At 66.3% G+C, this 230,686-nt stretch carries 205 protein-coding genes, 2 pseudogenes and 1 riboswitch (1 of these 208 cut by a window edge); of the genes and pseudogenes, 94 read left to right on the top strand and 113 right to left on the bottom strand.

Annotated features, from left to right (window positions below):
* Together AC1U2B_RS22225 and AC1U2B_RS22220 are read left to right on the top strand one after the other, a co-directional pair.
* Positions 1-1,253 carry the 3' portion of an ABC transporter permease subunit gene (locus AC1U2B_RS22225; protein WP_480218488.1) on the top strand. 202 nt of this gene lie to the left of the window's left edge, so the window shows 1,253 of its 1,455 coding nt (coding positions 203-1,455); the start codon falls outside the window, past its left edge; it ends in the stop codon at positions 1,251-1,253.
* Entirely contained in the window at positions 1,250-2,005 is a 756-nt protein-coding gene (locus AC1U2B_RS22220) for an amino acid ABC transporter ATP-binding protein (protein ID WP_043397922.1), read from the top strand. The genes AC1U2B_RS22225 and AC1U2B_RS22220 overlap by 4 nt, the downstream gene beginning before the upstream one ends.
* On the opposite strand, the gene AC1U2B_RS22215 is transcribed toward AC1U2B_RS22220, so the two are convergent.
* Entirely contained in the window at positions 1,992-2,918 is a 927-nt protein-coding gene (locus AC1U2B_RS22215; protein WP_480218487.1) for a LysR family transcriptional regulator, read from the bottom strand. The two genes, AC1U2B_RS22220 and AC1U2B_RS22215, sit on opposite strands and share 14 nt — an antisense overlap.
* A 27-nt stretch (positions 2,919-2,945) precedes the next feature.
* On the opposite strand from AC1U2B_RS22215, the gene AC1U2B_RS22210 reads away from it, so the two are divergent.
* Together AC1U2B_RS22210 and AC1U2B_RS22205 are read left to right on the top strand one after the other, a co-directional pair.
* On the top strand, positions 2,946-4,463 hold the full coding sequence (locus tag AC1U2B_RS22210; RefSeq protein ID WP_480218486.1) for an FAD-dependent monooxygenase: 1,518 nt from the start codon (positions 2,946-2,948) through the stop codon (positions 4,461-4,463).
* Positions 4,464-4,677: 214 nt separating this feature from the next.
* A complete protein-coding gene (locus AC1U2B_RS22205; protein WP_480218485.1) occupies positions 4,678-5,175 on the top strand; it encodes an FBP domain-containing protein in 498 nt (165 codons plus the stop codon).
* Positions 5,176-5,194: 19 nt separating this feature from the next.
* Here AC1U2B_RS22205 and AC1U2B_RS22200 read toward each other — a convergent pair whose 3' ends face one another.
* From AC1U2B_RS22200 to AC1U2B_RS22175, 6 genes are all read right to left on the bottom strand, one after another.
* Positions 5,195-6,004 (bottom strand): LLM class F420-dependent oxidoreductase, encoded by an 810-nt coding sequence (locus tag AC1U2B_RS22200; protein WP_480218484.1) that lies wholly within the window; start codon positions 6,002-6,004, stop codon positions 5,195-5,197.
* Positions 6,005-6,083: 79 nt separating this feature from the next.
* Complete coding sequence (locus tag AC1U2B_RS22195; protein ID WP_480218483.1) at positions 6,084-7,073, bottom strand: zinc-binding alcohol dehydrogenase family protein; 990 nt, start codon at positions 7,071-7,073, stop codon at positions 6,084-6,086.
* Positions 7,070-7,531, bottom strand: coding sequence for a MarR family winged helix-turn-helix transcriptional regulator (locus AC1U2B_RS22190; RefSeq protein ID WP_480218482.1), 462 nt, complete (start codon positions 7,529-7,531; stop codon positions 7,070-7,072). Before AC1U2B_RS22190 ends, AC1U2B_RS22195 begins: the two co-directional genes overlap by 4 nt.
* Before the next feature lie 216 nt (positions 7,532-7,747).
* Positions 7,748-8,905: a serine hydrolase domain-containing protein gene (locus AC1U2B_RS22185; RefSeq protein WP_480218481.1), complete on the bottom strand. Its 1,158-nt coding sequence runs from the start codon at positions 8,903-8,905 to the stop codon at positions 7,748-7,750.
* A 124-nt stretch (positions 8,906-9,029) separates the two neighbouring features.
* Entirely contained in the window at positions 9,030-9,917 is an 888-nt protein-coding gene (locus AC1U2B_RS22180) for a metal-dependent hydrolase (RefSeq protein ID WP_480218480.1), read from the bottom strand.
* Entirely contained in the window at positions 9,910-10,560 is a 651-nt protein-coding gene (locus tag AC1U2B_RS22175) for a TetR/AcrR family transcriptional regulator (protein ID WP_480218479.1), read from the bottom strand. The genes AC1U2B_RS22180 and AC1U2B_RS22175 overlap by 8 nt, the downstream gene beginning before the upstream one ends.
* A 400-nt stretch (positions 10,561-10,960) precedes the next feature.
* On the opposite strand from AC1U2B_RS22175, the gene AC1U2B_RS22170 reads away from it, so the two are divergent.
* Entirely contained in the window at positions 10,961-12,076 is a 1,116-nt protein-coding gene (locus AC1U2B_RS22170; RefSeq protein WP_480218478.1) for an IMP dehydrogenase, read from the top strand.
* 297 nt (positions 12,077-12,373) lie between these two features.
* Positions 12,374-13,183, top strand: coding sequence for a class I SAM-dependent methyltransferase (locus AC1U2B_RS22165; RefSeq protein ID WP_480218477.1), 810 nt, complete (start codon positions 12,374-12,376; stop codon positions 13,181-13,183).
* A 238-nt stretch (positions 13,184-13,421) separates the two neighbouring features.
* Here AC1U2B_RS22165 and AC1U2B_RS22160 read toward each other — a convergent pair whose 3' ends face one another.
* Positions 13,422-13,937 carry a hypothetical protein gene (locus AC1U2B_RS22160; protein ID WP_480218476.1) on the bottom strand — a complete coding sequence of 172 codons (516 nt, stop codon included), beginning with the start codon at positions 13,935-13,937 and terminating at the stop codon, positions 13,422-13,424.
* 214 nt (positions 13,938-14,151) lie between these two features.
* The gene (locus tag AC1U2B_RS22155) at positions 14,152-15,033 is read right to left on the bottom strand and encodes an SDR family NAD(P)-dependent oxidoreductase (protein ID WP_480218475.1); all 882 of its coding nucleotides are present in this window, start codon (positions 15,031-15,033) and stop codon (positions 14,152-14,154) included.
* Positions 15,034-15,199: 166 nt separating this feature from the next.
* Here AC1U2B_RS22155 and AC1U2B_RS22150 point away from each other — a divergent pair, with 166 nt between their 5' ends.
* Together AC1U2B_RS22150 and AC1U2B_RS22145 are read left to right on the top strand one after the other, a co-directional pair.
* On the top strand, positions 15,200-15,850 hold the full coding sequence (locus AC1U2B_RS22150; RefSeq protein ID WP_480218474.1) for a TetR/AcrR family transcriptional regulator: 651 nt from the start codon (positions 15,200-15,202) through the stop codon (positions 15,848-15,850).
* Positions 15,851-16,093: 243 nt separating this feature from the next.
* Positions 16,094-16,240, top strand: a complete 147-nt coding sequence (locus AC1U2B_RS22145; RefSeq protein WP_480218473.1) for a hypothetical protein — start codon at positions 16,094-16,096, stop codon at positions 16,238-16,240.
* Between the two features lie 113 nt (positions 16,241-16,353).
* Here AC1U2B_RS22145 and AC1U2B_RS22140 read toward each other — a convergent pair whose 3' ends face one another.
* Positions 16,354-16,905 (bottom strand): YaeQ family protein, encoded by a 552-nt coding sequence (locus tag AC1U2B_RS22140; protein ID WP_480218472.1) that lies wholly within the window; start codon positions 16,903-16,905, stop codon positions 16,354-16,356.
* A gap of 142 nt (positions 16,906-17,047) precedes the next feature.
* Between AC1U2B_RS22140 and AC1U2B_RS22135 the strand changes: the two genes are divergently transcribed.
* Positions 17,048-17,281, top strand: coding sequence for a hypothetical protein (locus AC1U2B_RS22135; protein ID WP_480218471.1), 234 nt, complete (start codon positions 17,048-17,050; stop codon positions 17,279-17,281).
* On the top strand, positions 17,271-17,582 hold the full coding sequence (locus tag AC1U2B_RS22130; protein WP_480218470.1) for a type II toxin-antitoxin system PemK/MazF family toxin: 312 nt from the start codon (positions 17,271-17,273) through the stop codon (positions 17,580-17,582). The genes AC1U2B_RS22135 and AC1U2B_RS22130 overlap by 11 nt, the downstream gene beginning before the upstream one ends.
* 760 nt (positions 17,583-18,342) lie before the next feature.
* Here AC1U2B_RS22130 and AC1U2B_RS22125 read toward each other — a convergent pair.
* Positions 18,343-21,567, bottom strand: a complete 3,225-nt coding sequence (locus tag AC1U2B_RS22125; protein WP_480218469.1) for a DEAD/DEAH box helicase — start codon at positions 21,565-21,567, stop codon at positions 18,343-18,345.
* A 214-nt stretch (positions 21,568-21,781) separates the two neighbouring features.
* Here AC1U2B_RS22125 and AC1U2B_RS22120 point away from each other — a divergent pair, with 214 nt between their 5' ends.
* Both AC1U2B_RS22120 and AC1U2B_RS22115 read left to right on the top strand, forming a co-directional pair.
* Positions 21,782-22,669 (top strand): hypothetical protein, encoded by an 888-nt coding sequence (locus AC1U2B_RS22120; protein WP_480218468.1) that lies wholly within the window; start codon positions 21,782-21,784, stop codon positions 22,667-22,669.
* A gap of 180 nt (positions 22,670-22,849) precedes the next feature.
* On the top strand, positions 22,850-23,545 hold the full coding sequence (locus AC1U2B_RS22115; RefSeq protein ID WP_480218467.1) for a GNAT family N-acetyltransferase: 696 nt from the start codon (positions 22,850-22,852) through the stop codon (positions 23,543-23,545).
* Positions 23,546-24,233: 688 nt separating this feature from the next.
* Here the strand turns inward: AC1U2B_RS22115 and AC1U2B_RS22110 are convergent.
* On the bottom strand, positions 24,234-24,464 hold the full coding sequence (locus AC1U2B_RS22110) for a hypothetical protein (protein WP_043396208.1): 231 nt from the start codon (positions 24,462-24,464) through the stop codon (positions 24,234-24,236).
* A gap of 116 nt (positions 24,465-24,580) precedes the next feature.
* Here AC1U2B_RS22110 and AC1U2B_RS22105 point away from each other — a divergent pair, with 116 nt between their 5' ends.
* A complete protein-coding gene (locus AC1U2B_RS22105) occupies positions 24,581-24,811 on the top strand; it encodes an MBL fold metallo-hydrolase (RefSeq protein ID WP_480218466.1) in 231 nt (76 codons plus the stop codon).
* Between the two features lie 603 nt (positions 24,812-25,414).
* On the opposite strand, the gene AC1U2B_RS22100 is transcribed toward AC1U2B_RS22105, so the two are convergent.
* Entirely contained in the window at positions 25,415-25,828 is a 414-nt protein-coding gene (locus tag AC1U2B_RS22100) for a hypothetical protein (protein WP_480218465.1), read from the bottom strand.
* A gap of 503 nt (positions 25,829-26,331) precedes the next feature.
* Here AC1U2B_RS22100 and AC1U2B_RS22095 point away from each other — a divergent pair.
* Entirely contained in the window at positions 26,332-26,823 is a 492-nt protein-coding gene (locus AC1U2B_RS22095) for a helix-turn-helix domain-containing protein (RefSeq protein WP_480218464.1), read from the top strand.
* Here the strand turns inward: AC1U2B_RS22095 and AC1U2B_RS22090 are convergent.
* A complete protein-coding gene (locus tag AC1U2B_RS22090) occupies positions 26,820-27,416 on the bottom strand; it encodes a TetR/AcrR family transcriptional regulator (RefSeq protein ID WP_043396503.1) in 597 nt (198 codons plus the stop codon). The two genes, AC1U2B_RS22095 and AC1U2B_RS22090, sit on opposite strands and share 4 nt — an antisense overlap.
* Positions 27,417-27,638: 222 nt before the next feature.
* On the opposite strand from AC1U2B_RS22090, the gene AC1U2B_RS22085 reads away from it, so the two are divergent.
* Complete coding sequence (locus tag AC1U2B_RS22085; protein WP_480218463.1) at positions 27,639-28,070, top strand: MmpS family transport accessory protein; 432 nt, start codon at positions 27,639-27,641, stop codon at positions 28,068-28,070.
* Positions 28,067-30,949: an MMPL/RND family transporter gene (locus AC1U2B_RS22080; RefSeq protein ID WP_480218462.1), complete on the top strand. Its 2,883-nt coding sequence runs from the start codon at positions 28,067-28,069 to the stop codon at positions 30,947-30,949. The genes AC1U2B_RS22085 and AC1U2B_RS22080 overlap by 4 nt, the downstream gene beginning before the upstream one ends.
* Before the next feature lie 9 nt (positions 30,950-30,958).
* On the opposite strand, the gene AC1U2B_RS22075 is transcribed toward AC1U2B_RS22080, so the two are convergent.
* On the bottom strand, positions 30,959-32,299 hold the full coding sequence (locus tag AC1U2B_RS22075) for an AurF N-oxygenase family protein (RefSeq protein WP_480218461.1): 1,341 nt from the start codon (positions 32,297-32,299) through the stop codon (positions 30,959-30,961).
* Positions 32,300-32,484: 185 nt separating this feature from the next.
* Between AC1U2B_RS22075 and AC1U2B_RS22070 the strand changes: the two genes are divergently transcribed.
* Both AC1U2B_RS22070 and AC1U2B_RS22065 read left to right on the top strand, forming a co-directional pair.
* Positions 32,485-33,942 carry an APC family permease gene (locus AC1U2B_RS22070; RefSeq protein ID WP_480218460.1) on the top strand — a complete coding sequence of 486 codons (1,458 nt, stop codon included), beginning with the start codon at positions 32,485-32,487 and terminating at the stop codon, positions 33,940-33,942.
* Complete coding sequence (locus AC1U2B_RS22065; protein ID WP_480218459.1) at positions 33,939-34,664, top strand: helix-turn-helix domain-containing protein; 726 nt, start codon at positions 33,939-33,941, stop codon at positions 34,662-34,664. Before AC1U2B_RS22070 ends, AC1U2B_RS22065 begins: the two co-directional genes overlap by 4 nt.
* Here the strand turns inward: AC1U2B_RS22065 and AC1U2B_RS22060 are convergent.
* Entirely contained in the window at positions 34,577-36,172 is a 1,596-nt protein-coding gene (locus AC1U2B_RS22060; RefSeq protein WP_480218458.1) for an FAD-binding protein, read from the bottom strand. The genes AC1U2B_RS22065 and AC1U2B_RS22060 overlap by 88 nt on opposite strands.
* Before the next feature lie 121 nt (positions 36,173-36,293).
* On the opposite strand from AC1U2B_RS22060, the gene AC1U2B_RS22055 reads away from it, so the two are divergent.
* Both AC1U2B_RS22055 and AC1U2B_RS22050 read left to right on the top strand, forming a co-directional pair.
* Positions 36,294-36,893, top strand: a complete 600-nt coding sequence (locus tag AC1U2B_RS22055; RefSeq protein WP_480218457.1) for a TetR/AcrR family transcriptional regulator — start codon at positions 36,294-36,296, stop codon at positions 36,891-36,893.
* 356 nt (positions 36,894-37,249) lie between these two features.
* Positions 37,250-37,585 (top strand): hypothetical protein, encoded by a 336-nt coding sequence (locus AC1U2B_RS22050; RefSeq protein ID WP_480218599.1) that lies wholly within the window; start codon positions 37,250-37,252, stop codon positions 37,583-37,585.
* A 74-nt stretch (positions 37,586-37,659) separates the two neighbouring features.
* Here the strand turns inward: AC1U2B_RS22050 and AC1U2B_RS22045 are convergent, their stop codons facing one another.
* Positions 37,660-38,223, bottom strand: coding sequence for a hypothetical protein (locus AC1U2B_RS22045; protein ID WP_043396235.1), 564 nt, complete (start codon positions 38,221-38,223; stop codon positions 37,660-37,662).
* Between the two features lie 162 nt (positions 38,224-38,385).
* On the opposite strand from AC1U2B_RS22045, the gene AC1U2B_RS22040 reads away from it, so the two are divergent.
* Positions 38,386-38,850: a hypothetical protein gene (locus AC1U2B_RS22040; protein ID WP_480218456.1), complete on the top strand. Its 465-nt coding sequence runs from the start codon at positions 38,386-38,388 to the stop codon at positions 38,848-38,850.
* Positions 38,847-39,179, top strand: coding sequence for a transcriptional regulator (locus AC1U2B_RS22035; RefSeq protein ID WP_480218455.1), 333 nt, complete (start codon positions 38,847-38,849; stop codon positions 39,177-39,179). Before AC1U2B_RS22040 ends, AC1U2B_RS22035 begins: the two co-directional genes overlap by 4 nt.
* Before the next feature lie 16 nt (positions 39,180-39,195).
* Here AC1U2B_RS22035 and AC1U2B_RS22030 read toward each other — a convergent pair whose 3' ends face one another.
* Positions 39,196-39,687 carry a universal stress protein gene (locus tag AC1U2B_RS22030; protein ID WP_260938694.1) on the bottom strand — a complete coding sequence of 164 codons (492 nt, stop codon included), beginning with the start codon at positions 39,685-39,687 and terminating at the stop codon, positions 39,196-39,198.
* A 234-nt stretch (positions 39,688-39,921) separates the two neighbouring features.
* On the opposite strand from AC1U2B_RS22030, the gene AC1U2B_RS22025 reads away from it, so the two are divergent.
* The gene (locus AC1U2B_RS22025; RefSeq protein WP_480218454.1) at positions 39,922-40,575 is read left to right on the top strand and encodes a VC0807 family protein; all 654 of its coding nucleotides are present in this window, start codon (positions 39,922-39,924) and stop codon (positions 40,573-40,575) included.
* A gap of 1 nt (position 40,576) precedes the next feature.
* On the opposite strand, the gene AC1U2B_RS22020 is transcribed toward AC1U2B_RS22025, so the two are convergent.
* The 6 genes from AC1U2B_RS22020 to AC1U2B_RS21995 form a co-directional block, all read right to left on the bottom strand.
* The gene (locus tag AC1U2B_RS22020; RefSeq protein WP_480218453.1) at positions 40,577-41,398 is read right to left on the bottom strand and encodes a sugar phosphate isomerase/epimerase family protein; all 822 of its coding nucleotides are present in this window, start codon (positions 41,396-41,398) and stop codon (positions 40,577-40,579) included.
* Positions 41,395-42,396, bottom strand: a complete 1,002-nt coding sequence (locus AC1U2B_RS22015; protein WP_480218452.1) for a Gfo/Idh/MocA family protein — start codon at positions 42,394-42,396, stop codon at positions 41,395-41,397. Before AC1U2B_RS22015 ends, AC1U2B_RS22020 begins: the two co-directional genes overlap by 4 nt.
* Positions 42,396-43,895: a PucR family transcriptional regulator gene (locus AC1U2B_RS22010; protein WP_480218451.1), complete on the bottom strand. Its 1,500-nt coding sequence runs from the start codon at positions 43,893-43,895 to the stop codon at positions 42,396-42,398. The genes AC1U2B_RS22015 and AC1U2B_RS22010 overlap by 1 nt, the downstream gene beginning before the upstream one ends.
* Before the next feature lie 53 nt (positions 43,896-43,948).
* On the bottom strand, positions 43,949-45,316 hold the full coding sequence (locus tag AC1U2B_RS22005; protein WP_260938703.1) for a purine-cytosine permease family protein: 1,368 nt from the start codon (positions 45,314-45,316) through the stop codon (positions 43,949-43,951).
* 105 nt (positions 45,317-45,421) lie between these two features.
* Positions 45,422-45,814, bottom strand: a complete 393-nt coding sequence (locus tag AC1U2B_RS22000) for a hypothetical protein (RefSeq protein WP_260938705.1) — start codon at positions 45,812-45,814, stop codon at positions 45,422-45,424.
* Between the two features lie 9 nt (positions 45,815-45,823).
* The gene (locus tag AC1U2B_RS21995) at positions 45,824-47,449 is read right to left on the bottom strand and encodes a GMC family oxidoreductase (protein ID WP_480218450.1); all 1,626 of its coding nucleotides are present in this window, start codon (positions 47,447-47,449) and stop codon (positions 45,824-45,826) included.
* A gap of 233 nt (positions 47,450-47,682) precedes the next feature.
* Here AC1U2B_RS21995 and AC1U2B_RS21990 point away from each other — a divergent pair, with 233 nt between their 5' ends.
* The 4 genes from AC1U2B_RS21990 (at position 47,683) to AC1U2B_RS21975 (ending at position 50,799) form a co-directional block, all read left to right on the top strand.
* Positions 47,683-48,600 (top strand): NAD-dependent epimerase/dehydratase family protein, encoded by a 918-nt coding sequence (locus tag AC1U2B_RS21990; RefSeq protein WP_480218449.1) that lies wholly within the window; start codon positions 47,683-47,685, stop codon positions 48,598-48,600.
* 31 nt (positions 48,601-48,631) lie between these two features.
* Positions 48,632-49,423 (top strand): SDR family NAD(P)-dependent oxidoreductase, encoded by a 792-nt coding sequence (locus AC1U2B_RS21985; RefSeq protein WP_480218448.1) that lies wholly within the window; start codon positions 48,632-48,634, stop codon positions 49,421-49,423.
* 16 nt (positions 49,424-49,439) lie between these two features.
* Complete coding sequence (locus tag AC1U2B_RS21980; RefSeq protein WP_418001905.1) at positions 49,440-50,222, top strand: creatininase; 783 nt, start codon at positions 49,440-49,442, stop codon at positions 50,220-50,222.
* Positions 50,223-50,439: 217 nt separating this feature from the next.
* On the top strand, positions 50,440-50,799 hold the full coding sequence (locus AC1U2B_RS21975; RefSeq protein WP_480218447.1) for a helix-turn-helix transcriptional regulator: 360 nt from the start codon (positions 50,440-50,442) through the stop codon (positions 50,797-50,799).
* On the opposite strand, the gene lpdA is transcribed toward AC1U2B_RS21975, so the two are convergent.
* The 9 genes from lpdA to AC1U2B_RS21930 all read right to left on the bottom strand — a co-directional run bounded on the left by lpdA (position 50,800) and on the right by AC1U2B_RS21930 (position 63,066).
* Positions 50,800-52,167 carry a dihydrolipoyl dehydrogenase gene (gene lpdA, locus AC1U2B_RS21970; RefSeq protein ID WP_480218446.1) on the bottom strand — a complete coding sequence of 456 codons (1,368 nt, stop codon included), beginning with the start codon at positions 52,165-52,167 and terminating at the stop codon, positions 50,800-50,802.
* Positions 52,164-53,105 (bottom strand): lipoyl synthase, encoded by a 942-nt coding sequence (gene lipA, locus AC1U2B_RS21965; RefSeq protein WP_480218445.1) that lies wholly within the window; start codon positions 53,103-53,105, stop codon positions 52,164-52,166. The genes lpdA and lipA overlap by 4 nt, the downstream gene beginning before the upstream one ends.
* A 5-nt stretch (positions 53,106-53,110) precedes the next feature.
* Complete coding sequence (locus tag AC1U2B_RS21960; protein WP_480218444.1) at positions 53,111-54,487, bottom strand: L-serine ammonia-lyase; 1,377 nt, start codon at positions 54,485-54,487, stop codon at positions 53,111-53,113.
* Positions 54,487-55,755 (bottom strand): serine hydroxymethyltransferase, encoded by a 1,269-nt coding sequence (gene glyA / locus AC1U2B_RS21955; RefSeq protein WP_480218443.1) that lies wholly within the window; start codon positions 55,753-55,755, stop codon positions 54,487-54,489. Before glyA ends, AC1U2B_RS21960 begins: the two co-directional genes overlap by 1 nt.
* 2 nt (positions 55,756-55,757) lie before the next feature.
* Positions 55,758-56,156 carry a glycine cleavage system protein GcvH gene (gene gcvH, locus AC1U2B_RS21950; protein ID WP_480218442.1) on the bottom strand — a complete coding sequence of 133 codons (399 nt, stop codon included), beginning with the start codon at positions 56,154-56,156 and terminating at the stop codon, positions 55,758-55,760.
* A gap of 46 nt (positions 56,157-56,202) precedes the next feature.
* On the bottom strand, positions 56,203-57,324 hold the full coding sequence (gene gcvT / locus AC1U2B_RS21945) for a glycine cleavage system aminomethyltransferase GcvT (RefSeq protein WP_480218441.1): 1,122 nt from the start codon (positions 57,322-57,324) through the stop codon (positions 56,203-56,205).
* Entirely contained in the window at positions 57,321-60,197 is a 2,877-nt protein-coding gene (gene gcvP / locus AC1U2B_RS21940) for an aminomethyl-transferring glycine dehydrogenase (protein ID WP_480218440.1), read from the bottom strand. The genes gcvT and gcvP overlap by 4 nt, the downstream gene beginning before the upstream one ends.
* Positions 60,198-60,353: 156 nt before the next feature.
* Positions 60,354-60,445, bottom strand: a riboswitch (glycine riboswitch).
* Between the two features lie 37 nt (positions 60,446-60,482).
* Positions 60,483-61,484 carry an agmatinase gene (gene speB / locus AC1U2B_RS21935; protein WP_480218439.1) on the bottom strand — a complete coding sequence of 334 codons (1,002 nt, stop codon included), beginning with the start codon at positions 61,482-61,484 and terminating at the stop codon, positions 60,483-60,485.
* 127 nt (positions 61,485-61,611) lie between these two features.
* Entirely contained in the window at positions 61,612-63,066 is a 1,455-nt protein-coding gene (locus AC1U2B_RS21930) for an amino acid permease (protein ID WP_480218438.1), read from the bottom strand.
* Between the two features lie 136 nt (positions 63,067-63,202).
* On the opposite strand from AC1U2B_RS21930, the gene AC1U2B_RS21925 reads away from it, so the two are divergent.
* The 5 genes from AC1U2B_RS21925 to AC1U2B_RS21905 all read left to right on the top strand — a co-directional run bounded on the left by AC1U2B_RS21925 (position 63,203) and on the right by AC1U2B_RS21905 (position 67,321).
* A complete protein-coding gene (locus AC1U2B_RS21925; RefSeq protein WP_480218437.1) occupies positions 63,203-63,541 on the top strand; it encodes a DKNYY domain-containing protein in 339 nt (112 codons plus the stop codon).
* Positions 63,541-63,981 (top strand): DKNYY domain-containing protein, encoded by a 441-nt coding sequence (locus tag AC1U2B_RS21920; protein ID WP_480218436.1) that lies wholly within the window; start codon positions 63,541-63,543, stop codon positions 63,979-63,981. Before AC1U2B_RS21925 ends, AC1U2B_RS21920 begins: the two co-directional genes overlap by 1 nt.
* Entirely contained in the window at positions 63,978-64,412 is a 435-nt protein-coding gene (locus AC1U2B_RS21915) for a hypothetical protein (RefSeq protein WP_480218435.1), read from the top strand. The genes AC1U2B_RS21920 and AC1U2B_RS21915 overlap by 4 nt, the downstream gene beginning before the upstream one ends.
* Positions 64,413-64,452: 40 nt before the next feature.
* Complete coding sequence (locus AC1U2B_RS21910) at positions 64,453-65,688, top strand: MFS transporter (RefSeq protein WP_480218434.1); 1,236 nt, start codon at positions 64,453-64,455, stop codon at positions 65,686-65,688.
* Between the two features lie 199 nt (positions 65,689-65,887).
* Positions 65,888-67,321, top strand: a complete 1,434-nt coding sequence (locus tag AC1U2B_RS21905; protein WP_418001919.1) for a glyceraldehyde-3-phosphate dehydrogenase — start codon at positions 65,888-65,890, stop codon at positions 67,319-67,321.
* A gap of 96 nt (positions 67,322-67,417) precedes the next feature.
* Here AC1U2B_RS21905 and AC1U2B_RS21900 read toward each other — a convergent pair whose 3' ends face one another.
* A complete protein-coding gene (locus AC1U2B_RS21900; RefSeq protein WP_480218433.1) occupies positions 67,418-68,092 on the bottom strand; it encodes a TetR/AcrR family transcriptional regulator C-terminal domain-containing protein in 675 nt (224 codons plus the stop codon).
* A gap of 96 nt (positions 68,093-68,188) precedes the next feature.
* Between AC1U2B_RS21900 and AC1U2B_RS21895 the strand changes: the two genes are divergently transcribed.
* The 3 genes from AC1U2B_RS21895 to AC1U2B_RS21885 all read left to right on the top strand — a co-directional run bounded on the left by AC1U2B_RS21895 (position 68,189) and on the right by AC1U2B_RS21885 (position 72,772).
* Positions 68,189-69,205 carry an NADP-dependent oxidoreductase gene (locus AC1U2B_RS21895; RefSeq protein ID WP_480218432.1) on the top strand — a complete coding sequence of 339 codons (1,017 nt, stop codon included), beginning with the start codon at positions 68,189-68,191 and terminating at the stop codon, positions 69,203-69,205.
* Positions 69,206-69,209: 4 nt separating this feature from the next.
* A complete protein-coding gene (locus tag AC1U2B_RS21890; RefSeq protein WP_480218431.1) occupies positions 69,210-70,328 on the top strand; it encodes an Rv3169 family protein in 1,119 nt (372 codons plus the stop codon).
* Between the two features lie 113 nt (positions 70,329-70,441).
* Positions 70,442-72,772, top strand: a complete 2,331-nt coding sequence (locus AC1U2B_RS21885; RefSeq protein ID WP_480218430.1) for an arylsulfatase — start codon at positions 70,442-70,444, stop codon at positions 72,770-72,772.
* A 4-nt stretch (positions 72,773-72,776) separates the two neighbouring features.
* Here AC1U2B_RS21885 and AC1U2B_RS21880 read toward each other — a convergent pair whose 3' ends face one another.
* The 8 genes from AC1U2B_RS21880 to AC1U2B_RS21845 all read right to left on the bottom strand — a co-directional run bounded on the left by AC1U2B_RS21880 (position 72,777) and on the right by AC1U2B_RS21845 (position 82,984).
* A complete protein-coding gene (locus AC1U2B_RS21880; protein WP_480218429.1) occupies positions 72,777-73,829 on the bottom strand; it encodes an LLM class flavin-dependent oxidoreductase in 1,053 nt (350 codons plus the stop codon).
* Positions 73,829-74,335, bottom strand: coding sequence for an SRPBCC family protein (locus tag AC1U2B_RS21875; RefSeq protein WP_480218428.1), 507 nt, complete (start codon positions 74,333-74,335; stop codon positions 73,829-73,831). The genes AC1U2B_RS21880 and AC1U2B_RS21875 overlap by 1 nt, the downstream gene beginning before the upstream one ends.
* Positions 74,336-74,339: 4 nt before the next feature.
* Positions 74,340-74,969 carry a TetR/AcrR family transcriptional regulator gene (locus tag AC1U2B_RS21870; protein ID WP_480218427.1) on the bottom strand — a complete coding sequence of 210 codons (630 nt, stop codon included), beginning with the start codon at positions 74,967-74,969 and terminating at the stop codon, positions 74,340-74,342.
* A gap of 169 nt (positions 74,970-75,138) precedes the next feature.
* Positions 75,139-76,941: a fatty acyl-AMP ligase gene (locus tag AC1U2B_RS21865; protein ID WP_480218426.1), complete on the bottom strand. Its 1,803-nt coding sequence runs from the start codon at positions 76,939-76,941 to the stop codon at positions 75,139-75,141.
* Between the two features lie 116 nt (positions 76,942-77,057).
* The gene (locus tag AC1U2B_RS21860) at positions 77,058-78,182 is read right to left on the bottom strand and encodes an LLM class flavin-dependent oxidoreductase (RefSeq protein ID WP_480218425.1); all 1,125 of its coding nucleotides are present in this window, start codon (positions 78,180-78,182) and stop codon (positions 77,058-77,060) included.
* 3 nt (positions 78,183-78,185) lie between these two features.
* Positions 78,186-79,574, bottom strand: coding sequence for an NtaA/DmoA family FMN-dependent monooxygenase (locus AC1U2B_RS21855; RefSeq protein ID WP_480218424.1), 1,389 nt, complete (start codon positions 79,572-79,574; stop codon positions 78,186-78,188).
* 34 nt (positions 79,575-79,608) lie between these two features.
* Positions 79,609-80,781, bottom strand: coding sequence for an LLM class flavin-dependent oxidoreductase (locus AC1U2B_RS21850; RefSeq protein WP_480218423.1), 1,173 nt, complete (start codon positions 80,779-80,781; stop codon positions 79,609-79,611).
* A 442-nt stretch (positions 80,782-81,223) separates the two neighbouring features.
* On the bottom strand, positions 81,224-82,984 hold the full coding sequence (locus AC1U2B_RS21845; protein WP_480218422.1) for an N-acyl-D-amino-acid deacylase family protein: 1,761 nt from the start codon (positions 82,982-82,984) through the stop codon (positions 81,224-81,226).
* A 138-nt stretch (positions 82,985-83,122) separates the two neighbouring features.
* Here AC1U2B_RS21845 and AC1U2B_RS21840 point away from each other — a divergent pair, with 138 nt between their 5' ends.
* Positions 83,123-83,758 carry a TetR/AcrR family transcriptional regulator gene (locus AC1U2B_RS21840; protein ID WP_480218421.1) on the top strand — a complete coding sequence of 212 codons (636 nt, stop codon included), beginning with the start codon at positions 83,123-83,125 and terminating at the stop codon, positions 83,756-83,758.
* 10 nt (positions 83,759-83,768) lie between these two features.
* Here the strand turns inward: AC1U2B_RS21840 and AC1U2B_RS21835 are convergent, their stop codons facing one another.
* The 4 genes from AC1U2B_RS21835 to AC1U2B_RS21820 all read right to left on the bottom strand — a co-directional run bounded on the left by AC1U2B_RS21835 (position 83,769) and on the right by AC1U2B_RS21820 (position 86,813).
* On the bottom strand, positions 83,769-84,629 hold the full coding sequence (locus tag AC1U2B_RS21835; RefSeq protein ID WP_480218420.1) for an SDR family NAD(P)-dependent oxidoreductase: 861 nt from the start codon (positions 84,627-84,629) through the stop codon (positions 83,769-83,771).
* A 63-nt stretch (positions 84,630-84,692) separates the two neighbouring features.
* Positions 84,693-85,172: a hypothetical protein gene (locus AC1U2B_RS21830; protein ID WP_480218419.1), complete on the bottom strand. Its 480-nt coding sequence runs from the start codon at positions 85,170-85,172 to the stop codon at positions 84,693-84,695.
* 32 nt (positions 85,173-85,204) lie between these two features.
* Positions 85,205-85,555 carry a hypothetical protein gene (locus AC1U2B_RS21825; RefSeq protein ID WP_260938784.1) on the bottom strand — a complete coding sequence of 117 codons (351 nt, stop codon included), beginning with the start codon at positions 85,553-85,555 and terminating at the stop codon, positions 85,205-85,207.
* Positions 85,556-85,655: 100 nt separating this feature from the next.
* Complete coding sequence (locus tag AC1U2B_RS21820; RefSeq protein WP_043396283.1) at positions 85,656-86,813, bottom strand: acyl-CoA dehydrogenase family protein; 1,158 nt, start codon at positions 86,811-86,813, stop codon at positions 85,656-85,658.
* 86 nt (positions 86,814-86,899) lie between these two features.
* Between AC1U2B_RS21820 and AC1U2B_RS21815 the strand changes: the two genes are divergently transcribed.
* Complete coding sequence (locus tag AC1U2B_RS21815) at positions 86,900-87,478, top strand: TetR/AcrR family transcriptional regulator (protein ID WP_480218418.1); 579 nt, start codon at positions 86,900-86,902, stop codon at positions 87,476-87,478.
* Positions 87,433-88,185: pseudogene (locus AC1U2B_RS21810) on the top strand (DUF559 domain-containing protein); the annotation flags it as partial. The gene AC1U2B_RS21815 and the pseudogene AC1U2B_RS21810, both read left to right, overlap by 46 nt.
* 20 nt (positions 88,186-88,205) lie before the next feature.
* Here the strand turns inward: AC1U2B_RS21810 and AC1U2B_RS21805 are convergent.
* The 5 genes from AC1U2B_RS21805 to AC1U2B_RS21785 all read right to left on the bottom strand — a co-directional run bounded on the left by AC1U2B_RS21805 (position 88,206) and on the right by AC1U2B_RS21785 (position 93,442).
* Complete coding sequence (locus tag AC1U2B_RS21805; protein ID WP_043396291.1) at positions 88,206-88,592, bottom strand: hypothetical protein; 387 nt, start codon at positions 88,590-88,592, stop codon at positions 88,206-88,208.
* Between the two features lie 75 nt (positions 88,593-88,667).
* Entirely contained in the window at positions 88,668-89,714 is a 1,047-nt protein-coding gene (locus AC1U2B_RS21800; protein WP_480218417.1) for an alcohol dehydrogenase catalytic domain-containing protein, read from the bottom strand.
* Positions 89,711-90,982 (bottom strand): LLM class flavin-dependent oxidoreductase, encoded by a 1,272-nt coding sequence (locus AC1U2B_RS21795; protein WP_231575591.1) that lies wholly within the window; start codon positions 90,980-90,982, stop codon positions 89,711-89,713. Before AC1U2B_RS21795 ends, AC1U2B_RS21800 begins: the two co-directional genes overlap by 4 nt.
* 191 nt (positions 90,983-91,173) lie before the next feature.
* Complete coding sequence (locus AC1U2B_RS21790; RefSeq protein ID WP_480218416.1) at positions 91,174-91,803, bottom strand: TetR/AcrR family transcriptional regulator; 630 nt, start codon at positions 91,801-91,803, stop codon at positions 91,174-91,176.
* Positions 91,804-91,816: 13 nt separating this feature from the next.
* Positions 91,817-93,442: a PucR family transcriptional regulator gene (locus AC1U2B_RS21785; RefSeq protein ID WP_480218415.1), complete on the bottom strand. Its 1,626-nt coding sequence runs from the start codon at positions 93,440-93,442 to the stop codon at positions 91,817-91,819.
* Positions 93,443-93,557: 115 nt separating this feature from the next.
* On the opposite strand from AC1U2B_RS21785, the gene AC1U2B_RS21780 reads away from it, so the two are divergent.
* The 6 genes from AC1U2B_RS21780 (at position 93,558) to AC1U2B_RS21755 (ending at position 100,504) form a co-directional block, all read left to right on the top strand.
* Positions 93,558-95,057: a CoA-acylating methylmalonate-semialdehyde dehydrogenase gene (locus tag AC1U2B_RS21780; RefSeq protein ID WP_480218414.1), complete on the top strand. Its 1,500-nt coding sequence runs from the start codon at positions 93,558-93,560 to the stop codon at positions 95,055-95,057.
* A 94-nt stretch (positions 95,058-95,151) separates the two neighbouring features.
* On the top strand, positions 95,152-96,534 hold the full coding sequence (locus AC1U2B_RS21775) for an aspartate aminotransferase family protein (RefSeq protein ID WP_480218413.1): 1,383 nt from the start codon (positions 95,152-95,154) through the stop codon (positions 96,532-96,534).
* A 15-nt stretch (positions 96,535-96,549) separates the two neighbouring features.
* Positions 96,550-97,278: a (Fe-S)-binding protein gene (locus AC1U2B_RS21770; protein ID WP_480218412.1), complete on the top strand. Its 729-nt coding sequence runs from the start codon at positions 96,550-96,552 to the stop codon at positions 97,276-97,278.
* Positions 97,275-98,750 (top strand): LutB/LldF family L-lactate oxidation iron-sulfur protein, encoded by a 1,476-nt coding sequence (locus tag AC1U2B_RS21765; protein WP_480218411.1) that lies wholly within the window; start codon positions 97,275-97,277, stop codon positions 98,748-98,750. Before AC1U2B_RS21770 ends, AC1U2B_RS21765 begins: the two co-directional genes overlap by 4 nt.
* Positions 98,747-99,361 carry a LutC/YkgG family protein gene (locus AC1U2B_RS21760; RefSeq protein WP_480218410.1) on the top strand — a complete coding sequence of 205 codons (615 nt, stop codon included), beginning with the start codon at positions 98,747-98,749 and terminating at the stop codon, positions 99,359-99,361. Before AC1U2B_RS21765 ends, AC1U2B_RS21760 begins: the two co-directional genes overlap by 4 nt.
* 21 nt (positions 99,362-99,382) lie before the next feature.
* Positions 99,383-100,504, top strand: a complete 1,122-nt coding sequence (locus AC1U2B_RS21755; protein WP_480218598.1) for an epoxide hydrolase family protein — start codon at positions 99,383-99,385, stop codon at positions 100,502-100,504.
* Position 100,505: 1 nt separating this feature from the next.
* On the opposite strand, the gene AC1U2B_RS21750 is transcribed toward AC1U2B_RS21755, so the two are convergent.
* The 3 genes from AC1U2B_RS21750 to AC1U2B_RS21740 form a co-directional block, all read right to left on the bottom strand.
* Entirely contained in the window at positions 100,506-101,882 is a 1,377-nt protein-coding gene (locus AC1U2B_RS21750) for a purine-cytosine permease family protein (protein WP_480218409.1), read from the bottom strand.
* Between the two features lie 4 nt (positions 101,883-101,886).
* Positions 101,887-102,771, bottom strand: a complete 885-nt coding sequence (locus AC1U2B_RS21745; RefSeq protein WP_043396317.1) for an EamA family transporter — start codon at positions 102,769-102,771, stop codon at positions 101,887-101,889.
* 84 nt (positions 102,772-102,855) lie between these two features.
* Positions 102,856-103,677, bottom strand: a complete 822-nt coding sequence (locus AC1U2B_RS21740; protein WP_480218408.1) for an acyl-CoA thioesterase domain-containing protein — start codon at positions 103,675-103,677, stop codon at positions 102,856-102,858.
* Positions 103,678-103,762: 85 nt separating this feature from the next.
* Here AC1U2B_RS21740 and AC1U2B_RS21735 point away from each other — a divergent pair, with 85 nt between their 5' ends.
* Genes AC1U2B_RS21735 through AC1U2B_RS21725 form a run of 3 tightly spaced genes read left to right on the top strand, consistent with a single transcriptional unit; the run spans position 103,763 to position 106,008 of the window.
* Positions 103,763-104,686 carry a LysR family transcriptional regulator gene (locus AC1U2B_RS21735; protein WP_133763210.1) on the top strand — a complete coding sequence of 308 codons (924 nt, stop codon included), beginning with the start codon at positions 103,763-103,765 and terminating at the stop codon, positions 104,684-104,686.
* A gap of 29 nt (positions 104,687-104,715) precedes the next feature.
* Entirely contained in the window at positions 104,716-105,525 is an 810-nt protein-coding gene (locus AC1U2B_RS21730) for a serine hydrolase (protein WP_480218407.1), read from the top strand.
* A 9-nt stretch (positions 105,526-105,534) separates the two neighbouring features.
* Positions 105,535-106,008 (top strand): RDD family protein, encoded by a 474-nt coding sequence (locus AC1U2B_RS21725; RefSeq protein ID WP_480218406.1) that lies wholly within the window; start codon positions 105,535-105,537, stop codon positions 106,006-106,008.
* A 60-nt stretch (positions 106,009-106,068) separates the two neighbouring features.
* Here the strand turns inward: AC1U2B_RS21725 and AC1U2B_RS21720 are convergent, their stop codons facing one another.
* A complete protein-coding gene (locus AC1U2B_RS21720; RefSeq protein ID WP_480218405.1) occupies positions 106,069-107,580 on the bottom strand; it encodes a carboxylesterase/lipase family protein in 1,512 nt (503 codons plus the stop codon).
* A 79-nt stretch (positions 107,581-107,659) separates the two neighbouring features.
* On the opposite strand from AC1U2B_RS21720, the gene AC1U2B_RS21715 reads away from it, so the two are divergent.
* Positions 107,660-108,358, top strand: a complete 699-nt coding sequence (locus AC1U2B_RS21715; protein WP_480218404.1) for a hypothetical protein — start codon at positions 107,660-107,662, stop codon at positions 108,356-108,358.
* Positions 108,359-108,373: 15 nt separating this feature from the next.
* Here the strand turns inward: AC1U2B_RS21715 and fadD11 are convergent, their stop codons facing one another.
* The gene (gene fadD11 / locus AC1U2B_RS21710) at positions 108,374-110,197 is read right to left on the bottom strand and encodes a fatty acid--CoA ligase FadD11 (protein WP_480218403.1); all 1,824 of its coding nucleotides are present in this window, start codon (positions 110,195-110,197) and stop codon (positions 108,374-108,376) included.
* Between the two features lie 188 nt (positions 110,198-110,385).
* Between fadD11 and AC1U2B_RS21705 the strand changes: the two genes are divergently transcribed.
* Complete coding sequence (locus AC1U2B_RS21705; protein WP_480218402.1) at positions 110,386-111,219, top strand: class I SAM-dependent methyltransferase; 834 nt, start codon at positions 110,386-110,388, stop codon at positions 111,217-111,219.
* An 18-nt stretch (positions 111,220-111,237) separates the two neighbouring features.
* Here AC1U2B_RS21705 and dnaE read toward each other — a convergent pair whose 3' ends face one another.
* Complete coding sequence (gene dnaE / locus AC1U2B_RS21700) at positions 111,238-114,771, bottom strand: DNA polymerase III subunit alpha (RefSeq protein WP_480218401.1); 3,534 nt, start codon at positions 114,769-114,771, stop codon at positions 111,238-111,240.
* 67 nt (positions 114,772-114,838) lie between these two features.
* Entirely contained in the window at positions 114,839-115,537 is a 699-nt protein-coding gene (locus tag AC1U2B_RS21695) for a TetR/AcrR family transcriptional regulator (protein WP_260938831.1), read from the bottom strand.
* A 366-nt stretch (positions 115,538-115,903) separates the two neighbouring features.
* Between AC1U2B_RS21695 and AC1U2B_RS21690 the strand changes: the two genes are divergently transcribed.
* From AC1U2B_RS21690 to AC1U2B_RS21680, 3 genes are read left to right on the top strand one after another with little or no spacing between them, the layout of a single operon-like run.
* Positions 115,904-116,836, top strand: a complete 933-nt coding sequence (locus tag AC1U2B_RS21690) for an efflux ABC transporter ATPase subunit, DrrA-related (RefSeq protein WP_260938833.1) — start codon at positions 115,904-115,906, stop codon at positions 116,834-116,836.
* Positions 116,833-117,570, top strand: a complete 738-nt coding sequence (locus tag AC1U2B_RS21685; protein WP_480218400.1) for an ABC transporter permease — start codon at positions 116,833-116,835, stop codon at positions 117,568-117,570. Before AC1U2B_RS21690 ends, AC1U2B_RS21685 begins: the two co-directional genes overlap by 4 nt.
* Positions 117,567-118,361 carry an ABC transporter permease gene (locus tag AC1U2B_RS21680; protein WP_480218399.1) on the top strand — a complete coding sequence of 265 codons (795 nt, stop codon included), beginning with the start codon at positions 117,567-117,569 and terminating at the stop codon, positions 118,359-118,361. The genes AC1U2B_RS21685 and AC1U2B_RS21680 overlap by 4 nt, the downstream gene beginning before the upstream one ends.
* 35 nt (positions 118,362-118,396) lie before the next feature.
* On the opposite strand, the gene AC1U2B_RS21675 is transcribed toward AC1U2B_RS21680, so the two are convergent.
* Together AC1U2B_RS21675 and AC1U2B_RS21670 are read right to left on the bottom strand one after the other, a co-directional pair.
* The gene (locus AC1U2B_RS21675; protein WP_480218398.1) at positions 118,397-119,329 is read right to left on the bottom strand and encodes a glycosyltransferase family 2 protein; all 933 of its coding nucleotides are present in this window, start codon (positions 119,327-119,329) and stop codon (positions 118,397-118,399) included.
* A gap of 50 nt (positions 119,330-119,379) precedes the next feature.
* Complete coding sequence (locus AC1U2B_RS21670) at positions 119,380-120,696, bottom strand: UDP-glucose dehydrogenase family protein (protein ID WP_480218397.1); 1,317 nt, start codon at positions 120,694-120,696, stop codon at positions 119,380-119,382.
* 977 nt (positions 120,697-121,673) lie between these two features.
* Here AC1U2B_RS21670 and AC1U2B_RS21665 point away from each other — a divergent pair.
* The 3 genes from AC1U2B_RS21665 (at position 121,674) to AC1U2B_RS21655 (ending at position 124,683) form a co-directional block, all read left to right on the top strand.
* Positions 121,674-122,429, top strand: coding sequence for a glycosyltransferase (locus AC1U2B_RS21665; protein ID WP_480218396.1), 756 nt, complete (start codon positions 121,674-121,676; stop codon positions 122,427-122,429).
* Positions 122,430-122,471: 42 nt separating this feature from the next.
* Positions 122,472-123,242 carry an FkbM family methyltransferase gene (locus AC1U2B_RS21660; protein WP_480218395.1) on the top strand — a complete coding sequence of 257 codons (771 nt, stop codon included), beginning with the start codon at positions 122,472-122,474 and terminating at the stop codon, positions 123,240-123,242.
* Between the two features lie 226 nt (positions 123,243-123,468).
* On the top strand, positions 123,469-124,683 hold the full coding sequence (locus tag AC1U2B_RS21655) for a polysaccharide pyruvyl transferase family protein (protein ID WP_480218394.1): 1,215 nt from the start codon (positions 123,469-123,471) through the stop codon (positions 124,681-124,683).
* A gap of 6 nt (positions 124,684-124,689) precedes the next feature.
* On the opposite strand, the gene rarD is transcribed toward AC1U2B_RS21655, so the two are convergent.
* Genes rarD through lspA form a run of 3 tightly spaced genes read right to left on the bottom strand, consistent with a single transcriptional unit; the run spans position 124,690 to position 127,222 of the window.
* On the bottom strand, positions 124,690-125,619 hold the full coding sequence (gene rarD / locus AC1U2B_RS21650) for an EamA family transporter RarD (protein WP_480218393.1): 930 nt from the start codon (positions 125,617-125,619) through the stop codon (positions 124,690-124,692).
* Positions 125,616-126,539, bottom strand: coding sequence for an RluA family pseudouridine synthase (locus AC1U2B_RS21645; RefSeq protein ID WP_260972647.1), 924 nt, complete (start codon positions 126,537-126,539; stop codon positions 125,616-125,618). The genes rarD and AC1U2B_RS21645 overlap by 4 nt, the downstream gene beginning before the upstream one ends.
* Complete coding sequence (lspA, locus tag AC1U2B_RS21640) at positions 126,536-127,222, bottom strand: signal peptidase II (RefSeq protein ID WP_480218392.1); 687 nt, start codon at positions 127,220-127,222, stop codon at positions 126,536-126,538. Before lspA ends, AC1U2B_RS21645 begins: the two co-directional genes overlap by 4 nt.
* Positions 127,223-127,264: 42 nt before the next feature.
* On the opposite strand from lspA, the gene AC1U2B_RS21635 reads away from it, so the two are divergent.
* Together AC1U2B_RS21635 and AC1U2B_RS21630 are read left to right on the top strand one after the other, a co-directional pair.
* The gene (locus tag AC1U2B_RS21635; protein WP_480218391.1) at positions 127,265-128,188 is read left to right on the top strand and encodes an asparaginase; all 924 of its coding nucleotides are present in this window, start codon (positions 127,265-127,267) and stop codon (positions 128,186-128,188) included.
* Between the two features lie 101 nt (positions 128,189-128,289).
* Positions 128,290-130,395, top strand: coding sequence for an acyltransferase family protein (locus tag AC1U2B_RS21630; protein WP_480218390.1), 2,106 nt, complete (start codon positions 128,290-128,292; stop codon positions 130,393-130,395).
* Positions 130,396-130,397: 2 nt separating this feature from the next.
* Here the strand turns inward: AC1U2B_RS21630 and AC1U2B_RS21625 are convergent, their stop codons facing one another.
* On the bottom strand, positions 130,398-131,735 hold the full coding sequence (locus AC1U2B_RS21625) for a DNA polymerase IV (RefSeq protein ID WP_480218597.1): 1,338 nt from the start codon (positions 131,733-131,735) through the stop codon (positions 130,398-130,400).
* 60 nt (positions 131,736-131,795) lie between these two features.
* Between AC1U2B_RS21625 and AC1U2B_RS21620 the strand changes: the two genes are divergently transcribed.
* The 5 genes from AC1U2B_RS21620 (at position 131,796) to AC1U2B_RS21600 (ending at position 136,529) form a co-directional block, all read left to right on the top strand.
* The gene (locus tag AC1U2B_RS21620) at positions 131,796-132,005 is read left to right on the top strand and encodes an RNA-binding S4 domain-containing protein (protein ID WP_133763189.1); all 210 of its coding nucleotides are present in this window, start codon (positions 131,796-131,798) and stop codon (positions 132,003-132,005) included.
* 19 nt (positions 132,006-132,024) lie between these two features.
* Positions 132,025-132,771, top strand: coding sequence for a GAP family protein (locus AC1U2B_RS21615; protein WP_480218389.1), 747 nt, complete (start codon positions 132,025-132,027; stop codon positions 132,769-132,771).
* Between the two features lie 83 nt (positions 132,772-132,854).
* On the top strand, positions 132,855-134,165 hold the full coding sequence (locus AC1U2B_RS21610) for a mannosyltransferase (protein ID WP_480218388.1): 1,311 nt from the start codon (positions 132,855-132,857) through the stop codon (positions 134,163-134,165).
* On the top strand, positions 134,162-135,376 hold the full coding sequence (locus AC1U2B_RS21605; RefSeq protein ID WP_480218387.1) for a mannosyltransferase: 1,215 nt from the start codon (positions 134,162-134,164) through the stop codon (positions 135,374-135,376). The genes AC1U2B_RS21610 and AC1U2B_RS21605 overlap by 4 nt, the downstream gene beginning before the upstream one ends.
* Entirely contained in the window at positions 135,369-136,529 is a 1,161-nt protein-coding gene (locus AC1U2B_RS21600; protein ID WP_480218386.1) for a mannosyltransferase, read from the top strand. The genes AC1U2B_RS21605 and AC1U2B_RS21600 overlap by 8 nt, the downstream gene beginning before the upstream one ends.
* A gap of 38 nt (positions 136,530-136,567) precedes the next feature.
* Here the strand turns inward: AC1U2B_RS21600 and ileS are convergent, their stop codons facing one another.
* Both ileS and AC1U2B_RS21590 read right to left on the bottom strand, forming a co-directional pair.
* Positions 136,568-139,714: an isoleucine--tRNA ligase gene (gene ileS / locus AC1U2B_RS21595; protein ID WP_480218385.1), complete on the bottom strand. Its 3,147-nt coding sequence runs from the start codon at positions 139,712-139,714 to the stop codon at positions 136,568-136,570.
* A gap of 285 nt (positions 139,715-139,999) precedes the next feature.
* Positions 140,000-140,644, bottom strand: coding sequence for a hypothetical protein (locus AC1U2B_RS21590; protein ID WP_480218384.1), 645 nt, complete (start codon positions 140,642-140,644; stop codon positions 140,000-140,002).
* A gap of 134 nt (positions 140,645-140,778) precedes the next feature.
* Here AC1U2B_RS21590 and AC1U2B_RS21585 point away from each other — a divergent pair, with 134 nt between their 5' ends.
* The 3 genes from AC1U2B_RS21585 (at position 140,779) to AC1U2B_RS21575 (ending at position 143,869) form a co-directional block, all read left to right on the top strand.
* On the top strand, positions 140,779-141,132 hold the full coding sequence (locus tag AC1U2B_RS21585) for an XRE family transcriptional regulator (RefSeq protein ID WP_260938869.1): 354 nt from the start codon (positions 140,779-140,781) through the stop codon (positions 141,130-141,132).
* A 45-nt stretch (positions 141,133-141,177) separates the two neighbouring features.
* The gene (locus AC1U2B_RS21580; RefSeq protein ID WP_480218383.1) at positions 141,178-141,912 is read left to right on the top strand and encodes a hypothetical protein; all 735 of its coding nucleotides are present in this window, start codon (positions 141,178-141,180) and stop codon (positions 141,910-141,912) included.
* 172 nt (positions 141,913-142,084) lie between these two features.
* Complete coding sequence (locus AC1U2B_RS21575) at positions 142,085-143,869, top strand: fatty-acid--AMP ligase (RefSeq protein ID WP_480218382.1); 1,785 nt, start codon at positions 142,085-142,087, stop codon at positions 143,867-143,869.
* Here AC1U2B_RS21575 and AC1U2B_RS21570 read toward each other — a convergent pair.
* Together AC1U2B_RS21570 and AC1U2B_RS21565 are read right to left on the bottom strand one after the other, a co-directional pair.
* Positions 143,821-144,723: an FkbM family methyltransferase gene (locus tag AC1U2B_RS21570; RefSeq protein WP_480218381.1), complete on the bottom strand. Its 903-nt coding sequence runs from the start codon at positions 144,721-144,723 to the stop codon at positions 143,821-143,823. The genes AC1U2B_RS21575 and AC1U2B_RS21570 overlap by 49 nt on opposite strands.
* Positions 144,724-144,812: 89 nt before the next feature.
* The gene (locus AC1U2B_RS21565; protein ID WP_480218380.1) at positions 144,813-148,010 is read right to left on the bottom strand and encodes an MMPL/RND family transporter; all 3,198 of its coding nucleotides are present in this window, start codon (positions 148,008-148,010) and stop codon (positions 144,813-144,815) included.
* 219 nt (positions 148,011-148,229) lie between these two features.
* Between AC1U2B_RS21565 and AC1U2B_RS21560 the strand changes: the two genes are divergently transcribed.
* Positions 148,230-149,471 (top strand): glycosyltransferase, encoded by a 1,242-nt coding sequence (locus tag AC1U2B_RS21560; RefSeq protein ID WP_043396373.1) that lies wholly within the window; start codon positions 148,230-148,232, stop codon positions 149,469-149,471.
* Here AC1U2B_RS21560 and AC1U2B_RS21555 read toward each other — a convergent pair.
* The 8 genes from AC1U2B_RS21555 to mutA form a co-directional block, all read right to left on the bottom strand.
* Complete coding sequence (locus tag AC1U2B_RS21555; protein ID WP_260972637.1) at positions 149,458-150,870, bottom strand: hypothetical protein; 1,413 nt, start codon at positions 150,868-150,870, stop codon at positions 149,458-149,460. The two genes, AC1U2B_RS21560 and AC1U2B_RS21555, sit on opposite strands and share 14 nt — an antisense overlap.
* Positions 150,871-150,922: 52 nt before the next feature.
* Positions 150,923-152,335: a hypothetical protein gene (locus AC1U2B_RS21550; protein ID WP_260972636.1), complete on the bottom strand. Its 1,413-nt coding sequence runs from the start codon at positions 152,333-152,335 to the stop codon at positions 150,923-150,925.
* 3 nt (positions 152,336-152,338) lie between these two features.
* A complete protein-coding gene (locus AC1U2B_RS21545) occupies positions 152,339-153,808 on the bottom strand; it encodes a condensation domain-containing protein (RefSeq protein WP_480218379.1) in 1,470 nt (489 codons plus the stop codon).
* A gap of 63 nt (positions 153,809-153,871) precedes the next feature.
* Positions 153,872-160,147 (bottom strand): sulfolipid-1 biosynthesis phthioceranic/hydroxyphthioceranic acid synthase, encoded by a 6,276-nt coding sequence (pks2, locus tag AC1U2B_RS21540; RefSeq protein WP_480218378.1) that lies wholly within the window; start codon positions 160,145-160,147, stop codon positions 153,872-153,874.
* A 623-nt stretch (positions 160,148-160,770) separates the two neighbouring features.
* Positions 160,771-162,063 (bottom strand): esterase/beta-lactamase LipL, encoded by a 1,293-nt coding sequence (lipL, locus tag AC1U2B_RS21535; protein WP_480218377.1) that lies wholly within the window; start codon positions 162,061-162,063, stop codon positions 160,771-160,773.
* Positions 162,064-162,423: 360 nt separating this feature from the next.
* Positions 162,424-163,398, bottom strand: coding sequence for a methylmalonyl Co-A mutase-associated GTPase MeaB (meaB, locus tag AC1U2B_RS21530; protein ID WP_043396377.1), 975 nt, complete (start codon positions 163,396-163,398; stop codon positions 162,424-162,426).
* A gap of 75 nt (positions 163,399-163,473) precedes the next feature.
* Positions 163,474-165,723, bottom strand: a complete 2,250-nt coding sequence (scpA, locus tag AC1U2B_RS21525) for a methylmalonyl-CoA mutase (RefSeq protein WP_480218376.1) — start codon at positions 165,721-165,723, stop codon at positions 163,474-163,476.
* Positions 165,724-165,725: 2 nt separating this feature from the next.
* The gene (gene mutA, locus AC1U2B_RS21520; protein ID WP_480218375.1) at positions 165,726-167,573 is read right to left on the bottom strand and encodes a methylmalonyl-CoA mutase small subunit; all 1,848 of its coding nucleotides are present in this window, start codon (positions 167,571-167,573) and stop codon (positions 165,726-165,728) included.
* Positions 167,574-167,797: 224 nt separating this feature from the next.
* Between mutA and AC1U2B_RS21515 the strand changes: the two genes are divergently transcribed.
* Positions 167,798-168,538: a TVP38/TMEM64 family protein gene (locus tag AC1U2B_RS21515; protein ID WP_480218374.1), complete on the top strand. Its 741-nt coding sequence runs from the start codon at positions 167,798-167,800 to the stop codon at positions 168,536-168,538.
* On the opposite strand, the gene AC1U2B_RS21510 is transcribed toward AC1U2B_RS21515, so the two are convergent.
* From AC1U2B_RS21510 to AC1U2B_RS21500, 3 genes are read right to left on the bottom strand one after another with little or no spacing between them, the layout of a single operon-like run.
* A complete protein-coding gene (locus AC1U2B_RS21510) occupies positions 168,531-168,890 on the bottom strand; it encodes a DoxX family protein (RefSeq protein WP_480218373.1) in 360 nt (119 codons plus the stop codon). The genes AC1U2B_RS21515 and AC1U2B_RS21510 overlap by 8 nt on opposite strands.
* A gap of 2 nt (positions 168,891-168,892) precedes the next feature.
* Positions 168,893-170,089, bottom strand: coding sequence for an SPFH domain-containing protein (locus AC1U2B_RS21505; RefSeq protein WP_480218596.1), 1,197 nt, complete (start codon positions 170,087-170,089; stop codon positions 168,893-168,895).
* Between the two features lie 45 nt (positions 170,090-170,134).
* Positions 170,135-170,566, bottom strand: coding sequence for an NfeD family protein (locus tag AC1U2B_RS21500; protein WP_043396381.1), 432 nt, complete (start codon positions 170,564-170,566; stop codon positions 170,135-170,137).
* Between the two features lie 59 nt (positions 170,567-170,625).
* Here AC1U2B_RS21500 and AC1U2B_RS21495 point away from each other — a divergent pair, with 59 nt between their 5' ends.
* Positions 170,626-171,462: an Rv1486c family protein gene (locus AC1U2B_RS21495; protein ID WP_418001986.1), complete on the top strand. Its 837-nt coding sequence runs from the start codon at positions 170,626-170,628 to the stop codon at positions 171,460-171,462.
* 7 nt (positions 171,463-171,469) lie between these two features.
* Here the strand turns inward: AC1U2B_RS21495 and AC1U2B_RS21490 are convergent, their stop codons facing one another.
* The 8 genes from AC1U2B_RS21490 to AC1U2B_RS21455 all read right to left on the bottom strand — a co-directional run bounded on the left by AC1U2B_RS21490 (position 171,470) and on the right by AC1U2B_RS21455 (position 179,598).
* Positions 171,470-172,483, bottom strand: coding sequence for a ferrochelatase (locus tag AC1U2B_RS21490; protein WP_480218372.1), 1,014 nt, complete (start codon positions 172,481-172,483; stop codon positions 171,470-171,472).
* An 87-nt stretch (positions 172,484-172,570) separates the two neighbouring features.
* A complete protein-coding gene (gene inhA / locus AC1U2B_RS21485) occupies positions 172,571-173,380 on the bottom strand; it encodes an NADH-dependent enoyl-ACP reductase InhA (protein ID WP_043396384.1) in 810 nt (269 codons plus the stop codon).
* Between the two features lie 57 nt (positions 173,381-173,437).
* The gene (gene fabG1 / locus AC1U2B_RS21480) at positions 173,438-174,202 is read right to left on the bottom strand and encodes a 3-oxoacyl-ACP reductase FabG1 (protein WP_260938904.1); all 765 of its coding nucleotides are present in this window, start codon (positions 174,200-174,202) and stop codon (positions 173,438-173,440) included.
* Between the two features lie 63 nt (positions 174,203-174,265).
* A complete protein-coding gene (locus AC1U2B_RS21475) occupies positions 174,266-175,240 on the bottom strand; it encodes a DUF58 domain-containing protein (RefSeq protein ID WP_043987431.1) in 975 nt (324 codons plus the stop codon).
* Positions 175,237-176,385 (bottom strand): chaperone MoxR1, encoded by a 1,149-nt coding sequence (gene moxR1, locus AC1U2B_RS21470; protein ID WP_043396386.1) that lies wholly within the window; start codon positions 176,383-176,385, stop codon positions 175,237-175,239. The genes AC1U2B_RS21475 and moxR1 overlap by 4 nt, the downstream gene beginning before the upstream one ends.
* 150 nt (positions 176,386-176,535) lie before the next feature.
* Positions 176,536-177,270 (bottom strand): NlpC/P60 family peptidoglycan endopeptidase RipB, encoded by a 735-nt coding sequence (gene ripB, locus AC1U2B_RS21465; RefSeq protein WP_377042079.1) that lies wholly within the window; start codon positions 177,268-177,270, stop codon positions 176,536-176,538.
* Positions 177,271-178,731 (bottom strand): NlpC/P60 family peptidoglycan endopeptidase RipA, encoded by a 1,461-nt coding sequence (gene ripA / locus AC1U2B_RS21460; RefSeq protein ID WP_480218371.1) that lies wholly within the window; start codon positions 178,729-178,731, stop codon positions 177,271-177,273.
* A gap of 237 nt (positions 178,732-178,968) precedes the next feature.
* On the bottom strand, positions 178,969-179,598 hold the full coding sequence (locus AC1U2B_RS21455) for an Rv1476 family membrane protein (RefSeq protein ID WP_480218370.1): 630 nt from the start codon (positions 179,596-179,598) through the stop codon (positions 178,969-178,971).
* Between the two features lie 161 nt (positions 179,599-179,759).
* Here AC1U2B_RS21455 and AC1U2B_RS21450 point away from each other — a divergent pair, with 161 nt between their 5' ends.
* Both AC1U2B_RS21450 and AC1U2B_RS21445 read left to right on the top strand, forming a co-directional pair.
* Positions 179,760-182,591 (top strand): aconitate hydratase, encoded by a 2,832-nt coding sequence (locus AC1U2B_RS21450; RefSeq protein WP_480218369.1) that lies wholly within the window; start codon positions 179,760-179,762, stop codon positions 182,589-182,591.
* 63 nt (positions 182,592-182,654) lie between these two features.
* Positions 182,655-183,221: a TetR/AcrR family transcriptional regulator gene (locus AC1U2B_RS21445; protein ID WP_418001991.1), complete on the top strand. Its 567-nt coding sequence runs from the start codon at positions 182,655-182,657 to the stop codon at positions 183,219-183,221.
* A gap of 8 nt (positions 183,222-183,229) precedes the next feature.
* Here AC1U2B_RS21445 and speB (AC1U2B_RS21440) read toward each other — a convergent pair whose 3' ends face one another.
* Positions 183,230-184,210: an agmatinase gene (speB, locus tag AC1U2B_RS21440; protein WP_318984593.1), complete on the bottom strand. Its 981-nt coding sequence runs from the start codon at positions 184,208-184,210 to the stop codon at positions 183,230-183,232.
* A gap of 88 nt (positions 184,211-184,298) precedes the next feature.
* Between speB (AC1U2B_RS21440) and AC1U2B_RS21435 the strand changes: the two genes are divergently transcribed.
* Complete coding sequence (locus AC1U2B_RS21435) at positions 184,299-184,898, top strand: helix-turn-helix domain-containing protein (RefSeq protein ID WP_043987425.1); 600 nt, start codon at positions 184,299-184,301, stop codon at positions 184,896-184,898.
* A gap of 3 nt (positions 184,899-184,901) precedes the next feature.
* Here AC1U2B_RS21435 and AC1U2B_RS21430 read toward each other — a convergent pair whose 3' ends face one another.
* Positions 184,902-186,305: a purine-cytosine permease family protein gene (locus tag AC1U2B_RS21430; RefSeq protein ID WP_480218368.1), complete on the bottom strand. Its 1,404-nt coding sequence runs from the start codon at positions 186,303-186,305 to the stop codon at positions 184,902-184,904.
* A gap of 217 nt (positions 186,306-186,522) precedes the next feature.
* Here AC1U2B_RS21430 and AC1U2B_RS21425 point away from each other — a divergent pair, with 217 nt between their 5' ends.
* From AC1U2B_RS21425 to AC1U2B_RS21415, 3 genes are read left to right on the top strand one after another with little or no spacing between them, the layout of a single operon-like run.
* Positions 186,523-187,920 carry an amino acid permease gene (locus AC1U2B_RS21425; protein WP_260938920.1) on the top strand — a complete coding sequence of 466 codons (1,398 nt, stop codon included), beginning with the start codon at positions 186,523-186,525 and terminating at the stop codon, positions 187,918-187,920.
* The gene (locus AC1U2B_RS21420; RefSeq protein WP_480218367.1) at positions 187,921-188,715 is read left to right on the top strand and encodes a carbon-nitrogen hydrolase family protein; all 795 of its coding nucleotides are present in this window, start codon (positions 187,921-187,923) and stop codon (positions 188,713-188,715) included.
* Entirely contained in the window at positions 188,712-190,424 is a 1,713-nt protein-coding gene (locus AC1U2B_RS21415; RefSeq protein ID WP_480218366.1) for a flavin monoamine oxidase family protein, read from the top strand. The genes AC1U2B_RS21420 and AC1U2B_RS21415 overlap by 4 nt, the downstream gene beginning before the upstream one ends.
* Before the next feature lie 111 nt (positions 190,425-190,535).
* Here the strand turns inward: AC1U2B_RS21415 and AC1U2B_RS21410 are convergent, their stop codons facing one another.
* From AC1U2B_RS21410 to AC1U2B_RS21380, 7 genes are all read right to left on the bottom strand, one after another.
* Positions 190,536-190,727, bottom strand: coding sequence for a helix-turn-helix domain-containing protein (locus AC1U2B_RS21410; RefSeq protein ID WP_043396403.1), 192 nt, complete (start codon positions 190,725-190,727; stop codon positions 190,536-190,538).
* Between the two features lie 97 nt (positions 190,728-190,824).
* Positions 190,825-192,450 carry an ABC-F family ATP-binding cassette domain-containing protein gene (locus tag AC1U2B_RS21405; RefSeq protein WP_043396406.1) on the bottom strand — a complete coding sequence of 542 codons (1,626 nt, stop codon included), beginning with the start codon at positions 192,448-192,450 and terminating at the stop codon, positions 190,825-190,827.
* 29 nt (positions 192,451-192,479) lie between these two features.
* Positions 192,480-193,310 carry an enoyl-CoA hydratase gene (locus AC1U2B_RS21400; RefSeq protein WP_480218365.1) on the bottom strand — a complete coding sequence of 277 codons (831 nt, stop codon included), beginning with the start codon at positions 193,308-193,310 and terminating at the stop codon, positions 192,480-192,482.
* Between the two features lie 44 nt (positions 193,311-193,354).
* A complete protein-coding gene (gene trxA, locus AC1U2B_RS21395) occupies positions 193,355-193,720 on the bottom strand; it encodes a thioredoxin (protein ID WP_480218364.1) in 366 nt (121 codons plus the stop codon).
* Positions 193,721-193,765: 45 nt separating this feature from the next.
* Positions 193,766-194,866 (bottom strand): NADH:flavin oxidoreductase, encoded by a 1,101-nt coding sequence (locus tag AC1U2B_RS21390; protein WP_480218363.1) that lies wholly within the window; start codon positions 194,864-194,866, stop codon positions 193,766-193,768.
* 71 nt (positions 194,867-194,937) lie between these two features.
* Positions 194,938-195,453, bottom strand: a complete 516-nt coding sequence (locus AC1U2B_RS21385) for a DUF8548 family protein (protein ID WP_480218362.1) — start codon at positions 195,451-195,453, stop codon at positions 194,938-194,940.
* A gap of 273 nt (positions 195,454-195,726) precedes the next feature.
* Positions 195,727-196,332 (bottom strand): TetR/AcrR family transcriptional regulator, encoded by a 606-nt coding sequence (locus AC1U2B_RS21380; RefSeq protein ID WP_480218361.1) that lies wholly within the window; start codon positions 196,330-196,332, stop codon positions 195,727-195,729.
* 23 nt (positions 196,333-196,355) lie between these two features.
* Here AC1U2B_RS21380 and AC1U2B_RS21375 point away from each other — a divergent pair, with 23 nt between their 5' ends.
* Both AC1U2B_RS21375 and AC1U2B_RS21370 read left to right on the top strand, forming a co-directional pair.
* A complete protein-coding gene (locus AC1U2B_RS21375; protein ID WP_480218360.1) occupies positions 196,356-197,486 on the top strand; it encodes a phosphotransferase in 1,131 nt (376 codons plus the stop codon).
* A 12-nt stretch (positions 197,487-197,498) separates the two neighbouring features.
* Positions 197,499-198,620, top strand: a complete 1,122-nt coding sequence (locus tag AC1U2B_RS21370) for an Rv3169 family protein (RefSeq protein ID WP_480218359.1) — start codon at positions 197,499-197,501, stop codon at positions 198,618-198,620.
* A 126-nt stretch (positions 198,621-198,746) separates the two neighbouring features.
* Here AC1U2B_RS21370 and AC1U2B_RS21365 read toward each other — a convergent pair whose 3' ends face one another.
* From AC1U2B_RS21365 to AC1U2B_RS21335, 7 genes are read right to left on the bottom strand one after another with little or no spacing between them, the layout of a single operon-like run.
* Entirely contained in the window at positions 198,747-199,121 is a 375-nt protein-coding gene (locus tag AC1U2B_RS21365) for a metal-sulfur cluster assembly factor (protein ID WP_043987415.1), read from the bottom strand.
* Positions 199,121-199,606 (bottom strand): Fe-S cluster assembly sulfur transfer protein SufU, encoded by a 486-nt coding sequence (gene sufU, locus AC1U2B_RS21360; protein WP_133763153.1) that lies wholly within the window; start codon positions 199,604-199,606, stop codon positions 199,121-199,123. The genes AC1U2B_RS21365 and sufU overlap by 1 nt, the downstream gene beginning before the upstream one ends.
* Entirely contained in the window at positions 199,603-200,847 is a 1,245-nt protein-coding gene (locus tag AC1U2B_RS21355) for a cysteine desulfurase (RefSeq protein ID WP_480218358.1), read from the bottom strand. The genes sufU and AC1U2B_RS21355 overlap by 4 nt, the downstream gene beginning before the upstream one ends.
* A gap of 1 nt (position 200,848) precedes the next feature.
* On the bottom strand, positions 200,849-201,616 hold the full coding sequence (sufC, locus tag AC1U2B_RS21350; protein WP_480218357.1) for a Fe-S cluster assembly ATPase SufC: 768 nt from the start codon (positions 201,614-201,616) through the stop codon (positions 200,849-200,851).
* Positions 201,613-202,791, bottom strand: coding sequence for a Fe-S cluster assembly protein SufD (sufD, locus tag AC1U2B_RS21345; RefSeq protein WP_480218595.1), 1,179 nt, complete (start codon positions 202,789-202,791; stop codon positions 201,613-201,615). Before sufD ends, sufC begins: the two co-directional genes overlap by 4 nt.
* Entirely contained in the window at positions 202,788-204,215 is a 1,428-nt protein-coding gene (sufB, locus tag AC1U2B_RS21340; RefSeq protein ID WP_043396424.1) for a Fe-S cluster assembly protein SufB, read from the bottom strand. The genes sufD and sufB overlap by 4 nt, the downstream gene beginning before the upstream one ends.
* Positions 204,212-204,961, bottom strand: a complete 750-nt coding sequence (locus AC1U2B_RS21335; protein WP_480218356.1) for a helix-turn-helix transcriptional regulator — start codon at positions 204,959-204,961, stop codon at positions 204,212-204,214. The genes sufB and AC1U2B_RS21335 overlap by 4 nt, the downstream gene beginning before the upstream one ends.
* A gap of 106 nt (positions 204,962-205,067) precedes the next feature.
* On the opposite strand from AC1U2B_RS21335, the gene mptB reads away from it, so the two are divergent.
* From mptB to AC1U2B_RS21315, 4 genes are read left to right on the top strand one after another with little or no spacing between them, the layout of a single operon-like run.
* A complete protein-coding gene (gene mptB / locus AC1U2B_RS21330; protein ID WP_480218355.1) occupies positions 205,068-206,747 on the top strand; it encodes a polyprenol phosphomannose-dependent alpha 1,6 mannosyltransferase MptB in 1,680 nt (559 codons plus the stop codon).
* A complete protein-coding gene (locus AC1U2B_RS21325; protein WP_043987409.1) occupies positions 206,744-207,673 on the top strand; it encodes an ABC transporter ATP-binding protein in 930 nt (309 codons plus the stop codon). Before mptB ends, AC1U2B_RS21325 begins: the two co-directional genes overlap by 4 nt.
* Positions 207,670-208,452, top strand: coding sequence for an ABC transporter permease (locus tag AC1U2B_RS21320; protein ID WP_260972619.1), 783 nt, complete (start codon positions 207,670-207,672; stop codon positions 208,450-208,452). Before AC1U2B_RS21325 ends, AC1U2B_RS21320 begins: the two co-directional genes overlap by 4 nt.
* A gap of 54 nt (positions 208,453-208,506) precedes the next feature.
* On the top strand, positions 208,507-209,448 hold the full coding sequence (locus AC1U2B_RS21315; protein ID WP_480218354.1) for a COX15/CtaA family protein: 942 nt from the start codon (positions 208,507-208,509) through the stop codon (positions 209,446-209,448).
* On the opposite strand, the gene AC1U2B_RS21310 is transcribed toward AC1U2B_RS21315, so the two are convergent.
* Entirely contained in the window at positions 209,398-210,336 is a 939-nt protein-coding gene (locus AC1U2B_RS21310) for an ATP-grasp domain-containing protein (RefSeq protein WP_480218353.1), read from the bottom strand. The two genes, AC1U2B_RS21315 and AC1U2B_RS21310, sit on opposite strands and share 51 nt — an antisense overlap.
* A gap of 18 nt (positions 210,337-210,354) precedes the next feature.
* Between AC1U2B_RS21310 and AC1U2B_RS21305 the strand changes: the two genes are divergently transcribed.
* Complete coding sequence (locus AC1U2B_RS21305; protein WP_043987402.1) at positions 210,355-211,329, top strand: quinone oxidoreductase family protein; 975 nt, start codon at positions 210,355-210,357, stop codon at positions 211,327-211,329.
* Here the strand turns inward: AC1U2B_RS21305 and AC1U2B_RS21300 are convergent.
* Positions 211,326-212,255 carry a DUF1214 domain-containing protein gene (locus tag AC1U2B_RS21300; RefSeq protein WP_480218594.1) on the bottom strand — a complete coding sequence of 310 codons (930 nt, stop codon included), beginning with the start codon at positions 212,253-212,255 and terminating at the stop codon, positions 211,326-211,328. The genes AC1U2B_RS21305 and AC1U2B_RS21300 overlap by 4 nt on opposite strands.
* A gap of 33 nt (positions 212,256-212,288) precedes the next feature.
* Positions 212,289-213,293, bottom strand: coding sequence for a heme o synthase (locus AC1U2B_RS21295; RefSeq protein WP_480218352.1), 1,005 nt, complete (start codon positions 213,291-213,293; stop codon positions 212,289-212,291).
* Between the two features lie 228 nt (positions 213,294-213,521).
* Between AC1U2B_RS21295 and tkt the strand changes: the two genes are divergently transcribed.
* The 12 genes from tkt to AC1U2B_RS21235 all read left to right on the top strand — a co-directional run bounded on the left by tkt (position 213,522) and on the right by AC1U2B_RS21235 (position 223,632).
* The gene (tkt, locus tag AC1U2B_RS21290; protein WP_480218351.1) at positions 213,522-215,615 is read left to right on the top strand and encodes a transketolase; all 2,094 of its coding nucleotides are present in this window, start codon (positions 213,522-213,524) and stop codon (positions 215,613-215,615) included.
* 22 nt (positions 215,616-215,637) lie between these two features.
* Entirely contained in the window at positions 215,638-216,747 is a 1,110-nt protein-coding gene (gene tal, locus AC1U2B_RS21285; protein ID WP_260938953.1) for a transaldolase, read from the top strand.
* Between the two features lie 30 nt (positions 216,748-216,777).
* Positions 216,778-218,337, top strand: a complete 1,560-nt coding sequence (zwf, locus tag AC1U2B_RS21280; protein ID WP_480218350.1) for a glucose-6-phosphate dehydrogenase — start codon at positions 216,778-216,780, stop codon at positions 218,335-218,337.
* Positions 218,337-219,248, top strand: a complete 912-nt coding sequence (opcA, locus tag AC1U2B_RS21275; RefSeq protein WP_480218349.1) for a glucose-6-phosphate dehydrogenase assembly protein OpcA — start codon at positions 218,337-218,339, stop codon at positions 219,246-219,248. Before zwf ends, opcA begins: the two co-directional genes overlap by 1 nt.
* Positions 219,241-219,975, top strand: a complete 735-nt coding sequence (pgl, locus tag AC1U2B_RS21270) for a 6-phosphogluconolactonase (protein ID WP_480218348.1) — start codon at positions 219,241-219,243, stop codon at positions 219,973-219,975. The genes opcA and pgl overlap by 8 nt, the downstream gene beginning before the upstream one ends.
* A 2-nt stretch (positions 219,976-219,977) precedes the next feature.
* Complete coding sequence (locus tag AC1U2B_RS21265; protein WP_043987396.1) at positions 219,978-220,346, top strand: hypothetical protein; 369 nt, start codon at positions 219,978-219,980, stop codon at positions 220,344-220,346.
* Between the two features lie 195 nt (positions 220,347-220,541).
* Positions 220,542-221,936: an HNH endonuclease signature motif containing protein gene (locus AC1U2B_RS21260; RefSeq protein WP_480218347.1), complete on the top strand. Its 1,395-nt coding sequence runs from the start codon at positions 220,542-220,544 to the stop codon at positions 221,934-221,936.
* A gap of 238 nt (positions 221,937-222,174) precedes the next feature.
* Positions 222,175-222,627, top strand: coding sequence for a hypothetical protein (locus AC1U2B_RS21255; RefSeq protein ID WP_480218346.1), 453 nt, complete (start codon positions 222,175-222,177; stop codon positions 222,625-222,627).
* Positions 222,628-222,694: 67 nt separating this feature from the next.
* Positions 222,695-222,868, top strand: a complete 174-nt coding sequence (locus AC1U2B_RS21250; RefSeq protein ID WP_480218345.1) for a CsbD family protein — start codon at positions 222,695-222,697, stop codon at positions 222,866-222,868.
* Between the two features lie 45 nt (positions 222,869-222,913).
* The gene (locus tag AC1U2B_RS21245; protein ID WP_204354787.1) at positions 222,914-223,072 is read left to right on the top strand and encodes a DUF6131 family protein; all 159 of its coding nucleotides are present in this window, start codon (positions 222,914-222,916) and stop codon (positions 223,070-223,072) included.
* A 125-nt stretch (positions 223,073-223,197) separates the two neighbouring features.
* Positions 223,198-223,398, top strand: coding sequence for a hypothetical protein (locus tag AC1U2B_RS21240; protein ID WP_480218344.1), 201 nt, complete (start codon positions 223,198-223,200; stop codon positions 223,396-223,398).
* A gap of 66 nt (positions 223,399-223,464) precedes the next feature.
* Positions 223,465-223,632 carry a hypothetical protein gene (locus tag AC1U2B_RS21235; RefSeq protein ID WP_020100593.1) on the top strand — a complete coding sequence of 56 codons (168 nt, stop codon included), beginning with the start codon at positions 223,465-223,467 and terminating at the stop codon, positions 223,630-223,632.
* A gap of 19 nt (positions 223,633-223,651) precedes the next feature.
* Here the strand turns inward: AC1U2B_RS21235 and ppc are convergent, their stop codons facing one another.
* The 4 genes from ppc to secG form a co-directional block, all read right to left on the bottom strand.
* Positions 223,652-226,459, bottom strand: a complete 2,808-nt coding sequence (gene ppc, locus AC1U2B_RS21230) for a phosphoenolpyruvate carboxylase (RefSeq protein ID WP_480218343.1) — start codon at positions 226,457-226,459, stop codon at positions 223,652-223,654.
* Positions 226,460-226,510: 51 nt separating this feature from the next.
* Positions 226,511-226,894, bottom strand: a complete 384-nt coding sequence (locus tag AC1U2B_RS21225; RefSeq protein ID WP_480218342.1) for a hypothetical protein — start codon at positions 226,892-226,894, stop codon at positions 226,511-226,513.
* Positions 226,891-227,499, bottom strand: coding sequence for an MspA family porin (locus AC1U2B_RS21220; RefSeq protein ID WP_480218593.1), 609 nt, complete (start codon positions 227,497-227,499; stop codon positions 226,891-226,893). Before AC1U2B_RS21220 ends, AC1U2B_RS21225 begins: the two co-directional genes overlap by 4 nt.
* 232 nt (positions 227,500-227,731) lie before the next feature.
* Complete coding sequence (secG, locus tag AC1U2B_RS21215; protein WP_133764757.1) at positions 227,732-227,968, bottom strand: preprotein translocase subunit SecG; 237 nt, start codon at positions 227,966-227,968, stop codon at positions 227,732-227,734.
* Between the two features lie 181 nt (positions 227,969-228,149).
* Between secG and AC1U2B_RS21210 the strand changes: the two genes are divergently transcribed.
* Complete coding sequence (locus AC1U2B_RS21210; RefSeq protein WP_480218341.1) at positions 228,150-228,470, top strand: hypothetical protein; 321 nt, start codon at positions 228,150-228,152, stop codon at positions 228,468-228,470.
* 22 nt (positions 228,471-228,492) lie between these two features.
* On the opposite strand, the gene tpiA is transcribed toward AC1U2B_RS21210, so the two are convergent.
* From tpiA to AC1U2B_RS21195, 3 genes and pseudogenes are all read right to left on the bottom strand, one after another.
* Entirely contained in the window at positions 228,493-229,278 is a 786-nt protein-coding gene (gene tpiA / locus AC1U2B_RS21205) for a triose-phosphate isomerase (RefSeq protein ID WP_043988146.1), read from the bottom strand.
* A gap of 3 nt (positions 229,279-229,281) precedes the next feature.
* Complete coding sequence (locus AC1U2B_RS21200; RefSeq protein WP_043396471.1) at positions 229,282-230,508, bottom strand: phosphoglycerate kinase; 1,227 nt, start codon at positions 230,506-230,508, stop codon at positions 229,282-229,284.
* A 29-nt stretch (positions 230,509-230,537) separates the two neighbouring features.
* Positions 230,538-230,686, bottom strand: a pseudogene (locus AC1U2B_RS21195) (type I glyceraldehyde-3-phosphate dehydrogenase); the annotation flags it as partial.

Below are 230,686 nucleotides of genomic sequence, written 5' to 3'. Positions count from 1 at the left end.
TCGGTGTGAGAGTCGAATTCGTCGAGACGCCATGGGATTCGATCTTCGCGGCGCTCGAGGCCAACCGATTCGACGTCGTCGCCAACGAGGTGACGATCAATGCCGAGCGCAAGGCCAGGTACGACCTGTCCGAGCCGTATTCGGTCGGCGAGGGAGTCATCGTGACTCGGGCCGACGACCACGCGGTCAAGTCGCTCGACGACATCAAGGGCAAGATCGCGGGCGAAACAGCAACCAGCAACTGGGCGCAGGTCGCTCGCGACCACGGCGCGAAGGTTGAGGTTGTTGAGGGCTTCACCCAGGCCATCAAGCTGCTCAACCAGGGTCGCGTCGACGTGGTGATCAACGACAGCATCCCGGTGTACGCCTACCTCGCCGAGACGGGGGACAAGTCAGTCAAGATTGCCGCCAACACCGGCGAGAAGAGCGAGCAGGGCTTTGCCGCCCGTAAGAACAGCGGGCTGTTGCCCGATCTGAACAAGGCCCTCGATGCGCTTCGCGCCGACGGCACGCTGGCCAGCATCTCGCAGAAGTATCTGAAGGCCAACGCATCTGGTGGACCGGACGCCGGCGGGGCGCAGCATGCGCCACGGTCGACATGGAAGCTGATCGGGGACAGCCTCGCACCGTTGGCGAAGGCCGCGATCACCAAGACGATCCCGTTGACGGTCATCAGCTTCGCGATCGGCCTGGTGCTGGCGCTCGCGGTGGCGCTGGCACGGCTGTCGTCAAATGTGGTGCTCACCAACGTGGCGCGGTTCTACATCTCGGTCATCCGCGGCACCCCGCTGCTGGTGCAGTTGTTCATCGTGTTCTACGCGCTGCCGGAACTGGGGGTGAAGATCGATCCGTTCCCCGCCGCCATCATCGCGTTCTCGCTCAACGTCGGTGGCTATGCGGCGGAGATCATCCGGTCGGCCATCCAGAGCATCCCCAAAGGTCAGTGGGAGGCGGCCGAGACGATCGGCTTCAATTACGTTGGTGCGCTTAGGCGCATCATCCTGCCGCAGGCAGCCAGGGTGGCAGTGCCGCCGCTGTCGAACACGTTGATCTCGCTGGTGAAAGACACCTCACTCGCCTCGACCATCTTGGTCACCGAACTGCTGCGGCAAGCCCAGATCATCGCGGCGCCGACATTCGAGTTCTTCGCGTTGTACGGCACCGCCGCCGTGTACTACTGGGTCATCTGCCTGGCGCTCTCGTTCGGTCAGGGTCGCATTGAACGCCGACTGGAAAGGTACGTGGCGCGATGACAGAGAACCGTGTGGTGGCCGAGGGCGTCCACAAGGCCTTCGGCGACAACAAAGTGCTCAAGGGCGTTTCGTTCACCGTCGAGCAGGGGACGGCGACGGCCATCATCGGACCGTCCGGGTCCGGCAAGACGACGCTGCTGCGCACGCTGAACGCGCTCGACCGGGCCGACGCCGGGGTGATCCGGGTGGACGATATCGAAATCGACTTCTCCACGCCGACACCCAAACCCGAGGTGCGCAGGTTCCAGTCGCGGAGCGGCTTCGTCTTTCAGGGCCACAATCTGTTTCCGCACAAAACGGTCCTGCAGAACGTCACCGAGGGGCCGGTCATCGTGCAGAAGCGGCCGAAAGATGAGGCAGAGGCCGAAGCCCTCGCGCTGCTCGACCAGGTGGGGCTCGCCGCCAAGAAGGACCAGTACCCGTATCAACTATCCGGCGGGCAACAACAGCGCGTCGGCATCGCCCGCGCGCTGGCCTTGAAGCCGAAGTTGGTGCTGTTCGACGAGCCGACATCGGCGCTGGATCCCGAACTCGTCGGCGAAGTGCTCTCCGTCATCAAGGATCTCGCGGTGGAAGGCTGGACACTGGTGATCGTCACCCACGAAATCCAGTTCGCCAGACAGGTTTCCAATCAGGTGCTGTTCACTGACCAGGGCATCATCCTGGAGCGGGGCACACCGGACGAGGTGATCGGCGACCCGAAGGAAGAGCGCACGCGACAGTTCCTGGATCGCATTCTCAACCCGCTGTAGCGGCCCGGGTCAGAAGGGCGTTGAGCCAGGTGATTTCGGGTTGTTCGATCAGTGGTTTGAGCGCCAGCATGCTGCACGTGACGGCGTCGACGTCAATCGGCAGCTCGAACAGGTCGACCGCGCGATGCTCGGGGATGCGCAGGGCCAGCCGTTCAGGGAGCACGCCGATGACGTCGGAGTCCTCCACCGCGTAGGGGAGTGCATGAAAGTTGGGCACCGTCACCGCAATACGACGGGTGAGGCCCAGTGCACCCAGCTCACGGTCCACGTCGCTGCGGAGCTGGCGATCGACCGACATCACCACATGCGGCAGCGCGGTGAAGTCATCGAGCGACATTCGTCGTGCGGATACGCAGGGGTGGTCGCGGCGGGCGACACCCACGAACCGATCCGTGAACAACAGCGTCCGGGCTACTCGTTCGGCCGTGACATCGATGAAACCGCCCAGTGCGAAGTCGATCTCGCCGCGGTCCAGGCCGTCGACGATCGCCAGCGGCGCGACGCTGATGAAACGCAGATCGACCCCGGGAGCCTGTGCGCGGACGTCGGCCACGAGTGCCGGCGCAAGCACGGCCAAGGCATAGTCGTGTGCGGCCACGGTGAAGGTGCGGCGAAGCGTCGCCGGATCGAAGGGCGACTGCGGGCTGACGATCTGACGAAGCTGCGTCAGGGCATCCGAAATGGGTTGTGCCAGAGCACGACCACGTACTGTCGGTTCGATTCCGCGGGGGTGGCGTACGAACAGGGGATCGTCGAACATGGCACGGAGGCGACCCAGTGCGTGACTGGTCGCCGACTGCGACAAGGACAGCCGCACTGCGGCTCGCCCGACGTGCCGCTCCTGCATCAGCGCGTCGAAGACCACGAGCAAGTTGAGGTCCAGCCGAGTTAGATCGATCTCGTGCATCGACATGATGCATACATACCATTGGATCGATCGATGGGTGAGCGATACGTTGCCGACATGATGTACGACGTTGTCGTCGTGGGCGCAGGACCCGTGGGATTGTTTCTCGCCTGCGAATTGCGGCTGACCGGTGCGTCCGTGCTCGTCCTCGAAAGCGCGGGCAATCCGGACTCACCCCTGCAGCGAGAGCCGTTCGGCTTGCGCGGGCTGTCGGTGGCGACAGCCGAAGCGCTGTACCGCCGCGGGCTGCTGGCCGACGTCCAAGCCGGAAGCAGGCCGGGTCCGCGCGCCGGACACTTCGCGGGGATTACTTGGCAGGCCGATCTGGTCGACGCGGCAGCCTGGCCTCATCGGCTGGCCAGTCCCGCCGACGCGCCCCTCGCGACCACGATGGCGCATCTCGAGGCCGTGCTCACTGAACGTGCGCTCCTCCTGGGTGTTGAAATCCGGCGAGGGACAACCGTTGTCGCCGTCCGGCAGGCGGCCGACCAGGTGTGTGTCGATGCCGGGCCGCAGTCGTTTCATTCACGCTGGCTGGTCGGATGCGACGGCGGTCGCAGTGCGGTCCGCAAGTCAGCCGGTTTCGAGTTTGCCGGCACCGAGCCCCGATTCACCGGATATTCGGTGCAGGCCGACCTGGCCGACGGTCAGTCACTGCCACTGGGACGGCACTACACAGCCGGCGGAATGTACGTGCATTCCGAGCCGGGCACCGTCGCCGTGGCGGACTTCGACGGTGGTGCCGCGCACCGCACGGAACCGATCACCGTTGAGGCAGTGCAGTCCGTGCTACGTCGAGTCACCGGCGTCGACATCACCGTGACGGCGCTGCACACCGCGGCGACGTGGACCGACCGCGCCCGCCAGGCGACGGCCTACCGGCAGGGCCGGGTGTTGCTGGCCGGCGATGCCGCGCATGTTCATTCGCCGCTGGGCGGGCAGGGTCTGAACCTCGGGATCGGTGACGCGATGAACCTCGGCTGGCGGCTGGGTGCCGTCGTGAAAGGCACGGCGCCACGGGAGTTGCTGGACGGATATCACCGGGAGCGCCATCCCGTGGGCGCTACGGTCCTGGAATGGTCAAGGGCACAGGTCGCGCTGCTGGAGCCGACCCCCAATGGGAGTGCGATGCGGGCCGTCGTCCGCGACCTCATGGCAACCCGTGATGGCGCGACCTACTTCGCGGAGCGCGCGTGGGGGATGTCCCTCCGCTATGACCTCGGCGGCGGGCACTCGTTGATCGGTTGCAGTGCACCGGATTTCGAACTTGCTGACGGCACCCGGCTCGGTGCGCTGCTGCGGGACGGGGTAGGCGTCCTCGTCGACTTCCAGCGCAATGCCGGCCTCCGGTCGATCGGCGATCGATGTCGAGAAGGGGTGCGGTACCTGGGAGCGGACGCCAAGAACCGGCTCGGATTGGGGGCGGTCCTCGTCAGGCCCGATGGTGTGGTGGCGTGGGCCTGCGACGACGAGCCAGATCCCGGTGACGTGGTCGAGGCGCTATCGCAGTGGAATCACCGAGAGATACTGTTGCAGAGCGGTTTTCAGTGATGATGACCCGAGGTGTGCCGAAACGCAGTGGCGAGCTTCGCTATGGTGCCGCTATCGTCACCGGTGTGAACATCCGAGTCGAGGAGGTCGTCGGCGCTCGCGCCGACATCAGATGACCGCGCTCCGTCGCCGACCCATTCAGGTCGGCGGCACAGTCATGCCCTCACTCGCCGGTGCGCACGTCGTGCGCTCCGTTTTCAGGATGGATTCACCGATGGACTCCTACACCCGCGACCAGATCCTCGGCGCCTTTCGAGGTGCCACCCGCAGCGAGGTCAAGAAGGTCACCTTCGCCGCGAACTTCGACGCCGTCGACTTCAACAAGCTCGACTTCTACGGCTGGACCGATCCGAAAATCCCGCGCCGTGCCTACGTGCTCATCGACCGACCCGAAAAGGGGCCAGTCGCGCTACTTTTGACCCGGGCCGCGGTGAAACCACGCGCCCGAGCCATGTGCGCGTGGTGCAACGATGTGAACCTCACCGATGAGGCAGTTCTGTACACCGTTCGCCGGGGCGGTGCCGCTGGGCGTAAGGGGGACACCATCGGAGCGCTGATCTGCGAGAACTTCGAATGTTCCCGAAACGTCCGGCAGCTACCGCCCGCGTATCACCAGGGGACCGATCTCGCCGGCCTTCGCGAACAGCGGGTTGGCGAGCTACGGCGCAAGGTCCACGGATTCGTCAATGAGGTGCTCTCAACCGAGGCTTGAAGCCAGGCGGGGATCGTCGTCACCCGTTGTCCCGCCAGGCGACAACCTCCTTGAGAGACGCCAGGTCGTAGCCGTTGTCGGAGGTGAGTTCGGTCTGGAACAGCGTGACGCCTGCCTCGCGGAAAGTGTCAGCGGTTTCGGCATTCGCCCAGAGCGTCGAGCGTTCGATGTCAGCGCCGTTGCGGCCGAACGTCGCCGCCAATTCGTCGACCCGGTCGCTGGACCTGCGGAACGCATCGAGGTCCTGGAATGCGTGCCAGATGTCGGCATGCTTGGCAACGGCAGGCAGCGAGCGCTTGGGCCCCGTGCCGCCGATGAGGATCGGTATCTTCCGGATGGGCGGCGGAATCAATGCGGCAAGCCGATTCTCGATACGGATCAGGCTCTCGTCGAACAGATCGAAGCGGGAGCCGAAGGTGCCGAAGTCGTAACCGTAAGTGGTGTAGTCCTTTTCGTACCACCCGGCACCGAGGCCGAGGATGAGCCGGCCGCCGCTGATGTGGTCGACGGTACGTGCCATGTCGGCGAGCAGGTCCGCGTTGCGGTAGCCGACGCCGGTGACGAGGAGGCCGATCTCGGCGTGTGAGGTGATCTCACCCCATGACGCGAGTGCGGTCCAACCTTCGAAGTTGGCGACGTCGGGCTGCTCGTCTTCGAGGACGGGCTTGCCGTCGACGATGGCCTGCATCGCCGGGCGGTGGAAGTGGTCGTAGCCGAAGATCACGTCGACGCCGAGGTCATCGGCGGCCAGGACGGCGTCGCGCCACGTGGCGTAGTCAGGCGCGCCGCCGGGCTGGATCTGCACAGCGACGCGGACGGGACGAGTCATGGATGCTCCTGAGTCAGGGAAAGGATGACTCTTGAGGCAAGTCCATCGCGGGCGGGGTTATTCCTTGTTCGGTCCGGTGTCAGGTCGTAACGACGAGCTTGCCGGTTGCCTTGCCGGACTCCATGTATGCGTGAGCTTCGGCGATCTGGTCGAGGCCGAAGATGCGGTGGACGGGGACGATCGCCTTACCGGCGGCGACGGCGTCCAGGAAATCTTGCAGAACTCTGGGGGATAGGTCGTTCGCGTCGCCGCCGTAGGCGGTCAGCCGGACGCCGCGCGGCAGGTAGTCGATGGGGTAGAACTGGTCGACTATCCACTGGTTGGCCAGCATGCCCGTGAAGCAGACAACGCCGTGGATTCGGGTAGCGCGCAGCGTGTCCGGCAGCGTCGGGGTGCCGACGAGTTCGAGAGCGGTATCGACGCCGCCGTCGATGATCTCGCGCACCTGTGTTGCGATCTCGCCGGTGTCGATGAGGATGTGGTCGACGCCGATCTGTTCCAACGCCCCGGTCTTGTCAGGGTTGCGGGTGGTGGCCAGCACCGTCATGCCGCGGCCTTTGGCGAGGATGGCGGTGGTCATGCCGACCGAGGAAGTGCCGCCGCGAATCAGAATCGATTGCCCCGGTTGAGCGTCGAGGCCAACAGTGAGCGAGCCGTTCGAGGTCTGCAGCATCTCCGGGATGGCGCCGAGCGTCGCCCAGTCCAGAGTGCTGGTGAACGGGATGACCTGCGAGACGGGCACACAGGTGTATTCGGCGTAGCCACCGTCATAGGTACGGCCCATTCCGCCCATCATGGCGGCGACCTGCTGACCGACAGCCACCTCGCGGCCAGGACAGGCGGCGACCACCCCGACGGCCTCGATGCCCAGCACCCGGGGAAAGGTGACGCCGTCGGCCAGGCCGAGTCGGGTGTGGAGTTCGGATCGGTTGAGCCCGAAGGCTTTTACTCGGATCAGGACCTGGCCGGGTTCGGGTGTCGGGATCGGTAGCTCGCGCAGGTGCAGTGCGTCGGGTGGCCCTGGAGCATCCAGGACGACCGCGCGCATCGTGTCAGGTAGGTCGGTCATTGAGACTCATTCCCGGTTTTGTCGCTGCTCAGGTTGGATACCCGGAGCAGTTCGAGGGTGGCGTCGAATCGCGCCAGGACGTCGCTCGTGAGGACCGCTCCGATGCGGTCGCTGAGTTCGTCGTCGAGGGTCGCTGCGGCCGCCCGTAGGATTTCTCGTCCCGCAGGGGTCAGCACGACCTGTGAGGAACGGCCGTCCACAGGGTGTTGTTGCCGGCTTAGGTAACCTGCGGCTTGAATCCGGTCGGCGAGCTTGCTTGCACCGCCCTCGGTGATGATCAACGCCTCGGCGATGTCGCGAACGCGGGCCTGGTCGAGCCGAGCGACGACGCGCATCAACTCGAACCACGTCAGCGGCAGGTCGTGCTCTTCGCGCAGCCGGTCATCGACCCCATTCCAGAGCAAGATCTGCACCCGCACCAGTCGATCGAAGACCTCCGCCGGCCCGTCATCCGCCACAACGTCACTGTACGCAAGATATCCATTCCATGTAATGCTTATTGGATACGGGTACTTGCACCCTACTCAACAGGCCGTAGCAGAATCCTGGTTGATTCATGCTCTTGTTAGGGCAGATTGGTCGGATGTTGATGCAGTAGCCCTGAGTAGTTATCACTTCCGTAGAATGGAACAGATATGAGCCTGGGGGCGCCGCGCGCTAGTTGCGTCGCGGTGTCACAGCGCGTCGTAGACCGCGGCGATGAGCCGATAGGCGCGGCGGTCACCGGCCAGCCAGTCACGGCGCAGATTGGGCACGAAAGCGAAAGCAACCTTGTGTTCGAGATCTGCCAGCCCCACCGAGCCACCGGCCCCCGGGTGACCGAATGCAGTGCATTGCGCAGGTTCGGGCACCACGAAGTTCTGCGACGGCAGCATGTAGCCGAGCCCGAATGCACTTTCCAAGCGCAGCACCCGGTCGCGGCCGCGTACGCGTTCGATGATCGCTTCCCGCAGAGGACCCGGGGCGATCAGGGTTCCGCTGATCAGGTCGCCATAGAATTTGGCCAGATCACGAGCGGTGGTGACCAGGCCAGCCGCAGGCCAACCGGCCGCCAATACTTCTGGATCATTATAGGATGCAACAGGATTCGACGATGCCCGGATGAACAGCGATTCTGAATCGGCGATCGCGGCCGCCATCTCGGCGACTGCGTCGTCCGGTATCGGGGGCGCGTTCTCAGCCTTCCAGACACGCTGGTCGGGCGGTGGTGAACTGATCCGTGCAGCCTCGCGTGCCGCCGCACCGGAAGCGCCGATGAGCAGCCGATCACCCAGGTGTCGCCGGGTGAACTCGCCGACTGTCAGACCGGTGTGGCGGCGCACGAATTCACCGACCAGCCACCCGAAAGTCAAAGCGTGATAACCATGTTCGGTCCCCGGCCGCCAGAGAGGGGATTGGCGCGCCAACAGGTCGGCCATCGCAGCGGGATCCGTCGTTTGGGCCGCCGAAACCGGGCGCTCCAACACGGGCAATCCGGCCCGGTGGGACATCAAGTCGCTCAGCGTGGTCTCGTGCTTGTCGTGTTGCGCGAATTCCGGCCACCAAGCGCTCACCGGTTCGTCAGCGCCGTGGTCGCATTGCTGGGCGACCATGAGGGCCGCGGTCGCCGTGACCCCTTTGGTGCAGGAAAAGGTCGGACAAGCGGTGTCGCGCGTCCATGGACGTCCAGTCCGCCTGTCGGCGATGCCTCCCCACAGATCCACCACCGCACGACCGTCGACGAATACCGCTACTGAGGCGCCGAGGTCGTCGCCGTTGGCCAAACCTGCTTCAAAGACGGCTTTCACTTCCGCAAACGCGGGGTCAGTGTGCCCCGCCGCTGAACCGGACATGCCGAATTAGAACACGTTCTAGTATTGGCGGAGCGCAGATCCTGGACACTATCCGCGATTCGGCGCGCTGTGGCTGCCCTCAATTAACATCAGCCGACTTAGGCTGGGGTGACGCCCGGCTCGGTCATTTCTCAACAGACTTGTAGTGCGCAGACACCGCGGCGTCGGCCATGTTGTGGGCCAGTTGGCCGGTCTCGCCGAAAAGCTCCGGTTGCCAACGTTCCAGTAGCGCAGTGTTGTCGACATCGTTCGGATGGAATCCCACCGTGTTGTACTTCCGAAACCGTTGGAGCACAGATCGTTTCAGAAAGGGAGAGCGGCGCAGACGCCACAGGCTGCCGAACAGGCGCACGGGATTGTAGGTCGCACGGTCCCTGAGCATGGACAGCGCGGTGAACGCGACGATGCTGCCGAAGAAGGTGAGCGTCACCATTCGCATGGTCCAGATCCTGCGTCGCTCGCTGCCGCCCACCGTCCGGTACACGTCGAATGCGACCGCACGATGTTCGGATTCCTCATAAGCGTGCCATAGCAACATCTTTCGCACCTCGGTCGACCCGAGCAGGGCTTGGGCGTCCTCGTCGCCGAGCAACGACTCGGCGAAGACAGCGGTGAAGTGCTCCAATGCGGCCGTCATCGCCAGGCAGGTCAGCGGGGAGAATCGGCGCTCATCCCAACGCAGTGACCTTCCGGTGAACCGGTCGTTGTACCGGGTCGGATAGCCCATCTGCTCGAGGCGCTCGTTGAGCGCGACGTGCTCACGACTGTGCGTCACTTCCTGGCCGATGAAGCCCTTGACCTGCTCTTTGAGAACCGGGTCGGTGACCTGATCGGCATAGTGGCGCACGGACCGGACGAAGAAATCCTCGCCCTCGGGGAACGTCGAGGACAGATACGCCAGGACGTGGCTCATGACCAGATCGCCCTGGACGTAGTGTCTTTCGAGGCCACCCTCGGGGTAGTTGAAGTGGATGCGCCGGGCGCGGACGGGCCGTGTCGCGGTGTCAGGCATGTGCTTCCCCCATGGTTGGTGCCAATTGAGTCAACATTGCAGTGAAGAAGGCCCGCACTTCGGCGACCTTCTGGCGCTGGTCGCTCTGGGTCATGTCGTATAGACCGAGACCGTCGAAGAGCGCGGTGATGGTGCGCAGCAGCACCCCAAACGACGGCTCTGCGGTTGCTTCGCCGAAGAATTCGGTAGCCGACGCGTGCAGAATCTCGATGTACTTGTCGTCCCACCTGGCCATCAAGGCACGCAATTCGGCGTCGTGCCGAGCCGCGATCGAAAGTTCCATCAGGGCAAGGCATTCGGGCTGTTCGTAGAACGACCACAGGATGTCGAGCGCGGCGGCCGGTGTGCGCTGCTGCGGGTCGAGTCCGGCCATCCGCGACTCGAATTCGACAGTGCGCTTGGCCACCAGGTGGCTGGCAGCCGCAGTGACCAGCGCAGCCTTGGTGGGGAAGTGATGAGCGAGAGCGCCCCGAGACACCCCAGCTCGCCGCACGACGTCATTGGTGGACGTGGCCGCGTAGCCCTTGTCGACGATGCACCACAGCGTGGCCTCGAGTAGTCGCAACCGCATCGTCTCCACCCGCTCCGCACGAGGGATCCGAACCCGCTCGCTGGAGTGCCGCCGTCGCGTTCTCGCGGTCATACGGGGGACGGTAGACCCGATTCGACAAACAGGCAAGCCTGCCTGTAACTGCGCCCGCCCAAATCGCGGTCGCCACGATCTGTGCGTGAAGTCAGCCGATACCGCCGCGGACGTAATACGCCTCCTGGATTCCCGGGTGCGCCTCGCGCCCGCGCTATTGGCGGTGGATCGTCACCGACAAGTACGGGCTCTGCTCATCGACATGGTGCAGCGGCCTAGGTGAGAACCACTGGCGGACAGGGGAACACGACAGGAAGTTCGTACTGGCAACGCTCAGTATTCGATTCCGCCGTATTCCTCCCGCTGCGGAGTGCCGAGATTCTCCCGGGGTGGGCCGATGACTGGCGTGTGTAGGGCGTGGCTGATTTGTCTCCCGCACCGCCATAAGTCAAGCTGTTCTATGGCACAGATTGTCGAGGGCGTCTCCCGCACATTCAATGAGTTCTTGCTCCTGCCCAACAAGACATCCACCGTATGCCGTGCTGATGGCGTGCAACTCGTGGCGCCGCTGGCGCGTCACCTCGTCGGCGAGCAATCGCGGCTCCAACTGCAAGTGCCGTTCACTTCGGCGATCATGCAGGCGGTCAGTTCACCAGAGTTGGCGATTGCGCTCGCCCGCCACGGCGGATTGAGCTTTCTACATCACAATCGTCCGATCGCCGAACAGGTAGCCGACATCCAGGCAGTCAAGTTGGTCGACGCCGAGACAGGTTTACGGGTCGGTGCGGGGGTCAACACGCACGACTACCGCGAGCGGATACCGGCGCTGCTGGACGCCGGCGCCGATGCACTGTGCCTGGACTCTTCGGACGGCTACAGCGAATGGCAAGCTCGCGCGCTGGACTGGGTGAAAACCCAGTATCCCCATGTGGTGATCGGGGCAGGCAATGTCGTTGACGGACAAGCATTTGAGTACCTGGCCGATGCCGGGGCCGACTTCGTCAAGATCGGCGTCGGGGGCGGGTCGATCTGCATCACTCGCGACCAGAAAGGTATCGGTCGCGGCCAAGCCAGCGCAGTACTCGACGTCGCGGCGGCCCGCGATGCCTACGCTCGACGCACCGGCCAGTACGTGCCGGTGTGCTCCGACGGCGGCCTGCAGCTGGACTACCACGTAGCGCTTGCCTTGGCGATGGGCGCCGACTTCGTCATGATGGGCCGCTACTTCGCCCGATTCGATCAGGCACCCGGAGCAAAAGTGCCCACTGCCGACGGCTACGTCAAAGAATATTGGGGCGAGGGCTCCTACCGCGCTCGCAACTGGCAGCGCTACGAACAACCCGGCACCGGATTGACCTTCGAAGAAGGCGTCGACGGCTACGTACCCTACGCAGGCGACCTCAACGAGGGACTAGGCGTGACCATTGCCAAGATCAAAGCCACCATGACCTCATGCGGCGCGACCACTCTCCGACAGTTCCACGACACCGCAAGGCTGACCCTCGTCTCTGACCAAAGCTTCCAGGAAGCACACGCCAGCATCGACGTCCGCAGCACCCGAAGCAACCTGAACTGACCTCGATTTCGGCCAGGACGATTCGGCAGAAATGAACTTGTGTACGTCATTGACAACGTCGTCTCGCGGCCGCCAATTGGGGCCGTGAAACAACGCTGTCAATCTCGATGTAGGGGAGCCCCGGGCGACCGGGTGGCGCGAAACATTGGTTTGCGGATCTATCAACTGTGACACCCTGGATGTGTGGGGTCGGGGTTGTTATCGGGGCACGCCCGTCGAGTGCTGATCGGCGCAGCCGGTCGTGGATGAGGCCGTCATCGACGGACTGCCTGACGGGTGGTCGAGAAGGGGAGCAAGGTGGACGCAGCCGATCCGTCCGACAGCGCAGATCGCGGTCTCTTCGCTGGGACGGCTTGGCACTATTCGCGATACCGGCCAGGCTATCCGCCGGCATTCCTTGACGACATCGTCAAGCATCTGAGCCTCGACGGCACGGGTCGCCTGCTCGATATAGGCTGCGGCACCGGTCAACTGACGCTTCCGCTGGCAGCACACGTCACCGAAGCCGTTGGCCTGGACCCCGAACCGGACATGCTCGCAGAGGCCGCCCGGCAAGCGCGAGACGCCGCGGTCACCAATGTGAGCTGGATACAGGGCAATTCAACAGCTCTCCCGGGCGACCTCGGTCGCTTCAGACTTGTGACGATGGGTCGCTCGTTTCATTGGATGGATCGCGAACAAGTTCTGGCTGCTCTCGCCGAGATGGTCGACGACGACGGCAGCTTGGTCATCGCCAATGACAGCAACTTGACGCTGCCCAGCACGTCGTGGCAGCAGGCCGTCGGACAAGCCCAGCGCCGCTTCCTGCCGCCGGATTACCAGTACGGCTCGACTCCGGCAGCCCGCACCGGCCAGACACATGAGCAAGTATTGGCCAATTCTGTATTCCGGCAAGTGAATCGACGGGAGTACGAATTCACACGGACCTGGACCATCGCGCACATCATCGGCTACCTCTACTCGACCTCACTGCCGCTTCGCCGCTTGCTCGGTGACCGACAGACCGCGTTCGAGGACACGGTCACCGACACTCTGCTCGCCATCGATTCCACGGGTCGCTTCACCGAAACTTTCGCGCTGGAAGTTCTGACGGCCACCAGGAACTAGCTGCTCGCTATCTGTGATTCGAGGCGAAGAGCGGGCAGCGGCAGGTCCCGGTCACCCTGGCCTGTGTGAGCCTGGCTCTTTCAGGCCGTTGCTTAGGCCCGTTCGATCCAGGCGGCTGAAAGGTCCGTTGCTGGGTACTACACGCCGCTGGCACCGGTGCTGGACAAGACCTACCGACTGCCCGCCGTCCGTAAAACCTGATCATGGAAGGCCTCGGCAGGAGTTTCCGCGCCGCCGTCTAGCAGAAAAGTTGATTGAGGCCACGTTCGACTTGGACGTCGACGTGGCGTTGACGGAACAGCCTGCAGAACTGTTCATGATTGGCGTCATCCCAATGGGGGTATGCCGCGTGGCTGAAGGCTTCCAGCGCGGCGTCAGGCGGCCAGCCGATCCGCTGATCTTCCCGGTGGCGGGCGCGGACGGTATGCCAGATCTTCCCGTACACGTCCACAGCATCGGCATGTAACCCGTTGCGCCACAGCCATACACAGAGCGCAGCCGCCTTTGGCGTCGGACGCAAGTAGGGTTCTTGGTTCATCCGCCACCATGCGCTGACATCGGCATGCACCCCGTCGACGCCTCTGTCGTCGAGCACCATCCGCGTCACCGCGGGTGTCAGATCGCTCCAGTCCGGCGGCTGGCGCTGCTGATGTTCGTCAAGCTCGATGCGAAGAGCCTGGTCGTCGGCCAACAGCTGCACGAATTGGCTCCACACGTGGTCCGTGGAGATGCCCGCGAAGGGAGTCAGCGCCATCCCCAGTGGCGAGGATGCCGGGCCGGGCTCTGCAGACGCGGGCGGCAGGGGAGTGTCGCGATTGCGTCGGTGTTTGGTGGCCCAGATTCGTACTCTGCCCAACCAGCTTCTGCCTGCGCATCGTTCGTGCGAATCAATCTGGGGCACAGGCTTTGTCCTTTGTGGCGCGTCGTACTCGTTTCTGTCGGTCTTCTCGGTTCGGTTCTGGTGGCTCTCACAGCTGTCCGCCGACGAGACGCATGCTGGTCTCACGCAGATGTTGTTGCAGCGCGGGGTCTTTGGGGCCGGACGTGACGGTGATGGACTTCTTCTTCGGTCCGAAGAATCCGCCGTTGACGGCGGTGGTGGAGGGATCGGTGGCCAGCCACACCGGAGTGATCGCCGCGTCGGCGGGGCTGATCAGGACGAACTTGCGCAGCACCGGTTTGAGCCAGCGGCTATCGAACGCCCGCAACAGGAAGCTGTTCGCGTCGTTTTGTCGGATGTTGGTCTCCACCATGCCGGGCATGACCCCGGTAACCACTACGCCGGAGTCGCCGAGCCGGGCGGCCAGATCCTGGGTCCACACGTCGTTGGCGGCCTGAGATTGCGCAAAGGTCTTGAACGGGGACAGCTTTGGGATACCGGGCAGGCTGTCGAAGTCGAAGTCAAGCTTGTTCATCCCGGCGCCGGCGATATTCACGATGCGCGTACGCCCCTTGATCAGCGCCGGCAGCAGACGTTCGGTCAGCAGGAACCGAGCCAGGTAGTTGATCGCGAAGTTCTTTTCGATGCCTTCGTCGTTGAGTCCGTGACTGATTTCCAGGATGCCCGCCGAATGGACCAGAACGTCGATCTCGTCGGTGTGGGCGAGGATCGTGTCCGACAGTGCACGTACCTGTGCGAGAACACTCAGGTCAGTGGCGACGAATCGCACGTCACCGTCGGCGCGCAGTTCGGCTTCTGCCGCGATGCCCTTGATCTGGTTGCGGCCGATGATCCAGACCCGCTTGCCGCTGCGGGCCAACCCGCGGGCAACCTCCTTGCCGATGCCGTCGGTGCCGCCGGTCACGATCGACAGCGGCCGGCTCCCGGTACTGCGTTTCGGTGTGCTCACGCCTTTTCCTCGCCTCTTCAGGTTTTTCAGACAGCGTCAACCAGGGCCTATCGACACTGAGTGGCCCGTACTGCCAGTAAACGGTGGAGTTATCTCCGGATATTGGTAAGATAACACAAACGGTGACAACATCTCCGTTTCAGCTATTCCGGAGGAGGTGGGTGGCGTGAGCGAAGCCATACCGCAGCGCCCGCGGCGAGCGGATGCGATACGCAACCGCGCACGACTGCTGCAAGCGGCCGACGAGGTGTTCGCCGAACGGGGTGTGGGCGTAACCCTCGATGACGTCGCGCACCACGCGGGAGTCGGCGTGGGAACCGTCTACCGCCATTTTCCCGGCAAGGACGAGTTGATCGATGCGGTGTTTGAACAGAACTTCGCCGCCATGGCCGAGGCCGCCGAAGCCGCCACCAACGGCGAGGATCCCTGGCAGGCACTGGTGGAGTATTTCGAATTCGCGTGTGAACGGATGGCAGGCAGCCGTGGCATGACCGAAGTCCTGCACCGCGGCGGATGCGACCAGGTCGCGGCCCAGGGCTTGCGCATCGAGGCGGCCGTCGCAAAGCTCGTCCAACGCGCCCAGGACAGCGGAGCGTTGCGGCCCGATGCGCATCCCGACGATTTCTTCGGCGTCGTTTTCAGCGTCGGCGCACTCGCCGAAGCCACCCGCCATATCAACCCGAATGCCTGGCGTCGCCACCTGTCGCTACTACTAGACGGGTTCAACAACGACGATCGCCCCAGGCGGCCACTGCCGGAGCCCATGCTCACCAACGCCGCTCATCATCACGACCTTGTGAATCGCGATCGGGTGTAGCGCGCGGCGAGAATTGTTGACGGGTGCCGACAAAACCCTTGTGGCACTGTATGTAAAGCGTGGGTCACTGGCAACGCGCAGTACTCAGTTCCGCCGTATTCCTCCGTTCCATCGCGATGAATGAGGGACCGACGGCACAGGGCGACGTTTACTGGGCTGAGCCGCGATCAGAAAACGTACCTCCATACTCGTTCGGTCGTGCGTACCGGCCCAAACAGCTGGCCGGAGGCGGACAATTGCTCCATGTCCACTGCGCTCTGGATCGTCGTTGCGCTGCTCGCCGTCGCGACTATCGCCAGCGGGTTATTGCGGATTCGGGCCTGGTTGCAGAAGCCGGCCCCACCCGAGGTGATCGAGGCCGCTCATCGTCACGACGACGAAGACGACTAACGGCCAGAATCGAACAGAACGCCCAACTGCTCATCGTGGGCTGAACGAGGGACGTCGCGCGTCCACCTGGGGAGATACTCACGGCGCGCCAACAGCACCTCGAGTTCAGACGTTCACGCCAATGGCTCGGGCGTGAAGGTGACGTCGATTCCACCCACGGTCATCGTCACCTGACCTTCGATCACCATCACCTGCGCCGAGACCCGTCGATCGACAGTCTGAGCCAGTTGCTGCACCGGTGCATGCGGTATCTGCACCACCGACAGGTTCGGCAGCCCCGTCACTTTGGGGCCGACGGTTCGCCACCAGGTGGCCACGCCGGCGGCGAACGGGAAGAGCACCACCTGCTCGGCCTGGCTCGCCGCCTTGCTCAAGGCGCGTTCGTCGGGCTGGCCGACGTTGATCCACTCCAGGATCCGGCCGGTGTAGTCCGCGAGCCGCAAGTCCGGTACACCAGGGGAGGACAGGCCTGGCCCGAATGCCAACTCGCCGTCGACGTCGCTGAGTCGGTGTGCGCGCAGCCCAAAAGCCAACAACCGCACCACCATCCGCTCATCGGTCTCACTGGGATGACGGGCCACGGTCAGCGCGTGATCGGCGTAGTAACCGTGATCGACATCGGAGACGCCAAGTTCGACTTTGAATACTGTTGCAGAAAGGGCCACGTCATAGTGTCCACCCAGGTGGTGCCTCCCGAGCAGTCGGGCGACGTTGAGCGGTCAGGCCGCCGAGTCAGTCGTCGAGTCGCCAGCTTAGAGGCCACGTCGCCCCTGGTGGTTGTCTTACAAAATGTACTACACTGTTGCTATGGCTGACACGATCACCTTCCGGCCGGATGACGACACATCGAAGGCGTTGGAGGTCTTGACCAAAGATGGAACGGCGGTGTCCGCGGCGGTCCGATCTGCTCTTATCGATGCCGCACGACGGAAGGCTGGCGCGGCGATTCACGCTGAGGCGGAAAGACTTGCTGAAGACGAGTCTGATCGCGCTGAGGCCATGCAGGTGCTGCGCGATATGGAGACGCTGCGTGCGTGGTGAGGTCTTTCGCTTGAACGCTCCGCGGGGGCGTCGCGGCCACGAGCAGTCCGGTTCGCGCTACGCCGTTGTCGTCCAGTCAGATCAACTGCCGCTGTCGACCTGGCTGGTTGCGCCAACGTCTACGTCGGCGCGCGCCGCCAGCTTTCGTCCCGAGATTGAGATAGCCGGCGTAAGCACCCGGGTGCTTGCCGAACAGGCCGCAGCGGTCGATCCAGGACGGCTCGGCAAGAGCATCGGCTTCCTCAGTTTCGACGAGATGCGCCGCGTTGATGCGGCCCTACGCATCGTCCTCGATCTGTGAGTGCCAGGGTCGCCCGTCACCGTCGCTGCAGATGATTCATCTGATGCAATATGCAGCGGTTTAACTGACATAATGTACCTTATCGGCGTTTAGGTTTGGACTGGTGCGGGCCAGTAGCCGCGTCGTAACGTTCAGCTGCGCGTTTATGCGGCGGAATCCCGTTGGAGCATCCATGCTCATGCCAGCCACCTGCCGCACCCACTCCCTCCTGGCGCGAATCCACACCCCGAATAGCCGCGCACGCGTCGTTGCCGGCCGCTCCGCTAAGGATCTGATTGCCGCCTCGGTGACGCCCCCCGAGGTACTCACGCCACCCATTCGACCGGGACGAATCCGATTAAGCTTGATGACCCAACGCCGAGAATACGTCACAGTGACGTTTCGTCCGCAGTCAGCTCGACGTCCGAATTTTGCTACGTCGAAAGATGTTTCGACATCTCCGTCGTGTGCGCTACCCCGCCTCGGGTGAGGAATACGCCCGCAAACTTGCGTGGACATCTTCGGGTCGGTTGCTCGTGGCCCCCGCAATCCCCGATCGAGTTTAGGACCTCCTCACCATTCGTCACAGTGACGAATGGTGAGGAGGTGCAGGCGGCTATGCGTTGGTCAGACTCGCAAAGTTCAGAATCAGCCGCAACATTATTACGTGGGTGCAGATGCCGCAGGGCATTCCGATTGCGTCCACCTTCGGATCTGGCTTGAGGACGTGGCTCCTAAAATATCGAGGATCACCGGGCACTCACAATTCAGAGTGCAACGCTTAGGCACTGCACCAAACGGTGAACGGAGCGTTGATCGTAGTTCGCAGATACGACTCGGTCGCTGCCAGTAGATCCAGTTGTTGCGCGCTGACTTTGGCTTTAGATAGCCCTGGCTGGACGACGACTATTTCTACTCTGCGCCTAAGACTTTGTGCGGTGGTCTGAAGTGCCAAGAGTGCTGCTGCGTCACCGACCTCGAATGGACTCACCCGCGTTCGATCGAACTTCTTTCTCGCCCTCTGGCTCAGAGTACGGAAGAAGGGCCCCAGGTCATTTCGTCGCCATGCCACGGATTTTTGTGCTTGGCCACACACTTCGTAGAGATCATCGACTCGTGCACCCGGCTGGTCTTCACCAGAGTATTTGCAATGAATTAGACGCACCAAAAGGCCTTCGTCATCAGCTCTCAAAGCCACTATGTCGGCGATTTCACCAGAGCCGTCGTCATCGAGCACCACTGTCCACGGAACGGAATCGCCCTCTGCCAGTACGTATTCGATCGACCTTCGCTGAATTGAATGAGGTCTCTTCTCTGCCTTCTGCGCTTCTACGCTGAGGTCGATGCCACGCCAATCACGGACAGTTAGCTGGTCAAGATTGAACGGCGGGTGCGCTGTACTAGGTGTGTAGAGTAGCCCACCTTCGACAAGCCGGTCGTCATCGAGGATGAACAGTAGACCATTGGTATCGAGCCAGTCGCTCAGCGGACATTCGGAGCGGGGACGTACAACGACGATCTCTTCGTCACCAAGGCAGCTGAATTTGATCCGACCGTCGGCATCGATTGCTGCTTGGTACTTGACTTGCCAGGCCTCATTCGCAACGGTGAAGTGGAAGGGCCCAGTTGTCGGCGAGGTTTCGGGTGTCAGATCACACCAAACCGCTTCGAAGGTTTTGTCGCCGCACCTAAGGCGCATCGCTTCAGCGTTCTGGAGTCGCAGTTCCCATGGCCACTCCACCGCAAGGAGAACCCCCTGAGGTCGACCCGACAGCGGTTGGGGAAGAATAAAATTCCCGATTACATGCTCGATCGTAAGCGTCTCGTCCAACAGCTTGGTGCCAACGTTGTCGCACCAATCGCACCAGTTTTTCAAGCTGGTGGCGGCCGCGTGCGACCAGATTCGCCCCCTTTGCGAAGCGCCAATGCTCATCCGCTCGCCGTCTCGATACCCTGTGCCAGCGATGTTCGTTTGGGTTTTGGTGCCAGCCTCCGCGGGAGTGAAACTCTCCGTAACGTCGGAACCTACGTGCATAGAGAATCGACGAAAATGACTGCGGGAGTCAAGAACCCCTACATTTGTAGGGACCAGACGCTGCACATCAGCCATCACTCGGTAGACCGTAGTACCTGTGAATCGCACAGCCCCGGTGCCGGCGACGGCCTCCACAAGGTCTTCAAAAACACCGTCATTAGCCGAGTTATTTACGTACAGAAGACGGCGTTCTGCGTCGAAATACAACACATAGAGCTCGAATGCGACATCCTCTACGGTCCGGATGTCAGCCCACCGCACCTGGGTTCGGCTCTCGACAACGAACCAGGCTACCCCGACCTGGGCATTCAACCCGATTGGGTTAGTTAACAGGTTCTCTTCACCAAAGAACTCGACAACGGCTTGAGGGTCCCACGTCGCCGTCGGCGTCCGGTACACAACTGTGCTCATCTTGGGGAGCAGGCTCTGTAAGGCGACTTCATCGGGTCGACTGGAGAATCCGGCCTCGAATTCGCTGATCTGGCGCTGCTTGTCAACGGCAGACTCTGACACGTCCCGTAGCAGCGTGTTCCAGTCCGCGTCCTCGGAGTACAAATAGCGTAGCCGCGGGTCTGCTTCGAGCTCGTTACGTACTACGAATAGTGATGCGGTTCCGAGGGTTTCATTGTTGGATGTTCGGGTGAAGCGGCCAATGAATTGCAGTGTGACGCCGAGACTCCGATGCGCTTCGTGGACTGCAGCTACTTTGAGAGCTGGTAGATCGAAGCCTTCCCCCAACATGTCTACACACACAACGATACGTGCCGTACGATTTTTCAGCGCTTCGAAGTTCGCGCGCTTCCGCGATACCACAAGATTGTGGTACATAATGACGGCTCCAAGGTCGCCAGCCAGTTCTTCGTAAAGGGGGCACAGAGCTTTTGCTTTGGCAATGCTGCGTACCCGCGCCATCAAGATGTGGTCAAACCCAGATTCTAGGTCGCTTCGGAGTCTCTGCAGCGCTTCAACCGCGAGCGCACGGTCCGGGTCTTCGAGACTCACAATCGATTTGAAGTCGATCGCGGAGAAGTACCCTTGCTCCTGAGCTTCACGAAGCGGGAACGAGTAGATGATCGTCCCTTGTAAGTGTCGCCCGTCTTCACGGAATGGCGTCGCAGTGAACTGGACCACTGGTTGACCGTCAAACTCGTCGCGAATTCTCGACCATGATGCTGCCGGAACGTGGTGAGCTTCATCCACAAAGAGATGTGAAAAACGCGAAAGGAACGCGGCGACGATCTCGGGGTTCGACGAGTGCAATGCCTGTGGAGTGGTCACAACGACGTTGCACGCGCTGGCAAACAGGAGTGCGTTCTCTACCGAGGAAAAACCATGACAGAGACGCCCAACGACAGGACGTTTGGCACTCGACTTGACAACTCCGATCTCCTGCAAGACACCTAGCCGGTCAAACTTGGCTGCAATCTGTTCGCGCAGTGGGTCCGAAGGCACTACCACCAATAGGCGCTCTGGTCGCGCGGCAACCAGCAGCCCAAGCATAGTCTCCGTTTTCCCTGTGCCGGTAGGCATTACGACCGTTGCGGGATCAGGTCGCTTCGTAGTCCAGTAGCCGAGCGTCGCATGCATGGCGCCGAGCTGAGGTGACCGCAAGCCAGGCTGCCCTTGATCCCCTTTTTCGAACGAAATGGCGCCGACATAGCTCTTGAGCACGTCGCCGGGGAGGTCTGGACCGAACTCGGCGGGTCGTGACCAGGCCGATGACTTCGGTATCACGGCACCAGGCGCGGTTCCGATGGGCAACTTCAGCCACAATTCGTCATCTGACAACGGCCGGTTGACGGTGGCGGCCGACCATAGCCCATGGTTGTTGCTAACCGTCTGTCTCTGGTCGTCACCGTCCACCAAAACAAAATCACTTGCCGGGACATGTAGTTGACGGGCGATGTTCCCGTCGAACTCAACCGGAAACGACCAAATATTCGGGCTGTGCCAATTACGCGCTAGGGCCATACGGCCATTTTGTCCTGCTCTTCCGTCAATTTTGACTGCGCCACGCAAGTGAGTTGTCTGAGTATTTGAGTAGATGAGTTGTCCGCACTTGCCATAGAGGTCGCGCTGCCGCACTTACGAATCGCACCATCCCGGCGCGACGTCGTCGCCGGCCTTGGGGGTTCCGGCACTGCTGCCGCGAGGTCTTGTCAGACCTATGCGGGATGATCTCGCAATGACCGATTCCGGCGACGCAACCGATCTCGATCCCTTCCTTCTGCCGGCCGAGCACGAGCAGAAGTGGAAAGAATGCGTGTACACCGCCAGGTCGTGTGAACTTGTGTTGTCCCGGGTAGTGGACCCGCGGCCGGAGAGCGACTGGGCGAAGGCAGACCTTTTCTATCCGTGGGAGAAAGTCTCGGTCTGGGTCCGGGATTACCTCCGGGCGTCGGCCGAGCACCTGTGCCAGTGGGCCGATATCGTCGCACCGTTTCGGTTTGAGCCAGACGCGATCAACCACGTCAGAATGCGTCCCTACCTATCCCTTGCACGCGCGGCCTTGGAGTCAGCAGCGCATGCACTATGGCTCTCGGAAGTCGACGGTCCACAAGAATGTGTAGCACGGTTTCTCCGGCTGATGCACCACGACTTTGCCTTTCACAAGAAAGCGCTCGAAGCCGCCAACATGGACACCGCCGCTATCGACCAACGAATCACCAACCTCAAGGCGCGGGTCGATGAGCACTCGATACCGGTCACGCTCACCGCCAAGGTTCCTGGCTACGAACGCCTGGTGCGGCTCGCGGCGAAAGCGACTGACCACGACCCCAATCGCTGGGCCTACCTCTGGCAGACGGCATCGGGAGCGGCCCACGGCCAAAACTGGTTCGGCATCGAGACACACAGCCACATGCCAGTAGCTGAATATGAACAAGGGCACTTCCGAACCATCACCATGCCCGATCCGGAATTCATCACCGATACCGTCCGCGCCGCATCCGACAGCCTCCAATGGGGGACGGTGCGGTGGCTACTCATGGGCCGCCACGATCCCGCAGTGATAGGTGCGGCGATGGCAGAGATTTACCAGCGAATGCCAAAGCTCGGCGGGAATTCACGATGACCGACACCCTCGCTGTTGAGCAGTCAGACCGTGGGCCGTTCTGCCTCCCCAGTGAAGCGGATACAGTCACACTGATTGGCTGTCGAATCCGCGATTGGTTTCGGTCATCATGAATGCGACGCAACCTCCCGCCTGCCAGTGGCAATCTTTCGTCTTCTCGTGGTCTGGGATGATCAAGGCGTGACCGATGTCCTCGCCGACCCCGTCAACGCCGCACTCGATGGTCCGCACGTCCGGTTCCGTGAGGTCAGCGGACGAATCCGGCGGTATCACCCGGACGTCTCGGTCTTCTATGGCCACCCGCGCGAACTGACAGACGACGACTACGGTCACGTCGCGCACCTCGCCGGTCCCAGTCGGATCGCAGTGCTTCGCGACCGCGCCACCCCACTGCCCGCGGCGTGGTCCGTCGTCCAGACATTTGGCTTGGTCCAATACGAGGGCAGCGCTGTCGAAACAGCGGCCGAACCGGCAGCGATATCACTCACTGCTGCCGACGTACCCGAGATGTCCGCTCTCGTCGAGCGGACCAAACCGGGACCATTCCTCCCCCGGACCATCGAACTCGGCACCTACCTCGGTATTCGTGATGCCAATGGTTCACTCGTTGCGATGGCCGGCGAGCGGATGCGGCCGACGGGATACACCGAAATCAGCGCCGTGTGCACCGCCCCCGAAGCCCGCGGACAGGGCTTGGCATCCCGCCTGATCCGCGCGGTCGCGCAAGGAATCCGGGATCGCGGCGAAACTCCGTTCCTGCATACGTCCGACGACAACCCAGCTCAAAAGCTGTACACGGACATGGGATTCAAGCTGACGCGTTCGGTCCCGCTCGAGATCGTCCGAATCCCTGACTCAGAGCCGCTGAATGCGTAGCCCCTCATTCGATTCCGATGTCATGGCATCGGAATCGGTGGCGGCGACGGAATAGCAGGAATCGCGGGGATCGCCGGTGGCGCCGGAATGGCGGGCGGTGCCGGGATGGCGGGCGGGGCGGGAATCGCCGGGGGCGCCGGGACCATGGGTCCGCCCGTCTCCGGCGCGGGCGTCTGCGGCGCAGGCGATCCAGTGACCGGCGCTGACGTGTCCACCGTCGGCGTGCCTGACGTCGGAGTGACTGTGGTCGTGGATGTTTCAGTGGTCGACGTCGTCGTTGTGACTGATGTCGTCGTCGGCTTGTCGTTCGAGGCCTTGTCGCCACACGCTGCGAGGCTGGACACGGCCAGCACCACTGCGCCGACGCATACAGTCAGCCGAACTGGGAATTGCGGATTCGGGTTGGTAGGCATGGTGCAATCACTTTCGTCCGGCAGTGTCGTGGCAGCGGATACCCGTTATTCGGCCAGCCCAAACTCTCCGGTCCGCCATGGCGTACATCATGCCTAACCGGCAAAGTTAGAATGGCGAAATCGCGGCGCCGACCAACGTGCCGGGTTGTGGCAGCGAATATCCGTTGCCACTCATCGCCTTGGCACGAGCTGGTGCCCTCTGTCTCCCACGGGCAGACAGTAGGGCGTCAGGGTGTCGGAGCCGGTCAATGCGTCGTCCCGCCGACGCGGATGCGTCAGGATTTCTTCGACGGGATCACGATCACGACGATCAGCGTCAGGATCGAGAAGAACAGCCCCAGAAGTCCCCAGCCCAACGGGTTTCTGCCCTTCGTGCCGGCGATCACCGCGCAGATGATCGCGGCGATGACACTACCGATGGCGACGAAGATTCCTTTGATGCCCCGCAGGATGAATCCGGCTGCCTCGGGCTGACTCTGTAGGGCGATGACCAGTTCGTGAACCATCTCAATTCCTCACACTCAGTGACGCATTGAGTGCATCAGCTGATGCAGCTATTCCCTGCCGTCGGTACTTCGAAACGTCGTCATCGAGTTGACATCCACGGTTTGAGGAGCCGGAAATGCTCGACACCGATTATCTGAACCGCCTTTCGCGGGCGGGATTCGATCCAGCCTTTCCCAATGCCAGCTATCTGTTTCACGACGTCGAGCTCGAATACCTTCGCGCACAATGGGAGTCAGACCCGCTCGGGCAGTGGCGAAACGACGCCGGCTGGGTTTACCAGGACAGCGAATCAACACCCGTCGTGCCATTCTCGATCGCAGCGCCAGTCAGGGACTCGGACTCGTGACGGCCCACTTCCCTGCGCACGGTCCTTTATACGTCCGCCGGGACGGCGGCAGCTTCCTGTGGCAAAACTACGATGACGCTGTCAAAGTTTGCTGACGGAGACGATCGGCGATCATTTTCTGAACGGAACCAAGTTGCACTGGCAATTGGGAGTTCGTAGCCCGGGTGTGGCGGCGCGCCCCTCGTCGTGCCGCCGCACCCCGGGGGGATACGTCCAGCGACGTGCCAATAACCACGTCCGCGATGATCGTCTTGCCCTACAAGCTCACCAAGCGTGATCCCTATACGGGCCGGCTTCTTTGCCGGACGACTCCCCATCGGCCTGTGCGTTGGTTATCACCGCTCCCCTTTCGACCTCGATATATGGGTAGTCGTGATTCAGGACTCGAACCGAACGTCCGACTTGGGTGATCCAGGACACATCGCACATCGACCCAGCCGAGCAAGCGGCAGGCAGACCCGCACGACGGAAACTTCTCGTCACGTCGGACGTGGTCGTTCGCGAGCTGCCACCGACAACCGCCGCCAGGCACCACCTGAAACATGCACGACCGGTTGAAGATTGGGTGCTGGAACCGTAAGCGTGGCGGTCTTGACGAAATGATCAGTTGGCGAGGAGCCGACGGAGGTAGTTCCGTTGGTCGAAGGTCAGCCACTGAAAGCAATTGGCCAGCGCTGACGCCTCGGTGCCGTCGTCGGGCATATTGCGGGGAAAGACCACCCACACCGATTCATCGCCTACTACGCCGATCTCCGCGATGAACCCACCGCCGGCGAGCTGCTCCCCCAGCGCACGCAATCGCCATCCTTGCGCTTGGAGTGCGTTGGCCCACCAGTACGCCACCCGGACCAAACGTGGCGGCTGACAGATCATGCCTGGGATGTGCGCGGAGTTGCGTGCCGCGGAGCGCGAGTGCTTCAGCAGCTGCGAGCCGCGTAACAGCGCCTCCGTGTCCGTGGCGTCGTCCCACTCTCCGCGGTTGTGCTGGGAACAGTCCTGCCGTCCAACGGAATTCATTCAAGTCTCCATATCGTGCAGCGGCGTTCCGTGACGCCGTGAAGCAGCAGAGTGCCCACAGCGCGCGGTCAAACCCGCGGAGACGGCAAGCCGGCAGCCGCCAGACGTGGCACGCGCACAATCGCCGTTACGGCAATGTGAGCAACGGGAAAGCCGACACGAGACACCGCGATACCCGCGGCAGAACACGAAACACTGCATCCCCCTTGAGAAGACCGGCCCCAAGCCCCCCGGCTCTACTGGCACTCAACTGATACCACGAGAATTCCATGAACTTACCGGCGCGTCAACTCTTCACGAACATTTGCTGTCATTGCATTCACAGAAATTTCAGCTAACGTTCGTGCGACGGGCGCGTGCCCGCACACCATCCTGCGGCAGCTTGCCCAGGTGCCGCACCCCCGGGCGGTCATCACCAGGTCACTTCGGCGCCACACACGCACCGGCATCAACTGGCTCATCGTAAGTAACTGCACCGCAATATGATTCAAAGGGGGAATCGCATGGCCAGCAAGAAACGCCGCCAGTATTCAGTGGACGAAGCTTCCTTCGCAGAACGACTCAACCGACTGTTCGCCGCCATCCGGCCGCCCGGACGCGGGCCGTACCGCAGCTTCGAGGTAACCGAAGCCCTCGAGCATCGCGGGTACCGGCTATCGGCCCCATACCTTTCGCAACTCCGCTCCGGTACCCGCACATGCCCGTCCCCGCGCACCGCGGAAATGCTGGCCGAGTTTTTCGGTGTCACAGTCGAGTACTTCGACACCAACACCAGTTATGCGCGTGCGCTCGACGTCGAGCTGGACTGGCTCCAGCTCGGCCATGACGAGAGCGTGCGCGACCTCACCACCGCACTCATGACGCTGAGCCCCACCCTTCGTGAAGAACTCCTCGGGCAGGTCGACAGCTGCCAATTCGATTGCATGCCAACCATTGCCGAACAGATGGCCGAGCTGCCGCCGAGCCCCGTGCGGCAGGCTCTTGCGCCGGCCTAACGTTCGCGGTGACGTGTGAGGCTGGGCAGCAACACGTCGTCGACCAAGGTCCGCACCGTGTCCTCGGTCGGCGGCCGATCGGAGACCAGCGCCCGGAACACCAGGTACCCCGGCAGCAGATCGAAGATCTCCTCATCGATAGCCGCGGAGTCGATTTCGCCGCGTTCGACGGCTGCGGCGAGGACGCCGTCGATGACCAACTTGCGGTGAAAAATGAATTTCTCCTGCATCACCGCCTGCAGGCCGGGGCTGTGTGACATCTCGTTCAGCACAGCCCGCATGGTCCTGGTGTGCTCATGGGCCTGTACGCAGACGGACCGGCCGATCTCCAGGAGGTCTCCACGGAGCGAGCCCGTATGGGGCGGCACGGCGGAACTGCGCGTGCCCTCGATGAAAGCGGCCAGCACCAGATCCGCCTTCGACGGCCAGCGCCGGTACATCGTCGCCTTGCTGGCCTTGGCCCTGGTCGCCACCGCTTCCACGCTCAGCCGGTCGTAGCCGTGCTCCTGCAACAGCTCCAGGGTGATCGCCAGAAGTTCAGCTTCCCGCTCACTCCATGGGCAGCCGACGGTGTCGCACATGTCGTCCGACATCGCCACACCCCTTCCCGGCCTCGCACAGATGGAATATCAGAGTTACACCACGGCGTTGCACTTCGTTGCAGCAATTGAGCGCAGGCTTTTGCCCATATGTCAACCCGGTTGCGATCGCGCGTACGGTACCGTACCGTTCTCCGTTACGGGACGATTTGACGAGATTGCTACGGCGGTTCGTCAACGGGGGCGTCGAAAGGCTGTGGCTTGAGCAAGTTTTCGGTGAGCAGGTTGGCACGCCGGCAATGGATCGCCATCGTGGCGATCGTGGTGGTCGCTCTGGTCGGTTTCAGTGTCGACCGATTGCGCGGCATCTTCGGCTCCGACAACGAGATTTCGCGGCCCGGTTCAGAGGCCCTTGAGAACACCGGCTACGACCCGAAACGGGTGCTGTTCGAGGTGTTCGGTTCGCCCGGCTCCACGGCCACCATCAACTATCTGGATATCAACGCCCAGCCTCAGCGCGTCGAGAACGTCACCCTGCCCTGGTCGCAGGCCCTCACCACCGACGACCCGACGATGTACGCCGACCTCCGAGCGCAGGGCGATGGCAGCACCATCGGCTGCCGCATCACCGTCAACGGCATCGTCAAGGACGAAAGGTCCACGACCCACGTGAACGGATACATCTCGTGCCTGGACAAGACCGCATGAGCGAGCACCGCACCGACTCCGGCGTCCAGGGCGCCCTGCCCGCACGGCTCATCCAGAAGCTCGCACTCCCGATCCTGTTGATCTGGATCGGGATCGCCGCCGTCACCAACACAATTTCACCCCAGCTCGAAATCGTCGGGTGGGAACGTTCCGTCGGGCAGAACGCGGCCGACGCACCGGGCATTCTCGCGATGCGGCACATCGGCGAGGTCTTCCACGAATTCGATTCCGACAGTGCGGCAATGCTCGTGATCGAGGGCGATCAGCCCCTCGGTCCGGAAGCACACAACTACTACGACGGCTTGGTGAAGCGGCTGCAGGCCGACAAAGAGCACGTCGAGCATGTGCAGGACTTCTGGGGTGACCCGCTCACCGCCGGCGGCTCACAGAGCAAGGACGGCAAAGCGGCCCTGACGCAGCTGTATCTGCGCGGTAATCAGGGCGAGGCAATGTCGAACATCTCTGTCGACGCCGTGCGCAAGATCGTCGCCGCTGATCCGCCGCCGCCGGGTATCAGGGCGTACATCACTGGAGCTTCGCCGCTGGTGACCGACAACTTCGAAGTCGGCAGCGCGGGCACCAACGAGGTCACCGGCATCACCTTCTTGGTCATCGGCATCATGCTGCTGTTCGTCTACCGCTCAGTGGTGACGATGCTCATCGTCTTGCTGACCGTCGCCGTCGAACTCGCGGCGGCCCGTGGCGTCGTGGCGCTTCTCGCGCACGCCGGCGTCATCGGACTGTCCACCTACGCGACGAACTTGTTGACCCTGCTCGCGATCGCGGCAGGCACCGACTACGCCATCTTCGTCGTCGGCCGCTACCAGGAGGCGCGCGGCAAGGGAATGGACCGGCTCTCGGCCTACCACGACATGTGGCACGGCACCGTCCACGTCATGGTCGGCTCCGGGTTGACCATCGCCGGCGCCGTCGCGTGCATGAGCTTCGCCCGTCTCCCCTACTTCCAGACGCTCGGAATACCCGCTGCCATCGGCGTTCTCGTCACATTGGCGGCCGCACTGACGCTGGGCCCCGCGGTGTTGTTGATCGCCACCCGCTTCGGACTCATGGAGCCCAAGGTCGCCCAGCGGGCACGGGGCTGGCGCAAGATCGGCACCGCCATCGTGCGCTGGCCGGGACCGATCCTGGTCGTGACCGGCGCGCTCGCACTCATCGGCGTGTTCGCGCTGCCGGGCTTCGAAGTCAGCTATGACAACCGCCCGTACATCCCTGCCAGCGCACCCGGCGTCATCGGTATGGAAGCCGCCGAACGGCACTTCACCGAGGCACGGATCAATCCCGAACTGCTGATGATCGAAACCGATCACGACATGCGCAACCCCGCGGACATGCTGATCCTCGAGCGCGCGGCCAAGTCCGTCCTCCACACACCGGGAATCGCTCTGGTGCAGTCGATTACGCGTCCGCTGGGCACACCGATCACCCACAGCTCCATCCCGTTCCAGATCAGCGCGTCGAGCGCGAGCCAGATCATGAACCTGGGCTACCAGAAAGACCGCGCGAACGACCTGCTCAAGCAGGCCAACGAGATCGACAACACGATCGGCGTGCTCAAGCAACAGCTCTCGCTGCAGAAGCAGAGCGCCGCGGCCACCCATGATCAGGTTCAGGCGTTTCACGACACCGTCGTGACCGTCAACGATCTACGCAACAAACTCGCCGATTTCGACGACCAGTTCCGGCCGTTGCGCAACTACTTCTACTGGGAACCGCACTGCTTCGACATCCCCATGTGCGCGGCGCTGCGGTCGGTGTTCGACTCCTTGGACGGGATCGCCGATCTGTCCGACAAGTTCGGCAACATCACGGCCAGCCTCGACCGGTTGGATGCCCTGCAGCCGCAGCTGGTGGCTCTGATCCCGCCGCAGATCGCCATCCAGGAACGCAATCGTGAACTGACGCTGTCGAATTACGCGACCAACGGTGGCACCAACGCCCAGAGCGATGAGGCGCTCAAGAACGCCACCGCGATGGGTAAGGCGTTCGACGACGCCAAGAACGACGACACGTTCTACCTGCCGCCGGAAGCCTTCGACAACGCTGATTTCAAGCGCGGGCTCAAGCTGTTCCTGTCCCCCGACGGTAAAGCGGCCCGAATGATCGTGACGCACCAGGGCAACCCCGCCAACCCCGAGGCCATCCCGCACATCAACGCCATCAAGGAAGCGGTGTTCGATGCGCTCAAGGCGACGCCGATGTCGGACGCCAAGATCTACGTCGCCGGTATCGGCGCCACCAACAAGGACATTCAAGAGGGCACCAAATACGACCTGTTGATCTCCGCGTTGGCGGCAGTCGCGCTCATCCTGCTGATCATGGTGATCGTGACCCGCAGCATCGTCGCCGCGGCCGTCATCGTCGGTACCGTCGTGCTGTCGTTGGGCGCTTCGATCGGCCTGTCGGTTCTGGTGTGGCAGTACATCTTCGGCATCCATCTGTACTGGGTTGTGGTGCCGTTGGCCATCATCCTGCTGCTGGCCGTCGGCGCGGACTACAACCTCCTGCTGGTGTCCCGGTTCAAGGAGGAGATGCACGCGGGTCTGAACACCGGCATCATCCGGTCGATGGGCGGCACCGGCAGCGTCGTCACGGCAGCCGGTCTGGTGTTCTCGGCCACCATGGCGGCGTTCATCTTCAGCCCTCTGGTGATCCTCGGGCAGATCGGTACGACCATCGGCCTGGGCCTGCTGTTCGACACGTTGGTGGTGCGGTCGTTCATGACGCCGTCGATCGCCGCGCTGCTCGGCAAGTGGTTCTGGTGGCCGCAGATCGTGCGTCAGCGTCCGGTGCCCGCGCCATGGCCGACTCCGGTTCAGGACCACACCGACGATGATCTGGTGGGATCGAACGAACGCTGAGACCGGTGCTCATAACGCCGGGATGAATTCTGCGAGCGCAAGGATCATCGACACCACCAGCGCGAGTCCGATCAACCCGCCCGCGGGAATCATGGCCCCGCACACCATGATCCAGACCGCAAGTCTGGGCCATTCAAATGGCTGGTCGCCCACCACACCACCGAGGCGGGCCCGCAGCAGGTGGTAGGCCGCCCAGACGGCCGCGCCGGCTATGGCCACCGCGATGATCCGCATGCCGACCGGCGTGGCGGCCACAGCGATACCTCCCATGATCGCCGTGGCCGCCACCCGTGCCCACGTCACCGTTCGAAACTGAGCCGTCCGTGTGAGTGGTTGACTGCGATCGGGCTCACCGCGGTACCTCGGCAGCCGCCCATCGATACCCAACAGGCGCCAGATCCATCGCGCCCACACCGTCCGCAGACCGAGGTCTTCCGCAACGCGGCGGACGTCCGCGGCGGATTCGGCCATCATTCGCCGCGAGTGATCGCTGCGCCAGTAGGCGGCTTTGAAGACTTGCCGCGGAATCCGGAACTGCCGGGCGAACGTACGCGGCGGAGTGATCATCTCGCCGATGAGCCATCGCAGATAGATCGGAAACGCCAAGGCGTACAACCCACGACGGAACGATCCGACGGCCGCGATCCGTTGCGCCAGATATTGGCTGGCGAACGCGATGTGCCGAGCTTCTTCCGCGAGGTGAATGGCAGTAACCCTGTTCAGCAGCGCGGGCACCGCTGTGGCGCCACGATGCTGCAGCGTCTGCTGGAAATGCAGAGGCTGCTCCCCGCAGAGCACTCCGATGAACAAGAAGATGTCGGCGTAGCCACCGATGAAGCCCAGGATCGGCCCGAAGAACCGCGAGCCGCGTCGCATTCCAGGAACGTCGGCACCGGTGCGGTTGACGAACTCCTGGAACATCTGGATGTGGTGGCATTCTTCGGTCAGTTCGTGCAGTAGATAGCGGAACACCGCCGAACCGTTCGGCAAGGTGCCGGCGTGGTGAATCACCCCACGGATCAGCATCATTTCGAACTGCAGCGTCACCTTCAGGATGTTCGCGGTCAGCCAGCGACCCATCGCGATGCGCTGCTCGAGGGGCTGCCGCGCATACCAATCGGTCGCGGCGAGCGGGGCGATGTCGGGATCGAGCTGCCACCGCCGATCGTTGTCCCCCACGGCGTTTTCCGGTGCATCCCAGTCGATGTCGACGAAGGGATCGAACCGCCGGCGCGTGCTGGCGCCGGCGAGTGCCGTCGCGATGTCGGCGTTCAGCTCGACCAGACTGTCCGTGGTGGCATGTGGCCTGCGCCACTCTGTGGGGGTGACTGAGGTGAATTCCACGGCCATGAGGTGACCTCCGTTGGTATCGAAGGGAACTGGGTGCCGACGAGCGTGCGGCCAGGCGTTTGCGCGACGGTGTCCGCCGCGTTGCCGCGGCGACGATTCGCCTGGGAAGCGTTGTCCCAGTGCGGGATATGTCGCAGACACTGGTGCGAAACGCCGTAGAAACAGAGGGGTTCCTATACTCGGCGATGCTCGTCTCCAACGAACCGTTGCCACTGCGCGGCTTGGGCCCTCGGACCCGCCTCGGCGGGTTGGACAGCGGCGCGTTGGGTGCAGCCGATGTTGCGGCACAGTCCGTTTCGGCGATGGCGCCGTGCGGCGCCGCGACCGCGATTCCGGTATTGGTTGCTGCGCAAGGCAGTCCGGTCGTCGCGAGCATGGCTATCGCGTTCGCAATCACCCTGGTGGTGTCATGGCTGGTGCGGGGATTCGCCCGGCGCGTGCCCGCCGCTGGTTCCCTCTATACGTGTGCTGCGATCGGTGTCGGGCCGATGTCCGGATTCATCACCGCCGGCGCGCTGTTGCTCGGCTACCTGGGCACCGGGATGTTCGCCGTCACCGAATCCTCGTCGTTCGCATTGCGCTTGGCGTCCGCCGCCGGGATGACGGCACACGGCTCGCTCGTCGCTATCGGCGCGCTCGGATTTGCGGTGGCCAGTGGGCTGGTACTGGTTCGCGGAATCCGGTTGTCAGCGCGGGTCTCGCTGGTGACCGAAGCCGTGGCCGTACTACTCGTGGTGGTGGTTTCGGTATGGCTGCTGTGTCACGGCGACGGACGCCCATTGCTTGATTCCGTGCTGGAACCTGCCCCCGATCTCGGCCGCCTGGCCGGTGGTATCGCTGTGGCGATGACGGCGTTCGTCGGCTTCGAGAGCGCGACAGTGCTGTCGGTCGAGACGCGCGCTCCGCTGCGTACAGTGCCGGCCGCCGTCCGCGGCTCGCTGTTGGTGGGCGGATCCGTTGTGCTGCTTGCGACCCTGGCGCAGGCCGAATCGCTCAGCGGCGCGACGACGCGTTCGTGGTTCGAGACGCTGGCGGCCAGTCCCGGGGGCCGGATGCTGGTACCGGCGGTGTACCTCGCGGCGACTCTGTCATTTTTTGCGTGCGCGCTGGCTTCGACGACTGCGGCGGCACGCGTCTTGTTGTCCCTGGCCCGCGAAGGCGTGCTCCCAGAAGCCCTCGGCCACACCGATCTCCGTAGCAAGGCGCCGACAGTGGGGATTGCGGTGTGCACGGCAGCCGTCTTCGGGCTGCCGTTCGCAGTCAGCGCGGTCGGAGCCGACCCGACAGCGGTGTGTGGAGCATTGGTGGCCGGCGCGGTCGGTGGCTACCTGTTGGCATATGCCGCGCTGGCCGGCGCGATGCCGCTGATGCTGCGCCGCCTGGGCGAGCCCAGTCGCGCGGTCTGGGTACTCGGTCCCGCCTGCGCATTGGTACTCACCGCCGTGGTGACTGGATTCTGGGGACTGACGGTCGCGGGCCCTTCGTGGTCTGGATCGGCGGTGTCGGCGGCCTGGATGCTGCTGTGGGCAGCCCTCGGATACTGGGTACGCAGCCGCCGGCCGGATGCCTTCGCATCGATTGGCGCGCATTCGGGAACCGTGAGGTCCTCGGTCTGGCGCGGATACTTGCGGCGCTCGCCATGACACGGGCGTTGCGTCCGGATGCCGGGTCCCGCTCCGCGCTCGCTGCCCTGGCCATCATCGAAGAGGTAGCGGCCGCGGGACCCGGAATTACGGCGCTGGAAATCACTCATCGGCTGCGGATGTCGCGGTCAGCCGCGTACCGCCTGCTCGGCGTCTTGGTAGAGAGCGAGTACCTCGTCCGCACACCCGATTTGGGTGGATTCGCACTGGGACGCCGGATCGATCGATTGGTCGGCATCCCGTCGACACCCGCGGACCGGGTCCGCGAAGCGGTGGACGCCGTGCGCGCCGAAGCCAGGTTCGGGATACATCTGGTGCTGCATCGGCCCCTGGCCCCCGCTACGCAACCGGCACTGGAGCTGTTCGACATCGATCCAGATTTCCCGCTGTCTGATCCTGAGCGGATTGTCGCCGAACCGGATTGCTCGGCCATCGGACGCATCATCTCCGCAGACGCGCGAGGCGAGCGCCCAGCGTTCGCCACGCAGCGCGGACTGATGGTGCCCGGCCACGGTTGCCTGGCCGTCCCGATCCGCGGTCAGGACTGCAGTCTCATTGCCGTGCTGGCCGCCTCCGCACCGATACACAGGGTGGCGGACTCGGACACATTGGTGTCCTTCCTGACTCCCCACGCTCAGGCGCTGGCAGCGGCATGCACCGCATGCGCGCCGGCCCGCCGTCCGGAATACACGCAGTCGGCCAGCGACAGTCCGCTGACGTAGGAGTTGGCGCAGATTCCGATGGCAGTGCGTCCCGCGGCAAACAGGCCGTCGATCGGTTGTCCCTGCGGAGTTTTCACGGCACCGGACTCTTCATCGACGATGAGGCCACCGAGGGTGAACATGGGGCATGGATTGATCAGGCTGCGTTTGATCGAGATCGCGATGAGTGAGTACGGCCCTTGCTCGATGGGATGGACGAAATCGGCCGGCTTACCCATCGGGTCAGGGTCACCCGACGCCGCGGCCTCGTTGTGCTCAGTGACTGTTTGACGCAGTCCCGCCGGGTCGACACCCGCCTTGGTCGCGACGGCTTCGAGGGTGTCGGCCTCCACGCGGTCGGTCCGTAGCATCGCCTCCATCTGGAGGCGCTGAAACCAAATCGCTTGCTGTGGAAGCTGTTCGCGTGCCTGGTCGAGCAATGCCCGGTCAGTGAGGACCCATCCTCGTCCGTTGTGGTGTTGCACCATCGCATTGCCGATGGCGGCGCCGTAACGGGTTTCGTCGATGAACCGCTGCCCGCGTTCGTCGACGACGAGCCCGCCGAGCATCGCGCTTGGCGGAGTGATGAATCGCCACGCGGACACGTTGTCCAACCGATCAACTGCCGCGCCGACGTCGATGGCCAACTGCATGCCGCTGCCGTCATCGGCACTGGTTCCGAGCTGAAGACCGTCGCGATATGCCGGAGCATGTTGCTCTATCAACTCTCGATTGGCGATATAGCCACCGGCACAAAGGATTACGCCCTTGCGGGCATGGACGTCGACCGTCTGGGCGTATCGGCGCTCCAGGGCCGACAAACGACGCTCCAGCGTCGCGCGCAGCGGCGGATAGTAGATGCCCGGTTTCACTGCCAGCGCCGCGTATGCCGCATAGCGTCGCTTCACCCACGCCGGTGCGTGCGCGAGGGTGCTGGTCCGCACACCCACGACTCGACCGGTGGAATCCGTCAGAAGCGACTCGGCGCGGGTATGGAACATCGTGCGCACCCCGGCACGGCTCGCCGACTCAGCCAGCGGCTGGTAGATCTTCTTGCCTGACGCACCAGGCCCTTTGGCCCGGTGACCACGTTGCACCGGCGGAGTGAGCGCACGGAAGTGCCCGGAGTTCTCGCTGCCCGAGTAGTACAGGTAGTACTTGTTGTTGGGGTACGACGTCTTGTAGGGACACACCGATGCCTCGAACGGCACGCCGTGTTCGGTGAGCCAGTCGATCATCGCGGGACTGCCGTCGACGAACCGCCGCAGTGTTTCCGGCCGTACCGAGTCGCCGACTTCGGCGCGCAGATACGTGTACATCGCGTCAGCGCTGTCGTCGATACCGGCTTCGCGTTGCACCCATGTTCCCCCGCCGGCGTAGATGATCCCGCCCGACACCTGCGTGGCGCCGCCCCCGTTGAATCGGTCGATGGCGAGGACATCTGCCCCCTGAGCTCGCGCTTCCAGCGCGGCGCACACACCGGCAGCTCCGTAGCCGACCACAACCACGTCCGCCGTGACGCCGCTCATGGTGCTCCCTTCCGACAAGCAGTAGTACTCGCAGTTTAGACTCTGAGTACAACATATCAGTTTGGATGTGGATTCCATGGCCTCGGGATTCAGTGGGCCTGCTGCTCGTACACTTCGATTCGTGGTTGAACAATCGGGACGGGCAGTCCCCGCGGCGGTAGCGAGCAAGCTCTATGCCGCAGCCGACCTGATCGCCACCAAGGGCCTGGAAAACACGAAGATCGAAGAGATCGCGGCCGCATCCGGTGTCCCGAAAGCCACGCTTTACTACTACTTCACCGGCAAGGACGACATCCTCGGTTTTCTGCTGCGGGATTCGCTCGGCGACCTAGCCCGCGATGTTGCCGCTGCCGCCGATTCGGCCGGCAGCGGCAAGGACAGACTCGTCGCCGTCATCACCGCGCAGGTCGCGCACACAATGAACCGGCCAGGGACGAGCACGGCGCTGGTAGGCGACCTCGGCCGCGCGATCAGACTTCCCGAGCTCGCCTCGGCCGTCCAACAGGCATTCTACGAACCCATCGCACGAGTGCTCGAGGCCGGCGCCGCGGACGGCACCCTGAAGCGCGTCGCAGAACCGAGCACCGACGCGATCAGCATCTTCGGCGCGGTCATGATGACCGCGCTGTTGCACAACGTCGTCAGCTCGGGAAAGAGCAAACACGACGTTACCGGCGAAGTCATCGACTTCGTCTTGAACGGCGTCGCGCCCGCGGGCTAGCTGCCCCGCTCGGCGGCCGCAGTACGCCGCGGACATCGTGCCGTGGGCGGCGCTCGATACCTACCCCGGGCGTAGGAAGCCCCCGGGCGATCTCCGACCACAGCACGATCCCAGCGGGCCCTTCTCGTTCATAAGCTGTTGAACACGTAGTGCGACAACCTATTTCGCGCACGCGAGCGAGAAGGTCCATGGTGAACACTCCGGCATCGATCCGCGCCCATACCCTGCGAGCAGCGGCGGTCGCCGCAGCAATGAGCACAGCCCTGGCCAGCACTGGGGCTTCGGCGTCCGCTTCGCCAGCCCATCGAATGTTCCTGCTCGCCAACATGCACACGTGCGATTTTCAGCTTGTGACAATGCAATTGGGCCGTCCGGGAGCCAAGCTCTTCGCGGAGATCACCTCTGACGGACACACCGCGGTCGCCCATATCGATATGACCAACGGCGCCGACAACGGGCAGTACGTGGTGCGGGTCATCCCGGCACCGCACGCCGTGCTGGGCTGCATGCCGGGCGACCGCGGCATCACCACGGGTACGCTCGCCGCCGATGCCTTCGGCAGCGGCAGCATCACGCTGCAAGCGCCCATCCCGACCGGTACCACCGGCATGTGGCTGGCAGTGGATCTACCGTCCCCGCATTCGCAGATCCCCCAGGAGTTCTTCAGCAGCAACTACATCGCGCCGGTCTGACCACTACGAATTGGTCCGCGCAATAACGACTTTCATAGTGGGTTCCGCTACTCGACATCGGCGATACTGCACCGTCAGATTCCCGTCCAGGCGCTGGCGATCCGCTTGCCGATGTCGACGACCTTCGCCTGCTGCGCTTCGGGTGCTTCGATCCGGCGGCCAACCTGCTTGGCGATGACGCGTTTGATCTCCGAGTCGACGTCGGCCACGATCCGCAGGAGTTCGCCCCGCAGCGTCTGGGACGTGACGTTGACCGTGATGTCCTTCCGCTCCGGCTTCGGAATATCGATGATCAGCAGCAGTGGCTCGGCAGCACGGGCGGTGGCGATCAACGCGATCTCGCCGGTCACCATGAATCGGGAGCGGTCGACACGCAGGTCGATCAGGAGGTCGATATCGAGCGGGATGCGAACGTCGAACGCAATCATGTCGCCGTCCCGGCGAGTCACCTGGGGCTGTTCGATGCTGACGCGCGCCGTCACCCGAGCGATGCCCGCGGGCCCGGCAGGAAACGGCCCCAATTCGAAGGTATCGCCGGCCATCGTGCCGAAACCGTCGGCAACCCGGTCGGCGGTGACGGCGACCTCGAAGAATTTGCGGCCGAATTCCTCATAGGTCGCAAAGTCGTGCGTGGACATACGCATCAGACTCGCACGTCCGGGCGGTGTGTTTCTCGTGGTTTGCCAAAGCTGCCCGCCGGGAGGTCACTCCCGCACCTTGCAACCTTGCAGCCAGCCCTTGACTTTCCTGCTTGGAAACTGAAGGATCGACTTTCCAAGCGGGAAAGTGAGGACGAAGCCATGGAGCACATCACGCCGGCGGACGCGCGCGCCGCGCTCGACGCAGTGGATCACGCCAGGGCGAAAGTCGTCGACGAAGTAGGTCTCCCCCGGTGGTACTGGTGGCTCCTGGCTGCGGCATGGGTCGTTCTCGGGATCGTCGGCGACCTCGGCCCGCAGTGGCTCGCCGTCGGCGCGACACTGGGGTTCGGGGTCATTCATTCCACGATTGCGTCCCGCCGACTCAGCGGTCGCCGGCGCACCGAACGGCTGCAGGTCAGCGCCGACACCGTCAGCCCTCGGATCCCGATGGTGGTGATCGGCATGCTGTTCGCTCTGGTCGCCATCACGATCGCCACGGGATTCGCACTGGATGCTGACGGCGCCCGACATCCCGGCATCGCAGCTGCAGTGTTTGTCGCTGTCATCGTCGGCCTGGGCGGACCTGAGATCTTGCGGGTTCTCCGCCGCTGGGTCCACGCATGACGGCACCGCGATTCGATGAGCTGATTCACCCGAGCACCCGCCTGTCCCTGGCGGCCACGTTGGCCGCCGCGGATTGGGTCGACTTCGCGTATCTCAAAGACGCTCTGTCGCTATCGGATTCGGCCTTGTCGAAGCAGCTGTCGGTCCTCGAGCACGCCGGTTACGTCACCACCGAACGCCGTTTGGACGGCAGCCGCCATAAGGTGCACGCAAGCTTGACCGAGGCCGGCCGCGCCGCGTTTGACGGCCACGTTGCGGCATTGCGGGCCATCGTCGAAGGTCCGCAACATGCAGGGGTTTCGCGAGGCGCTGCGAAAGCCGGCCGATAGTCCCGACCCTGCGGAGTTAGTCGACGGTGTGCACGATCAAGATGTCGATCTTGGCTTTGCGTGCAACGTCGGCGGGCACCGAACCCAACAGTCGTCCTGCCGTCGAGTTCAGTCCGACATCGCCGACGACGATCAGGTCAGCGGCGACGTCTTGCGCCAACGTGGTGAGCGCCTCGACGGGCGCACCGATCACCGACCGCTCCTCGATGTCCTGGGCGCCCGCACCGCGCGCGAGTTCGCCGGCTTCGTGGAGGATCTCGTAAACGTGCGCATCGCCGTGCACCCGGTAGCCGCCATCACGTCCCAGCGCGTCCTCTGCCCGGCGATCACTTGCTTTCTCCGGTGCGGCCGGCCGTGCCCAACTGCCCTTTTCGACTTCGTGGAAATGAGCCGTCGCGATGACCAGCTTCGCGCCCTGCTGCGCCGCGAACTTGGCGGCATGTTCGACCGCTTTCATCGACGAGTCTGAGCCGTCAGTTCCAACCAGGACTGTCCGGTAGCTGCCCATCGCTGTCTCCTTACGGGGGTGACGTCGTGACGACCTTAGCGCCGACGGATCAGTTGACGTGGGCATTTGGCGTGCATTGCGGGTGTGCTCCCCCAGCGGATCCCCCAATTGGTGGACATCGATCTCCTCCCCCGTATCAGCCGGTCGCCGGACAGACTCGCGGCCCGATGAACGAGACGCTGGAGATATCGCGGAATCGCGACGCCACCCGACTCGTCCCGGAAGGACACCACCATGACCGCCATGGCCCTCGACACCATCGAACCGGAGCCGGTCGACCGCCCGGACACCGAAAGGTCCGCTGCCAAACGGCGCGCGATCATCCGAACGGTCCTCGAGGTGGGAACGCCGTTGGTCGCGTTCTATGGGCTGCGCGCCACCGGACAGTCCGAGTACTTCGCACTCTTGACCGCGACGATCGTCGCCGGCATCCCGGTGGGGTACGGGCTCGTGAAGGCGCGTCAACTCGACCCGTACTCCGGGTACCTCATGTTGATGTTCGGCCTGACCCTGGCGGTCGCGCTGGTGACCACCGACCCCCGGCTGGTGCTGGCCGGACAGACGCTCGTCGGCGGCGCGGCGGCCGCGGTGTTCCTGGCGAGCTGCCTGGTCGGCAAGCCCATGACACAGTTCGTCGCCGCCCGATTCATGCCCGCGGCCACTGAGCACACCCCGACCGTCGCGCTACACGCGTTGCACATCCGGCTCAGTGCGGTGGTCGGCGTCGGTCTGGTGATTCAGGTGGTCATCCTGCTCGGCATCATCTTCACGTTTCCCTTCGACGTCGCGAACGGCTTGGTCAACGTCGTCGGGTCCGTCGTCGTCCTGGCGATCGGTGCGGTGGTGGCACTCATGGTCCGCCGCTTCAAGCAGACGCTGAGCGCCTGAGCTACCGCCGCAACAGACCCTGCGCCGCTTCGACGCAGGGTCTGAGCCGCGCTGCTGGGCCGACGCCGGACAGCGCCAGCGATCGTTGGGGTACTTCCAATCCGATGACGATGTCGTCGGGCAGCGCCGCGAGGATCTCGGACAGCGGAAGTTCACCCTCCCCCGGAACCATCCGTTCGAACATGGCTTCCTCGGCGTAGTTGCCGGCCTGCGGCGCCAGAGTCGTATCGCAGAGCTGGGCGTAGCCGATCTGCTCGGCAGCAACGGTGCAGAGGTCTGCGGCACCGGAACCGGACCGCACCAGGTGCATGGTGTCGATCAGCAGCCGGACATCGGGTCGCGAAATATGTTGGAGCACAGTCAACGCCGTCGGCAGGTCGCCGATGGTCAGGCCCGGCACCGGTTCGATGACCGTCTCGATCTGCCGTTGTGCGGCGAGTTCCGCCAGCGCGCCGATCTGGTCGACGGTGCGCTCAAGGTCCGGGTCCAGGCTGACCACGTTGATCCGGGGCACCCTCAGTTCGGCCATCAGGTCGAGATCCCGGCCGAACGACCGCATGTCGGCGCCAGGCAGCACGAGGAATCCGTCACCCAGCGAGATGCCGACGCCGCGGTGGTCCATGGCCGCGAGCACGTCGGCCCGCAGTCGGCTGTCATCTTGGAGCGAGAACGGCGGGTAGCCCAGCGGCAGCGCGGCGAAATTCTGCACGAAGACCGTGATGAACCGGCACCCGAGATCCGCGGCGACATCGACGAATTCGACCGGGGGCAGACCGAACACGCTGAGCGCCTCGATGCCGAGCAGATCGATGGATGGTGTCACGTGGGCTCCCGCAGCGGCAGGCCGGCGGCCCGGTAGACGGCGTCGATGACCCTCATGTTCTCGACCGCGTCCTGCGGCGTGGTCTTGACCGGTTCACCACGCAACACCGCACCGGCGAACGCGTCCAGTTGATAGCTGTACGACGCGCGCCGCGGAAACCGTTCCACCCGTTTGCCGTTCGCGGAGCGGACCGTGAGCCGGTGGTACAACTGGGGCAGCACCGGGTTGAAGACCCGCAGCTCGCCGGCCTCCCCGACGACCCGCGCGCTCATCTCGACCAGACTCGTCGACCACATGCTGCAGCGCATCCGGCCGGTATGGCCTGCGGGGTAGCGCAATTCGGCGATCATCGCCCGATCAACCTGACCATCGCGGAGTTTCGCCTGCGCCGATACGACCTCGGGGGTGCCGCCGCCGCCGAAGATGCGCGCCATATGGATGGCGTAGCAGCCACCGTCCATCGTCGCGCCACCCGCGAGCGCGTAGTTGTACCGGATGTCGGAGAACTTGGGCAGCGGGAAGCACATCGCCGTCTCGACGTGCTGCAGCTTCCCGAGCTCGCCCGAGGCCACGATTTCCTCGACGCGCAGTGCCAGCGGGTGATAGCGATAGTGGAACGCCTCCATCACCACGCGGTCGGAGGTGGCCGCCCGCTCGGCGATGTCGGCGGCCTCGGCTTCGTTGGCAGTGAACGGCTTTTCGCAGAGCACATGTTTACCGGCGTCGATGGCAGCCCGAATCCACCTGCCGTGCAATCCATTCGGCAGCGGGATGTACACCGCATCCAGGTCGCGATCGGCGATCAGTTCGTCGTAGCTGCCATATGCCGTGTCGATTCCGTGCTTCGTGGCAAAATCGCGCGCTCTCGCCACATCGCGGGCCGCGACGGCAGCCACCGAAACGTCATCGCAGGCCCTGGCCGGTTTGATGAGCGCCATCGGTGCGATGCGGGCCGCACCGACGATGCCGATCCTCACCGGCGGGGTCGTCGCGGTCATCAGCTGCCGCCCAGGAGATCTCGTGACTGCAGCGCCAGCCACAGCTGCGCGATGTCTGCGGTATCGGTCAGCTTGGCTCCGGTCAGTTCTTCCACCTTGTGAATGCGGTAGAGCACCGTCTGCCGGTGCACGTTCATGGCCTCGGCCGTGCGCTGCCACGACCGTTGATTGGCCAGAAACGCTTCCAAGGTTTCGACGAGGCCCGTCCGGTGCTGGGCATCGTGTTCGATGAGCGGCCCCAACCACCGTTCCACCATGGCCTGGGCATCGTCGACACCACCGACGCCCAGCCACGATGTGGCACTGCCGTACCGAACCAGTTGCTCGTCCGTCCGTTGCGCGGTGCCCAGCGCCCACGTCGCTTCCCGTGCCGATTCCCCTGAGCGGGACACCGACTGCAGCGCCCGGCTGGCGCCGACCCTGGCACTCGGCCCGAGCGATCCGACGATCGCCTCGACGGCATCATCGGCAACCGGAACGACCGCGTGGGCGACGCCCGAGCGGAATGCCGTCACATGCGGAATTCGACGGCGCCACAACGCAACATGGAGGTCTCGCAGCCGCCGTTCATCGGCGCAGGTTGCCGAAACGAATACCGCGTGGGCCGGATCGAGTCCCAGGGAAAGCAATTGGCGTCGTCCACCCCGGCGGTCGACGCTGCCGTCCATGAGCTGCGCCGTCAGCTCGGCACCGGAACGACGGGTGTGTTCGAGAGCCAGGTGCGTCTGGGACAACTCGAGGGCCACGACCGTCGCCGCGTGCTGGATGAGCACGCCGTCGAGCGCCACCCCGCCCTCGCGGATGACAGCCAGCACCGCGTTGTCATGGGTGGGCACCTCACCGACAAGAACCTCCACGCCGCCCGGCGTCAGCACCGACCGGGCGCCGGCGACCAACGTGCCCTGCGACGCCGTTCGGACAGTGGCTTTCACGTCCTCGGGTGGGTGCGGTCCATCGGGGTGATACGCCTCGGCAGTCACGCGGTCGCAGACGAAGACCGGGCACCGCAGCTCCTTGGTGAGGGCATCGGCGGTACGGGACCGAGCCACATCGCCACCGGTGGTGCGACGGAGCGCGTCGTAGATTCGCGCCGTGCGCATCAGGCGCTGGGATTGTTCGAGCAGCGTGGCCTCAGCGATGGCGCGTGAGATCGCCACGAACGGCATGGGATACCGGATCCAGAGCACCGGCAGTCCGAGGCGTTCACTCGCCTGGGTGAATCGTTGAGTGAGCTTCGGGCAGTACATCTGTTCGCCGATGGCCAACCCGCTGGCGCCGATCCGATGGAGCTCGTCGAGCAGATGCTCCTGGCCGTCGGCATCGGCGGGAAACGACATCCCGTTGGTCATCAACAGCTCACCGCCACTGACCCATTGCCAGGGCTCGGGCAGGTCCGACGTGTGCGTCCAGGTCACCTGGCGGTCCAAACCAGCCTTGCCCGAGTGCAGTCGCAACTGCAGGTGCGGCATGTCCAGCAATTCGCGAACGGTGATGCTCACCGATCAACCGTATCTTGCGACACGATCACCGAACGCGATTGCGGACAACTGGGTTATGGCGCGACCTCGGCAGCGACCGCAGTCTGCACCTGACCGGCCGACCGGACCTGCCACAGCTTGATCAGGCCGAAGTAGATGAAGAACGTGCCGATGGTGCCGACGATCCACGCCGTGTCGATACCGCCGATCTCGTTCGCCACGGCACCGGTGTAGAAAGCCGTTGACATGAAAGGAATTTGGATGACGAAGCCGAGGAAGTAGCTGAGCACGGCCGGGACGTTGAAGGCGCCGTAGCCACTCTTGGGGTCGCTGAACGAGGCGGCGTCGTAATGCCCCTTCTTGATGACGTAGTAATCGATCAGGTTGACGATGCTCCACGGGATCAGCAGGTAGATCAGGATGCTGATGAAGTTGGAGTACTGCACGAGGAAGTCGTCGGAGAAGCCGATCGCGGCGACGAAAACCACCGCCGCGATCACGGTCGCCACGATGTTCCGGGCCGAGGACTTCGGCGACCACTTCAGCTTGAAGGCCTGGATGCAGGTCAGCGTGCACAGCGACGATCCGTACATGTTGATGACGCCGGCGTCGATCGCCCCGAAGAAGAACACGAGCATCACGAAGACGAACAGTGGCGCGGGCATGATGCGCGACAGGCTGGCCAGTGAGGCGTCCGAGCCCAGGCCGGCGACCAGGAGCGCACCGACGATCATCGCGCCGACGGCGCCGAGGAGCGTGCCGAAGTACGTGTACCAGAAGGCGGATCGGGGGGTGGTGGAGCTCGGCAGGTAGCGCGAGTAGTCCGAGACATACGGCGCGTACGACAGCTGCCAGATGCCGGCGACCGATGCCATACCAAGGAAGCCGATCCAGTTGAATGAGCCACTGCCGCCGCCACCGGTGCCGCCATGCGCGGCAGCGACTGCGGTGTAGCCGAGGGTGAGCACCAGCGCGAGGCCGGACAGCCAGACCATCACCCGGTTCATCCGGAGGATGAGCTGGTAACCCACGACCACGGTGACCAAGGTGGCGAAAGTGCTGAAGGCAAGCGCCACAGTCGTATTCAGCGACGGGAAGACCGCGACCAGCGTCTGCTGTGCCAACACCATCAGGGATACGATCCAGCCGACGTACGCCAGGATGACGACGACGATCACCAGCAGTGAGCCGTACATGCCGAACTGTGCGCGCGCCTGGATCATCTGCGGCACACCGAGACCCGAACCCTGCACCGAGTGCAGCGCCATGAACACCGCGCCCACGAGGCTGCCGAGAATGATGGCGATGACGGTGGATGCGACATCCAGCTTGTAGATCGTCGGCCCGAGCAGACCGGTCACCACCGCGAGCGGGATGATCTGGACGGTAAACCAGAAGGAGAAGAGGTGTCGCACCTTTCCGGTGCGCTGCGATTCCGGCACCGGCTGAATCGTCAGAGTTTCGACCCTCGAGCCACTGTCATGCGGCATGGGACACGTCCTTACACGTTGGTGTGGTGATGATTTCGGGATGGTCTGTGAACCGGATCAACGGATGACGAAGCCGCGGTCGACGACGTGCTCGAGCATGTCGATGTAGGTATCCATATCGTCGCGTGCCGCACGCGGCGCTGCGTCGTAGGGCATGGCGGATTTGACTGCGGGACTGAGGAAATAGGCCCCGGCTGCCAGGACCGTGAGTGCCTCGAACTGCTCAGGCTGTCCGACCGCGAGATCGTCGAGAGCGACTTCCGCGTCTTTCCCGGCACTGGCATCCAGCGCCGCAGTCAGGTCGTCGACGAGGTCATGCCGGTAGCGCAGGACCTGATCGAGCAGGACCCCGGAGACTTCGGCGGTGGTGGCCGACGGCATGGTGTCGCTTGCTGGGATAAGAGCTTCGGCCAAGGTGGCGAACACCTGGCGCTGTTCGGAAGTGAGCATGGGTCTTCCTCAGAATGCCGTCGGGATACTGGAGCGGGTTTCGGCCAGATGCCGCATGGAGCGCAGCGCGACGGCCATGATGGTGGCGGTGGGATTCATCCCGGTCGAGGTGACCATGGTGCTGCCATCGATGATGAACAGGTTCGGGATGTCGTGGGTGCGGCACCACTCGTCGACGACGGAGGTCGCCGGGTCGGTACCCATCTTGGTGGTGCCGAGCAGATGCCAGGCGCTGTGCCGGACGACCGGAACCGGGTGTACCTCAACGGCTCCCGCGGCTTCGTGTGCCTCCATGGCGCGGGCGACGTTGAAGTCGAGCATCCGCCGGCAGTTCTCGCCGATCTCGTAGTGAATCTTGGCCGCGGGGATCCCGTCGGAGTCGGTGACGTTGGGATCCAGTGTCACAGTGTTGGATTCGTCGGGCAGATCTTCGGTGGTGATCCCCCACTCGGTGTAACGGCCGAATGTGCGCTTCAGTCGCGGATGGAAATTGGCGCCGAAGCCGTCCCGCCAGTTGTCGCCCGGCTCCCACAGGGTCTGGGCCAGTGGGCCGCCGGTGGGCATGAGGTTCCACTTGGCGCCGCGCACGAATCCTCGGCTGGTGTCGGTCTCGTAGAACTGCAGTGACTGCAGCGCCTGGCCGGCGGGGCCGAGCCAGGTCTCCATGTCTTCGTCGTATGCGCCGTAGACCGAGGCGTAGGGGTGGGTCATCAGCCGCTTACCGACCAGGCCTGACGAGTTGGCCAGCCCATCCGGCGCCGAGTTCAGCAGCAGACGTGGTGTGCCGATGCCGTTGGCCGCCAACACCGTTACCCGCGCACTCTGGTGCTGCAGAGTGCCCTTACGGTCGATGTACTCGGCGCCAGTGACCAGGCCCTTCTTGTTCATGGTGAGGCGGCTGACCCGAGCCCCGGTAACGAGCCGCACGCCGAGCCTGATCGCGTCGCGCCAGTGGGTGATGTCGGTGCTGGCCTTGGCGCCGACCGGACAGCCGGACTCGCAGGCGCCGTAGCGCTGGCAGCCTTCCTGATTCTTGTATTTGCGCGATGCGATGGCGTTCGGCGCGGGCCACCAGTGCCAGCCGAGCTTGTCCATGCCCTTGGCGGCGACCAGGCCGTACTTGCCGATCGGCAGCGGCGGCAGCGGGAAGGTGTGCGAGTCGGGATAAGCCGGGTCGCCTTCCAGTCCCGAGGCACCGATGTGGTGGGTGACCTCATCCAGGAACGGACGCAGATCGTCGTAGGTGAACGGCCAGTCCTCGGCCACACCGTCGAGGGTCTTGACGCGGAAGTCCGACGGCATGGGACGCACCCAGTGGCCGGAGAACATGATGGTGCTGCCGCCAACGCCGTTGAACATCAACGGTTCTACCGGGCTCTCGGTGCTGTCGATCGGGTAGTCGGCCTGGTTCTGCCGCACGTTGGGGCTAGCGTTCCACTGCTTGAGCCGGGTCAGTTCCCATTCCGGCTTGCCTGCGGTGAAATCGTCGGGCAGGTTCCAGCCGCCCTGTTCGAGGCAGACGACCTTCAGGCCCTGTTGAGCCAGTTCGAGGGCCGCTACCCCACCGGAAGCGCCGGCCCCGATGATCAGGACGTCGGGCTCGTCGTCGATGTTTTGTGTGTTCACCAGTCGCACTCCAAGTCGGTCACATCTGTGGATCAATGATGCGTGGATCACACCCGCTGGGTGGCCGCGAATCCGCACAAGCCCACGAAGTCACCTTGTGCATTCGCACAAGGACGAACAACAAGCCTCGACAGTTCGATCGTTGCCGCTGACAGAGCAGCGACGGCAATGTGATCAGCACGGCGGTGGCGTGCGACAACCTCCAGCACGACCGCACCGCGCCAAGGAAAAGGAAGATATCGATGACCACACTCGTCACCGGCGGCCGCGGCTTCGTCGGCCGCCATCTGGTGGACCAACTGCTGGCCGACGGCGAGCGCGTCATCATGTACAACCGCGACTACTCCGTTGACCCCCGAGCCGGAGTAGTCGCGGTCCTTGGCGAGCTGTTCGACATCCCCCGCCTCACCGAGACCTTGCGCACCTACGAGGTGGATCGCATCATCCACACCGCCGGCCAGAGCCACCCGGCGCTCTCGATCGAACTTCCGGTCACCACCTTCGCCGCGAATGCCGATGGCACGCTTGCGGTTTACGAAGCCGCCCGGATGACGGGCGTTCGGCGGATCGTGTTCTTCTCCTCGGAGTGCGCCCTGGGCAACATCACCGAACCGGGCCCTGTCACCGAGGACGTCAAGCCCGCACCCACCACCGTGTACGGCGTGACGAAGGTGGCCGGCGAACTGCTGGGCAGTGCGTACAACTCGCTGTACGGCATGGAGATCGTCTCACTGCGCATCACCGAGGTGTACGGACCCGGGTTGTGGATGCCCAGCCTGCTCGGCGACATGATCCGGGCCGGGCTGCGCGGCGAGACCTTCACCCTCGAGTCCGGTGGTGACCACGGTTTCCAGTTCGTGCACGTCGAGGACGTCGCCACCGCGGCGCGGCTGGCGTCCACCACGACGACGCTCAGCCAGCAGGCCTACTTCGTCTCGGGCGGCGACCGGATGACGGTGTTCGAAACCGCTGCGCTGCTCCAGAAATACCTGCCCGACGCCCGCTTCGACATCGGACCGGGTTACCTGCCCGACTGGGACCGCCAGGTTCAGTTCGATCTATCCCGGTCCACCCGCGATCTCGGATACGAACCGGCGTGGGAGCTCGAGAAGGGCCTGCAATCACAGATCGAGTGGATCCGGTCCGCTGAACAACTCTGACGAATCGAAGGGACAACGCTTCATGGGAGACATGGCGAACCGCATCGCCCTGGTTACGGGGGCATCCTCGGGGATCGGGCTGGCCACGGCCGCGACCCTGGCCCGCGAAGGTGCCGACGTGGCCGTGCTGGCCCGGCCGGAAGACGACCTGTCCGAGGCCGTGCGACAGGTGACCGCTCATGGCCGGCGCGTGCTTGCGGTGAGTGTCGACGTGCGAGACTCGGGCGCGGTCCGAGCGGCCTTCGAGCGAGTGGAAGCCGAACTCGGCCCCATCGATGCCGTGCTCAACAACGCCGGAATCTCCCGTGTCGCACCGCTCGTCGACACCACCGACCAGGATTTCGACGATCTGATGGCGATCAATGTCGCCGGGTCGTTCTACGTGTTGCGGGAGGCCGCCCGGGTCATGCAGCCCCGCGGTAGCGGCGCCATCGTCAACACCGGTTCCGAACTGGCCCTCATGGGCCAACCCGGATTCGTCGCCTACACCGCCACCAAGGGCGCGATCGTCGCCATGACGCGCAGTGCCGCAGCGGAATTGGTGTCCTGGGGCATCCGGGTGAATTCCGTGTGCCCCGGCACCACCCGCACTCCGCTGCTGATGGTCGAATTCGAAGACAGCGCCGACCCCGAGGCCGAGATCGCCGAAATCGCCTCCAGCGTCGCCGTCGGACGGTTCGGTGAGCCGCAGGAGATCGCCGAAGCCGTGGCGTTCCTGCTGTCCGACCGGGCCAGCTACGCGGTGGGCACCCACCTCGTCGTCGACGGTGGGCGCTCCACCTGTATCCCCGCCGGCAACATCGGCGTCTCCCAGAATGTCTGACCCGCAAGGAGTTTCCATGACCGAGCAGAAGCGCACCCGGCTGTACCGGGAGATGACCTGGCCCGAGATCGCCGAGGCTGCCCGCGCCGACATTCCCGTGGCCATTCCGATCGGCTCGACCGAGCAACACGGCCATCACCTGCCGGTCTGCACCGACTGGCTCATCCCCGAGAAGCTGCTGGCAGCCGCCAGCGAGCGGACCGACCTGATCGTCGGGCAGTTCGTCCCCTTCGGCTATCGCAGTCGACCGGGAAGCGGTGGCGGACAGCATATTCCGGGCACCCTGTCACTGCGGGCAACCACGTACATCGCGCTGCTCGAGGACATCCTCAGCGAACTGAAGCGGGCCGGGTTCCGCAACATCGTGCTGTACAACTGGCATTACGAGAACAGCGGGTTCATCTACGAGCCGGCGTTCCTGATCTCCGAGAAGCACCCGGAGCTGAAGATCCTGGTGATGGAAGACGCCAACCCGGACTTCACGGCCGATCGCCAGCAGGCCATCTGGCCCGGCGGCTTCCCGGGCCTGGCGCTGGAGCACGCCGCCGTCATCGAAACCTCGCTGCTGCTGCACCACGCACCGCACCTGGTCCGGCCCGAGCACATCAAGGCCGATTCACCCGAACGCGTCGTGAACTACGACGTGCTGCCGATCGACACTCGGATGTCGACGGCCAGCGGCACGCTGTCCTCGCCGGAGGCCGCCAGCGCCGAGAAGGGCAAGATGCTCACCGACTGGATGGTCGACCGGCTGGTGGCGATCCTGGACGAGGAGTTCGGGGACCGCCGCGGGGCTTAGATTGCGCCCGCGGCCGGGCGTGTCGCCTCTCTCTTGGACACCCGGAGCCGTCAGCAATCGCTGACATTGTCAGCATGTGGTGACAATGTCAGCACACGCTGACGGCTCCCAGCGTGAACCAGGTATGACAGAGGTCCCGGCAGCGCTGTCCGGAACGGACGTGTCGGTCCCCGAGGGCATACTCGCGACAAGTTGTTCGCTCCGGAAGGAACACGCCATGGCCCAGCCCGAGCGTTTATGGTTCGAACCCCAGCTGCCCCGCCCGACGCGCGAAGAAATCGACGCTGCGGGCATAGCGTTCCGGAAGGCCCACGGCCTCGACGACGATGACGACGACGATTGGGCGTTCGAGGATGAGCCCGTGCCGCCCGACCCGATAGCGGCCGATGTCTTCGGCGGCATCAGCCGGCGCGCGCTGGCGCAAGCCCGCGATGATCTGGCCGGCGCCACAACGCAATACGAGCAGGCCGTTCGGCAGGCCCGCGCCAACGGCTGGACGTGGGCCGAGATCGGACGGATCCTCGGTGTGTCACGACAGGTGCTGCACAGACGATTCCGCCAGCGCCCGTCGGACTGATCACCCGTGCAGGTGCAGCGGCGCCCCGGACACGGCCATCAGCGCCTCGCCCAAGGCCTCGTTCTGCGTCGGGTGGGCGTGGACGAAACGGGCTGCCTCGGCGGCCTTGACGCCCAAGTTGTACAGCAGCTGGGCCTCGCCGATCAGCTCGGAGACCCCGGCGCCGATCATGTGCACGCCCACCACCGTGCCGGCCGGGTCGACGACGAGCTTGACCGCGCCGGACGCCTTGAGGATCTGGCTACGGCCGTTGCCGGCCAGGTCGTAGGTGACGGTCTCCACGCCCTCGCCGTACTGTTCGCGGGCGGCATCTTCGGTGAGACCGACCGAGGCGATCTCCGGATCGCAGTAGGTGACCCGCGGGATGCCGAGCTCGGCGACGGCCTCGGGTTCCCGTCCGGCGATCTGCTCGGCGACGAACAGACCCTGCTGAAATGCCCGGTGCGCCAACTGAAGTCCGGCCACGATGTCGCCGATCGCGTACACGGTCGGCACGCTGGTGCGCAGCTTGTCATCGGTCACCACGAAGCCGCCGTCGAGCTCCACGCCCGCCTCTGCCAAACCGAGATCCGCGGTGCGCGGGCCACGACCAACGGCGACCAGCAGCACGTCGGCCGAGAGCACGTCGCCGGATTCCAGGGTCACCTGCACGGATTCGTCATCGGAGCTGACGCCCGTGACCAGAGTCCCGGTCTTGGCGGTGATCTTGCGGCGGCGGAACAGCCGCTCCAGGTAGGCCGAGATGGCGGCATCCTCGTTGGGCACCAACCGCGACAGCGCTTCGACGATGGTCACCTTGGCGCCCAATGAGGTCCACAGACTGGCGAACTCGACGCCGATCACGCCGCCGCCGAGAATGATCACCGACGTGGGAATGCGGTCCAGCTCCAGTGCCTGATCGCTGGTGAGCACCCGGTCGGAGGTCTGGATGATGCCCGGAACCTTGGGCGCCGAACCGGTGGCCAGCACGATCGCCCCGCCGGTGATGGTGGTGCCGTCGACGTCGACGGTGGTCGGCCCGGTGAGCCGGCCGCGGCCGCTGATGACCGTGATGCCCAGCGCCGCAATCAAACCCGTCAACCCCTTGTGCAGGCGGGAGACCACGGTGTTCTTGAAGCCGTGCAGCTTGGTGGTGTCGACGCCGTCGAACGATGCCGTGATGCCGAACTGTGCTGCGGTACGCGCGGAGTCGGCCACTTCCGCAGCGTGCAGCAGCGCCTTGGTCGGGATGCAGCCACGGTGCAGGCAGGTGCCGCCGACGGCCGCCTCGTCGATCAGCACGACTGACCGCCCGAGCTGTGCGGAACGGATCGCTGCGGCATAGCCGCCCGGTCCGCCGCCCAGGATGACGACGTCTGCTGCGGTCATGACTGACTCCTCTGTTGTTGGATGACGGTGCGGGCCTGCGCGTAGAGCGCTCCCGCCCGATACGAGGACCGCACCAGCGGCCCGGACATGACACCGAGAAAGCCGATCTCACGAGCGGCGGTGTCGAGGTCGTCGAATTCTGCTGGGGTGACCCACCGTTCGACCGGGTGATGCCGTGGGGTCGGCCGTAGGTACTGGGTGATGGTGACCAGCTCGCAGCCGGCCTCGCGCAGGTCCCACAGCGCCTGCAGCGCTTCCTCTGTGGTCTCCCCCATCCCGAGGATCAGGTTCGACTTCGTGATGAGGCCCGCGCCACGCGCCCGCGTCAGCACAGCGAGCGAGCGCGCGTAATCGAAGCCCGGCCGGACCCGTCGGAACATCCGCGGCACGGTTTCCAGGTTGTGCGCCAGCACTTCTGGCTCGGAGCCGAACACCTCGTCGAGCTGATCGGGGGTGCCGGTGAAATCCGGAATGAGCAGTTCGACACCGGTGCCCGGACACGTGGCGTGGATCTGCCGGACCGTCTCGGCGTACAGCCAGGCACCACCGTCGGGCAGATCATCGCGCGCCACACCGGTGACCGTCGCATAACGCAACCCCATCTGCGCCACCGAATCGGCAACGCGCCGAGGCTCGTCGCGGTCGAGGTCGGTGGGCTTGCCGGTGTCGATCTGGCAGAAGTCGCAACGTCGCGTGCACTGGTCACCGCCGATGAGGAACGTTGCCTCGCGGGACTCCCAGCATTCGAAGATGTTGGGGCAGCCCGCTTCCTGGCACACCGTGTGCAGATCGTTGCGCTGCACCAGCGCGGACAGTTCGCGATACTCGGGTCCGGTCCGGACTCGGGCTTTCATCCAGGGCGGCTTGCGTTCGACCGGGGTCTGCGCGTTGCGAACCTCGAGCCGCAGCAAGCGGCGCCCTTCGGGGGCAATAGTCATTCAACTCAGCATTCGACGACGTTGACGGTAACGGCGAGGCCACCGGTCGAGGTTTCCTTGTACTTGGAGCTCATATCCATGCCAGTGGCCCGCATGGTCTCGATGACCTGATCGAGGCTGACCCGGTGGGTGCCGTCGCCCCGCAGTGCCATGCGTGCGGCGTTGATGGCCTTGCCCGCGGAGATGGCATTACGTTCGATGCACGGGATCTGCACGAGTCCACCGATCGGATCGCACGTCAGCCCCAGGCTGTGCTCCATCGCGATCTCGGCGGCGTTCTCGACCTGTTGCGGTGTGCCGCCGAGGATTTCGGCGAGCCCGCCAGCAGCCATGGATGCTGCCGATCCGACCTCACCCTGGCAGCCGACCTCGGCACCGGAAATGGACGCGCGTTCCTTGTACAGCGATCCGATGGCACCGGCGGTCAACAGAAATCGGACAGTGGCGTCGTCGGGATCGGCTTTGCCCGCGGCCGTGTAGTGCAGGGCGTAGTACAGGACAGCCGGGATGATGCCGGCGGCGCCGTTGGTCGGTGCGGTGACGATGCGTCCGCCCGAAGCGTTCTCCTCGTTGACGGCCAGCGCCACGAGGTTCACCCAATCTTCGGCGAAGGCCGGATCCCGCGTCGGGTCTTCTGCATTGAGCCGAAGGAACCAGTCCTTGGCCCGCCGGCGGACCATCAGGTTGCCGGGCAGGTAGCCGTCCCTGGACATCCCGTTGGTCGCGCAGGCGATCATCACCTCGCGGATGTGCAACAGTCGCTCACGCACCTCGGTGTCGGTGCGGGTCGTGGACTCCTGGCCCATCATCGCCGTGCTGATGGAGATGTGATCGCGATCAGTGAGGGTCAGCAGTTCCGCCGCTGACGTGAAACTGTTGGCACCGTCGGCACTTTCGGGCAGGCGGGCCATGTCTTCTTCGGTGACGACGAAGCCTCCGCCAACCGAGAAGTACGTCTCCTCGTACAGCACGCCGCCGTGCACCGATGTGGCGGTGACCGTCATCGCATTGGGATGACGGTCGAGCTGCTGCGCCGGGTGCAGGGCGATGTCGGATTCGGTGAGCGCGAGCACGATTCGGCCACCCAACCGAATCTTTCCGTCGGCCCGGATGATCGCGAGGCGCCGTTCCATCTCGCCGGTCTCGATGGTCTCGGGCCGGTAGCCCTCCAAGCCCAGCAAGATGGCCGGCATGGTGCCGTGGCCGCCGCCCGTGGCCGCCAGCGAGCCGTACAGATCGACGCGGACATCGGTGACGTGGTCGACCACATTCCGCGCGATGAGTTGGTCGACGAACATGCCGGCCGCCCGCATCGGGCCGACGGTGTGGGAACTCGACGGCCCGATCCCGACGGAAAACAGGTCGAACACGCTGATCGCCATTACAACTCCGGGTAAAGCGGGAACTGTTCGGCCAGCGTACGCACCTGCGCGGCAAGTTGTTCGGTATCGGCATCACCGTCCGCGATCAGTGCGGCCGCGATGACGTCGGCGACGCGCGCGAACTCCGCGTCACCGAACCCGCGTGCCGCCAGTGCCGGGGTGCCGATGCGCAGTCCGGAGGTCACCATGGGCGGCCGGGGGTCGAACGGCACCGCGTTGCGGTTGACGGTGATGCCGACGGCGTCTAGCCGGTCCTCGGCCTGCTGCCCGTCGATGGCCGCGTTGCGCAGGTCCACCAGCACCAGATGGACGTCGGTACCGCCGGTCAGGACGGTGATGCCCGCGTCCCGCACATCCGGCTGGCTCAGCCGGTCGGCCAGAATCTGCGCGCCTCGCAGCACCCGCTGCTGCCGTTCGGCGAATTCGGGCTGTGCGGCCATCTTGAAACCGACGGCCTTGGCCGCGATCACGTGCTCCAGCGGCCCACCCTGCTGGCCGGGGAACACCGCCGAGTTGATCTTCTTGGCGATGTCGGCCTCGTTGGTCAGGATCACGCCACCGCGGGGACCGCCGAGAGTCTTGTGCGTTGTCGACGTCACCACGTGAGCGTGCGGCACCGGCGACGGATGAAGCCCGGCGGCGACGAGCCCCGCGAAGTGCGCCATGTCCACCATCAGGTAGGCGCCGACCTCATCGGCGATCTCACGGAACCGGGCGAAGTCGAGCTGGCGCGGGTAAGCCGACCAGCCGGCAATGATCAACTGCGGCTTGTGTTCCCGAGCTGCGTCGGCGACCGCATCCATGTCGATGAGGTAGTCCTCTTTGGACACCCCGTAGGCGGCGACGTTGTACAGCTTGCCGGAGAAGTTCAGCCGCATGCCGTGCGTGAGGTGACCGCCGCAGTCCAGCGACAGACCGAGAATGGTGTCGCGCGGTTTGATCAGCGCATGCATCACCGCGGCGTTGGCCTGCGCACCCGAATGCGGTTGCACGTTGGCGAATTCGGCACCGAACAGTTCCTTCACCCGGGCGATGGCGAGCCGTTCGATGACGTCGATGTGCTCGCAGCCGCCGTAGTAGCGGCGCCCTGGGTAGCCCTCGGCGTACTTGTTGGTGAGCACCGAGCCCTGCGCCTGCATCACGGCCAGCGGCGCATGGTTCTCCGAGGCGATCATCTCCAGGCCGAGGCGCTGGCGCCGCAGCTCGTCGCCGATGGCCGCGGCGATCTCAGGGTCGAAATCAGCGAGCCGTTCGTCCAGGATGCTCATGGCTAGCCCTCGTTCCGTGCTGCGTATTCGGCTGCGGTCAACAGGTTTCCGGCCGCGGTGGCCTGCACCTCGAACAGCCAGCCGGCGTCGTAGGGGTCGGCGGTGATGATGCTGGGATCGTCGACGGCGTCGGAGTTGACCGCCGTGACGGTGCCGCTCACCGGTGGGTACAGCTCGGAGACGGTCTTCGTCGATTCCACCTCGCCGCAGGTTTCGCCCGCGGTGATGGCCGACCCGACCTCGGGCAGGTCGACGTACACCAGATCGCCGAGGGCCGCCGCCGCGACCGAGGTGATGCCGACCCGAACCGGCGTATCGGGAAGCTCGGCACCGGGAGCGACGAGCACCCATTCGTGTTCCTCGGTGTAGCTGCGATCGTCGGGAATGGTAGTGGTGGCCATGGTGGTCCTTTTCTGAAGTGGTGGGCTCGGTTTGGTTGGGCGCAGCTCAGGCGCGGCGGTAGAACGGCGCCGGGGTGACTTCGAACGGTTCTTTGCGCCCGCGGACATCGACCTGCACTTTGGTGCCCGGTTCCGCCAACGCGGCGTCGAGGTAGGCCAGTGCGACGGGATACCCCAGGGTCGGCGACAGCGTGCCCGAGGTCACGGTTCCCACGACGGCCTCGTCGCCCTGGTGCACGGTGTACCCGGCACGCGCGGCCCGGCGGGTGTCGCCCTTGAGTCCGACGAGCACCTGCTGCACCGGCAGCTCCGAAAGCTGCTGCAACGCATCGCGTCCCACGAATTCTTTGCCGAGCCGCACCACCTTGCCGAGGCCCGCCTGGTAGGGGTTGGTGCTCATGGTCAGCTCGTGCCCGTAGAGCGCCATGCCCGCCTCCAGCCGCAAGGTGTCCCGGCAGGCCAGCCCCGCGGGGACGCCGCCGGCCTCGGTGGTGGCTGTGAGCAACGCCTGCCACAGCGCGACTGCCTGAGCGTTCGGCACATAGAGTTCGAAGCCGTCCTCACCGGTGTAGCCGGTGCGCGCCAACAGCACCTCGATGCCGGCCACCTGAGCCTCAGTCACCGCGTAGTACTTGAGGTCGGCGACGGTCGTGCGCTGATCAGCTGGCACGAGGGAGCTGACGATGGCTTCTGACGCGGGTCCCTGCACAGCGATGAGCGCGGTGGCCATCGACTGGTCGTCGACGACCGCGTCGAATTGCTCTGCCCGACTGACCAGTTCGCGTGCCACCGTAGGTGCGTTGGCGGCATTGGCGACGACCAGGAAGTGCTCGTCGCCGAGCCGGTACACCACCAGATCGTCGATCACGCCGCCGTCGGCGTCGCAGATCAGCGAATACTTGGCCCGCCCGACCACGATCTTGGAGGCCTCACCGGCGAGCGCGAAGTCCAGCGCGGCGGCCGATTGCGTTCCGGTGACAGCGATTTCACCCATGTGCGACAGGTCGAACAGACCCGCGACCTCGCGCACCGCGCGGTGCTCGGCGAGCTCACTGCCGTACTTCAGGGGCATTTCCCAGCCGGCGAAGTCCGTGAAACTGGCTGCCAGGGAACGGTGTTCGTCCAGCAATGGGGACACCGGATTGATGGTCATGCTCTTGTCACTCATGCAAAAGCCTCCTCGAGGATGTCGGCGGATTCGATCTGGAACGCTTCGGGTGCGGGGCACGAGCAGGCGAGATTGCGGTCACCGTGGGCGCCGTCGATGCGCCGGACCGGCGGCCAGTACTTGTTGCGCCGCAGTGTCGCAACGGGATACGCGGCATACTGCCGGCTGTAGGGCAGCGTCCACTCGACGTCGGTGACCTGCTCGGCGGTGTGCGGGGCCTGGCGCAACGGACTCTGCTCCAGCGTCCACTCTCCTGAGCCGACCCGGCTGATCTCGTCGTGAATGCCGATCATCGCCGCGATGAAGCGATCCAGTTCGGTCAGGTCTTCGGACTCGGTGGGCTCGACCATCAGGGTGCCGTTGACCGGGAACGACAGCGTCGGCGCGTGGAAACCGTAGTCGATCAACCGCTTTGCGACGTCTTCTGCCGTCACGCCGGTGCGCTTGGTGATCTCCCGTAGGTCCAGGATGCACTCGTGCGCGACCAGTCCGGTCTCGCCCGCGTACAGCACGGGGTACCGGTCACCGAGCGTCGCAGCAAGGTAGTTGGCCGCCAGCACCGCGGTTTTCGTGGCTGCCGTCAGCCCGTCCGGACCCATCAGTGCCAGGTAGGCCCACGTGATCGGCAGGATGCCGGCGGAACCGTAGTTGGCCGCCGACACCGGGCCGGGGCCGTCGACGGCCAGCGGATCGCCCGGCAGGAACGGCGCCAGGTGCGCACGCACCGCGACGGGACCCACACCAGGACCGCCGCCGCCGTGCGGGATGCAGAACGTCTTGTGCAGGTTCAGATGCGAAACATCGCCGCCGAACTCACCTGGCTTGGCCAGGCCGACAAGGGCATTCAGGTTGGCCCCGTCGACGTACACCTGGCCGCCGGCGTCGTGGACGAGGTCGCACACCGTCCGCACATCGGCTTCGTACACACCGTGGGTGGACGGGTAGGTCAGCATGATCGCCGCGACCCGGCCGTCGTGGTCGGCGAGCTTGGCCTCGAGGTCGTCATGGTCGATGTTGCCGTTGGGTGCCGTCGCGACCACGACGACGCGCATCCCGGCCAGGACCGCCGAGGCGGCGTTGGTGCCGTGCGCCGACTGCGGGATCAGGCAGATGTCGCGGTCGGCATCGCCGCGCGAGCGGTGGTAGGCGTTGATGGCCAGCAGGCCCGCGAGCTCACCCTGCGATCCGGCGTTGGGCTGCAGCGAAACCCGGTCGTAGCCGGTGATCTCGGAAAGCCAGTCCTCCAGGTTTCCGATCAGCTCGAGGTACCCGGCGGTCTGCCCGGCCGGGGCATACGGATGGATGCCGGCGAACCCGGGCCAGCTGATCGGTTCCATCTCGGCGGTGGCGTTGAGCTTCATGGTGCATGACCCCAGCGGGATCATGGTGCGGTCCAGCGCAAGGTCCTTGTCGGACAGTTCGCGCAGGAAGCGCAGCATCGCCGTCTCGGACCGGTGGGAGTGAAACACGGGGTGCTGCAGGTACTCCGAGGTGCGCAGCACTGCCGACGGTAATGCGGCGGCGCCKGCCGCCGCGACAGGCGCCGCACCAAAGACCTCGAGCACCTGGCCGATCACATCGTCGGTCGTGCACTCGTCGCAGGCGATGGCGACGTGATCGGCGTCGACGAGGCGCAGGTTGATCCCCGCGTCGTCGGCTGCCGCCACGATCTTGGCCGCTTCACCGGGTACCCGAACCAGCACGGTGTCGAAGAAGTGGTCGTGGACGACCTCCTGGCCGGCGGCCCGCAGGCCGTCGGCCAGCGACACGGCGTGGCCATGCACCTGAGTTGCGATGGCGCGCAACCCTTCCGGACCGTGGTAGGCGGCGTACATCGCGGCGACGTTGGCCAGCAGCGCCTGGGCGGTACAGATGTTGCTGGTCGCCTTGTCGCGGCGGATGTGCTGTTCGCGGGTCTGCAGCGCCAGCCGGTAGGCGGGCTTGCCATCCACATCGACCGAGACGCCGACGAGACGTCCCGGCAGCATGCGCTCCAAACCCGACCGGACCGACATGTAGCCGGCGTGCGGACCGCCGAAGAACAGCGGCACCCCGAACCGCTGGGCCGAGCCGACGGCGATGTCGGCGCCTTGCTCACCGGGGGCGGTCAGCAGCGTCAAGGAGAGCAGATCAGCGGCGACGGTGGTGAACATGCCGCGCTCGCGGGCTGTCGCGATCAATGGGGCGAGATCACGGACGGCGCCGCTGGCACCCGGCGATTGAAAGACGACGCCGAAGGCTTCACCGTCGGGCAGCCCTTCGGCCAGGTCGGCGAGCACCACGTCGATACCCACGGCCTCGGCCCGCCCGCGCACCACCGCGAGGGTTTGGGGCAGGCAATCGGCATCGAGCACAACGCGATTGGACTTCGAGGCCTTGTTGGCCCGGCGCATCAGCAGCACGGCTTCCATGACCGCGGTCGCCTCGTCGAGCAGGGAGGCGCCGGCGACCGGCAAAGCGGTGAGGTCTTCGATGACCGTCTGGAACGTCAGCAGAGCTTCCAACCGGCCTTGCGAGATCTCGGGCTGGTACGGCGTGTAGGCGGTGTACCAGGCCGGCGATTCCAGCATGTTGCGGCGCAGCACCGGCGGCGTGATGGTGTCGTGGTACCCCAGGCCGATCATCTGGATACGGGTCTCGTTGCGCTCCGCCAGGGCGCGCAGCGCGGCGAGTACCTGCTGCTCGGATCGTGCGGCCGGCAGCTGCAGACCCTCGGTGCACCGGATTTGTTCGGGCACCGCCGCATCGATCAGATCGTCGAGCGACGAGTATCCGAGGACTGCGAGCATGTGCTGCTGGGCAGCGGCATCGGGTCCGATATGGCGGCCACGAAAGCTGCTGTGGGCCTTGGTAATTGCAGTGCGGTCAAACATGAGGTGACTCCGGTTCGCGGGGCGTCGCTAACTGCTCGACGCATCGTTGGGTAGCACCTCCCCGCTCTGTCCTGACACCTGAGAGTTTTGGCGCGTGCGCGCTGTTCACCTTCGGTAAGCGTGGATCGACGGATCCGCGCTGTTCTCCAGAGTTGCCTCGACGCTGCGGTATTTGGGCCTGAGAGATTCCCGGGGAGGAGTTGCTCCTACGGCGCCTCCGTTTCCGGAGGTTCTCCCACAGCGCGTATGACGGCGTATTGAGTTGTCTGCGGCAATCGTAGCCTGTCAGGTCACGGCGTTCGCAACCTCGCCGTTGACGGGCAGGGCGGTGCGCGCCCCGGCGGCCATCAGCGACACGATGTCGAACACCAGCGTTGCTGCTGCGACACAGGTGATTTCGGCATGATCGTAGGCCGGAGCCACCTCGACGACGTCGGCGCCGACGATGTTCAGGCCGGTCATCTTGCGCAGCATCTTCAGCAGCTCGCGCGACGTGAGACCGCCCGCCTCCGGCGTGCCGGTGCCCGGCGCGAATGCCGGGTCGAGCACGTCGATGTCGATGGACAGATACACCGGCACGTCCGCAACACGGCGACGCACGACATCGATGGCCGCGTCGATACCGATGACGTCCAGGTCGCCGGCGCGGATGATCTTGAAGCCCATGCGCGCGTCGTCGTCCAGATCCATCTGGTCGTAGATCGGACCGCGGATACCGACGTGGATCGAGTGATCCTCGATCAGCAGGCCTTCCTCGAATGCGCGCCGGAAGATGGTGCCGTGGGTGACCGGGGCGTTGAAGTAGGTGTCCCAGGTGTCCAGGTGCGCGTCGAAATGCACCAGCGCGACCGGACCGTGTTTGGCATGCAGCGCACGGAGATTCGGCAGTGCGATGGTGTGGTCACCACCGATGGACACGATGCGCCGGTCCCCGCCGCGGAGGATCTCGGCGGCATGATCCTGAATCTGCTGGCAGGCTTCTTCGATGTTGTACGGCGTGACGGCGACGTCGCCGGCGTCGACCACCTGCAGCTCCTGCACCGGGGCGACGCCCAGCTCGACGTGATAGCCGGGGCGCAGTGCGCGGGCCGCCTGTCGGACCGCCATGGGGCCGAATCGGGCGCCGGGCCGGTACGAGGTGCCGCCGTCGAACGGGACGCCGAGGATCGCGATGTCGTAGTCGGACACCTCGTGGATGTCGGCGATGCGGGCGAATGTGCCCTTACCCGCGTACCGGGGCACCTTGGTGGCGGGCACTGCACCGATGATGTCGTTTCGGGTGCTCATCTGTCGTGTTCAGCCTCTCGACTCGCGGGGTGTTCTGTAGTCAGCATTGCCGCCGGTGAGGGCCAGTTGCGAGCTGTTTCCGCCATAAGCGGCAGGGGCTTGTTTGAGCATTCGCACAACCGCAGACTCACAAGCGTTCGCCGACCGGTTCGGTGATGCGGTGGCGGCACCGGGCGTACACGACCGCGCCGACGATCCCCAGGCTCACCAGGCTGATCACCATGCTCCAATTCACGAACCACGGCTGTCCGGGCTGCGTGCGCGGCCAGAGGACGTTGATCACCTCGAAGGCCAGCCACGCGGCCGCCGCGTACGTCACCGGTGCGCCCCAACGTCCCAGCGAGAACACGCCGGGCACCCAGCGCCCCGCGAGGCGCGTGAGGGCCGCCGCGAAAACCGGTACGGCGAAAGCGATGTAGGGCCCCATCACCGAGAAGTTGACGAGCACGTTGTAGAGGTCGGAGCCGGCGAACAGCAGGAAGAACGCGGCGACGACCGCTGTCAGGCCGATGGCCCGGATCGGCATGCGCTCGGGGCCACCGAGTTTCGCCAAGAACTCGGCACCGGGCAGGGCACGGTCGCGAGCCATCCCGTACACGGCGCGAGAGACCGCCGACTGCACGGCCAGGCACGCGGACATGAACCCGATGACGAACATCAGCAGGAGCGGCTTCGCGATCGACGAACCGAGCTGCGCCGTCAACGTCGCCGACACCGGGTCACCGCTCTGCGCCGTCAGCACCGCCGAAAGGTCAGGGATCGCAAGGATGACCGCTGCGGCGGAGTACATGACGATCACGCCCACCAGCAGCAGCGCGAAGACGATGGCCCTGGGCACGTTGCGTTCGGGGTTCTCCACCTCTTCGGCGATGGAGCCTGCCGATTCGAAGCCAAGGAATGCCCACCCGACGAACGCGACAGCGATGAGCATCGTGCTCATGGAGCTGCCCGATCCGTCGGGCAGACCGTCGAACAGTGTGGAGACCGGGTTGACGCGGTGGAAGAGCAACAGCACGGTGCCAAGGCCGACCGAGCCGACGATCTCGCAGATGATGCTGGCGACGATCATGACCTTGAGGACCTGCCGGCCGATCATGTTGGCCGCCGTGGTGAAGCAGATGACACCGATCGAGACGGCGGCCAGCAGCCACCGGCTCGGTGACTCGACACCGCACACCTCGAGAATGAATCCCGCGGCGGCGTAGGCCATCGTCGACAGCGTCAGCGTCAGGCCCCAGATGTACGCCCATGCGGCCGTCCACCCCCAGGTCGTGCCTTTGACGTGCCGGGCCCACTGGTAGACGCTGCCGGCGTACGGAAACCGCGACGCCAGCTCACCGAAGACCAGCGCGACCAGGAGCTGACCGCACAGCACGATCGGGAACGCCCAGAAGAATCGGGGACCCGCTGCGAACAGACCCAACGCGAAGATCGCATACAGGGCCACGATCGGCGAGATGTCGGCGAAGGCAAGCGACAGGGCGGCCCGAAACCCGAACCCGCGGTTGAGAATGTCGTGGCCACGCTCTCGGGGGTGGGCCACCACCTTGTCGGCAGTGCTGTCCAGGCTTCGAATTCCCACCAGTGTCCTTCCGGTTCGTGCGCAAGTAGGCCAAGCCTGATGAGCACGGCGCCCTCGGAACACCCACCAATAGATAGATGCGCGGCCACCTTCTTTGTGCGAACGTCTAATCCGGGGACAGGCAGGAGGTGGCAAGGTGCGCAGGTTGATCGTCGCGCTGGCTGTCTCTGCACTGGTCCTGGTACCTGCCTGTAGCCCCAAGGTCGTCGGCGGCTACTACGTCGAGGACGGCAAGGTCTACTGGACGGGCGGTATCGACTCGTCGCCCCGGGAAGTGGCCGGCGCGGACCCCGATTCGTTCCACAAACTCTCCAGCGGCTACGCACGGGACAAGTCCCACGCGTATTACCGCGGGGCGCAGATCGCCGGCGCCGACGTCGCCACTTTCGACTGGCTGAACCACGGCTGGGCCAAGGACCGCAACCACATCTGGGCCGGCACCCAACCCCTGAGCAGCGACCCGAGCACTTCGTGATGCTCAACAGCGATCTGGCGAAGGATGGCGCGGCCGTGTTCTGCAAAGACAGGGAGATTTCAGACGACCCGGCGCACTTCGAGATCGTGCGCTTCTCCCCCGATGATCGAAACCTGGACTACACCAAGGACATTCGGACAGTGTTCTATCGGTGTGCGGCCATCCCCGGAGCGAACGCGGCGACTTTCCGTCGGCTCAACGACAGCGTCTTCAACTACGCGGTCGACGATCAGCGGGCCTACTACCAAGACCGGGCGATCGACGGCGCCGACCCACACACGTTCCGGGTGCTGTACGACACCGCCAACGAAGGCTGCGCCGGCGACGCACAGCATGCGTACCGCTGGGACACCGTCATCCCCGATGTGAATCCACGTGACTTCCCACCCGGCAAGCCGGTGACCGGGTGCGACGCGACGCAGGTTACGTTCGGGCCATGACGGGCGCCAAGAAGAAACTGGGTATCGCGGCAGTGTGTGTCCTGGCGCTGGCGGTCCTGGCCGTGATCGCCGTGAAGACACACGGTTTCGGTCTCGTGGGGCCAGCGCCGCGCCAGGCTCAGGACGTGGCTCAGGACAGGTGCGAAGCCGATGTGCGTAAGCAACTGGCAGCACCGGGGTCAGCCAAGCTTTCAGGTGTGCGCGCGGTGACCGGCGCACTGGAGGCGGACGGCCAGGACATGTTCGCTCTCATGACCGACGAACCGCTCAAAGGCGTTGACCACGCGCGCATCACCGTGTGGAACGTGTCAGGAACCGTCGACGCCCAGGCCGAAGCCGGCGGCATGATCCACGATCCCTTCACGTGCCGTGCCTATTTCGTCGACGGCAACCTGGCCGACACCCTGGTGCTGTTCGACCACGCGCATTAGCCGGACGGACGAACGTCGGCCCAACGTGCAGAATCAGGGCGTGACCCGCCGACCGCTCAAGCCCTGGCATTTCGTCCTCGTCTTCGGCGTGGTGAGCCTGCTCGCGGACATGGTGTACGAGGGCGCCCGCAGCATCATCGGTCCCTACCTGGCCACCCTCGGCGCGTCGGCCGCCATCGTCGGATTGGTCGCCGGTGCAGGGGAATTCATCGGCTACGGGCTGCGGGTTGTCGCCGGCTACGCCGTGTCACGGACGCAGCACTACTGGGCCTGGACGATCACCGGCTACGCGCTGACGGTGCTGAGCGTTCCGTTGATCGGTGTCACCGGCTCGCTCGTACCGGCTCTACTGCTGTACGGCACGGAGCGCCTCGGCAAGGCAGTGCGCTCACCGGCGAAAGACACGCTGCTCTCGCATGCGTCGACAAGCACGGGTCGTGGCAGCGCGTTCGGCGTGCACCAGGCCCTCGACCAGACCGGCGCGATCGCCGGGCCGCTGCTGTTGGCGGCGGTGCTGAGCGCCCATGCCGGCGACTATCGGCTGGCGTTCGGGGTACTCATCGTCCCCGGTGTGCTGGTGCTGGCCCTGCTCGGCTGGCTTCGGTTTCGCGTTCCCGACCCTCGTGACTACGAGCCGGCACACGCGGAGTCCACGGCCACGGAAGCCGCGTCCGGCGACACCGCAGCGGCCCAGCCCGCCGGCGCCAGGTCAGCGCTGCCGGTCCAGTTCTGGCAGTACGTCGTCGCCATCGGCCTGCTCTCCTGCGGCGTCGCGTCGTTCCCGTTACTGGCGTTCCACGCCCAGCGCACCGGGCTCCTCACCGACGCCCAGGTACCGATCCTGTTCGCGGTCGCGATGGCCGTCGACGGCGCTTCGGGCCTGGTGATGGGCCGGGTCTATGACAAGCGCGGACCGGTCACCCTGCTCGCCGTTCCCATCGCCGCCGCGTTTTCCGCGATCGCCTTCACCGGCGACCGCACCCTGGTCTGGGTCGGCGTCGCGGTCTGGGGCGTCGTCAACGGGGTGCTCGATTCGACGGTCAAGTCGGTGGTCACCGAGCTCGTCCCGGCGAACCTGCGGGCCATCGCGTTCGGCTGGCTGGCCCTGCTGCGCGGTGTCGCGCTGCTCGTCGCGGGCGGCGTGCTCGGTGCCGTCTACGACATCTCCCCCTCGTACACCATCGCGCTCATCGTGGTGGCGAACATCGCGGCGCTCGCCGGGCTGGTCCCGGTCCTCCGCCGGATTCAGCCCGCCAGCCACTCGGCCGGCGGCTGAGCACCCGCCGAAACGGCATTCCGGCAGGCCCCTACTCGCACTTTTCCTGCTGGAATGCCGTTTCGGCCCATGATCAAGGGCAGCTGTCAACCCCTACGTGCCCTGCCAGCGGGAGCAACCTGCAGAGCCGGAAATGCCGATCGCTAACATGAATGCGCTGCTCAGCGCGATCGGCCAAGCGACCCGTAGGACAGATGAGTTGAATACACCAGAACTTGCCAATTGGAACACCCAGGAAGCCCTGGCGGAGGCGATGATTCCGATCGTCGGCACTCTGCACCGCACGCGCGGTGTCACCGTCCTGCTGCACAGCCGGTCGCTGGTGAACAAGTCGGTCATCAGCATCCTGCGCACGCATCGCTTCGCCCGGCAGATCGCCGGCGAAGAGCTGTCGGTGGTCGAGACCTTCCCGTTCCTGGAGGCTCTGGCGAACCTGGACCTTGGTCCGGCCAAGATCGACCTCGGCCTGCTGGTGCACGCGTACCGCGCCGACGAACGCGGCCTCTCGGTCGCCGACTTCGTCGCCGACGCGCTTTCCGCGGTCACCGGTGACAACAAGGGCGAGCCGCAGTGCCCGCGTGATGTGGTGCTTTACGGCTTCGGCCGGATCGGTCGCCTCGTCGCGCGGCTGCTCGTCGAGAAGGCCGGTGGCGGCAACGGCCTGAACCTGCGGGCCGTCGTGGTCCGCAGCGGTGGCGTCGACGATCTCAAGAAACGCGCATCCCTGCTGCGCCGCGACTCGGTACACGGGCACTTCAACGGCACCATCAAGGTCGACAAGGAGAACAACCTCCTCATCGCCAATGGCAACGTCATCAAGTTCATCTACGCCAACGACCCGTCCGAGGTCGACTACACCGAGCACGGCATCAACGACGCCATCCTCATCGACAACACCGGCAAGTGGCGCGACCGCGCGGGCCTCGAGCAGCACCTGCGTCCGGGCATCTCGAAGGTCGTCCTGACCGCACCGGGCAAGGGCGACGTGCCGAACATCGTGCACGGCGTGAACCACCTCGGCCAGGACGTCAGCCAGCAGATCTTCTCGTGCGCGTCGTGTACCACCAACGCGATCGTGCCGCCGCTCAAGGCGATGGACGAGAAGTTCGGCATCATCCGCGGCCACGTCGAGACGGTCCACTCGTTCACCAACGACCAGAACCTGCTGGACAACTACCACAAGGCCGACCGTCGTGGCCGTTCGGCGCCGCTGAACCTGACGATCACCGAGACCGGTGCCGCCTCGGCCGTCGCCAAGGCCCTGCCCGAGCTCAAGGCCAAGATCACGGGTAACTCGATCCGCGTTCCTACCCCCGACGTCTCGATCGCGATCCTGAGCCTGCAGCTCAAGAAGGAGACGACGAAGGAAGAGGTGCTCACGCACCTGCGCGAGACGTCGCTGTCGGGTCCGCTGAGCCGCAACCTCGACTACACCGCCGCGACCGACGCCGTGTCGAGCGATTTCATCGGTTCGCGTGCCGCGTCGATCATCGACGCGAACGCCGCCATCGTCGATGGCGACCAGGCGATCCTGTACTGCTGGTACGACAACGAGTTCGGTTACTCGTGCCAGGTGGTCCGCGTCGTGCAGTTCCTGTCGGGCATCGAATACCCGACGTACCCGCGCAGCTGATCCAACTTCCGCCGAAACGGCATTCCGGCAGGCAAGTTCTCGAACTTGTTCTGCTGGAATGCCGTTTCGGCGTTTGCGGTCGGTGTGGCGTTGCGGTCAGGGTTCGGGCGGCAGACCGTAGTGGGCCGCGATCCCGCCCAGTAGCAACGTCATTCGATGTTGGAACGCCTCGTCGCCGAACGGGTCGTCGCCGGATGTCGCGATGGCACGCAACGTCGGGTACTCCGAGGGCGGGCGCGCGTCGGTGAGCTCGAGGATCCGAGCCAGCCACGGCTGCCCACCCTCGGCGTAGAGATACTCCCGATGGGCTTCGGTGACGCTGCCGACCGCCATCGTGCTCACCGATGCCCACACCGCGAGGGCGTCGCTCGGCGACAAGCCCTGCGCGGCAAGCGCTTCGACCGCCTCCGCGGTGTATTCCATCTCGACGTCGTGACCGACGGCTCCGCTGACGAACTTCTCCACCAGCGCGGGTTCCGACGCCAGCACGGTCCGGATGTAGGACGCATAGTCGCGTAGCCACGTCGCCCAGTGCCCGCCGGTATAGCGCGGCGGCGGCGAGTTCGTCAGGGCACTGACGGTGGCCAACCGCAGCAGGTCGTGCTGGTTCTTCACGTGATGGTAGAGCCCGGGCAGGCTGACACCGAGATGCTCGGCGACCCGACGCATGGTGGCGTTCTCGGTGCCGATCTCCAAAACCGCTGCGGCAATGGCGCTCTGGTCGATGCGCGGCGGCCTCCCGCGGCGGGGTGCTGCGTTGGGCACGCTCATCCGACCCTCCTGGCGACCACTTTCACATTCGGGGTTGACGATAACCGAGGCGACTTTTAATAATCAATATGAAAAATCGCCTCCCATAGAAACGACATGATGAACCGAGATAACCGTCAGGTCCTGCTGCGCCGCCGTCCCGATGGGCTGGTCTCCCCCGACGACACCGAGATGGTGACGGTGCCCGCTCCGGTCCCCGCCGAGGGCGAGGCGTTGCTGCGGACGAGGTATGTCGGCATCGACGCCGCCGCCAGGACCTGGCTGGACGGCGAACCCGGTTACCTCCCGGCGCTGGAACTCGGCGAGGTGGTGCGCGTGGCCGGTATCGGCGAGGTCGTCGAATCACGCTGTGACGCATACAAAGTCGGCGACCTCGTCACCACCCTGACCGGACTGCAGGACTACGCGATCATCCGCGACGACCTGTTCAGCACGCCGGTGGTCGGGTACACCGATCCCCTCGCGGTGATGTCGATCTACGGGCCCACCGGAGCGACCGCCTACTTCGGCATGACGGGCGTCGGAAAACCCCAGCCCGGCGAGACGGTCGTGGTGTCCGCCGCGGCCGGCGCCACCGGCTCGGTGGCAGGCCAGATCGCCAAGATCGCCGGCGCTCGCGTCGTCGGCATCGCAGGCGGTCCGGAGAAGTGCCGCGTCGTGGTCGAGGAGTTCGGCTTCGACGCCTGCGTCGACTACAAGGCCGACGACTTCCCCGCCGCTTTGAAGGCGGCCTGCCCGGGCGGGATCAACGTCTACTTCGACAATGTCGGCGGCGACATCCTCAATGCCGTGCTGGGCAACCTTGCGCACCGGGCTCGCGTGGTCATGTGCGGCATCATCACCACGTACCTCAACGGCGATCACCCCGGCCCGTCCAACTACGTGAACCTGCTCGCCACGGCCTCGACGATGCAGGGCTTCATCGCGCTCGAAGAGTGGGCACGCTTCGACGAGGCCTTCGCCGCGCTGAGCGGCTGGGAGCAGCAGGGCCTGCTGGTGCATCGCGAAACCGTCTACGACGGACTGGAATCCAGCATCGACGCACTCAACGGCCTGTTCACCGGAGCCAACATCGGCAAGATGCTGGTGAAGATCAGCGAGCCGGGGAGCTGACACCGTGCTGACTCCCTTCGACGACTATCCGATCCACGCCTCGGCCGACCCGGTGGGCGTGCCGGCCAGCGGCGACCCCAACCACTACGACCGCTACTGGTTCAACGGCCACCAGCGCGATGGCGACTTCTACTTCGGTGCGGCCATGGGGCACTACCCCGTTCGCGGAATCATCGACGCCGCCTTCAGCGTGGTGAAAGACGGTGTCGAGCACTCGATCTTCGCGTCGGGAGCGATGCCGTTGGACCGGTCGGCGACCATCGGCCCCTTCCGCATCGAGGTGCTCGAGCCGCTGCGCACCATCCGCTACGTCGTCGACTCCAACGAGCACAACATCTCCTGCGACCTGACTTTCCGCGCCACCACGGTGGCCGTGGAGGAGCCACGTCAGCAGCGACGCACCGCCGAAGGCATCGTGCTGACCGACCACACCAGGCTCACCCAGTGGGGGTCGTGGGAGGGCACGATCACTGTCGACGGCGAAGACCTGGCGGTCACGGCTGGTGACGTCCCGGGGACGCGGGATCGCTCGTGGGGTATCCGGCCGGTCGGCGAGCAGCTGCCGATGGTGCGGCAACCCATGCCGTTCCAGGTCTTCTGGCTGTGGGCGCCATTGCATTTCGAGGATCGGTTCACCCACTACGCGTTCCACGAGCACGAAGACGGGCGACGATGGCTCGAGACCGCCGCCATTCTTGATCCGCTGCCGGCCGGTGCCGCACCGTGGAGCCGGGTCGGGGTACGTGAGTGCTACGACATCGGCTACGAACTCGACTGGGAGCCCGGGCGGCGCGAAATCCGGCGTGCTCATCTGTGGTTCACCGACCCCATCGAGGGTGAGACGCACATCGAGCTGGAGAAGCTCTACACGTTCCGGATGCGTGGCATCGGCTACTGGCACCCGCACTGGGGACACGGCTCCAACCATGGGCAGTACGAAATCGGCCGGGAATCAATCCGTTTGGACGATTTCGACCCGACCGACTTCACGTCGCTGCATCTGCAGAACGTCGTGAAGGCCACCATGGGTGCGCGCACCGGGATCGGCGTCGTCGAACAGATCGCCATCGGCCCGCACACGCCGTCCGGGCTGACCGGTTTCCTGGACGGCTACCGGGGCTGAGTTTTCCCGGCGCTCACCACGCCCCGCTGACGTGACCGTCAGTGACGTGCGGCACAGTAGACGGCACGTTCGGGGAAATCCGCTTGCGGTCATTCGCAGAAAGAGGGGTCGAGTTGTCTGACACAGGTGTGGTGGCGCCGGTACTGCCCGGCGGTGGTGTGTTGCCGTTCCCACCGGTTCCGTCCGCCAGCATCGCGGGCAGGACGCTGCAGGAGTCGACGTACCAGCCGCGCGCCGTTCCCAAGCACCTGCACGACGACTCCCCCAACATCGTCATCGTCCTCATCGACGATGCCGGTCCGGGCCTGCCGTCGACGTTCGGCGGCGAGGTGACCACCTCGACACTGGACCGGGTGTGCGCTGAAGGCGTTTCCTACAACAGATTTCACACCACCGCGATGTGCTCGCCGACCCGGGCCTCGCTGCTGACCGGCCGCAATCATCACGAGATCGGCAACGGACAGATCGCCGAACTCGCCAATGACTGGGACGGGTACGCGGGCAAGATTCCGCGGTCCAGTGCCACCGTCGCGGAAGTGCTCAAGCAGTACGGTTACGCGACGTCGGCTTTCGGCAAGTGGCACAACACCCCGGCCGAGGAGACCACCGCGGCTGGTCCGTTCGAAAACTGGCCCACCGGTTTGGGTTTCGAATACTTCTACGGGTTCCTCGCCGGTGAGGCGTCGCAGTACGAGCCCAACCTGGTCCGCAACACCACCGTCGTCGCCCCGCCGAAGACTGCCGAAGAGGGCTACCACCTGTCCGAAGATCTGGCGGACGACGCGATTTCGTGGCTGCGGCGACACAAGGCGTTCAACGCCGACAAGCCGTTCTTCATGTACTGGGCCAGCGGCTGCCTGCACGGCCCGCACCACATCATGAAGGACTGGGCAGACAAGTACGCGGGCAAGTTCGACGACGGCTGGGATGCCTACCGGCAGCGGGTATTCGAGCGCGCGAAGGACAAGGGCTGGATCCCGGCCGACTGCGAACTCACCGAGCGCGACGAGCAGCTCCCCGCCTGGGATGACATCCCCGAGGACGAGAAGCCGTTCCAGCGGCGCCTGATGGAGGTCGCAGCCGGGTACGCCGAGCACGTCGACGTCCAGGTCGGCCGGATCTCCGACGAACTCGAAGCGCTGGGCTACGCCGACAACACACTGTTCCTGTACATCTGGGGCGACAACGGTTCCTCGGGCGAAGGCCAGAACGGCACCATCTCGGAATTGCTGGCGCAGAACGGAATTCCGACGACCGTCCGTCAGCACATCGACGCCCTCGATGAGCTCGGCGGGCTCGACGTCCTCGGTTCTCCGCTGGTCGACAACCAGTACCACGCGGGCTGGGCGTGGGCCGGGTCCACGCCGTACAAGGGCATGAAATTGATGGCCTCGCACCTGGGCGGCACCCGCAATCCGCTGGCGGTGCGGTGGCCGGCGAAGGTGGCTGCTGATCCGACGCCGCGCCCGCATTTCCTGCATTGCAATGACGTCGTGCCGACCATCTACCAGGTGGTCGGGATCGAACCGCCGCGCACCGTGTCCGGGGAGGCGCAGATGCCGCTTGCGGGTGCGGGTTTCGCGCAGACGCTGGTTGATCGGGATGCCCAGGGCGGCAAGAAGACTCAGTACTTCGAGATCATGGGCAGCCGGGGCATCTACCACGACGGGTGGTTCGCCGGCGCGGTCGGACCGCGGCTGCCGTGGATCCCCGGCCTCCCGCCCGGCATGGCAACATGGACCCCCGACCAGGACGTGTGGGAGTTGTACCACCTGGACCAGGACTGGACGCAGGCCAACGATCTCGCGGCGCAGATGCCTGAGAAGCTGGCCCAGATGCGCGAGATGTTCGCGATCGAGGCGGCGAAGAACGCGGTGCTGCCGATCGGTGGCGGCTTGTGGGTGCCGGTGTATCACCCCGAGCTACGGATCGCGCCGCCGTTCAGGGAGTGGGAGTTCTCGGGCGACATGATCCGGATGCCGGAATTCTGCGCGCCCGGGCTGGGCAACAAGAACAACGTGGTGACCATCGACGCGGATATCCCGGAGGACGCGTCCGGCGTGCTGTACGCCCTTGGCAGTGGCGCGGGCGGGTTGACGTGCTACTTCGAGAACGGCCAGGTGCGCTACGAGTACAACCTGTTCATCCTGCAGAAGACGAAAATCCGCTCGGACGGCGTGGTCGCGCCGGGACGGCACACCATCACCGTGACGACCCAGTACGCCGAGCCACGTGCCGGCGGCCCGCTGGACATCGTCATCGCGGTCGACGGTGAAACAGTGGCCTCGGGCCAGGTTCCGATCAGTGCCCCGCTGCTGTTCACCGCGAACGACTGCCTCGACATCGGCACCTGCCTCGGCTCACCGGTGTCAATGGACTACCGCGAACGCGCACCCTTCCCATTCGAAGGCCGCATCCACGGCGTCCACGTCGCCTACACGTAACGGGTTACCGGGTGATCGAATGCACCAGGTCGATCGCCGCGCCGAGGGTGGTGAACCGTTCCTCGATGGTGTCGCCCGCCGGGTAGATGCGGACGGTGTCGACGCCCGCGTCGCACCAGACCCGCAGGCGATCGCGCACCATGTCCGCGGTACCGATCAGCGTGGTCGCGAGGATCATGTCGTCGGTGATCAGCGCCGCCGCACCGTCGCGGTCACCGGCCTGCCAGCGTTCCCGAACTGCCGCGGCGACGTCGGCCCAGCCCTGGCGGCTGTACGCCTGGTTGTAGAAATTGGTTGAGGCCGAACCCATTCCACCGAGGCTGAACGCCAGCTCGGACTTCCGCGCGTCGATCAGCGTTTTCAGCTGCGCTTCGTCGCGCGCGAAGGACACCTCGGCGCCCTGGCAGATGTCCAGGTCGGCGCGGGTCCGGCCGGAGCGACCGAGTCCGTCGTCGAGATGGGCGAAGTAGGCGTCGTCTGCGCCCTCCGGCACGAAGCTGGTGCCGAGCCAGCCGTCGGCGACCTCGCCGGTCAGGCGCAGCATGGCGGGCGTGAGACTGGCTATGTACAGCGGTATTTCGTGCTCCGCCCGCATCGACAACCGCATCGGCTTGACGTCGCCACCCGGCATCGGGATCTGGAACTGCTTGCCGGTGTACGTGATCCGATCGCCCGCGATGGCTTGCCGGATGATGTCGATGGTTTCCCGCATGCGGCCCAGCGGCTTGGCGAACGGCACACCGTGCAGGCCTTCCATCACTTGCGGTCCCGAGGCACCGAGTCCCAGCAAAAAGCGTCCGCCCGACAGGTTCGACAGTGTGACCGCCGCCTGGGCGATGGCCACCGGGGTGCGGGTGCCGAGCTGAATGATGCCCGAGCCCAACAACATCCGGTCGGTGCACGCGGCGTAGTAACCCAACGCGGACGGCGCGTCGGATCCCCAGGCCTCGGCCACCCAGCAGATGTCGAGGCCCAACTTCTCGGCTTCGGAGACGAAAATCCTTTGGTGGTCCCAGGTTCCGAGGCTGGCGGCCTCGATCGTCGTCGCGGCGCGCATCAGCTTTCCGCCCGTCGCTTGATGTGCTCCAGAACGCACTGCATACCGGACTCGAATTCGCGGAGCCGGTTGAAGACGATCTTCTGCTCCTTGTCGGGCATCCGGGCGATCGCCAGAGACAAGCCCGACGGCGCGGGGCCGAGCTGAGCCCATTGCGCGAGCCGCGTTCCGGTGCCCTCGGGGCTCAGACTCAGCCGCCAGGTCGCGGTCGGGTTCTCGGCATCGCCGATGGCCCAAGCGATCACCCGCTGTGGTTCGTACTCGACAATCTCGGATTCCGTCGACCATTCACCGAGTGCGGGGTGGCTGTTGTAGCCGACGAATCGGGCGCCGGCACGAGGTCCGTCGCTGCCGTCGAGCCACTCGACTCGCTGTAGCTCCGGGCTGCACTCGGGCATCACCGTGATGTCGGATGCCAGTTCCCATACCCGTGCCACGGGCGCGTCGATCCACGTCGAAACCTCGACGGTCGGGGCGTCGGCATATACCGCACCGGTCCATTCCATGATTTCAACTTCCCTTCCGTGCAGTCCGTTTGGCTGGGCGCCCCACGGTTTCGGCCGCAGGTTCGGCGGCGAAAAGAGTCCGGGCCGCCAACAGGACCTTCAGTTCGGTGTTGACGTCCTCGAGTGGCTGCAGGCTCGACGTGGCCCGGCACATGGTGATCGCACCTTCGATCGCGCCGAGAGACGTGGTGGCGAGCCGTCGCGCGACCGCGGTGTCGAGGCCATCCGCCGTCAGACAATCGGTGACCAACTCGTGCCAGGTGCGGAAAATCTGATTGGCGTGCTGCGCCAGTGCCGAGTCCGGCGGGGCGCTGACGGCGATGGACACCACCGGGCATCCAACGGCGAAATTGTTCTGGCGCAGTAGTTTTCGCCAGAAGGCTGTGACTGCATCGACGACGGCGGCGGGTCCGTTGTCCGCGGCATTGGAGATCAGCCGGGAGATGGCATCGCCGCTGAGCTGCGCGGCCTCGTCGATGATCTGGGCACGCCCGCTCGGAAAATGATGATAGATCGACCCCCGCGGCGCCCCGCTCCGGCTGAGCACATCGTCGAGCGTGACACCGTCGACGCCGCGCTCGCGCAACAGCTCGACGGCGGCAAGCACCATCGACTGGCGGGTATCGGTCGGCATGGGCAGCTCCTGGCGGGCGGATCATTCGGTTCGAATTATGATCCGAATCATAACCAGGAGTCAATGGCGCCCAACAATCCGCACATGATCGCGCTACCTGGGGACGATTACCCGGTTGACTATGATCGGACTCATAGCGGATCGAACGTCTGCTCGCGGCAGAACGGGCCTAGAGCGTCCCGTCCAGATACGCGGCGCGGCAGGCGCGGCGGGCCAATTTCCCGCTGGTGGTGCGCGGGATACCGCCCGCGGGCAGCAACCGGACGTCGGCGACGGTCACCGCGTGGCGCTCGGCCACCAGCGCGCGAATCGCGTCGATCGCCGGCTGCGGATCACTGCGGGCCGTGCCCGATGCGCGCTCGGCGATGATCACGAGCTGGTCGCCACCATCGACCGGCACGGTGAACGCGGCCACGTACCCCCGCCGCACCAGAGCTGACGCGTCAGCAGCGGTGGCCTCGAGGTCATGCGGATAGTGATTTTGCCCGTCGATCGTGATGATGTCGGCCAGCCGCCCGGTCACGTACAACTCGCCGTCGAGATAGAAGCCCAGATCGCCTGTGCGCATCCAGCATCCGTCGACATCGGCGCCGTCAGCGTGACTATCCTTCGGTAGGACGCACCGAAGCCGAGCCTGGAATACCTCACGCGTCTCGTCCGGCAGACCCCAGTAGCCGCGGCCGATGTTGTTGCCCTGCAACCAGATCTCGCCGACTCGACCGTCGGGCTGCTCGGTACCGGTGGCCGGGTCCACCATCACCGTCCACAGACTGCTCGCCGTCTGCCCACAGGAGACCTGCGCGACCGCACCCGGTGCATCCTCGGACACCGCCACGGCGAAGCCCGCCGCGAGTTGGTCGCGGTCGAAGTACCGCACCGTCGCCTCCGCGTCAGGTGCGATGTTGGAGACGAAAAGTGTTGCCTCGGCGATGCCGTACGACGGCTTGATCGCCGTCTTCGGCAGCCCGTACGGTTCGAACGCCGCGTTGAACGTTTTGATGGCGTCGATGCTGACCGGCTCCGAACCGACGATCATCACCACGTTGGCCAGGTCGATGTCGTCGCCGGGGCCCGGCGCACCACGATGCGCCGACCACTCGTAGGCGAAATTCGGTGCGGCGGTGACCACCCGGCCGACCTTCGACCCGTCGGACAACGCCTGGATCCACCGCAGCGGCCGACGGATGAATGCGGTGGGAGACAGCAACGTTGAGTGTCCGCCGTACACGGTAGGAAAGCCGATCATGGACAGACCCATATCGTGATACAGCGGCAGCCAGCTGACGCCGTGCGTGTTGCGGTCCAGCATGTCGATGGACAGGATCATCTGAATCAGATTGGTGCCCACGGCTTTGTGTGTGATCTCAACGCCGACCGGCGGTCGGGTGGCGCCCGAGGTGTACTGCAGGTGAGAGACGTCGTCGATGTCGATGTGGACGGGATCGAACGCGGCGCCTTCGTCGTCCGGCACCTCATCGACGGCGACGACCGTCGGACTGCCCAAATCCGGGTGGGCGGACAGGAATTCGGTGACGGCGGACCGCGCCGACGCCGTCGTCAGGATCGCAGCTGGTCGCGCGTCGTGCAGCGCCGTGTCCAAACGTTCGGCATGCCCCGGTAATTCGGGCGCGAACAGCGGCACCGCAATGGCGCCGGCCTTGATCGCCGCGAAGAACCCGGCGACGTAGTCGAGGCCCTGCGGCGCCATGATGGCAACTCGATCACCACGCTCGGCGACCGCCTGTACCCGGGCCGCGATGGCCGCCAGGCGCACCCCGAGTTCGGACCAGGTCAGTTCTGTCGTCCGCACATCGGAGCCTGAGTAATCCAGGTAGCGGTAGGCCACCATGTCGGGCAGATGTGCGATGTTCCCGTCGATCAAGGCGATCAGCGTCGCGGTGGGCGGCAGCGTCACCCGCCCCGCCTCGTCGATGCAGTCCTCGATCTGGAACAGGGCGCTGCTCGATGTCATGTGTCCAGATTAGGGGGCAGATCAACCCAACGGCAGTGGCGCTCGACACTCCCAGGGGACGAGCCGCCGCGAAACCGTCGAAAATGACTGGGCCGTCCGGGTTCTGGCCAAACAGGTCACCTGCGGGACCATTCCTCGGCCAGCAGCTCATAGGACCGCACCCGGTCGTTGTGGTCGTGAATGATGGTCGTGATGATGAGCTCGTCGGCCGCCGTGGCGTCGCGTAACCGCTCGAGCTGGTCGGCGACCTGGGCGGCCGATCCGACGAACTGGGTATCCACTCGGTCGGCGACGAGGTCGCGTTCGGCGGCGGTCCAGGCGTGTGTCCGGGCTTCGGCCGGGGCCGGAAACGGGATCGCGCCTTCAGCCGTCCGGATACTGCGCACCCACAGGCCGTAGCCGGCGGCGTGTTCCCGGGCGGTGGCCTCGTCTTCGGCGACGACGACGTCGGCCGAGACCGCGACGTAGGGCTCGCCGAGCTCGGCCGACGGCCGAAACGCGGCCCGGTAGGCGTCGGTCGCCTCCAGGACCGATGCCGGCGCGACGTGATAATTGCCGGCGAACCGCAGCCCTCGCGTGCCGGCAACGTCGGCACTCTCACCGCCGCTGCTGCCCAGGATCCAGATCTGGAGGTCAGCACCTTCGCCCGGCACAACCCGTGCCGTCAACCCATCCGCGTTGCGGTAGCCGCCGGCGATCAGCGCAAGAATGTCGTCGATCTGGTCGGTGTAGTCCTGCGATTGCGCGCCCGGCAGCTGGAGCAGCGCCCGCTGGAGTGCGAACCGTGGGGACTTCAACAGCGGTAACGGATCGAACTTCCCGGGGATCAGCAGTCCGTTACCGCCAGTGCCATTGACCCGGGTGGCTGCAGCGGCGGGTACGGGCACCTTGGCTTCCCGCGGCTTGCCTCCGGAGCGCCCCAGGCCGAGGTCGAACCGGCCGGGATGCAGAGCGTCGAGCAGGCCGAACTCCTCCACCGTCGCCACCGCGGTCCGGTGCCCCATCTGTACCGCGCCCGAACCCAGCCGGATGGTCGAGGTCTCCGCAGCGGTCAGCGCGAGCAGCACCGCCGGCGACGTACCGGCAATACCGGGATTGAGGTGATGTTCGGCGAACCAGTAGCGCGCATAGCCGAGCGCCTCCGCGCGCTTGGCGAGGTCGATGCTGTTGCGCAACGCCTGCGGCGCAGTCGAACCCGACGAGATGGGCACCAGATCGAGCACTGTCAGTGGAGTCGCCATGGTCTACGACGCCACCTCGGTGGACGGGTTCGTGCGGCGCGCCGGCCGCGGCAGCGGCGCCAGCCCCAGGTGGTCGCGCAACGTGCTGCCCGCGTATTCGGTGCGGAACGTGCCGCGCTCCTGCAGCAGCGGCACCACCTGGTCGACAAACACATCGAGTCCGCCGGGCGTGATGTGCGGGACCAGGATGAATCCGTCACTGGCATCGGCCTGAACGAAGTCGTCGATGGTCGACGCGATCGTCTGAGCCGACCCGATGAACGACTGCCTGCCGGTGACTTCGATGATCAGCTCACGGCTGCTGAGGTTCTGCGCCTCGGCTTTGGCCCTCCACTCGGCGGCGGTCGCGAGGGGGTCGCGGAACATGCGCACGCTGGCCCGGCCGCGGGCGATCGTGTTCTCCCCCACGACCGGCTCCGCGGTGGGCAGCGGGCCGTCCGGATCATGGTCGGAAAGGTCCCGGTTCCAGAGCTGTTCGAGAAATTTGATCGCGGTCTGTGGAGAGACCTGGGCAAGCCGGACCTCGTGCGCGAGATCAGCTGCCTCCTGGTCGGTGTCGCCGATCACGAAGGTGGCGGCCGGCAGGATCAGCAACTCGTCATGGCGGCGCCCGTACCGGGCCAGCCTGCCTTTGACATCGGTGTAGAACGCCTGGCCGGCCTCCAGCGTGCTGTGCCTGGAGAAGATCGCATCGGCGGCAGATGCCGCGAACTCCCGGCCCTCGTCTGAATCGCCCGCCTGGAAGATCACCGGCCGGCCCTGGGGGCTGCGTGGCACGTTGAACCGGCCGTGGATGTCGAAGTGACTGTCCGTGTGATCGAAGGCCCCGGCGTCGGGATCGGACAAGAACACGCCGGCAGCCTTGTCTGCCACGATCTCGCCACCGCGCCACGAGTCGACGAGCTCGAGCGCCGTCGCCAGGAACGTCTTGGCCCGCTCGTAACGCTGGTCCTCGGCCAGGAAGCCGCCACGGCGAAAGTTCTCCCCCGTGAACGCATCCCACGATGTCACGACATTCCAGGCGGCACGGCCTGCGGACAGGTGGTCCAGCGAGGCGAATTGGCGGGCTACCTCGTAGGGCTCGTTGAATGTCGAATTGATGGTGCCGGTCAACCCGATTCGCTCCGTCACCGCGGCCAGCGCCGCCAGCACGGTGAAGGTGTCCGGACGGCCCACCACGTCGAGGTCGTAGATGAGTCCGTTCTGTTCCCGCAGCCGCAGCCCTTCGGCCAGAAACAGGAAATCGAATTTCCCGCGCTCAGCGGTCTGGGCGAAATGTACGAAAGAGCTGAACTCGATGTGGCTGCCGGCGGCCGGGTCGCTCCACACGGTGGTGTTGTTCACCCCGGGGAAGTGCGCGGCCAGGTGAATTTGCTTGACTGGCTTGCTCATTGGCTGATCCTCGGATTCTGCGTGTTTCAGTGGTTCAGGCGAGCGCATAGCGGTTGGCGGGACGCGGCAGGCCGAGCAACCCGCGCAGCGTGTTCGCTTCGTACTCGTCGCGGAACAGCGCCCGTCGGCGCAGTTCGGGCACGAGCTGCTCGGTGATCTGGCGCAGGTCGTGCGGCAGCGTCGCCGGCCGCAGCCGGAAGCCCGTCAACCCAGCGGCGTGCCACTCCTGCAGCAGGTCGGCCAAGTGAGCCGCGGTACCGACGAAAATTCTCGCGTCACTGCGATATTCGGATCCGGCGAGGTCATCGAGCCGACGCCGACGTGCCTGGGCCGCCAACTCGCTGTCGTCGAGAAAGACCACCAGATCGCCGAAGATGTGCAGCTTCTCGGAACCCCGGCCGACAGCCTGTTGGAGAGCACGGACCTCACCGACGATGTCTGCCGCATCCTCCGCGTCACGCGGGGTCACGAACCCGATGTCGGCACTGCCGGCAATCAACTCGTAGGAGGCGCCGCCGTGGCCCAGGGCCGCGACGATCGGCTGGCCCTGCGGCGGGCGCGGCGTGATCGACGGGCCCTTGACCGAAAACCAGCGGCCTTCGAAGTCGATGTAGTGCAGCTTGTCCCGGTCGACGAATCGTCCCGTGGCGGCGTCGCGGATCTCCGCGCCGTCCTCCCAGCTGTCCCAGAGGCGACGCAACACTTCGACGTAATCGGCTGTCTCGGTGAAGTATTCACGGATCTGTCGTTCGACTGCCGGTTCACGCCGCCCGAAATGGGCGGCCACATCTCGGCGGCCCGCGATCTGCACACGAACGCCGGCCCGCCCGGCGCTCACGTAGTCCAGCGTGGCGATGGACTTCGACACATGAAAAGGCTCGGTATGGGTGACCACCGTCGTCGGCACCAGCCCGATCCGCTGAGTACGAGGTGCGACGCGGGCGGCGATGAGCACGGCGTCCAACCGGCCGCGGACGCGATCGGTTCGATCGTCGGGCTCGACCGGATCGTCCGACTGCACCGCCAGCGAGTCTTCGATGGTCACCAGATCCACTGAGCCGCGTTCGGCCTCGACGGCCAGATCGGTCCAGTACCCGGCACCGAACAGGTCTGCGGGTCGCGCGTCGGCTTCCCGCCACGCGGCCGGGTGCCATCCGGCGCCGTCCAAAGCCACTGCCAGATGGAATCGGCTCGACGAATGAGGCATCACGCGACCTGCTTTCCTGACGGGATACGACCACTCTGCCGAGCCGCACGCAGATCGCGGCGGCTGAGACACCGTCAGCGCCAGGGAAAGGGAATAATCGCGCTACCGGCGGGCAGGTTCGGTCCGACGCGCATCGACCGATCGCACCACCACACCCAGAGTCGCGCGGGCCGGGTCGCCGACGACACCCCCGACGCCGCGGTACAGAGGGGCCGTACCGTCAAAACAGCTGCAGGTCAGCAGCTTTGACGCCGTCGCCCTGGCACTGGTGTGCGCCCGTTGCGCGACTCAGCAGAATCCGGGAGCCCACATCGCGGAGTCGACCAGAGAATCTGCGCCGCAGCTTTCAGCGCTTGCCATCCGACGCCATCGCCGAATGGAGACACCGCAGCCCCCTGAAATCATCGCGATTGCAAACCCGCCGTCGGGCCGCCGCATCGACCTAGCGGATGCCGCGGACCAGCCGGCCCGGACGGGCGCCGGTATCGATGCCGTGACGGCGGGTGACGGTGCCGCTGACGATCGTCGCGTCGTAGCCACTTGCGCCCTGCACCAAGCGTTTTCCACCGGCGGGCAGGTCATGCACCATCTTGGGTGCGTGCAGCGTCAGCGCATCGAGGTCGATGACGTTGATGTCGGCCTTCTTGCCCACGCTGATCACACCGCGATCGGACATGCCGTAGAGCTGGGCGGTGTCGTGCGACTGCTTCCGGATGACGTACTCCAACGGCAGCTTCTCGCCACGGTGACGGTCCCGGGCCCAGTGCGTGAGCAGGAACGTCGGGTACGAGGCGTCACAGATCATGCTGCAGTGCGCGCCGCCGTCAGAGAGCCCCAGCACCCCGGCCGGGTGCGTGAGCATCTCGCGGATGGCGTCATGGTTGCCGTCGGAGTAGTTGAACATCGGGTACATGAGCATGGCCCCGGCGTTGGCCTCGAGCATCAGGTCATACATCGCGGCGAGTGGATCCATGCCACGCCGCTGTGCGATCGCCGCGACGGTGCGCTCGACGGTCGGCTCGTAGTCCGGCGGTTCACCGATGTGGTACAGGCGATTTGCCGCATTCTGCGCCAGCATGAACATGCCGTCGAACAGCTTTGTGGGGTCGATCGGCAGGTCGTCCTCCGCCAGGATCGCGGCCCGCACCGCGGGCTCTGCCAGCTTCTCGGCGAGCTCTTCGCGCGTGCATTCGGCGGCCAGTCGGCGGTAGGTCGGGCGGTGCGTGAATGCGTGATGGCCAGGGAAACCCAGCAGCATGCCGAACGGCCGCGCCGCCACCTGGGGGAACAACCGGCTGCCCGCCTGATGCGCCGCGGCCGACAGGTCGAGCTGCTCGCGCCACAGATTCGGATCGGCGTCGACCTGGATGAGCGCGAAGCTCAACGCACAGTCGATCTCCTCGCCGAGGCGGCGCATCCAGTCGAGTTCCTTGCGCGGCGCGATGATGTCCTCGCCGGCAGCGCCCTGCGGCGCCAGCTCGAAGACCGCCGCCCCGCCGGCCGCGGTGGCCCGGCCCAGGGCGAACAGCTCGTCCTCGGCGGCGAAGGTGCCCGGCACCGGTTCGCCGTCCATCGCGCGGTGCGCCAGCGTGCGCGACGACGAAAAGCCCAGTGCCCCAGCCTCGATCGCTTCCTGGACCAGCTTCGCCATGGCCTTGATGTCGTCGGCGTTGGCGGGTTCGTTGCGGGCGCCGCGCTCCCCCATGGCGTACGCCCGGACCGCACCATGGGCGATCTGGGTACCCATGTCGACGGAGAGTTCACGCCGGCCGACGACATCGAGGTATTCGCCGAAAGTCTCCCAGCCCCAGGTGATGCCCTCGGTCAGGGCGGTGCCGGGGATGTCCTCGACGCCTTCCATCAGCCGGATCAGCCATTCCTCCTGGCCGGGGCGCACCGGCGCGAAGCCGACGCCACAGTTGCCCGCGACCACCGTCGTCACCCCGTGGTTGCTCGACGGTTCCAGCACGCTGTCCCAGCTGACCTGTCCGTCGTAGTGGGTGTGGATGTCCACGAACCCCGGAGCGACGATCTTGCCGCCGGCGTCGATGGTCTCGGCCGAATCACCGGACAGCACAGGGTCATTCGGGCCGCGCCGATGAACCTCGACGATCTTGCCGTCCTTGATCGCGACATCGGCGGTGAACCGGTCGGCGCCGGTGCCGTCGACAACAGTGCCACCGGTGATCTTCAGATCGAACACATCTGCTCCCTCGTTGCGACCCGCGACCATCGGTCAGCGGCAGTACTGTAACAGTGTTACACCGTGATGAGACGTAGATCTAGCGACTGGTCGCGATTGGGTGTGATTAGGTGTTCGGCATACCGGAAGCAGGTGGTCATGGCGCAGGCATCCCAGCGTGGGTCCGACGGCACGTCGAAAACTGTTGATGCTCAACTGATCCTCGATACCGCCGCGGCATTGCTGGAACGCGACGGCGTCTCCGGATTCTCCATGCGCAGCCTCTCCGAGCATCTCGGTGTCGCCGTCACATCCATCTATTGGCACGTCGGTGGACGGGACAAGCTGTTCGACCACCTGATCGACCGGCTGATCGACGTGATGGCCAGTCTTCCCGCCGTCGGCGACAACCCGAAAGACCGCATCACCGCCCTGGCCCGTGCGCAGCGCACCGCGCTCATCGAACGCCAGCACCTGATGGCGATCGCGCACGAACGCGACCGCACACCGTCACTGTTCCAATCAGTGCAACAGACCCTCGCCGCCGAACTGGCCGCGCTGGGGATCACCGGAAATCAGGCGGCCCTGGCCTTGCGCTCCATCGAGGTGCACGTGATTTCGTCTGCGCTGATGCAGTTTTCGGCCATCCGCAGCGGTGAGCACGACGAGGAAGACGCGTCGCTGTGGGGCGACGACTGGCCGGACCAGAAACTGGTCGAGGCCTTGCGCTCGCCCACCGACTACGACGCGGTTTTCGAGTACGGCCTGGCCGCGCTCCTCGCGTCCCTGGTGTGAGCCGGCGACCTCAGTTGGCGGCGAACCGGCGGTTGCGCAGCTTGGGCACCGCCTGCTCGCTGAGCACCCGGGCGCGTTCGGTCATGGCGCCGGCGATGGCCTCGGGGTGCGTGGTCAGGTAGAAGCCACCCGCCGCCGACTGGTCGAAGATGGCCTCGGCGGCAGTGAGCGGATCCATGGCGGAGAGCTGGTGCATGGCGGTGCGCTCGGACGCTGAGGCTGTTGCGGCGTCGTCATCCGCGGTGCTCTCGACGCCACCGGCGGCGGTGAAGATGTTCGACTGCACCGGGCCCGGCAAGACCGCCTGTACACAGACGTGGTTGTCGTGGCCGGCCAGTTCGACCTCGACGCGCAAGCACTCGGTCAGCGCCAGCACGGCGTGCTTGCTGACGATGTACGGCGCCTGCAGCTGCACCGTCGACACGCCGCCGACGGACGACATGTTCCACACCCACGCCGGTTCGCCCGACGCCAGCATGGCGGGCAGGAAGGCCCGCACGCCATGGAAGACGCCGCTGACGTTGATGTCCATGACGCGCTCCCAGTTGGCGACCGGGGTATCCCACAGGTAGCCGAACTGTTCGATGCCGGCGTTGTTCACCAGCAGGCGCACCGGGCCGATTTCGCTGTTGACCCGGTCGGCCAGGGCCTGCACGGCCTCGGCGTCCCGGACGTCGCACACCGCGTCCACGGCGGTCGCGCCGGCCGCGGTCAGCTCGTCACGCAGGGCGGCGACCGCATCGGCATTCACGTCGGCCAGCACCGTCGTCATACCCAGTTGGGCCGCGTACCTGGCCAAGCCGGCCCCGATCCCCGAGCCGGCCCCCGTGATGACCGCAACCCCACCACCGAACAGTTCCTGTGCACCCATGGCCGAAGTAAATCGCAGGGCGGGGGCTCGGGCAGGCAGAAAGTCCGATCAGTGGAATGCCGGTCAGACCGGCTGCACCTCGACTTCGGCCTTCGGCGCCGCGCGCAGCACGCACCGGGCATAGCCGATCCAGCTCACTACACAGGCCACAAAGGCGATGGCGATCATCGGGTAGACCGCCTGACCGAGAACCACTGCGACAGAATCACTTCCGGCCAAGCGCCGGTCGACCGCGCCGCCCGTCATCAACGGCAGCAGGCTGACGACGAAGCAGGCGATGGCCGCGGCCAACGCGGTGCCGAACATCGCGCGCACGGCGGCAGCGATCATCGTGCCGGCCGCGAGCAGGATCAGCACCGCGAAGGGCAGCGGCCGCAGCTCGGCGCCGAGGTGCCCGCTGATGTCCCAGATCCCCCAGCCGCTCATGGCGCCGCGGCCATGGTCGTTGTGCGCGGTGTACCACGGCAGCACGGCCGCGACCACGATCATCGCGAAGGCGATGACCCCCATCGCCCAGCGCGTCAATACGTTCTCGATGCTCAAACTCCTCCGGACCTACCGCGTGATGTGGTGACTCATACCCCGGTGAACGTGGGCTGCATCAGCGTCAGCATGGCCATCGCCAAACTGATGAGCAGACACAGACTCAACACGATCATCGCACCAACCAGCAGCCAGCGGCCCATTCGTCGGCGAATGCGCGTCAATTTTGCGTTGTGGCATTCCTCGACATAACCAACGGCAACCATTGCGAAGGCGACGTCGATGTGTTCGTCCCCGACAGTGGCCGCGCCCGCCGCGATCTCCTGCAGGCGTCCGGGCTCGATCTGCACTCCGGCGACGGCGAATCGCCGACTCAGCCGGCGCGCCTGCGCCCGCGTGAGCGGGTGGTCGCACACGTGCACGTGGTGTCGCGGGGCTGCCACTTACGTCGTTCCTTCGATCCGGGCACCCGCCCGAATGCCGAAGGCGCCCAAGAGTGAAGTTACTCCGACGGGCGCCTTCGCACACTGCGACAGCAGGAATTTACAGACCCATGTCCTTGGCGATGATCATCTTCATGACCTCACTGGTGCCGCCGTAGATGCGGCCGACACGGTTGTCGGCGTACAGCCGGGCGATCGGGTACTCGTTGATGTAGCCGTAGCCGCCGTGCAGCTGCAGGCAGCGGTCGATCACGCGGGCCGCCGCGTCGGTGCAGAACAGCTTGGCCTTGGCAGCGTCGGCGGCGGACAGCTCGTCGAGGTCGTGGGCCTCCATGGCGCGGTCGACGACGGCTTCCATCGCGTCGACGTCGGCCTGACAGGCGGCGAGCTCGAACTTGGTGTTCTGGAACGAGGAGACCGGCTTGCCGAAAACCGTGCGGTCCTTGGTGTACTGCACCGCGAACCGGACGGCGGCCTTGGCCTGCGCGTAGGCGCTGACTGCGATGCCGAGCCGCTCGCGCGGCAGGTTCTGGCCGAGGTAGTTGAAGCCCTGGTTGGCCTCACCGAGGATGTCCTCGACCGGGACCTTGACGTCGGTGAAGTTCAACTCGGCGGTGTCCGAGCAGCGCAGGCCCAGCTTGTCGAGCTTGCGGCCGACCGAGTAGCCCTCCAGCTTGGTGTCGACCACCAGCAGCGAGATGCCGAAGCGACGGTCGTCTTCCTTGGGAGCGGAGGTACGAGCGCAGACGATCACGCGGTCGGCGTGCACGCCACCGGTGATGAAGGTCTTCGAGCCGTTGAGGACGTAGTGGGTGCCGTCCTCGGAAAGCTTTGCGGTGGTGCGCATTCCGGCCAGGTCGGAGCCGGTGCCCGGTTCGGTCATCGCGATCGCGAACATGATCTCGCCGCTGAGCATGCCGGGGAACCAGCGCTTCTTCTGCTCTTCATTGCCGATATCGCGGATGTAGGGCAGACACAGGCCGACGTGCACGCTGGAGCCACCGAACGACACCGCGGCACGCGCCAGTTCCTCGGTGAGGATCGCCTGGAACTTGTACGAGGTCAGGCCCTCGCCGCCGTACTCCTCCGGGATTTCCGCGCCGAAGATGCCGAGTTCGCCGAGCTTGTAGTAGAAGTCGCGCGGCACCAGGCCCTTCTCGAACCACTCGTCGTAGACCGGGCTCACCTCGGACTCAACGAAGGACCGGATCATCGACCGGTAATCCTCGTGCTCTTCGCTGTAGACCTCGCGTTTCACAGACATCTCCTCAAAAGTGGTGAACAGTGTTAGCTTGTTGCTGTCACAATAAGCTAACAACGTTCGCTAATTCAAGGGAGATGCAGATGGGTAGGCCCCGCGTACCACTGCTCAGCCGCGAACTCATCCGTGACACCGCACTGGAACTGATCGATCGCGACGGCCTCGCCGAGATGTCGATGCGCAAGCTGGCTGCCGAACTGGGCGTCCAGGCGTCGTCGCTGTACAAGCACTACCCCACCAAAGACGACGTGCTCGACGCCGTCGCGAGCCAGGTGGCGAGAGAAATCGACACGTCGGGGTTCGACCGCGGCGACGATTGGCAGGACGCGCTGGCGGCGTGGGCCCGCTCCCACCGCGCGGCCCTGGCCGCCCACCCGAATCTCGTGCCCTATCTGGCGACCGGGCCGGGCCGTCGCGACGTGGGTCTGCGGATCGCCGATGCCGTGCACGGTGGTCTGGTCGGCGCCGGCTGGCCGCCCCGCGAAGCCACGCTCATCGGCGCCGCGACCCGGTCACTGGTCCTCGGCTCGACCGTCGGCTCGTTCTCCCGCGGTTTCACCGACGACGTGCAGGTCTACCGGGACCGCTACCCGCACATGGGCCAGGCACACCTGCTGCGCGGCAAGGCCGGCTCGACCGCCACGCGGTCGAGCGGAGGGTGAAGACCGGCCGCTGGCTGCGGTGTTCGCCCGGTGTCTTCTTCGTCGACGACCGGCCGCTCACCGATGCGGCCCGGATCCGTATTGCCGTATGGGGTTACGGACCACAAGCGACCGCGAGCGGCCTGGCAGCCGCCTGGTGGCACGAGCTCTGCAAGTACTCACCAGACATCGTCGAAGTCACGGTGCCACGCAACAGCAACGGCCGAGGACGCACGGGGACCCGGGTACGGCGTCGAGACCTACATCCGGCCGACATCGTTGACCGCAATGGCATGCGAGTCACTGCGTTGCCACTGACAGTGGTCGAGGCTGCAGTGCGGCGCGGCGGTGGCGTGCGGCTGATGGACACTGCTCTGCAGCGTCACGTCGCATTGCAGCCGTTGTGGGACGCACATTTACGCAACAAAGGTCGCCATGGTTCGCCGGCATCGCGCCGACTCCTTGTGGCCGCTGCCGACGGAGCGCGATCCGCGGCCGAACGATTGTTGGTCCAGCTGTTGCGCGACAACAAGATCACCGGCTGGCAGGCCAACCATCCGGTCGCCGGATACAAGGTCGATGCCCTATTCCGCCGCGAACGAATCGCCATCGAGACCGATGGCTTCGCATTTCACAGCAGTGCGGCCGATTTTCAGAACGATCGTGAACGGCAGAACAAGATCGCGCTGGCCGGCTATCAGGTGCTGCGCTTCACCTGGCTCGACCTGCGCTACAAATCACGCCGAAATCACTTGTCTTGCGGCTTGGCGCCGCCGCTGAAGGGGTTCAGCCTCGACACCCCCGGGATGTTCGACAGCAGCCGGAACACCTCATTGCCGGTATTCACCAGCGCCTCGAGTTGCGGCAGCAGGGCGTCGAGCGTGCGGAACATGGGATCGGCCATGGCCATGAACCGCTCGGTGCGGTCGATCGTCGTGTTGAGCCGCTCGGTGGCCACCGCCAGGTTCTCGATGAGATCGGGCACCTGGGCGGCGAGTTGGACGGAGGCCGGCGGGATGCGCAAAGCACCGCTGGCCACCGCCTGCGTCATCTCGACGGCGGACTGGGCGGCATCAACCGCGGACTGGGCTGCGGCCTTCAGGTCGCTGGGCTTCGGAATCATTTGACCGGCCATACAGTTAACTGTGCCGCACCCAGGCCCGCCTGTCCCGTGATCGACACGGCTACACGTCGGTAACGCTGCTCACGATCAAGACGGCAGTACCAGGATCTTGACGTGCTCGTCGGGATTTCGCAGTGCGGTGAACGCATCTGCGATGCCGTCGAGCCCGGTACGTCCGGTGATCAGGGCCTCGGCGTCGATCTCGCCGGCGGCCAGTCGGGCCAGCACCTTCTCGTAGGCCTGCTCGTACGGGCCGTGCCCGAAGTTGATCGCGATCTGCCGCATCTGGGCCACCACCGGGATGATGGTCTCCTCGGCGAACGGCGAGGCCACCACCTGAATCCGCGAACCCCACGGCAGCGTGTGGGTCAGCGTGTTGAGCGTGCCGACACGTCCGCTGCATTCGTAGGCGATCAGCAGCCCGCCGCCGGTCTTGCCGCCGGCCAGCAATTCGTTGTAGACCTCGATCGGGTCCTGTTCGTTCGGGTCGACGACGATGTCGGCGCCCATCTTGGCGGCCAACTCACGCCGCTTCGGCGACGGTTCCGAGGCGATGACGAGGTGCGCCCCGGCGGCCTTGGCGGCCAGGATCGTGCCCAAACCGATCGAGCCGCAGCCGATCACGAGCGCGGTGTCCGCGGGCGTCAGGCCCGACTGCTGCATGTGCATCTCGCCGACGTGCAGCGGCTCGGCCAAGGAGGCATGTTCGAGCGACAAGCCGTCGGGCACGTGCCGGACCCAGAGGGCGTCGACGACGATGTACTCACCGAAGGCGCCGTGGTAGTCGTTCGAGTAGCCGATGATCGTCGGCATCCCGTTCTGTTCGGTGGTGATACCCAGCCCTGTGACCCGGTCGCCCTCAGCGAAATCCTCGACACCCGGCCCGGTTTCGATGACGGTGCCGGCCCACTCGTGGCCGAGCACGACCGGACGGGTGGCGTCGAAAACAGCGAACGGGAAGCCCGCGCCTGCGGCGACGGCCACGAACCGGCAGGGATCCTTGGACATGCTCAGGTCACTGCCACAGATGCCGCAGGCGGCCACCTTGATCCGCAGCTGGCCGGCACCGGTGGCCGGTGGTTCCGGCACGTCGGTCACGGTGAACTGGCCGTCGATGAACTGTGCTGCCCTCATGCGTGTGCTCCTGTCGAGATCGAGATCGTTGCGCCTGCCTGATCGGCGGCTCCGCCACCGGGCGCCGGAGTGGCGGGCAAATCGGTCGGCTGCCCGTAGTAGTCGGTGTACGCCTTGGTGATGGCGCCGACCAGGTTGCCGATCAGCACCTCTGAGTTGTCTTGTGCGAACTGCAGACTGGCCTGACGGGCGACGTTGCGACGGCGGAAGTGCGGGATGACCTCGGACGCGAACAACTCGTAGCTGCGCTTGGTGTTCTCCCAGTCGGCCAGGTCCACGTGCATGATCAGCAGGGTGCCGAAGCCGCCGGTCTTCTCGATCAGGCGATCGATCTGGGCGATGGCGTCCTCCGGCGTGCCGATGATCGCCTGGCCGAACTCACCGAGCGACTCATTGCGCCAGTAGTCGATGATGCCGGCCGGGGTCTGCGCCCAGTCGGGGTTGATGCCCTGCTGGCGGTTGACGTACTCGGCGATGGCGTGGATGCGGCGGCTGACGGCGCGCTCGGCTTCTTCCCGGGTCTCGGCGATGAACATCGGGTTGACCAGACGCCAGGTTTCGCGGTTGGCGACGTAGCCGTTTTCGGCCGAAACCTGTTCGTACACACCCCAGTTGCGGTCCAGCGACTCGTAGCCGGCCTGCGAGCTGGCGGCCAGCGACAGCAGCGACAGGCCGTGCTTACCGGCCAGCACCGAACCGTTGGGCGAGATGGTCGAAGCGGTGGCGACCTCGATGCCGGCCGGGTTGTAGGTCGGCAGCTGAGCGCGGGCGTCGCGCAGGGTGAACCAGTCGGTCTCCATGTTGACGACCTCACCGCGCAGCAGTGCGAGCACGGCCTCCAGGGCCTCACCCTGCATGCGGCGCTGGTTGGTGGTCGTGATGCCCATCATGTGCGCGTCGAGCGGGATCTTGCCGGGGCCGGTACCGACGATCAGCCGGCCGCGGGTCTGCAGGTCCAGCTGAGTGATGCGGTCCGCGGTGATCAGCGGGTGGTGGTACGGCAGCGACATCACACCGGTACCGAAGCGGATGCGCTCGGTGCGCTCGGCTGCGGCGGCGATGAACACATCGGGCGCCGGGACGATCTCGGCACCGGTCGAGTGGTGCTCCCCCATCCACGCCTCTTCGAAACCGAGGTGGTCCAGGTGGGTCATCAGGTCGATGTCGCGGCGCAACTGCAGCGCCGGGTCGGCATTGAGCGGATGGTACGGAGCGAGGAACGCCCCGAATTTCATGGACGTCGGGCTCCACTGGGCAGCGCTGCTCACGGTGGTCTCCTGGTTCTCGGTGAGGGATGTCTCGGCTTTCTCGGCCGACTGTAATCCGATCATTCGATTGGATCAAGTGATCCATAAATATCGGCCGCGCCGGGTACGGCTTTGCCCAGGTAGAGGTATGCGGGGCGGGCAGGAGGTCGCGAGCTATCCGCGAATTTTGGGTAGCTACTTCGCGTTCGGTGTCAGGAATTGAGCAGGCGCTCGGTGCCGCCGACGACAAACGTCACGAGGTCTTCGTAGAACGCTTCCAGCGCCGGGGCGGAGAGCTTGGCCCGGTCCCATTCGTCGGCCCGGCTCAGGCCCTGTACGAAGCCCATGATCGACACCGCCCAGCGCGCCTCCAGCCGGTCCTCGGCCGCGTTCGGGAAGGTCCGGCGGACCTGCGCCAGCAGGGCGACGCGCAGCTTGGGCTCGATGGTTTCGTCGGCCGGACCGGCCTGGGTGATCTGCGCCATGATCTTGATCCAGCGCATCCCGCGGGTGCGTTGGCGACGCAGCAGATCGAGATAGGGCGCGGTGACGGCGCGGACCAACGCGTCGGGCGACGGCGCGGCCGAATCCGCTGCCAGCACATCGACATTCGCCTGGATGGCCGAGCCCACCGCGGCGCCGAGGTCCAGCACCACCGCGCGCAGCAGTTCGTCCTTGGAACCGAAGTGGTAGTGCACCGACGCGGCGCCGAGGCCGGCCGCGGCGTTGACCGAACGCACCGAGACGGCGTCCACGCCCAGCTCGGCGAACAGCTTCTCGGCCGTCTTCACCAACTTGGCGCGGGTGGCATTGCCCTGGCGGTTCTGCGATGTGCCCGACACGTCGAAAAGCATGTCACAGCGTTGCGCCGCCGCCACTGAACGCGTTTCGTGTCTCGAGGATCAGCAGCGCCACATGCAGTGAGGTCGCCGACTCACCGTCGGCGAGATCGACGCCCAGAATCTGCTCGATACGGTTCAACTTCGCATAGAGCGACGGCCGACTCAGATGCAGGCGCGACGCCAGCGCCGACTTGTTGCCGCCGAGTTCCAGGTATCCGCGCAGCACGTCCAGCAGACCGGCACCGGACTCGATGTCGTGCAGGATCAGCGCGCGCAACTCCCCTTCGGCGAACCGCTGCAGCCGCGGGTCCGTCCGCAGCATCGACAGCAAGCCACGCAGCCTGATGTCCGCGACCCGAAAGCAGACCCGCTGCGAGGCAGGCAAAGACAGCGCGGCCTCGGCGACGTGCGCGGCGTCGGTGATGCGGTGAATGGCATCGATCAACCCCGGCGCCGGCGTGCCGACGCCGAGCACCAGGCCATGGGCGTCGACGGCACGTTCGGCATCCCGGCGCAACGCCCGCCCCAGCGGTTCCAGCGCGCTACCCGGGCGCATGTTCAGCGACAACACCATGGCGATCTCGCCGGGCCCGCGCAACGAGAACAATCCGGTGTGCCCCAACGCTTTCACCGACCGGGTCACGACGTCGAGCAGGCGGGCACTGCGCCGCTGCTCTGAAACGGGATCGGCGTCTGAACCATCCTTCGGTGCCCATCCCGAGATCCGCAAGGTCGCGGGCAGGTATTGCGCCGCCGGACGCAGACCCAGCGCGAACGCGCGTGCGGTCGCTTCGTCCTCGAACCGGATGCGTTCGCGTGCAACGTCTTCCAGCAACCCGGCCTGCGCCTGATGTTCGATGTCCGTGCGACCGCGCTCTGCCATGCGGTGCAGCACCAGCGCCTGGGAGGCCCGCTCCAGCACCATGGTGAACCTGGCCGCCACGTCGCCGGAAGGACTGAGCGCGATCAGGCGGCCCCACGCGTCGTCGCCGCGACCCACCTCGCTGATCACCCAGTCGTCGGTCCGCTCGGCCCCGGTCTCGTGCTGGCGGGATCGACGTTGCCAGTCCCGCAACACATCCGAGGTCGGATGTCCCGCAGTCACCACCGCCATCGCCTGGTGGGTGAGGTCCTCGAGCACGACGGGCGCACCGAGCAGATTCGCCGCCGCCTCGGCGATCCCGGCCGGCGTGGCCCGGCGCAAGCTCAAATCGGTGAACACCTCGTGCGTCTGCCGTGCGAAATCGACCTCCTGGTACTGATCGGCGACGATCACCCGGTGCACCTGTTCGGTCACCTCGACGAACTTGATCACCCGGCGCACCGCCACCAGGGCCAGTCCCAGTTCCTCGGCGATGGCCCCGACATTGACCGGCAGCGGCACGGCGCCGGCACCCAGTTCGACGACGACGCCGACGGCGTGTGCCGCCGCGACAGACCGCAGATAGTCCAGCGGCGCTGCCCGCAGCGCGGCGCCGGTCGTCAGCACCAGTTCGCCACCCTGCAGGACGTCCGACAGGTCCGGCACGTCGCTGACGTGGACCCAGCGGATCGGGCGGTCGAATCCGTGCGCACAGAGAATCTCGGGTTCGCCCTGCTGGATGACCGGCAGGGCGACGATCTCGGCGACGGTCGGCATTTACAAAGTGTAAATCTAGGGACGCAACTTGATACAGATTGACGGCCATTTCGGTGCTTGCCGCGGGGCAAGCTGAGTGCACACCCCGCACCGACCAGGAAGGCCACCCTCGACGATGACCACCACGCAGACCATCTCGCACTGGATCAACAACGACATCTTCGCCGGATCCTCGGGACAGTCGGCACCGGTCACCAACCCGGCCACCGGCGAGGTCACCGGTCAGGTCGCACTGGCCAGCGTCGAGGACGCGCAGACCGTCATCAACGCGGCCGTCGCCGCCTTCCCCGCCTGGCGCGACACCTCGATCACCAAGCGCGTGCAGACCCTGTTCACCTTCCGCGAGCTGCTCAACGCCCGCCGCGAAGAGCTGGCCGCGATCATCACCGCCGAACACGGCAAGGTGCTCTCCGACGCCATGGGCGAGGTCGCCCGCGGCATCGAGGTCGTCGAATTCGCCTGCGGCATCCCGCATCTGCTCAAGGGCGGCTATTCGGAGAACGCCTCCACCAACGTCGACGTCTACAACATCCGGCAGGCCCTCGGCCCCGTCGCCATCATCGCGCCGTTCAACTTCCCGGCCATGGTCCCGATGTGGTTCTTCCCCATCGCCATCGCCGCCGGCAACACCGTCGTCGTCAAGCCGTCGGAGAAGGACCCGTCCTCGTCGCTGTGGATGGCCGAACTGTGGAAGGAAGCCGGCCTGCCCGACGGCGTCTTCAACGTCCTGCAGGGCGACAAGACCGCCGTCGACGAGCTGCTGACCAACCCCGCCATCAAGGCCGTCTCGTTCGTCGGCTCCACCCCGATCGCGCAGTACGTCTACCGGACCGCCACCGCCTCAGGCAAGCGCGTCCAGGCCCTGGGCGGCGCCAAGAACCACGCCGTGATCCTGCCCGACGCCGACCTCGACCTCGCCGCCGACAACATGATCAACGCGGGCTTCGGCTCGGCCGGTGAGCGCTGCATGGCCGTCTCCGCGTGTGTGGCCGTCGGCCCGATCGCCGACGACCTGGTCGCCAAGATCGTCGAGCGTGCCCTCACCCTCAAGACCGGTGACGGCACCAAGGACTCGGACATGGGGCCGCTGATCACCAAGGTGCACCGCGACAAGGTGGCGTCCTACATCGACGCCGGTGAGGCCGAGGGCGCCAAGGTCGTGCTGGATGGTCGGAACGTGGTCGCCGACGGTGGCGAGAACGGCTTCTGGCTCGGCCCGACCCTGCTGGACAACGTGACCCCCGAGATGAGCGTCTACACCGACGAGATCTTCGGTCCCGTCCTGTCGGTCGTCCGCGTCGAGACCTACGACGAGGCCCTGCAACTGATCAACAACAACCCCTACGGCAACGGCACCGCGATCTTCACCAACGACGGTGGCGCGGCCCGCCGGTTCCAGAACGAGGTCGAGGTCGGCATGGTCGGCATCAACGTGCCGATCCCGGTTCCCATGGCGTTCTACAGCTTTGGTGGCTGGAAGGCCTCGCTGTTCGGCGACAGCCACGCCTACGGCCCCGAGGGCGTGCAGTTCTTCACCCGCGCCAAGGCCATCACCCAGCGCTGGCTCGACCCCAGCCACGGCGGCATCAACCTGGGCTTCCCGGAAAACAACTGATCGCACAACCCAGTCCGGGGCGCGGGGCCCATCGTCCCCTTAGGGCCCCGCGCACTGCCCCTTCCGCCCGCCACTTGTCACCAGAGGACCTGACATGACCCTCGCCGCAGACCACGTCCTGCCCGCCGGCCACACCATCGACTCCATGCGCGCCGAAGCCGCGCGCGCCTACGAGCTGGATCGCGCCCACGTCTTCCACTCGTGGTCGGCCCAGGCAGCGCTCAACCCGATGACCATCACCGCGGCCGAAGGCAGCTACTTCTGGGACGGCGACGGCAACCGGCTGCTCGATTTCTCCTCTCAGCTGGTCAACACCAACATCGGCCACCAGCACCCGAAAGTCGTTGCGGCGATTCAGGAACAGGCCGCCACGCTGTGCACCATCGCGCCACAGCATGCCAACGCCGCGCGTTCCGAGGCCGCCCGGCTGATCGCCGAGCTGACCCCCGGCGACCTGAACCACATCTTCTTCACCAACGGCGGCGCCGACGCCAACGAGCACGCCGTGCGCATGGCCCGGCTGCACACCGGCAAGCACAAGGTGCTCGCCCGGTACCGCTCCTACCACGGTGGCACCGACCTGGCGATCAACCTGACCGGCGACCCGCGGCGGTTCGCCAACGATCGCGGAGCGGCCGGCGTCGTGCACTTCAACGGGCCGTTCCTGTACCGCTCGGTGTTCCACGCCGAAACCGAGGAGCAGGAATCCGCGCGGGCCCTGGACGAGCTGCAGCGCGTGATCGAACTCGAAGGCGCGTCGACCATCGCCGCGATCATCCTGGAGTCCATCCCGGGGACCGCCGGCATCATGGTGCCACCGCCCGGCTACCTGGCGGGCGTGCGCGCACTGTGTGACAAGTACGGCATCATGATGATCGCCGACGAGGTCATGTCCGGCTTCGGCCGGTCCGGAAAGTGGTTCGCCATCAACCACTTTGACGTCGTTCCCGATCTGCTGACCTTCGCCAAGGGCGTCAACTCCGGTTACGTGCCGCTCGGCGGCGTCGCGATCAGCGACGCCATCAACCAGACCTTCGCCGAGCGCGCCTACCCCGGTGGCCTGACCTATTCGGGGCACCCGTTGGCCGCCGCGGCCGTGGTCGCGACCATCAACGCCATGCGTGACGAAGGCATCGTCGAGAACGCTGCCCGCCTGGGTGCGGAGATCATCGGACCTGCCCTGCGGGACTTCGCGCAGCGGCACCCCAGCGTCGGCGAGGTGCGTGGCGCGGGCGTGTTCTGGGCCGTCGAACTGGTCAAGGACCAGGCATCGCGGGAACCGTTGGCGCCCTACGGCGGCACCAGCGACGCGATGAACGCGGTCGTCGCCTTCTGCAAGGAGAACGGCCTGATGCCGTTCACCAACTTCAACCGCATCCACGTGGTGCCGCCGTGCAACGCCGGCGACGACGAGGTCCGCACCGGGCTCGCAATCCTGGACCGCGCCCTCGACGTGGCGGACCGGTACGCCGGTTAGAGGTACTGTCGGCCGGTGCGGATAGCCCTGTTCGCGACCTGCCTCGCCGACGCCATGTTTCCGGCTGCCGCCATCGCCACGGTGCGGCTCCTGGAACGCCTCGGCCACCAGGTGGCGTTTCCCGCCGGGCAGACCTGCTGCGGGCAGATGCACGTCAACACCGGCTACCTGCGCGAGGCCGTGCCCCTGGTGCGCAACCACGTCGACGTGTTCAGCGGCTTCGATGCCGTCGTGGCGCCCTCGGGATCGTGTGTCGGGTCGGCGCGCCACCAGCATGCGATGGTGGCCCGGCGTGCCGGCGACACCGACCTGGCCACCCGGGCCGAATCGGTTGCGGCACACACCTTTGAGCTATCCGAGTTCCTGATCGACGTGCTCGGGGTCGACGATGTCGGCGCCTACTATCCGCACCGCGTCACCTACCACCCGACGTGCCATTCACTGCGGATGCTCGGTGTCGGCGACAAGCCACTGCGCCTGCTGCGCAACGTCCGGGGCCTGACCCTGGTCGAGCTGCCCCAGGCCGAATCCTGTTGCGGCTTCGGCGGCACCTTCGCCTTGAAGAACGCCGACGTGTCCACCGCGATGCTTGCCGACAAGATGTCGAACATCGCGACGACGGGCGCCGACGTCTGCACCGCCGGCGACTCGTCGTGCCTCATGCATATCGGGGGTGGCCTGAGCCGCGCCGGCAGCGACGTCCGCACCGTGCATCTGGCCGAAATCCTGGCGGCCACACCATGACCGCGGTGTTTCTCGGGCAGCCCGGCGTGGGCAATCTGCGCGGCGAGCAGAGTTTTCCGCAGGCCGCCCGCACCGCACTGGCGGATTCGCAACTACGTCACAATCTGGGCCATGCCACCGCGACCATCCGCGCCAAACGTCTTGCCGCCGTTGCCGAGTGCGATGACTGGGAACAGCTGCGGGCGGCCGGCAGCGCCCTGAAGCAGGACGTGCTGGCGCGGCTGCCGGAACTGCTGGAGGAACTCGAAGCCAATGTCACGGCACGCGGCGGCACCGTGCACTGGGCCCGCGACGGGCTCGAGGCCAATCGCATTGTCGCCGACCTGATCCGGGCCACCGGCAGCGACGAGGTCGTCAAGGTCAAGTCGATGGCCACGCAGGAGATCGGGCTCAACGAATACCTGGAAGACCAGGGCATCACACCGATCGAAACCGACCTGGCCGAGCTGATCGTCCAACTCGGACATGACAAACCGAGCCACATCCTGGTGCCGGCCATCCACCGCAACCGTGCGGAGATCCGGGCGATCTTCGAACGCGAGATGCCCGGCGCCGGTGAGCTCACCGACGAGCCCCGGGTGCTGGCGATGGCCGCGCGGGCACATCTGCGGCGAAAGTTCTTGTCCGCCAAGGTGGCCGTCAGCGGCGCCAACTTCGGGGTCGCCGAGACCGGGACGCTGGCCGTCGTCGAGTCCGAGGGCAACGGCCGGATGTGCCTGACGCTGCCGGAAACCCTGATCACGGTGATGGGCATCGAGAAGGTGATCCCGCGGTTCACCGATCTCGAAGTGTTCATGCAGCTGCTGCCCCGGTCGTCGACCGCGGAACGGATGAACCCGTACACCTCGATGTGGACCGGCGTGCATCCCGGCGACGGCCCCCAGCAGTTCCACCTGGTGCTGCTCGACAACGGCCGGACCCGGGTGCTCGCCGATGAGGTGGGACGCGCTGCGCTGCACTGCATTCGGTGCAGCGCCTGCCTGAATGTCTGTCCTGTCTACGAACGCACGGGCGGGCACGCATACGGCTCGGTGTACCCGGGACCCATCGGGGCGATCCTGAGTCCGCAGCTGACGGGGACCACCGGTCACGACGATCCGAACGCCAGCCTGCCCTACGCCTCCACGCTGTGCGGCGCCTGTTACGAGGCCTGCCCCGTACTCATCGACATCCCGTCGATCCTGGTGCATCTGCGTGCGGTGCAGGTGGATCAGGAAAGAGGAGGGCGCGGTGTCCTGCCCTCCGGACAGGATCTGGCGATGAAGGCGGCAGGCTGGGCCATGGGATCCGCATCGCGGTTCGAGTTGGCGGAGAAGGCCCTCGGCGCGGGGCGGCTCATTGCCGGCAAGGACCACCGCATCCGCAGGCTGCCCTGGCCGGCGTCGAAATGGACTGGCAGTCGCGACATTCCGGAACCACCGGCGGAGACGTTCCGGCAGTGGTGGGCCCGCAACCGGGGCGGCGACCAATGAGCAACGCACGGGCGGTGGTGCTCGGACGCATCCGCGCAGCACTCGGGACCGACACCCCGGCCGCCGTGCCGGTGCCACGCGACTACGACCGGCAGCCGTCGACCGGCAGCGGTGACGTCGAGCGGTTCGCCGAGACGGTGGCCGACTACCGGGCGCAGGTGCATCGCGTCCGGCCGGACGAGGTGGCGACGACGATCGGCGCGCTGGTCTCCGGAACCGCCGCGATCCCCGCGGACCTGCCACCGGACTGGGTGAGCGGCATCCGCACCGTCGTCGACGACCCACCTGTCGGCCTCGACGTGCTGGACAGCGTCGATGCGGTGGTGACCGGCTGCGCCCTCGGGATCGCAGCCACCGGCACCATCGTGCTGGATGCCGGTGCGGCACAGGGCCGTCGCGCGCTCACGCTGGTACCCGACCATCACATCTGCGTCATCCGGGCCGACCAGATCGTCGATACCGTGCCGCAGGCCTTCGCGGCCCTGGACCCGTCGCGTCCACTGACGTTCATCTCCGGGCCGAGCGCGACGAGCGATATCGAACTGCAGCGCGTCGAAGGCGTACACGGTCCGCGCACCCTCGACGTGGTGATCGTCGGAGCCGGCCGGTAAGAATGGTTGATTGTGACCGACATTGCACCGTTTCAGATCGCCGTGCCCGACGAGGTGCTGGACGACCTGCGCCACCGGCTGGCCAACACCCGCTGGCCGGAAGCCGAGTGCGTCGACGACTGGAGCCAGGGCATCCCGCTGAGCTACACCCGCGAGCTGGCCGACTACTGGGCCAATGGCTACGACTGGCGGGCCCGTGAGGCCGCGCTCAATCGGTTCGACCAGTACGTCACCGAAATCGACGGCTTGGACATCCATTTCATTCATCAACGGTCCCCGCACGCCGACGCCCTGCCGCTGATCATCACGCACGGCTGGCCCGGCTCGATCGCCGAATTCCAGAAGATCATCGAACCGCTGACGAATCCGACGGCGCACGGCGGCCGCGCCGAGGACGCCTTCCACGTGGTGTGTCCCTCGCTGCCCGGTTACGGGTTCTCCGGCAAGCCAGCTACCACCGGCTGGGACGTCGAACGGACCGCGCGCGCGTGGGAAGAACTGATGGTGCGCCTCGGCTACACCCGGTACGGTGCCCAGGGCGGCGACTGGGGTGCCGCGGTGACCACTCAGATCGGGCGAAACGTCGGACACTGCATCGCGATTCACACCAACATGCCGATGGGTCGTCCCGCGGCCGGCACCACGGAGTTCACCGCCGAGGAGCAAGCCGCGCTCGCGGCGCTGAAGCACTACCAGGACCAGGACTCGGGGTACGCTAAGCAGCAGTCCACCCGTCCACAGACCATCGGCTACGGCTTGGTCGACTCACCGGTGGGGCAATTGGCGTGGATCGTGGAGAAGTTCTGGTCCTGGACCGACCACGACGGCAACGTGGAGAGCGCGCTGAGCCGCGACGAGATGCTCGACGACGTGATGATCTACTGGGCCACCGCCACCGCGGCGTCGTCAGCCCGGATGTACTGGGAAAGCTTCCGCGTCTTCGGCGGCGGCACGAAAGTGGAGCTGCCCACCGGCATCGCGTCGTTCCCGAAAGAGATTCTGCGGGCACCGCGGTCCTGGTGCGAGACCGGGTACAACGTCACCCACTGGACCACCATGGCGCGCGGCGGTCACTTCGCCGCCTTCGAGCAGCCCGAGCTTTTCGTCGACGACGTGCGGGCGTTCTTCGCGACGGTGCGCTGAGTCACGCTGCCCGGAAGCGTCGATATCCCCCGTAGATCACCAACGCGACAAAAAAGTTCACGAAGTAGGCGACGTCGGCGCCATGCCACGCGACGGCGACGGGTCCTTGCAGCAGCGTGGTGTTCATGAACGGGATCGCGGCACCGTAGGCCACGACGAACGCGACCAAGGCGGCGACCGCGTCGCGCCGCGGCGTCGTCTCCGCGGCCGGGTCCACGGTCTGCCGGCCACGGCTGCGGCGGCGCCAGTCGATGATCACGATGGCCGCGAAGGCCGGAATCCAGTAGCTGATCAGCAGCAGCACATTGGTGAATCGCGTTGCGGTGTCGCCGGTGTGGAGCCACAGGATGAGCCCGAACGCCAGCGCCGTCACCACCAGTGACGAGATCGGGCGCCGCACCCGCACGCCCAGCGTCTGCAGGGCCAGGGATCCGCTGTAGTCGTTCATCACACCCGAGCCGACCGACGCCAGGGCGATGATGAGCAGCGCGACAGCCCCCAGCGCTCCCCCGCCCATCACCGACCGCACACCCTCGGCGGTCTGGTCGGTGATCAGGCTCCCCGCGGCGATGCCGATGGTCTCGACGAAGACGTACGCGGCAGCCAGTCCCGCGAAGCTGAATCCGAACACCTTGCGCGGCGCGGAGTCCACGGGCAGGTAGCGACTGAAGTCGGCGGCATAGCTGGCCCAGGACACCGCGAGGCTCAGCGCGATGGTCAAGGCCAGCACGAAGGCCCCGGTCAGGTCCGCGCCGTGCGCGGTCGGCGGCGTCACGACCTGATGCCCACCAACGAGTTTGACGGCGAACACCACGAACGTCGCGAACAGCACCACGGTGAGCACGGCCTGCAGCCGGTGGATCAACTCGTAACCGATGAAGCCGACCGCGCCCTGCACGCCCAGCACGATCAGCACCGCCGCCCAGAATGGGATACCCAGCAGCACCGCCAGCGCCTCACCGCCGAACAGGCCGACCAGCGCGTCCCACGCCACCGACGAGAGCCATTGCAGGACAGCCGGAACCGCGATCAGACCACCGAAAGCCATGCGCGCGCCGGGCAATTGCGCAGTACCGGTGCGCGGGCCGAGCGTGGACAGGTAGCCGACCACCAGTGAGCCGAGGACCGTGCCGACGATCATCGCCAGCAGCGCCAGCCAGAACCCGAGGCCCAGTGCACCGATCATCGCGCCGGTGAAGACACACGTCATGTTGATCTGCGGGGCGAACCAGACCGTGAACAGCCGGCCCGGGGTGCCGTACCGGCGGTCTGCCGGAACCGGCGCGATGCCATGGGTTTCCACCGACATGTCCCCGGCGCGGCTGGGGGTATGGCCGGTGAACGGTGCGGCGTTGAGCGCTGTGGCCGGTGGCGTCATGCCCCTATTCGACCACGAGCGCCGGTTCCCGATGGCCAGCCTCGGCTGCGGGTCGAGCCCCGGCGCGCGCGGCGCCGATACCGGCCAGCACGACGAGTGCGATTCCGGCGAGGGCGGGCAGCCCCGGCACCTGGTGCAGGATGAGCAGCCCCAGCATCATGGCGAACGCGGGCTCGAGGCTCATCAGCGTGCCGAACGCTGCCGCGGTGAGGCGGCGCAGGGCCAGCATCTCCAAGGTGAACGGGATCGCCGGCAGCAGGATGGCCAGGCCCAGACCGGCCAGCAGCAGGTGCGGCGTCAGGTGCCCGATGACCGACGGACCGGCCACCATGGTGACCACCAGCCCGGCGACCGGCATGGACACCGCAAGACCGGTGATGCCGGTGACCTCGTCGCCCACGCGCTGGGTCAGCAGGATGTAGGCGGCCAGGCAGACCGCCGAAGCGAGCGCGGCCAGCACGCCCACCGGGTCGACGGCAGCCGCCCACGGTTCGGTCAGCAGCACGACGCCGGTGCCGGCCATCGCCGGGAACAGCCACCGCCCGCGTCCACGCCCCTTCATCACCGCAATAACAAGGGGGCCAAGGTATTCCAGGGCACTGGCCGTGCCGAGTGGGATACGGGACACCGCCACCATGAACAGCAGGGTGAATCCGGCGGTGGTGATTCCCAGCAGGACGCAGGACACGAACGCCGATCGGGTGAACGACGCCGGCCGCGGCCGGACGAACAGCAGCATCAACACGCCGGCCCAGGCCAGGCGGAGCCAGGCCACACCGGCCGGGCCGATACCGTCCATCAGCTTTACCGCGAGAGCAGCACCCAGCTGCACCGACATCATGGACGCGACGGTCATGAGAGCGCCATTGCGCGCCGCTGCGGTGGTCATCGTTGTATTGAACGGGAGCCAGAACGTTCATGTCCACGTGATAATCGTGGACATATCGTTCGGGAATCTTGAACGGAACTGAAGCTACAGCTCGCGCCTGATCCGGTCGGGGAACCGGCTGTGGCCGAAGTCGATCTGCGCACCCGGGTTACTGACCGCCGTGGTCAGGCCGGTGCCGAACGGCCCGGCACTGTCGTACAGCGTGGTGGTGCCGACCGCGATGCCGTCGGCCGCCCAGTGCGAATCAGCCTCGGCGCCCACCCAGGAGTCCCGCGGCAGCCGGGACAACGCCACGGTGAGGTCGCCGTTGATGTATCCGACGCCGGCGGTGCCCAGATTGGTCACCAGGCTGGTGCCCTCGGCCGCCATCGCGGCCCGCACGAACGGAGTGTTGACCTGTCCCTCGATGACGTCGATGGACCGGTTGACGTAGCGCTTGCGACTGGTGTTCTGGTGCTCGGCGATGGCCCGCGTCCAGCCGACGGCGTCACTGTTCATGTAGGGCGGCAGGTCGTCATCGATCACGGCGGGCGGCTCGAAATCGGTTGCGCGGAACCATTCCTCACCGGGCGGCGCCGCGGCGAGCCGATACTGCACGAGCGTGGCCCGGGCGACGGTGACACCGTCCTGCACCACATCACACTCGGAATTGCGCACCCGGCGCCCGTCCCGAACCAACTTCACCTCGGTCGTGGTCGGCACCCCGCGGGCGGCCCGGAACAGGTCGACGGTGAGCCGGGCCGGCAGGAAGTCAGGCAAGCCGAACGCGGCCTCCAGCGCATGGGCAGCCAGGCCGACCACGGCCGGGCCGTTCAGGTGGTCTTCACCCCACAGGCTTTGGGCGAATCGGGTCGGCTGAACCCGATCGGCGTCGATCGGGGTGAAGTGCGCAGGACGTGCGGTCATTTTCGGATCGTCGCACATTGGCTAAATATTCATAACTTCGGGCCACATCAGGCAGAACCGTCCAGATTCCCTGGACAATGGGCAGATGGACACCCGTCGGCTGCGCCTCTTGCTGGCCTTGTCGCGCCTCGGGTCGATGCGGGCCGTCGCCGAGAACCTCAATCTGACGACGTCGACGGTGTCGCAACAGATCGCCGCCCTGGCCAAGGAAACCGGCACGCAACTGATCGAACCGGAGGGCCGCCGCGTCAGGCTGACCCCGGCCGGACAGCGCCTGGCCGACCATGCGGTGACCATCCTGGCGGCCGTCGACGCGGCGCGCCTGGACCTCGATTCCGGCGCCGAACCCGTCGGCACCTTGCGCATCGGCGGATTCGCGACCGGCATCCGCGTCTCGCTGCTGCCGATCCTGGCCGAGCTGACCCGCGAGCATCCCGGAATCGACGTCGCGATAAGCGAATACGAGCCCATCGAGGCGTTCGCGTTGCTGACCAACGACGACCTGGACCTGGCCCTGACCTACGACTACAACCTGGCCCCGGCCTCGCCCAGTCCGCTGCTGGAAGGCTTTGCGCTGTGGTCGATTCCGTGGGGCCTGGGGCTGCGGGCCGACGAGGCGAACGGCCCCGCCGAACTGTCCGAATACGCGGACCGGACCTGGATCGTCAACTCCCGCAACACCGCTGACGAGGACGCAGTCCGCACCCTGGGTGCGCTGAGCGGATTCACCCCGCGCATCGCCCACCAGATCGACAGCCTCGAGCTGGTCGAGGACCTGATCGTCGCCGGCTACGGCGTCGGGCTGCTGCCGCTGGAGCGGCCCACCAGCGCGGGCATCAAGGTCGTCCCGTTGGCCGGGCCGACGGTGATCCACACCGCCTATGCCGTCACCCGCAAGGGCCGCACCAATTGGCCGCCGCTGCGGGCCGTGCTCGACCGGTTGCGACCGGGCGACGGGCCGGTGCCGCTGCCGACCTGGCCTCGTCCCGAGGCGGTCGGCACCGAATGACACTGACCGAGATCTGGGAGGCTACCGGCGTGAAACTGATCAGGGCCGTACTGGTCGCGGCACTGCTGGCCGGGCCCGCGCTGCCCACCGCGCGGGCCGAATGTACTGCCGCCTGCGACGCCCAGCAACGCGTCGCGGCAGCAGACGCCTACCTGTCGACCCGGCCGGGCACCGTCGGCTACGTGCTGCGCGACCGCAAAACCGGTGCGGTGTACCGCAATTCGCACGCCGGGGACATGGTCTGGACGGCCTCGACCATCAAGCTCGGCATCGTGGTGGACCTGTTCGCCCGGCAGAGCGCCGGCCTGCTGCGGCTCACCGACAACGACATCGCCCTCATGGGCAAGATGCTGCACACGTCCGACAACGATGCCGCCGATACCCTGTGGACCCGGTACGGCGGACCGGACCACACCATCTTCAACAACGACTTCCCGCATTTCGGCATGACCCGGGTACAACCGCAACGCGGATTCGGAGACATGTTCCCCTACTGGGGTTTTCAGAAGTCGACCACCGACGACCTGGACCAGATGGTCAACTACATGCTGACCCGGCTGCGGCCCAACGAAACCGCGTGGATCGTGAGCGCCATGCAGAACGTCGACCCCATTCAGCAGTGGGGTGTCTGGGGCGCCGGCCCGAACATGGCGCCCGGCAACAAAGACGGCTGGTCCGACGAGCAGGGCGGCTGGGTGACCAACACCGTCGGATTCGCCGGGCCGGGACAACGTTTCACCCTGGCTGTCATGAATGCGCTGAACGGCGCCGGCGGCAACGTCGATGGCCAGGCGACCACCACGCGCCTAAGCCAGATATTGCTGGCCGGTCGGCAGTAGATTGGCGCCATGACTCACGGCGAGAACTACCCCGCGTCAGGCACTTACGGCGCACCCACCCCGGTGCATCCCGGCGACCTGCTGCCCCGCTTCTTCGCGCGGCTCATCGACGGGATCATCGTCGGCGTGCTGGCCTTCTTCGGCGCCTTCTCGATCGGCTCGATGTCCGACATCATGGTCACCGGTCTGTTCTCCGGGCTGGGGATGTTCCTCTACTTCGTGCTGTTCGAGGTCACGGTGGGCGCCACACCCGGCAAGATGCTGCTGGGCCTCAGCGTGCGTGGGCCCAACGGCATGCCGAAGCCCGACGTCAAGCAGTCGGCGATCCGGAACTCGTTCACCCTGCTGACCATCATCCCGTGGGTCGGCGGGCTGCTGGCGTTCATCGCGTACATCTTCATCGCCGTCACCATCAGCTCCAGCCCGTGCAAGCAGGGCCGGCACGACGAACTGGCCGGCGGTACCCAGGTCGTCAAGAAGTAAGCGATTTGTGCACGAAAAWMCGCGGTCGGCGCGGATTTTCGTGCACAAATCCCGCACCGGCTAGCCGTGAACCAGTGAAAAGCCTTCCCAGGCCTGACGCTGCTCGGCACGGGGATCGAATTCGACACGGGTCTTGCGGTCGAATACCAGCACGGCGCGGTCGTCGGCGTCGTACCGCGGCCAGCCCTCGCCGGGGACACCCGTCCGCGCGAATGCTCGCCAGCGGTTCTGCACGTCATTGCTGATCCGCAGCGCGGACTTACGGTCCATGGCAGCGGTCAGCACCGAACCCAACGGTGTCCGGTACACGTCGAAGACCGCCAGCAGTTCGGTGGCGTGCGTGGCACCCAGACCCGTCCAATGCAGCGCGGGCGGGGCGTAGTCGTACCGGTACGCATACGTGGGTGCGTGGCGCATGTGCGCGCCGGCGATCTCCCACGATGCCGTGCCGAATGCGAAGTCGCCGCCGAGTTTGATGCACGCGTCGGCCGACTGCGGGTAACCGGGATAGGCCGCGGTGATCCGGGCGCGCTGCTCCGCCGGGACGTGCGCCAGAATCCGTTCGATCGTCGCCTCAGTGGTGGGCAGCAGCTGCATGAACTTGGTGAACAGGCGGCCCTCGTCGGCATTGCTGCCCACGATCAGCGGCACCTGGTGCGCCCGCCCCTCGCGCATCGCGATCAGCGGATCCTCCGGCAGGAACTCGGTGCCGCATGCCGGTCCGGCCGGAAAGGCTCCCGGCATGTCGACCACGGCGCCGTGGATCACGCGGTCCAGCGCGGCCATCAGCTCGGCGGGTTTGGCCGACATCAGCGCGGCGGCGCCGTCGCGGCTGCCCGCCCCCAACTGTTCGGCGAACTGCTTGGCGAACTGGGCGGCCGCGTCCGGAGTACGCACCATGCCGCTGGCCGGGCTCTCCGCAATCGCTTGGTGGAAAAGGCCTTTCGCCTGCGGTACGGCCAGCAGGGTCGCCACCGCGTGGGCTCCGGCGCTCTCTCCGAAGATGGTCACGTTGCCCGGGTCGCCGCCGAACACAGCGATGTTGGCGCGCACCCACTTCAGCGCCGCGACCAGATCGCGCAGGAACAGGTTGTCGTCAAGAGGCTGGTCGGGTGTCGACAGCGCCGACACATCGAAGCACCCAAGCGCGCCGAGCCGGTAGTTGGCGGAGACGAAGATGCAGCCGCGGCGGGCCAGTGCGGCCCCGTCGTAGATCGGGGTGGCCGAGCTGCCCAGGATGTAGCCGCCACCGTGGATGAAGAACATCACGGGCAGCGGCTCGCCGGTGTGCTGCTCGGGCGTCACCACATTGAGGGTCAGACAGTCCTCACCCGTGGGTTGGTACTTGCCCACGCTGAGCATGGTGAACTTGCGTTCCTGCGGCGCACAGTAGGTGAAGCCATGGCAGTAGCGCACACCGCGCCAAGGCTGCACGGGTTGCGGCGCCCGATAACGCCACGGCCCCACCGGTGGCCGGGCGTAGGGCACGGAACGCCAGCGGTGCACACCGTCGCGCGTGAAGCCCTCGATGGTTCCGCTGTCGATGGTCACGCGGACGGTACGTTCGTGCATAAATGGACACTATCGAAAATCTGTAATCATCGGGGTGCCTGAGCCGCGTGTTGCGCCAGTGCCGGTTACCCTGACGGGCATGCGACTTCCGGTGGCCCTCGCGGCATGTGCCCTGGTTGCGGGTTGTTCCGCCGGGTCAGACCAGCACGGACAGCCCGGCGTGGCGATCTCGGAGCCGTCGCTGTCCGCCGCCGCCCCGTCCAGCCGTCCCGCAGCTCCGACCCCGAAGGCCGCACCCACCACGCCGCCGCCCGCGGGCGCGCCCGTCGCCGACGTCATCGCCTGGGTGGAGGCCGGCACCCCGGCCGACCCGGCCGGATTCCATACCGCCACGCGCGAGGGCACCCCCACGAACTTGGGTACCGACATCGCGTTCACCACCGCATCGGGTGCGAACTGCATGACCGACAAGGACTTCAACGGCACGCTGGCGTGCCTGACGCATCTGACCTCCCCGCCGCCACAGCCGGCCGACACCTACGGCCACTGGGTGGGTGGCTGGGTCGATTTCGAAGGTCCGACCGCGGAAGTCGGTTCGGTGCACGGTGATCCGGGCCGCTTCTCCGCCGGCACCGGAGCCAAACTGAAAGACGGCCAGAGCCTGCGGTTCGGCGACTACCTGTGCCGTGCCGACGCGACCGGGCCCGTGTGCGTCAACTACGCGCGCCGCACGGCGATCCGGTTCAGCAACGCCGGCATCCAGACCTTCGGTTGCCTGACGCCGGTCCTCCCGGCGCCGGAAGGCGTCGGCCTGAAGTTCGCCTGCACGACCGCCTGATCCGGGGCCGCGCGGTCAATTCGCCGCGGCGACGGTCGTTGTCGGCTCGTGGACGACGGGGCCGGGTTCCGGCGCGTACAGGGCGTCGATCTGCGGGGCGTACTTCTCGGCGATGGGGCGCCGTTTGAGCTTCATGGTCAGCGTGATCTCGTCTCCCCCGGGCTCCCAGAAGGCCGGCAACACGGAGAACCGCTTGATCTGCTCGACCCGCGACAACTCCGTATTGCCTTGGGCCACACCGGCACCGATCTGCGCGATCAGTTCAGGGTCGGCTGCCAGCGCTTCGGGCGACGCGTCGGCAAGCCCACGGTGGGCGGCATACGGACCCGCGGACTCCGCATCGAGCACGATCAGCGCCGTGTTGTACGGGCGGGCATCGCCGATGGCCATGACGACGCCGATCAGTGGGCAGGCAGCCTTGATGGCTTTCTCGATGTTGGCCGGCGACATGTTCTTGCCGGCCGCGTTGATGATCAGTTCCTTCTTCCGGTCGACGATGGTCAGATACCCCTCGCCGTCCAGGTGGCCGACGTCGCCCGTGTGCAGCCAGCCGTCGGCGTCGATGGCCTCGGCCGTCTTCGCCGGTTCCTTGCGGTAGCCCTTCATCACGATGGGCCCGCGGACCAGGAGCTCGCCGTCGTCGGCGATCGTGCATTCGAGTCCGGACAGGGGTTTGCCCACGGCGCCGAGCTTGGCATCACGCGGATGACTCACCGTCGCAACGCAACTCAGCTCCGACATACCCCACAGTTCGGTCACGGGGATACCGATGCCGACGAAGAAGCCGAGGGTCTGCGTGGGAATCGGGGCCGCGCCCGAAACAGCCCACCGGACCTGATCCAGGCCCAGACGTTCGCGAAGCTTCGACAGCACCAGCTCGTCGGCCGTGGCCCACTCCGCGGCCACGTCGTCCGGTACCGGTTGGTGGGCGAGCAGCGCGGCGGCCTTCTTGGCGCCAACCGACAGCGCCCACTGCAGCGCCGCCCGCTTCATCTCGTCCGGTTCGCCCTCTACCGCGAATTCGACTGCGGCCTTGAGCTTTTCCCATACCCTCGGCACCGCACCCCAGACCGTCGGCCGAACCTCCGGCAGCGCCGCGGCGATGGCTCGCACATCGGCGACGGTCGTCACCTGGGTGCCGAACACCTCCTGGAAGTACACACTCATCAAGCGGTCGGCAATGTGCGCAGTCGGCAGGTAGGACGTGACGCAGTCACCGAACTGAATGCCGAGCACCTCATCGACCGCGAACGACTCGAACAAGATGTTGGTGTGCGTCATCTCCACGCCCTTGGGCTTGCCGGTGGTGCCCGAGGTGTAGATCAGCGTGACGATGTCGTCGGGTTGCACGGCGCGCCAGGTGGCGTCGAAGTCGAAGTCGGCGGGCGCGGCTGCCAGCAGGTCGTCGACGCTCAGGGCTCCGTCAGCGGTGCCGTCGATACAGACGATGTGCTCGATGGCTGCACCACTGGCGCGGATCCGATCGACGTATTGCGCCTCGCACAGCACGACTTTGGTGCCGGCATTGCCGAAGACGTGCGCCAGATCGCCTGCCGGCAGGGTGTTGTACACCGAGAACGACGTGGCGCCGACATGTTGCGCACCGACTTCCAGCGGATAGAACGCCACCCGGTTGCTCATCATCAGCGACACGGTGTCGCCGCGGGTCACGCCGAGACCGCTCAGCCCTGCCGCCACGGCGCGCACCTGATCGGAGTACTGCGCCCAGGTCAGGGTCGGCCCGCCGCCTGCGGTGCGCAACGCGACCGCATCGGGATCGACGGCCGCGCTCAGTTGAAAGGCTTCACACAAAGTGGTCGGACGCTGCGCTGCGGACATGCGGGGCCCTCCTCGTTCGGCCCCATGATCGAAGCACAAACTCGTGGTGCACCTGGGGTGGTTGGCGAATCCGATGCGGCGCAGCTTCCGCAACAGCATCGCGTTGCCGGACGTGAGCGCGAAATCCGCACGGCGCTAAACATTTTGGCCTCATCGTTCAGTCCGCATAGCGGCGTATCGTCGGAACGATGGGAATATCTGTTACGTCTCTGACGCCGGTGGAACAGACGGCCTTGTTGACCGTCTATGCCCGAGCCTTGGACAGTCGGGGGCCACGCCCGATTCTTGGCGACACCTGGGCTGAATCCGTCGTGGCGGCGGTCGACTACGACTTCGCCGGCCTACGGGTCCAGACCAGCGTGGCCTGCCAGACTGCCCTGCGAGCCAAGATGCTCGACGACCGGGTGCGCGCATTCGTCGCATCGAATCCCCATGCGGTGGTGGTCGATCTGGGCGGCGGTCTCGACAGTGGCTACTACCGGGTGTCTCCCGCACCGACAGTCGACTGGTACACCGTGGATCTGGCAGGCATCTCGGCGCTGCGTGACCAGTTGTTACCACCGAATCGTCACTCTCACACCGTAGTGGCGTCGGTAGCCGAACTAGACTGGGCCGCAACGATTCCCGCCGACCGACCCACCATGCTCGTCGCGGACGGACTGTTCGCATTCCTGACCGAGCCGGTGATCGCGGGCGTTTTCCGCAGCATCACCGAACATTTTCAGAGTGGCGAGCTGGCGTTCAACGATTACGGGCAGTTCGGACCGCTGAGCCTGGCCGCGTTCAAGTACCTACCGCAGAAGATGTTCAAAGACGTTGGCAGCCAATTGGGTTACGTGGGATTCAAGGACGCACGGCATCCGCTGACCTGGAATCCACGAATGCAGCTGCTCGAAGAGACCAGTCTGGCGCACCAGCCCGAGGTCGAGCTCTTTCCGGGTGTCCTGCGTATCGCAACTCGGCTCACCGGGCACACCAAAGCCGGCGCACGTAAGGCGCGGATTCTGCGATACCGCTTCTGAATTCGCCCGGACCCGTCATCACCCGCCGAGGCAGCCCGGACCCAGCAGCGCCTTCAAGTCGCCCATCAGCGCCGAAGATGGTGTGACCCGCAGGGTCTGGTCCAGTTCCAGCGTGGTGATGCGGTCCCCGCTGATCAGCCGGAGGTGCACCTGCGACGTGCCCGGATGGTGTGCCAACACCTGCTTGAGCGCGCTGACCTTCTCCGGAGTGCACTGCCGGGTCGGCAGGCTGACCGCGAGCGGGCGGTCCGCTTGCGCATTCGAAAAGTCCGGCACCACAAGGTCACTGGCGAAGATCGAGACCCGCTCGTCTTCGACCCGGGCCTTGCCGCTCACCAGCACGATGGCGTCGTCCATGATGTCGGCGCCGAACACGGCGTAGGTCTTCGGGAAGAAGTTCACCGTTACCGAACCATTGAGGTCTTCCAATTGTGCCGAGGCCCAGGGCAATCCCTGCTTGTTGACCCGTCGTACCACGCCCGCCAAAATGCCGCCGATGCGAACCTGGGTGTCGTTGGCGACAGTGCCCTCGAGGATGGCCGTTATCTGGGTGTCCACCTGCGCGTTGAGCAGGTGCGCGACACCGTTGAGCGGATGACCGGAAACGTACAGGCCCAGCATCTCTCGCTCCAGGGCGAGCTTGTGCTTGTCGTCCCACTCGTCCTCGGGCACCTTGATGGTGAACGCCGCGTCGCCGGCGTCACCGGCATCACCGCCGCCGAACAGATCAAACTGGCCCATGGCTTCGGCCTTCTTGGTGCCAAGCACCGAGTCGACGGCGTCGGCATGGACCAGGAACAAGCCCTTGCGGGCATGGTCGAGCGAGTCGAAAGCGCCTGCCTTGACCAGAGATTCGGTGACGCGCTTGTTGCAGGCCGTGATGTCGATCTTGCTGAGGTAGTCGGAGAAATCGGTGTACTTCCCCTTGTCGGTGCGGCCCGCGATGATGGACTGCACCACATTGGCGCCGACGTTGCGCACACCGCCCAGCCCGTAGCGGATGTCCTTACCGACCGAGGCGAAGTTGTGCACCGACTCGTTGACATCCGGCGGCAGCACCGTAATTCCCAGGCGGCGGCAATCCGCCAGGTACACCGCGGCCTTGTCCTTGTCGTCGCCGACCGAGGTCAGTAGACCTGCCATGTACTCGGCCGGAAAGTTGGCCTTGAGATAGGCGGTCCAGAACGACACCAGGCCGTACCCGGCAGCGTGCGACTTGTTGAACGCGTAGCCGGCGAACGGCAGCACCGTGTCCCACAATGCGGTGATCGCCGCCTGCGAGAAGCCGTTCTGCTTCATGCCGTCGGCGAATCCGCCGTAGGCCTCGTCGAGGATTTCCTTCTTTTTCTTACCCATCGCGCGACGCAGCAGGTCTGCTTGGCCGAGCGAGTAGCCCGCGACCTTCTGCGCGATGTGCATGATCTGTTCTTGGTAGACGATCAAACCGTAAGTCTCAGAAAGAATGTCGCGTAGCGGCTCTTCGAGCTCCGGGTGGATGGGCTTGATCTCCTGGAGCCCGTTCTTTCGCTTCGCGTAGTCGGTATGCGCATCCACACCCATCGGCCCTGGCCGGTACAGCGCCAGGACCGCCACGATGTCCTCAAAGCCGGTCGGCCGCATCAGCTTCAGCAGATCGCGCATCGCGGACCCGTCGAGCTGGAACACCCCGAGGGTGTCGCCGCGCGCCAGCAGCTCGTAGGTTTTCGGGTCCTCCAGACCCAGGTGATCGAGATCGAGATCGATGCCGCGGTTGGCCTTGATGTTCTCCAGGGCGTCACCGATGACGGTGAGGTTGCGCAGACCCAGGAAGTCCATCTTCAGCAGGCCGATGGCCTCACACGACGGGTAGTCCCAGCCGGTGATGATGGCGCCGTCCTGGGCCCGCTTCCACATCGGGATGGCGTCGATCAGCGGCTCGGAACTCATGATCACCGCGCAGGCGTGCACGCCGGCGTTGCGAACCAGGCCCTCCAGACCGCGGGCGGTCTCGTAGATGGTCCGCACGTCGGGATCGGTATCGATCAGTGCGCGGACCTCGGCGGCTTCCTTGTACCGCTCATGGGTGGGATCGGTGATCCCGGACACCGAGATGTCCTTGGCCATGATCGGCGGCGGCAGCGCCTTGGTGATGCGGTCGGCGATCGCGAAGCCCGGCTGCCCGTAGTGGACACGCGCCGAATCCTTCAGTGCCGCTTTGGTTTTGATGGTACCGAAGGTGATGACCTGGGCGACGCGGTCACTGCCCCACTTCTCACTGGCGTAGCGCACCATCTCGCCGCGGCGGCGGTCGTCGAAGTCGATATCGATATCGGGCATCGACACGCGCTCGGGATTGAGGAACCGCTCGAACAGCAGACCGTGCGGGATGGGGTCGATGTTGGTGATGCCCATCGCCCACGCGACCAGCGAACCTGCTGCCGACCCTCGGCCCGGGCCGACCCAGATACCGACTTCGCGCGCGTGGCTGATGAGGTCACCGACGACGAGAAAGTACGCCGGGAAGCCCATCTGGACGATGACGTTGATCTCGTAATCAGCCCGGTCGAGGTACTCCTGCGGCGGGCCGGTCGGGAAGCGCCGGTCCAGGCCGCGCAGCACCTCTTTACGCAGCCAACTGGCCTGCGTCTCGCCCTCGGGCACCGGGAAGATCGGCATCCGGTCGTGGAACTTCCAGACATCGGCGTAGGACTGGACGCGCTCGGCGATCAGCAGCGTGGAGTCGCAGGCACCGGGTACCTGGTGGTCCCACATGGCCCGCATGTCCGCGGCCGATTTGAGGTAGTAGCCGTCACCGTCGAACTTGAACCGAGTCGGGTCCGAGAGCGTCTTGCCGGTCTGGATACACAGCAGCGCCTCGTGGTTGTGCGAGGCCTCGCGCGTGACGTAGTGGCAGTCGTTGGTCGCCAGCGGCGGAATGCCCAGCTTCTTGCCGACATCCAGCAGGCCCTCGCGAACCCGGCGCTCGATCTCGATGCCGTGATCCATCAGCTCGAGGAAGAAATTCTCCTTGCCGAAGATGTCCTGCCACTTCGCGGCGGCCTCGAGCGCTTCCTGCTCGTGGCCGAGCCGCAGCCGCGTCTGCACCTCACCCGACGGGCAGCCGGTGGTGGCGATGATGCCCGCGGAATGCTCGGCGATGATCTCCGCGTCCATGCGGGACCACTTACCGAGCTGCCCCTCGAACGAAGCCAGCGACGACAGCTTGAACAGATTGCGCAGGCCGGTCGCGTTCTCCGCGACCATCGTCATGTGGGTGTACGAACCACTACCCGAGACGTCGTCACCCTTCTGGCTCGGATCGCCCCAGGTGACGCGCTTCGTGTTGAAGCGGGACGCGGGCGCGATGTACGCCTCGATGCCGATGATCGGCTTGATGCCCTCTTTGGTCGCGATGTTGTAGAACTCGCTGGCGCCGAACATGTTTCCGTGGTCGGTCATGCCGATGGCGGGCATGCCCAACCGCAGAGCCTCGGCGATCATGGGCTTGACCTTCGCCGCACCGTCCAGCATCGAGTACTCGGTGTGATTGTGGAGGTGCACGAACTGGCTCATAGGGCTGCCAGTCTAAAACGGGCCACCGACACGGTTCGGCGTGTCGGGTGCTGTGTCGTCAGGACGACTACGACAAGGCGGCGACGCCCGCGGGGACACGCTCTTCGGCCACGCACACTTCAGTTGCCACCGGAGCCACCAGCAACCCCTTGTGCAACACCAGTTGCAGTTGCTTAGTTACCGCCTCGACACGGTCCCGGTCGGCCACCAGCCCGGCGTAGAACCCGAGTCCCCACACCATGGTGTACAGCAGATCGGCAACAGGAGCCACAGCTGTCTCGGCGGGCAACTCCCCGCGCGCCACGGCGTCGCGCACGGCCTGATCCATGAATTTGCGGACGGCAGCCTTCGCATCCCGCCTCGGGGCCGGCAGTCGGTCGGCCTCGAGGTAGGAGCTGACGAGCAGCGCGACGCTCTCCGGTTCATGGACGCCGGCATTGCGGAATTCGGTGATCAGCACCGAAATCTGGGACGGCAGCGTGGATTCCGCGCCCGCGCGGGTAATGCAGAGATCGATCGTCGTGGCGATCTCATTCAGCAGGCAGTGGTAGATGTCCTCGCGCGTCTGGAAATGGTAATGCAGCGTCGGACGGCTCAACTCGGCGATCTCGGCAATGGCCTGGATGGTGGTGGCGTGGTAGCCACGGACGGCAATCACCTCGCGCGCGGCACCCAAGATGCGGGCCCGGGTCTGAGCAGAATCAGTGCCCGCCGGGCGACCCCTCCGGCGAGTTGCCTTCACTGGGAGAACCTCGAGTTGCACCATGCCACGTCCTCGCACAGAAAGGGATATTTTCGAATTCAGCAAACTCTAAGACATAGCTGATGCCTGGTCAACCGCTACCCCATCAATGCTCAGCCAACTTGCCGTCCGAGACCGTCCGGATCCGTCGATTCTGTCCGGTGACCGGCACAGACGGCGCTGCGTTCGCCGGCCGATCAGCGCTGTCTTCCGCCACGCCGCCGAGCGCCGCAATTCATTTGCCCGGAAATTTGTCGCCAACGTAGAGATCCGGCAACCGATCGCGGTCTCGAGGCGCCGGGCAAACAGCCGCGCACAGTGACGATGTCCACATCGCGGCGAGCGCTGTGCGAATTGAATGCGCTGTGGCTCTCTGTATCGTATGACTCCGTGATCGAGCTCATTAACGTCGCCAAGACTTTTGGCGGGTCCGTTCCCGCACTCCGCGACGTGAGCTTTTCCGTCCCCACCGGCTCTGTGTGTGCGTTGCTGGGACACAACGGCGCCGGTAAGACGACGACGGTCAAGATCCTGTCCACATTGCTCAAGCCGAGCTCGGGCCAGGCGATCGTGGCCGGCTACGACGTGGCCAAGGAGCCCGGGAAGGTTCGTCAGGCAATCGGCGTCACCGGGCAGGACGCCGCGCTCGATCTACGGCTGACCGGACGCGAGAACCTCGTCCTGTTTGGCCGTCTGCGGGGCCTGCGGCGCGGCGAAGCCCGCAGCCGGGCCGACGAACTGATCACCCAATTCGACATGGGCCACGCCGCGGATCGCCAGGTCAGCGGGTATTCCGGCGGCATGCGCCGGCGTATCGACATCGCGGTGTCCCTGGTCGTCCCGCCGAAGGTGCTGTTCCTCGACGAGCCGACCACCGGCCTCGACCCGCGCAGCCGCCGCGACGTCTGGAATCTGGTGTCGTCCATGAAAGCCCAGGGCATCACCGTGCTGCTGACAACGCAGTACCTGGAAGAAGCCGACATCCTCAGCGATTCGATCGTCATCCTCAACGCCGGTCAGATCGTCGCCCGCGGCACCGCCGACGAGCTCAAGCGCCAGACCGGCTCCAGCTACTGCGAGATGACCCCGCTCAACCCGGACGACCTGCCGCGCATCGCGACGGCCCTGGCCGACTTCGATGAGGTGGAGGTCGACACCGACGCCACGACGGTGGCGGTACCGGCCCCGAACGGCGTCGCGACCCTGACCGAGGTCTTCCGGCGGATGGATGAGATCGGCGTCGACCTAATCGACATCTCGCTGCGCCGGCCCTCGCTCGACGAGGTGTTCCTGCACCTCACCACCCCGGTCAAGTCCAAGTGACGGCGTTCGGACTCCTGACGGGCCGGCTCCTTCGCAAGGGCTGGCTGGACCTCGTCTTCGCCGTGCTGGTGCCGGTTTCCACGCTGATCGGCCTCACGTTCATGCTCGGCGGTGTCATCGCCACCGGCGACATGAGCTACGTGCAGTACATCCTGCCGGCGGTGGTCGTGCAGGCGATGTTGTTCGGTGCGCTGACCACCACCGATCGGGCCGCCGGAGAAAAGGCCAGCGGCCTGGGCTCCCGGATGCGCACCTTGCCCATCTCCCCCTATGCGCCGCTGATGGCACGGATGGCCTACTGCCTGATCCGCGGCCTGTTCGCGTTGGTCGCATCGGTGCTCGCCGCGTATCTGCTGGGCTTCCGGGTGACCACCGGAATCGGTTATGCGGCAGCCTTCATCGTGCTGGCGCTGACGCTGACCCTGGCCGTGTCGTTCGGTGCCGACGCCACCGGATCGAAGGCCGGACGCGCCGAGGTGGCCAGCCAGCTGCTGCTGATCCCCCAGCTGTTCCTCGTGATGCTGTCGACCGGCCTCGCGCCCGTCGAGGCATTTCCTTCGTGGCTGCATTCTTTCGTGCGCTACCAACCGGTTTCGCAGATCACCGACGCACTGCGCGGATTCACCAGCGGTCACATCGATACGGGCAACCTCGGCGCCAGCCTGGCGTGGACGGTCGGGCTGCTGCTCGTGTTCGGCGCCTTCGCCGTTCGACTTCAGGAGCGATCATCGTGAATCGGAGTTCGCAGCACCAACATTCACTGCTCACCGAGAGCTGGATCTTCGCCGGCCGGCTCTTCATCCAGTGGCGTCGGTACCCGATGGTGCCGGTGCAGGCCTTGGTGTTTCCGACCCTGCTGCTGCTCATCTACGGCATCCTGGTCGGCAAGTCCATGGTCCGCCTCACCGGCAACAGCGGCCTGGACATCCTGATCCCGGTCTGCACGCTGGCCGGCGCCATGTCGGGCGCGATCGGGGCCGGTCTGGCCGTGCCCCACGACCGCGACAGCGGCCTGCTCACCCGGCTGTGGATCATGCCCGTTCGACGGACCTCTCCCCTGACCGGCGCCCTGCTGGCCGAGGCGCTGCGCACCTTCGCGGCATCGGCGTTCGTCGTGGCGACCGGCTACCTGATGGGATTCCGTTTCTCGGGCAACTGGATCGCGTTCCTGGTCTACCTGTTGGTCCCGGTGGTCATCGTGCTCGTCTTCGCGACCATCGTGATCACCCTGGCCCTGCGACCGCAGGGCCGCATGATCCTCACCTGGACGAATACCGCCTGCATGGGCTTGGCGTTCGCCACCTTGATCCCGCCGGCGCGGATTCCGGCCGCACTGCGTCCCCTTGCCGACTACCAGCCGATCGCACCCGCGGCGGCGGCCATGCGGGCGCTGTCCACCGGTGGCGCGTTCTGGCAGCCCCTGGCCGTGGCGTCGTTGTGGATGGTGGTGATCGCGGCGGTCGTCGTCCCGATGGCCGTGCGCTCGTACCGCGCCGCCGTCGAAGGCGGCAAAGTCGACGGCTGAGCCAGTCGGGTCAGCCGGCGCGGACCGGCGTTCGCCTAGGCGGAGCCGGTGTCCCGAGCCACGTCGAAATGCACCGGCATCTCGAACTCCTTGCGCTTGAACTGCGCGGCGAAATAGCCGTATTGGAAAGCGATTCCGAGGATCGCGGTAGCCGCCAGCTCCGACGGCGGACGCCGCAGCTCGGCCCGCAGCGTCGTCCAGGCAACCGCCGGTGAGACCCGCGCCGGGGCGTGGGTGCCCTTGCTGACGGAGTCGTTACGGTGCGCCCAGCGGATGTACGCGTTGCTGTTGCCGTAACGCTTCCACTGGCTGGCCAGATCGCGGATCGCCGTCCGTGGCTCCCACTCCATCAGCACCCGGGTGTCGGTGGCGATGGTGCCGAGCGACTGATCCTGGATCCGCCAGCAGATGTCGAGGTCACCGCCGCCACGCATCGCCCGGAACCCGTCCACCTTCTCGAAGGCGATCCGGTCGATGCCGAGGTTGCAGGTCGGGTAGTAGTCGGGCCGCGCCGGCACCATCCCGACGACCGCCTTCATCGCCCCGCCCCCGCGGGGCAACATGAACGGCTGCATCTTCGCCGCCATCCGGGCGGCCACGGTCGGCCCCGACAAGGTACGAACGTTGGTGCAGGACAACGCAACTCCAGGTTGCCCCTGGAGGGCCCGATGCGCGTCGAGGAGACCCGGCAGGGGCCGGCAGCGCCCGTCGATGAAGAGCAGGATGTCGGCGTCCGACCGGCTCGCGGCAACCTGCCGCGCGTAGTAGGGACCGCGGCTGTTCGTCAGCGTCACGACGTTGGCGCCCAGCGAACGCGCGACCGCCGCCGTGTCGTCGGCCGAAGCGTCGTCGACGACCGTGACCCGGTCGCCCTCGGACAATTGATCGAGCAACGGCCGAAGCAGGTTCGGAAGGTGATCAGCCATGTCGCGGACCGGAATGATCACGTCGATCGTCTGACCCGCCATGGATCAATCTCCTCTATCGCAAGTTCGTCGAGCAGCGGCGCGGCCGCGGATCAGACGTGCAATCCGCCACGACCGAGGGAATACACCTGCCACCCGGCACGCGACCAGTTCTCCCGGTCGATGACGTTGCGGGTGTCCAGCAGGCGCGGCTCCTTCACGACCGAGCGGAACGCCGCGGGATCGATGTTGGTGTATTCGTCCCACTCGGTCGCCAGCACGATCAGATCCGCGTTCCGGCAGGCGTCTTCGGCGGTGTCGAAGTAACCGAGCGTCGGGAACCGGGCTTTGGCGTTGTCGATCGCCTTCGGATCGTGGACGCGGACGTCCGCACCCTTCAAGTGCATCGCGGCGGCCACGTTCAGCGCCGGCGAGTCACGCACGTCGTCACTGTTGGGTTTGAACGCCGCCCCCAGCACGGCGATGCTCTTGCCGAGGAATTCCCCGCCGACGATCGCGCGCGCCACGGACACGGCCTTCTCGCGCCGGCGGAGGTTGATCTTGTCGACCTCGTGCAGGAACCTGAGCGCGTCCGAGGCCCCCAGCTCACCGGCCCTGGCGCTGAACGCACGGATGTCCTTGGGCAGGCAGCCGCCGCCGAAACCCAGGCCCGCGTTCAGGAATCGCTTACCGATGCGATCGTCGTACCCCAGCGCGCGGCTCAGCACCGTCACGTCGGCGTCGACGATCTCGCACACCTCGGCCATGGCGTTGATGAACGAAATCTTGGTCGCGAGAAAAGCATTGGCAGCGACCTTCACCAGTTCCGACGTCGGCAGGTCCGCCGTCAGATACGGCGTGCCGCCATCGAGCAGGGCCCCGTAGACCTCTTGCAGCGCCTTCTCCGCGTACTCGGAGGTGACCCCGAACACCAGACGGTCCGGCTGCAACGTGTCCTCGATCGCCTTGCCCTCACGGAGGAACTCCGGATTCCACGCGACCTCGAGACCCGATGACGTCTTCGCGACCTCTGCGGCCAGGCGCTGGGCCGTACCGACCGGGACGGTGGACTTGCCGACGATCAGCCCGTCGCAGTCAGCGTTGGCCACCACCGCGCGGAAGGCACTGTCGACGTACTCGATGTTCGCGGCGTCGGAACCGGCCAACTGCGGCGTTCCGACACAGACGAAGTGCACCGCGGCGCCGGACACCGCTTCCTGCGCGGAATCGGTGAAGCGCAGCCGTCCGGTGGCGAGCACCGTGGCGAGCAGCTCGTCGAACCCCGGCTCGTAGAACGGCGAGGTACCGGCCGACAACGCGGCGATCTTCGACGCATCGGTGTCGTACGCAACGACCTCATGCCCGATGTGTGCCATGCAAGCGGCGTGAACGGCGCCCAGATAACCCGTTCCAATCACGCTCAATCTCATACAGCCGAACTCCCCGTCGTAGCAGCAATTTTCCGACCACTGAGGGGTCGCCGGTCAATCATTCTGAGCGCGCTCCACGCACGGTCGGGACGCACGGACCCGGGAATATTCGAGAGCAGCAGCCGTCGTAGCTAAGTACACCACACCATCCCGCCGGGGCCTCGTCGAGTCGCCGCGAACTGCCGTTCGGCCACCTGGGCGACGCCAACCCTGACCGCGAGCGCTGCGGCGCCGGCCCGGGACGGGGATTTGGGCATGGGCGCTCAGGTTTGCTCGATCGACACCGATCGGCCCGAATGAGCCCGTCGCGTCGTTGCCGTGGCCATACGACAGGCGCGATGTCGCCGATTGACGACCGAAAAATCACGGTGGGCGCCGACACAGGATTGCCGATCGACACCCGGGCCAACCGCCCAGGCGCCGTCCGTTATTTGCCAGAGATATGCGGGCAACACAATTGCTGTGCGCGTCAGAATTGTATTCGGCAGTCAAACTCCGACAATTCCCGGTCAGCCCGAAGTCGCTGTTCAGAGACCGTTCGCATTGGTAACCAAAAGGAAATATTCGCGCCCGGCCGTAATTCACAGATATATGGCAGATTTGCCGCATCGAACTGTAGAGTCCGCTGCATGGCTCGCCCGCTTACTCGGCCTGCACCGCACGCTCTGGATACCTCTGCCGCCAAGGACACAAAGCCGATTCGAGTGGCGGTGTGGCCACACTGGTTGGACAACCCGTATCTGCCCAACATGATCAATGGGTTACGCACCGAAGGCCTGGAAGTTTCTGCGCCCCATATCCTGAGCATCGAATCCGCTCGCCTACATGCCGGTGATTGGTTGCATCTGCATTGGTCCACAGAAGCGCACACCAGCCATGTGCGCTGGATATATGAAGCGCGCGCCGCAGCATTCAACCGGCAATTGCAAATACTGAAACGGCGCGGCGTGCGCATTGCCTGGACCGCGCACAATCTCGTGCCACACGATGATCCACACCCCGAACTGGGCCGCAGTATCCGCAAGGACCTACTCGCGCTCGTCGACCACGTGTTCATCCATTTCCCCAGCGCCCAGGAGACGCTCGCGGCGGAATTCGGATATACGGGGCCATGCACCGTGGTTCGGCACCCGCACTACATCGACTCACACCCGGCACCGCCGTCGCAGTTGGCAGCCCGCACCAAGCTCGGCCTGCCCATCGACGGCTTCGTCGCCCTGTCCTTCGGATTGCTGCGCCCCTACAAGGGAATCGGCGACATCATCCGCGCCTTCCAGAAGGTCGCCAGAGACCAGGACCGCCTGATCCTGGCCGGAAACCCGCAGGGTGACGTGTCGGCGGACCTCGAGCTCGCCCGGGAAGACCCGCGAATCCTGTTGTGCGCCAAGCGGATTTCGAAGGACGACGTCCCGTTGTACTTCGCCGCTGCGGACGGCGCCGTCATCGCGCATCGTGGCTTCTTCACGTCCGGCAGCGCCCTGCTGGCACTCAGCATGGGCTGCCCCGTCATCGGACCCGAGGTCAACCACCTCGTCGATCTCGCCGGCGGACAGCGGCTCTACCCGGTCGAACTCGGCGTCGACGGACTGGCGGTGGGCCTCGCCGAGGCGCGCGCGCAGGCAGGCACCGTCGACCGCGAATCGATGCGCTCGTGGGCCGGTAGTTACAGCAGCTGGAGCGAGGCTGCCGCGCGCACCGCGGCGGTGTTCCGCGACAGTGCCGACAGCCACTGAAACACGTTACAAATTCGTCAGAGAATGCGGCAAATAGCAAACATGATCTCAGCACACGCCATCCGCGCCCGCCAGCTCGTCAAATGGGAGCTGCGCAAAGGTGAACCCGAGCTCAGACTTCTTGCCCTACTCAAGGATTCAAGTCGGGACTTTCTCGACGTGGGCGCCAATGTGGGCGTCTATTCATACTGCGCGCTCAATCAGTTCCGCAAAGTTGTCGCCGTCGAGGCACATCCGGGTATGGCGGCCGGCCTGCGCCGGATCATCAAGCCGGATAATCGGGTTCTGCCGGTGGCATTGTCCGACCGAATTGGTGAAACCACCTTTCACATCCCGACTCGCGGCGGTCGCGATGTCCTCACTCGCAGTTCACTGCAGCAAGATGCAAATCCGGGCTTCAGTCTGCGCACCATCAACGTGCCGATCACGACAATTGACGAACTCGATCTGAGCCGACTCGGCGTGATAAAGATCGACGTGGAAGGCCACGAATCGGCAGTTCTTCGCGGCGGTATTCAAACCCTGGAGACATCGAAGCCGACGTGCATCGTGGAATGCGAGGAGCGGCATAACGCCGGGGGTGTCGCACAGACCTTCGCGTTTTTCGAATCGGTGGGATATCAGGGCTATTTTCTGCACCGGGGCGCGCTCCGGCATGCGGCCGAATTCGATCTCGCAGCGCTTCAGCGGCCCGAGGCCGCGAAGTCGGTCGGCGGCAAACGCTCGCCCGACTACGTGAACAACTTCATCTTTGTTCACCCTGACAACGCGGCACAGCTGGCGAGCATTCGTCAGGTCTTCCCCGGCCGGTGAACGCCGGCCAGCACCCCCGGGGCACCGGGTAGCTCACCGCGCGCCTGGCACCACCCCCAGCGACGACCAAAATCGACGAATTCGTCAATTGCGGCGGCGTTGCCGCCGCGCACCCGCGCGCGACCAGCTAACGCCAAATGGGCGTCCCGTCTCGGCGCGCAAGCTGGTAGCTACCTGTTAGGGTCCTGAACATCCTCACAGGGACCACAATTTCTGACACTCGGGGATGCCGAAGGGGGCAGTGACGTTGGCGCGAGTTTTCCTGTCGACATGGGGCGACAACGGCAACATCGGCGATTCGATCCTCAGGCGCGGCATGCTCCGGACATTTCACGGAATCGACGGTGCCCGACTGCACGTCCATGTCGGCCGGAAGTACATGCCGATCCCCAACGATGACAGGTATCTCACCGCGGTCGGACTGCGCGGAGACGAAGCTGTACACAACACCCCGATCGGCTGGCTCGCCCGCTACGCCGCGAGCGCGATGACCAACCGCACGGTGATGGTCATGCCGGCGGGCGAAATCGTCTACCCCGAGCGCACTCGCTTCTACTTTGGCTGGTGGACGGCGCTCTGTGCGCTGCTCCCGCTCGCCCACCGTGGCACGGCGGTCCAGGCCGGTGCCGGCGTGCGTTTGTCGACGGTCGGCAAGGCCGCCAGTCGCGGCACCCGGCGGGTCCGCAAATCGGTCGACGTGCCGGCGATGGAGCGCTACGCGCGACGCAAGATGGCTGTCGTCGCCTGGCGCGATCCGGGCACGTCGGACTCCTTCGGCGTTGGCGACGTGGTGCCGGACTGGGCATTCGGCGAAGGCCCCGATCCGCTCACCGAGGGTCTGGGCGCCCCGCCCTGCGAGCGTAAGGTCCTGGCCGTAACGACGCGGTGGGACCGAGATGCCCTGAGCGCAAGCAAGATTCGCCTCCTGCGCGAGATTGCCGACGCGCGCGGGCTGCGAATTCAGGTGTTCAGTCAGGTCCGGGACGATGACGAGGCCATGGCGAAGCTCGCCCGTGAACTTCATCCCGGCACCGAGGCGCTGCTCTTCGGCAACCAGTCACATGCCCAGTGCGAGGACAAGATTCGCGCCCTCCATCGGCAGTCCGCGATCGTCGCCAGCGACCGGCTGCACGCGTTGATCATCGGTGCCACCGAAGGCGCTGTCCCGTTGGCGGTGTCGAACTGGACCACCGAGAAGACCGTCCGCACCCTGAAACCCGGTGGCTTCGCGTTGCCGACCGATGAACCGGCCGCCATCAACGCCTATCTCGACGAGATGCTGTCGGACAACGCGTCGGTCACGTCGCGCATCACCGCGGCGCGCGCAGAGCTGGACCGGCTCCGCAGCAGACTGCGCAGCTTCGTCGACAGCCGCCCGGTACCGCAGCCGAGCACCGTCGACCAGCGGTCCTGCGACTACCGCCACGCCGCGGCGTCCTAGCGTCGTCTAGGTCGCGACCGGGTCCTTCTCCGGAGGCTCCGACACCGGCGTACGGGCGCGCCGCACCGCGTCACCGGTGAACACGGCAAGTGCGACCCAGATCAGGACGAAGCCGACCCACCGCCCGGCCGGCATGGGCTCATGGCCGACGACAACGCCCCACGCCATCTGCAGCGCCGGCGTCAGGTACTGCAGCAGACCCATGGTGACCAGCGGGAGCCGTTGCGCCGCACCGGCAAACATCAGCAACGGCAGTGCCGTCACCGGGCCGCACAGCATCATCAGGAGCGTGTGGCCCGGTCCCAGCGACGGAACCGTCGCCTGCCCGGCGGCGCTGAGGACGATGAGATAGGCCAGCGCGAATGGGGCGGCCACCCCGGCCTCGACGCCGACACTGACCCGAGGGTCGGCGCGAACCACCTTCTTGACCGCACCGTACACACCGAACGACACCGCAACGCCGAGGCCGATCGCGGGGACCTCCCCGCCCTGCACCGCGAGCACGATCACCGCGGCCACGGCGATGGCCAGAGCCGCAGCCTGAGCGCGACCCAGCCGCTCGCCGAACAGCGCGACGCCCAGCGCCACACTCACCAGCGGGTTGATGAAGTAGCCGAGTGCCGCGTCGACCACGTGGCCGTTGTTGACCGCATAGATGTAGATGCCCCAGTTGAGCGAGATCAACGCCGACGCGCACACCAGCAGGCCCCAGGTGCGGCCCGACAGCCTGCGCAGGTCACCCAGGCGGCGGCCGACGGCCAGCACCACGACCATCAGCAGCACGGTCCACACGATGCGGTGGGCCAGCACCTCGAACGCGCCGGCCGGCTTGAGCAGCGGGAAGAACGCGGGAAACAGTCCCCAGGAGCCGTAGGCGCCGAGCCCGAGCAGCAATCCCCGGTTCTGGTTGGAAGTGGCCGTCGCGGTAGTGGTCACTGCCGATGCAACACGTCGAGGGCGTGCTGCAATTCCGGCGGGTACTCGCTGGTGATCTCGAACCACCGGCCGTCGGCCGGGTGCGCGAATCCCAACGACCGCGCGTGCAGCCATTGCCGTTCGAGCCCAAGCTTTTTCGCCAACGTCGGATCGGCGCCGTAGGTCAGGTCGCCACAACACGGGTGGTGCAGCGCCGAGAAGTGCACCCGAATCTGATGGGTGCGGCCGGTCTCCAAGTGCACGTCGAGCAGGCTCGCCGCCACGAAGGCCTCGACGGTGTCGTAGTGCGTGATGCTGTGCCGGCCACCCTCGGTGACGGCGAACTTCCAGTCATTGCCCCGGCTGCGGCCGATCGGCGCGTCGATGGTGCCACTGGACGGATCCGGGTGACCCTGCACGAGCGCGTGGTAGCGCTTGTCGACCGTGCGGTGCTTGAACGCCCGCTTGAGCGCCGTGTAGGCCCGCTCGGACAGCGCCACCACCATGACGCCGGAGGTACCCACGTCGAGGCGGTGCACGATGCCCTGTCGCTCATGGACACCCGACGTGCTGATCCGAAAGCCCGCGGCGGCCAGCCCGCCGAGGACCGTCGGGCCGGTCCAACCCACCGAGGCGTGCGCCGCGACCCCGGCAGGCTTGTCCACCACGACGATGTCGGCATCGGAGTAGAGAATCCCCATGCCCTCGATATCCTGCGGCGTGTTCTCCACCGGCGGCGGCGCCTCCGGCAGCCGCACCTCCAGCCAGGAGCCCGCCACCAGCTTGTCCGACTTCGCCGCCGGGGCGCCGTCGATATCGACCCCGCCGTCTTCGGCGATCGTGGCCACCGCGGTCCGCGACAACCCCAGCAGTCGAGACAGGCCCGCGTCCACCCGCATCCCGGCCAGTCCTTCGGGGACCGGCATCGAACGGCTACTCATCGGCCGGTTTCAGCCTCGTCGACGACCGCGGCCGGTTCCGGCTCCGGTCCCACGGGCTCCGCCGCATCCTCGGGCGGCCGCTTGCCCTCGGTGTCGAAATCGAAGCCGAACATCGACAGGCCGACCAGCAGCACGGCCCCGCACACCACCGCGGAATCGGCAACGTTGAACACCGGCCACCAGCCGACGGACAGGAAATCCACCACGTGCCCACGCAACGGCCCCGGCGACCGGAAGAATCGGTCCATCAGGTTGCCCACCGCACCGCCGAGGATCATCCCCAGGCCGAGCGCCCACCAGAACGAGACCAGCCGCCGGCCCATCCAGATGATGCCGAGCACCACACCGGTGGCGATCAACGTCAGCACCCAGGTGTAGCCGGTGGCCATCGAGAAGGCCGCCCCGGAATTGCGGACCAGCGTCCAGGTGATGGTGTCGCCGATGATCTCGACCGGTTGGCCGGGCACCAGCAGCTTGACCGCAAGCACTTTGGTCACCACATCCAGGCCCAGCACCAGCGCTGCCACCACCAGCAGCAGCCGCAGCCGCCGTGCGGTGGGCGGGGTCTGAGGCCGCGCGGTCAGCGCGGACTCGGTCCCCGTCGTCGCCTCCGGCCCGGTGTTATCGGTCGCCTCGGGCTCGGTTCCCGGAGTCGCCTCGGGTTCCGTGGATTCATCAGTCACTCCCCCATCATCCCAAAGACGCCGTGAGGAACAATTTCGCCCATGACTCGCGTCGTCGTGATCGCCACCGGAGGCACCATCGCCACCAGCATCGACCAACACGGAATAGCCCGGCCGACGCGCAGCGCCACCGACCTGGTCAATGATCTCGGCGCCGGCGTCCAGGTCGACACCGTCGACCTCATGTCCGTCGACAGTTCCGAGCTGACCCCGACCGATTGGGACCGGATCGGGGCCGCCGTGCGCTCGTCCGCCGATGCCGACGGAATCGTCATCACGCACGGCACCGACACCATGGAAGAAACCGCGCTGTGGCTCGACATCACGTACGGCGGTGCGGTTCCCGTGGTCCTGACCGGCGCCATGCGCAGCAGCGACGCACCCGATGCCGATGGCCCGGCCAATCTGCGCGACGCCATCACCGTGGCCGCCAGTCCGTCCGCTCGCGACCTCGGGGTGCTGGTCAGCATGGCCGGCCGGGTGTGGCAACCGCTGGGCATGACGAAGGCCGGACACGGTCTGGTCGGCACCGCGGTCGGATCGATCAGGGACGGCTCGTTCGTCCCCGACACGGTCAAACGGCGGCCGCTGATCGGCACGCTGTCGGCGGCGTCGGCGCCGCGCGTCGACATCGTCGCCGCCTATGCCGGCAGTGACGCGCTGGCCATGGACGCCTTTGCGGCGGCCGGGGCAGGCGGCATCGTGCTCGAATCCCTCGGCTCGGGCAATGCGGGGTCCAAGGTGCTCGCGGGCGTGCAGCGGCTGTGCGCGGCCGGCGTTGCAGTGGCGATTGCGACGCGGGTGCCCGGCACGCGCGTCACGTCGGGCTATGGCCCCGGCCGGGCATTGCTGGACGCCGGGGCGGTGTCCGCGGGCGGGCTGCGGGCCGCTCAAGCGCGGGTGCTGTTGATGGCGGCCCTGGCGGCCGACATACCGGCCGCGGACCTGTTCGCTGAGTGGGTTTAGCGAAACCGTCCCACTGGATGGGCCACATGCGCTGTCGAACGCGCATCAATTTGACGAAGCGATGATAATTTCGCCACGCCGATCTTCCGGAGGGAACAACATTGGAACTGCCGGCGGTCGGTAACCAACTCAAGCAACACAAGCGCCTCGACATTCAGGGCATGCGCGCGATCGCAGTGGCACTGGTAGTGCTGTTCCACGCCGAGATTCCCGGATTCGGCGGCGGGTACGTCGGCGTCGACGTCTTCTTCGTGATCTCCGGATTTCTGATCAGCACCCACCTGTTCAGCGAACTGCGGGACCGTGGCCGCATCGCGTACGGCGCGTTCTACGCCCGGCGAGTCCGGCGCTTGCTGCCGGCCGCCTTGACCGTCATCGTCGCGACGGTGGCCGCCGCAGCCTGCTGGGTGTCACCGCTGCAGTTCGGCTACGTCGTCAAGGACGCGATCGCCGCCACGTTCTATGTCCCCAATGTCGTGTTCGCCTACCGCGCGACCGACTATCTGGCCGACAAGACGCCGTCGTTGTTCATGCACTACTGGTCACTCGGCGTGGAAGAACAGTTCTACCTGCTGTGGCCGGTACTGCTCGTCGGCCTGTTCGGGCTGTTCAAGCTGCGCAGCCGCAGGGTGGCGGCCATCTGCGCGATCGTCGCGGCATCGTTCGTCCTGTGCGTGTGGTTGACCGGCTTCTCGCAGCCGAACGCGTTCTTCATCCTGTTCGCGCGGATTTGGGAATTCGGCGTGGGTGGCCTGGTCGCGGTCGTGCTACTCAGCCGTGGCCGCGTCTTCGGCGACCGGAGCGGCGCCGTGGCCGGCTGGGCCGGACTGGCGGCGGTCGTCGGCAGCGGCGTGCTGTTCTCCACGGCCACCGAATACCCGGGCGATGCCGTCGCGGTCCCGGTGATCGGCACCGCGCTGCTGATTGCCGCCGGCCCCGTCCGCTGGGGTCCAGCGGCCCTCCTGAGTCTGCGCCCGCTGACCTGGATCGGCGACATTTCGTACTCGCTGTACCTCGTGCACTGGCCGCTACTCGTCTTGCCCGTCGCCGCCACCGGCTACATGCAGGCATCACCGATGTGGCTGCGCGTCGCGATCGTCGTGGCCTGTGTCCCGCTGGCGTGGCTGCTCTACACGTATGTCGAGCAACCGGGCCAGCGCCTGGGGTGGCTGAACGCCGCGCGCCCCCGCCGAACGCTCGCCGCGACCGCGGGCGTGATGGCCGCCGTGTGTGCGGTCGTCCTCGCGGTCGCCGTCGTGCAGGACCCACTGCTGAACGCGCACCGCACCGCGGCTCACCTGACGCTGAGCCTTAAGCCGGCCGGGACTGCGTACGTGCCGAGCAACCTCACACCGCAGCTCTCCGAAAGCGCGGGCGGTGAACCCGTCATCTACGCGAATGGCTGTCACCGCGGCCAATGGGCCACCGATCCAGCGGGCTGCACGGTGGGGAGCAACCCGGAGGCACCGCTTGTCGTCTTGTTCGGCGATTCCCATGCGGCGCACTGGTACCCGGCGCTTTCCGCACTGGCCGATCAGGGCTTGATCCGCCTCGACAATCGCACCAAGAGTCACTGCCCGTCGGCCCATATTCATATCGCCAGCTACCCGCGGTGTGCCGAATGGCGCGAAAACGTGCTCGCCAGCCTCGTCGCAGCCAAACCGGCACTGATCCTTCTCGGCGCGTGGGGGTCCAGCTACATGCTGAACGATGCCGACCCGACGGCGCACTGGCAGAAGGCCCTGACCGACACCGTCAGCGAGCTTCCGTCGCAATCGCGCGTCGCGGTGCTCGCCGATACTCCGTCGATCGGTGTCGCGCCCCAGTTCTGCCTGGGCCTGTTCCCCGACAATGCGCAGCGCTGCGCGCTGCCGCGCGCCAAGGCACTCGACGCGCGGGTCCGTCAGGCCGAGCACGACCTGGCCACCAGGGGCGCATTCAGCTATCTGGACTACAGCGACTACCTGTGCAACGACACCGTCTGCCCCAGCATCATCGGGGACACGTTGGTCTACCGCGATGGCCACCACCTCACGGTGAACATGAGCGCAGCCCTCTCCCCGATCATCGGCTCAGATGTGATGTCCCTGCTCGCACCGGGAGACAAGCCCGCCACTGCGGACAATCCGCAAGGCCGGGCAACATTGGTCACACGCAGTGGCGGAGCGCCGAACCAGGCCCGCGGACTCAAACCCCACCGGGGGTAGCGTCAGGCCGCGCCGTCGTCGGTCGGCAACTGCGCCAGATAGTCCTGCCAGTCGAGGCTGTCGATCGGGTCGGCGCGGGTGATCTGCGGATCATCGGACGCGACGGTGCGGGCCACGCCGGGACCGGTAGCCCGCGTTTCGAATCGCACTGTCATGACTCCGTGCCCGGCCCCCTGCACCCAGCCGTGGCCGTGGTCCGGATGCTGGACGTCATCGCCGACGCGCCACGGGGATTCGGCCGGCGGGGCACTCACCGGCCCGGCCTCCCCCGCCGGCGTCGCGAGATCAGAGCCGTCAGCCATCTCGAGTTCCGGGAACAACGACTCCTGCTGAGCATCGGTCAGGCCCGAAAAGCCCACGCCCACAAGGCGAATCGGACCGATCTCGACCGGATCGAGCAGCAGCCGGCGGGCCGTCGCCGTCAGCGCCGCAGGGTCGGTGGTCGCGTACGGCAGCGTGGCCGAACGGGTCAGCGTGCTCATGTCGGACTTCTTGAGCTTCACCGTCACGGTGCGCGCACCACGGCCGTCGCGCTGCAGCCGCCGGTGGGCGTGCTCGGCGATGGGCCCGATGCTCTCGCGCAACTGCGCCAGGGTGGTCAGGTCAACCTGGAACGTGGACTCGGCGCTGATCTGTTTGGCCTCGGCGCGCTCGGCCACCGGGCGATCGTCGATCCCGCGGGCCAGCCGGTGCAGTGCCGGTCCGATGGTGGCGCCGAGGACGTCGGCGGCCTCGGCGTCGGTGAGCGCCGCCAGCGCGCCGACGGTCTCGATGCCCAGCCGGTGCAGCCTCTCCTCGGCGACCGGCCCGATCCCCCACAGCTTGCGCACCGGCAACGCCGCCAAGAGCGGACCCTGCTCAGCACCGCTGATGATCCGGACCCCGTCGGGCTTGGCCAGTCCGGACGCGATCTTGGCGACCTGCTTGCCGGACCCCGCACCGACCGAGGCCACCAACCCGGTCGCGGCGCGCACCGTGGCGCGCAGGTCCTCGCAGAACTGCCGGACCTCGTCGGGCTCGGCACCGACCAGCTCGATCGGCTCGCCGAACGCCTCGTCGAACGACAGCTGTTCCAGCACGGGCACCACGCTGCGGACCGCGTCGAGCGCGCGTCGGCTGGCCACCGAATACACCGCGCCGCGCGGCGGCAGGACGACGGCCGACGCCCCCACCAGCCGCCGAGCCTGATGCATGGGCATCGCCGAGCGAGCGCCGAACCTGCGGGCCTGATAACTGGCGCCGGCCACCACGCCACGACCGCCGAGCCCGCCGACCAACACCGGACGGTCCCGCAAGGTAGGTCGGGTCAGCTGCTCGACGGACGCGAAAAAGGCGTCCATGTCCAGATGCAGGACCCAGCGATCCACAATGGCCAATGCTAGGTGGCTACCCTTCTGATCATGAACGACGTGCCCATCCGCGACGAGTCGATCCGCCTGGGCCAGTTTCTCAAGCTGGCCTCGCTGATCGACAGCGGCGCCGATGCCAAGGCGGTGATCAGCGACGGCCTGGTCGAGGTTAACGGCGAGGTCGAGACGCGGCGCGGCCGGCAGCTGCGGGCCGGCGACGTCGTCTCCTACGGCGGAAGTCTGGCAAGAGTCACCAGCTAGCGTCTGTATGGTCCGCCCCGTGTGGGCCGCCGTAGTGATGTTCGCCGTCATGGCGATGTGGGATCCAGTCCGCCTCGGAGTGGCGGTGTTCATCGTGATCCGACATCGGCCGATCCCGGCGTTGTTCGTATTCTGCCTCGGCGGTATCGCCTCCAGCCTGCTCGTCGGCCTGAGCGCCGTCTACCTGCTGCACGGCACCACCAAGCGGCTCATCGCCGACATGAACTCGACCACGGACTCCATCGATCCTGCGGACGCCAAACTGGCGATCGGCGGGCTGGTGCTGCTGGTCGCGGTGGCGCTGCTGTTTCGAGCCGGGACGAAGACCCCGGTGCCCGCGGCGGTGACGGGACGTGCCGGTTCGGGCGCTGACGTCCAGGAAGAGGCCGAACCGGAGTCGTCGTCCCTGACGGCACGGCTGACGACCTGGGCTCGCAAGCTGATGCGCAGCCAGTCGTTGTGGATGGCGTTTCTGGCCGGGTTATGGGCCGGCCCGGGGCCCCACGTCGAACTGGTCGGTGCACTCGGCGTGATCCTCGCTTCCGGGCAGTGCAAGTCAACGCAGGTCTCCGCGGTGGTCGTGTACGCGATCGTGTCGTTCGCATTCGCCGAGATCCCGCTGCTGTGCTACCTGATAGCGCCTGCCAAGACGCAGCAGTACCTGGAGCTGGTGCCGAATTGGTTGCGGGCCAGGCGCATCTGGGTGATGGCGACGGCGCTGACTCTGTTGGGTGTGTATCTCCTCGTCTCGGGCACGCTGTCGTAGCCAGAGGCCAATCGTGTTGCTGTGAGCCACCATTGAATGACCTGAGAATTGTGACGCCCCAGCGGCGGCTGTGCCTACGCTGAGTGTCGGCCCGGGTGGTCACAATTCTGGGGGCGGGGTTGGTGGCGGATCGAAGCCATGGGCAGTCTCGGAGCAGAGCCGACAGATGGCGGGCACTCGCGCCCGCTTTGATGGTCGTCAGCGTGACGGTGTCCGTCATCGTCAACTCGGCCACCGACCCCATTGATTTCCACATCTACGTCCTCGGCGGCGCTGCACTGGACCAGCCGAACGCGCTCTATCAGGCTGCGTACCTCGATCCCGCACACCACGAAACCATGCCGTTCGTCTATCCACCGTTCGCCGCCATGGTGTTCTATCCGCTCCACTTGATGCCGTTCGGACTGGCCGTCACGCTCTGGCGAGTGGGCATCATCGCGGCGTTGTTCGCGGTAATTCGACTGTGCCAGAAGATGATCGGCGTGATCGACAGCCGCGTCGCCATGCTGTGGTTGGCCGGGTCGATCTGGCTGGAGCCCATCGTCGGCAACATCAAGCACGCCACGATCGGCGTCTTCCTGATGGTTCTCGTGATGACTGCCGCATACAGTTCCCGATGGTGGCTGTCTGGGCTGCTCGTCGGGCTCGGCGCGGGAATCAAGCTGACCCCGGCAGTCAGCGGGCTGTATTTCTTCGGACTGCGGCGCTGGGCGACCGCGCTCTTCGCTGCGCTTGTTTTCACTGCGACGCTTGCGGTTTCGTATCTGGTGGCCGGCGACCGGGTGCGTTACTTCTTCACCGACTTCATTGGCCGGGACAAGCTGTTCACCATCGGGAACGTGTACAACCAATCGTGGCGCGGTGGCATTGCCCGGATCTTGGGGTACGACCCAGGGATGGGTGCGCTGGTGTGGGCTGCGATCGCCACCACCGGCGTGCTTGCCACGTTGGCCTGGTGGGCTTTGGGCAACGCCGGATCGGACCGTGACAAGCTGGGCTCACTGCTCGTGGTGATGCTCTTGGAGCTGTTGTCTTCTCCGGTGTCGTGGACTGCCCACTGGGTATGGCTTGTGCCACTGCTGGTTTGGTTGCGACACGGACCGTGGCGGAACAACCGTGGCGCCAGGGTGCTGTGGTGGGCGTGGATCGTGGTCACCTGCGCGGCCGTGCCGAACATGCTGGCGCAGCTGCAGGTGAATCGATGGGAGATCGCGCGCCCTTGGTACGAGGCGTGGGCCGGACTCGTCTACCCGATGCTGACGCTGGCCACGCTCGGGTGGATGGTCAGAACCGGCATGGCCGCCTGGCGGCAGCCCGCCCCGCCGGCGCACGTGGCGGGCACCAGCATTTCCACAGGCGGTATTGGCTGCGCTGCCGATATAGTCGGCCGGTGACCGCCGGGCCTGCCTCGACATTGCGGCCCGAACTGTCCCGCTGGCAAACGCTGGCGCCGGTCATCCTCGCTGTCAGCGCAACCCTGCGGGTCGCCTCGACGATGGGCTACTACCTGGTCAAGGGTGACGCCTTCTTCGATCTTCGGGTGTATGTGCTCGGCGGCTCCGCGTTGGCGCATTCCGGCAGCCTGTACGACTTCTTCTACGTCGACCCGACCAAGGGCGAACACCTGCCGTTCACCTATCCGCCCTTCGCGGCAATGTTGTTCGCTCCCTTGCATTTTTTGCCGTTCGGGGTGGTTGCCTTCGGCTGGCAGGTCGCCTTGATCGCCGCCATCTACGCGAGCGTGCGGCTGAGTCAGAAATTCGTCGGTGGCGGCGGTCGGCGCACCGCGATGCTGTGGACCGCCGGCGCGATCTGGATGGAGGCGCCCGGCAGCAGCATTCAATCGGGCCAGATCGGCATCTTCCTGATGTTGGCCGTCCTCTACGCCGCCTACAGCCCGCGGTGGTGGCTGTCGGGGCTGCTGATCGGTGTCGGTGCCGGCATCAAACTGACACCGGCGATCACGGGCATGTACTTCGTCGGAGTGCGGCGGTGGGGCACCGCGGTGTTCTCCGCCGTGGTGTTCTTCGCGACGGTCGGGCTGGCGTATCTGGTGGCGCCCGAGGAGACTCGCCGCTACTTCCCGGGCCAGATGATCGCGGCCGGCAAGACGCTGCCGGCAGGCTCGGCATGGAACCAGTCCTGGCACGGCGGGCTGTCGCGGATCCTCGGGCACGACGCCGGGATGTCTCCGTTGGTCATCGGCGCGATCGTCGGCACGGCCGTGCTCGCGGTGCTCGCCTTCCGAGCCCTCGGTGGCGAGCGGGACCGGCTCGGGTCACTACTGGTGGTCCAGCTGTTCGGGTTGCTCGCGGAACCGGTGTCGTGGGTCCATCACTGGGTCTGGGCGCTGCCGCTGATGATCTGGCTGATCTACGGTCCCTGGCACGACAAGCCGGGTGCCCGCATCCTGGGTTGGGGTTGGGTGGCACTGATGGTGCTCAGCGTGCCCAGCCTGCTGTCCCTTGCCCAGCCCGATATCTGGCAGATCAGCCGGCCCTGGTACCTGGCCTGGGGTGAGGCCGTGTACATCGTCGCCGCGCTGGCGACCATGGCCTGGATAGTCCGAACGGGGCGTCGTGGTCACGTTGCGCACATTGTCTGACCGGAGGCTGCCGGCGCCTGTGCTGCTGCTGGCGAGCGCGGTGACGTTGCTTGCGGTGACGATTCCCAGCCAGCCCGACTTGGTCGACTTCCACGTGTATGTCCTCGGTGGCGCCGCGCTGGACCGCCCCGACACCTTGTACGCCTTCGCGTACTCGGACCAGTCCCCCACCCAGCCGCTGCCGTTCGTTTATCCACCTTTTGCGGCAATCATGTTCTACCCCTTGCATTTCCTGCCATTCGCGGCCGTTGGGCTGGTGTGGCAAGTCGCGATCCTCGCCGCGGTGTACGCGATCGTGCGGATATCCCAACGCATGGTGGGCAGCGGCAGTGCGCGCGAGGCCATGGTGTGGACCGCGGGCCTGATCTGGCTCGAGCCGGCCCGTGTCGCTCTCGACCTCGGACAGGTGGGCGTCTTCCTGACGCTGGCGGTGTTGTACGCGGCCTACAGCACGCGATGGTGGCTGTCGGGCCTGCTGGTCGGCCTGGCTGCCGGGGTGAAGCTGACTCCGGCCATCACCGGGCTGTACTTCGTCGGCGTGCGACGCTGGGCCGCCGCGGCGTGCTTGGCCATCGTCTTCTTCGCCACGGTCGGGGTGTCCTGGCTGGTGGTCGGCGATCAGGTGTGGCACTACTTCACGAAAGTGATGGGCGATACCAGCATCAACCCGATCGGCATCGCGTTCAACCAATCCTGGCGAGGCGCCATATCGCGGATCGTGGGCCATGACGCGGGGGAAGGCGCCCTGGTACTCACCGCGATCGTCGGGACCACCGTGCTCGCCGCGCTGGCGTGGTGGGCGTTGGGGAACAGCGCAGGTGACCGCGATCGGTTGGGGTCGCTGTTGGTCGTCGAACTGTTCGGCCTTCTGGTGTCGCCCATTTCCTGGGTGCACCACTGGGTGTGGATACTGCCGCTGATCATCTGGCTGCTGCGCGGACCCTGGCGGGACGAACCTGGCGCCCGGTTCTTCGGTTGGGGCTGGATCGCGCTGACGCTTGTCAGCGTCCCCAGTGTCTTGGCCATGGCTGAACCGAGCCTGTGGCAGATCAGCCGCCCGTGGTACCTGGCGTGGGCCGCGGTGGCGTACGTCGGATTGGCGGTGGCCACTCTCGGCTGGACGGTCGTCACCGGCCGACGGCTGCGGACCTGACCGCGAGCGTGCGCCGACGGCACGCTCGCGGGAAGTCGTCAGGCCTTGGCGATGGCGGCCCGGACGCCGTCACCGACGTCGGCGCCGTCTGCCAGTTCCTCAGCAGCCACGACGGTGAAGTCCGTGGCCAGGATCTCGCCCGCGATCAGGCCGGCATGGGTGGTCGCCCACGACTGCTTGTCGGCCGGCACCGCGAACGTCACGGTGATCCGGTCGGACACGTCCAGCCCCGTGGCCTTACGCAGGTCCTGCAGTTCGCGGATGCGGTCCTTGGCCCAGCCCTCGGCCTCCAGCTCGGGAGTGACGGTGGCGTCGAGCACCACCAGGCCGGCACCGTCCGGCAGCGCCGCGGTGAACTCCGGTTCTGCGGCAACGAGTTTGGAGCTGTACTCCGCCGGCAGCAGGACAGCGGGCCCCGCGGTCAGCGTGCCGTCGGCGTTGACCACGCCTGCCCCGGCCTTGACCGCCTTGATCGCGGCCTGCACGTCCTTGCCGATGCGCGGGCCGGCAACACGTGCGTTGACCGTCAACTCGAACTTGCCGTAGGCGTCGATGTCGTCGGTGAGCTCGACGGCCTTCACGTTGAGCTCGTCGGCGATGAGGTCGACGAAGGGCCGCAGCGCCTCCGGGTTGTCCACCGCCACAGTCAGTTTCGGCAAGGGCAGGCGCACCCGGAGCTTCTTGGCCTTGCGCAGCGACGAGCCCGCCGAGCACACCTCGCGCACCCGGTCCATGGCCGCGACCAACTCGGGGTCGGCGGGGACCACGCCGGCCTCCGGCCAGTCGGTCAGGTGGACGGAACGCTCGTCGGTCAGTCCCTGCCACATCATCTCGGTCGCCAGCGGCAGCAGCGGCGCGGCCAGGCGGCAGGTCACCTCCAGCACGGTGTGCAGGGTGTCGATGGCGTCGGTGTCCTCTTCCCAGAACCGCGAACGCGACCGTCGCACATACCAATTGGTGAGGGCCTCGGCGAATTGGCGCAACTGCTCGCAGGCGCCCGAGATGTCGCAGGCGTCGAGCGAGGCGGTCAGGGTGTCGCGCAGGTCGGCGAGCTTGGCCAGGATGTAGCGGTCCAGCACGTGCGTCGAATCCGTGCGCCAGGTGCCCTTCTTCGGCGCGTACAGCGCCAGGAAGGAGTACGCGTTCCACACCGGCAGCAGCACCTGCCGGACGCCGTCACGGATGCCCTGCTCGGTGACGATCAGGTTGCCGCCCCGCAGGATCGGTGAGGCCATGAGGAACCAGCGCATGGCGTCGGACCCGTCGCGGTCGAACACCTCGGACACGTCCGGGTAGTTGCGCAGCGACTTGCTCATCTTCTGGCCGTCGTTGCCCAGCACGATGCCGTGTGCCACACAGGTTTTGAATGCCGGACGATCAAACAGCGCGGTGGCCAGTACGTGCATGGTGTAGAACCAGCCGCGCGTCTGACCGATGTACTCGACGATGAAGTCGCCCGGGAAATGGGCTTCTTCGCTCGCCGAGCCGTCGAACCAGTCCTGATTCTCGAACGGATAGTGCACCTGCGCGTAGGGCATCGAGCCCGAGTCGAACCAGACGTCGAACACGTCCTCGATGCGGCGCATCGTCGACTTCCCGGTCGGGTCGTCGGGATTGGGCCGGGTCAGCTCGTCGATGTACGGCCGGTGCAGATTGTCCGGGCGGACGCCGAAGTCCCGCTCCAACTCATCCAGGCTGCCGTAGACGTCGATCCGCGGGTAGGCCGGGTCATCGGACTTCCACACCGGAATCGGGCTGCCCCAGTAGCGGTTTCGCGAGATCGACCAGTCGCGCGCATTGGACAGCCACTTGCCGAACTGGCCGTCCTTCACGTGCTCGGGGTACCAGGTGATCTGCTGGTTGAGCTCGACCATCCGGTCGCGGAACTCGGTGACCTTGACGAACCACGACGACACCGCGCGGTAGATCAGCGGATTGCGGCACCGCCAGCAGTGCGGGTACGAGTGCTCGTAGGTCTCGTGCCGCAGCAGCGCCGGCGCGTTGACCGCCGCCGGGCCGGTGCCGTTCTTCAGATCCTTGATGATCTGCGAGTTGGCCTCGAAAACCTGCTGTCCCTGGTAGTCGGGCACAGTCGAGTCGAAGCGGCCCGTGGAGTCCACCGGCGTGACCGCGACGATGCCCGCGGCGTCACAGGTGGCCTTGTCGTCCTCGCCGTAGGCCGGGGCCATGTGGACGATGCCGGTGCCGTCCTCGGTGGTGACGAAATCGCCCTGCAGCACCTGGAATGCGTTCTGCGCCCGGTCGCTGTCGACGAAGAACGCGAACGGCGGCAGGTAGTGCGTGCCCAGCAGTTCGGCGCCGAGATAGCTGCCGACGACGACCGGCTCCTCGCCGAATTCACGCACATAGGCGGCCAGCCGGGGCTCGGCCAGGACGTAGTTCTGCTCGTCGGGACCCACCACCTGCACGTAGGTGACCTCGGGGTTGACCGCGACGGCCTGGTTGGACGGCAGCGTCCACGGCGTGGTGGTCCAGACCAGCAGACGGGCGCCGGCGACCGGACCGTCGGTCGCGACGAAGCCCACGGTCAGCGCCGGGTCCTGCCGGCTCTGGTAGACGTCGTCGTCCATGCGCAGCTCGTGGTTGGACAGCGGGGTCTCGTCGTTCCAGCAGTACGGCAGCACCCGGTTGCCCTCGTAGGCCAGGCCCTTGTCCCACAGCTGCTTGAACGCCCAGATCACGGACTCCATGAACGTCAGGTCCAGGGTCTTGTAGTCGTTGTCGAAGTCGACCCAGCGCGCCTGGCGGGTGACGTAGGACTGCCACTCGTTCGAGTACTTCATGACCGACGCACGGCAGGCGTCGTTGAAGGCGCCGATGCCCATGGCCTCGATCTGGGCCTTGTCCGAGATGCCGAGCTGGCGCTGCACCTCGAGCTCGGCGGGCAGGCCGTGGGTGTCCCAGCCGAACCGTCGCTCGACCTTGTAGCCGCGCATGGTGCGGTACCGGGGAACGATGTCCTTGACGTAGCCGGTCAGCAGGTGGCCGTAGTGCGGCAGGCCGTTGGCGAATGGCGGGCCGTCGTAGAAGACGTATTCGGGGGCGCCGTCGCGGCGCGCGATGCTGGCGCGGAAGGTGTCGTCGCGGGCCCAGAACTCCAGGACGTCGGTTTCGAGGTCGGGGAAGTTCGGTGTGCCGCTGGCGGTCTTGGGGTACGCGCTCACGTCAGGGTCTCCAGTGCCGTCAGCACCAACAGGTGCTCAGTTCCAGGCACGGGGACGACGATCTCGCGTCTGGACGCGAGCGCCGCGGTACCACCCCGCTTGCGCACAGCCGACCCGGAAGGTCGCACACGTGCGCCGCTCAACTGCAGGCGATGACGGGCCTACCCGTTCGGTTCTACTGAGCTGCCGCAGCCAAGGCCGGCGCAGCCGTTCTTCCGAATGCTCCCCGGTGATGGCCGGATCGATGCGAATGCAGCGAGTCTAACGGGCGCGGGTCACCACGTATTACTCGGAGACCGGCATGGCCTCCGAGGCCAACTCGATCACGGCGTAGGAGAACTGCTCGGCGAGTTCTTCCACCGTGTAGGGCTCGAACTGGTGCCGGGCGTACCACCAGTCGACGTGCAGTACGTCGTCGGCCTGGAACGCACGCACCTCGAGTGTGTGCGCCGGACCCGGATGCTCGCCATCGATCGCGGACATGCCGTAACTGAACAACACGTCGGCAACGTCCTGCGGATCGGCGGTGGCGGCCGCCAGGGCGCCGCGCACCGTCTGCACCATCTCGGTCGCATCCACGTCCGATGCCGAGACGGCATCCACCTCGAGCCGGCGGATAACGGCCAGTCCGCCGCCGGAGCGTTCCTTCGCTACAGCCACGTCGACCGCGGCTCGGCCGGGTCCGACAACCCGCTCGATTGCGCGGCCGAGCGCCGCGATCAGCAGCACCTCGGCATCCACTTCCAGGTATTCGACAGCGCCCTCGAGCTCGGCGGTGATCACCGGCGACAGCGGGGCCTCGAGGCGCCGCATATCGACCGCAGTACCGGCGGTGTCGAAGCCGCCGAACTCGTAGTCGGCGACGTGCACCGTCGCCGCAGCAGCAGAAGGGAGAACGGCATCGATCTCACCGGCGTACGCAACAGTCATGTGATGCACACTACAACACGATTCCCAAATTTGGGACATAGCTCCCGAAACTGTGACGCCCATGTCAATTACGGCTTATGTGTCGTAAAAACAGTTGCTAGCAACCAAAGGGGGGAAGGGTCTATCGTGGCAGGGTGCCCCGAACAGACCAGAACGGCAGACAGCTCAAGGCGCTGCTCGACTACATCTTCGACGGCGACGTCGAAGCGAGGGAGATCTACGGTGCGCTCGGAACGTCGAGCAGTACGTACTACCGGCGGATCAAAGAGGCCGACTATCCCAACGCGGAAGAGCTCCGCCTGGTGGCCGATCACTTCCGGTTGAGCTATCCCGACCTGCAAGTTCGGTTCGGCTTGATGAGTCACGACGAGGTCGTCAACTACATCCAATCGGCGCCCCTCGCGGTTGCCACGGCGGCGCCGGCGGTCCCCAAACGCGCCACAAAGTTGTCGGAAATGACGCGACGTGCTGATGCACCGCCGCTCTGACCAGTAGAATCTGAGCGTTCGCAGGCGCTGGCAAAGGCTCCAACCATGGCTCTCACATTGCTCATAACCATCACTCTCGCCTGTATGGCGTGGAGTTTGTGGATTCGTCGCGTCACCTGGTCGTGCCGCTGGGAAGTGGCAGCGACCCTCAACATCGCGCTGCAGGCCGCCGCCGTCGCCCTGATGTCCCCGATGGCCGCCGACACCTTGGGCCGCGCCATCCACTCGGCAACCGGCGTCTGGAACCTGCCCGCCTACCTCGGACATGACTGCTACATCGTGGCCGCCTCGGCCATCGTCTACAACGCCATCGGCCGCCTGGCCGACGACGCCGCCATGCAGAAGATGTTCACGCAATACATCGAGCGGCCCGCGACCCTGTGCATCCCGGTGCTGCTCGCGCTGTTCTCGATGAGCGTGGCCGGTCGCGAGTACTCCCCCGACCTGTTCACCATGCCCACCGACGGCTGGCTCGCCGCGTACTGGCTGGTGCTGTGCGGCACCCTGACCTACCTACTGGTGTTCGGCGGCCGCGCCCTGCTGGTGTTGCGCAAGATCCCCGACTCGCGGCGCATCGCCAACATCTACCTGTTCGCGACCGCCAGCGGCATCATGGCCTGCGCCACCCGCATCGTGACGTCGCTGGTTCCGGAGCTGCAGCCCCTCGAAGACGGCAAGTTCGTCTGGGTCTTCGCCTGCATGTGCGGCGGGGTCTTCGCACTCGCGTCCGCGCACTCGTGGCTGATCAAGACCAAGTGGTTCTCGAAGGCAGCCCACTGAGCCTCCGCCGCTGACCGTCGGAGACTCGTCAGCAAAAGGCCCGATCCGCCAAAATCTGCGGGGATGCCTTACTCTGCTATCCGGCACCCGGTGTCAGTTTGACTGTGTTTCACCACCTTCGACGACACCCGGCCTTCACCCCTGCCCGAACATCCCCGAGGAGGAAGTGTCCGTGATCGAGTCGTCTCTGCCGGCCGTCCTGCGCGAGCGCGCCAGCCTGCAACCCAACGACGTGGCTTTCACGTTCATGGACTACGACACCGACCCCGATGGCGTGGCCAAGACCCTCACCTGGGCTCAGCTGTACCAGCAGAGCGTCGCAGTGGCGCACGAACTGCGCCAGCACGGTGAGATCGGCGACCGCGTGGTGATCGTCGCCCCGCAGTGCCTCGAATACGTCGTCGGATTCCTCGGCGCCCTCGAGGCCGGCATGATCGCCGTCCCGCTGACCCAGCCGATCATGGGCCACCACGACGAGCGCGTCATCTCGGTCATGAAGGATGCGCAGCCCGTCGTCGCCCTGACCACCGCGGCCAGCAAGGACGCCGTCGCGCAGTACGCGACGCCGAACGACGACGGCCGCAGCCCCGCCGTCCTCGCCGTCGACGAGCTGGACCTGGAGACCCGCCGTAAGCCGTTCTCCCGCCGCGAGGTTCGCCCGGAGACCGCGTACCTGCAGTACACCTCCGGCTCGACCCGTACCGCCGCCGGCGTGATGGTGTCGCACCGCAACGTCTCGGCCAACTACGAGCAGATGATCGCGGTCTTCTTCTCCGACTGGGGCAAGGTCGCGCCGGCCGGCAGCACCGTGGTGACATGGCTGCCGCTGTACCACGACATGGGCCTGCTGCTCGGCGTCTGCACCCCGATCCTCGGCGGCTGGCACACCGTGATGACCAGCCCCATCTCGTTCCTGGTCAAGCCCGCCCGCTGGGTGCAGCTGATGGGCAGCCACAAGAACGTCATCACCGCCGCGCCGAACTTCGCCTTCGACCTGGCGGCCGCCCGGACCACCGACGAGGACATGGCCGGCAAGGACATGAGCAGCGTCCTGACGGTCTTCAGCGGCGCCGAGCGCGTGCAGCCGACCACCATCAAGCGCTACATCCAGCGCTTCGCCAAGTTCGGCCTGCCCGGCAAGGCCATCCGCCCCAGCTACGGCCTGGCCGAGGCCACCCTCTACGTGGCGTCGCGTGAATCCGGTGAGCCGCCGACGGTCGTCGACTTCGACACCGAAAAGCTGGCCGACGGCATCGTCGAGCGCGTCGAATCGGGCAGCCCGCTGGTGAGCTACGGCTTCTCGCCGTCGCCGCTGGTTCGCATCGTCGACCCGGAGACCCGCCGCGAGGCCGCCGAGGGCACCGTCGGCGAGATCTGGACGCACGGTGAGAACGTGTGTGCCGGCTACTGGAACAAGCCCGAGGAAACCGAGAAGACCTTCCGCGGCGTGCTCGAGGACGCTCCCGAAGGCACCCCGTCGGACACCTGGCTGCGTACCGGCGACCTCGGCTTCATCTCCGAAGGCTCGCTGTTCATCATCGGCCGCATCAAGGACCTGCTGATCATCCGCGGTCGCAACCTCTACCCCGACGACATCGAGGCCACCGTCAGCGCGGTCTCGGGCGGCCGCACCGCCGCCGTCGGCTTCGAGGAGGACGGTGTCGAGCAGTTCGCCGTCGTCATCGAGATGAAGAAGCGCGGCGACACCGAGGACGAGGTCCGCGAGAACCTGGCTCAGGTCAAGCACGACATCACCTCGGCCATCTCGCAGGTACACGGCGTCAACGCCGCCGACCTGGTGCTGGTCGGCCGGGGCGCTGTGGGCCGCAACGTCACTGGCGTTGCGGCCCACAGCCGTATCTGGGTATCGGTGCCGCGGCCTGGGACCGGAGGTGGACGGTGCCGGCGCTATGAGCGGATCAGCAGAATATCGGTACGCCGCGCCGGTGCCGCATGAAGTTCTTTGATCGGGCGATCTTTCCATTTCAGATACCAGGCATTGCTGTACCCGTTCGCTATTTCGTAAGCGGCGAAGTTTTGCTGAATTCGTTTGAACAGGACACCGAAAGCCGCTTGGTCGTCTTCGGGGTTGGCCTCGAAGATGATGTTCATATTCGCGGAAAACGCGTCGATGTGGTCGAGAATGTCATTCAGAATGGTCGTTTCAGCACCTTCGACATCCATCTTGATCAGCCGGATACGTGCCAATTCAGCGGCCGAGAGAATATCCAGCAACGGAGCCGCTTCGACTGTCGCGCATTTCTTTCCATTGCGCGACCGCAAGGTGGTGGTGGCACCGATGTTGCGGGGGCCGAAGTCATAGAGGTCGAGTTCGCCGGCATGGTCGGAAACCGCAACGTTCACGGGGCGGATACGACTGGCGAGCTCGGGGTTACGGCCGAGATTGTGCAGCATCTTCCGGTAGATGTGGGGCGCAGCCTCGATGGCGACGACGTCGGCCCGGGTCGCCGCGAGCATGGCGTCGTAGCCGATGTTCGCGCCGATGTCGACGAACAGATCTCCCGGATCGAGCGTGTTTTCGATAATTCGCGAGATGGCGGGTTCCCACACGCCGTAGTAGATGATGCTGCGCTGAATCGAGTCGACGGGGTCGCAATGGAAGGTGGCGCCGTAATAGCTGGTCGCGTCTCTCGGCTTTCTGAGCCCGAGCTGGTACCAGTCGAGAATGCCACCCCCGACCCATCCTGGTAGTGGCCGCAATGCGTCAGCGAATTTCCGAGGATCCATCAGTGATCGAATATCCTGTTCTGCTTTAGAGTCGCGGTGCGATCGCGCCAGGCCGTCGCACAAACATCGACGCTAAATTCCCCCCACCGGACGTCAGGAATTCAACCAGATTTATTGACGAGAAAGACGAATTTCTCGGAATTCGCTCGGCGTCAGCCGAAGAAGCCGCGGTGCTGTACCGACCCGGCCGCCTCGAAGGCCGTCGTCATCTGGCACGCATCACAGGTCGCCGCGTAGCCGCACTCCGGGCAGGGTTCGACCTCGTCGGACTCCCGGCGGGCCTGCCGCTCGGCCAGCAGCCGTTCGGTGGCGGCCAGGGCCGCCGCCTCCTCGGCCTCTTCGCGCTTGCGTCGCGGCGACTTGGAGGGCCACCAGTTGGCGTCGCCGAGCAACGCCGCCATCGCCGGCACGGTCACCGTGCGGACGATGAAGGTGTCCAGCAGCAGGCCGACACCGATGATGAAGCCGAGCTGCACGGCGCCCAGGATGCTACTGACCGTCATCGCGAGCATCGACGCCGCGAAGATCAGACCGGCTGAGGTGATGACGCCGCCGGTCGCGGCGACCGTTTTCACGATCGCCGAGCGCACACCCCATTTCGCTTCGTCACGTATTCGGGATATCAGCAGCAGGTTGTAGTCGGCGCCGACCGCCACCAACACCAGGAAGGCGATGCCCGGCACACTCCACGAGATGTCATAGCCCAATATGAATTGGAAGAACACCACCCCGATGCCCAACGCCGAGCCGTACGACAGCACCACCGACAGCACCAGGTAGAGCGGTGCCACGACGGACCGCAGCAGCTGCACCAGGATCAGGAACACCACGATCAGCGTGACGATCACGATGTACTGGATGTCGCTGTTGTAGTAGTCGCGGATGTCGCGGTTCACCGCGGACAGACCGACCATCGACACCTTCGCGTCGGACAGCGTCGTGTTGGGCAGCGCCGTCTGGGCCGCCTTGACGATCGCGTTGGTCTGGTCCATGGCTTCGGTGCCGAACGGGTTCAGCGCGGTCTGCACCAGATAGCGCACCGTGTGGCCGTCCGGGGACACGAACAGCGTCGCGGCCTTCTCGAACTCGTTCCGGCTCAGAATCTCGGGCGGGACATAGAAACCGGCCATCTGCGGCGTGTTGGCGTCGCGCCGCATGCCGAGCAGGAACGACGAAGCCTGGTTCAGGCCGCCGCCCATCCCCCGGACCTGGTCGACCAACAGCTTCACGCCGTCCGCGAGCTGCTTGCTCGAATCGGCCAGCAGGTTGACGCCGTCGATGGCCTGCTGCAGGCGCTTCTCCAGGTCGGCGGTGTCGTACAGGCGCAGCTGCTTGAGCAGGCTGGTGATGCCCTCGATGTTGGTGCCCATGCCGCGGACCTTGTCGTCCATGCCCGGGTCGCTCTTGTACTGCTGCAGCATGTGGCCGAGGTTGATGACCTTCTGCACGGTCTCGGGATCGTTGCCGTCGTTGACGTTCTGCAGACCGATCTTCAGGTCGTTGCACGCCGGGTAGTAGTTGCAGAACGGCGTCGCGTTCAGCGTCTCGAGGGCTTTCCCGGACCACTTGTAGACGTCTCCGACGCGGACCAGCTGCCCACCCACGGCGTCGCCCAGCGACGTCATCTGCGACACCATCTTGGCCGACTTGTCCAGATCGTCCAGCGTCTTCGAGCCGCCGTACTGCTTCTGTAGCGCCGCCATCTGGGTCAACATCGAACGCACGGGACCGATCGAACCGAGCACCTGCGTGCGGATCTGGTTCAGCGCATCGGCCAGCTGATACTCGCCGTCGACGAGCTTCTGCAGGATGGCGTCATTGCTGTTGATGAGGTTCGAGGCGTCTTTCAGCTTGCTGCCGACCTCACCGGCCTGATACGTGGCCTTGGCCTGTTCCAGCACATCACCGGTAGGACGGGTGATACCGCGGACCGCGTCGATGTGCGGCAGCTGGGCAACGCGCTGCGCCATCTGTTCCATGTCCGCGAGCGACTTCGGGGCCCGAAGGTCGCGCGGTGACTGGATGAGAATGAACTGCTGCATGGTCGTACTGACCGGGAAGTGCTTGTTCAGCGCCTCGTACGCAATGTTGCTGGCCGCATCGGGGTCGAGGTCCTTGCGGTTGTCGTAGTTGTAGCGAACCATCGTCGCGCAGCCGGCAAGCGCGAGCAGCACCGCGAGGCTGCCGGCGAGGTGGGTCACGGGCCGACGGACGATGTTGACGCCCGAACGGCGCCAGAACCGGCCCGTCATGTCCTTGCGCGGCTTGATCCAGCCGCGCCGTCCGACCAGAACGATCAGGGCGGGCAGCATCGTCACCGAGGCAAAAAAGCCGACCAGCACGGTCACGGAGAGCGCCGGGCCGATCGTCGCGAACACGCCGAGGGTGGCGAACGACAGCGCCAGGAAGGTGATCGCGACGGTGCCGGCCGAGCCGGCGATGACTTCGCCGATCGAGGTGAGCGAAGAGACCAGCGCTTGATCGCTACTGACTCCTTGCCGAATGAACTCCTGATATCGGCTGAACAGGAATATGGCGTAGTCGGTCCCGGCGCCCAGCATCATGCCGGTCATCAGCACCAGGGTCTGTGGCCCGACCGCGAGCCCCAACAGGCCCAGTCCGGCCACGAGCTGCTGCGCCACGATCAGCGAGACGCCGATGGTGACCAGCGGCAACAGCATCGCGATCAGGCTTCGATACACGATCATCAGGATCGAGAACACCAGGATGCCGGTGGCCGCTTCGATCATGTGCTGATCGCGGGCGCCGATGTCGTTGATGTCCTGGAAGGTGGCCGACGCACCCACGATGTTCAGCGTCAGATCGCTGCCCTTGACCACCTCTTGGACGGTCTTCTGGGCGTTGCGGTATGCCAATTGGCCCGGCCCGGTACCCATGCTGCCGACGAGGCTGACGGGTAGCTGCACTGCTTTCCCGTCCTTGCTGGCCATCACCTGGCGCAGCTCGGGAATGTGGATGAAGTCCTGCGTGGACTTGACGTTGGTCTTGTCGGCGTTCAGCTTGTCGACGAGTCGGCGATAGACCTCTTCGTCGTCCTTGCTGAAGCCCTTGTCGTTGGTCAGCAGGACGACCGCGATGTTGCCGGCGTCGGCTTCCCGGAACGCGTTCTTCATCGCGTTGCTGGCGATCAGCGTCGACGCATCGTCGGGCAGGAAGGGCGGTGGACGCCGGCTGGCAACGTCGACCAACGTCGGTAGCGCGAGAAAAAGGACGACCGCCACACCGATCCAGGCCGCCAAGACCATGACGGGGCGCCGCACCACGAACTTGCCGAGTGCGGCGAAACCCGCATGTGCCAAAGCACCGCTTGGCCTGGCACGTTTCAGCATCCCCGACAGGCTACACGCCGCAAACCGATCAGATGCACCGACCGGCACCCCAATATCGACGCCGCCAAAGAGCCGCAATCCCGCCGCCATGCTGTAATCGGGTGTGCCACTGATGAAGTCATCCGCCCTCCGCCACGCCTCCGGGCGCGGAGCGTCCTTGTTGCCATTCATGTCCCAGCAATGCGGAGATCAGCGGCAGACCAATATGTGTGGCGCCCTGTGAAGTTTGCTATCGCCATCCATGGCACGCGCGGAGACATCGAGCCCAGCGGGGCCGTGGCCCGCGAATTGCTGCGCCGCGGCCACGAAGTGCGCATGGCCGTGCCGCCGAATCTCGTGTCATTCGTCGCTTCGGCGGGTCTTCCCGAACCCGCCAGCTACGGCGTGGATTCTCAGCAGCAACTCGATGCGGACATCTTTCGCGACCATTTGAGCGTCAAGAACCCCATCAATGCGGTGCGCGAACTGCGGGACTACATGACGCAGGGCTGGCAGGACATGAACGCCACCCTGACCGAGGTCGCCGCGGACGCGGATCTGCTCCTCGCCGGGACCACCTACCAAGAGGTCGCCGCCAACGTCGCCGAGCATTTCGACATCCCATTGGCCGCCCTGCACTACTTCCCGTTCCGCCCCAACAGCCAGGTGCTACCGGTACCGCTGCCGCTGCCGCTGATCCGCCGCGGCTTCGCCGTCGGCGAGTGGTTCCACTGGCGCATGCTCAAGGAGGCCGAGGACATCCAGCGGCGCACCCTGGGGCTGCCGCCGGCCACGGTGCGGGCCGTCCGCCGCATCGAGGACCGCGGCGCACTGGAAATCCAGGCCTACGACGAGGTGCTGTTCCCCGGGCTGGCGGCCGAATACGGCGATGCCAAGCCCCTGGTCGGGTCCATGTCGATGGAACTGCAGACCGATACCGACGCCGACGTCATGGACTGGATCACGAACGGAAAGCCGCCCATCTATTTCGGCTTCGGCAGCATGCCGGTGGAATCCCCCGCCGACGCCGTGGCGATGATCGACACGGTGTGCGCCGAGCTCGGCGAGCGGGCGCTGATCAGCTCGGGTGTCTGGGACCTGCCGGACACCGTGCTGGGCGACCACGTGAAGCTGGTCGGTGCCGTCAACCATGCCGCGGTGTTCCCCCTGTGCCGGGCACTGGTCCATCACGGCGGCGCCGGTACCACCGCGGCGGGCCTGCGCGCCGGGGTCCCGACCGTGGTGCTGTGGGTCAGCGCCGACCAGCCGGTGTGGGCCGGGCAGATCAAGAAGCTGAAACTCGGGGCGTCAGGCCGCTTTTCGAAGACCACGCCCGCATCGCTGAAGGCCGCACTGCGCACCGCGCTGCAGCCGGAGTGTGCGGAGCGGGTCCGGGCCGCCGCCGCGCGCATGACGAAGCCCGCGGACAGCGTCGCACGGACAGCGGATCTGTTGGAGAAGGCCGCCTCTAGTAGAGGGTGAGCGGCGTGAGGCCGAACTCGTCGAGCGTCTGCTGGACGAGTTCGCGCAGCACGGCCCGGGTGTTCTCGGCCCCCACCTGGTAGCCGACGATCCCGAGGTTCACCCGGCCGTTGTACCGGCCGGACGCGACCACGAGCAGGCCGCCGGGCCGCTCGATGTCGGCCCGCTTGACGTTCTGCTCGACACCCCAGCAGTTCAGGAACGTCGCCTGGTTGACGCCGTCGGGCCGGCACATCAGGTCCGGCAGCTCGGCGAAGTTCGAGCACGTCACCGGCATGTCACCGAGCACCAGGTCAGCCGTCTTGTCGACCGCGCGCAGCGGAATGAACGGCGTCAGCGGCAGCAGGATGAACGACTCGTCCGGCTGTTCCTTGGCCGTGCTGAGCGAGGTGCGCAGCGCGGCCCGCAGGTCCGTCAGGTCCTTGGCCACGTGGGTCGGGTCGACGGTCAGATTGGCGAACGCCATGGCATTGGCGCGGGTGTCGTCCATCGAGGTGCGGTCGTTGACCGCGACCATGAGGGCAATGTTGTTGTCGTGCTTGCGGTGCCGTTCCATCCGGACACCCAGCCGGGCCGCGAATGCCGCGGCCAGCGAGTAGGTGTTGCCGCCAAGGGCATCGCATTTCGCATCCCACTGCTCGACGTCGATGTGGGTGCCGGCGAACGGCATCAGCACGTGCTCGTCGGGGTTGGTCCCGGTCGGGGCAGGTCGGGTGTCCCCGGACTTGGAGAGCTCGTGACGCCTGCGGTGGAGCATCTTCGCAGCGGCCACGACGGTCCGGCGAACCTCGGGCCAGTCACGCCGGGCCTGACGCAGATCGGCGCGGAGGCCCTGCCACCGGGTCCGGGACCCCGGCTGGGCGTAACCCAGATCCCGGCTCTGGCCCAGGACCGATTCCATGATCGCGGCCACCGCTCCGGTGCCGTCGATCAGGCAGTGCGACAGCGCCAGCGCCACAGCCGTCGAACCGTCGCTGAACGACTGGACGCCCAGGTGCCAGCCGGGACCGTGCTCAGGATCGATCGGGATCTGCGACCGCTCCTCCAGCCAGTCCGTCAGTTCCGAACGCGGGCGGGCGGTTTCGGCGATGTCGAGCGGCCGCTCGACGGCCGGCGCGGCGACCCACCGGGCGCGACCGAACGGCAGCGGCGAACGCTCGATACGCCGGGCCGCCAGGCTCCGGCCGAAGTTCGCGTGGAAACGGCGCAGTCCGTCGAGATCGACGGGCCCTTCGTAGAACCACATCGCCAGCATGACCTGGACCCGGCCGCTGGCCCGGTACGACAGAAAGGTCGCCTCGTCCATGTAGTCCAGACGGTCCTGCGGACGGTCCAGCTCCTGCGGCAGCTTGCCGAACCGGCCGCTGCCGGTCCTCTTCGACCGGGTATCAGTGGACAAGATAGACCTGGCCCTTCACTTTTCGATTGTCGAAACTGGGATTGTCGGGGAGTTATTCGTAGACGGCAGACAGGCCGAACTCGGCCAGCGTCGCTTCCACGTGCGCGCGCAGGGCGGCCTTGGTGTTCTCGGCGCCCGGCTGGTAACCGATCACGGCCATCGACACCCGGCCGATCATCTGCATGGAGATGACGGTCAGAATGCCCTTGCGGTGCTCCATCACCGCGCGCGGAACCTGACCGTCAACGCCGCGTGCCATCACGTACTCGGCCGGCGTTCCGTCGACGCGCGCCAGATCGTCCGGCAGCACGCCGAGGTTCGAGCAGAACACCGGCAACTCACCGAACCCGACCGCGATATCCGCGGCCTGGGTGACGACCCGCTTGGGGATGAACGGTGTCAGCGGCAGCAGCTCCAACTTCTCGTCGGGCTCTTCGCGCATCTTCCGCAGGGCTTCCTTGATGATCGCCCGCGTTTCCGTCAGGTCCTCGGCAACACCCTTCGGATTGACCCGGGCATCACCGATCAGCACCGCGTTGGCGCGGGTGTCCTCGAGCGTGCGGTCGTTGATCGGCACGACCAGCGGCACCACGCCTTCGGCCTCGCTGAAGCGGCCCACCCGCTCGGACAACCGAGCGGCGAAACCGGCGATCAGCGCATAGCTGTTTCCGCCGAGCGCCTTGGCCCTGGCCTCGAATTCGGCAGCGTCGATGAACGCGAAGATCGCCGGTACCACCAGGTTTTCCTTGGCACTGGCCGAATCCAGATGGGCCGCGGCTGATTTTCCGGAGCCCCGCAGCTCGCTGCGCTTCTGGTACGCCTGCTTGGCCGCCGACTTCATCGAACGACCGAGTTCGGGCAGGTCGCGGAAGGTCTGGCGGAAGTCGGTGCGCAGCGCCTTCAACGACGAGCGGGACCGCGGCTGGGGCAGACCGAGGTCGCGCACCTGGCCCGTCACCGACTCGAACACCGTCAGCATTGCGCCGCCGCCGTCGCCGATGCAGTGCGATCCGACCAGGCTGACCACGGTGGCACCGTCGTCGAGCGGCTGCACCCCCATGTGCCAGGCCGGACCGAACTCCGGGTCGACCGGGATCTGGGCGTGTTCGTCGAGGAAGTCGCCCAGCTCGGCGCGCGGACGGACGGTCTCGTACACCCGCATCGGGGCCGGCGGCCCCAGCGACGACACCCACCGGTGCCGGCCGAACGGCAGGATCGACGGCTCGATGCGCCGACCGGCCAGACCGTGACCGAAGTTGTAGTGGAACCGGCGCAGGCCCTCCATGTCGACCGGGTGCTCATAGACCCAGACGCACTGCATGACGGCTGCCTGCCCGGTGGCCCGCAGGCCCAGGAACATCGCCTGATCGACGTAGTCGAGCACGCGGCCTTGATCGTCGGCGTTGCCGTCAGCCAGCCAGCGGCGCAACAAAGGCACACGCGACGGACGCGTGGAGGTCGTCACAGATCAGCCCTTCACAGCTCGAATCAGTTCGCTGCGGCAACCGTTGTGGCGCAAGGCATCCGAACGCCCGGCACCAGAACCACCGTCGGCGACCCGCAGGTACACCGCACGCATCGCGTGCAGGTACTTGTCCACCGATTCGCGGGCGATGGGGTTGTCCGGGTAGGCGATGGTGACCGACGTTTCCTTCTCGGACCGGTTCACCCAGATGCCGATCTGGTACGCCGAGCGGGCATCGCTGTACACGCGGCCGTTGAGCCGCTCCCACTCGTTCATGATCGCCGGCGACAGCGGCGGCAGGTTGGTGTCGAGGTACGACACCATCGGCACACCCGGGTCCGCCTTGCGGATCGAGTCCACCTTGCCCTCTGCCAGTTCCAGCACGCGCTCGAACGGGACGTGCGCGAGGTCCATGCCGGCGTCGAACGCCTTCTGCATGGCGCGGGCCGTGTCGCCGAACGACTCCGGCGCCACCGGGACGCTGATCGGCACGACACCGGTGAACCAACCCGTCGTCATGAACTCGGCCGGGGTGCGGCGCGTCGTGGTCGGGGTGATGACGTTGTAGACCGGCCGGCCGGTGAGCTCGTGCTCGGCAAGCGCCGCGCAGGCGATCACGCCGCCGATCACCCGGGCCCCGGCGGAGATGCACGCAGACTCGAACCGCTCCGACTGATGCTTGTCCATCAACCGGACGGTGAGCATCTCGCCACCGCAGGCCACCGTCGGGTCACCGAGCGGCAGCGGGAAGCACGGCAGCGTGCCGTCGTTGGCCTCGGCGAACTTGATCCAGTCCTTGACTTCCTGCGACTCCAGCGTCAGCGCCGCGGTGAAATCCGCCTGCTTGACGCAGTAGTCGTCGTAGCTGCCGGCGTCGGCCAACGGGATCGGCGGAGCGCCACTGACCAGAGCCGCGTACATGAGGTGGATCTCGACCAGCACCAGCCCCATCAGCAACGCATCGGTGTGCACGTGGTCGATGCTGAAGTAGAAGGTGAAGTGGTCGTCGCGCTGGATGATGCCGAAGTGGAAGCAGTCCCACTGCAGCGGATCGGGCGTCGCGAGCACGTGGTCACGCCACTGCTGAGCGTTCATCTCGCCGTGCTCGGTGGCCACCAGCTTGATGTCCCGCGGGCTCTTCGCCGTCCGGCGGATCACCGCGTCGTCGTCCGTGAGCTCGAACCAGCTGTGGAACGTGTCGTGCCGGCGCACGTAGGCGTTGATGACGTGCGTCATCGCCCGGACGTCGCACTTACCCGGCATGTCCCAGGCCGCGATGTTGAGCCGGGCCATGTCGGTGCCGTTGCGCTCGTGCGAACGGAACGCGCGGATGTGCTGGCTCTGCTGATAGCTGACCGGAACCGAACTGACCGGTGCATTGCGCAGCTTGGTGAGCGACGCAGAGGAAGGGTTCCAGGAAGTCAGAACACCCGAGGAACCCATCCAGTCATGGATGGTCCTAATCGCAACCATGCTCACTCTCCTGTGCTTCGGTGAATTCAGCGTGCGGCTTCTGTGACGCCCTGCCCTGACCCGTCATGTCGAAATCGCCGTCGAAATCGCCTCCCCCAGGCGGTCTGCCAGAGCCCGAACATTCGTGATGTCCGAAGAACCGATCCGGACTCCCGTCTCGGCCTCGATACGTGTCCGCAGTTCAAGCGCCCCGAGCGAATCGAGGCCGTACTCGGCCAACGGACGGTCAGGATCGACAGATCGCCTAAGTATCATAGACATAGCGTCGGTGATCAGGCGCCTCAGCCGAGCCGGCCGCTCCTCCTCCGACAGTGCGTGGAACTCCGCGAGGAACTCGCTCGTGCCCGCACCTCCCCGCCCGATGTTGGCGAACGACTCGGCAAACTTGCTGGTCTGGGCGAAAGCCACCAGCCAGTCGGCCCCGGCCACCGGCGCGTAGCCGGCGTAGGCACGGTTGTGGCGGATGATCGCGTCGAACGCGTAGGCGCCGTCCTCCGGATCGATCGCCATGGTCTCGTCGGACGCCATCCCCTGCCCGGCACCGATCTTGGCCCAGGCACCCCAGGCGATCGCACCGGCCGGCAGCCCCTGAGCACGTCGCCAGTGGGTGAACGCGTCCAGCCAGCTGTTGGCCGCGGCGTAGGCGGCCTGGCCGGGCGAGCCGACCATCGCGGCAGCCGACGAGAACGAGCAGAACCAGTCCAGGTCGGCACCGGCCGTCGCCTCGTGCAGGTACCACGCGCCGTACACCTTCGGCGCCCAGTCACGCTCGATCAGCTCGTCGGTGATGTTCGGCAACGTCGCGTCCTCGACCACCGCTGCGCCGTGCAGCACGCCGCGCAGCGGCTTGCCGGTCGACTCGGCGGCAGCAACCAGACGGGCGGCGGTGTCGGCGGCAGCAATGTCACCCAACACCACCTCGACCTCGGCGCCCTTGCTCCGGACGGCCTCGATGGCCTGCCGGGTCTGAGCGCTCGGCTCCGAACGCGCGTTGAGCACGATGCGTCCGCAGCCGCCGGTCGCCAGCTTCTCGGCCAGGAACAGGCCGAGGCCGCTGAGACCACCGGTGACGATGTAGGAACCGTCGGCCCGGTACACGGGAGCGTGCTCCGGCGACAGCACCGCCTCGAACTCCCCGGTGTGCGGGATGTCGAGCACGAGCTTGCCGGTGTGGCCGGCCGCGCCCATGACGCGGATGGCGGTGGCGGCGTCGCTCAGCGGGTAGTGCGTGGTGTCGGGCACCGGCAGCACGCCGTCGGCGATCTGTCCGAAGATCGTCTCCAGCATGCCGCGCGTGACGTCGGGGTTGGTCAGCGTCAGCAGGGCCAGATCGAGCGCGTAGAACGACAGGTTCCGGCGGAACGGGAACAGGCCCATCCGGGTGTCGCCGTAGATGTCACGCTTGCCGATCTCGACGAACCGGCCGCCGAAGGTCAGTAGGTCGACACCGGCCTTCTGTGCCGCACCCGGCAGCGAGTTCAGCACAACGTCGACGCCGTAGCCGTCGGTGTCGCGGCGAATCTCCTCGGCGAAGGCCGTGCTGCGAGAATCGTAGACGTGCTGAATTCCCCAGCTGCGCAACAGGTTTCGACGATCGTCGCTACCCGCGGTGGCGTAGATCTCGGCACCTGCGGCCCGCGCGATGGCGATGGCGGCCTGTCCCACACCACCGGTGGCGGAGTGGATCAGCACCTTGTCGCCGGCCTGGATACGGGCCAGGTTGTGCAGGCCGTACCACGCGGTGGCGTGCGCACTGGGCACCGCCGCCGCGCTGCCCTCGGGCAGGTCGTCCGGAATCTTCACGGCCAGGTTGGCGTCGCAGGTGACGAACGTCTTCCAGGCACCGGTCAGCGAGATACCCGCCACCCGGTCGCCGATCTGGTGATCGGTGACGCCCGGACCGACAGCGGTGACGACACCGGCGAAGTCCGCGCCCGGCTGCGGCAGCCGGCCCTCGAAGCTCGGGTACCTGCCGTAGGCGACGAGCACGTCGGCGAAGTTCAGGTTGGACGCCGCGACCGACACCTCGATCTGGCCCGGTCCCGGAGCGACGCGCTCGTACGCGGCCAGCTCCGCCGACGACAGGTCGCCGGGGGTCCGGATCTGCAGCTGCACACCGTCGGTCTCCGGCCGCACGACGGTCGTGCGACGTTCCTCGGGCTGCAGCTGGCTCAGGTTCAGGCGCGCGGTGAACCACTCGCCCGACCGCCATGCCGTCTCGTCCTCTTCCGAGCCGGACAGCAGCTCGGCGGCGACATGCGCCACGTCGGCCTGCACGTCCAGATCGATCTGGGTCGGCCGCATCGCCGGGTACTCCATGCCGATGGCCCGCATGAAGCCACGGATGCCACCCTGCTCCAGGTTGGCCACATCGGCGGACAGCACGGTGCGGGCACCCCGGGTGAGCACGTACAGCCGGGCCGGCTGGCCCGGCACGTCCGGCAGGCCCCGCACGATGTGCACCAGCTGCTCGACCTGTGTCACACCGCGGTGCGCGGTGGCCGCCGATGCAGCGGCCGCCGGCTCCTCGGGCGCACCCGTGACGATGACGACGCCCTTGAACGGCTTGGCCGTCAAGGTGGCCTGCAGCGCTTCGGAGTTCCCCGCGTGGTCGGCGTCGGCCGGCCACGCCATGGTGGAGACGTCGGCCTCGTCCGACTGCAGGACCTCCGAGAGCTTCTCGGTCAGGCTGTCGGCGTCCGCCGCGGCGGAGATCAGCAGCCAGCGGCCCGGATCCACCACGTTGGCGACCGGTGCGTCCTGGCTGCGCCATTCGATGTTCAGCAGGCGCTCGCCCAGCAACCGCTCGCGCTGGCCCTCCTCGGACACGCCCGTGCCCAGCCGTAGACCGGTCACCGCGAGCAGCACCGCGCCGTGCTCGTCGAGCACGTCGATGTCAGCTTCGACGGCGGTCGGCGACAGGCTGGTGAGCTTGACGTAGCAGTAGTGCGCGTTGCGGGTCGACTCGTAGGCCCGCAACTTGCCGACGCCCAGCGGCAGCATCAACGCGCCGGTGGTGTCGCCGTGCAGATCGGGATGCGCGGCCACTGCCTGGAAGCAGGCGTCGAGCAGCGCCGGGTGCACGGTGTAGGCGCTCTGCTGCGACCGGATGGCACCGGGCAGCGCGACCGCGGCGAGCACCGTGGTGCCTTGCGTCGTGTGGGCCGCCGTCAGACCGGAGAACGCCGGGCCGTACTGGATGCCGCGATCGGCGAACCAGGTGCGCAGGTCGCCACCGTCGACATCGGCGGTGTGCGCGGCGACCAGCTTGGCCAGGTTGTACGCCGGACGGGCCGCATCGTCGTCGATGGCGTGCAGCGTCGCGCCGGCACGGCGAACCTGCTCGCCGTCCTGGTAGGTCTCGACGAGGAAGTCGATGTCGCCCGACGGGACCGCCGTGGCCACCGCCGACACGGCGGTCTCCTCCTCGAGCAGCAGCATCGCCTCGAAGGTCACGTTGCGCACCTCGGAGGCCTCACCCAGCACCTCACGGGCCGCGCCGAGCGCCATCTCGCAGTACGCGGCGCCGGGCAGTGCCGCCACGTTGTGCACCTGGTGGTCACCCAGCCACGGCTGCATGCCGGTGCCCAGGTCGGACTGCCAGACGTGACGCTCGGGCTCCTCAGGGAGCCGGACGTGCGCGCCCAGCAGCGGGTGCACCGCCAGCGAGGCCCCGCCGGGGGCCTGCTCGTGCGGATCACGCGTCAGAATCAGGTGGTTGCGGGTCCAGGTCGGCAGCGGCACGTCGACCAGTGCGCCGTCCGGGTACATCGCCGCGAAGTCGATGGCTGCCCCGGCCACATGCAGGTCGGCCACGACGTCCCGCAGGCCGTTCGGCACGTCCTGCTCGCGACGCATCGCCGCCAGGGCGGCGATGCCGATGTCCTGGTGCGCGGCATTCTGGTTGACCGCGTGCACCAGCAGCGGGTGCGGGGCCAGCTCGATGAACACCCGGAAGCCGTCATCCAGCGCGGCCTGTACCGCCGCGCCGAAGCGCACGGTGTGGCGCAGGTTGTCCACCCAGTAGTCGGCGTCGTAGTCCGCGGGGTCCCGCGGGTCGTACTGCGTGGCCGAGTAGTACGGGACCGCCGGCTCATCGGGTTCGAGGTCCTCGAGGGCATCGGCCAGCTCGTCCAGGATCGGGTCGACCTGCGGGGTGTGCGACGCCACGTCGACGGCCACCTCGCGGGCCATGACGCCGCGCTCGTCCCACTCCTTGACCAGCGCGCGAATGGCGTCCTTGTCACCACCGACGACGGTCGACTGCGGCGAGGCGACGACCGCCAGGACGACGTCGCTGACGCCGCGGGCACCGAGCTCGGAGAGCACCTGCTGGGCAGGCAGCTCCACCGACGCCATGGCGCCCGAGCCGGACACCTTGAGCATCAGGTTCGAGCGGCGGCAGATCACCTTCACGCCGTCGGCCAGCGACAGTGCGCCGGAGACGACGGCGGCGGCCGACTCGCCCATCGAGTGGCCGATGACCGCGCCGGGCTGCACCCCGTACGACCGCAGGGTGGCGGCCAGCGCCACCTGGATGGCGAACACGGCGGGCTGGATGCGGTCGATGCCGGTCACCGTCTCACCGGCGGTGATGGCCTCGGTGATCGAGAAACCGGACTCCGCTTCGATCAGCGGTTCGATCTCGGCGATGGCGGCGGCGAAGGCGGGCTCGGCGGCCAGCAGGCCGGCGCCCATCGCCGCCCACTGTGAACCCTGGCCCGAGAACACCCACACCGCGCCGTGGTCACCGTTGCCGGCCGCGCGCTGGTACGGGGTGTCGCTGTCGGCGACGTCGCGGAGCGCCTGGATCAGACCCGTGGCGTCCTCGGCGAGGACCGCGGCGCGGACCGGACGGTGGGCGCGACGGCGGGTCAGCGTGTAGGCGGTGTCGGCGAGATCGAGGGACGCGCCCTGGGCTGCCGCCCAGTCGGCCAGTTTGCCGGCCGTGCGGCGCAGTTCCTCAGCCGAGGTGGACGACACCGGGAACAGCAGTTTGCCCTCAATGCCCTGGCCTTCGGATTCGACGACGCGCGGCGACGACTCTGCCGGGGCCTGCTCGACGACGGCGTGCACATTGGTGCCGGACAGGCCGTACGCGGACACGGCGGCACGGCGCGGATGGTCGGCGGTGGCCGGCCACGGCACGAGGTCCGTCGGCACGAACAGGCCGCTGGTGACCGCCGCCATCTCGGCGGGCATCTCGCTGAAGTACAGGTTCTTCGGCACTACGCCGTGCTGCAGGGCCAGGACGGTCTTCATCAGACCGACCGCACCCGAAGCCGACTGCGCGTGCCCGACGTTGGTTTTGACCGAGCCCAGCACGACCGGCCCCTGCTTGCCGTAAACCGTTGCCAGACTTGAGTATTCGATCGGGTCACCGACCGGCGTTCCGGTGCCGTGCGCCTCGACGTAACCGACGGTGGCGGGGTCGATGTCCGCGAGGTCCAGCGCGCGGCGGTAGACGGCAACCTGGGCGTCCGCGCCCGGGGTCGCGATGTTCACCGTGCGGCCGTCCTGGTTGCTCGCGGTGCCGCGGATGACCGCGAGGACGCGATCACCGTCGCGCTGCGCGTCATCCAGGCGCTTCATCAGGAACATGACAGACGCCTCGGCCGAGACGAAGCCGTCGGCGGCCACGTCGAACGCGTGGCAATGGCCGGTCGACGACAGCATGCCCTGCGCCGAACCCGACGACATCTTGCGTGGTTCGAGCATGATGTTGACGCCACCGGCCAGCGCCGCATTGCTCTCGCCGTCGTGCAGGCTGCGGCATGCGTGGTGTACAGCGAGCAGGCTGGACGAGCAGGCCGAGTCGACCGTGTAGGACGGGCCGTGGGCACCCAGGTGGTAGGAGACCCGGCCCGAGGCCAGGCTGAAGTTGTTGCCGGTGAAGCCGTACGGGCCCTCGATGGCGTGGGCGTCGGCGGCGAGCAACTGATAGTCGCCGGCGGTCATACCCACGAACACACCGGTGAGCGAGCCGGCCAGTGTGGCCGGATCGATACCCGCGTGTTCCACTGCCTCCCAGGAGGTTTCGAGGATCAGACGGTGCTGCGGGTCGATCGCCGTGGCTTCGCGGTCGCTGATGTTGAAGAAGTCGGCATCGAAGCCGGCGACGTCATCGATGAAGGCGCCCCACTTGGAGACCGAGCGGCCGGGCACGCCGGGTTCCGGGTCGTAGTACTCCTCGGCGTCCCACCGCTCCAGCGGGACTTTGGTAACCAGGTCGTCACCGCGCAGCAGGGCTTCCCACAGCTCCTCTGGCGAACTGATGCCGCCAGGAAGCCGGCATGCCATGCCGATGATCGCGACGGGTGTCGTCGGTGACCCACCCACTTAGCTACCGCCTCTCCGTGCAGTCCGGCCGGACTCCGACACGCTGTGTCGGGTGGCTTTGCAGACCGCGCTCAAAATCTCTGCGAAATCGTCTTTGCCGCTTTAAACAAACTGGCTCGAAATCCTACCGGGTCAAATTAACTGATCCGCCGATTCGGGGCTACCCGTTTCGGTCGAATCGCTACCAGGCGACCATCGGCGCTGGATATCCGCAGCACACTCGCCGCGGAAGGCCCAACCCGCCCGGCGCGCCGTTGCGCAGGGGTTTGGTTCGGAGCCTTTTCGAACCAGCCACGGGGCGGAAGCATAGCGGTCCGTAGCGAACATCGTTCACCCCAGCACCGCGCACACCCGGACGCCGTTACGGGGCAAATGTTTGCGTAGATATCGCAATTTGAATTTGAGCAACACAGAGAAAATCGCAGACCTACTGGCTGTGGGCGCAAAATCGTTTTCTCGGCAATGCTCGATACGAATGGTACGAAATATCTAGTGTGACGAACTCCGCTCGATGCGGGCAAAAAATCAACACGCCAGTCATCTGCGTGTATTCGAAAGTGCCATGCTGAGGGCGGTCCGCATCGCTTCCGATGCGGCCGCATATCTCGCGCGCGCAAACTCCGTCAGCCCGCAACCGGGGCCGGATCGGCATAGGGCGCACCGAACTCCGTCACTCGACAGAAACCGTTGCTGCGGGCCTGCGCGACCCCGTGTCGCACCATTGCCCCGAGCGCCACGAAACCGGCCTGATCGGCAACCATCAGGGGCGTCAACAGCCGGTTGTGCACGAAGCCGTAAGCCAGGCCCCGATCGGGGTCTGCCCAGCCCAGCGACCCTCCCAGACCCACGTGTCCGAAGCCCGGCAGGATGCCCGGGAACGGCACGCCGTGATACCCCAGGTTGAAGTCCATCGGCAGACCGAGGCCAAGGTCGGGAAACACACTGCCGGTGCCCCGCAGTTGCGCCACAGTGCCCGCGGACAGGAAGCGCTGGCCGTCGATCTGGCCGCCGTTGGCGATCGCCCCGTACAGGCGGCCCAGCGATCGCGCCGTGGCCACCCCGTTGGCGCCCGGCATCTCGGAATCCAACAGCGGTATGTCCCCTTGCGCCATCGACCGCATGCCGGTGAAGTACATCGAGCCGAAGCCACCCGAGAACGGCAACTTCGCCACATGCGGCGCCACCGCGTCGAACAGCGGATTGCGGATACGGAACTGCGGGCCGATGATCTGCGCGGGCCGCGTCGGCGCGTGGCCCGACGGGCGCCCCAGGTGCAGACCGTCGACGCCGAGCGGCTCGGCCAGCTCGGTGCGGAACAGATCCCTCATGCCCAGGCCGGTCACTGCCCGGGCCAGGCCCGACAACAGCCAGCCGTAGGTGATGGCGTGGTAGGCCGGACGCCCCTTCATCCAGCTCATCGGAGCTGCCGCCAACCGCCGCTCCATGTGGCGGTGATCCATCAGCTCGTCCCGCGTGGCACCGTTCAACTGCGACAGTCCCGCGCGGTGCCGCATGAGCTCCCGCACCGTCACGCCGGCCTTGCCGTTGGCCGCGAAGGCCGGCCAGTAGTCGGCGACCGGCGCGTCGTAGGCGATCAGGCCCCGGTCGGCCAGTCGGTGGATGACGGTCGAAGCCAACCCCTTCGTCGCCGAGAAGACCATGGCACCGGTGTCCGCCTCCCACGGTTGCGTACCCCACCGGTCTGCCCAGCCGGTCCACACATCGACGACGGGAACGCCGTCGAGGTACACCGACAGGGCGCCACCGCCCAGATAGCGGCTGGGGAACATGGCAGAAAAGGCCCGCACCACACTCGCGAAATTCGGGTCAGCGGCACCTTGAACGCCCTGCGGAAGAGGCCCGCCGGCGGACCGGAGAGGCGCTACGTTGCGCTCCCGGCGAATTGCGTTGGTCATTACCAAATAATGACCTGCGCCTGCCTCGGATCATCTCCGACGTTATCAATCTGTTAGCTAAATAGTCTGGATACACAGGTTCCGCTACGCCGGTAAAGCCACTTCAAGATCGCAATTACGCGCGCGTAACTCGTTGCGAGACCACCTATCGATCCGCAGATTACCGTGCTCACAGGGTATTGATCACACAGAGTTTTGATAGCCAGCCGGCGCGGGCCGCATTTTCTGCGGCACACCTGTGCGGCAGCTGAACCAACTCGAAATTGGTTTCGCCAGCGCGCTACCCGAAAACACCTCGGGCCCGTTCCCGATATTGCGCCGACAGGCCCCACCGGCAATCTCGAACCGGACGCGGCCCGATCAGTTCGCGAGGTCGATGATGCGCTGCGCCGCCAACGCGGGCGTCAGCTCACCGTCGCGCACCTGGCGTTCCACCTCGTCGCGATGGGCCTTGACGGCAGCATTCGACAACACCCGGTCCAGCACGGTGTCCCGCACCATCGTCCAGGTCCAGTCGACCTGCTGAGCCCGCCGACGAGCGTCGAATTCGCCTGCCGCACTGAGGATTTCACGATGTTTGAGCACGGTGTCCCACATCGCGGCCAGGCCGTCGCGGTGCAACGCGCTCATGGTCAGCACCGGCGGCCGCCACAGGGTGTCGCGCGGGTAGATCAGCCGGATCGCCCCGGCGAGTTCACGCGCGGCGGCCTGGGCCTCGATGGCGTGCTCACCATCGGCCTTGTTGACCACGATGACATCGGCGAGCTCCAGGACGCCCTTCTTGATGCCCTGCAGCTGATCACCGGTGCGGGCCAGGGTCAGGAAGACGAAGGTGTCGACCATGTTGGCCACCGTCACCTCGGACTGCCCGACGCCGACGGTCTCGACCAGCACGACGTCGTAACCGGCCGCCTCCAGCAGCACGATGGTCTCGCGGGTGGCCTTGGCCACCCCGCCGAGCGTGCCCGACGTCGGCGACGGCCGGATGTACGCCTCCGGCTGCACCGCCAGCTGCGCCATCCGGGTTTTGTCACCGAGGATCGAACCGCCGGTGCGGGTCGACGACGGGTCGACCGCCAGCACCGCGACGCGGTGCCCCTGCTCGATCAAGTGCATGCCGAGCGCTTCGATCGTCGTCGACTTCCCCACCCCGGGCACCCCGGTGATGCCGACGTGCAGGGCCCGGCCTGCCTCCGGTGTGAGCTCGAGCAGCAGCTGCTGCGCGGCATCACGGTGGTCGGCCCGGGTGGACTCGACCAGGGTGATGGCGCGCGCCAGCGCCGCTCGATCGCCGGCCCGGATCCTGGCTGCGAGTTCAGGTATTGGTGTGGTCATCGTCGTGTCACGACGAAACGGTATTCCAGCAGGAAAAGTGCGAGTAGCAGCCTGCTGGAATGCCGTTTCGGCGCATCAGAGCTGGTAACCCAGCCGGTCGGCGAGCTTGCCCAAGAGGCCGATCGCGGCGTCGGCGATCACCGTGCCGGGCGGGAAGATCGCCGCGGCGCCCGCCTCGTACAGCTCGTCGAAGTCGCCCGGCGGGATGACGCCGCCGACCACGATCATGATGTCCGGACGCCCCACCTCGGCCAGTGCGTCGCGCAGCGCGGGCACCAGCGTGAGGTGACCAGCCGCCAGCGAGGACACCCCGACCACGTGCACGTCGTTGTCCGCCGCCTGCCGCGCCACCTCGTCGGGCGTGGAGAACAGCGAGCCGACGTCCACGTCGAAGCCGATGTCGGCGAACGCGGTGGCGATCACCTTCTGGCCGCGGTCGTGGCCGTCCTGGCCCATCTTGGCCACCAGGATGCGGGGCCGACGGCCGTCGGCCTCGGCAAACTTCTCGACCAATTCGGTTGCGGTGCTCACGTTTCCGGCCTTCCCCACCTCGTCGCGGTAGACGCCGGCGATGGTCCGGATCTCGGCCTGGTGCCGGCCGTACACCTTCTCCAGCGCGTCGGAAATCTCACCGACGGTGGCCTTGGCGCGGGCCGCGTTGATGGCCAGCGCCATCAGGTTGTTGCCCAGGCCGTCGTCACCGGCATGGCCGGATTCGCCTGCGGCACGGGTCAATTCGGCCAGTGCGGCCTGCGTGGCGGCCTCGTCACGGTCGGCCCGCAGCTGCTCGAGCTTGGCGAGCTGCTCGGCACGCACCCGGCTGTTCTCGACCTTGAGGACCTCGATCTCCTGGTCCTCGTCCACCTGGTACTTGTTGACGCCGATCACCGTCTGGGCGCCGGAGTCGATCCGGGCCTGGGTCCGCGCGGCGGCTTCTTCGATGCGCAGCTTCGGAATGCCCTCACCAATGGCCTGCGCCATGCCGCCGTGCTCGGCGACCTCCGTGATGTGGGCGCGGGCCTTCTCCGCGAGCTGGTGGGTCAGCCACTCGACGTAATACGAACCACCCCACGGGTCGATGGGCCGCGTGGTGCCCGACTCCTGCTGCAGCAGCAGCTGGGTGTTACGTGCGATGCGGGCCGAGAAGTCGGTGGGCAGCGCCAGCGCCTCGTCCAGGGCGTTGGTGTGCAGCGACTGCGTGTGGCCCTGGGTGGCGGCCATGGCCTCGATACAGGTACGGGCCACGTTGTTGAACGGGTCCTGCGCCGTCAGCGACCAGCCGGAGGTCTGCGAGTGGGTGCGCAGCGACAGCGACTTGTCGCTCTTGGGGCTGAACTCGGCGACCAGCTCGCTCCACAGCAGACGGCCGGCACGCAGCTTGGCCACCTCCATGAAGAAGTTCATGCCGATGCCCCAGAAGAAGGACAGCCGCGGCGCGAACTTGTCGATGTCCAGGCCCGCGTCGAGCCCGGCCTTGATGTACTCGACGCCGTCGGCCAGCGTGTAGGCCAGCTCCAAATCCGCTGTGGCACCGGCCTCTTGGATGTGGTAACCCGAGATCGAGATCGAGTTGAACTTCGGCATCTTGGTGCTGGTGTAGCCGAAGATGTCCGAGATGATCCGCATCGACGATTTGGGCGGATAGATGTAGGTGTTGCGGACCATGAACTCTTTGAGGATGTCGTTCTGGATGGTCCCGGCCAGCTTCTCCGGCGGCACGCCCTGTTCCTCGGCGGCGACGACGTAGAGCGCGAGGATCGGCAGCACCGCGCCGTTCATCGTCATCGAGACCGACACGCTGCCCAGATCGATGCCGTCGAACAGCTGGCGCATGTCGAGGATGGAATCGATTGCCACACCGGCCATTCCGACGTCGCCCTGGACGCGCGGGTGGTCCGAGTCGTAGCCCCGGTGGGTGGCGAGGTCGAACGCGACCGACAGGCCCTTCTGGCCGGCGGCCAGGTTGCGGCGGTAGAACGCGTTGGACTCGGCGGCGGTGGAGAATCCGGCGTACTGACGGATGGTCCACGGCTGGTTCACGTACATGGTCGGGTACGGCCCGCGGATGAACGGCGGGGTGCCCGGGAAGCTGTCCAGCGGGTAGCCCGCCGCGGACACGGCATCACGGTCTTCGGCGATGTACACCGGCTTGACGTCGATGCCCTCCGGGGTCGACCAGGTGAGCTGCTCGGCGGTGTAACCGTGGGCCTGGGCCGCGTCGGCAACGTGGGTGCCGACGGCGTCGGCGGTGGGGACGGTCGCGGCCTCACCCTGCAGCGGAACATCGGCGAAACTGCCGATGGCGGTGGCCTCAGTTGCGGTCATGGTCATGCCCCCAATCGGGTGAGCAGGGTCGAAAGCGCTTCGACGGCATCGATTTTCATGGTCAGGTACTCGTCAGGCTGGTCGGCGGCATCGGCCACCGCCTTCTCCGGACCGGCGAGATAGATGTGCGTGATGCCGGCCGCCCGGGCGGCCTTGACGACGCCACCGGCCTCCTCGGCATACCGGGCGTCGGTGCCACAGACCACGGCCGCGGCATGGCCGTCTGCCACCGCGAAGACCCCCGCGGCATCGACCGTGCCCGGGTTGACGACCTCGATACCACCGGAAGCCAGCAGGTTCGAGGCGAACGTGGTGCGGATGTTGTGCTCGGCCAGCGGCCCGACGGGCAGCAGCACTGCCTGCGGCCGCTTGCCGGTCTTGGCCAGGTAGGCATCGGAGCGGTTGCGCAGCGCCTCGAAGGCCGCCGCGTACCGGACCACGCCCGGGAACGAATCAGTCTGCGCCAGTGGGTTTTCCTCGAGGTTCGGGAACTCGTTGACGCCGGTGAGGGCGGTGCGCCGGTGCGCGATGTCGTCGGCGCGACGGGCCGCGACCTCGGCGATCTGGGCGCTCAGGTGATCGCGGGCCGCGGCAAAACCGCCGCGCGACTCCAGCTCCTGGAACTTCGCCCAGGCCTGCTGCGCCAGCTGATCGGTGAGGTCCTCCACGAACCACGAGCCGCCCGACGGGTCGATGACCCGGCCCAGGTGCGACTCCTCCAGCAGCAACAGCTGGGTGTTGCGGGCCATACGACGGCTGAAAGTGACTGCGGTACCGGGCAATCCGCCGTCGATGGCGGCATCGAACGTCTCGACCAGCACGGTGTCCGCGCCGCCCACGCCGGCGGCGAACGCGGCGAGAGTGGTGCGCAGCATGTTCACCCACGGGTCGCGCTGCGACATCATGGCCTTCGACGTGACGGCGTGGATGGTCGCGGCACCCGCGTCGGGGGCGCCGGCCACCTCGGCCACACGCGCCCAAAGTCGGCGGGCCGCACGGAGTTTGGCGATGGTGGCGAACTGGTCGTCGTCGGCGGCGAATCGGAAGCTGATCTGCCGCAACGCATCAGCGACGGACAGTCCGCTCTCGGTGAGCAGGCGCAGGTAGGCGACACCGGCGGCGATGGCACCCGCCAGCTCCAGCGAGGCGCTCGCGCCGAGGTTGTGCAGGGCGGCGGCGTCGACCGTGACGGCACGCACTCCCCCGGCGTACTCGGTCAGCTTCGCCGCGGTGGCGACGACGTCGGTCTCGGTCGCGGCGGTGCGGCCTGACAGCGGCGCCGTCAGCGGGTCGGCGCCCAGGTCGATCGACAGCCGGGCGCGCTGGTCGGCGTCGAACGGCTGTACCAGGGTGAGCAGCTGATCCGCGGCGCCTGCTACGTGGGTGCCGGCATCGAGGATCACCGGGACGAGGTCCAGGAAGACGCCCTCGAACACGCGGTCCAGCTGGTCGACGGGGACGCCGCCGGTGCCGACCCGCACCTCGAGGGCGCTGGTGCCGTCGGTGAGGGCGAGCAGGATGGCGCCGTTGACGATGCGGACGTCAGCGACATCGACATCGCTGGCGATGGGGAAGGACTCGGCCACCTTCCAGCCGGCGAGCACGTCGCGGTGGGCGTCACCGCCGCGGGTGAACGGCCAGTGCCCGGGCAGCGAGGGCTCGGCCAGACCGTCCAGGCTGGTGTAGAGGGGACGGACCGGGAATCCGTCGTACGTCGGCGAATCGAGCAAGCGCTCGGGATCGGCCGGCAGATCCTCGACAGCCTTCCGCGTGCTCTTGGCGAGCACGCCGGCGACGTTCGTCTGCCACCGCGCGTAGCGGTCCCGAACGGTGGACACGTCGACAGTCACCGGCGACTCCCAATCTTTCGGCCATCGGATATATGGCACTGCATGCAGAAATGCCTATCACACTTGACTTTCAGGCTAAATCACGCAGGTCGCTACTACCCAGTAGCTCCACCGCGCACCGACTGTCCGCATCTTCGGCGCCGGTGGAGGCTGGTGCCGCGGCCCATCCCGTGGACACGCGCCTGACGTCAGCGATCGACGATGGCCCCGTACCCTTGGAAAGCGTGAACCCCGTTGTCAGCGCGCTGCGCACGGTCCTGTCTGCGGTGCAGACGACTGCGGCGCAGATGCCGCTGCGACGGGCCGTCGGCATCGGAACGGCGATTGTGATTCTCGTCGCAATCGCCATCTGGGTGCCGTTGCCCAGCGCGGTGGAGATGCGCGACTGGGCTGCCGCGGCCGGCCCGTGGTTCCCGCTGGCGTTCCTGGTGGCCCACACCGTCGTCACGGTGCTGCCGTTCCCCCGCACCGCATTCACCCTCGCGGCGGGCCTGCTGTTCGGTTCCGCACTCGGCGTCACGCTGGCCGTCATCGCCAGCACGCTCAGCGCACTGATCGCGCTCTGGCTGGTTCGGGTGCTGGGCTGGCAGTTGAGCAAGCTCTCGCACCAGCACATCGACAGCCTCGACGCCCGGCTCAAGGAACGCGGCTGGGCGGCGATCCTGTCGATGCGCATGATCCCGGCCGTACCGTTCTCGGTGCTCAACTATGCGGCCGGCGCCTCGTCGGTCCGGGTCGTGCCGTACGCGATCGCGACGTTCTTCGGGCTGCTGCCCGGCACCGCGGCGGTCGTCATCCTCGGCGACGCCCTCACCGGGCAGATTCGGCCGTCTCTGCTGGTCGTATCGGCCTGCACCGCGACCATCGGGATCTCGGGGCTGATCTACGAGATTCGGCTGCATCGCCGGGCACACGCCGCATCGGTCGCGCCCGGCGCGGTCTCGACCTCCGGTAGCACTAGCTAGCCGCGTCCGGGCCTTTCGCCGTCATCGCGGTGAACAGCGCCAGGAACAGCACGGCGGGTGCCGCGTTCTGGGGCTTGTCATGCGCCTTGATGTGCGCGGTGACCGCCAGCGTGAAGTACAGCGCGAGCATCGCGGTGGTCAGCCGGGCCAGCGCGGGATTGCGCCCCACGGCAAGCAGACCCACGGCCGATGCCGCCTTGGACCCGACCAGAATCCACCGGTACTCCAGCGGGAAGTTCACCCCGGCCAGGGCCTTCTCGATCGGCGCGATGGGGACGGCACAGGCCGCCGCGTCACCTGCCTGCAGCAGCGCCAGCGCCGTGTAGGTCTTCGGGGACGTCAGCACACTCATGGTCACCTCGCGTGTTGCCCGGCGGGCGGGTCGATCTCAGGGGTTTGACGCGCCTCGAGCGGCTGGGTCGGGGGTGCCGGCGGCACCGGCGGCGCAGGCAGCGGCGGCGGGGCGCTGTAGCCCGGCTGCTGCACCGAGGCACGCGCCTCGGCTTCGGCCTTGGCCACCGCCCTGGCGATCTCCGGGTCGGTCTGGGTGTTGAACCAGTCGGCGACCTCGTCGGCGTCGTCGTCGGCCTTGGGCAGGTTCTCCTCCACCGGCGACGGCGTGTAGCGGAACACCCCGTCCTCCCCCGGCGCCCCGAGCATCTTGGTGAAACCCTGTAGCGCAGAACCGAAGTCGCTGGGCACCACCCACACCTTGTTGGCCTCGCCCTTGGCCATCTGCGGCAGCGTCTGCAGGTATTGGTAGGCCAGCAGCTCCGGCGTGGGCCGGCCCGCCTTGATGGCCGCGAACGTCTTCTCGATGGCCTTCGCCTGGCCCTGGGCGTTCAGGTACTGGGCGGCCCGTTCACCCTGGGCCCGCAGGATCCGGGACTGCCGGTCCGCCTCAGCGGCCAGGATCGCGGCCTGCTTGGCACCTTCGGCCGACAGGATCTGCGATTGCTTGGCGCCCTCCGCCTGCTTGATCGACGCCTCCCGGCTGCCTTCCGCCATCAGGATCATGGCGCGCTTCTCCCGGTCGGCCCGCATCTGCTTCTCCATCGACTCCTGGATCGACGGCGGCGGATCGATGCTGCGCAGCTCCACCCGGGCGACCCGCAGGCCCCACCGGCCGGTGGCCTCGTCGAGCACGCCGCGCAGCTGGGCGTTGATCGAGTCGCGAGAGGTCAGCGTCTGCTCCAGCGTCATACCGCCGACGACGTTGCGCAGCGTCGTGGTGGTCAGCTGCTCGACGCCGACGATGTAGTTGCTGATCTGGTACACCGCGGCCTGCGGACTGGTGACCTGGAAGTAGACGACGGTGTCGATGTTGACCGTCAGGTTGTCCTCGGTGATCACCGGCTGCGGCGGGAACGACACGACCCGCTCACGCAGGTCCACCCGGGCCCGGATTTTGTCGACGAACGGCAGCAGCAGCGTCAGCTGCCCCGAGACGGTCTTGCTGTAGCGGCCCAGCCGCTCGATGACGGCGGCCTCGGCCTGCGGGATGAGCGCCACCGATTTGACCACCACCACGATGGCCAGCGCCACCAGCATCAGCAGAAGAACAAGTGCACCAGTCAATTTCAGCTCCCCTTGCGTTCAGATGGTCCGGTAGACCACCGCGGTCGCGCCGTCGATCCGCATCACGGTGACGTGATCGCCGGGCTCGAAGACATCGTCGTCGGCCATCGGACGCGCCGTCCAGATTTCGCCGTCGAGTTTTACCTGTCCTTCATGGCGCGCCACGCGTTCCAGCACCAGGGCGGTCTTGCCTTCCAAGGCTTTTACCGGCTCGGGCAGGCCCGCGGCACCCAGCCGCTTGCGCAGCGACGGGCGGACCAAGACCAGCAGCAGCACCGACACGATGAGGAAACAGGCGCCGTCGGCCCAGATCGGCCAGTCGGTGGCCCAGCTCAGACCGGCGGTCGCCAGGGCGCCGCCGGACAGCATGAGCAGGAACATGTCACCAGTGAGCGCTTCGGCACCGGCAAGCCCGATCGCCACGATGAGCCACAGCAACGGCACCGGCATGCGACCAGAGTAGCGCCTTGCAGGCGTTACGGGCCGGAGCGTTTTACACTGCGTGCATCATGTGGTGTCCGAGTATTTCGCTGACGGTGTGGGCCAACGCCTGGCATGCCGGCCTGGCCGCGCCCGATGATGTCCTGGATGCGTTATCGCCGTGGGCGCCAAGGCATTCCATCGCCGCCTACGACGCCGTGGCGGCCAGCCGGACCGGCCTGCCGTGGCCGGACCTGACCAACTACGGCGGCGTCACGTTGCTGCAGACGCTGCGACACGCGGCCGGTGCCGCCCGCGCCGAGCCGGCACTGAACCTGGTACTGCCCGTACCCGGCGATGTCCGTGGCCTGACTCCCGGCACCCAGTTCCAGCAGGACGCCGTCGACGTGGGCGAAGCCATCGTGGTCACCTCGAACTACGGCGAGGCCGTCGGCCTGGTCCCCGACTTCGAATACGAGGACGACACCGACGACGCCGAGGTCAAGGCGCTGTCCTGGACGGTGTACTCGCTGCCGAGCGCGCCGGTCATCGGTCATTTCGACCTCGGTGACGAGGAGTTCCGGCTGCGCGACGCGGTCCGGTCGGCGGCCGACGCCCTCAGCCGGTTGCGGGCCGAACCCGGTTCGGACATCGACGATCCGCGCGAGATGGTCGAGCAGCTACTCGAAGCCGGCCAGCTGCACCGGCTGCCGGACCATGCCCCGACCCGCGCCGTGCGGGTGCTGGAGACCGCGGCCCACATCGACGCGATCATCACCGTCAGCGCCGGGCTGGCGCCCATCGGCCTGCAGAGCGCCTCGGAGATGCAGATCGCCAGCGAGGCCATGCGGCCGCTGGCCGACGTCGTGCGGTCCGCTCGACTGGCCGCCGTGACGGCCATCCTGCATTCGGCCTGGGAGCGCTAGGGACGCGTCAGTCGCCGCAGCAGCGCAGTGAGCAGGGTGCGCCGTCGACGCTGCAGCCGTAGCCGGGCACCGGGTCCGGACCATCGACCCGCTGCGGCGCCGCGCCCGTCCGCAGTTCCTCGACCAGGGACGCCGCCAACCGGGCGAACCGCGGGTCAGCGCCAGGAGTTCCGGTGCGCACCATCGTGATTCCAGACTCGGCGGCCTGTTCGGCGAGCTCGTTGTCGAGGTCCCACACCACCTCGATGTGGTCGGCGACGAAGCCGATGGGACAGACGATGACGGCCTTGGTGCCGGCGGCCGCCAGCGTTGCCAGGTGATCGCCGATATCCGGTTCCAGCCAAGGGATTTGCGGCGGACCGGACCGGGACTGCCACACCTGGTCGTAGTCGTCGTACCCGGCGGCCGCGGCGACCAGCCGAGTGGCGTAGCCGACCTGCCGGCTGTACAGCCGAGGGCCGTGCCGCTCGTCGGCGCCGACGGGAATGGAGTGCGCGGTGAACACCAGCCGCGCGTCGTCACGCAGCTCGGCGGGCAGCTGCGCGGCGGCTGCCCCGATGGCTTCGGCGAACATCTCGACGAACAGCGGGTGGTCGAAGTACTGGCGCAGCTTCACCAATTCCGGCGCCTGCGCCCCGGCCGCGGCGCGGCCGCGCGCGATGTCCTCGACGTACTGCCGGCAGCTCGAGTAACCGCCCCAGGCGGACGTCGTGAATACCGCCGCGCGACGAATCCCGTTGTCCCGCATGGCGGCCACCGTGTCTTCGATGTACGGATCCCAGTTGCGGTTGCCGAAGTACACCGGCAGCTCCGGCATTGCCGCCTCGAGCTGGGAGATCAACGCCCGGTTGATGCCGTTGATCGGCGACGCTCCCCCGAAATGCATGTAGTGCTCGGCGACGGCGTCCAGGCGCTCCGGCGGCACCCCACGCCCCCGCGTCACGTTCTCCAGGAACGGACGGACGTCGTCGGGACCGTCGGGCCCACCGAACGACAGCAGCAGCAGTGCGTCAAAGTCCACGTGTTTGGCCCCTCCTCAGACGCGAAACGGCGTTCCAGCAGGAGAGCACACCTGCCGGAACGCCGTTTCGGCGGAAAACAATTCAGATCACATCAGCTGGGTGCTGGCGCCACCGTCGGCGTAGATGATCGATCCGGTGGTGGCGGGCAACCATTCGGACAGCAGCGCACAGACGGTCTTGGCGACCGGCGTCGGGTCCTTCATGTTCCAGCCGATCGGTGCCCGCTGGTCCCAGCCCTCTTCGAGCAGCTGCATCTGGGCACCGGCCTCGTCGCCCAGCGCGCCACCGACGATGGCGCTCATGGCCAGGGTCCGGATGGGGCCTGCCGCAACGAGATTGGACCGCACGCCGAACTTGCCGGCCTCACGCGCGACGAACCGGTTGACCGACTCGAGGGCGCTCTTGGCGACCGTCATCCAGTTGTAGGCGGGCATGGCGCGGGTCGGGTCGAAGTCCATGCCGACGATGCCGCCGCCTTCGTTCATGATCGGCAGCAGCGCATTGGCCAGCGAGGCGTAGGAGTACGCCGAGATGTGGATGCCCTTGGCGATGTCCTCGTAGGGCGCGTCGAAGAACGGGTTGATGCCCATGCCGCTCTGCGGCATGAAGCCGATGGAGTGCACGACGCCGTCGAGCTTGTTGCCCTCGCCGATCACCTCGGTGACGCGCTCGCCGAGCGAAGCCAGATGCTCGGTGTTCTGCACGTCGAGTTCCAGCAGCGGCGCCGGGTTCGGCAGCCGGTCGGCGATGCGCTGGATGAGCTTCATCCGGTCGAAGCCGGTGAGCACCAGCTCGGCGCCCTGCTCCTGGGCGACCTTCGCGATGTGGAACGCGATGGACGAATCGGTGATGATCCCGGTGACCAGGATGCGCTTGCCTTCGAGCAAACCTGCCATTGTTCTGACTCCTTTAAGTTCTGGTAAGCCAAAGGGTTTTGAGTTGAGCCCGGTGGGTCAGTGACCCATGCCCATGCCGCCGTCGACCGGGATCACCGCACCGGCGATGTAGCCGGCATCCTCGGACGCCAGGAAGCTGACGGCACCGGCAACGTCCTCGGCGGTGCCGACGCGCTTGGCCGGGATGAACTCCAGCGCGCCTTCCTGGATGCGCTCGTCCAGGGCGCGCGTCATCTCGGTGTCGATGTACCCGGGGGCGACGACGTTGGCGGTGACGCCCGCCTTGGAGAGCTCACGGGAGATCGAGCGGGCCATGCCGATCAGGCCGGCCTTGGCGGCCGCGTAGTTGGCCTGGTTGCCGATGCCCCACATGCCCGAGACCGAGCCGATGTAGATGATGCGGCCGAAGCGCTTGCGCTGCATGCTGCGTGACGCGCGCTGGGTGACCCGGAACGCGCCGGTCAGGTTGGCGTTGATGACCTCGGTGAACCGCTCCTCGGTCATGCGCATCAGGAACGCGTCCTTGGAGATACCGGCGTTGGACACCAGCACCTCGACCGGACCCTGGTGCTCCTCGACCTCTTTGAAAGCGCGGTCGACGGCCTCGGTATCGGTGACGTCGCACACGACGCCGAACAGCCCCTCGGGGGCACCGGAACCGCGGTGGGTCACGGCAACCTTGTGGCCGTCGGCGGCCAGGCGCTGCGCGATGGCCAGGCCGATGCCCCGGTTACCACCGGTGACCAGCACGGAACGGGAAACGAAGGCCGGACGGCCGGGTGCGGACGTGGCGGCACCCTCGGTGGCAACAGTGTCACTCATGCTGGTCAACTTATCGTCTCGGCCTTTGTTCGCCGAAATCGGCGCGCTGACAACTGTTGACAGCTACCGCGCCGCCATGGCGCCACGGCGGCGGCTCGCCACGAACCTCACGACGTCCGCGATCCAGTCCCGGTCGGTGCGCAGGGTCAGCAGCGGGGCGTCGCATCGGCGCAGGGTGCGGGCCACTTCGTCGCGGTGTGCCTGGGCGGCGCGGGCGAAGTCGTCGCGAAGTTGCTCGTCGATGGTGAATTCCTTGGTGATGCCGGACTCCGCGTCCTGCAGCACCACGTCCCCGATCGCGGGCAGCTCCACGTCGCGCGGGTCGATGACCTCGATGCCGAGGACCTCGTGCCGGCCGGCGATGGCCCGCAGCGGGCGCATCCAGTTGATGGGTCCCAGGAAGTCGCTGATGATCACCGCCATGCCGCGGCGGCGCTCGGGCCGTCGCAGCGCGTCGATGGCCACGGCCAGGTCACCGCGGACCCCGGCCGGAGCCTTGGGCGTGGTGGCGATGGCGCGCAGCAGCTCCTGCTCGTGCAGCCGGCCCGACAATGCGGGCACCCGGCGGATGGTGTCACCGTTCGAGATGACCGCACCGAGCCGGTTACCGCCACCGCTGTTGAGGAACGCGATGGAGGCCGCCGCGGCGACCGCCAGATCGCGCTTCTCGCAGCCCGCGGTGCCGAAGTCCAGGCTCGCCGACATGTCGACGACCAGCCAGGTCTCCAGCTCCCGGTCGGCGATCATCTGCCGCACGTGCGGATGCGTGGTGCGGGCCGTGACGGACCAGTCCATCCGGCGCACGTCGTCGCCGGGCTGGTAGAGCCGGGACTCCCCCGGCTCGGAGCCGGGGCCGGGGATCAGGCCCTGGTGGTCACCGTGCAGGACGCCGTCCAGCTTGCGCCGGACAGTGAGCTCGAGCTTGCGCAGCGCGGCCGATAGTTCGGGATCCCGAATCTGCCCGCGCTGCAACGACGGCAGGTCGACGGAGCGGCCTGGCTGCGGCGAAGCCGGACGATCAGACCTGGGCTCAGTCACCGACCTGCGGCCCCAGCTACGCCGGCCATCACGGGCGGAACCGAATGTCCTTGCTGCGGAATGGCATTCACCTGCGGCAGCGCGACGGTCTGCAGGATGCGGTTGACGACGGTCTCGGCGGAGATCTCGTCGGCGAGCGCGTCGTAGGTGAGCACGAGGCGGTGCCGCAGCACGTCCGGGATGACCTCGACGACGTCCTGCGGGATGACGTAGTCGCGGCCGCGCACCAGCGCCAGCGCACGGGAGGCGCTGATGATGCCCAGCGAGGCACGCGGCGAGGCGCCGTACGCGATCCACGCCTTGGCATCGGGCATGCCGAACTTCTCGGGCTCACGCGTGGCGGTGACGATGCGCACGACGTAGTCGACGAGGGCGTGGTGCACAAAGTTGTTGGCGGCCACGTCCTGCAGATGCAGCAGTTCCTCGGTGGTCAGGATCTGCTTGGGCTCCGGCGGCTTGACTCCCATCCGGTAGATGATCTCGCGCTCTTCCTCGGGCGACGGGTAGCCGACGTTGAGCTTGAACAGGAAGCGGTCGCGCTGCGCCTCGGGCAGCTGGTAGACGCCCTCCTGCTCGATGGGGTTCTGCGTCGCCATGACGAGGAACGGGCTGGGCAGCGGGAAGGTCTTGCCGCCGATGGAAATCTTGCGCTCGGCCATGACCTCCAGCAGCGCCGACTGCACCTTGGCAGGCGCACGGTTGATCTCGTCGGCGAGCAGGAAGTTGACCATCACTGGGCCGAGTTCGATGTCGAACTCTTCCTTGCCGACCCGGTAGATGCGGGTACCGACGATGTCGGTGGGCACCAGGTCGGGGGTGAACTGGATACGGGCGAACGAACCGCCGACCACCTTGGCGAAGGTCTCAACGGCCAGGGTCTTGGCGACACCCGGCACACCTTCGAGCAGCACGTGGCCCTTGGCCAGCAGGCCGACCAGCATGCGCTCGACCAACTGGTCCTGGCCGACGATGATGCGCTTGACCTCGAAGATGGCGCGCTCAAGGGTGTGCACCTCGGACTGCAACGCCCCGCTACCAGGCTGCTGCGCGGTGGGTGCGGCGTGCGCCCCGGGCGGGTAGCCCTGTGTGGGGGCCGGGCCTGGGTAGCCTCCGGCGCCCTCCAGCGGCCCACTCGGTGACGTCATCTAGCTTCCTCCCACGTTTTGATTCGGCCGATTGTCCGGCGCAAAGTCGCTGGTCTAGCAGGTAACCGCCAATATAGCGGCGAACCCGGAATCAACTATTCCAGGCGGCCCCGTATCCGTCGATGTTGCCACGGCGGACTCAGGTGATTATCAGGTCTCGATGATGCGGGACAGGTGTGGCGACATGCCGGCCGTCCGGACCGGGCTGACCGTCACCTTTCCCGCGCTACCGGAGGCCTCCAGCATCTTGCCGCCGCCGAGGTAGATCGTCACGTGCTGGCTGCCGCCCGGGCCGTAGAAGATGAGATCGCCGCGCTTGGCTTGCGACGGCGGGATGGCGCGGCCGGTGTCGTACTGGTCGCCCGAGTACTTGGGGATCTGGACGCCGACACCGGCATAGGCGTAGCGCGTGAACCCGGAACAGTCGTAGCCGATCTTTCCGGCGTCGTAGTCGACGCCGGGTCCGGGACCGGTCAAGGTACCGCCGCCCCACGAGTACGGGACGCCCATCTGGGAGCCGCCGCGCCGGATGACGTATTCGATGGCCTGCTTACCGCCGACGCGGCCGCCGGGCATCATCGTGGCGGTCCCGCCGCCACCGCCGCTCGGCTTGCCACCAAGGCCCAAGGCGGACAGGAAACTCTGGCCGAGGTTCTGGGTGGTCTGCAGGGCGAGCTGACTGGCCTGGAACGAGGCGTTGGCGATGGCCACCGGGTCACCGGGGGCGCCGGAGCTGGCTTTCATGGGCAACGTCGGGTCCCAGCCGCCGTCGGGTTCGGCGATCGCACTCGGCGCAGGGCCGAACGCGAACGCCAGCGCCAGTGCGCCGACGCCCGCGAGGACGTCTCTCCGGTGAAATTCCTTGCCCTGCAATGCAATACCCAATCAGTATTCGATGTAACGGATCACGTACGGCGTCATGCCGCTGGTGCGGACAGGCGAGACGTGCACGTCTGAGCCGGTGTACGGCGCTTCGAGCATCTGCCCGTTGCCGAGGTACAGGGTGACGTGCTGGCTGCCGCCCGGGCCGTAGAAGATGACGTCGCCGCGGCGGGCCTGCGAGGTCGGGATCTTGCGGCCCATCTCGTACTGGTTGCCGGAGTAGTGCGGCAGCTTGATGCCGACACCCGCGAAGGCGTACAGGATCAGGCCCGAGCAGTCGAAGCCGACGGTGCCGGCGCCCGAGTCGATGCCCTTGCCCGGGCCGGCCGCGGTGCCACCGCCCCAGGAGTACGGCACGCCGATCTGCGTCATGGCGCGCTTGATCACGTACTCCGAAGCCTGCTTGCCGTAGACGCGCGGGATGGCGCCATTGGTGTAGCCGCTCTTCGTGACCTCCGCGGGCACCAGGCCGAGCTTCTGCAGGAAACTGTGGCCCATCTGCTGAGTGACCTGGGCCGAGGTGGCGGTCATACCGAGCACGTTGTTGATGACGGCGATCGGGTCACCGGGAATGTTGGCGCTGGGCAGCTTCGGCAGGGTCGGGTCCCAGCCGCCGTCGTCCCACTTGCGGGGGCCGGCGGCTGCAGGGGCGCCGTCCCAGTTGGCGGCGTACCGTCCGGGGTCGGCCGCGGGCACACCGGACGTGGCGGCGGGCCCGGTTGTCGTCCCGGTGGTCGTGGCCGCCCACTGCGTGCGCACCGCGTCGAGCTTGGCCTGGGCCGCATTCCGCTGGCTGACCAACTGATCGAGTTGGGTCTGCTGGTCGGCGAACGTGGTCCGGGCATCGGTCAGGGCTTTGACCGCGTCGTCCTGGCTGGTCTGCGCATCTTTGACGGCTTGGTCGGCCTTCTGCTTGGCCAGCCGGGCGGCGGATTCACGGTTGGCCAGTTCGGTCCGGGTGCGCTGCAGGTCGGCGATGGCCTCCTGCGAGCTGATGGTCAGGGCCTGGCCGGTGGCGGCGGTGTTGATCATCTCGCCGGGATCGGTGGCGGTCAGGTACGAGGCGGACGGGCCGTTGATGTATGCCGCTTCGGCGTACTTGTCGAAGTGCGACTGGGCGGCGGCGATCGCGGCGTTGGCATCCTTGAGGCCACTCTGACTGGCGTCGATGTCCTGCTGGGCCGTCGCGGCGTTGTCGCGGGCGGTCTGCACGTCGGCGATGGCCTTGTTGACCGATTCCTGCCGGGTCTGGATGGAGGCGCCGAGGTCCTGCAGTTTCTGGTTGGCGTTGGCCAAATCGGTGACCAGGGCGGCGATCTCGCTGCCGCCGGGTTGGGCCGAGGCGGTGCCGGAACCGAATACGGACGCGGTCATCACACCGAACACGAGCGATCCGGTGCCCACGCGGCAGCCCAGCCCGATGACAAAGGGGCGAATGCCGTGTCCCCTGACTCTGGGTCCCATTGACTCTGGTCTCCTATGGCTCCAGCGCGCTGGTGCCCGCGAAAGGCATATGCGGGCGCAATCCGTCGGTTCCGTTAGTCACAGAAATCAAAATTCATCACAACTGCAACATGCGGTACCAACTGCACCGTACGTCACAGGTTGCACAAATGAAACGTTAGTAACAAACCACATCGGTGTAATTGAAAAAGGTGTGACCGAATAGTGATATTCGAATTCGCGGCGCACCGCGCCCAGCTACTCCGAGGGGGTTGCGGCGGCAGTCGCCGGAGCGGCCGCGGCGGCCGTTTTCCGGGCCCGGACCTGCAAGAACCGGGTACCGACGGCGGCCGCTACCACACCGAGGATGACGATCAGAGTGAACGAAGTCCACGGAAAAATCGGCGTTTCCAGCTGGCTCACAAAATTCTTCGACGACTGCACGACACTCGGCGTCTTCGCCAGATCCTGGCCCGCTTCCAAGTGCGACCGGTCATAGGTCGGACTGACCGAGCCGGCGAAGCCAGGGCTGAGCGTGAGCACCGTCGACTCGGGGTACACATGGCCGACGTCGGCGGCGATGTCGCGCAGCGGGGTGTCGATGCCGGGACTCGTCGGCAGCACGACGATCTTGAGGTCGATCCCCTTGGCATGGGCGTCGGCGACCACCTGCCGCAGGGCCGCGGCCTCCTTGGCGGCCTCGGCGGCCGGCTTTGCTTCCTGCGGCGTGGCCGGCGTCTTGGCGGGCGCGATGCCCGGCGCGCTGACCCCACCGTCACGCACCTGCGTGATCACCGTCGCCATGCAGACGTCGACGGGGGTCTTGGCCGGGTCCTGCCCGACCGTGGCACAGACGTCCGGCGGAATGAATGCCGCGAAAGTTGTCACGGGGCAAACGGTACTGGAATTTCGGCGAACTCCCTGACGGCACACCCACAACCCGACCAGACTGTAGCCACCCCCTGGGCGCTCATAGGACAAGCGTACTGTTAGGGTAGCAACGCGCCGCTGACACAGCCCGTCGCGGCGAGATCTAGCCGGGAGTTGATGTGAGCAGCAATTCATTTGGAGCCCGTGACACGCTCGTTGTCGGGGAAAACAGCTACGAGATTTTCCGCCTCGACGCGGTGCCGGGGACCGAGAAGCTTCCCTACAGCCTCAAGGTGCTTGCGGAGAACCTGCTGCGCACCGAAGACGGCGCAAACATCACCAAGGATCACATCCTGGCCCTGGCCAACTGGGATCCCTCGGCTGAGCCGAACACCGAAATCCAGTTCACCCCCGCCCGCGTGATCATGCAGGACTTCACCGGCGTGCCCTGCATCGTGGACCTGGCCACCATGCGCGAGGCCGTCACCACCCTGGGTGGCGACCCCAACAAGGTCAATCCGCTCTCTCCCGCCGACATGGTCATCGACCACTCGGTGATCCTCGATGTCTTCGGCCGCGCCGACGCCCTCGAGCGCAACGTCGACTTGGAGTACGAGCGCAACGGCGAGCGCTACCAGTTCCTGCGCTGGGGCCAGGGTGCGTTCGACGATTTCAAGGTCGTCCCCCCGGGCATGGGCATCGTGCACCAGGTCAACATCGAGTACCTGGCGCCCGTCGTGATGGTCCGTAACGGCCAGGCCTACCCCGACACCTGTGTGGGTACCGACAGCCACACCACCATGGAGAATGGCCTGGGTGTGCTGGGCTGGGGCGTCGGCGGCATCGAGGCCGAGGCCGCCATGCTGGGCCAGCCCGTCTCGATGCTGATCCCGCGCGTCGTCGGCTTCAAGCTGACCGGCGAGATCCAGCCCGGCGTGACCGCCACCGACGTGGTGCTGACCGTCACCGACATGCTGCGCAAGCACGGCGTCGTCGGCAAGTTCGTCGAGTTCTACGGCAAGGGCGTCGCCGAGGTGCCGCTCGCGAACCGCGCGACGCTGGGCAACATGAGCCCCGAATTCGGTTCCACCGCTGCGATCTTCCCGATCGACGGGGAGACCATCAACTACCTGCGCCTCACCGGCCGCACCGACGAGCAGCTCGCGCTGGTCGAGGCCTACGCCAAGGCCCAGGGCATGTGGCACGACGCCGATCGTGAGCCGGCCTTCTCCGAGTACATCGAGCTGGACCTGTCCACGGTGGTCCCGTCGATCGCCGGCCCGAAGCGCCCGCAGGACCGAATCCTGTTGTCGGAGAGCAAAATCGCGTTCCGCAAGGACATCCACAACTACACCAACGACGGCACCCCTGCTGCGCCCACTCCGCACACGCACCTCGATGAGGCCGTCGAAGAGTCGTTCCCGGCCAGCGACTCGGCCGCCCTGTCGTTCGCCGACGACGGTGCCGTCGACGTCCAGTCCGCCGCCAACGGCGCCGAAGGCCGCCCGAGCAAGCCGATCACCGTGACCGGCGAGCGGGGCACGTTCGTGCTCGACCACGGCGCGGTCGCGGTCGCGGGCATCACGTCCTGCACCAACACCTCGAACCCGTCGGTGATGCTCGGCGCGGCACTGCTCGCGCGCAACGCCGTCGAGAAGGGCCTGACCACCAAGCCCTGGGTCAAGACCAACATGGCCCCCGGCTCTCAGGTCGTCACCGACTACTACGAGAAGGCCGGCCTGTGGCCGTACCTCGAGAAGCTCGGCTACTACCTGGGCGGCTACGGCTGCACGACGTGCATCGGCAACACCGGCCCGCTGCCCGACGAGATCAGCAAGGCCATCAACGACAACGACCTCACCGTCACCGCGGTGCTGTCCGGTAACCGCAACTTCGAGGGACGCATCTCCCCCGACGTCAAGATGAACTACCTGGCCTCGCCGCCGCTGGTCATCGCGTACGGGCTTGCCGGCACCATGGACTTCGACTTCGAGACGGATTCCCTGGGCAAGGACAGCGACGGCAACGACGTCTTCCTCAAGGACATCTGGCCGTCGGCGCAGGAGATCGACGACACCATCAAGTCGGCGATCAGCCAGGACATGTTCCGCAAGTCGTACTCGACGATCTTCGCCGGCGACGAGCGCTGGCAGAACCTGTCGACCCCCGAGGGCGACACGTTCGAGTGGGACGAGAACTCGACGTACGTGCGCAAGGCGCCGTACTTCGACGGCATACAGATGGAGCCGGCGCCCGTCACCGACATCTCGGGCGCCCGAGTGCTCGCCCTGCTGGGCGATTCGGTGACCACCGACCACATCAGCCCGGCCGGTCCGATCAAGCCCGGCACCCCGGCCGCGCAGTACCTGGATTCGCACGGCGTGGCCCGCAAGGACTACAACTCGCTGGGCAGCCGTCGCGGCAACCACGAGGTGATGATCCGCGGCACGTTCGCGAACATCCGCCTCCAGAACCGCGTGCTCGACGGCATCGGCCTCGAGGGCACGCAGGGCGGCTACACCCGCGACTTCACCCAGGAGGGCGGCCCGCAGTCGTTCATCTACGACGCGTCGCAGAACTACCAGGCGGCCGGCACTCCGCTGGTCGTGCTGGGCGGCAAGGAGTACGGCTCGGGTAGCTCGCGCGACTGGGCCGCCAAGGGCACCAGCCTGCTGGGCGTCAAGGCGGTCATCGTCGAATCGTTCGAGCGCATCCACCGCTCGAACCTGATCGGCATGGGCGTCGTCCCGCTGCAGTTCCCGGCGGGCGAGTCGTGGAAGTCCTTGGGCCTCAACGGCACCGAGACGTTCGACATCGCGGGCATCACGGAGCTGAACAACGGTAAGACGCCGAAGACCGTGCACGTCACGGCCACCAAGGAAAGCGGCGAAAAGGTCGAGTTCGACGCCGTGGTCCGCATCGACACGCCCGGTGAGGCCGACTACTACCGCAACGGCGGCATCCTGCAGTACGTGCTGCGGAACATGCTGCGGTCGGGTAGCGAGTCCTGATAGCTGGCTGACACGGTTGGGCGGCCTTTCGGGCCGCCCAACCGGTCACCAGTAGGAGCCCTCGTGCCCAAAGTTAGCGACGATCACCTCGCCGCCCGCCGAGCGCAAATCCTCGACGGGGCTCGGCGCTGTTTCTCCGAGTTCGGGTACGAGGGTGCGACCGTGCGGCTGCTCGAAGAAGCCACCGCGATGTCGCGCGGCGCGATCTTCCATCATTTCCGCGACAAGGACGCGTTGTTCTTCGCGCTCGCCGAGGAAGACGGTGAGCGCATGGCGCAGACCGTCGAGAAGGACGGCCTCGTCCAGGTCATGCGCAACATGCTCGCCAAGCCGGACAACTACCAGTGGCTGGGCACCCGGCTGGAGATCGCCCGCCGGCTGCGCACCGACGCCGAGTTCCGCGCCGAATGGCAGCAGCGCTACGAGGAACTCAACCAGGCCACCATCGCTCGCCTGGAGCGCAAGAAGGCCGCCGGCACGCTCCGTGACGACGTGCCCACCGAAGTGCTGCACATCTATCTCGACCTGGTGCTCGACGGCCTCATCGCGCGGCTCGCCTCGGGTCAGACCGGCGAGGATCTGACCGCCGTCCTCGACATCGTCGAGGCGTCGGTGCGCCGCAAGTCCTAGCGGCTCAGTCAGCGGTTGGCGCTCATCACCGACAACAGTTCATAGCCGACGTGCGCGGCCGCGATTCCCGTCAGCTCGGCATGGTCATAGGCCGGCGAGACCTCGACGATGTCGGCGCCGACGACATTGAGGCCGGTGAGCGAGCGCAGCGAGTGCAGCAGCTCGCGCGAGGTCAATCCCCCGGCTTCCGGCGTCCCGGTCCCGGGCGCGTGCGCCGGGTCGAGCACATCGATGTCCACCGACACGTACACAGGGCCGCCGGCCAGCCGCTTCACCATGCGCTCACGCACGCTGGCCAGACCGTCGACCTGGTAGTCGTCGGAACGGATGACCTGGAAGCCCAGGATCGCGTCGTCCTCGAGGTCCTTCTTGCTGTACAGCGGACCGCGGATACCCATGTGCAGCGAGCGCTCCATGTCGATGAGGCCCTCTTCGCTGGCCCGGCGGAACGGGGTGCCGTGCGTGTAGGCGGCACCGAAGTAGGTGTCCCAGGTGTCGAGGTGGGCGTCGAAATGCAGCACGGCGATGGGGCCGTGGTCGCGGTGCAGTGAGCGCAGGATCGGCAGCGCGATCGTGTGGTCGCCGCCCAGCGTCAGCACGGCGCTGCCGTCCTTGCGCAGCGCGGTCACCTCGGTGTCGATGGTCTCGATCGCCTCGTTGATGTTGAACGGGTTGACCCCGATGTCTCCGGCGTCGGCGACCTGCTGGTTGGCGAACGGCGACACGTCGAGAGCCTGGTTGTAGGGCCGCAGCAGCTTGGATGCCGCACGGATGTGGCCGGGGCCGAAGCGCGCGCCCGGGCGGTAGGAAACGCCGGAGTCGAACGGGACGCCGAGGATCGTGACGTCGGGTGACGACACCTGGTCCAGGCGCGGCACCCGCGCGAAGGTGGCCGGTTCGGCGTAGCGCGGGAAACGGCTGGCATCGACCTGGCCGATGATCTCGCGGCCGTCGGGCGCGGTGGTCGTGATGTACCGGTCGAAGCTCATCGGTTCTCCAAAGTCGTGGCGTGTGGCTTGGGTCTCATTGTTTCCGGCAGTAGAATTATTGTCAACCTTTGTTTCCTAGGAGGAAATTGTGGGCGGTTCGCCGGCAACGCAACTATCGATCGCCGCACGTTTGAAGGCTGCCCGCAGCGCCAAGCGGATGACCCTCGATGAACTCGCCGCCGCCAGTGGCGTCACCAAGGGCTATCTGTCGAAGGTCGAACGCGGCCAGTCCAACGCGTCCGTCGCCGCGCTCATCCGCATCTGCGAGGCACTCGAGCTCCAGGTCGGTTCCCTGTTCGACGAAACGCCCGTCGGCGAGGTGGTCCGCGCCGGGGAGTACCCGCCCATCGAGTTCGGCGGAACAAAGATGAACGAGTTCCAGCTGACGCCGAGCAATGAGCGCCGCTTCCAGGTCCTGATGAGCGATATCGAGCCCGGCGGCGGCAGCGGGACCGACACCTACTCCCTGCCCGCCGAGGTCGAGTTCGCCATGGTCATCGAGGGCCGGCTCCACATCGATTTCATCGAGGGCAACGGCAGCCGCATCACGCTCAACCAGGGCGACGCACTGACCTTCGATGCGGATCGTCCCCACGCCTTCCACGCCGATGCGCAGTCCGGCGCGAAGGTGCTGTGGGTGCTGACCCCGGCCCTGGCGCATCGGCGCCTGGCCGAGGCGGCTGAATAGCCGCTACGCGGCACTCAACTCCTCGCGGCTGCGCTCGGCCGCGGCGTGCTCGCCACCGAGATCGACACCGCGGGTCAGGACGTAGTACGCCAGGCCGGACACCGCCAGCCCGACGATGAACGAGATATCCACTCCCCCAAGCAGTTTGGCGATCGGCCCTTCGTAGAAATGCAATGCCACGAACGGCACCATCGACACCATGCCGAGGACGTACGCCGCCAGTCCACGCCAGGACCACCGGCCGTAGATCCCGTCAGGTCGGAAGATGTCGACGATCGAATAGTGCCCGCGCCGAACGAAATAGAAGTCGACGAGATTGACGGCGGTCCACGGGATCAGGAAGTACAGCATCAGCAGCACGAAGGTGTTGAACGACTCGAGGTAGCCCTCGGGCAGCGACAGCGCGACGACGAATGCGATGAAGGAGGTGATCGCGATGCCGATCACCCGCAGCCGAATGGTGGGCGTGATCGGCCGGAAGGCGTCGAGGGCACTCATGCTGGTCAGGCTGGCGCCGTAGGCGTTGACCGACATGATGGTCACCAGCGCCACCGACGACACCACGACCGTGAAAGTGCCGAAGCCGGGCAGCAATTGGTTGCCGACGGTCCGGATCGACGCGATGGCGTCCGGGGTCGGCAGCGCGGACGCCAGGATGGCGCCGAACGACATCAGCCACACCGACGAGCCGGCGGCACCGAGATAGGTCCACCAGATGACGTGCTTGGCCGAGGTGTTCTCGGGCAGGTACCGCGAGTAGTCGGACACGTAGACCGCGTACGAAATCTGATAGCCGGCCGCCGCGGCGAACTGCATCAGGAACACCGTCAGCGAGAACTTGCCGCCGTCGGGGATGGCGGCGTTCAGGTGCAATGTCGACAACGCGTACACCGTCAGCACACCGAACACGATGATCAGCAGGTACGTCAGCCAGCGCTGCACGACCATCATCAGGTCGAAGCCCACGACGGCGATGACGATCGCGGCCACCATCAGTCCGAGGTACCAGACCCAGTTCGGGCCAGGGAAGACCGTCTTGAAGCCCGATGTCGCGAGGATCGTGTTGAAGACGTTGAAGCCGATGTAGACGAAGATGACGGCGATGAAGGGAACGAGGGCGCCGCGCGAACCGAACTGAGCCCGCGACTGAATCATCTGCGGCAGGCCCATCGTGGGGCCCTGGTTGGCGTGGAAGCACATGAAGAGCGTCCCGAAGCAAGCGCCCGCGACCGCGGCCAGTACCGACCACCCCGCGGACAAGCCGTTGGCCGGCCCGAGGAAGCCCGTGACCATCGTGGTCAACACGAAGTTCCCGGTGAACCAGAACGGCGCCTGGTGGTGCACCTTGCCCTTGCGTTCCCGGGTCGGAATCCAGTCGATGGACCGGGTCTCGATTGCACCTGCCATGGCATCCCCTTTGATGTGGCTCAGATCACTGCTCCATAGGGTAGGCAGCAGGGACGCCAAAGGCAACAATTGTTTCCTAGGTCACTCCGACTGTTGACAGATGGGAGTGACGTACCGCACTCTGTTACGCGAGTCACAAATCTCGTGGCGCGCCCTCCTCTCCACGGAGCTCCCCTTGGCCATCACCGAGGCCCCCCGGCCGGGCATTCTGCGCGCAATGAGCGCACAAAAGTCGGTTGACGACATCGTCGCTGCGAACGAAGCCACCGACGGCCCCCACCTCAAGAGGTCGATGGGATTCATCCATCTGACCGCCCTGTCCATCGGCGCCACCCTCGGCACCGGAATCTTCGTCATTCTCGGCGCTGCGGTACCGAAAGCCGGCCCCGCCGTCCTGCTCTCGTTCATCCTCGCCGCCGTCACCGCGCTGTTCTCGGCGCTGTCCTACGCCGAGCTCGCGGGCACCATCCCCGTCTCCGGCAGCTCCTACTCCTACGCCTACGCCACCATGGGCGAGTTCTGGGCCTGGGTGTGCGGCTGGTGTCTGATGCTCGAGTACGGCGTGTCCGTCGCCGCGGTCGCCGTCGGCTGGGGCGGCTACATCAACACCCTGCTGCACCAGTTGTTCGCCATCGAACTCCCCGCAGCCATCACCGCCGCGCCCGGCGAAGGTGGCGTCATCAATCTGCCCGCCGTCGCGATCGTGGTGCTCGCGTCGATCCTGCTGCTGCGAGGCGCATCCGAGTCCGCGGTCGTCAACACCGCGATGGTCATCCTCAAGTGCGTCGTGCTGGTCTTCTTCTGTGCCGTCGCCTTCACCGCGTTCAAGGCCGGCAACCTGACCCCGTTCATGCCACTCGGCTTCCTCGGCGTCTCTGCCGCGGCGTCCCAGGTCTTCTTCTCCTACATCGGCTTCGACGCGGCGTCCACCGCCGGCAACGAGGCCAAGAACCCCAAGCGGGACCTACCGCGCGCGATCATGGCCTCGCTGTTGATCGTCACCGTGCTGTACCTGGCGGTGGCACTGGCGGCGCTCGGCGCCATGAGCTGGACCAAGTTCAGCGCCGACGAAGGCGCCACCCTCGCCGTCGCGCTCAGCGGCATCACCACCAGCAACGTGCCGGCCATCATCCTTTCGGTCGGTGCCGTCATCGCCATCGCCAGCGTCGTCCTCGCCGTCCAGTACGGACAGACCCGCATCCTCTACACCATGGCCGTCGACGGGCTGGTTCCCGCGTTGTTCGCCAAGGTCAACCCGAGAACCTTCGTGCCGACGTGGAACATCGTCATCTGCGGCGTCGTGGTGTCACTGCTGGCCGGCTTCATCTCGCTGGGCGAGCTGGCCAACGCCACCTCGATCGGCTGCCTGTTCGCCTTCGCCCTGGTCAACATCGCCGTCATCATCCTGCGCCGCACGCGCCCCGATCTCGATCGCACGTTCCGGCTGCGGCTGTTCCCCGTCGCACCGATCCTGGGCTTCCTGTTCTGCTGCTACCTGATGTGGGCGCTGCCTGTCGCGACCTGGATCGCGTTCGGCATCTGGGGTGCCCTCGGCCTCGTGATCTACTTCGGTTACAGCATCAGGAAATCCAAGCTGCGAGTGGACGCTGCATAGATGATCACCGTCGGCATGTTCCAAGGTCCGCAGGAATCCGGGACCGTCGCCGAGAACCTGGCCGCCATCGCGTCGGCGGCCAGGCAGGCCGCCGCCGCCGGCTGCCGGATCGTCGTCACCCCGGAGATGTCGGCCACCGGATACAACATCGGAACCGACATCGCCCGGCGCGCCGAACCCGCCGACGGCCCGATCTTCCGGGCCGTTCAGCAGATTGCGCGCGACACCGGAATCGCCGTCGTCTACGGGTATCCGGAGTCGGCGCCCGGTCAGCCGTACAACAGCGTGCAGGTCGTCGACCGCGACGGCGAGTCCCTGGCCAACTACCGGAAGACCCATCTCTACGGTTTCGACCGGGACTACTTCACCCCGGGTTCGCAGTGGGTCAGCCAGTTCGACCTCGACGGCGTCACCTGCGGCCTGCTGGTCTGCTACGACATCGAGTTCCCGGAGAACGCGCGGGCACACGCAGACGCGGGTACCGAATGGCTCGTCGTCCCAACGGGACTCATGGAGCCATGGAGTTTCGTCGCGACACACATCGTGCCCGCCCGCGCCTACGAAAGTCAGCTGTTCCTCTCGTACGTCAACCGTGCCGGAGTCGAGAACGACCTCGAATACTGCGGCCTGAGCTGCACCATCGCGCCCGACACGACCGAACTGAGTCGCGCTGGTAAAGCCGAGCAATTGCTCATCACCCACATTGATCCGACCGCGGTAGCCGTGTCCCGCGCAGTCAACACTCATCTCAGCGATCGCCGCCGAGACCTCTACCAGGAGAACCAGATCCGATGACTGTCCCCCAGCCCATCAACGAAACATCGTTGTCGGACAAGCCGGCAGCCAAGCCCATAACGATGTTCGGACCGGACTTCCCCTTCCCCTACGACGACTACGTGTCCTCCGCCGCAGGCCTCGGCTCCATCCCAGCCGACCGCCACGGCACCGAGGTCGCGATCGTCGGCGGCGGCTGCGCCGGCATCACGGCCGCCTACGAACTCATGAAGCTGGGCCTCAAACCCGTTGTCTACGAAGCGGATCAGATCGGCGGCCGCATGCGGTCCATCCCGTTCGAGCACGCCCCCGACGCCGTGGCCGAGATGGGCGCCATGCGGTTCCCGCCCACCTCCACCACGCTCTACGAGTACTTCGACAAGGTCGGCATCGAGACCGTCGAATTCCCGAACCCGCTGTCGGTTGCGGCCCCCAGCACCGTCGTCGACCTCAAGGGCCAGACGTACTACGCCGAGAAACTCGCCGATCTGCCGCAGGCCTTCACCGACGTCGCCGACGCCTGGCGCCAGACGCTCGAGGACGGCGCCGACCTGCACGCGATCCAGAACGCCATCCGCGAGCGCGACACCCAGGCGCTGAAGTCGGCGTGGGGCAAGCTCGTTCGCGAACTCGACGACGAGACGTTCTGGGGCTTCCTGACCAAGTCGCACCACTTCAAGTCGTTCGAGCTGCGCGAGATCTTCGGCAAGGTCGGCTTCGGCACGGGCGGCTGGGACACCGACTACCCGAGTTCGATGCTCGAAATCCTGCGGGTGGTGCTCACCGAGGCCGACGACAACCACCGCGGCGTGGTGGGCGGTTCGCAGCAGCTCCCGCTGCGCCTGTGGCAGCGCTCCCCCGAGCGCCTCGCCCACTGGCCGGCCGGCACCTCGCTCGAATCGCTGCACGGCGGCAAGACCCGAGGCGCCGTCACCGACATCCGGCGCACGCACCCCAACCGCTACACGATCACCGACGCCGACGGGGAAACCCGCACCTATGACGCCGTCATCGTCACCGCCCAATCGTGGATGCTGCTCAACAACATTCGCTGCGACGACGACCTGTTCCCGTCGAATGTGTGGTCGGCCATCGAGCAGACCCACTACATGGGTTCATCGAAAGTGTTCGTGTTGGTGGACCGCCCGTTCTGGAAGGACAAGGACGCCCAGGGCCGCGACGTCATGTCGATGACGCTGACCGACCGGATGAGCCGTGGCACCTATCTGCTCGATCAGGGGCTCGACGCGAACGGCAACGAGAAGCCCGGCGTCATCTGCCTGTCGTACACCTGGGAGGACGACTCCCGGAAGATCGTGCCGCTGAACGCAACCGAGCGCATGGACCTCATGCTCAAGTCGCTGCAGGCGATCTACCCGAATGTCGACATCCGCAGCCACATCATCGAGACGCCGAAGACGGTGTCGTGGGAGATCGAGCGCAACTTCATGGGTGCGTTCAAGGCGAACCTGCCGGGCCACTACCGCTACCAGGAGACGCTGTACACCCACTTCATGCAGCATGGCCTCGACGAACGGCATCGCGGTATCTACCTGGCCGGTGACGACATCTCGTGGACGGCGGGGTGGGCGGAGGGCGCGATCACCACGGCGCTCAACGCGGTGTGGGCCGTGATGGATCAGTTCGGCGGATCGACCTCGCCGACGAACCCCGGGCCGGGCGACGTCTTCGAGATGATCGCCCCGGTGCGGCTGACGGACGAAATCTAGGGCGCGTTAACGGGTTACGAACCGCGGAGACCGTCTTGTGCGTACCCCCGCACGCGCAGGACGACTCCGCGAATGTCCGTTCGCGGCGAAAGCGGCTGGGCCGCGGGCTATTCAGGCAATCTTGCGGGTGTGGTTGGGGCCGCCGCGGCTGCGCATGACCGCGCCCGACTGCACCAGCATGCTGTGCACCGACCCATAGGATTTGCCAGATATGGCCACCAATGACCTGATACTGGCGCCGCTCTCGTAGGCGTTGCGCAGCTGGGTCATCATCTGGTCGCGAGATGCCTTGGATTGCCTCATCGCCGGTCCCCTGACTCTCCCCCGGCGGTATACCGGGCTGACGAGAATCAGCGTAAGAAACAGCAGTCGCTCGGCGCGGGCGATTCGGTGAATCGGGTCAGGCCAATTCGATGAGATCGCGGTAGGTGTCCGACCAGAAGTCCTCGGTGGCATCGGGCAGCAGCAGCACCCGCTGCGGATTGAGCGCCTCGGCCGCGCCCGGGTCGTGCGTCACGAGCACCACCGAACCGGCGTAACTGCGCAGCGCATCGAGCACCTGCTCGCGCGATGCCGGGTCCAGGTTGTTGGTCGGCTCGTCGAGGAGCAACACGTTGGCGGTCGAGGCGACCAGGCCAGCCAAGGCCAGCCGGGTTTTCTCGCCACCGGACAGGGTGCCGGCGGGCTGATCCAGCTGCGGGCCGGTGAACATGAACGCGCCCAGCAGGCCACGCAGATCCTGCTCGCCCGTGTCCGGGGCGGCGTGCCGGATGTTCTCCCACACCGTCGCCGCGTTGTCGAGAGTGTCGTGCTCCTGCGCGAAGTAACCGATCTTCAGGCCGTAGCCAGGTTCGATACCGCCGGCGTCGGCGGTCTCCACGCCCGCCAGCAGGCGCAACAGCGTCGTCTTACCGGCACCGTTGAGGCCGAGCACTACCACGCGCGAACCCCGGTCGATCGCGAGGTCCACGCCGGTGAAGATCTCCAGCGAGCCGTAGGTCTTGGTCAGACCCTTGACGATGAGCGGCGTTTTGCCGCACGGCGCCGGCGTCGGGAACTTGATCTTGGCGACCTTGTCGGCCACGCGCTCGGCATCGAGCTCGGCGATCATGCGCTCGGCGCGGCGCAACATGTTCTGTGCCGCAACGGCTTTGGTGGCCTTGGCGCCCATCTTGGCAGCCTGGGTCCGCAGCGCGCTGGCCTTCTTCTCGGCGTTGGCGCGCTCGCGGCGGCGGCGCTGCTCGTCGGTGGCGCGGGCGTCCAGGTACTTCTGCCAGCCCATGTTGTAGACGTCGGCCTCGCCACGTACGGCGTCCAGGAACCACACCCGGTTCACCACGTCGGCGAGCAGCTCGACGTCGTGGCTGATCACCACAAGGCCGCCGGTGTGGCTCTGCAGGAACGTGCGCAGCCAGCCGATGGAGTCGGCGTCGAGGTGGTTGGTCGGCTCGTCCAGCAGCAGCGTGGTGTTGGAGCCGGTGCCCTCGGATGCGCCGAACAGGATGCGGGCCAGTTCGATGCGGCGACGTTGACCGCCGGACAGGGTCCGCAGCGGCTGGGTCAGCACCCGGTCCGGCAGGCCCAGGCTGGCGCAGATCCGGCCGGCGTCACTCTCGGCGGCGTACCCGCCCAGGGCCGAAAACCGTTCCTCCAGAACGCCGTACCGGCGCACCGCCTTGTCACGGGCCGCGTCGTCGACGACCTCGGCCATGATGGCCTGCACTTTCTCCAGGTCCGCGAGCAAGGTGTCCAGTCCGCGGGCCGAGAGCACCCGGTCACGGGCCAGGACGTCCAGATCGCCTTCCTTCGGGTCCTGTGGCAGGTATCCGACTTCACCGATCCGCTCGACCGAGCCCGCGTAGGGCTGGCTTTCACCGGCCAGGATGCGCAGCGTGGTGGTCTTGCCGGCGCCGTTGCGGCCGACCAGACCGATCCGGTCGCCCGGCTGGATGCGCAGCGCGGAACCCTCGAAGGCCAGCAACGTGCGCGCTCCGGCGCGGACCTCCAGGTCCGTTGCGGTGATCACGCTGCTGCCTCCTTGGCTGTCGTGCAGGCTTACTTGTCGTCTGTGAAGACCGCGGGTCGTTTCTCGGCGCGCGCGGCAACCGCCTCTTCGAAGTTGGCGGTGAGCAGTCGGATGAAGAGCTGACCCAGGCCTTCGGCCTGCATATGGCTCTCCAGACTACCGGCGTCCAGTCCACTCCAGAGAGTCCGCTTGGTCAACTCGATTCCCGGGCGGGAGAACGAGCCGATGCGCTCGGCCATGTCGAAGCAGGTTTGCAGGAGCTGATCGTCGGCGACGGTCCGCGACACCAGACCGATGCGCTCGGCCTCTTGGGAGTCGATGTCCCGGCCGGTGAGCATCGCCTCGAATGCCCGCGACGTGCCGATGGCCCGCGGCAGCAGATAGGACAGGCCCAGTTCGCTGGCCGTGAGGCCGTTGTTGATGCCCGCGGCGCGGAAGTAGGCACCTTCGGCGGCGACCCGGATGTCGCACGCCAGTGCCAGGCACAGCCCACCGCCGATGGCCGCGCCGTTTACCGCTGCGATCACGGGTTGGTGCAGCTTGCGCAGGGCAAGGATGACGTCGTCGAGCACCTCCATGGAGCGCAGCGCGAACGTCGGGCGGGTCAGCCCGGCCACGTGCGGCACCGACCCGGCCGACTTGTGGTCGGCACCCGACGAGAACCCGCGGCCGGCTCCGGTGAGGACGACCGCGCGCACGTCGTTGTCGTGGTTGATCTCGTCGAGCGCCGCCTTGAGCGGGACCATGACGTCGAAGGCCATGGAGTTCATCCGCTCGGGGCGGTTCAGGGTGACCAGTGCGACGCCTGGGCGCGGCCGGTCGACGAGTACCAGTGGGGTCTGTTCGCTCACGTCCTGCACGCTAGCGGGTGCGCAATGTCACACCCGCCGGCAGTGCAGATTGCTCAGATGTCGGTGGTCGCGCTGTCGTCTGCCATCGCGGCGTCGATGTCGAATTCCTTGATCTGGCTGATGACCTCGTCGAGCTGGTTCGCGGCGAGCATGCCCGAATGACGGAAGACCAGCTGGCCCTTCTTGAACGCCATCAGGGTCGGGATGGCCTGGATCTCGGCCGCGCTGGCCAGACCCTGCTCGGCCTCGGTGTCGACCTTGGCGTGGAAGACGTCGGGGTGCTTCTCGGACGATGCGGTGAACGTCGGGGCGAACGCCCGGCACGGTCCGCACCATGACGCCCAGAAGTCCACCAGCACGATGTCGTTGTCGCCGATGATGCCGTTGAATTCGGCGGCGGTGATGTCTTTGGTGCTCACGCTTCTCCCAACATTGCGATGTACCTGCTTGTTCCCAGTATGTGGTCAGGCCAACCGGGCCAGCGCACTGGCCGCATCGTAGCCATTGAACCCGTCCAGGGTGCCCGTGCGCAGGCGGTTCACCCATCCGGGATCGGCGAGCAGCGCCCGGCCGATCGCGATCATGTCGAACTCAGCGGCGTCGAACTGCTCGACCAACTGGTCCACCGGGCCCGGCTCGATGACCTGGCCGGGCTTCTCGGACCGGAACGCGGTCTGCAGGCCCACCGAGCCGACGGCGATGACGGGCGTCCCGGTGACCTTCTTGGTCCAGCCGGCCAGCGTCAGGGCCGGGTCGACGTCGGGGAACGCCGGCACGTAGTGCCGGCGGGTCGAGGGATGCAGCGCGTCGACGCCGGCATCGACCAGCGGGGCCAGCAGTTCTTGCAGCTGCATCGGATCGTCGACCAACGTCGCGTTGTAGTCCGTGCCCTTCCACTGCGAGAAGCGGTAGATGATCGGGTAGTCCGGGCCGACCGCGGCACGCACCGCCGCAACCACCTCGGCCGGGAAGCGGGTCCGGTTCTCGAGCGAGCCACCGTATTCGTCGGTACGCAGATTCGTTCTGGTCCACAGGAATTGGTCCAGCAGGTAGCCGTGGGCGCCGTGCAATTCGACCGCGTCGAAGCCGACGTCCTTGGCATTGCGGGCCGCCTCGGCGTACCACTGCGCGACGGTAGGCAGCTCATCAGCGGCCAGTGCCCGGCCGATCTGCTCGCCGAGACCGTTCACGCCCGACGGGCTGACCGGGGCCACCCCGTCGCGGTCGCCACGCTCGGCGCCCTGGTGCCAGAGCTGCGCGGCGATGGTCGCGCCGTGGCGGTGCACCGCGCTGGTGACGTTGCGCCAGCCGTCGAGCGCCTCGGCGCCGACCAGCGTCGGGATGTCTTGCGAGCCGGTCGCCGTCGGGTCACCCAGTCGCACGCCTTCGGTGATGATCAGGCCGACGCCGCCGGCAGCCCGGCGGGCGTAGTACTCCGCCACGTCGGGCCCCGGGACGCCTCCGGGCGACGCCTGCCTGGTCATGGGAGCCATCGCGAACCGGTTGGGTACGGTCAGGTTCCGCAGGGCCAGTGGAGCGAAGAGTCCAGATGCATCGACGGTCATGAGCCTATGCAACACCGTGACGGCTCAACCGATTCCGCCGGCGTCCGACTGGCGGGTCGGTTATCGCCTTTTCACGCGGTCTCCGCGTCCGGTGGTGCCACTCGGAGGCTCGGCGGTTGCACCAGCATCAGCAGGTAGCGCCAACTGAAACCCGAACGCTGGCCCGGGATGGCGCACCAGACTCGCTGCACCTCGGCGGACAGTTCGTCGTCCTCGGCGACGGCTCGCAGGTCCGCCGCCGTCGCAATGCCGAGCGCCGAGAACTGCTGTGCGATCTCGGCCAGCGCCACCGCACGCAGCGGCGCGTTCTTGGCCGTCGATGTCGGCCGGCGATTCCCGATGTCGGCGGCCCACTGGTAGGGCCCGCCCACGGCGGCGATGTTCGCGAGCAGCTCCGGCACGCCATCGCGATCGGCGTTCGCGCCCTGCCCGGCCCGAAAAGCGCGGTACCGCGCCACGATATTCTCGACCGTCAGGTGCCGGGCCCCGGTGACGTACATCGCGTCAATCATGCACAGCGCCAGCGAGTTTGGATAATCATCGCCGGGATCGCGCGCAACTTCGCCCGGCCTGATTTCAGAATTCATGGTGCCTCCGTTCCGCATGGACCTGATTGGTCCTCTTGCGGTGGAAGCTAGAGAAGGCGACCGACAAGAACGCCGCCAAAAGATGTCAGAATCGCGAGTTATCCACAGGCAGGGCGTAACTGGAATGCGGTTCCTGTGGAGCACAGGATCGTCGACCCGTACCGCAGCGGGATCGCCCGGCCGAACGTGCCCGAGGTGTTCTGACCGGGGCACGCGATCTGGCATCCCTGCTGCGACGACGCACCATCGGTCCGGAAACAGCCCGTTTCCAGCTCAAACCTCGATGAGCGCCGAGAGGGTCGAGCTCATGGTCGTGATGAGTTGTTCACGGGTGAAGTCCGGCTCATCGAGTACGTACCGCACCGGCAGTGTGCGGGCGATCGTTCCGGCGGCCCAGCATCGCGCTTCGGAGTCGGCGCTGTCGCGGCCCGCGGCAAGAGTGACGAGCCGGAAACTGTCGAAGACGCGACGGTTCAGAACCTCGCGGGCATCGTCGGGGCCTAGCCGCGGCACCTCGTTGAGCAGAACTCGCAGCAGTGACCGATGTGACTCCAGGACCTCCAGTACACGCATGACGGCGGATCCGAACTCGGGCCGGCTGGGTCGGTAGACCCCTGACCGGGGATCGGTGACCACCTCCAGCAGCTCTTCGACGAACCGTTCCAGCACTGCCGCAACGATCGCGTCCTTATCGAGAAAGTACTGATAGAGCGAACCTGGTGACATCTTCGCTCGCTGAGCGATGGCGTTGGTCGATGCGCCGTCGTAGCCTCGCTCCTCCAAGATGCGAGAGGCGGCGTCGATGATCCGCTCCACGGTCTCCCGCGCGCGGTTCTGACGCGGTCGTTTACGCAGGCTATGCACCATGCGTTCAGTCACTGTCCCGCGATTCTATTTGCGAGTTGTATGCGAGCATTCATTCACTTTACCGTCAAGATGTGAATCCGATCACCATTCGTCCTCCGCTTGTCGAACGTCATGACATGACCGCAGCCTGGTTCACCCAGGCGCTGCGCTATGCCGGACTGCTCGGCGATGAGTCGGTCACGACGGTCGAGTCAGCTCCGATCGGTACCGGCCAGGTCGCAGACACCCTGGTGTTCACGTTGACCTATGACACTGCCGATGTCACGGCGCCGAGCAGCCTGATTGCCAAGGTCCCCGCTGCCGACGCCGACAGCCACGCGGCAGCTCTCGCACAGCGCCTGTACGAACGCGAGGTGCGGTTCTACCAAGAACTCCAAGAGCGGACGCTGGTCGTTGCACCGACGCACATCTACAGCGACATCGACACGACCACTGGACGTTTCGTGCTGCTGCTGGAGGATCTGTCGCCTAGTTCCTCAGTCGACCAGCTGGCCGGTTTCACCATCGAGCATGCTCGACGCGCAATGGCGGAGGCGGCGGCGCTGCACGCACCATTGTGGGGAGACGACAGCCTTGACGACACCGATTGGCTCAACCACACCCGCGCGACCGCGCCGATGCTCGCGCAGGTCGTGCCCGCGCTGACCGAGTCGTTTTGCGACCGCTATGGGGGCGACCTGAATCCAACCGCGGTTGAAAAGCTGCGACGCCTCGGCGCGCTCGCACCGACGTTCTGGACCACCCAGCACAGCCCGCTGACGGTGGTGCACGGCGATTTCCGGCCCGACAACATGCTCTTCGACGCCAAGAACGGACAGCATCCGCTGGCCATCGTCGACTGGCAGACCATCGACAGAGGGAACGGCTTGCTTGACGTCGCCTTCCTGCTCGGCACCGCCCTGGACCCGCAGGACCGCCGCGCCCATGAAGAGGAATTGGTCAGGCAGTACTTTGAGGCACTGAAGGCCGGCGGTGTTCGTGGATACGACTGGGCTCAGTGCTGGACCGATTATCGCCGTCACGCCGCCTACGCTGTCTTCTTCTTGGCGCCGGCAGCCATGCTGGTCGAGCGCACTGAACGCGGCGACGAAATGTTCTTGACGATGATTCGTCGGGCCTTGACCCAGATCGCCGATCTGGATACCGAAGCCCTCCTGGAGATGTGAACAGAGACGCCGATGCTGACCCCCTTTGACGACTACCCCATTCATCAGACAGCGCTACCCATCGCGCATGTGGGCAACGGTCACCCTGACCACTACGACCGGTTCTGGTTCAACGGCTACACCGAAGACCTGTATTTCGCGGTTGCCCTAGGGATCTATCCGAATCGCGGCGTGATCGATGCCGCCTTCAGCGTGGTCAGTGACGGCACCCAACGTTCGGTCTTCGCCTCCGGACGGCTACCGCTGGACCGGACGCTCACCGCGATCGGCCCGATCCAGATACAGATCGTGGAGCCACTGCGGACCAACCGCGTCGTGGTCGACGCCCCCGAATACGGGCTGTGCGCCGACCTGACGTTCCATGCCCGCACCGCCGCGTACGAGGAGCCCCGCCAAACCAAGTACCAGGGCACCAGGTTGTTCACCGACATGACGCGGTCATCCCAACTGGGCACCTGGACCGGTGCACTTGCCGCAGGCAAGCGCACGCAGGACCTCGGCGATCAGCCTGTCTACGGCACCAAGGACCGTTCCTGGGGTATCCGTCCCGTCGGCCTGCCCGCACCGGCCGCACCTGAGCCCGGCGCTGGGCAACTGTTCTTCCTCTGGGCGCCATTGAATTTCGATGACATCGGGTTGCATTACATGACCTTCGAAGACGCCGACGGCACGCCCTGGGCGAAAACTGCGGCGGTACTTCCGCTGCTTGCTGACAACGACCCGGTATTCGGATCAGATACCGGCGTCGAACACATCGACATCACGCATTCGATCGACTGGGCACCCGGCCTCCGTCGCTCGAACGGCGCCACCTTGACCGTCGACGGTCGAATCGGTGATCCCCACATCCACCTCGAGCCGCTGCTCACATTCCGGATGAAAGGTGCTGGTTACTTTCATCACCAGTGGTCGCACGGTCGCTGGCACGACGAACTGATAGTCGGTGGCGAGAGCGCCGACCTGGACGAACTGGACAACCTCGACTTCCAGAACATCCACGTACAACAAGTGATGCGCGCCACGTGGGGTGAGCGCACCGGAATCGGCGTCCTCGAACAGCTTGCGATCGGCCCACACGCTCCCAGCGGTTTCACCGACATGTTCGACGGGGCAGATCACCGACCGCGCCAGTAGCCCTCTGCTTCCGCGCCTCCGCCGCCCGATTCCGAGTGAGCGAGGAGCACCGCAAGCGAGGTCCACATCGACCCATCTTCTCCGCGGCGGCATCCGGATTCACGGTGGAGATCAGGGACTGTCCAACTAGACGGTGAAGCCCAGCGCCCGGAGCTGCTCGCGGCCGTCGTCGGTGATCTTGTCCGGACCCCACGGCGGGTTCCAGACCCAGTTCAGCTTGAGGTCGCTGACCAGGCCCGCGCCCACCAGGGCGGACCGCGACTGGTCCTCGATCACGTCGGTCAACGGACAGGCCGCCGACGTCAGCGTCATGTCGAGCTTCACGACAGTGCCTTCGTCGCCCTCTTCGAGCGTCATGCCGTAGACGAGCCCCAGATCGACGACGTTGATGCCGAGCTCGGGGTCGACGACGTCGCGCATGGCCTCTTCGACGGCGTCGAGCAGCTGGGGGTCGTCGACCACGTTGGCCGTGGTGGTTCCCTCGGGTGTGCCTTCAGTCATCACTTACCCTCCGCATTGGTGCCGACAGCTGCCAGCACAGTCTCTGATGCACTCGCCTCGGCGAGCGCGGCTTTGAACGCAGTCCAGCCCAGCAGCGCGCATTTCACCCGTGCCGGGTACTTGGCGACACCGGCGAACGCGATGCCGTCACCCAGCACATCTTCGTCCCCCTCGACGTTGCCGCGGGAGGAAATCATCTCGGTGAATGCACCGACGGTCTTGAGCGCCTCGTCGACGCTCTGGCCGATCACCTGATCGGTCAGCACCGACGTCGACGCCTGGCTGATCGAGCAGCCCTGCCCGTCATACGAGATGTCGGCGACGGTCTCGCCGTCGTCGGACAGCGTCACGCGCAGCGTCACCTCGTCACCGCACGTCGGGTTGACGTGGTGCACCTGCGCGCCGAACGGTTCCCGCAGCCCACGGTGATGCGGGTGCTTGTAGTGGTCCAGGATCACTTCCTGGTACATCTGTTCCATTCTCATGCAAAGAACTCCACAGCGCGTTTGACGCCGGCGACCAGCCGGTCGACCTCGTCGAGGGTGTTGTAGACCGCGAACGACGCCCGGGCCGTCGCGGCGATACCGAATCGCCGGTGCAGCGGGGCCGCGCAGTGATGACCGACCCGGACCGCGATGCCTTCGTCGTCGAGGATCTGGCCGACGTCGTGGGCGTGCACTCCGTCGAGCACAAAACTCACGGGCGAACCGCGGTGCTCGGTGGTGGTCGGTCCGATGATCCGCACCTGCGGAATCTGAGTCAGCCCGTCGAGCGTGGCAGCCACCAACTCGGCTTCATGCGCCTCGACGGCCGCCATCCCGATCGCGTCGAGATACCGTGCGGCAGCAGCCAATCCGACGACCTGCGAGGTCATCGGGGTGCCGGCCTCGAACCGCTGCGGTGGCGGGGCGTAGGTCACCGACTCCATGGTGACGGTCTCGATCATCGATCCGCCGGTGAGGAACGGAGGCAACGCGTTCAGCAGCGCACGACGGCCGTACAACACACCGATTCCAGTGGGTCCCAACATCTTGTGACCCGAGAACGCGGCGAAGTCGACGTCGAGAGCATGGAAGTCGATCGGCTGGTGCGGCACCGACTGGCAGGCGTCCAGCACGGTCAACGCGCCGACGGCCTTGGCCCGCGACACCAGTTCGGCGACCGGCGCGATGGCGCCGGTGACGTTCGAATGATGGGTGAAAGCAACGACTTTCACCCGATCATCGAGCTGCAGCGAATCCAGGTCGATGCGGCCGTCGTCGGTCACGCCGTACCAGCGCAGCTCGGCGCCGGTCCGGCGGGCCAGCTCCTGCCACGGAATCAGGTTGGCGTGATGCTCCAGTTCCGTGGTGACGATGACGTCCCCCGGCCCGACCACGCGGTCGAACCGGCTGTCCCCCACCGCATACGACACCAGGTTCAGCGCCTCGGTGGCGTTCTTGGTGAACACCAGCTCGTCGTCATCGGCACCGACGAACGACGCGATGTCCGCGCGCCCTTGTTCGTAGGCGTCGGTGGACTCCTCCATCAGCTGGTGCGCACCGCGGTGCACCGCGCCGTTGGAGGTGGTCAGGAACTGCCGCTCGGCATCGAGGACCTGCAGCGGCTTCTGCGACGTGGCCCCGGAATCCAGGTACGCCAACGTGTTTCCGCCGCGCATGACCCGACTGAGGATCGGGAAGTCGGCCCTGATCCGCGTCAGGTCGAGATCAACCGACGCGGTCATGTCAGGCCTCGGCAGCCGCAGCGGTGTAACGCTCGTAGCCGTGCTCTTCGAGCTCGTCGGCCAGCTCCGGACCACCGGACGTGACGATCCGGCCGTCGAAGAAGACGTGCACGAACTGCGGACGGATGTAGCGCAGGATGCGGGTGTAGTGCGTGATCAGCAGGACGCCGCCGTGCTCGGCCTCGGCGTACCGGTTGACACCCTCGGACACCACGCGCAGCGCGTCGACGTCCAGGCCCGAGTCGGTCTCGTCGAGGATGGCGATCTTCGGCTTCAGCAGGCCCAGCTGCAGGATCTCGTGGCGCTTCTTCTCACCACCGGAGAAACCTTCGTTGACGCTGCGCTCACCGAACGCCGGGTCGATGTCCAGCTCGGACATGGCGGTCTTGACCTCTTTGACCCAGTGGCGCAGCTTGGGGGCCTCGCCACGGACCGCGGTCGCCGCGGTGCGCAGGAAGTTCGACATCGAGACGCCGGGCACCTCGACCGGGTACTGCATGGCCAGGAACAGGCCGGCGCGGGCGCGCTCGTCGACGTTCATCTCCAGCACGTCCTCGCCATCGAGGGTGATGGACCCGGAGGTGACGGTGTACTTGGGATGGCCGGCGATGGCGTACGACAGCGTCGACTTGCCAGAACCGTTGGGGCCCATGACCGCGTGGGTCTCGCCCGACTTCACGGTCAGGTTCACGCCCTTGAGGATCGGGACGTCGGCACCGTCGGGTGCGGTGACCGAGACGTGCAGGTCCTTGATTTCCAGTGTGGTCATGAGTTGTTGCGTCCTTCAGTCAGTTCAAGTTCGTGTTCGATGGCGGCGGTCAGGCGGTCGCGGACTTCGGGCACGGCGATCTTCTGGATGATCTCGCCGAAGAAGCCCCGGACCACCAGGCGGCGGGCCTGGTCCTCGGGGATACCGCGGGCCTGCAGGTAGAACAGCTGCTCGTCGTCGAAACGTCCGGTGGCACTGGCGTGTCCGGCGCCGACGATCTCGCCGGTCTCGATCTCCAGGTTGGGCACCGAGTCGGCGCGCGCGCCGTCGGTGAGCACCAGGTTGCGGTTCACCTCGAAGGTGTCGGTACCCGTGGCCGCGGCGCGGATCAGCACGTCGCCGATCCACACGGTGTGGGCATCGGGCTTCTTCGAATCCGGATCCCCTTGCAGCGCACCCTTGTACAACACGCTGGAGCGGCAGTTCGGCTGCGCGTGGTCGACCAGCAGGCGCGACTCGAAGTGCTGGCCGTCGTCCGCGAAGTACAGACCCAGCATCTCGGCGTCGCCGCCGGGAGCGAGGTAGCGGGTCCGCGAGGTCAGGCGCACGACGTCGCCGCCGAGGGTGACCGCGATGTGCCGCAGCACGGCGTCCTTGCCCAGGGTCGCGTGGTGGGTGCTGATGTTCACCGCGTCGTCGGCCCAGTCGGCGATCGACACGACGGTCAGGCGGGCCGCGTCACCGACGACGAATTCGATGTTGTCGGCGTAGGTTCCGCTGCCGGTCTGGTCGATGACCACGACGGCCTCGCCGAGTTCGGCGACCCGCAGCTGCAGGTGGCCGTACGCGGTCTTGCCCTCGCCGGGGCCGGCGATGGTGATCTCGACGGGCTCGGCGACCTGGACGTCGCGGCCGACCGACACCACGGTCGCCTCGGCGAACGACGAATAAGCCTGGGCCGCAACCCGGTCCGCGGGCACACCGCCCTGGCCCAGACGCTCGTCATCGCGACCGACGGTCTCGACGGTGACGCCGTCGCGCTCCGAAACCTCAACGCGCGCAGCGCCGGTGGCGACCGCGGAGCCGTCGTGCAGACCGTGCAGGCGCTTCAGCGGGGTGAACCGCCACAGCTCGTCACGGCCGTGCGGCACCTCAAAAGCGTTGACGTCGTAGGACGTGAACAGCTCACCCTTATTGGTGACAATGCCCTCAACGGGTTCAGTCAAACTCACTATCCGACAGCGCCTTCCATCTGCAGCTCGATCAACCGGTTCAGCTCGAGCGCGTATTCCATTGGCAGTTCCTTGGCGATGGGCTCGACAAAGCCGCGCACCACCATCGCCATGGCCTCGTCCTCGGTCAGACCGCGGCTCATCAGATAGAACATCTGATCCTCGCTGACCTTCGAGACGGTGGCCTCGTGACCCATCGTGACGTCGTCCTCGCGGATGTCGACGTACGGGTACGTATCCGAGCGGCTGATGTTGTCGACAAGCAGCGCATCGCATTTCACGCTCGACTTGGAGCCGTGCGCGCCCTTGTTGATCTGGATCAGTCCGCGGTAAGACGACCGGCCGCCACCACGGGCCACCGACTTCGACACGATGTTGCTCGACGTGTTCGGCGCCAGGTGCACCATCTTGGCGCCGGTGTCCTGGTGCTGGCCTTCGCCTGCGAACGCCACCGAGAGCACCTCACCCTTGGCGTGCTCGCCGGTCATCCAGACCGCCGGGTACTTCATGGTGACCTTGGAACCGATGTTGCCGTCGATCCACTCCATGGTGGCGCCGGCCTCGGCGCGGGCCCGCTTGGTGACCAGGTTGTAGACGTTGTTCGACCAGTTCTGGATGGTCGTGTACCGAACGCGCGCACCGGGTTTCACCACGATCTCGACGACGGCCGAGTGCAGCGAGTCCGACTTGTAGATCGGCGCGGTACAACCCTCCACGTAGTGCACGTAGGAGCCTTCGTCGGCGATGATCAGCGTCCGCTCGAACTGGCCCATGTTCTCGGTGTTGATCCGGAAGTAGGCCTGCAGCGGGATGTCGACGTGCACGCCGGGCGGCACGTAGATGAACGAGCCACCCGACCACACGGCGGAGTTCAGCGCCGAGAACTTGTTGTCACCGGCCGGGATCACGGTGCCGAAGTACTTCTTGAAGATCTCCGGGTGCTCCCGCAGTGCCGAATCGGTGTCCAGGAAGATGACGCCCAGCGCCTCGAGGTCTTCGCGGATCTGGTGGTAAACGACCTCGGATTCGTACTGCGCGGCGACACCGGACACCAGGCGCTGCTTCTCGGCCTCCGGGATGCCCAGGCGGTCGTAGGTGTTCTTGATATCGGCCGGCAGGTCGTCCCAGGTCGCTGCCTGCTTCTCGGTGGACCGCACGAAGTACTTGATGTTGTCGAAGTCGATGCCGTCGAGGTCACTGCCCCAGCGCGGCATGGGCTTCTTGTCGAAGATGTGCAGCGACTTCAGCCGGAAGTCGAGCATCCACTCCGGCTCGTTCTTCTTCGACGAGATGTCGCGGACGACAGCCTCATTCAGCCCACGGGTCGCGGCGGCGCCTGCGGCATCACTGTCAGCCCAGCCGTAGCCGTAAGTGCCCAGGGAGGCAATGGTCTCCTCCTGGGTCAACTGTTCCGGGGTGGTCGTCATTGCGACACTCCTTCTTCTTGGGTCGCGGTGTGGATGGGATGGGCTGCGTGCTCAGGGGTCACGGGGACGTGCGTCGTACACGCACAATCCCCGTTGACGATGGTGGCCAGGCGCTGCACGTGCGTACCGAGCACCTCGGCGAACGCTTCACGTTCGGCGTCGCACAGTTCGGGGAACTCCTCGGCGACATGCGAGACCGGGCAGTGGTGCTGACAGATCTGCACCCCGCCGATGGGTCCGGTCACCGGAGTGGTCGTGGTGGCGTAGCCGGCCTGGGTCAATGCCGCGGCCAGCTGGTCCGCGGTATCGGCGATGTCCGGTGTCGTGGTGACGCCGGACAGGATCGAGTCGATACGACGACGGGCGAACGTCCGGATGGCGTCGTCACCACCGATCTCGCGCAGCTGGCGCATGGCGGCCGCGGCGAGGTCGTCGTAGGTGTGGCCGAGTTTGGCGCGTCCCGCGGCGGTCAGCCGGTACCGCTTGGCGGGCCGGCCGCGGCCGTTGTGCTGCCACGCGGCGGCAGCGCTGGATTCCGCGTCGCCGGCGTCGATCAGCGCGTCGAGATGCCGCCGGACTCCGGCGGCGGAGATGCCGAGGTGCTCACCGATCTGGGTCGCGGTAACCGCGCCTTCCAGCAGCAATTGCACGATCGCCGACCGGGTGTGTCCGTCTGAGACGGCCGTCGCCGACGTCACCGCGGTCGCGGTGCCGACAGCTCCGAGCGCTTCGGACGGCAATTTCACAACACCATTGTGACGGAATTCGGAACCCGAATCTAGGAAGGTAACCCTTATCACCGCCGCCGCGGACTTGGGCGATCCAGAATCGGCCTACGGCTAATCTGCTCTGATGCCCGACCGCCTTCAGCATCTGAGCACGGCCGTCGCGCATTGGCACGCCGACGAGCCGCCCGTCGCCTCCCCGCTCAACGCGTCCGAGGTCGCCTCGCTGCGCCGGACCCGGCGGTTCGGCGCCACCGGAACGGTACTGATGGCCATCGGTGCTCTCGGCGCCGGCGCCCGGCCCGTCGTGCAGGATCCGACGTTCGGGGTGCGCCTGCTCAACCTGCCGTCGCGCATCCAGACCGTCTCGCTGACCATGACGACCACCGGTGCCGTCATGATGGCGCTGGCCTGGCTCATGTTGGGGCGCTACACGCTGGGCAAACGCCGCATGTCCCGCAGCCAACTGGACCAGACGCTGATGCTGTGGGCCCTACCCCTGCTGATCGCGCCGCCGATGTACAGCAAGGACGTGTACTCCTACCTGGCGCAGAGTCAGATCGCCAGCATCGGCCTGGACCCATACCGCGTCGGCCCGGCCACGGGCCTCGGGCTCGGCCACGTCTTCACTTTGACGGTGCCGAGCCTGTGGAGGGAAACCCCGGCCCCGTACGGCCCGCTGTTCTTATGGATCGGACGCGGCATCTCCGAGCTGACGGGCGACAACATCGTCGCCGGAGTGCTCTCGCACCGGTTGGTCGTGCTGCTGGGCGTCGCAGCCACCGTGTGGGCAACCCCGCGCCTGGCCCGCCGCTGCGGCGTCGGCGAGGTGAGCGCCCTGTGGCTGGGACCGTGTAATCCGCTGCTCTTCATGCACCTCATCGCCGGTATCCACAACGAGGCGCCGATGCTCGGGCTGATGCTCGCCGGCACCGAATTCGCCATGCGGGGCATCGATTCCGGCCGGCCCCTCATCCCCCGGCCGCTGAGCTGGCCGCGGCACCGTGAGGACTGGGCCGCCTGGTGGCCACTGGCGATGCTGTTCACCGGCACGGTGCTCATCGCCATGTCGTCCCAGATCAAGCTGCCGTCCCTGCTGGCGCTGGGGTTCGTGGCCATGGCCCTCGCGCGCCGGCTCGGCGGGACGGTCAAGGCCTTCTTCCAAGCCTGCGTGCCGTTGGGCGTGGTCGCGCTGGCGGTCATGGCGCTCATCGGCTGGGCCAGCGGCCTCGGCTTCGGCTGGCTGTTCACCCTCGGCACCGCGAACGTGGTGCGGTCCTGGATGTCTCCGCCGACACTGGTCGCGCTCGGGACCGGACAGGTCGGCATCCTGCTGGGGCTGGGCGACCACACCACCGCGGTGCTCGGGCTGACCCGTGGGATCGGCGTCTTCGTCATCGGCGTGCTGGTGAGCTGGCTGCTGCTGTCGGTGCTGCGCGGCCGGCTGCATCCGCTCGGCGGCCTCGGGGTCGCCATGGGTGCGACGGTTCTGCTGTTCCCCGTCGTGCAGCCCTGGTACCTGCTGTGGGCGATCATCCCGCTGGCCTGCTGGGCCACCCGGCCGGGCTTCCGCGGCACGACCATCGTGGTGACGTTCGTCGTCGGCGTCTTCGGCCCGACGGCCAACGGAGACCGGTTCGCGCTGTTCCAGATCCTCGATGCCACGCTGGCCAGCACCGTCATCGTGGTGCTGCTGATCGCGCTGACCCGCAATCGCCTGCCGTGGCGCGGATTGCCGGATTCAGACGATGGTGACGCCCCTGGTAGCGCCGCTGCCAGGCCCGACGCTTACGCTGAATCCCCGTGAGTTCCACTGAGACGCCCGTATTGCTGCGCGGCGTCAGTAAGCGCTACGGCGAGATCCAGGCCGTGAACAACCTGGATCTCGAGGTGCAGCGCGCCGAGGTGCTGGCCCTGCTCGGACCCAACGGTGCCGGTAAGACCACCACCGTCGAGATGTGCGAAGGCTTCATCAAACCCGACTCGGGCGCCATCTCGATCCTGGGCCTCGACCCGACCGCCGACAACGCCAAGCTGCGCGCACGCATCGGCGTGATGCTGCAGGGCGGCGGCGGCTACCCCGCCGCCAAGGCCGGCGAGATGCTGAACCTGGTCGCGGCGTACTCGGCCAATCCGCTCGATCCGCAGTGGCTGATGGACACCCTCGGCCTGACCGAGGCCGCCCGCACCACCTACCGCCGGCTGTCCGGTGGCCAGCAGCAGCGCCTGGCACTGGCCTGCGCCATCGTCGGACGCCCCGAGCTGGTGTTCCTCGACGAACCCACCGCCGGCATGGACGCCCACGCCCGAATCGTGGTGTGGGAGTTGATCGAAGGCCTGCGCCGCGACGGCGTGACCGTCGTGCTCACCACGCACCAGCTGACCGAGGCCGAGGAACTGGCCGACCGCATCGTCATCATCGACCACGGCGCCGCGGTGGCGGCAGGCACGCCCGCCGACCTGATGCGCGGTGGCGCCGAGAACCAGTTGCGCTTCTCCGCACCGCCCAAGCTGGATCTGTCGCTGTTGGTCTCCGCGCTGCCCGAGGACTACCGCGCCAGCGAAGCCGCCAGCGGCGAGTACCTCGTCGAAGGGCACATCGACCCGCAGGTGCTGGCCACCGTCACCGCCTGGGCCGCCCGCCTGAACGTGCTCGCCACTGACATGCGCGTCGAGCAGCGCAGCCTCGAGGACGTGTTCCTCGACCTGACCGGACGGGAGCTGCGGCCGTGACAACCGAGACGAACCGGTTCGCACCGGGGACCTTCACCCCGGACCCGACGCCCGCGCCGATCCCCGCGATGTTGGCGGCGCAGTACGGCCTGGAGCTCAAGCTGCTGCTGCGCAACGGCGAGCAGTTGCTGCTGACGATGTTCATCCCGATCACGCTGCTGGTCGGGCTCACGCTGCTGCCGATCGGCTCGCTCGGCGATCACCGCCCGGGGACGTTCACGCCGCCGATCATGGCGCTGGCGGTGATCTCCACCGCGTTCACCGGACAGGCCATCGCCGTCGCGTTCGATCGGCGCTACGGCGCACTGAAGCGCCTCGGCGCCACCGCGCTGCCGGTGTGGGGCATCATCGCCGGCAAGTCGCTGGCCGTGGTCACCACGGTGTTTCTGCAGTCAGTTGTGTTGGGCGGCATCGGTATTGCGCTGGGTTGGCGGCCGAGCCCGCTCAGCCTGCTGCTGGGCGCTGTGGTCATCGCAATCGGCACCGCCTCGTTCGCCGCGCTGGGCCTGCTCCTCGGCGGGACGCTGAAAGCCGAGATTGTGCTGGCCCTGGCGAACCTGTTGTGGTTCATCCTGGCCGGCCTGGGTGCCTTGACCATCGAGCACCGCGTGGTCCCCGAGGCCTTGCGCTGGGTGGCCCGGCTGACGCCGTCAGGCGCGCTGACCGAGGCTCTCACGCAGGCGATGACGCTGTCGGTGGACTGGTTCGGCATCGCGGTACTGGCCGCCTGGGGCGTGATCGCCGGGCTCGCCGCGATGCGCTGGTTCCGGTTCAGCTGACGGGCGCAGACCCTCTACTACAAGCGGTAGTTAGCCGTCACCTACGCTTGGACCGTGTTTCGCCGCCTGGTTGATCTGCTGCCCGACCCGAGCTTGCGTGCGCAGCGCCTGATCGCCGCGCTCGTCGTCCTGACTCAGGCCGGTATCGCCGTCACGGGTTCTGTCGTCCGCGTGACCGCATCCGGCCTCGGGTGCCCGACCTGGCCGCAGTGCTTCCCGGGCAGCTTCGTCCCGATCGCGCACCCCGCGGTGCCGCGAATCCACCAGGCCGTCGAGTTCGGCAACCGGATGATCACCTTCGCCGTCGTGATCACCGCGATCGCCGCCGTACTTGCCGTCACCCGGGCGCGGCGCCGGCGCGAGGTCCTCGTCTACGCCTGGCTGATGCCGGCGTCGACGGTGCTGCAGGCGGTGATGGGCGGCATCACGGTGCTCACCGGCCTCCTCTGGTGGACCGTCGCCATCCACCTGATCGCGTCGATGCTGATGGTGTGGCTGGCAGTGCTGCTCTACGTGAAGATCGGCGAGCCCGATCAGGGCGTGACCCGCACGACGGTGCCCAAAGCACTGCGCGGCCTGACTGCACTCAGTGCGACGGTGCTGTCTCTCGTGCTGGTGACGGGGACGTTGGTGACCGGAGCCGGGCCACATGCCGGCGACAAGAGCATCGAACGGCCCGTTGCACGACTTCAGGTCGAGATCACCACGCTCGTGCACGCGCACTCGTCGTTGTTGTGGATCTATCTCTCGCTGCTGGTCGGTCTGGGCTTCGGCCTGGTCGCCGTCGGTGCGCCGGCCGCTGTCCGCAAGCGCCTGCTGGTTCTGGTGGCAGTGGTGTGCGCACAGGGCACGATCGGCGTCGTGCAGTTCTTCACCGGGGTCCCGGCGGTTCTCGTCGCATTCCACGTGGCGGGCGCCGCCGCCTGCACGGCGTGCACCGCCGCGCTATGGGCGTCGATGCGGCAGCGGACCGAGGTCGAGCCGCTCCAGGGCTGACTCGACGCCGACGGCGAATTGCCGTTGCGCCAAAGCCCGTTCGGGTTCGGCCAGTTGTCGCCAGCCCAGCCCTGGCTCGACCAATTCCAGCTCGAGCAACCGCGGGTCCCGACGGTCGCCGATGACGTCCACCCGGGCGTACAGGAATTCCGTCGGCTCGATGCCGAGATGGGCGGCCGCGGCAGCCAGCGTTGCGTAGCCGACGTCCCACAATTCGAAGTCCGGGTCAGCCGGTTGCAGCTGTTCCTCGGCGTAGGTGCCGGAATCGTGCATCTCCAGACTGCCGCCGGGCGGCGGCAAGATCGGCCCCTTGATGAAGGCGTGCGACTGCTTGCCGGCCAGGAACACCAGTGCGGTCTCCCCTGCCTCGATGCGCTCGTCGTAGGGCTGGATCAGCGCGGTGCGGCCGTCGGACTGTAGTGCGGCAGCATGCTCAGCGGCCGCGGCAGCATCGGTGAACCGTTGCGCCCCAACCGAACCGGCACCCACCGCGGGCTTGACCACCACCTCGCCGCGGGGCACCGACACCGACTCCCCCGGCGCGAAGAAACCGCTGGGCACCGTCGGCACCCCGGCGGCCGCCAGATCGGCCAGGTACCGCTTGTCGGTGTTCCACGCGACCACCTCGGGCGCGTTCAGCAGATTGCGCACCTTCTTCGTCCACGTCAGGAATTCGTCGTGTCGCTCGGTGTAGTCCCAGGTGGCCCGCAGGATCACCAGATCGGCCTGCAGTGTGGCCGGGTCATCCCAGGCCAGCCAGTGGGCATGCAAACCGCGGTCGCGCAACGCCCTGACCAACCCGTCGTCGTCTCCGTCGCCTTCGACGAGAGCCTGACAACCTGCCAAAACGACACGGGGATGACGGATATCGGGCCGCGCGAGTTTCACGTTGGAATGATAGGTGGCATGCACGCCATCGAAGTCGCCGAACTCGGCGGTCCGGAAGTCCTGTCCTTCGTCGAACGTCCCGAGCCCACCCCGGGTCCGGGTGAGGTCCTGATCAAGGCTGAGGCCATCGGCGTCAACTTCATCGACACGTACTTCCGCTCCGGGTTGTACCCGCGTCCGGTGCCCTACATCCCGGGCCAGGAGGTCTGCGGAACCATCGCCGCCGTCGGCGACGACGTGGCAGCGCTGGCTGTCGGTGACCGGGTGGTCACCGCCGCGGCGGACGGCACGTACTCCGAATACTGTGTCGCGCCGGCCGATTACGTGGCCTACGTGCCCGACGGCGTGGAGCCCGAAGTCGCCGCGGCGGCCCTGCTCAAGGGCATGACGGCCCACTACCTGATCAAGTCGACGTACCCCGTGCAGCAGGGCGACACGGTGCTGCTGCACGCCGGCGCCGGCGGCGTCGGGCTGATCCTGACCCAGTGGGCCACCAGCATGGCGGTGCGCGTCATCACCACGGTCTCCAACAGCGACAAGGCTGCGCTCTCGCGGCAGGCCGGCGCCATCGAGGTGCTGGACTATCCCGACGATCCCGCCGAGTTCGGCGCCAAAATCCGTGAACTCACCGACGGCAACGGCGTCGCCGCGGTGTACGACGGAGTGGGCGCCTCCACGTTCGAGGCGAGCCTGGCCAGCCTCGCGGTGCGGGGCACCCTGGCACTGTTCGGCGCCTCCAGCGGCCCGGTGCCGCCGATCGATCCACAGCGCCTGAACAGTGGCGGATCCCTGTTCCTGACCCGGCCGACGCTCGCGCATTACACCCGCAACACCGACGAGTTCTCCTGGCGGGCAGGCGAACTGCTGCAGGCCATCTCCGATGGCACCCTCAACGTGACGGTGAGCCAGCGTTACCCGCTGGCCGACGCCGCCCGCTCACATGCCGACCTGCAGGCCCGTCTGACCGTCGGTTCGGTGGTGCTGGTCCCCTAGACCGGCTGGGCCGCGGGAAACGTCCAGCTGCCGTCGAGAATCTCGGGCCGCGGGCGGTAGAGCCGGACGGTGTAGTTCCAGCCCGGGGTGATCGGCAGCAGGTTGGGACGGTCGGCGCCGCCGAACTGGATGGTGGCGCTGCCGTCGGCGTCTTTGACCGCGGTGATGTTGTTCAGCGAGTAGGCGTTCTGGTCGTTCGCCGTGAAGTAGCCGTCCTTGTTGTAGACGGTGACCGACCAGAAGCCGTCCACCGGAACGTCTTTGACGGTGAGCCGGTGCACCGTGGTGCCGTCGTTGCGCGCCGGTACGACGGTCAGGTAGAACGCGTCACGTTCGGGATTGCCGCCCCAGGCATTGGCCGACCCGATCAGGTGGCGCACCGGTTCGGTGTCGGCGACGGTGCCGAACATGCCCTTGGTGTCCGGCAGCGTGGTGGCGAGGGTGACGAGCGCGTCGCGCACCGTCTTCTGGCTCACCGCGTCCCACTGCGGCACCTCGAAGCTGCCGGGCGCGTCCTGCGCGACGGTGATGGCGTCCTGCAGTGCGTGCACGGCCGCCAGATCGGCAGCGTCGTTGGGATCGACCAACGTGCGGATCGCCGTCGCGACGTAGCGGGTACCGACGGCTTCTCGCGTCAGGGTCACCGTGGCCGGGGCGTAGGCGACCTGGGTCGTGTAGTGGTCCTCACTGATGGCCTGCAGCGACATGAAGCGGCCCGCGCTGTCGGGCAAGGTGACGGTGACGGGTCCGGCATCGAGGTCGAACACCGCCGCCGAGTAGAGCGTGTCGCGGTTCTGCCGGATGACGATCTGGTGGTCGATCGAGCTCAGTTCGCGGTGGTGAAGAACGCTACCGACGCCTCCGTCGTTCACGATGCCGGAGAAGTACAGATCCGATTCGGCGCGGGCGAAGTTGTCAGGGCTCACCAGTTGGGGCATGCCCCAAAACTAGCGGGTCCGTCAGCGGCCGAACACCATCGGCAGCGCGAGAGCCGAGTCGACCGCCAGGGCGCAGAACACCACCGCGAGATAGTTGTTCGACTGCAGGAACAGGCGCAGCGGCTTCACGGGCTCGCCGCGCTTCACGCCGGAGTACAGCTGGTGCGCCATGACCAGGAACCACACGCCGGCGACGAGCGCGACGGCCGCGTACAGCCAGCCGGTGGCGAACGCCAGGGCGAGCGTGGTGATGACGGTCGCCCAGGTGTAGATCAGGATCTGCCTGGTGACTTCGCGCTCGGTGGCGACGACGGGCAGCATCGGTACCCCGGCTGCTTCGTAGTCCTCCTTGTAGCGCATGGCCAGGGCCCAGGTGTGCGGCGGCGTCCAGAAGAAGATGATCAGGAACATCACCAGCGCCGGCCACTGAATGGTGCCGGTGACGGCAGACCAGCCGATCATCACCGGCATGCAGCCGGCCGCCCCGCCCCACACCACGTTTTGCGAGGTGCGGCGCTTCAGCAGCAGCGTGTAGACGAACACGTAGAAGGCGATGGTCGCCAGGGCCAGCAGGCCCGACAGCAGATTCGAGGTGCGCCACAGCCACAGGAACGACGTGACGGTCAGCACCAGGCCGAAGATCAGCGCGTTCCGGGTGGGTACCGTCGCCCGGGCCAGTGGCCGGCGGGCCGTGCGCTTCATCACCTTGTCGATATCGGCGTCGGCGACACAGTTCAGGGTGTTGGCACCGGCGGCTGCGAGCATGCCGCCGAACAAGGTGTTCAGGATCAACAGCGGTTTGATGGGACCTTGGCTGGCCACCCAGTCGAAGCGGTGGGCCAGCAGCATCGCCGGGATCGTGGTCACCAGCAGCAGTTCGATGACCCGCGGCTTGGTGAGGGCGATGTAGGCCAGCAACGTGTCCCGAACCCGCTTCGGCGACTTGGTGGCTGACTCGTCAGACGCCGCAGCTCCGGGACCGAAACCGTGCGCCCCGTGGACAGAACGGCGCTCGCGAATGCTCACGCAGATATCTCCTCGGATGTCACGGCCGCGCAGCCTCTACTACAGACGATGGTAGACCGGCTACCTGAGTGCTCGACACCGCAGGGTGGTTTCAGGTGAACAGAAACCCAATCGCGGACAGGCCAAAGGTGAAGCGGTCTGCACCGCACGAGCGGCGCGCACTAGGGTAGTCATGCAGCTCGCTTGCGATGTGCCGAGCCCGAGACGTCCCTCAGTAGGAGTGCGCCCGTGACCACAGTCGAAGAGATTTCCGAACTCACCCGCCCGCAGCACCCGGGCGACTGGACCGAGTTGGACTCGGCCGCCGTCGATACCGTACGAGTGCTGGCCGCGGATGCGGTTCAGAAGGTCGGAAACGGCCATCCCGGAACCGCCATGAGCCTGGCCCCGCTGGCCTACACCCTGTTCCAGCGCCAGATGCGGCACGATCCGTCGGACACCCACTGGATCGGCCGCGACCGCTTCGTCCTGTCCTGTGGGCATTCCAGCCTGACGCTGTACCTGCAGCTGTACATGGGCGGCTTCGGCCTCGAACTGGCCGACATCGAAGCCCTGCGCACCTGGGGTTCGCTGACCCCGGGCCACCCCGAGTACGGCCACACCAAGGGTGTGGAGATCACCACCGGCCCGCTGGGCCAGGGCCTGGCCTCGTCGGTCGGCATGGCGATGGCCGCCCGGTACGAGCGTGGGCTCTTCGACCCCGACGCCGCGCCGGGTGAGAGCCCGTTCGACCACTTCATCTACGTCATCGCCTCGGACGGCGACATCGAAGAGGGCGTGACCAGCGAGGCGTCGTCGCTCGCCGGCACGCAGCAGCTCGGCAACCTGATCGTGCTGTGGGACAACAACAAGATCTCCATCGAGCACGACACCAACATCGCGCTGTCCGAGGACACCTGCGCCCGGTACCGCGCCTACGGCTGGCATGTCCAGGAGGTCGACGGCGGCGAGAACGTCACCGCGATCGAAGAGGCCCTGGCGGCCGCACGTGCCGTGACCGACCGGCCGTCGTTCATCTCGGTGCGCACGATCATCGGCTACCCCGCTCCCACCAAGATGAACACCGGTGGCGTGCACGGCTCGGCGCTGGGCGCCGACGAGGTCGCGGCCACCAAGAAGGTGCTGGGCTTCGACCCGGACAAGAGCTTCGACGTCAAGCCTGAGGTCATCGCCCACACCCGCGAGCTCGTCGCCCGCGGCAAGAAGGCGCACGACGAGTGGCAGGTCTCGTTCGAGGCCTGGGCTGCCAAGGAGCCCGAGCGCAAGAAGCTGCTGGACCGGTTGTACGCCGGCGAGCTGCCCGAGGGCTGGGACGCGGACCTGACGTACTGGGAGCCGGGCAGCAAGGCCGTCGCGACCCGCGCCGCGTTCGGCAAGGTGCTCAACGACGTCGCCACCAAGCTGCCCGAATTGTGGGGCGGCTCAGCCGATCTCGCGGGCAGCAACAACACCACCATCAACGGGGTCAAGTCGTTCGGGCCGCCGTCGATCTCGACCGAGGACTACACCGCCGACTGGTACGGCCGGGTGCTGCACTTCGGCATCCGCGAGCACGCCATGGGCTCGATCCTCAACGGCATCGTGCTGCACGGCCCGACGCGTCCGTTCGCCGGCACCTTCCTGCAGTTCGCCGACTACATGCGTCCGGCGGTGCGCCTGGCCGCGCTGATGAACATCGACCCGATCTACATCTGGACCCACGACTCCATCGGCCTGGGCGAGGACGGCCCGACGCACCAGCCGATCGAGCACCTGGCGGCGCTGCGCGCGATCCCGAACCTGTCGGTGGTGCGTCCCGCCGACCCGAACGAGACCGCGTACACCTGGCGCACCATCCTGCAGCGCACCCACGGCAACAACCCGACCGGTTTCATCCTGACCCGTCAGGGGGTACCCGTTCTGGAGGGCACTACTGCTGAAGGCGCCGCCAAGGGTGGTTACGTGCTCGGCGGCGGCAACCCCGCCGACGACGCCGACGTGATCATCATCGCGACCGGCTCCGAGGTGCAGCTGGCCGTCGAGGCACAGAAGCTGTTGGCGGACAAGGACATCGTCGCCTACGTGGTGTCGATGCCGTGCCTGGAGTGGTTCGAGGCACAGCCCAAGGAGTACCGGGACGCAGTGCTGCCCCCGGACGTCTCCGCACGAGTTGCGGTCGAGGCAGGCATCGCCCAGCCTTGGCACAAGCTGGTCGGTGATACCGGCGAGATCATCTCGATCGAGCACTACGGCGCATCGGCCGACGACAAGACCCTGTTCCGGGAGTTCGGCTTCACCGCGGAAGCGGTTGTGGCCGCCGCGGAACGATCGCTCGATAACTAAGTCGACAGAAGAGAGCATTCAGATGACTCAGAACCCGAACCTCGCGGCGCTGAGCGCCGCCGGTGTCTCCGTGTGGCTCGACGACCTTTCCCGTGAGCGACTGCAGACCGGAAACCTGCAGCAGCTCATTGACACCCGCAGCGTTGTGGGTGTCACCACCAACCCGTCGATCTTCCAGGCGGCCCTCACCTCGGGCACCGCCTACGACGAGCAGGTGCGTGAACTCGCCTCGCGCGGCGCCGACGTCGACGCGGTGATCCGCAGCGCGACCACCGATGACGTCCGCAACGCCTGCGACGTGCTGGCCAAGGCTTACGAGGCCTCCGGCGGCGTCGACGGCCGGGTGTCCATCGAGGTCGACCCGCGGCTGGCGCACGACACCGACAAGACGATCCTGCAGGCCATCGAGCTGTGGAAGATCGTCGACCGGCCGAACCTGCTGATCAAGATTCCGGCGACGCTGGCGGGCCTGCCCGCCATCACCGCGGTGATCGCCGAGGGCATCTCGGTCAACGTCACCCTGATCTTCTCGGTGGAACGCCACCGCGCCGTGATGGACGCCTACCTGACGGGCCTGGAGAAGGCCCGCGAGGCCGGGCACGACCTGTCCAAGATCCATTCCGTCGCTTCGTTCTTCGTGTCCCGCGTGGACACCGAGATCGACGCCCGGCTGGAGAAGCTCGGCGGCTCGGCGCTGGGCCTGCGCGGCAAGGCCGGCGTCGCGAACGCCCGGCTCGCGTACGCGGCCTACGAGCAGGTCTTCGGCGGTCCGCAGTTCGCGAACCTCAAGGCTGAGGGTGCCCGGGTGCAGCGTCCGCTGTGGGCGTCGACCGGCGTGAAGAACCCGGACTACTCGGACACGTTGTACGTCACCGAGCTGGTGGCCGTCGACACCGTGAACACCATGCCGGAGAAGACCATGGAAGCAGTCGCCGACCACGGTCAGGTCACCGGCGACACCATCTCGGGAACAGCCGCCGCTTCGCAGGCCGTGTTCGACGAGCTGTCGGCCGTCGGCATCGACCTGGACGACGTGTTCAACCTCCTCGAAGTCGAGGGCGTGGACAAGTTCGAGAAGTCGTGGGGCGAACTGCTCGAGGCTGTGCAAGGTCAACTCGACGCCTTGCGATGAGCGCTGGCGCGACGAGCCGAGGCACACGCAATGACTGACTGCAGCGGGCGGCCGGCGGATTGGGTGAACCCCCTGCGGGACAAGCGCGACAAGCGCATGCCCCGCATCGCCGGCCCGTGCGCGGTGGTGATCTTCGGCGTCACAGGCGATCTCGCCCGTAAGAAGCTGATGCCGGCGATCTACGACCTGGCCAACCGGGGCTTGCTGCCGCCGAGCTTTGCCTTGATCGGCTTCGCCCGCCGGGATTGGGCCGATGAGGATTTCGGCAACGTCGTACACGACGCGGTCAAGCAGCATGCCCGCACCCCGTTCCGCCAGGAGGTGTGGGACCGGTTGGCCGAGGGCTTCCGGTTCGTGCAGGGCACGTTCGACGACGACGCCGCTTTCGAGCGACTGCGCGACACCTTGCGCAAGCTCGACGAGGAACGCGGCACCGGGGGCAATCACGCGTTCTACCTGTCGATTCCGCCGAACGCGTTCCCGCAGGTGTGCGAGCAGCTGTCCAAGTCGGGCCTGGCCAACAAGCCCGACGGCTGCTGGTCGCGGGTGGTCATCGAGAAACCGTTCGGCCACGATCTGGCCAGTGCCGAGGCACTCAACGGCGTCGTCAACAGTGTCTTCCCGGAGTCGTCGGTGTTCCGCATCGACCACTACCTGGGCAAGGAGACCGTCCAGAACATCTTGGCGTTGCGATTCGCCAACGAACTGTTCGAGCCGGTGTGGAACTCGCACTACGTCGACAGTGTGCAGATCACCATGGCCGAAGACATCGGGCTCGGCGGCCGCGGCGGCTACTACGACGGTGTCGGGGCGGCCCGGGACGTCATCCAGAACCATCTCTTGCAGCTGCTGGCGCTGACGGCACTCGAGGAACCGGTGAGCTTCTCCCCTGCCGAGCTGCAGGCCGAGAAGATCAAAGTGCTCTCGGCGACCCGGCTGGCCGAACCGCTCGACGAGACCACCTCGCGCGGCCAGTACGCGGCGGGCTGGCAGGGTGGCGAGAAGGTCGTCGGACTGCTGGACGAGGAAGGCTTTTCCAAAACCTCCACCACCGAGACCTTTGCGGCGATCACCGTCGAGGTGGACACCCGCCGCTGGGCCGGAGTGCCGTTCTACCTCCGCACCGGAAAGCGGTTGGGCCGCAGGGTCACCGAGATCGCACTCGTGTTCAAGCGGGCGCCGCACCTGCCGTTCGATGCCACCATGACCGACGAGCTCGGTCAGAACGCATTGGTCATTCGGGTGCAACCGGACGAAGGCATCACACTGCGGTTCGGTTCGAAGGTGCCGGGCCACCTCATGGAGGTCCGCGACGTCAGCATGGACTTCTCCTACGGCTCGGCGTTCGCGGAGGACTCTCCCGAAGCGTATGAGCGTCTGATCCTCGACGTCCTGCTCGGCGAGCCCTCACTGTTCCCGGTCAATGCCGAGGTCGAATTGTCCTGGAAAATCCTGGATCCCGCGCTGGAGCACTGGGCCGAGCAGGATAAGGCCGGGGGTAAGCCCGACGCCTATGAATCCGGCACCTGGGGCCCGGATTCGGCATTCGAGATGCTGCAGCGGTCGGGCCGCGAATGGAGGCGACCGTAGTGATTGTCGATCTGCCCGACACCAACACCGGTGCCATCAACAAGAAGATCGTCGCGCTGCGCGAAGAAGGGGGCGCCATCACCCTGGGCCGGGTGATGACGCTCGTGGTCGCCCCGGACACCGAGGTGATGCTGGAAGAGTCGATCGAGGCGGCCAACACCGCCAGCCGCGAGCACCCCTGCCGGGTTATCGTCGTCATTCCCGGCGACCGGCTCGCCACCGAGGCGCGACTGGACGCCCAGCTGCGGGTAGGACGCGATGCCGGCGCCAATGAGGTTGTGGTGCTTCGGCTTTCCGGCCCGCTGGCGGGCCACGCGAGCAGCGTCGTCACGCCGTTTCTGCTGCCCGACACCCCAGTGGTGACCTGGTGGCCCGACATTGCGCCCGCAGTGCCTGCAGCCGACCCGCTGGGCAAGCTCGCGATCCGGCGGATCACCGACGCCACCAACGGAACCGATCCGCTGAGCTGCATCAAGAGTCGCTTGGCCGGTTACACCTCCGGCGACACCGACCTCGCCTGGAGCCGAGTCACGTATTGGCGGGCCTTGCTCGCCTCAGCTCTCGACCAGGCGCCCTACGAACCCATCACCTCGGCGCTGGTGTCCGGGCTGAAAGATGAACCGGCACTGGACATCCTGGCGGGTTGGCTGGCCAGCTGCATCGACGGCCAGGTAACTCGGACGGTCGGCGACCTGAAGGTCGAGCTGGTACGGCCCAGCGAGGTCATCGCGCTGAGTCGGCCGCAGAAGGGCGTCACCGCCAAGCTCACCCGCACCGGCCGGCCCGATGCCCGGATTCCCTTGGCACGCCGAGAAGCCCGCGATTGCCTCGCCGAAGAGATGCGGCGGCTGGACGCCGACGACATCTACCACCGCGCCCTGCAGGGCCTGGACAAGGTCGTTTATGTCTGAGCAGATCATCGAAAAGTACTCCGACGCAGACGCTTTGGTGACTGCAGTGGGCGACCGCCTCGTGGCGGCCATCAACGGCGCCATCGAGGCCCGCGGCGTGGCCTACATCGTGCTGACCGGCGGCGGTACCGGCATCAAGCTGCTCAAGCATGTCGGCGGACATCCGATCGACTGGGCCAAAGTGCACCTGTTCTGGGGCGACGACCGCTACGTCCCGGCCGACGATGCTGACCGGAACATCAAACAGGCCCGGGAAGCGCTGCTGGATTCCATTGCCATTCCGGCCGACAACGTGCACGCGATGGCCGCAAGCGATGGCAAATTCGGTGACGACATCGACGCCGCGGCTGCCGCCTACGCAGGTGAGCTGGCCGTCGTGTCCGGAAACGGCGCGTCCACACCAGAATTCGACGTGCACCTGATGGGCATGGGCGGCGAGGGTCACGTCAACTCGCTGTTCCCGCACAGCGACGCGGTCCGCGAGACCGCGCGGTACGTCGTCGCCGTCACCGACTCCCCCAAGCCGCCGCCGCGACGGATCACGCTGACCCTGCCCGCTGTCCGTCGCTCCCGTCAGGTGTGGCTGGTCGTGGCCGGCGCCGAGAAGGCCGACGCGGTGGCAGCCGCGGTCGGAGGCGCTGCGGCAGATGACATTCCAGCGGCCGGCGCAATCGGCACCGAGGCAACCGTGTGGTTGCTCGACGCGGCCGCGGCGGCGAAACTGTAGCCATGGTCGACAAAGGCGATGGCCGGACCCGTCCGGTCGGCGGCCGCATCCGGACGCTCACGCAGGCGGCACTGAACGCCGACGTCACGGTCTCGCAGGTCGATGCGCTGCTGGTCGACATGGAAGGCACGCTGGCCACCCTCAGCGGGCTGACCGACAATCTCGACACGACGATGTCGCGGTTCAACGAGACCATCACCCAGATCGACGAACTCGCGCCCCGCATTTTTGGAGTCGTCGATCGGATGGAGGCGATCGTGACGCGCGTCGAGGCCATCGTCGGCGTCGCCGAGACGGTGCTGTCGCCCATCGCGGTCACCGAGAGTGCCGTGCGTGGCGTGCTGAAGTCCGTTCGCGGTTGGGCGCCGTAGCGCGCCTGCCGCCTACCCACGACAGTCCTCGGGCACAGACCAACGGCGTCCCAAGGCGCAGTTGGGCCACGATTTCCACCGCCATCCGTGCACCGCCCAAAAAACTCTGGTCACTTTGTTTTCGCTGGTCACAGTAGGTAACTAGCGTCACATTTCCCACGATTTCTTGTCAGTACTTCGAACTATTGTTCGAATATGGCCACCGACCGCGCCACCATCTTCGCCGCGCACGCGGCGCTGGAGAATGCGATCACCGAGATCAACGAGTTCGACTACAGCGGCCTATCAGTCGCTGACCAACTCGAGCTGCTCTCACGCCGGGAAGTGCTGGCCCGTCGTATGCCGGTCGCCGACCACGCCCTCCTGGCGGGCCTGCACACGCAAACCTCCCCGCGCGAGGTCGGCGCCAAGAGCTGGGCCGACGTGCTGACCATCCGCCTGCACATCTCCGCGAAGGACGCCCGGCGACGGGTCCGCGACATGGCCGACCTGGGCCCGCGCACCACCATCACCGGCGAGGCGCTGGCACCGGCACACGAACACATCGCCGCAGCCCAAGCTGCCGGCGCCATCGGCACCGAACACATCGCGGTCATGAACACGTTCTTCGAGAACCTGCCCGACTGGGTGGACACCACCACCAGCAGCCAGTGCGAAGCAACCCTGATCACCAACGCCGCCGCAGGCCAAACTCCCGAAGAACTCAAAGCCGCCGCCGATCTGCAGCTGTACCTGCTCGACCAGGACGGCCCATTACCCGATGACGCCGAACGGGCCCGCAAACGCGCTTTCCGCATCAGTAGGCAGCAACCCGACGGAATGTCCAAAGTGGAAGGCTGGCTCGACCCCGAAGCGCGCGCCACCCTCGAAGCAGTCCAGGCCAAACTCGGCGCCCCCGGCATGTGCAACCCCGCCGACCCCACACCGTGCCAGTCCGGTACGCCTACCCAGGCCCAGATCGACAACGACACCCGCAGCGCCGACCAACGCAACCACGACGCCCTCGCCGCCATGGGCCGCATCGCCCTCGGAACCAACCTCGGCGATCACAACGGTCTCCCCGTCACCGTCGTGGTCACCACCACCCTGCAAGAACTCGAACGCGGCGCCGGCCTGGCCCTCACCCACACCGGCTCCAAGCTCCCGATCCCCGACCTGATCCGGATGGCCGCCCGCGGAGCCCACCCCTACCTGCTGGTGTGCGACAAGCACACCAACGTCCCCCTCTACCTGGGCCGCGCCCGACGCACCGCATCATTGGGACAGCGACTGGCCTTGTTCGGCCGCGATCACGGCTGCACCCGCCCCAACTGCACCGCCCCCGCCTCGCGCTCCCAGGCCCACCACGTGAATACCGACTGGTGCGCAGGCGGACCCACCGACATCACCAATCTCGCCCTGGCGTGCGGCTGCGACAACCGCCTCGCCGACACCGGCGGCTGGACCACCACCATGAAAAACGGCCGCGCCCACTGGACCCCACCACCGCTGCTCGACGTCGACCAACCCCGCACCAACCAATACTGGCACCCGCAGCTCTACCCCGCCGAAGGTGAGGGCGACGGCGAAAGTGACAGTCCCACAAATTGATTGGGCGCTACACAGCGCCCCACCGTTGCCGAGCGCCCGGTCGGCCGATGAACTGCGCGGCAGACAAATACCGCGTGGCGCGCCGCGAACCGCACCTCGCCCCCACGCCTGCTACCGCATCACCGAAGAGGCTGGTCAGCTACTCGCGACAACGTAGGTCAATGCTGTAGTTCTACACTGTTGACAGCAGTGAAAATGGGGCGTGTACTGGACTTCTAGCAGTATCTGAGGTGCCACCATGATCGTCATCATTGGACTCGTCGTACTGCTCGTGGCGGTGATCGCAGGATTCGCCGGTGTGCTCACCAACGCCGGGGCCGCCCATCCGCTGACCGACAACTTCTCGCTCCTGGGCTATCACGTCACCGGGTCGACCGGCGCGGTGTTCCTGGCCGGGATCGTGGTCGGCGCAGTAGCGATGCTGGGTCTTGCCGTGTTGCTGGCAGGCGCGCGGCGTACCGCGGGACGCGGGCGAGATGCCCGACACCAGCTCAAGGATTCCCAACGTGAAACCGCGTTGCTCAACCAGGAGCGCGACCAACGACTCGAGCATCAGCAGGCCGACACCACCACCGGATCACCGGTGAAGCGACAGCAAACTACGTTGGGGCACAGCAGGTTTGCCTTGCTCCAGCGGTGGACGCGCGGTCCGCGACCTGCGGGCACCGCGCATGCCGACAAGCCGCGGTAACACCCGCCTGCGATCACCAGCGTCAGCCGCAGTCGCGGCGTAACCAAAAGAAGGAAGGCGACAGCCAATGAGCATCACCAGAACACTGGCCAACAAGGCCGAGGCCGTCAAAGGCGCCTTGAAGAAGTTCATCGGCCAGAGCACCGGCAACACCCGGTTGCGCACCGAAGGCCGAGTCGATCAGTTCAAAGGCAACGCCAAACAGGCCGGCTCCCACATCAAAAACGCTTTCAAACCCTAGCCGGCCATCCCCCAACCACATCGGCATCGAAACGAGGTAGACGCCATGATCGTCGTCGGAATCGTCCTCATCATCGCTGGACTGCTGCTCAACACCAACCTGCCCCTGGTACCCATCGGGGTCGTCCTTCTCGTCATCGGCTTGGTACTGATGGCCATGGGACGGATGGGACGCCCCGCCTTCGGCCGCCGCCACTACTACTAGCACTGGCCGGCAACACATCTCGCCGATGGTGATTCACCGCGGCGTGGACACGGCGCGACCACTTACCACTGCCAGGTGACGCAACTCCCCGCAGCTGCCCGGCCGAACGTCAGAGGAGAAACATCATGCGATATGCAGGGCTATTGGTAGTCGTATGGCTGGTCATCGGCGCCTTCGCCACTGGCCAACGCGGCTACTTCACCCACGCCGAGCAGAACTGTGCCAGCGTGGGGACCATCGCGGTCACCGTGATCGCAGGACCACTCAACTACCTGGGTGTCAATCCGAAGGTGACGGACTGTGTTGTGCCCCAACCTAGCTCGTGAAACCCATCGCTCAAATCCGATCGATCTGAAGCTCGGTACCCTACTCAACCACCCCAAGAAGCCAGCATGATCATCAGCACCCAGGCGTTGATCGTCGTCGTCGCGATCGCAGCCATCGTCTTACTCATCGCCCTCGGGGCGATGTTGATGAAAAAGAGCGTTCTCCTGCTCGTCAAAGGCCGGGCAAGCCGGCCGGCGCGCGCCGCCCACCACGGCTCGACGCCGTTCGTCTAACGGCGGGCCAAAATCGCCGCTACCCGCTGTTGCGCAGCGCGGTGGCCAACCCGCTCATGGTCAGGAGGATGCCGCGTTGCACGAGTTCGTCTTCGTCGCCTGACCGGTAGCGGCGCAGCAGCTCGACCTGGAGGTGGTTCAGCGGCTCCAGGTAGGGGAACCGGTTGAACACCGACCGCGCCAGGGCCGGGTTGTCGGCGAGCAGGTCATCCTGCCCGGTGATCAGGGCGTGCATCCGGATGGTGCGCTCGTGTTCGGCAGCGATCTTGTCGAACACCCGATGGCGCAGCGCCTCGTCGTCCACGAGCTCCGAATACCGCGCTGCCAGGCCGAGATCCGACTTGGCCAGCACCTGCGCCATGTTGGACAGCACGGTCCGGAAGAACGGCCACTTCGCATACAGGTCCTGCAGCACCGCGAGGCCGCTGTCGGTGCTTTCGATGAATTCCTCGAAGGCCGTCCCGGTGCCGTACCAACCGGGCAGCATGACCCGCGACTGGCTCCAGGCCAGCACCCACGGGATGGCCCGCAGATCGGCGATCGACGTGGTCGGCTTGCGCGACGTCGGGCGACTCCCGATGTTGAGCGCACCGATCTCGCTCACGGGCGTCGACGCCTTGAAGTACTCGACGAATCCCGGTGTGTTGTGGACCAATTCACTGTAGGCCCGCTGGGCCCGCGCGGCGAGGTCGTCCAGCACGTCGTAAGCAGGTGCTGCCGCGTCCCCGAGCCCTTCGACGTCGAGCAGCGTCGACTCCAGAGTCGCGGCCAGCAGGGTCTCCAGATTGCGATGTGCGGCATGCGGTTCGGCGTATTTGGCGGCGATGACCTCGCCCTGCTCGGTGATCCGCAACGAGCCCCTGACCGCACCGGGCGGCTGCGCGAGAATCGCGTCATAGCTCGGGCCACCGCCGCGGCCGACGGTGCCGCCGCGACCGTGGAACAGCCGCAGCCGAATACCGGTCTTGCGGGCCGATTCCACGAGATCGAGCTCGGCCCGGTACAGCGCCCAGTTGGCCGCCAGGTAGCCGCCGTCCTTGTTCGAATCCGAGTAGCCCAGCATCACCTCCTGGTGGTCGCCGCGGACGGTGACGATCGAGCGGTACAGCGGAATAGCAAGGGCCGCTTCCAGAATCGACGATCCGCGTTGCAGGTCGTCGATGGTCTCGAACAGCGGCACGATGCCCACCGGGCTGTACGGTTCGGGCCCGGCCGCGTCCAGCAGGCCTGCTTCTTTGAGCAGCACCGCAGCTTCCAAGAGGTCGGACACCGACTGGCACATCGAGATGATGTAGTTGGGAACGGCCGGCGGCCCGAAGACCTCGACCGCCCGGGCTGCCGCGGCGACGATGTCCAGTTCCTTGCGCGCCAGCTCTGACAGCTCGGCGTCCCGGCTCACCAACGGCCGGCGGGTGGACAGTTCGGTGACCAGAACGGCGACGCGTTCGTCCTCCGGCAGCGATGCGTAGTCGGGATGCACGCCGGCCCACGCCAGCAGCTCGGCAACCACCTGCTCGTGTACTTCGGAGTTCTGCCGCAGATCCAGGCCACACAGGTGAAAACCGAAGACTCGCACAGACTCTCGCAACCGGGCCAGCCGGTCGTCGGCCAGCACACTGGTGCCGCCGGCGCGCAGCGAGGCGTCGATGACATCCAGGTCGGCCAGCAACTCGGCAGGCGAGGTGTATTGCGGCAGCCCGAGGTCCAGCTCGTGTTCGGGTTGGCGGTCGAGGACCTCGGCGGCGGTGGCCGTCAGGCGTCCGCGGATCACGTGCAGCGCCTGACGGTACGGTTCGTCGGCGTGGGCCGGTTCGGGATGCTGGTCGGCCAGCGCCTGCAGCGCATCGCTGACGCGGACCAGCCGCGCCGACATGGACAGTTCGTGTTCCAGCGCAAGGAGTTCGGCGAAGTAACGGTCGAACGCGGTGTAGGCCGCGCTACCGGTGGCCAGTCGCACCACGTCGGCGGTGACGTTGGGGTTGCCGTCGCGGTCACCGCCGATCCACGAACCGGGCCGCAGGATCGGTGTCTCCAGCAGTTGGGCATCCGGCCAGCGCGCCTGCAGCGCGGTCCGCACGTCCGCGTTCACCTGCGGGATGACATCGAAGAACGCGGCGGGGTAATAGCGCAGACCGGTGGCGATCTCGTCTTGAATCTTCAACCGCGACAAGCGGATCAGCGCGGTCTGCCACAGGGTGAGGATGTGCCGGCGCAACTCGGTCTCGATGTCGCGGTCGTCGCGCGTCAGGGTGTGTCCGTGCAGCCGCAGCCGCATCAGGTCGGTGATCCGGTTCTGGGTGTCGAAGATGGTGCGACGCCGGGTTTCGGTGGGGTGAGCGGTGATCACCGGCGAGACCAGGGCGCCAAGGAGCGCGTCAGCGACGGCCGCCGAGTCCAATCCGCCGGCCTGATCCAGCTTGCGGTACGTCGCGGCCAAGCTGCTGTCCTGCGGCGGCTCACCCGCCGCCACGTGCACGGCGCGCCGCCGTTCGCGGTGGATGTCCTCGGCGACGTTGGCCAGCAGCGCGAAGTGGGTGAACGCCCGGATCACCGGTATCGCCTGATGAATGTCGATGCCGGAGAACAGCGCTGCCAGCTCCGCCCGGTCGATCTCCGAGCGCCGCACCCGGAACGATTCCACTCGCGCCCGTTCCACCAAGTCAAAGACGGCGTCGCCGTTCTGTTCGCGCACGGTGTCGCCGAGGATGGCGCCGAGCAGCCGGATGTCCTCGCGCATCGGTTCGGTGGCCTCACGGCCGAGTTCGGTGCGCTGAACCGATCCGATCGGCAGCAGCGCGGTGTCGGGGACGTTCGGAAGCTCTGCCATCACCTCAGTATCGACGGTGGACGCCGGTACTGCAGGGCACGGCAGCCTGGTTCACTGCGAACCAACCGGGACGATCGGGGTTGACGACGTCGTCGATGGATTCGTCGTCGACGGCGGCGCCGATGGTTTCTGCCCGTCCGGCAACACAATCGGGGACGCCGCGCTATCGCGGTTGTCGCCGCCACCCCCGCCGCTGCTGTCTGAATCCACGTTGGGCGGCCAATCCACCGCGGTCGGCGGCCAGGCCTTGGCCGACGAGCTGCCGCCGCCTGGTGGCGCGCAACCCGATCCGGCGCCGAAGTCACCCGCGCCGGTGCAGTCCGCGCTTGCCTGCGGCGGAGAAATCGTGAGCCAAACAGACACCGCCCAGGCCACGACGCCGACCGCCGAGAGCCATCGGCGTCCGGATATGACAGGCATTCGCACGGCGCTCATAGCTGCAGGATGTCCCCGTACGCGTTGACGCTGTCGTCGTTCTTGTCGGTGTCGATGGTCACCGTGGAGAAGAACCGGATGGCCACTGCTCCGCCGCAGGCGTCGACCTTGACGTGTGCGTCGTGGACGGTGATGCCACCGGTGCGGCCCTTCAGCGTCTTCTTCCCCAGCACCACGTTGGTGATGGTGCCCGGCAACAGGTTCACCGAGACGTTGCCCTCCAGATCGGCGTACGGACCGATGGCATTCAGCACGTTCCCGCTGAATCCGGGGTTGACGCCGATGTCGGCATCGCCTCCGACGCTGGCGCCCTCGCTGAGGTCGACCTGGCAGCCCAGCTGCAAGCCCACGATCAACGTCCCGTTGTTGACCGCCGACGAGCCACTCCCGTCGATGGTGGCCTCGGCCCGGCCGGTGACGAACCCCTCGCGGGTGAAGGCCGTAGCAGCCATGTTGGGCACCGAGTTGACGGCCATCTGGGTGAGCGAAACCCCAAGGCGCCAACCGTCTTCGGTGTTGATGGCCTGCCGGACGTCGGCGACCGGTAGCGGATCGGCTCGCGCCACCCCGCCGGCCAGGCCACCGGTTATCGAGAGCAGCGCCATCGCACCCGCGCCGATACGCACACGTTTCACCACAGACTCCGCCCGACGTAAGCGACCACTGTCCCGGCGACGCCGCCAGGTATCGAGGCGAGCGTAGGAGCCGGCGCTAAGCGCGCCCTGTCATCGGCATAAGTGCCAGCCCAGCACCGGCTGGACGCTTCCTGTCAGTGGCAGCGGCACAAACAAAACCGGCCACGCCTGACAGGCGTGGCCGGTTCGGAAAATCTGAAAATTAGGCGCCGTACTTGATCTGCAGCGCGATGCCGACGATCGACACCAGCCAGATCCCGGTGATGAAGTACGTCAGGCGGTCCAGGTTCTTCTCCACGACGGTGGAGCCGGACAGGCTGGACTGCACGCCGCCGCCGAACAGCGTCGACAGACCGCCACCCTTGGCCCGGTGGAGCAACACCAGCAACACCACCAACAGGCTGGTGATGATCAACGTGATCTGCAGGGCCAAAATCATGACTCACAGCTTACCGGGTAGGGCCCCGTGCCCCTGCCGCGGACCACCGTCGGGCCGTCATCATGGCCACGACCGCGTTGCTGGATTTGCCAGAAAATTCACAGTTTCGGCGATACGGGCGGCGGTGGCGGCGCACTATGAACAGATCAGCATCCACTACTCGGCCCCTTTGGAGGCCAACATGTCCGTCCTCAAATTTGCTTCAGCAGCTTTGCTGGCTGCCGCATTGGCGGTCACCACAGCACCGGTCTCGATCGCCGCACCCAGCGATGACACGTGGGACATCGAGGCGTACGACAACTGCATGAAAAAGACCGTCCGGAACGCCGACCTGTGCTGCATAGAGTCAGGAGGCATCCCCGGCATGGACCCCGAGACCGGCTGCCACGCGCCACCTGCCAAGGCAGCTGACGCACCGCTGACGACCACGACGACGAGGCCGCTACCCGGAGGAATCAACAGGGGCAACCTGCCGACCATGGTGTTGGAGCCGGCCAACTAGGGCCGGCCCCCTCACCGCTGAATCACGGCAGCGGCCCACCCGCGGCGATCGCCGACAGCATCGCGAACTGCTCGCCGTCGAGCGACGCACCGCCGACCAGCGCACCGTCGATGTCCGGCTTCGCAACCAGTTCACCGACGTTCTTGGCGTTGACCGAGCCGCCGTAGAGCACGCGCACGGTCGCGGCGATCTCGGGCGACGCGAGTTCGGCCAGGGTCGAGCGGATGGCCGCACACACCTCCTGGGCATCCCCGGCACTGGCCACCCGGCCGGTGCCGATGGCCCAGACGGGTTCGTAGGCGATCACGACCTGGCTGATCTGCTCGGCGGAGAGCCCGGCCAGCGAGCCTGTGAGCTGGCCGGTGCAGTGCTCGACGTGGTTGCCGGCCTCGCGGATGTCCAGCCCCTCGCCGATACACACGATCGGGGTGAGGCCGTGCTTGAGCGCGGCCTTCGCCTTGGCGGCCACGAGGGCGTCGTCCTCGTGATGATAGGTCCGGCGCTCGGAGTGCCCGACGACGACGAACGTGCAGCCCAGCTTGGCCAGGAACGCGCCGCTCACCTCACCGGTGTAGGCGCCGGAGTCGTGCTGGGACACGTCCTGGGCGCCGTAGGTGAGCAGGAGCTTGTCGCCGTCGACCATCGTCTGCACGCTGCGCAGGTCGGTGAACGGCGGCAGGACGGTGACGTCGACCTTGGCGAAGTACTTGTCCGGCAAGGCGAATGCGATCTTCTGCACCAGTCCGATGGCCTCGAAATGGTTGAGGTTCATCTTCCAGTTGCCGGCGATGAGCGGCTTGCGTGCCATGTCCTACGACTCCAGTACTTCGATGCCCGGGAGCGTCTTGCCCTCGAGGTACTCCAGCGACGCGCCGCCACCGGTCGAGATGTGGGAGAAGCCGTCCTCCGCGAGTTCGAGCTGACGCACCGCGGCCGCAGAGTCGCCGCCACCGACGACGCTGAACGCGCCCTTGGACGTGGCGGTGATGATGGCCTCGGCGACGCCCTTGGTGCCGTCGGCGAAGGCCGGGAATTCGAAGACGCCCATCGGGCCATTCCAAAACACGGTCTTGGCGTTCGACAGCAGCGCGGTGAAGCGCTTGACCGACTCCGGGCCGATGTCCAGGCCCATCTTGCCGTCGGGGATGCGGTCGGAGGCCACGGTCTCCGGTTCGGCATCGGCGGCGAACTTGTCCGCCACGACGATGTCGACGGGGAGGTGGATGACGTCGGCGTAGGTGTCCAGCAGTCGCTTACAGGTGTCGATCATCTCCTCCTGCAGCAGCGAGGTACCGACCGAAAGCCCTTGGGCCGCAAGGAAGGTGAAGCACATGCCGCCGCCGATGACAATGCTGTCGGCCTTGGTGGCGAGGTTCTCGATGACCGCGAGTTTGTCGGAGACCTTCGAGCCACCGAGCACGACGGCATACGGCCGCTCGGTCGAGCTGGTCAGCTGCTCGAGCACCTTGACCTCGGTGGCCACCAGCGTGCCCGCGTAGTGCGGCAGGATGCCGGCGACGTCGTACACCGATGCCTGCTTGCGGTGCACCACCCCGAAGCCGTCGGAGACGAACGCACCCGGCGAGCCATCGGGGCCCTCCACCAGAGCCGCCAGCTCGCGGGCCAGGGCCGCGCGCTCGGCGTCGTCCTTGCTGGTCTCACGCGGGTCGAAGCGGATGTTCTCCAGCAGCAGCACATCACCGTCGGTCAGGCCCTCGGCGCGGGCGAGCGCATCGGTGCCGACGACGTCACCGGCGAGCTGGACGTGCCGGCCCAGCTTCTCCCCCAGCGCCGCGGCGACCGGCGCGAGTGAGAACTTGGGGTCCGGTCCGCCCTTGGGCCGGCCCAGGTGTGCGGTGATGACGACCTTGGCGCCGGCGTCGGCCAGCGCGGCCAGCGTCGGCACGGAGGCGATGATCCGGCCGGCATCGGTGATGTTGCCGTCATCGTCGAGCGGGACGTTGAGGTCGGAACGGACCAGAACGCCCCGCCCCTCTACACCTTCGCCCAACAGCTCATCGAGGGTCTTGATGCTCATACCTGTCTTTCTGTTGCTTCACTTGCGATCTACAGCGATTTGCCGACCAGTGCGGTCAGGTCGGCGATGCGGTTGGAGTAGCCCCATTCGTTGTCGTACCACGAGACGACCTTGGCTTGGTTGTCGATGACCTTGGTCAGTCCGGCGTCGAACAGTGAACTGTGCGGGTCGGTGACGA

This window comes from Mycolicibacterium sp. P4_G11, from assembly GCF_056555145.1.
Note: the sequence above shows the minus strand (reverse complement) of the source record. Positions and strands in the feature narration are given on the sequence as shown.

What these genes read in the sequence shown, in the direction of transcription:
- AC1U2B_RS21385 (WP_480218362.1), bottom strand. Translation starts at nt 195,453, where the DNA reads ATGAATTCTGAAATCAGGCCGGGCGAAGTTGCGCGCGATCCCGGCGAT.
- fadD11 (WP_480218403.1), bottom strand. Translation starts at nt 110,197, where the DNA reads ATGTCCGCAGCGCAGCGTCCGACCACTTTGTGTGAAGCCTTTCAACTG.
- AC1U2B_RS21900 (WP_480218433.1), bottom strand. Translation starts at nt 68,092, where the DNA reads ATGAGCGTGCCCAACGCAGCACCCCGCCGCGGGAGGCCGCCGCGCATC.
- AC1U2B_RS21985 (WP_480218448.1), top strand. Translation starts at nt 48,632, where the DNA reads ATGGCGAACCGCATCGCCCTGGTTACGGGGGCATCCTCGGGGATCGGG.
- AC1U2B_RS22175 (WP_480218479.1), bottom strand. Translation starts at nt 10,560, where the DNA reads ATGACCGCGAGAACGCGACGGCGGCACTCCAGCGAGCGGGTTCGGATC.
- AC1U2B_RS21235 (WP_020100593.1), top strand. Translation starts at nt 223,465, where the DNA reads ATGATCATCAGCACCCAGGCGTTGATCGTCGTCGTCGCGATCGCAGCC.
- AC1U2B_RS21765 (WP_480218411.1), top strand. Translation starts at nt 97,275, where the DNA reads ATGACCGCGGTGTTTCTCGGGCAGCCCGGCGTGGGCAATCTGCGCGGC.
- sufC (WP_480218357.1), bottom strand. Translation starts at nt 201,616, where the DNA reads ATGACCACACTGGAAATCAAGGACCTGCACGTCTCGGTCACCGCACCC.
- AC1U2B_RS22050 (WP_480218599.1), top strand. Translation starts at nt 37,250, where the DNA reads ATGCAATTGGGCCGTCCGGGAGCCAAGCTCTTCGCGGAGATCACCTCT.
- AC1U2B_RS22180 (WP_480218480.1), bottom strand. Translation starts at nt 9,917, where the DNA reads ATGCCTGACACCGCGACACGGCCCGTCCGCGCCCGGCGCATCCACTTC.
- AC1U2B_RS22065 (WP_480218459.1), top strand. Translation starts at nt 33,939, where the DNA reads ATGACACGGGCGTTGCGTCCGGATGCCGGGTCCCGCTCCGCGCTCGCT.
- AC1U2B_RS22120 (WP_480218468.1), top strand. Translation starts at nt 21,782, where the DNA reads ATGACCGATTCCGGCGACGCAACCGATCTCGATCCCTTCCTTCTGCCG.
- AC1U2B_RS21200 (WP_043396471.1), bottom strand. Translation starts at nt 230,508, where the DNA reads ATGAGCATCAAGACCCTCGATGAGCTGTTGGGCGAAGGTGTAGAGGGG.
- AC1U2B_RS21220 (WP_480218593.1), bottom strand. Translation starts at nt 227,499, where the DNA reads ATGGCGCTGCTCTCGATAACCGGTGGCCTGGCCGGCGGGGTGGCGCGA.
- moxR1 (WP_043396386.1), bottom strand. Translation starts at nt 176,385, where the DNA reads ATGACGTCACCGAGTGGGCCGCTGGAGGGCGCCGGAGGCTACCCAGGC.
- AC1U2B_RS21975 (WP_480218447.1), top strand. Translation starts at nt 50,440, where the DNA reads ATGGCCCAGCCCGAGCGTTTATGGTTCGAACCCCAGCTGCCCCGCCCG.
- AC1U2B_RS22080 (WP_480218462.1), top strand. Translation starts at nt 28,067, where the DNA reads ATGAGCGAGCACCGCACCGACTCCGGCGTCCAGGGCGCCCTGCCCGCA.
- dnaE (WP_480218401.1), bottom strand. Translation starts at nt 114,771, where the DNA reads ATGAGCCAGTTCGTGCACCTCCACAATCACACCGAGTACTCGATGCTG.
- AC1U2B_RS21545 (WP_480218379.1), bottom strand. Translation starts at nt 153,808, where the DNA reads ATGGTTGCGATTAGGACCATCCATGACTGGATGGGTTCCTCGGGTGTT.
- AC1U2B_RS22170 (WP_480218478.1), top strand. Translation starts at nt 10,961, where the DNA reads ATGGCACAGATTGTCGAGGGCGTCTCCCGCACATTCAATGAGTTCTTG.
- AC1U2B_RS21265 (WP_043987396.1), top strand. Translation starts at nt 219,978, where the DNA reads ATGGTCGACAAAGGCGATGGCCGGACCCGTCCGGTCGGCGGCCGCATC.
- AC1U2B_RS21500 (WP_043396381.1), bottom strand. Translation starts at nt 170,566, where the DNA reads ATGCCGGTGCCGTTGCTGTGGCTCATCGTGGCGATCGGGCTTGCCGGT.
- AC1U2B_RS22075 (WP_480218461.1), bottom strand. Translation starts at nt 32,299, where the DNA reads ATGGCCGTGGAATTCACCTCAGTCACCCCCACAGAGTGGCGCAGGCCA.
- AC1U2B_RS22205 (WP_480218485.1), top strand. Translation starts at nt 4,678, where the DNA reads ATGGACTCCTACACCCGCGACCAGATCCTCGGCGCCTTTCGAGGTGCC.
- AC1U2B_RS21660 (WP_480218395.1), top strand. Translation starts at nt 122,472, where the DNA reads ATGATCTCAGCACACGCCATCCGCGCCCGCCAGCTCGTCAAATGGGAG.
- scpA (WP_480218376.1), bottom strand. Translation starts at nt 165,723, where the DNA reads ATGACCGCAACTGAGGCCACCGCCATCGGCAGTTTCGCCGATGTTCCG.
- AC1U2B_RS21860 (WP_480218425.1), bottom strand. Translation starts at nt 78,182, where the DNA reads ATGGCGACTCCACTGACAGTGCTCGATCTGGTGCCCATCTCGTCGGGT.
- AC1U2B_RS21240 (WP_480218344.1), top strand. Translation starts at nt 223,198, where the DNA reads ATGCGATATGCAGGGCTATTGGTAGTCGTATGGCTGGTCATCGGCGCC.
- AC1U2B_RS21850 (WP_480218423.1), bottom strand. Translation starts at nt 80,781, where the DNA reads ATGCCTCATTCGTCGAGCCGATTCCATCTGGCAGTGGCTTTGGACGGC.
- AC1U2B_RS21760 (WP_480218410.1), top strand. Translation starts at nt 98,747, where the DNA reads ATGAGCAACGCACGGGCGGTGGTGCTCGGACGCATCCGCGCAGCACTC.
- AC1U2B_RS22025 (WP_480218454.1), top strand. Translation starts at nt 39,922, where the DNA reads ATGACCGCCATGGCCCTCGACACCATCGAACCGGAGCCGGTCGACCGC.
- AC1U2B_RS21390 (WP_480218363.1), bottom strand. Translation starts at nt 194,866, where the DNA reads ATGACCGTCGATGCATCTGGACTCTTCGCTCCACTGGCCCTGCGGAAC.
- AC1U2B_RS21590 (WP_480218384.1), bottom strand. Translation starts at nt 140,644, where the DNA reads ATGACTGTTGCGTACGCCGGTGAGATCGATGCCGTTCTCCCTTCTGCT.
- AC1U2B_RS21805 (WP_043396291.1), bottom strand. Translation starts at nt 88,592, where the DNA reads ATGGCCGGTCAAATGATTCCGAAGCCCAGCGACCTGAAGGCCGCAGCC.
- AC1U2B_RS22195 (WP_480218483.1), bottom strand. Translation starts at nt 7,073, where the DNA reads ATGACCGACCTACCTGACACGATGCGCGCGGTCGTCCTGGATGCTCCA.
- AC1U2B_RS21705 (WP_480218402.1), top strand. Translation starts at nt 110,386, where the DNA reads ATGGGAATATCTGTTACGTCTCTGACGCCGGTGGAACAGACGGCCTTG.
- AC1U2B_RS22100 (WP_480218465.1), bottom strand. Translation starts at nt 25,828, where the DNA reads ATGAATTCCGTTGGACGGCAGGACTGTTCCCAGCACAACCGCGGAGAG.
- AC1U2B_RS21875 (WP_480218428.1), bottom strand. Translation starts at nt 74,335, where the DNA reads ATGGAATGGACCGGTGCGGTATATGCCGACGCCCCGACCGTCGAGGTT.
- AC1U2B_RS22105 (WP_480218466.1), top strand. Translation starts at nt 24,581, where the DNA reads ATGCTCGACACCGATTATCTGAACCGCCTTTCGCGGGCGGGATTCGAT.
- AC1U2B_RS21915 (WP_480218435.1), top strand. Translation starts at nt 63,978, where the DNA reads ATGACGGGCGCCAAGAAGAAACTGGGTATCGCGGCAGTGTGTGTCCTG.
- AC1U2B_RS21415 (WP_480218366.1), top strand. Translation starts at nt 188,712, where the DNA reads ATGACTGTCCCCCAGCCCATCAACGAAACATCGTTGTCGGACAAGCCG.
- AC1U2B_RS21365 (WP_043987415.1), bottom strand. Translation starts at nt 199,121, where the DNA reads ATGACTGAAGGCACACCCGAGGGAACCACCACGGCCAACGTGGTCGAC.
- AC1U2B_RS22035 (WP_480218455.1), top strand. Translation starts at nt 38,847, where the DNA reads ATGACGGCACCGCGATTCGATGAGCTGATTCACCCGAGCACCCGCCTG.
- AC1U2B_RS22215 (WP_480218487.1), bottom strand. Translation starts at nt 2,918, where the DNA reads ATGTCGATGCACGAGATCGATCTAACTCGGCTGGACCTCAACTTGCTC.
- AC1U2B_RS21430 (WP_480218368.1), bottom strand. Translation starts at nt 186,305, where the DNA reads ATGGCAGGTGCAATCGAGACCCGGTCCATCGACTGGATTCCGACCCGG.
- pgl (WP_480218348.1), top strand. Translation starts at nt 219,241, where the DNA reads ATGTCTGAGCAGATCATCGAAAAGTACTCCGACGCAGACGCTTTGGTG.
- AC1U2B_RS21720 (WP_480218405.1), bottom strand. Translation starts at nt 107,580, where the DNA reads ATGCACGAACGTACCGTCCGCGTGACCATCGACAGCGGAACCATCGAG.
- AC1U2B_RS22070 (WP_480218460.1), top strand. Translation starts at nt 32,485, where the DNA reads ATGCTCGTCTCCAACGAACCGTTGCCACTGCGCGGCTTGGGCCCTCGG.
- AC1U2B_RS21785 (WP_480218415.1), bottom strand. Translation starts at nt 93,442, where the DNA reads ATGCCGACCGTCGCCGAGATCGTCGCCCTGCCGGTCATCCAGCAGGGC.
- tal (WP_260938953.1), top strand. Translation starts at nt 215,638, where the DNA reads ATGACTCAGAACCCGAACCTCGCGGCGCTGAGCGCCGCCGGTGTCTCC.
- AC1U2B_RS22145 (WP_480218473.1), top strand. Translation starts at nt 16,094, where the DNA reads ATGTCCACTGCGCTCTGGATCGTCGTTGCGCTGCTCGCCGTCGCGACT.
- AC1U2B_RS21920 (WP_480218436.1), top strand. Translation starts at nt 63,541, where the DNA reads ATGCTCAACAGCGATCTGGCGAAGGATGGCGCGGCCGTGTTCTGCAAA.
- AC1U2B_RS21620 (WP_133763189.1), top strand. Translation starts at nt 131,796, where the DNA reads ATGAACGACGTGCCCATCCGCGACGAGTCGATCCGCCTGGGCCAGTTT.
- AC1U2B_RS21370 (WP_480218359.1), top strand. Translation starts at nt 197,499, where the DNA reads ATGCTGACCCCCTTTGACGACTACCCCATTCATCAGACAGCGCTACCC.
- glyA (WP_480218443.1), bottom strand. Translation starts at nt 55,755, where the DNA reads ATGAGCATCCTGGACGAACGGCTCGCTGATTTCGACCCTGAGATCGCC.
- AC1U2B_RS22090 (WP_043396503.1), bottom strand. Translation starts at nt 27,416, where the DNA reads ATGTCGGACGACATGTGCGACACCGTCGGCTGCCCATGGAGTGAGCGG.
- AC1U2B_RS22060 (WP_480218458.1), bottom strand. Translation starts at nt 36,172, where the DNA reads ATGAGCGGCGTCACGGCGGACGTGGTTGTGGTCGGCTACGGAGCTGCC.
- AC1U2B_RS21775 (WP_480218413.1), top strand. Translation starts at nt 95,152, where the DNA reads ATGACCCTCGCCGCAGACCACGTCCTGCCCGCCGGCCACACCATCGAC.
- AC1U2B_RS22045 (WP_043396235.1), bottom strand. Translation starts at nt 38,223, where the DNA reads ATGTCCACGCACGACTTTGCGACCTATGAGGAATTCGGCCGCAAATTC.
- zwf (WP_480218350.1), top strand. Translation starts at nt 216,778, where the DNA reads ATGACTGACTGCAGCGGGCGGCCGGCGGATTGGGTGAACCCCCTGCGG.
- AC1U2B_RS22095 (WP_480218464.1), top strand. Translation starts at nt 26,332, where the DNA reads ATGGCCAGCAAGAAACGCCGCCAGTATTCAGTGGACGAAGCTTCCTTC.
- AC1U2B_RS21780 (WP_480218414.1), top strand. Translation starts at nt 93,558, where the DNA reads ATGACCACCACGCAGACCATCTCGCACTGGATCAACAACGACATCTTC.
- AC1U2B_RS21800 (WP_480218417.1), bottom strand. Translation starts at nt 89,714, where the DNA reads ATGAGGGCAGCACAGTTCATCGACGGCCAGTTCACCGTGACCGACGTG.
- AC1U2B_RS22160 (WP_480218476.1), bottom strand. Translation starts at nt 13,937, where the DNA reads ATGGCGCTGACTCCCTTCGCGGGCATCTCCACGGACCACGTGTGGAGC.
- AC1U2B_RS21715 (WP_480218404.1), top strand. Translation starts at nt 107,660, where the DNA reads ATGCGACTTCCGGTGGCCCTCGCGGCATGTGCCCTGGTTGCGGGTTGT.
- AC1U2B_RS22030 (WP_260938694.1), bottom strand. Translation starts at nt 39,687, where the DNA reads ATGGGCAGCTACCGGACAGTCCTGGTTGGAACTGACGGCTCAGACTCG.
- inhA (WP_043396384.1), bottom strand. Translation starts at nt 173,380, where the DNA reads ATGGCAGGTTTGCTCGAAGGCAAGCGCATCCTGGTCACCGGGATCATC.
- AC1U2B_RS22110 (WP_043396208.1), bottom strand. Translation starts at nt 24,464, where the DNA reads ATGGTTCACGAACTGGTCATCGCCCTACAGAGTCAGCCCGAGGCAGCC.
- AC1U2B_RS21675 (WP_480218398.1), bottom strand. Translation starts at nt 119,329, where the DNA reads ATGGCGGGTCAGACGATCGACGTGATCATTCCGGTCCGCGACATGGCT.
- AC1U2B_RS21725 (WP_480218406.1), top strand. Translation starts at nt 105,535, where the DNA reads ATGACTCACGGCGAGAACTACCCCGCGTCAGGCACTTACGGCGCACCC.
- AC1U2B_RS21635 (WP_480218391.1), top strand. Translation starts at nt 127,265, where the DNA reads ATGACTCGCGTCGTCGTGATCGCCACCGGAGGCACCATCGCCACCAGC.
- AC1U2B_RS21880 (WP_480218429.1), bottom strand. Translation starts at nt 73,829, where the DNA reads ATGCGCGCCGCGACGACGATCGAGGCCGCCAGCCTCGGAACCTGGGAC.
- speB (WP_318984593.1), bottom strand. Translation starts at nt 184,210, where the DNA reads ATGAGCTTCGACCGGTACATCACGACCACCGCGCCCGACGGCCGCGAG.
- AC1U2B_RS21745 (WP_043396317.1), bottom strand. Translation starts at nt 102,771, where the DNA reads ATGACCACCGCAGCGGCGCGCAATGGCGCTCTCATGACCGTCGCGTCC.
- AC1U2B_RS21840 (WP_480218421.1), top strand. Translation starts at nt 83,123, where the DNA reads ATGGCGCAGGCATCCCAGCGTGGGTCCGACGGCACGTCGAAAACTGTT.
- secG (WP_133764757.1), bottom strand. Translation starts at nt 227,968, where the DNA reads ATGATTTTGGCCCTGCAGATCACGTTGATCATCACCAGCCTGTTGGTG.
- AC1U2B_RS21255 (WP_480218346.1), top strand. Translation starts at nt 222,175, where the DNA reads ATGATCGTCATCATTGGACTCGTCGTACTGCTCGTGGCGGTGATCGCA.
- AC1U2B_RS21355 (WP_480218358.1), bottom strand. Translation starts at nt 200,847, where the DNA reads ATGACCGCGTCGGTTGATCTCGACCTGACGCGGATCAGGGCCGACTTC.
- AC1U2B_RS21245 (WP_204354787.1), top strand. Translation starts at nt 222,914, where the DNA reads ATGATCGTCGTCGGAATCGTCCTCATCATCGCTGGACTGCTGCTCAAC.
- AC1U2B_RS22220 (WP_043397922.1), top strand. Translation starts at nt 1,250, where the DNA reads ATGACAGAGAACCGTGTGGTGGCCGAGGGCGTCCACAAGGCCTTCGGC.
- AC1U2B_RS21425 (WP_260938920.1), top strand. Translation starts at nt 186,523, where the DNA reads ATGAGCGCACAAAAGTCGGTTGACGACATCGTCGCTGCGAACGAAGCC.
- AC1U2B_RS21505 (WP_480218596.1), bottom strand. Translation starts at nt 170,089, where the DNA reads ATGCTGGTGGCGCTGGCCATCGTGGTGGTGGTCAAATCGGTGGCGCTC.
- mptB (WP_480218355.1), top strand. Translation starts at nt 205,068, where the DNA reads ATGCCCGACCGCCTTCAGCATCTGAGCACGGCCGTCGCGCATTGGCAC.
- AC1U2B_RS21835 (WP_480218420.1), bottom strand. Translation starts at nt 84,629, where the DNA reads ATGGGTGCACAGGAACTGTTCGGTGGTGGGGTTGCGGTCATCACGGGG.
- AC1U2B_RS21895 (WP_480218432.1), top strand. Translation starts at nt 68,189, where the DNA reads ATGATGAACCGAGATAACCGTCAGGTCCTGCTGCGCCGCCGTCCCGAT.
- AC1U2B_RS22210 (WP_480218486.1), top strand. Translation starts at nt 2,946, where the DNA reads ATGGGTGAGCGATACGTTGCCGACATGATGTACGACGTTGTCGTCGTG.
- AC1U2B_RS21855 (WP_480218424.1), bottom strand. Translation starts at nt 79,574, where the DNA reads ATGAGCAAGCCAGTCAAGCAAATTCACCTGGCCGCGCACTTCCCCGGG.
- AC1U2B_RS21740 (WP_480218408.1), bottom strand. Translation starts at nt 103,677, where the DNA reads ATGACCGCACGTCCTGCGCACTTCACCCCGATCGACGCCGATCGGGTT.
- AC1U2B_RS21645 (WP_260972647.1), bottom strand. Translation starts at nt 126,539, where the DNA reads ATGAGTAGCCGTTCGATGCCGGTCCCCGAAGGACTGGCCGGGATGCGG.
- AC1U2B_RS21410 (WP_043396403.1), bottom strand. Translation starts at nt 190,727, where the DNA reads ATGAGGCAATCCAAGGCATCTCGCGACCAGATGATGACCCAGCTGCGC.
- sufB (WP_043396424.1), bottom strand. Translation starts at nt 204,215, where the DNA reads ATGACGACCACCCCGGAACAGTTGACCCAGGAGGAGACCATTGCCTCC.
- tpiA (WP_043988146.1), bottom strand. Translation starts at nt 229,278, where the DNA reads ATGGCACGCAAGCCGCTCATCGCCGGCAACTGGAAGATGAACCTCAAC.
- AC1U2B_RS21225 (WP_480218342.1), bottom strand. Translation starts at nt 226,894, where the DNA reads ATGAGCGCCGTGCGAATGCCTGTCATATCCGGACGCCGATGGCTCTCG.
- AC1U2B_RS22185 (WP_480218481.1), bottom strand. Translation starts at nt 8,905, where the DNA reads ATGTCCGGTTCAGCGGCGGGGCACACTGACCCCGCGTTTGCGGAAGTG.
- AC1U2B_RS21960 (WP_480218444.1), bottom strand. Translation starts at nt 54,487, where the DNA reads ATGGCGATCAGCGTGTTCGACCTGTTTTCCGTCGGGATCGGGCCGTCG.
- AC1U2B_RS22125 (WP_480218469.1), bottom strand. Translation starts at nt 21,567, where the DNA reads ATGGCCCTAGCGCGTAATTGGCACAGCCCGAATATTTGGTCGTTTCCG.
- sufU (WP_133763153.1), bottom strand. Translation starts at nt 199,606, where the DNA reads ATGAGAATGGAACAGATGTACCAGGAAGTGATCCTGGACCACTACAAG.
- AC1U2B_RS21420 (WP_480218367.1), top strand. Translation starts at nt 187,921, where the DNA reads ATGATCACCGTCGGCATGTTCCAAGGTCCGCAGGAATCCGGGACCGTC.
- meaB (WP_043396377.1), bottom strand. Translation starts at nt 163,398, where the DNA reads ATGACCACACCAATACCTGAACTCGCAGCCAGGATCCGGGCCGGCGAT.
- AC1U2B_RS21580 (WP_480218383.1), top strand. Translation starts at nt 141,178, where the DNA reads ATGGCTCTCACATTGCTCATAACCATCACTCTCGCCTGTATGGCGTGG.
- AC1U2B_RS21625 (WP_480218597.1), bottom strand. Translation starts at nt 131,735, where the DNA reads ATGGACGCCTTTTTCGCGTCCGTCGAGCAGCTGACCCGACCTACCTTG.
- AC1U2B_RS21980 (WP_418001905.1), top strand. Translation starts at nt 49,440, where the DNA reads ATGACCGAGCAGAAGCGCACCCGGCTGTACCGGGAGATGACCTGGCCC.
- AC1U2B_RS21750 (WP_480218409.1), bottom strand. Translation starts at nt 101,882, where the DNA reads ATGACGCCACCGGCCACAGCGCTCAACGCCGCACCGTTCACCGGCCAT.
- AC1U2B_RS21865 (WP_480218426.1), bottom strand. Translation starts at nt 76,941, where the DNA reads ATGACATCGAGCAGCGCCCTGTTCCAGATCGAGGACTGCATCGACGAG.
- AC1U2B_RS21990 (WP_480218449.1), top strand. Translation starts at nt 47,683, where the DNA reads ATGACCACACTCGTCACCGGCGGCCGCGGCTTCGTCGGCCGCCATCTG.
- AC1U2B_RS21565 (WP_480218380.1), bottom strand. Translation starts at nt 148,010, where the DNA reads ATGCTGAAACGTGCCAGGCCAAGCGGTGCTTTGGCACATGCGGGTTTC.
- AC1U2B_RS21735 (WP_133763210.1), top strand. Translation starts at nt 103,763, where the DNA reads ATGGACACCCGTCGGCTGCGCCTCTTGCTGGCCTTGTCGCGCCTCGGG.
- AC1U2B_RS21260 (WP_480218347.1), top strand. Translation starts at nt 220,542, where the DNA reads ATGGCCACCGACCGCGCCACCATCTTCGCCGCGCACGCGGCGCTGGAG.
- gcvT (WP_480218441.1), bottom strand. Translation starts at nt 57,324, where the DNA reads ATGAGTGACAAGAGCATGACCATCAATCCGGTGTCCCCATTGCTGGAC.
- AC1U2B_RS22015 (WP_480218452.1), bottom strand. Translation starts at nt 42,396, where the DNA reads ATGACCGCGACGACCCCGCCGGTGAGGATCGGCATCGTCGGTGCGGCC.
- AC1U2B_RS21815 (WP_480218418.1), top strand. Translation starts at nt 86,900, where the DNA reads ATGGGTAGGCCCCGCGTACCACTGCTCAGCCGCGAACTCATCCGTGAC.
- AC1U2B_RS21695 (WP_260938831.1), bottom strand. Translation starts at nt 115,537, where the DNA reads ATGGTGCAACTCGAGGTTCTCCCAGTGAAGGCAACTCGCCGGAGGGGT.
- AC1U2B_RS21250 (WP_480218345.1), top strand. Translation starts at nt 222,695, where the DNA reads ATGAGCATCACCAGAACACTGGCCAACAAGGCCGAGGCCGTCAAAGGC.
- lipA (WP_480218445.1), bottom strand. Translation starts at nt 53,105, where the DNA reads ATGACTATTGCCCCCGAAGGGCGCCGCTTGCTGCGGCTCGAGGTTCGC.
- lpdA (WP_480218446.1), bottom strand. Translation starts at nt 52,167, where the DNA reads ATGACCGCAGCAGACGTCGTCATCCTGGGCGGCGGACCGGGCGGCTAT.
- fabG1 (WP_260938904.1), bottom strand. Translation starts at nt 174,202, where the DNA reads ATGAGTGACACTGTTGCCACCGAGGGTGCCGCCACGTCCGCACCCGGC.
- AC1U2B_RS22135 (WP_480218471.1), top strand. Translation starts at nt 17,048, where the DNA reads ATGGCTGACACGATCACCTTCCGGCCGGATGACGACACATCGAAGGCG.
- ppc (WP_480218343.1), bottom strand. Translation starts at nt 226,459, where the DNA reads ATGGCAGAGCTTCCGAACGTCCCCGACACCGCGCTGCTGCCGATCGGA.
- gcvH (WP_480218442.1), bottom strand. Translation starts at nt 56,156, where the DNA reads ATGGCCACCACTACCATTCCCGACGATCGCAGCTACACCGAGGAACAC.
- AC1U2B_RS21670 (WP_480218397.1), bottom strand. Translation starts at nt 120,696, where the DNA reads ATGAGATTGAGCGTGATTGGAACGGGTTATCTGGGCGCCGTTCACGCC.
- AC1U2B_RS21305 (WP_043987402.1), top strand. Translation starts at nt 210,355, where the DNA reads ATGCACGCCATCGAAGTCGCCGAACTCGGCGGTCCGGAAGTCCTGTCC.
- AC1U2B_RS21655 (WP_480218394.1), top strand. Translation starts at nt 123,469, where the DNA reads ATGCCGAAGGGGGCAGTGACGTTGGCGCGAGTTTTCCTGTCGACATGG.
- AC1U2B_RS22040 (WP_480218456.1), top strand. Translation starts at nt 38,386, where the DNA reads ATGGAGCACATCACGCCGGCGGACGCGCGCGCCGCGCTCGACGCAGTG.
- AC1U2B_RS22200 (WP_480218484.1), bottom strand. Translation starts at nt 6,004, where the DNA reads ATGACTCGTCCCGTCCGCGTCGCTGTGCAGATCCAGCCCGGCGGCGCG.
- AC1U2B_RS21870 (WP_480218427.1), bottom strand. Translation starts at nt 74,969, where the DNA reads ATGCCGACCGATACCCGCCAGTCGATGGTGCTTGCCGCCGTCGAGCTG.
- AC1U2B_RS22000 (WP_260938705.1), bottom strand. Translation starts at nt 45,814, where the DNA reads ATGCTCACTTCCGAACAGCGCCAGGTGTTCGCCACCTTGGCCGAAGCT.
- speB (WP_480218439.1), bottom strand. Translation starts at nt 61,484, where the DNA reads ATGAGCACCCGAAACGACATCATCGGTGCAGTGCCCGCCACCAAGGTG.
- lipL (WP_480218377.1), bottom strand. Translation starts at nt 162,063, where the DNA reads ATGACCAACGCAATTCGCCGGGAGCGCAACGTAGCGCCTCTCCGGTCC.
- AC1U2B_RS21495 (WP_418001986.1), top strand. Translation starts at nt 170,626, where the DNA reads ATGTGGTGTCCGAGTATTTCGCTGACGGTGTGGGCCAACGCCTGGCAT.
- AC1U2B_RS21510 (WP_480218373.1), bottom strand. Translation starts at nt 168,890, where the DNA reads ATGAGTGTGCTGACGTCCCCGAAGACCTACACGGCGCTGGCGCTGCTG.
- AC1U2B_RS21210 (WP_480218341.1), top strand. Translation starts at nt 228,150, where the DNA reads ATGTCCGTCCTCAAATTTGCTTCAGCAGCTTTGCTGGCTGCCGCATTG.
- ripA (WP_480218371.1), bottom strand. Translation starts at nt 178,731, where the DNA reads ATGGGACCCAGAGTCAGGGGACACGGCATTCGCCCCTTTGTCATCGGG.